Source organism: Ruegeria discodermiae, from assembly GCF_030758345.1.
In the GTDB taxonomy this organism is placed as follows: Bacteria; Pseudomonadota; Alphaproteobacteria; order Rhodobacterales; family Rhodobacteraceae; genus Ruegeria_C.
On record NZ_JAVAMO010000002.1, the window covers coordinates 1 to 230686 of the forward strand.

General features: G+C 60.3%; 209 protein-coding genes, 1 tRNA gene and 2 pseudogenes (1 of these 212 cut by a window edge). 90 read left to right on the forward strand and 122 right to left on the reverse strand.

Features of this window, described 5'->3' with window-relative positions; all coding sequences use genetic code 11:
* The coding region (locus Q5Y75_RS07035; RefSeq protein WP_306196467.1) for a transposase at positions 1-154 on the forward strand (154 nt) is incomplete at its 5' end.
* 213 nt (positions 155-367) lie between these two features.
* On the opposite strand, the pseudogene Q5Y75_RS07040 reads toward Q5Y75_RS07035, so the two are convergent.
* Positions 368-682 (reverse strand): annotated as a pseudogene (locus Q5Y75_RS07040) (transposase); the annotation flags it as partial.
* A 606-nt stretch (positions 683-1288) separates the two neighbouring features.
* Here Q5Y75_RS07040 and Q5Y75_RS07045 point away from each other — a divergent pair.
* The 7 genes and pseudogenes from Q5Y75_RS07045 to Q5Y75_RS07075 all read left to right on the forward strand — a co-directional run bounded on the left by Q5Y75_RS07045 (position 1289) and on the right by Q5Y75_RS07075 (position 15111).
* The gene (locus tag Q5Y75_RS07045; RefSeq protein WP_306195746.1) at positions 1289-3169 is read left to right on the forward strand and encodes an alkaline phosphatase D family protein; all 1881 of its coding nucleotides are present in this window, start codon (positions 1289-1291) and stop codon (positions 3167-3169) included.
* Positions 3159-6551, forward strand: coding sequence for a GMC oxidoreductase (locus Q5Y75_RS07050; RefSeq protein ID WP_306195748.1), 3393 nt, complete (start codon positions 3159-3161; stop codon positions 6549-6551). The genes Q5Y75_RS07045 and Q5Y75_RS07050 overlap by 11 nt, the downstream gene beginning before the upstream one ends.
* Positions 6544-7776, forward strand: coding sequence for an alpha/beta fold hydrolase (locus Q5Y75_RS07055; protein WP_306195750.1), 1233 nt, complete (start codon positions 6544-6546; stop codon positions 7774-7776). Before Q5Y75_RS07050 ends, Q5Y75_RS07055 begins: the two co-directional genes overlap by 8 nt.
* A complete protein-coding gene (locus Q5Y75_RS07060) occupies positions 7760-11143 on the forward strand; it encodes an ATP-binding protein (protein ID WP_306195752.1) in 3384 nt (1127 codons plus the stop codon). The genes Q5Y75_RS07055 and Q5Y75_RS07060 overlap by 17 nt, the downstream gene beginning before the upstream one ends.
* A 517-nt stretch (positions 11144-11660) precedes the next feature.
* On the forward strand, positions 11661-13703 hold the full coding sequence (locus tag Q5Y75_RS07065; RefSeq protein ID WP_306195753.1) for an amidohydrolase: 2043 nt from the start codon (positions 11661-11663) through the stop codon (positions 13701-13703).
* 504 nt (positions 13704-14207) lie between these two features.
* A pseudogene (locus Q5Y75_RS07070) lies at positions 14208-14700 on the forward strand (IS30 family transposase); the annotation flags it as partial.
* Positions 14701-14763: 63 nt separating this feature from the next.
* The gene (locus Q5Y75_RS07075) at positions 14764-15111 is read left to right on the forward strand and encodes an IS3 family transposase (protein ID WP_306196469.1); all 348 of its coding nucleotides are present in this window, start codon (positions 14764-14766) and stop codon (positions 15109-15111) included.
* Positions 15112-15140: 29 nt separating this feature from the next.
* On the opposite strand, the gene Q5Y75_RS07080 is transcribed toward Q5Y75_RS07075, so the two are convergent.
* From Q5Y75_RS07080 to Q5Y75_RS07105, 6 genes are all read right to left on the reverse strand, one after another.
* On the reverse strand, positions 15141-15650 hold the full coding sequence (locus Q5Y75_RS07080; protein ID WP_306195754.1) for an efflux RND transporter permease subunit: 510 nt from the start codon (positions 15648-15650) through the stop codon (positions 15141-15143).
* A 165-nt stretch (positions 15651-15815) separates the two neighbouring features.
* The gene (locus Q5Y75_RS07085; protein WP_306195755.1) at positions 15816-16166 is read right to left on the reverse strand and encodes an efflux RND transporter permease subunit; all 351 of its coding nucleotides are present in this window, start codon (positions 16164-16166) and stop codon (positions 15816-15818) included.
* Positions 16167-16175: 9 nt separating this feature from the next.
* On the reverse strand, positions 16176-16418 hold the full coding sequence (locus Q5Y75_RS07090) for a hypothetical protein (protein WP_306195756.1): 243 nt from the start codon (positions 16416-16418) through the stop codon (positions 16176-16178).
* Positions 16418-16732 (reverse strand): efflux RND transporter periplasmic adaptor subunit, encoded by a 315-nt coding sequence (locus tag Q5Y75_RS07095; RefSeq protein ID WP_306195757.1) that lies wholly within the window; start codon positions 16730-16732, stop codon positions 16418-16420. The genes Q5Y75_RS07090 and Q5Y75_RS07095 overlap by 1 nt, the downstream gene beginning before the upstream one ends.
* A 238-nt stretch (positions 16733-16970) precedes the next feature.
* On the reverse strand, positions 16971-17840 hold the full coding sequence (locus tag Q5Y75_RS07100) for an isocitrate lyase/PEP mutase family protein (RefSeq protein ID WP_306195759.1): 870 nt from the start codon (positions 17838-17840) through the stop codon (positions 16971-16973).
* Positions 17841-17939: 99 nt separating this feature from the next.
* The gene (locus tag Q5Y75_RS07105) at positions 17940-18608 is read right to left on the reverse strand and encodes an IclR family transcriptional regulator (RefSeq protein WP_306195760.1); all 669 of its coding nucleotides are present in this window, start codon (positions 18606-18608) and stop codon (positions 17940-17942) included.
* Between the two features lie 103 nt (positions 18609-18711).
* Between Q5Y75_RS07105 and acnA the strand changes: the two genes are divergently transcribed.
* The 3 genes from acnA to Q5Y75_RS07120 all read left to right on the forward strand — a co-directional run bounded on the left by acnA (position 18712) and on the right by Q5Y75_RS07120 (position 23364).
* Entirely contained in the window at positions 18712-21303 is a 2592-nt protein-coding gene (gene acnA, locus Q5Y75_RS07110) for an aconitate hydratase AcnA (protein ID WP_306195761.1), read from the forward strand.
* A 1-nt stretch (position 21304) separates the two neighbouring features.
* Positions 21305-22444, forward strand: coding sequence for a 2-methylaconitate cis-trans isomerase PrpF family protein (locus Q5Y75_RS07115; RefSeq protein WP_306195763.1), 1140 nt, complete (start codon positions 21305-21307; stop codon positions 22442-22444).
* 227 nt (positions 22445-22671) lie between these two features.
* The gene (locus Q5Y75_RS07120) at positions 22672-23364 is read left to right on the forward strand and encodes a phosphatase PAP2 family protein (RefSeq protein ID WP_306195765.1); all 693 of its coding nucleotides are present in this window, start codon (positions 22672-22674) and stop codon (positions 23362-23364) included.
* Between the two features lie 77 nt (positions 23365-23441).
* Here Q5Y75_RS07120 and rpmB read toward each other — a convergent pair whose 3' ends face one another.
* Positions 23442-23732, reverse strand: coding sequence for a 50S ribosomal protein L28 (rpmB, locus tag Q5Y75_RS07125; protein WP_306195767.1), 291 nt, complete (start codon positions 23730-23732; stop codon positions 23442-23444).
* Between the two features lie 200 nt (positions 23733-23932).
* Complete coding sequence (meaB, locus tag Q5Y75_RS07130; protein ID WP_306195769.1) at positions 23933-24910, reverse strand: methylmalonyl Co-A mutase-associated GTPase MeaB; 978 nt, start codon at positions 24908-24910, stop codon at positions 23933-23935.
* 89 nt (positions 24911-24999) lie between these two features.
* Here meaB and Q5Y75_RS07135 point away from each other — a divergent pair, with 89 nt between their 5' ends.
* From Q5Y75_RS07135 to Q5Y75_RS07150, 4 genes are all read left to right on the forward strand, one after another.
* Positions 25000-25695: a DUF3108 domain-containing protein gene (locus tag Q5Y75_RS07135; protein ID WP_306195770.1), complete on the forward strand. Its 696-nt coding sequence runs from the start codon at positions 25000-25002 to the stop codon at positions 25693-25695.
* 14 nt (positions 25696-25709) lie between these two features.
* Positions 25710-28166, forward strand: a complete 2457-nt coding sequence (gene hrpB / locus Q5Y75_RS07140; RefSeq protein WP_306195771.1) for an ATP-dependent helicase HrpB — start codon at positions 25710-25712, stop codon at positions 28164-28166.
* A 176-nt stretch (positions 28167-28342) separates the two neighbouring features.
* Positions 28343-28795 carry an NUDIX hydrolase gene (locus Q5Y75_RS07145; RefSeq protein ID WP_306195772.1) on the forward strand — a complete coding sequence of 151 codons (453 nt, stop codon included), beginning with the start codon at positions 28343-28345 and terminating at the stop codon, positions 28793-28795.
* 82 nt (positions 28796-28877) lie between these two features.
* Complete coding sequence (locus Q5Y75_RS07150) at positions 28878-30344, forward strand: inorganic phosphate transporter (protein ID WP_306195773.1); 1467 nt, start codon at positions 28878-28880, stop codon at positions 30342-30344.
* Positions 30345-30354: 10 nt separating this feature from the next.
* Here Q5Y75_RS07150 and Q5Y75_RS07155 read toward each other — a convergent pair whose 3' ends face one another.
* Genes Q5Y75_RS07155 through Q5Y75_RS07175 form a run of 5 tightly spaced genes read right to left on the reverse strand, consistent with a single transcriptional unit; the run spans position 30355 to position 34929 of the window.
* Complete coding sequence (locus tag Q5Y75_RS07155; protein WP_306195774.1) at positions 30355-31335, reverse strand: 2-dehydropantoate 2-reductase; 981 nt, start codon at positions 31333-31335, stop codon at positions 30355-30357.
* A complete protein-coding gene (locus Q5Y75_RS07160; protein WP_306195775.1) occupies positions 31335-32204 on the reverse strand; it encodes a metal ABC transporter permease in 870 nt (289 codons plus the stop codon). The genes Q5Y75_RS07155 and Q5Y75_RS07160 overlap by 1 nt, the downstream gene beginning before the upstream one ends.
* On the reverse strand, positions 32204-33091 hold the full coding sequence (locus Q5Y75_RS07165; RefSeq protein WP_306195777.1) for a metal ABC transporter permease: 888 nt from the start codon (positions 33089-33091) through the stop codon (positions 32204-32206). Before Q5Y75_RS07165 ends, Q5Y75_RS07160 begins: the two co-directional genes overlap by 1 nt.
* Positions 33088-33999, reverse strand: a complete 912-nt coding sequence (locus tag Q5Y75_RS07170) for a manganese/iron ABC transporter ATP-binding protein (protein ID WP_306195779.1) — start codon at positions 33997-33999, stop codon at positions 33088-33090. The genes Q5Y75_RS07165 and Q5Y75_RS07170 overlap by 4 nt, the downstream gene beginning before the upstream one ends.
* A 27-nt stretch (positions 34000-34026) precedes the next feature.
* Positions 34027-34929, reverse strand: a complete 903-nt coding sequence (locus tag Q5Y75_RS07175; RefSeq protein ID WP_306195780.1) for a metal ABC transporter substrate-binding protein — start codon at positions 34927-34929, stop codon at positions 34027-34029.
* 277 nt (positions 34930-35206) lie between these two features.
* Between Q5Y75_RS07175 and Q5Y75_RS07180 the strand changes: the two genes are divergently transcribed.
* From Q5Y75_RS07180 to Q5Y75_RS07255, 16 genes are all read left to right on the forward strand, one after another.
* On the forward strand, positions 35207-36133 hold the full coding sequence (locus tag Q5Y75_RS07180) for an AfsR/SARP family transcriptional regulator (RefSeq protein WP_306195781.1): 927 nt from the start codon (positions 35207-35209) through the stop codon (positions 36131-36133).
* A 204-nt stretch (positions 36134-36337) separates the two neighbouring features.
* Positions 36338-36583: a hypothetical protein gene (locus tag Q5Y75_RS07185; RefSeq protein ID WP_306195782.1), complete on the forward strand. Its 246-nt coding sequence runs from the start codon at positions 36338-36340 to the stop codon at positions 36581-36583.
* Entirely contained in the window at positions 36580-38598 is a 2019-nt protein-coding gene (locus Q5Y75_RS07190) for a hypothetical protein (protein WP_306195783.1), read from the forward strand. Before Q5Y75_RS07185 ends, Q5Y75_RS07190 begins: the two co-directional genes overlap by 4 nt.
* Positions 38591-39802 (forward strand): hypothetical protein, encoded by a 1212-nt coding sequence (locus Q5Y75_RS07195; protein WP_306195785.1) that lies wholly within the window; start codon positions 38591-38593, stop codon positions 39800-39802. The genes Q5Y75_RS07190 and Q5Y75_RS07195 overlap by 8 nt, the downstream gene beginning before the upstream one ends.
* Positions 39799-40083 (forward strand): hypothetical protein, encoded by a 285-nt coding sequence (locus Q5Y75_RS07200; protein WP_306195786.1) that lies wholly within the window; start codon positions 39799-39801, stop codon positions 40081-40083. The genes Q5Y75_RS07195 and Q5Y75_RS07200 overlap by 4 nt, the downstream gene beginning before the upstream one ends.
* A complete protein-coding gene (locus Q5Y75_RS07205) occupies positions 40083-41105 on the forward strand; it encodes a hypothetical protein (protein ID WP_306195787.1) in 1023 nt (340 codons plus the stop codon). The genes Q5Y75_RS07200 and Q5Y75_RS07205 overlap by 1 nt, the downstream gene beginning before the upstream one ends.
* The gene (locus tag Q5Y75_RS07210; protein ID WP_306195788.1) at positions 41102-42463 is read left to right on the forward strand and encodes a S8 family peptidase; all 1362 of its coding nucleotides are present in this window, start codon (positions 41102-41104) and stop codon (positions 42461-42463) included. Before Q5Y75_RS07205 ends, Q5Y75_RS07210 begins: the two co-directional genes overlap by 4 nt.
* Complete coding sequence (locus tag Q5Y75_RS07215; RefSeq protein WP_306195789.1) at positions 42460-44604, forward strand: hypothetical protein; 2145 nt, start codon at positions 42460-42462, stop codon at positions 44602-44604. Before Q5Y75_RS07210 ends, Q5Y75_RS07215 begins: the two co-directional genes overlap by 4 nt.
* 30 nt (positions 44605-44634) lie before the next feature.
* Positions 44635-45729 (forward strand): hypothetical protein, encoded by a 1095-nt coding sequence (locus tag Q5Y75_RS07220; RefSeq protein ID WP_306195791.1) that lies wholly within the window; start codon positions 44635-44637, stop codon positions 45727-45729.
* A gap of 12 nt (positions 45730-45741) precedes the next feature.
* Positions 45742-47007: a hypothetical protein gene (locus Q5Y75_RS07225; RefSeq protein WP_306195792.1), complete on the forward strand. Its 1266-nt coding sequence runs from the start codon at positions 45742-45744 to the stop codon at positions 47005-47007.
* A 3-nt stretch (positions 47008-47010) separates the two neighbouring features.
* Positions 47011-47949 carry a hypothetical protein gene (locus Q5Y75_RS07230; RefSeq protein ID WP_306195793.1) on the forward strand — a complete coding sequence of 313 codons (939 nt, stop codon included), beginning with the start codon at positions 47011-47013 and terminating at the stop codon, positions 47947-47949.
* The gene (locus tag Q5Y75_RS07235) at positions 47946-49337 is read left to right on the forward strand and encodes a hypothetical protein (protein WP_306195795.1); all 1392 of its coding nucleotides are present in this window, start codon (positions 47946-47948) and stop codon (positions 49335-49337) included. Before Q5Y75_RS07230 ends, Q5Y75_RS07235 begins: the two co-directional genes overlap by 4 nt.
* Positions 49334-50542, forward strand: coding sequence for a hypothetical protein (locus Q5Y75_RS07240; RefSeq protein ID WP_306195796.1), 1209 nt, complete (start codon positions 49334-49336; stop codon positions 50540-50542). Before Q5Y75_RS07235 ends, Q5Y75_RS07240 begins: the two co-directional genes overlap by 4 nt.
* A gap of 51 nt (positions 50543-50593) precedes the next feature.
* Positions 50594-53485, forward strand: a complete 2892-nt coding sequence (locus Q5Y75_RS07245) for a trypsin-like peptidase domain-containing protein (protein WP_306195798.1) — start codon at positions 50594-50596, stop codon at positions 53483-53485.
* A gap of 89 nt (positions 53486-53574) precedes the next feature.
* Positions 53575-54261: a hypothetical protein gene (locus Q5Y75_RS07250; protein WP_306195800.1), complete on the forward strand. Its 687-nt coding sequence runs from the start codon at positions 53575-53577 to the stop codon at positions 54259-54261.
* 157 nt (positions 54262-54418) lie between these two features.
* Positions 54419-54610 (forward strand): hypothetical protein, encoded by a 192-nt coding sequence (locus Q5Y75_RS07255; RefSeq protein WP_306195802.1) that lies wholly within the window; start codon positions 54419-54421, stop codon positions 54608-54610.
* 221 nt (positions 54611-54831) lie between these two features.
* Here the strand turns inward: Q5Y75_RS07255 and Q5Y75_RS07260 are convergent, their stop codons facing one another.
* From Q5Y75_RS07260 to Q5Y75_RS07270, 3 genes are all read right to left on the reverse strand, one after another.
* Complete coding sequence (locus Q5Y75_RS07260; RefSeq protein ID WP_306195804.1) at positions 54832-56073, reverse strand: ArsB/NhaD family transporter; 1242 nt, start codon at positions 56071-56073, stop codon at positions 54832-54834.
* Positions 56074-56117: 44 nt separating this feature from the next.
* Positions 56118-57389 carry an MFS transporter gene (locus tag Q5Y75_RS07265; protein WP_306195805.1) on the reverse strand — a complete coding sequence of 424 codons (1272 nt, stop codon included), beginning with the start codon at positions 57387-57389 and terminating at the stop codon, positions 56118-56120.
* 208 nt (positions 57390-57597) lie between these two features.
* Positions 57598-59205 (reverse strand): GMC family oxidoreductase, encoded by a 1608-nt coding sequence (locus tag Q5Y75_RS07270; protein WP_306195806.1) that lies wholly within the window; start codon positions 59203-59205, stop codon positions 57598-57600.
* A 127-nt stretch (positions 59206-59332) separates the two neighbouring features.
* On the opposite strand from Q5Y75_RS07270, the gene Q5Y75_RS07275 reads away from it, so the two are divergent.
* The 4 genes from Q5Y75_RS07275 (at position 59333) to Q5Y75_RS07290 (ending at position 63508) form a co-directional block, all read left to right on the forward strand.
* The gene (locus tag Q5Y75_RS07275) at positions 59333-60565 is read left to right on the forward strand and encodes a TRAP transporter substrate-binding protein (protein WP_306195807.1); all 1233 of its coding nucleotides are present in this window, start codon (positions 59333-59335) and stop codon (positions 60563-60565) included.
* 93 nt (positions 60566-60658) lie between these two features.
* Complete coding sequence (locus Q5Y75_RS07280) at positions 60659-61327, forward strand: TRAP transporter small permease (RefSeq protein ID WP_306195808.1); 669 nt, start codon at positions 60659-60661, stop codon at positions 61325-61327.
* 10 nt (positions 61328-61337) lie between these two features.
* Positions 61338-62699: a TRAP transporter large permease gene (locus tag Q5Y75_RS07285; RefSeq protein WP_306195810.1), complete on the forward strand. Its 1362-nt coding sequence runs from the start codon at positions 61338-61340 to the stop codon at positions 62697-62699.
* A 23-nt stretch (positions 62700-62722) separates the two neighbouring features.
* Entirely contained in the window at positions 62723-63508 is a 786-nt protein-coding gene (locus Q5Y75_RS07290; protein WP_306195811.1) for an IclR family transcriptional regulator, read from the forward strand.
* A 25-nt stretch (positions 63509-63533) separates the two neighbouring features.
* Here Q5Y75_RS07290 and Q5Y75_RS07295 read toward each other — a convergent pair whose 3' ends face one another.
* The 4 genes from Q5Y75_RS07295 to Q5Y75_RS07310 form a co-directional block, all read right to left on the reverse strand.
* Positions 63534-64802 (reverse strand): NAD(P)/FAD-dependent oxidoreductase, encoded by a 1269-nt coding sequence (locus Q5Y75_RS07295; protein ID WP_306195812.1) that lies wholly within the window; start codon positions 64800-64802, stop codon positions 63534-63536.
* A 24-nt stretch (positions 64803-64826) separates the two neighbouring features.
* On the reverse strand, positions 64827-65105 hold the full coding sequence (locus Q5Y75_RS07300) for a c-type cytochrome (RefSeq protein ID WP_306195814.1): 279 nt from the start codon (positions 65103-65105) through the stop codon (positions 64827-64829).
* A gap of 131 nt (positions 65106-65236) precedes the next feature.
* Complete coding sequence (gene soxZ / locus Q5Y75_RS07305) at positions 65237-65566, reverse strand: thiosulfate oxidation carrier complex protein SoxZ (RefSeq protein ID WP_306195816.1); 330 nt, start codon at positions 65564-65566, stop codon at positions 65237-65239.
* A 15-nt stretch (positions 65567-65581) separates the two neighbouring features.
* Positions 65582-66019: a thiosulfate oxidation carrier protein SoxY gene (locus Q5Y75_RS07310; RefSeq protein ID WP_306195818.1), complete on the reverse strand. Its 438-nt coding sequence runs from the start codon at positions 66017-66019 to the stop codon at positions 65582-65584.
* Positions 66020-66215: 196 nt separating this feature from the next.
* Between Q5Y75_RS07310 and pedB the strand changes: the two genes are divergently transcribed.
* From pedB to pqqE, 9 genes are all read left to right on the forward strand, one after another.
* Positions 66216-66962 carry a lanthanide ABC transporter ATP-binding protein PedB/LutE gene (gene pedB, locus Q5Y75_RS07315; protein WP_306195820.1) on the forward strand — a complete coding sequence of 249 codons (747 nt, stop codon included), beginning with the start codon at positions 66216-66218 and terminating at the stop codon, positions 66960-66962.
* Positions 66959-67750: a lanthanide ABC transporter permease protein PedC gene (gene pedC / locus Q5Y75_RS07320; RefSeq protein ID WP_306195822.1), complete on the forward strand. Its 792-nt coding sequence runs from the start codon at positions 66959-66961 to the stop codon at positions 67748-67750. The genes pedB and pedC overlap by 4 nt, the downstream gene beginning before the upstream one ends.
* A gap of 5 nt (positions 67751-67755) precedes the next feature.
* Entirely contained in the window at positions 67756-69360 is a 1605-nt protein-coding gene (locus Q5Y75_RS07325) for a sensor histidine kinase (protein WP_306195824.1), read from the forward strand.
* A gap of 9 nt (positions 69361-69369) precedes the next feature.
* Positions 69370-70053, forward strand: a complete 684-nt coding sequence (locus Q5Y75_RS07330; protein ID WP_306195826.1) for a response regulator transcription factor — start codon at positions 69370-69372, stop codon at positions 70051-70053.
* A 104-nt stretch (positions 70054-70157) separates the two neighbouring features.
* Positions 70158-70256, forward strand: a complete 99-nt coding sequence (gene pqqA, locus Q5Y75_RS07335) for a pyrroloquinoline quinone precursor peptide PqqA (protein WP_306195828.1) — start codon at positions 70158-70160, stop codon at positions 70254-70256.
* A 25-nt stretch (positions 70257-70281) separates the two neighbouring features.
* Positions 70282-71178 carry a pyrroloquinoline quinone biosynthesis protein PqqB gene (pqqB, locus tag Q5Y75_RS07340; protein ID WP_306195830.1) on the forward strand — a complete coding sequence of 299 codons (897 nt, stop codon included), beginning with the start codon at positions 70282-70284 and terminating at the stop codon, positions 71176-71178.
* Positions 71175-71936, forward strand: coding sequence for a pyrroloquinoline-quinone synthase PqqC (pqqC, locus tag Q5Y75_RS07345; RefSeq protein WP_306195832.1), 762 nt, complete (start codon positions 71175-71177; stop codon positions 71934-71936). Before pqqB ends, pqqC begins: the two co-directional genes overlap by 4 nt.
* Entirely contained in the window at positions 71936-72211 is a 276-nt protein-coding gene (gene pqqD / locus Q5Y75_RS07350) for a pyrroloquinoline quinone biosynthesis peptide chaperone PqqD (RefSeq protein ID WP_306195834.1), read from the forward strand. Before pqqC ends, pqqD begins: the two co-directional genes overlap by 1 nt.
* Positions 72208-73317, forward strand: coding sequence for a pyrroloquinoline quinone biosynthesis protein PqqE (gene pqqE / locus Q5Y75_RS07355; RefSeq protein WP_306195836.1), 1110 nt, complete (start codon positions 72208-72210; stop codon positions 73315-73317). The genes pqqD and pqqE overlap by 4 nt, the downstream gene beginning before the upstream one ends.
* Before the next feature lie 6 nt (positions 73318-73323).
* Here pqqE and Q5Y75_RS07360 read toward each other — a convergent pair whose 3' ends face one another.
* Genes Q5Y75_RS07360 through pedA1 form a run of 7 tightly spaced genes read right to left on the reverse strand, consistent with a single transcriptional unit; the run spans position 73324 to position 78544 of the window.
* Complete coding sequence (locus Q5Y75_RS07360) at positions 73324-73920, reverse strand: ABC transporter ATP-binding protein (protein WP_306195838.1); 597 nt, start codon at positions 73918-73920, stop codon at positions 73324-73326.
* Positions 73917-74666, reverse strand: a complete 750-nt coding sequence (locus tag Q5Y75_RS07365) for an ABC transporter permease (RefSeq protein ID WP_306195840.1) — start codon at positions 74664-74666, stop codon at positions 73917-73919. The genes Q5Y75_RS07360 and Q5Y75_RS07365 overlap by 4 nt, the downstream gene beginning before the upstream one ends.
* Positions 74667-74672: 6 nt before the next feature.
* Positions 74673-75638 (reverse strand): ABC transporter substrate-binding protein, encoded by a 966-nt coding sequence (locus Q5Y75_RS07370; protein WP_306195841.1) that lies wholly within the window; start codon positions 75636-75638, stop codon positions 74673-74675.
* A gap of 26 nt (positions 75639-75664) precedes the next feature.
* Positions 75665-75916 carry a PepSY domain-containing protein gene (locus tag Q5Y75_RS07375; RefSeq protein WP_306195843.1) on the reverse strand — a complete coding sequence of 84 codons (252 nt, stop codon included), beginning with the start codon at positions 75914-75916 and terminating at the stop codon, positions 75665-75667.
* Positions 75917-75930: 14 nt separating this feature from the next.
* Entirely contained in the window at positions 75931-76368 is a 438-nt protein-coding gene (locus tag Q5Y75_RS07380) for a cupredoxin domain-containing protein (RefSeq protein ID WP_306195845.1), read from the reverse strand.
* Between the two features lie 19 nt (positions 76369-76387).
* Positions 76388-77359, reverse strand: coding sequence for a YVTN family beta-propeller repeat protein (locus tag Q5Y75_RS07385; protein ID WP_306195847.1), 972 nt, complete (start codon positions 77357-77359; stop codon positions 76388-76390).
* A 12-nt stretch (positions 77360-77371) separates the two neighbouring features.
* The gene (gene pedA1, locus Q5Y75_RS07390) at positions 77372-78544 is read right to left on the reverse strand and encodes a lanthanide ABC transporter ABC transporter substrate-binding protein PedA1 (RefSeq protein WP_306196471.1); all 1173 of its coding nucleotides are present in this window, start codon (positions 78542-78544) and stop codon (positions 77372-77374) included.
* Positions 78545-78876: 332 nt separating this feature from the next.
* On the opposite strand from pedA1, the gene Q5Y75_RS07395 reads away from it, so the two are divergent.
* From Q5Y75_RS07395 to Q5Y75_RS07405, 3 genes are read left to right on the forward strand one after another with little or no spacing between them, the layout of a single operon-like run.
* A complete protein-coding gene (locus Q5Y75_RS07395) occupies positions 78877-79419 on the forward strand; it encodes an SRPBCC family protein (RefSeq protein ID WP_306195849.1) in 543 nt (180 codons plus the stop codon).
* On the forward strand, positions 79403-80344 hold the full coding sequence (locus tag Q5Y75_RS07400; protein ID WP_306195851.1) for a YncE family protein: 942 nt from the start codon (positions 79403-79405) through the stop codon (positions 80342-80344). Before Q5Y75_RS07395 ends, Q5Y75_RS07400 begins: the two co-directional genes overlap by 17 nt.
* Positions 80341-81156 carry a quinoprotein dehydrogenase-associated SoxYZ-like carrier gene (locus Q5Y75_RS07405; RefSeq protein WP_306195853.1) on the forward strand — a complete coding sequence of 272 codons (816 nt, stop codon included), beginning with the start codon at positions 80341-80343 and terminating at the stop codon, positions 81154-81156. Before Q5Y75_RS07400 ends, Q5Y75_RS07405 begins: the two co-directional genes overlap by 4 nt.
* A gap of 7 nt (positions 81157-81163) precedes the next feature.
* Here Q5Y75_RS07405 and Q5Y75_RS07410 read toward each other — a convergent pair whose 3' ends face one another.
* The 7 genes from Q5Y75_RS07410 to Q5Y75_RS07440 form a co-directional block, all read right to left on the reverse strand.
* Positions 81164-81715: a PQQ-dependent catabolism-associated CXXCW motif protein gene (locus tag Q5Y75_RS07410; protein WP_306195855.1), complete on the reverse strand. Its 552-nt coding sequence runs from the start codon at positions 81713-81715 to the stop codon at positions 81164-81166.
* Positions 81712-82554 (reverse strand): substrate-binding domain-containing protein, encoded by an 843-nt coding sequence (locus Q5Y75_RS07415; RefSeq protein ID WP_306195857.1) that lies wholly within the window; start codon positions 82552-82554, stop codon positions 81712-81714. Before Q5Y75_RS07415 ends, Q5Y75_RS07410 begins: the two co-directional genes overlap by 4 nt.
* A complete protein-coding gene (locus tag Q5Y75_RS07420) occupies positions 82538-83041 on the reverse strand; it encodes a c-type cytochrome, methanol metabolism-related (protein WP_306195859.1) in 504 nt (167 codons plus the stop codon). The genes Q5Y75_RS07415 and Q5Y75_RS07420 overlap by 17 nt, the downstream gene beginning before the upstream one ends.
* Before the next feature lie 61 nt (positions 83042-83102).
* A complete protein-coding gene (gene xoxF5, locus Q5Y75_RS07425) occupies positions 83103-84905 on the reverse strand; it encodes a lanthanide-dependent methanol dehydrogenase XoxF5 (RefSeq protein WP_306195861.1) in 1803 nt (600 codons plus the stop codon).
* Positions 84906-85028: 123 nt separating this feature from the next.
* Positions 85029-85418 carry a c-type cytochrome gene (locus Q5Y75_RS07430; protein ID WP_306195863.1) on the reverse strand — a complete coding sequence of 130 codons (390 nt, stop codon included), beginning with the start codon at positions 85416-85418 and terminating at the stop codon, positions 85029-85031.
* A 25-nt stretch (positions 85419-85443) separates the two neighbouring features.
* Positions 85444-86280, reverse strand: coding sequence for an S-formylglutathione hydrolase (fghA, locus tag Q5Y75_RS07435; RefSeq protein WP_306196474.1), 837 nt, complete (start codon positions 86278-86280; stop codon positions 85444-85446).
* Positions 86277-87389, reverse strand: a complete 1113-nt coding sequence (locus tag Q5Y75_RS07440; RefSeq protein WP_306195865.1) for an S-(hydroxymethyl)glutathione dehydrogenase/class III alcohol dehydrogenase — start codon at positions 87387-87389, stop codon at positions 86277-86279. The genes fghA and Q5Y75_RS07440 overlap by 4 nt, the downstream gene beginning before the upstream one ends.
* 161 nt (positions 87390-87550) lie before the next feature.
* Between Q5Y75_RS07440 and Q5Y75_RS07445 the strand changes: the two genes are divergently transcribed.
* Both Q5Y75_RS07445 and Q5Y75_RS07450 read left to right on the forward strand, forming a co-directional pair.
* The gene (locus Q5Y75_RS07445) at positions 87551-88174 is read left to right on the forward strand and encodes a hypothetical protein (protein ID WP_306195867.1); all 624 of its coding nucleotides are present in this window, start codon (positions 87551-87553) and stop codon (positions 88172-88174) included.
* A gap of 85 nt (positions 88175-88259) precedes the next feature.
* Complete coding sequence (locus Q5Y75_RS07450; RefSeq protein ID WP_306195869.1) at positions 88260-89051, forward strand: pentapeptide repeat-containing protein; 792 nt, start codon at positions 88260-88262, stop codon at positions 89049-89051.
* A 4-nt stretch (positions 89052-89055) separates the two neighbouring features.
* On the opposite strand, the gene rpiB is transcribed toward Q5Y75_RS07450, so the two are convergent.
* Positions 89056-89505 (reverse strand): ribose 5-phosphate isomerase B, encoded by a 450-nt coding sequence (rpiB, locus tag Q5Y75_RS07455; protein WP_306195871.1) that lies wholly within the window; start codon positions 89503-89505, stop codon positions 89056-89058.
* A 155-nt stretch (positions 89506-89660) separates the two neighbouring features.
* Positions 89661-90698 carry a quinoprotein relay system zinc metallohydrolase 2 gene (locus Q5Y75_RS07460; RefSeq protein ID WP_306195872.1) on the reverse strand — a complete coding sequence of 346 codons (1038 nt, stop codon included), beginning with the start codon at positions 90696-90698 and terminating at the stop codon, positions 89661-89663.
* Positions 90699-90821: 123 nt separating this feature from the next.
* Here Q5Y75_RS07460 and Q5Y75_RS07465 point away from each other — a divergent pair, with 123 nt between their 5' ends.
* The gene (locus Q5Y75_RS07465) at positions 90822-91634 is read left to right on the forward strand and encodes a quinoprotein dehydrogenase-associated SoxYZ-like carrier (protein ID WP_306195874.1); all 813 of its coding nucleotides are present in this window, start codon (positions 90822-90824) and stop codon (positions 91632-91634) included.
* Positions 91635-91691: 57 nt separating this feature from the next.
* Here Q5Y75_RS07465 and Q5Y75_RS07470 read toward each other — a convergent pair whose 3' ends face one another.
* From Q5Y75_RS07470 to gap, 14 genes are all read right to left on the reverse strand, one after another.
* Complete coding sequence (locus tag Q5Y75_RS07470) at positions 91692-92045, reverse strand: hypothetical protein (protein WP_306195876.1); 354 nt, start codon at positions 92043-92045, stop codon at positions 91692-91694.
* Positions 92042-92716 carry a hypothetical protein gene (locus Q5Y75_RS07475; protein WP_306195878.1) on the reverse strand — a complete coding sequence of 225 codons (675 nt, stop codon included), beginning with the start codon at positions 92714-92716 and terminating at the stop codon, positions 92042-92044. The genes Q5Y75_RS07470 and Q5Y75_RS07475 overlap by 4 nt, the downstream gene beginning before the upstream one ends.
* 31 nt (positions 92717-92747) lie before the next feature.
* On the reverse strand, positions 92748-95027 hold the full coding sequence (locus Q5Y75_RS07480; protein ID WP_306195880.1) for a hybrid sensor histidine kinase/response regulator: 2280 nt from the start codon (positions 95025-95027) through the stop codon (positions 92748-92750).
* Positions 95027-96187, reverse strand: coding sequence for an FIST N-terminal domain-containing protein (locus tag Q5Y75_RS07485; protein WP_306195882.1), 1161 nt, complete (start codon positions 96185-96187; stop codon positions 95027-95029). The genes Q5Y75_RS07480 and Q5Y75_RS07485 overlap by 1 nt, the downstream gene beginning before the upstream one ends.
* Positions 96188-96193: 6 nt before the next feature.
* The gene (locus Q5Y75_RS07490; protein WP_306195884.1) at positions 96194-96913 is read right to left on the reverse strand and encodes a response regulator; all 720 of its coding nucleotides are present in this window, start codon (positions 96911-96913) and stop codon (positions 96194-96196) included.
* 153 nt (positions 96914-97066) lie between these two features.
* Positions 97067-98269 (reverse strand): hypothetical protein, encoded by a 1203-nt coding sequence (locus Q5Y75_RS07495; protein WP_306195886.1) that lies wholly within the window; start codon positions 98267-98269, stop codon positions 97067-97069.
* Positions 98266-98940: a hypothetical protein gene (locus Q5Y75_RS07500; RefSeq protein WP_306195888.1), complete on the reverse strand. Its 675-nt coding sequence runs from the start codon at positions 98938-98940 to the stop codon at positions 98266-98268. The genes Q5Y75_RS07495 and Q5Y75_RS07500 overlap by 4 nt, the downstream gene beginning before the upstream one ends.
* Positions 98937-99836: a VWA domain-containing protein gene (locus Q5Y75_RS07505; RefSeq protein ID WP_306195890.1), complete on the reverse strand. Its 900-nt coding sequence runs from the start codon at positions 99834-99836 to the stop codon at positions 98937-98939. The genes Q5Y75_RS07500 and Q5Y75_RS07505 overlap by 4 nt, the downstream gene beginning before the upstream one ends.
* Entirely contained in the window at positions 99833-100795 is a 963-nt protein-coding gene (locus Q5Y75_RS07510) for a VWA domain-containing protein (RefSeq protein WP_306195892.1), read from the reverse strand. The genes Q5Y75_RS07505 and Q5Y75_RS07510 overlap by 4 nt, the downstream gene beginning before the upstream one ends.
* The gene (locus tag Q5Y75_RS07515; protein ID WP_306195894.1) at positions 100788-101159 is read right to left on the reverse strand and encodes a hypothetical protein; all 372 of its coding nucleotides are present in this window, start codon (positions 101157-101159) and stop codon (positions 100788-100790) included. Before Q5Y75_RS07515 ends, Q5Y75_RS07510 begins: the two co-directional genes overlap by 8 nt.
* Complete coding sequence (locus Q5Y75_RS07520; protein ID WP_306195896.1) at positions 101156-102061, reverse strand: DUF58 domain-containing protein; 906 nt, start codon at positions 102059-102061, stop codon at positions 101156-101158. Before Q5Y75_RS07520 ends, Q5Y75_RS07515 begins: the two co-directional genes overlap by 4 nt.
* Positions 102058-103014, reverse strand: coding sequence for an AAA family ATPase (locus Q5Y75_RS07525; protein ID WP_306195899.1), 957 nt, complete (start codon positions 103012-103014; stop codon positions 102058-102060). The genes Q5Y75_RS07520 and Q5Y75_RS07525 overlap by 4 nt, the downstream gene beginning before the upstream one ends.
* Positions 103015-103115: 101 nt before the next feature.
* The gene (locus Q5Y75_RS07530; RefSeq protein ID WP_306195901.1) at positions 103116-104021 is read right to left on the reverse strand and encodes a hypothetical protein; all 906 of its coding nucleotides are present in this window, start codon (positions 104019-104021) and stop codon (positions 103116-103118) included.
* A 92-nt stretch (positions 104022-104113) separates the two neighbouring features.
* Positions 104114-105115 (reverse strand): type I glyceraldehyde-3-phosphate dehydrogenase, encoded by a 1002-nt coding sequence (gene gap, locus Q5Y75_RS07535; protein ID WP_306195903.1) that lies wholly within the window; start codon positions 105113-105115, stop codon positions 104114-104116.
* A 264-nt stretch (positions 105116-105379) separates the two neighbouring features.
* On the opposite strand from gap, the gene Q5Y75_RS07540 reads away from it, so the two are divergent.
* The 4 genes from Q5Y75_RS07540 (at position 105380) to Q5Y75_RS07555 (ending at position 108610) form a co-directional block, all read left to right on the forward strand.
* The gene (locus tag Q5Y75_RS07540; protein ID WP_306195905.1) at positions 105380-106144 is read left to right on the forward strand and encodes a DeoR/GlpR family DNA-binding transcription regulator; all 765 of its coding nucleotides are present in this window, start codon (positions 105380-105382) and stop codon (positions 106142-106144) included.
* 72 nt (positions 106145-106216) lie between these two features.
* Complete coding sequence (locus tag Q5Y75_RS07545) at positions 106217-107143, forward strand: LysR substrate-binding domain-containing protein (RefSeq protein ID WP_306195907.1); 927 nt, start codon at positions 106217-106219, stop codon at positions 107141-107143.
* A gap of 73 nt (positions 107144-107216) precedes the next feature.
* Positions 107217-108374 (forward strand): aromatic ring-hydroxylating oxygenase subunit alpha, encoded by a 1158-nt coding sequence (locus Q5Y75_RS07550; protein WP_306195909.1) that lies wholly within the window; start codon positions 107217-107219, stop codon positions 108372-108374.
* A complete protein-coding gene (locus Q5Y75_RS07555) occupies positions 108371-108610 on the forward strand; it encodes a hypothetical protein (RefSeq protein ID WP_306195911.1) in 240 nt (79 codons plus the stop codon). Before Q5Y75_RS07550 ends, Q5Y75_RS07555 begins: the two co-directional genes overlap by 4 nt.
* A 4-nt stretch (positions 108611-108614) precedes the next feature.
* Here Q5Y75_RS07555 and hpaH read toward each other — a convergent pair whose 3' ends face one another.
* From hpaH to Q5Y75_RS07625, 14 genes are all read right to left on the reverse strand, one after another.
* Positions 108615-109412, reverse strand: a complete 798-nt coding sequence (hpaH, locus tag Q5Y75_RS07560; protein ID WP_306195913.1) for a 2-oxo-hept-4-ene-1,7-dioate hydratase — start codon at positions 109410-109412, stop codon at positions 108615-108617.
* A complete protein-coding gene (locus Q5Y75_RS07565; RefSeq protein WP_306195915.1) occupies positions 109409-110260 on the reverse strand; it encodes a fumarylacetoacetate hydrolase family protein in 852 nt (283 codons plus the stop codon). Before Q5Y75_RS07565 ends, hpaH begins: the two co-directional genes overlap by 4 nt.
* The gene (locus Q5Y75_RS07570; RefSeq protein ID WP_306195917.1) at positions 110257-111654 is read right to left on the reverse strand and encodes a pyridoxal phosphate-dependent decarboxylase family protein; all 1398 of its coding nucleotides are present in this window, start codon (positions 111652-111654) and stop codon (positions 110257-110259) included. The genes Q5Y75_RS07565 and Q5Y75_RS07570 overlap by 4 nt, the downstream gene beginning before the upstream one ends.
* An 8-nt stretch (positions 111655-111662) precedes the next feature.
* Positions 111663-112646: a 3,4-dihydroxyphenylacetate 2,3-dioxygenase gene (gene hpaD, locus Q5Y75_RS07575; protein ID WP_306195919.1), complete on the reverse strand. Its 984-nt coding sequence runs from the start codon at positions 112644-112646 to the stop codon at positions 111663-111665.
* A 12-nt stretch (positions 112647-112658) separates the two neighbouring features.
* Positions 112659-114167 (reverse strand): 5-carboxymethyl-2-hydroxymuconate semialdehyde dehydrogenase, encoded by a 1509-nt coding sequence (gene hpaE, locus Q5Y75_RS07580; protein WP_306195921.1) that lies wholly within the window; start codon positions 114165-114167, stop codon positions 112659-112661.
* Entirely contained in the window at positions 114164-114553 is a 390-nt protein-coding gene (locus Q5Y75_RS07585) for a 5-carboxymethyl-2-hydroxymuconate Delta-isomerase (RefSeq protein ID WP_306195923.1), read from the reverse strand. The genes hpaE and Q5Y75_RS07585 overlap by 4 nt, the downstream gene beginning before the upstream one ends.
* Before the next feature lie 86 nt (positions 114554-114639).
* Positions 114640-115641: an aldose epimerase family protein gene (locus Q5Y75_RS07590; RefSeq protein ID WP_306195924.1), complete on the reverse strand. Its 1002-nt coding sequence runs from the start codon at positions 115639-115641 to the stop codon at positions 114640-114642.
* Positions 115638-118010, reverse strand: a complete 2373-nt coding sequence (locus tag Q5Y75_RS07595; protein ID WP_306195926.1) for an aldehyde dehydrogenase family protein — start codon at positions 118008-118010, stop codon at positions 115638-115640. Before Q5Y75_RS07595 ends, Q5Y75_RS07590 begins: the two co-directional genes overlap by 4 nt.
* Positions 118011-118020: 10 nt before the next feature.
* Positions 118021-119016 (reverse strand): deoxyribose-phosphate aldolase, encoded by a 996-nt coding sequence (deoC, locus tag Q5Y75_RS07600; protein ID WP_306196478.1) that lies wholly within the window; start codon positions 119014-119016, stop codon positions 118021-118023.
* A gap of 17 nt (positions 119017-119033) precedes the next feature.
* Entirely contained in the window at positions 119034-120236 is a 1203-nt protein-coding gene (locus tag Q5Y75_RS07605) for a phosphopentomutase (RefSeq protein ID WP_306195929.1), read from the reverse strand.
* A complete protein-coding gene (locus tag Q5Y75_RS07610) occupies positions 120233-121219 on the reverse strand; it encodes a sugar-binding transcriptional regulator (protein ID WP_306195931.1) in 987 nt (328 codons plus the stop codon). The genes Q5Y75_RS07605 and Q5Y75_RS07610 overlap by 4 nt, the downstream gene beginning before the upstream one ends.
* A gap of 36 nt (positions 121220-121255) precedes the next feature.
* Complete coding sequence (locus tag Q5Y75_RS07615; RefSeq protein ID WP_306195933.1) at positions 121256-122221, reverse strand: ABC transporter permease; 966 nt, start codon at positions 122219-122221, stop codon at positions 121256-121258.
* Positions 122221-123315, reverse strand: coding sequence for an ABC transporter permease (locus Q5Y75_RS07620; RefSeq protein ID WP_306195935.1), 1095 nt, complete (start codon positions 123313-123315; stop codon positions 122221-122223). The genes Q5Y75_RS07615 and Q5Y75_RS07620 overlap by 1 nt, the downstream gene beginning before the upstream one ends.
* Complete coding sequence (locus Q5Y75_RS07625) at positions 123312-124859, reverse strand: ABC transporter ATP-binding protein (protein ID WP_306195937.1); 1548 nt, start codon at positions 124857-124859, stop codon at positions 123312-123314. The genes Q5Y75_RS07620 and Q5Y75_RS07625 overlap by 4 nt, the downstream gene beginning before the upstream one ends.
* A 285-nt stretch (positions 124860-125144) precedes the next feature.
* Between Q5Y75_RS07625 and Q5Y75_RS07630 the strand changes: the two genes are divergently transcribed.
* Complete coding sequence (locus tag Q5Y75_RS07630; protein ID WP_306195939.1) at positions 125145-126422, forward strand: MFS transporter; 1278 nt, start codon at positions 125145-125147, stop codon at positions 126420-126422.
* Between the two features lie 17 nt (positions 126423-126439).
* On the opposite strand, the gene Q5Y75_RS07635 is transcribed toward Q5Y75_RS07630, so the two are convergent.
* From Q5Y75_RS07635 to Q5Y75_RS07650, 4 genes are all read right to left on the reverse strand, one after another.
* The gene (locus tag Q5Y75_RS07635; protein WP_306195941.1) at positions 126440-127489 is read right to left on the reverse strand and encodes an ABC transporter ATP-binding protein; all 1050 of its coding nucleotides are present in this window, start codon (positions 127487-127489) and stop codon (positions 126440-126442) included.
* 11 nt (positions 127490-127500) lie between these two features.
* Complete coding sequence (ugpE, locus tag Q5Y75_RS07640) at positions 127501-128397, reverse strand: sn-glycerol-3-phosphate ABC transporter permease UgpE (protein ID WP_306195944.1); 897 nt, start codon at positions 128395-128397, stop codon at positions 127501-127503.
* An 8-nt stretch (positions 128398-128405) separates the two neighbouring features.
* Positions 128406-129287 (reverse strand): ABC transporter permease subunit, encoded by an 882-nt coding sequence (locus Q5Y75_RS07645; protein WP_306195947.1) that lies wholly within the window; start codon positions 129285-129287, stop codon positions 128406-128408.
* Between the two features lie 72 nt (positions 129288-129359).
* Complete coding sequence (locus Q5Y75_RS07650) at positions 129360-130655, reverse strand: extracellular solute-binding protein (protein WP_371933236.1); 1296 nt, start codon at positions 130653-130655, stop codon at positions 129360-129362.
* A gap of 448 nt (positions 130656-131103) precedes the next feature.
* Between Q5Y75_RS07650 and Q5Y75_RS07655 the strand changes: the two genes are divergently transcribed.
* Positions 131104-131619, forward strand: a complete 516-nt coding sequence (locus tag Q5Y75_RS07655; protein WP_306195950.1) for a hypothetical protein — start codon at positions 131104-131106, stop codon at positions 131617-131619.
* A 7-nt stretch (positions 131620-131626) separates the two neighbouring features.
* On the opposite strand, the gene Q5Y75_RS07660 is transcribed toward Q5Y75_RS07655, so the two are convergent.
* The 3 genes from Q5Y75_RS07660 to lipP1 form a co-directional block, all read right to left on the reverse strand.
* On the reverse strand, positions 131627-134764 hold the full coding sequence (locus tag Q5Y75_RS07660; protein ID WP_306195952.1) for an efflux RND transporter permease subunit: 3138 nt from the start codon (positions 134762-134764) through the stop codon (positions 131627-131629).
* Positions 134761-135792: an efflux RND transporter periplasmic adaptor subunit gene (locus tag Q5Y75_RS07665; RefSeq protein WP_306195954.1), complete on the reverse strand. Its 1032-nt coding sequence runs from the start codon at positions 135790-135792 to the stop codon at positions 134761-134763. The genes Q5Y75_RS07660 and Q5Y75_RS07665 overlap by 4 nt, the downstream gene beginning before the upstream one ends.
* A 152-nt stretch (positions 135793-135944) precedes the next feature.
* On the reverse strand, positions 135945-136910 hold the full coding sequence (lipP1, locus tag Q5Y75_RS07670; protein WP_306195955.1) for a LipP1 family hormone-sensitive lipase: 966 nt from the start codon (positions 136908-136910) through the stop codon (positions 135945-135947).
* 207 nt (positions 136911-137117) lie between these two features.
* Between lipP1 and Q5Y75_RS07675 the strand changes: the two genes are divergently transcribed.
* Together Q5Y75_RS07675 and Q5Y75_RS07680 are read left to right on the forward strand one after the other, a co-directional pair.
* Positions 137118-138782: a sensor histidine kinase gene (locus tag Q5Y75_RS07675; RefSeq protein ID WP_306195957.1), complete on the forward strand. Its 1665-nt coding sequence runs from the start codon at positions 137118-137120 to the stop codon at positions 138780-138782.
* The gene (locus tag Q5Y75_RS07680; protein ID WP_306195959.1) at positions 138779-140119 is read left to right on the forward strand and encodes a sigma-54-dependent transcriptional regulator; all 1341 of its coding nucleotides are present in this window, start codon (positions 138779-138781) and stop codon (positions 140117-140119) included. The genes Q5Y75_RS07675 and Q5Y75_RS07680 overlap by 4 nt, the downstream gene beginning before the upstream one ends.
* 94 nt (positions 140120-140213) lie before the next feature.
* On the opposite strand, the gene Q5Y75_RS07685 is transcribed toward Q5Y75_RS07680, so the two are convergent.
* Together Q5Y75_RS07685 and Q5Y75_RS07690 are read right to left on the reverse strand one after the other, a co-directional pair.
* Positions 140214-141323: a helix-turn-helix domain-containing protein gene (locus Q5Y75_RS07685; protein ID WP_306195960.1), complete on the reverse strand. Its 1110-nt coding sequence runs from the start codon at positions 141321-141323 to the stop codon at positions 140214-140216.
* Between the two features lie 129 nt (positions 141324-141452).
* The gene (locus tag Q5Y75_RS07690) at positions 141453-142298 is read right to left on the reverse strand and encodes a M15 family metallopeptidase (RefSeq protein WP_306195961.1); all 846 of its coding nucleotides are present in this window, start codon (positions 142296-142298) and stop codon (positions 141453-141455) included.
* 163 nt (positions 142299-142461) lie between these two features.
* Here Q5Y75_RS07690 and Q5Y75_RS07695 point away from each other — a divergent pair, with 163 nt between their 5' ends.
* Both Q5Y75_RS07695 and Q5Y75_RS07700 read left to right on the forward strand, forming a co-directional pair.
* Complete coding sequence (locus tag Q5Y75_RS07695) at positions 142462-143067, forward strand: OmpA family protein (RefSeq protein WP_306195962.1); 606 nt, start codon at positions 142462-142464, stop codon at positions 143065-143067.
* A gap of 38 nt (positions 143068-143105) precedes the next feature.
* Positions 143106-145301, forward strand: coding sequence for a serine/threonine protein kinase (locus tag Q5Y75_RS07700; RefSeq protein ID WP_306195964.1), 2196 nt, complete (start codon positions 143106-143108; stop codon positions 145299-145301).
* Positions 145302-145326: 25 nt separating this feature from the next.
* Here the strand turns inward: Q5Y75_RS07700 and Q5Y75_RS07705 are convergent, their stop codons facing one another.
* Positions 145327-146199 (reverse strand): LysR substrate-binding domain-containing protein, encoded by an 873-nt coding sequence (locus tag Q5Y75_RS07705; RefSeq protein ID WP_306195967.1) that lies wholly within the window; start codon positions 146197-146199, stop codon positions 145327-145329.
* A gap of 122 nt (positions 146200-146321) precedes the next feature.
* Here Q5Y75_RS07705 and Q5Y75_RS07710 point away from each other — a divergent pair, with 122 nt between their 5' ends.
* A complete protein-coding gene (locus tag Q5Y75_RS07710) occupies positions 146322-146588 on the forward strand; it encodes a DUF6552 family protein (RefSeq protein WP_306195969.1) in 267 nt (88 codons plus the stop codon).
* 3 nt (positions 146589-146591) lie between these two features.
* On the opposite strand, the gene Q5Y75_RS07715 is transcribed toward Q5Y75_RS07710, so the two are convergent.
* The 9 genes from Q5Y75_RS07715 to iolD all read right to left on the reverse strand — a co-directional run bounded on the left by Q5Y75_RS07715 (position 146592) and on the right by iolD (position 158822).
* Complete coding sequence (locus Q5Y75_RS07715) at positions 146592-147314, reverse strand: PP2C family protein-serine/threonine phosphatase (RefSeq protein ID WP_306195971.1); 723 nt, start codon at positions 147312-147314, stop codon at positions 146592-146594.
* Positions 147311-147997 carry a type VI secretion system-associated protein TagF gene (gene tagF, locus Q5Y75_RS07720; protein ID WP_306195973.1) on the reverse strand — a complete coding sequence of 229 codons (687 nt, stop codon included), beginning with the start codon at positions 147995-147997 and terminating at the stop codon, positions 147311-147313. Before tagF ends, Q5Y75_RS07715 begins: the two co-directional genes overlap by 4 nt.
* Positions 147997-151566 carry a type VI secretion system membrane subunit TssM gene (gene tssM / locus Q5Y75_RS07725; protein ID WP_306195975.1) on the reverse strand — a complete coding sequence of 1190 codons (3570 nt, stop codon included), beginning with the start codon at positions 151564-151566 and terminating at the stop codon, positions 147997-147999. The genes tagF and tssM overlap by 1 nt, the downstream gene beginning before the upstream one ends.
* Positions 151566-153098: a type IVB secretion system protein IcmH/DotU gene (icmH, locus tag Q5Y75_RS07730; protein ID WP_306195976.1), complete on the reverse strand. Its 1533-nt coding sequence runs from the start codon at positions 153096-153098 to the stop codon at positions 151566-151568. Before icmH ends, tssM begins: the two co-directional genes overlap by 1 nt.
* A gap of 105 nt (positions 153099-153203) precedes the next feature.
* Positions 153204-154211 carry a GSU2403 family nucleotidyltransferase fold protein gene (locus Q5Y75_RS07735; protein WP_306195977.1) on the reverse strand — a complete coding sequence of 336 codons (1008 nt, stop codon included), beginning with the start codon at positions 154209-154211 and terminating at the stop codon, positions 153204-153206.
* A gap of 77 nt (positions 154212-154288) precedes the next feature.
* The gene (locus tag Q5Y75_RS07740) at positions 154289-155125 is read right to left on the reverse strand and encodes a class II fructose-bisphosphate aldolase (RefSeq protein ID WP_306195979.1); all 837 of its coding nucleotides are present in this window, start codon (positions 155123-155125) and stop codon (positions 154289-154291) included.
* The gene (locus Q5Y75_RS07745) at positions 155122-155958 is read right to left on the reverse strand and encodes a 5-deoxy-glucuronate isomerase (protein ID WP_306195981.1); all 837 of its coding nucleotides are present in this window, start codon (positions 155956-155958) and stop codon (positions 155122-155124) included. Before Q5Y75_RS07745 ends, Q5Y75_RS07740 begins: the two co-directional genes overlap by 4 nt.
* A 12-nt stretch (positions 155959-155970) precedes the next feature.
* The gene (gene iolC / locus Q5Y75_RS07750; RefSeq protein WP_306195982.1) at positions 155971-156957 is read right to left on the reverse strand and encodes a 5-dehydro-2-deoxygluconokinase; all 987 of its coding nucleotides are present in this window, start codon (positions 156955-156957) and stop codon (positions 155971-155973) included.
* Positions 156957-158822 carry a 3D-(3,5/4)-trihydroxycyclohexane-1,2-dione acylhydrolase (decyclizing) gene (gene iolD / locus Q5Y75_RS07755; protein WP_306195983.1) on the reverse strand — a complete coding sequence of 622 codons (1866 nt, stop codon included), beginning with the start codon at positions 158820-158822 and terminating at the stop codon, positions 156957-156959. The genes iolC and iolD overlap by 1 nt, the downstream gene beginning before the upstream one ends.
* 127 nt (positions 158823-158949) lie before the next feature.
* Here iolD and Q5Y75_RS07760 point away from each other — a divergent pair, with 127 nt between their 5' ends.
* Genes Q5Y75_RS07760 through Q5Y75_RS07770 form a run of 3 tightly spaced genes read left to right on the forward strand, consistent with a single transcriptional unit; the run spans position 158950 to position 162135 of the window.
* Positions 158950-160053, forward strand: coding sequence for a Gfo/Idh/MocA family protein (locus tag Q5Y75_RS07760; RefSeq protein WP_306195984.1), 1104 nt, complete (start codon positions 158950-158952; stop codon positions 160051-160053).
* A 19-nt stretch (positions 160054-160072) separates the two neighbouring features.
* The gene (locus Q5Y75_RS07765; RefSeq protein ID WP_306195986.1) at positions 160073-160966 is read left to right on the forward strand and encodes a sugar phosphate isomerase/epimerase family protein; all 894 of its coding nucleotides are present in this window, start codon (positions 160073-160075) and stop codon (positions 160964-160966) included.
* An 11-nt stretch (positions 160967-160977) separates the two neighbouring features.
* Positions 160978-162135, forward strand: coding sequence for a Gfo/Idh/MocA family protein (locus Q5Y75_RS07770; protein WP_306195988.1), 1158 nt, complete (start codon positions 160978-160980; stop codon positions 162133-162135).
* Between the two features lie 81 nt (positions 162136-162216).
* On the opposite strand, the gene Q5Y75_RS07775 is transcribed toward Q5Y75_RS07770, so the two are convergent.
* The 3 genes from Q5Y75_RS07775 to Q5Y75_RS07785 form a co-directional block, all read right to left on the reverse strand.
* Positions 162217-164049, reverse strand: a complete 1833-nt coding sequence (locus Q5Y75_RS07775) for a caspase family protein (protein WP_306195990.1) — start codon at positions 164047-164049, stop codon at positions 162217-162219.
* A gap of 93 nt (positions 164050-164142) precedes the next feature.
* Positions 164143-168885, reverse strand: coding sequence for a two-partner secretion domain-containing protein (locus Q5Y75_RS07780; protein WP_306195992.1), 4743 nt, complete (start codon positions 168883-168885; stop codon positions 164143-164145).
* A complete protein-coding gene (locus tag Q5Y75_RS07785; RefSeq protein ID WP_306195993.1) occupies positions 168830-170485 on the reverse strand; it encodes a ShlB/FhaC/HecB family hemolysin secretion/activation protein in 1656 nt (551 codons plus the stop codon). The genes Q5Y75_RS07780 and Q5Y75_RS07785 overlap by 56 nt, the downstream gene beginning before the upstream one ends.
* Positions 170486-170744: 259 nt before the next feature.
* On the opposite strand from Q5Y75_RS07785, the gene Q5Y75_RS07790 reads away from it, so the two are divergent.
* The 8 genes from Q5Y75_RS07790 (at position 170745) to Q5Y75_RS07825 (ending at position 178419) form a co-directional block, all read left to right on the forward strand.
* Positions 170745-172124, forward strand: a complete 1380-nt coding sequence (locus Q5Y75_RS07790) for a hypothetical protein (protein ID WP_306195994.1) — start codon at positions 170745-170747, stop codon at positions 172122-172124.
* A 206-nt stretch (positions 172125-172330) separates the two neighbouring features.
* Positions 172331-173674: a Na(+)-translocating NADH-quinone reductase subunit A gene (locus tag Q5Y75_RS07795; protein WP_306196481.1), complete on the forward strand. Its 1344-nt coding sequence runs from the start codon at positions 172331-172333 to the stop codon at positions 173672-173674.
* Between the two features lie 5 nt (positions 173675-173679).
* Positions 173680-174888: an NADH:ubiquinone reductase (Na(+)-transporting) subunit B gene (locus Q5Y75_RS07800; RefSeq protein WP_306195996.1), complete on the forward strand. Its 1209-nt coding sequence runs from the start codon at positions 173680-173682 to the stop codon at positions 174886-174888.
* On the forward strand, positions 174881-175693 hold the full coding sequence (locus tag Q5Y75_RS07805; protein WP_306195998.1) for a Na(+)-translocating NADH-quinone reductase subunit C: 813 nt from the start codon (positions 174881-174883) through the stop codon (positions 175691-175693). The genes Q5Y75_RS07800 and Q5Y75_RS07805 overlap by 8 nt, the downstream gene beginning before the upstream one ends.
* Entirely contained in the window at positions 175693-176346 is a 654-nt protein-coding gene (locus tag Q5Y75_RS07810; RefSeq protein ID WP_306196000.1) for an NADH:ubiquinone reductase (Na(+)-transporting) subunit D, read from the forward strand. Before Q5Y75_RS07805 ends, Q5Y75_RS07810 begins: the two co-directional genes overlap by 1 nt.
* Positions 176346-176954 (forward strand): NADH:ubiquinone reductase (Na(+)-transporting) subunit E, encoded by a 609-nt coding sequence (gene nqrE / locus Q5Y75_RS07815; protein WP_306196002.1) that lies wholly within the window; start codon positions 176346-176348, stop codon positions 176952-176954. Before Q5Y75_RS07810 ends, nqrE begins: the two co-directional genes overlap by 1 nt.
* Before the next feature lie 12 nt (positions 176955-176966).
* On the forward strand, positions 176967-178187 hold the full coding sequence (nqrF, locus tag Q5Y75_RS07820) for an NADH:ubiquinone reductase (Na(+)-transporting) subunit F (protein WP_306196004.1): 1221 nt from the start codon (positions 176967-176969) through the stop codon (positions 178185-178187).
* Positions 178188-178343: 156 nt separating this feature from the next.
* A tRNA-Thr gene (locus Q5Y75_RS07825) sits at positions 178344-178419 on the forward strand.
* Between the two features lie 324 nt (positions 178420-178743).
* Here Q5Y75_RS07825 and Q5Y75_RS07830 read toward each other — a convergent pair.
* From Q5Y75_RS07830 to Q5Y75_RS07845, 4 genes are all read right to left on the reverse strand, one after another.
* Complete coding sequence (locus Q5Y75_RS07830) at positions 178744-179325, reverse strand: GNAT family N-acetyltransferase (protein WP_306196006.1); 582 nt, start codon at positions 179323-179325, stop codon at positions 178744-178746.
* 326 nt (positions 179326-179651) lie between these two features.
* On the reverse strand, positions 179652-180143 hold the full coding sequence (locus tag Q5Y75_RS07835; protein ID WP_306196008.1) for a hypothetical protein: 492 nt from the start codon (positions 180141-180143) through the stop codon (positions 179652-179654).
* Between the two features lie 64 nt (positions 180144-180207).
* The gene (locus Q5Y75_RS07840; RefSeq protein WP_306196010.1) at positions 180208-180480 is read right to left on the reverse strand and encodes a hypothetical protein; all 273 of its coding nucleotides are present in this window, start codon (positions 180478-180480) and stop codon (positions 180208-180210) included.
* Positions 180477-180695, reverse strand: a complete 219-nt coding sequence (locus tag Q5Y75_RS07845; RefSeq protein ID WP_306196013.1) for a hypothetical protein — start codon at positions 180693-180695, stop codon at positions 180477-180479. Before Q5Y75_RS07845 ends, Q5Y75_RS07840 begins: the two co-directional genes overlap by 4 nt.
* 614 nt (positions 180696-181309) lie before the next feature.
* Here Q5Y75_RS07845 and Q5Y75_RS07850 point away from each other — a divergent pair.
* The gene (locus tag Q5Y75_RS07850; protein WP_306196015.1) at positions 181310-182425 is read left to right on the forward strand and encodes a hypothetical protein; all 1116 of its coding nucleotides are present in this window, start codon (positions 181310-181312) and stop codon (positions 182423-182425) included.
* Between the two features lie 307 nt (positions 182426-182732).
* On the opposite strand, the gene Q5Y75_RS07855 is transcribed toward Q5Y75_RS07850, so the two are convergent.
* The 3 genes from Q5Y75_RS07855 to Q5Y75_RS07865 all read right to left on the reverse strand — a co-directional run bounded on the left by Q5Y75_RS07855 (position 182733) and on the right by Q5Y75_RS07865 (position 185004).
* On the reverse strand, positions 182733-183083 hold the full coding sequence (locus Q5Y75_RS07855) for a RidA family protein (protein ID WP_306196017.1): 351 nt from the start codon (positions 183081-183083) through the stop codon (positions 182733-182735).
* A 504-nt stretch (positions 183084-183587) separates the two neighbouring features.
* Positions 183588-184412, reverse strand: coding sequence for a hypothetical protein (locus Q5Y75_RS07860; protein WP_306196019.1), 825 nt, complete (start codon positions 184410-184412; stop codon positions 183588-183590).
* 220 nt (positions 184413-184632) lie between these two features.
* Positions 184633-185004 (reverse strand): hypothetical protein, encoded by a 372-nt coding sequence (locus Q5Y75_RS07865; protein ID WP_306196020.1) that lies wholly within the window; start codon positions 185002-185004, stop codon positions 184633-184635.
* Between the two features lie 28 nt (positions 185005-185032).
* Here Q5Y75_RS07865 and Q5Y75_RS07870 point away from each other — a divergent pair, with 28 nt between their 5' ends.
* The 3 genes from Q5Y75_RS07870 to Q5Y75_RS07880 all read left to right on the forward strand — a co-directional run bounded on the left by Q5Y75_RS07870 (position 185033) and on the right by Q5Y75_RS07880 (position 187463).
* Positions 185033-185353: a hypothetical protein gene (locus Q5Y75_RS07870; RefSeq protein WP_306196021.1), complete on the forward strand. Its 321-nt coding sequence runs from the start codon at positions 185033-185035 to the stop codon at positions 185351-185353.
* 491 nt (positions 185354-185844) lie between these two features.
* Positions 185845-186642 (forward strand): hypothetical protein, encoded by a 798-nt coding sequence (locus Q5Y75_RS07875; protein ID WP_306196023.1) that lies wholly within the window; start codon positions 185845-185847, stop codon positions 186640-186642.
* Positions 186643-186806: 164 nt separating this feature from the next.
* Positions 186807-187463 (forward strand): SOS response-associated peptidase, encoded by a 657-nt coding sequence (locus Q5Y75_RS07880; RefSeq protein WP_306196025.1) that lies wholly within the window; start codon positions 186807-186809, stop codon positions 187461-187463.
* Positions 187464-187478: 15 nt separating this feature from the next.
* On the opposite strand, the gene Q5Y75_RS07885 is transcribed toward Q5Y75_RS07880, so the two are convergent.
* The gene (locus Q5Y75_RS07885; RefSeq protein WP_306196026.1) at positions 187479-187907 is read right to left on the reverse strand and encodes a hypothetical protein; all 429 of its coding nucleotides are present in this window, start codon (positions 187905-187907) and stop codon (positions 187479-187481) included.
* Between the two features lie 190 nt (positions 187908-188097).
* Here Q5Y75_RS07885 and Q5Y75_RS07890 point away from each other — a divergent pair, with 190 nt between their 5' ends.
* On the forward strand, positions 188098-188484 hold the full coding sequence (locus Q5Y75_RS07890) for a thermonuclease family protein (RefSeq protein ID WP_306196027.1): 387 nt from the start codon (positions 188098-188100) through the stop codon (positions 188482-188484).
* 19 nt (positions 188485-188503) lie between these two features.
* Here the strand turns inward: Q5Y75_RS07890 and Q5Y75_RS07895 are convergent, their stop codons facing one another.
* The 4 genes from Q5Y75_RS07895 to Q5Y75_RS07910 form a co-directional block, all read right to left on the reverse strand.
* Entirely contained in the window at positions 188504-188965 is a 462-nt protein-coding gene (locus tag Q5Y75_RS07895; RefSeq protein WP_306196029.1) for a hypothetical protein, read from the reverse strand.
* Between the two features lie 186 nt (positions 188966-189151).
* Entirely contained in the window at positions 189152-189373 is a 222-nt protein-coding gene (locus Q5Y75_RS07900) for an HGGxSTG domain-containing protein (RefSeq protein ID WP_306196031.1), read from the reverse strand.
* Positions 189374-189566: 193 nt separating this feature from the next.
* Complete coding sequence (locus tag Q5Y75_RS07905) at positions 189567-191771, reverse strand: hypothetical protein (RefSeq protein ID WP_306196033.1); 2205 nt, start codon at positions 191769-191771, stop codon at positions 189567-189569.
* Position 191772: 1 nt separating this feature from the next.
* Positions 191773-193143, reverse strand: a complete 1371-nt coding sequence (locus Q5Y75_RS07910) for a hypothetical protein (protein ID WP_306196034.1) — start codon at positions 193141-193143, stop codon at positions 191773-191775.
* 408 nt (positions 193144-193551) lie between these two features.
* On the opposite strand from Q5Y75_RS07910, the gene Q5Y75_RS07915 reads away from it, so the two are divergent.
* The 3 genes from Q5Y75_RS07915 (at position 193552) to Q5Y75_RS07925 (ending at position 195350) form a co-directional block, all read left to right on the forward strand.
* Positions 193552-194094, forward strand: coding sequence for a cbb3-type cytochrome c oxidase subunit I (locus Q5Y75_RS07915; protein WP_306196036.1), 543 nt, complete (start codon positions 193552-193554; stop codon positions 194092-194094).
* Positions 194095-194360: 266 nt separating this feature from the next.
* Positions 194361-194693, forward strand: a complete 333-nt coding sequence (locus tag Q5Y75_RS07920) for a hypothetical protein (protein WP_306196038.1) — start codon at positions 194361-194363, stop codon at positions 194691-194693.
* A 162-nt stretch (positions 194694-194855) separates the two neighbouring features.
* Positions 194856-195350, forward strand: coding sequence for a hypothetical protein (locus Q5Y75_RS07925; protein ID WP_306196039.1), 495 nt, complete (start codon positions 194856-194858; stop codon positions 195348-195350).
* Positions 195351-195376: 26 nt separating this feature from the next.
* Here Q5Y75_RS07925 and Q5Y75_RS07930 read toward each other — a convergent pair whose 3' ends face one another.
* From Q5Y75_RS07930 to Q5Y75_RS07975, 10 genes are all read right to left on the reverse strand, one after another.
* Positions 195377-195649, reverse strand: coding sequence for an HGGxSTG domain-containing protein (locus tag Q5Y75_RS07930; protein WP_306196040.1), 273 nt, complete (start codon positions 195647-195649; stop codon positions 195377-195379).
* Positions 195639-196214, reverse strand: a complete 576-nt coding sequence (locus Q5Y75_RS07935; protein WP_306196042.1) for a hypothetical protein — start codon at positions 196212-196214, stop codon at positions 195639-195641. The genes Q5Y75_RS07930 and Q5Y75_RS07935 overlap by 11 nt, the downstream gene beginning before the upstream one ends.
* Positions 196204-196623, reverse strand: a complete 420-nt coding sequence (locus tag Q5Y75_RS07940) for a hypothetical protein (protein ID WP_306196044.1) — start codon at positions 196621-196623, stop codon at positions 196204-196206. The genes Q5Y75_RS07935 and Q5Y75_RS07940 overlap by 11 nt, the downstream gene beginning before the upstream one ends.
* Before the next feature lie 156 nt (positions 196624-196779).
* Positions 196780-198267, reverse strand: a complete 1488-nt coding sequence (locus Q5Y75_RS07945; RefSeq protein ID WP_306196046.1) for a YfjI family protein — start codon at positions 198265-198267, stop codon at positions 196780-196782.
* The gene (locus Q5Y75_RS07950; RefSeq protein ID WP_306196048.1) at positions 198264-199124 is read right to left on the reverse strand and encodes a DUF7146 domain-containing protein; all 861 of its coding nucleotides are present in this window, start codon (positions 199122-199124) and stop codon (positions 198264-198266) included. The genes Q5Y75_RS07945 and Q5Y75_RS07950 overlap by 4 nt, the downstream gene beginning before the upstream one ends.
* 100 nt (positions 199125-199224) lie before the next feature.
* A complete protein-coding gene (locus Q5Y75_RS07955) occupies positions 199225-199536 on the reverse strand; it encodes a winged helix domain-containing protein (RefSeq protein ID WP_306196050.1) in 312 nt (103 codons plus the stop codon).
* Positions 199537-199644: 108 nt separating this feature from the next.
* Positions 199645-199815, reverse strand: a complete 171-nt coding sequence (locus tag Q5Y75_RS07960; protein ID WP_306196052.1) for a helix-turn-helix transcriptional regulator — start codon at positions 199813-199815, stop codon at positions 199645-199647.
* A 49-nt stretch (positions 199816-199864) separates the two neighbouring features.
* Positions 199865-200575 (reverse strand): hypothetical protein, encoded by a 711-nt coding sequence (locus Q5Y75_RS07965; protein ID WP_306196054.1) that lies wholly within the window; start codon positions 200573-200575, stop codon positions 199865-199867.
* Complete coding sequence (locus tag Q5Y75_RS07970; protein WP_306196056.1) at positions 200565-201773, reverse strand: tyrosine-type recombinase/integrase; 1209 nt, start codon at positions 201771-201773, stop codon at positions 200565-200567. Before Q5Y75_RS07970 ends, Q5Y75_RS07965 begins: the two co-directional genes overlap by 11 nt.
* Before the next feature lie 759 nt (positions 201774-202532).
* Positions 202533-204230, reverse strand: coding sequence for a calcium-binding protein (locus Q5Y75_RS07975; protein WP_306196058.1), 1698 nt, complete (start codon positions 204228-204230; stop codon positions 202533-202535).
* Between the two features lie 731 nt (positions 204231-204961).
* On the opposite strand from Q5Y75_RS07975, the gene Q5Y75_RS07980 reads away from it, so the two are divergent.
* Positions 204962-205162, forward strand: coding sequence for a hypothetical protein (locus Q5Y75_RS07980; protein WP_306196060.1), 201 nt, complete (start codon positions 204962-204964; stop codon positions 205160-205162).
* A gap of 106 nt (positions 205163-205268) precedes the next feature.
* Here Q5Y75_RS07980 and Q5Y75_RS07985 read toward each other — a convergent pair whose 3' ends face one another.
* From Q5Y75_RS07985 to Q5Y75_RS08025, 9 genes are all read right to left on the reverse strand, one after another.
* Complete coding sequence (locus Q5Y75_RS07985; RefSeq protein WP_306196062.1) at positions 205269-206474, reverse strand: acetate/propionate family kinase; 1206 nt, start codon at positions 206472-206474, stop codon at positions 205269-205271.
* A gap of 112 nt (positions 206475-206586) precedes the next feature.
* Positions 206587-208440 carry a V-type ATP synthase subunit A gene (locus Q5Y75_RS07990; protein ID WP_306196063.1) on the reverse strand — a complete coding sequence of 618 codons (1854 nt, stop codon included), beginning with the start codon at positions 208438-208440 and terminating at the stop codon, positions 206587-206589.
* Complete coding sequence (locus tag Q5Y75_RS07995; RefSeq protein ID WP_306196064.1) at positions 208437-209129, reverse strand: hypothetical protein; 693 nt, start codon at positions 209127-209129, stop codon at positions 208437-208439. The genes Q5Y75_RS07990 and Q5Y75_RS07995 overlap by 4 nt, the downstream gene beginning before the upstream one ends.
* A gap of 2 nt (positions 209130-209131) precedes the next feature.
* Positions 209132-209809: a hypothetical protein gene (locus Q5Y75_RS08000; protein WP_306196066.1), complete on the reverse strand. Its 678-nt coding sequence runs from the start codon at positions 209807-209809 to the stop codon at positions 209132-209134.
* Complete coding sequence (locus Q5Y75_RS08005; RefSeq protein ID WP_306196068.1) at positions 209809-210252, reverse strand: ATP synthase subunit C; 444 nt, start codon at positions 210250-210252, stop codon at positions 209809-209811. Before Q5Y75_RS08005 ends, Q5Y75_RS08000 begins: the two co-directional genes overlap by 1 nt.
* Positions 210249-212042: a V-type ATP synthase subunit I gene (locus Q5Y75_RS08010; RefSeq protein WP_306196070.1), complete on the reverse strand. Its 1794-nt coding sequence runs from the start codon at positions 212040-212042 to the stop codon at positions 210249-210251. Before Q5Y75_RS08010 ends, Q5Y75_RS08005 begins: the two co-directional genes overlap by 4 nt.
* Positions 212039-212626: a V-type ATP synthase subunit D gene (locus Q5Y75_RS08015; RefSeq protein ID WP_306196072.1), complete on the reverse strand. Its 588-nt coding sequence runs from the start codon at positions 212624-212626 to the stop codon at positions 212039-212041. The genes Q5Y75_RS08010 and Q5Y75_RS08015 overlap by 4 nt, the downstream gene beginning before the upstream one ends.
* Complete coding sequence (locus tag Q5Y75_RS08020; RefSeq protein ID WP_306196074.1) at positions 212613-213974, reverse strand: V-type ATP synthase subunit B; 1362 nt, start codon at positions 213972-213974, stop codon at positions 212613-212615. The genes Q5Y75_RS08015 and Q5Y75_RS08020 overlap by 14 nt, the downstream gene beginning before the upstream one ends.
* A 218-nt stretch (positions 213975-214192) precedes the next feature.
* Positions 214193-215155 carry a sodium-dependent bicarbonate transport family permease gene (locus Q5Y75_RS08025; protein WP_306196076.1) on the reverse strand — a complete coding sequence of 321 codons (963 nt, stop codon included), beginning with the start codon at positions 215153-215155 and terminating at the stop codon, positions 214193-214195.
* Between the two features lie 69 nt (positions 215156-215224).
* Between Q5Y75_RS08025 and Q5Y75_RS08030 the strand changes: the two genes are divergently transcribed.
* The 3 genes from Q5Y75_RS08030 (at position 215225) to Q5Y75_RS08040 (ending at position 217579) form a co-directional block, all read left to right on the forward strand.
* Entirely contained in the window at positions 215225-216157 is a 933-nt protein-coding gene (locus Q5Y75_RS08030; RefSeq protein ID WP_306196078.1) for a hydrogen peroxide-inducible genes activator, read from the forward strand.
* A 77-nt stretch (positions 216158-216234) separates the two neighbouring features.
* A complete protein-coding gene (locus tag Q5Y75_RS08035) occupies positions 216235-216738 on the forward strand; it encodes a GNAT family N-acetyltransferase (protein WP_306196080.1) in 504 nt (167 codons plus the stop codon).
* Between the two features lie 73 nt (positions 216739-216811).
* The gene (locus Q5Y75_RS08040) at positions 216812-217579 is read left to right on the forward strand and encodes a class II glutamine amidotransferase (RefSeq protein ID WP_306196082.1); all 768 of its coding nucleotides are present in this window, start codon (positions 216812-216814) and stop codon (positions 217577-217579) included.
* An 8-nt stretch (positions 217580-217587) separates the two neighbouring features.
* On the opposite strand, the gene Q5Y75_RS08045 is transcribed toward Q5Y75_RS08040, so the two are convergent.
* Positions 217588-218091 carry a hypothetical protein gene (locus Q5Y75_RS08045; protein ID WP_306196083.1) on the reverse strand — a complete coding sequence of 168 codons (504 nt, stop codon included), beginning with the start codon at positions 218089-218091 and terminating at the stop codon, positions 217588-217590.
* Positions 218092-218290: 199 nt separating this feature from the next.
* Between Q5Y75_RS08045 and Q5Y75_RS08050 the strand changes: the two genes are divergently transcribed.
* The 3 genes from Q5Y75_RS08050 (at position 218291) to Q5Y75_RS08060 (ending at position 220324) form a co-directional block, all read left to right on the forward strand.
* The gene (locus Q5Y75_RS08050) at positions 218291-218911 is read left to right on the forward strand and encodes a glutathione S-transferase (RefSeq protein WP_306196084.1); all 621 of its coding nucleotides are present in this window, start codon (positions 218291-218293) and stop codon (positions 218909-218911) included.
* Between the two features lie 30 nt (positions 218912-218941).
* A complete protein-coding gene (locus Q5Y75_RS08055; RefSeq protein WP_306196085.1) occupies positions 218942-219610 on the forward strand; it encodes a cupin domain-containing protein in 669 nt (222 codons plus the stop codon).
* 132 nt (positions 219611-219742) lie between these two features.
* Positions 219743-220324, forward strand: a complete 582-nt coding sequence (locus tag Q5Y75_RS08060; RefSeq protein ID WP_306196086.1) for a TetR/AcrR family transcriptional regulator — start codon at positions 219743-219745, stop codon at positions 220322-220324.
* 175 nt (positions 220325-220499) lie between these two features.
* On the opposite strand, the gene Q5Y75_RS08065 is transcribed toward Q5Y75_RS08060, so the two are convergent.
* Positions 220500-222722, reverse strand: coding sequence for an NADP-dependent isocitrate dehydrogenase (locus tag Q5Y75_RS08065; protein WP_306196088.1), 2223 nt, complete (start codon positions 222720-222722; stop codon positions 220500-220502).
* 287 nt (positions 222723-223009) lie between these two features.
* Here Q5Y75_RS08065 and Q5Y75_RS08070 point away from each other — a divergent pair, with 287 nt between their 5' ends.
* Positions 223010-225304, forward strand: a complete 2295-nt coding sequence (locus Q5Y75_RS08070; RefSeq protein ID WP_306196089.1) for a Tex family protein — start codon at positions 223010-223012, stop codon at positions 225302-225304.
* Between the two features lie 954 nt (positions 225305-226258).
* Positions 226259-227758: a glycerol kinase GlpK gene (glpK, locus tag Q5Y75_RS08075; RefSeq protein ID WP_306196091.1), complete on the forward strand. Its 1500-nt coding sequence runs from the start codon at positions 226259-226261 to the stop codon at positions 227756-227758.
* Here glpK and Q5Y75_RS08080 read toward each other — a convergent pair.
* Positions 227755-228537, reverse strand: a complete 783-nt coding sequence (locus Q5Y75_RS08080; protein ID WP_306196092.1) for a glycoside hydrolase family 25 protein — start codon at positions 228535-228537, stop codon at positions 227755-227757. The genes glpK and Q5Y75_RS08080 overlap by 4 nt on opposite strands.
* Positions 228538-228752: 215 nt before the next feature.
* Here Q5Y75_RS08080 and Q5Y75_RS08085 point away from each other — a divergent pair, with 215 nt between their 5' ends.
* Complete coding sequence (locus Q5Y75_RS08085) at positions 228753-229535, forward strand: DeoR/GlpR family DNA-binding transcription regulator (RefSeq protein ID WP_306196094.1); 783 nt, start codon at positions 228753-228755, stop codon at positions 229533-229535.
* A 15-nt stretch (positions 229536-229550) separates the two neighbouring features.
* On the opposite strand, the gene Q5Y75_RS08090 is transcribed toward Q5Y75_RS08085, so the two are convergent.
* Positions 229551-230686, reverse strand: partial view of an alkaline phosphatase family protein gene (locus Q5Y75_RS08090; RefSeq protein WP_306196095.1) — the 3' portion only. The gene runs 394 nt beyond the window's last position; only the last 1136 of its 1530 coding nucleotides appear in the window; its start codon lies off the right edge, out of view; the stop codon is at positions 229551-229553.

The window sequence follows — 230686 nt, forward strand, 5'->3', positions numbered from 1 at the left end:
GTACGACAAGCGTCGCTACAAACGCCGCAACCGCATTGAGATCATGTTCGGTCGTCTGAAGGACTGGCGGCGGATTGCCACCCGATATGACAGATGCCCAAAGGTATTCCTTTCGGCCATCGCTCTAGCAGCTACCGTGCTGTTCTGGCCGTAAATCAATGGGTCTAGAGCCTAGGAAACGTGGTCAACGCCTCAAGGCTCAGACGCCAAACACCGCCCCGTCACCAGCCTCGGCTAAGGTCGGTGACGGGGTCAGATTAGCAAACCCCAGATACAGAAGGCTCAGGATCTGAAATTTTGGAGCTCGGCGGTGTTTCCCTTGAAGGTTTCAAGGATCTGTCCGCACTGATTGCTGTGAGGCGACCGTGCTGGACGCCGTGCGATGGGCTTTTAGATATGTGGCACCGATCATGACCGTCTTCTTTTCACCGTGCTCGGCGGCCAGACCAACCATCATTCGTGCGAAGATGCCTTTCTCGCTCCAACGCCTCCACCAACTGTAGAGCGTCATGTGCGGCCCCTAGGCTGCCGGGGCGTCTCGCCAGCGCAACCCATTGCGATCAATGAAGATAATCTCACTCAACACCCTTCTATCATCAACCCGTGGCCTGCCGTGCGACTTTGGGGAGAAGGGGGAAAGCTTGGCCATCTGCCCGTCTGTCAGCGAATAAAGGTCGCTCATGTCATCGCTCCGTTTTTGGAGCCGTGAATCACGAAGCGATGCAAAAATGAATGAATCCTGACCCTAAATCTGAACTCAAAATTGAAAAGGCAATGCTGCAGAGTGGCTCGTCGAAACCGACACCCGCTCCAACAACGAGATCTTCCATCAGCTAATTCGGCCATATCCATATCAAGGATGCCCGCGTCGATACCCCCGGCACCGTTCTCCAAGTCTGCCGGATCGGCGAAAGGCAACTGACCGAAAAGTTCAAGGCCCTGTTTGGCGGATAGCCGTAGACAATCGAGATAAACACGTACAAATTCTTGCTATATTGCTGATCGCAAGTTTTGCTCTACTCTCGTCAAATATCGTAAGCGAAAGCAATAGTTTGAACGATTTCAACACTCAGGGATTTTCCTCGACTCCCATTCAGTTCACACAAATAAATAAGCACTTGGCGCAACTAATTCACAAAAAAAGAAAAATATGATACAGTAGGCTGAATTATCGTTCTTTGTTTAGGTTTTGTTCAGGTACGATGGTTTGAGCATCATAGTTGGCCATACAACAGAAAACTCATCACGGATTTGGGTGAGAGGAGACAAACGGCATAAGCGAGTCAGTTTGCAGCTGAGGGAAAAACTCGATAGTCCAGAAGCAGAACCCCGCCAAACCAAATCAATCCGTCTTCATAGTGGTACCGACTACACTTCTGTCTGGGAATTTTTGGGCCTAAGGCCAGATACGCGCTACGTCGTATTCGCAACATTCGATTCGACATGTATGGAGGCCAAAGAAGATATCGTTAGCGGCCAGTTTCGTACATTTCCCGAACAAGGCACAGAGGATGAATTGTCATTCAGTTTCATATTGTCAAGCTGCAATCTATCGATTTTGAGCATCAACAATCTACTGTCAAAAATAGTCTCATATGCCGGTGTGATTGTTGCAAACCGATCACTGGATCGCCCCACAGAAAGCTGGAACTTCCCGTCGCGGTTTTTCAAATGGACGCGTGGGATCCTAAGACCACTCGCCAAGGCTCTTAGCTGGGCATCAATTTGGATTGTGAACAAGACAACTGGCTTTAAACAGCCTGATCGACCAATTTTGCGCAGTCCCTTTCTGAAGCTCTCTGAGTTGTTTGATAGCGTCACAGTCGGTTTTGAGGCTGGAAGCCATATCCCTATGGTCGGTGATGAGGTCTATCAGGTCGGAACCGGTGCGACAGGTATATTGGCCTATACAGCTTCAGTTAAATCCGGGGATTTAAAAAAAGGCACCGCCATCGGCGAGCTAGTCCTGACCCAGATTAAAGGAGAGTTCGCGTATTCGGGACAACTGAGTACCGGAGGAAAGCGAGTCGGTATGACAACTGAAGCTGAGCGACGTGATAACTATTGGTATTCTAGACCAGACTTTGTCATCCATGCTGGCGACCAAATATACTATGACTTTCCATCAACAGACCTCACTCCGTCACGAGATGAGTACCGGCTCGCATACAGGGAAGCCTGGTTTGAGGACAAACCCCTCAAGCATTTCTTAACGCAGTGGCCGAATTACATGATCTTAGACGATCATGAAATTGTCGATGAATTCCCCGATATTTCCGAAGAAATCAAATCGAAGGTGAAACCGAGAACATACCTTGAGGCTGCAGGCATAGCCTATCAGGAATATGTGCACAGTCGTCATCCCCCCAGTGTAAATAAAACACCGACATCGAATAACCTGCCTGGTCCGTTCAATTATTCCTTTTGTCGAGGAAAGGCGCGTTTTTTCGTCCTGGACACAAGGACGCGACGAAAAATTGGGAAAAATACTTGGCATATGATCGACGGAGGGCAAATGCGCTCTTTGCTGAGCTGGATGAGAGAATTCAAATCCGACCTGAAATTCGTGGTCAGCAGTGTCCCGTTCGTCGCCAATGTGAAAGGCGGAAAACAAGACGATGATTCCCGTCGAAGCTGGTACGGAGCCTACAGCAACGACAAATGGAGCGGTGAGAAATTCGAACAACAGCGGGAGGAAATCATTGAATTCATTGCACGTGAGAGAATAGAAAGGCTGGTATTTTTAACCGGAGACATGCATTGCTGTTATCACGCGACAATGCGTATCGGGACGGGAAATAGATACCAAACGACTACTGTACACGAACTGGCTGGCGGACCGATCTACCAGCTTCAGCTCTCCGATATCGAGTTGTTCGACACCGATGCCACCCGTCATACAAAAAATGCGAACGTCGAATTCAATGTTGAGCTGAACGAAATCCACAATTCTGCCAACGCGGTCATGCACATTGAAGTAAAGTACGCGAAACGTACTGGGTTAAGCCCTAAACCGTCGATCACACCGGAAATTCAGTGGAGTGTCATTCGAACACTGGTCGAGCCGCTGACTCCCGGAGCAGAAACCCGACCGCGCGGCGAGCCCGCAATGGCCGGATGCATTTCATTCGTCGAAACCCGAAATGCAGAGGCGCTATATGTCTGGTAAGCCTGAATTTGATGCTGTTGTGATCGGAACAGGTTTTGCCGGAGCTGTAACCGCGGCGCGACTTGTACAGGCGGGATTAAATATCTGTGTGCTTGAACGCGGTAGACGATATGAGGCGAATGACTTCCCCAAGTACCCGACCGAAAATCTTTTCACCGATCTAAGTAATGATGGTGAATACTCGCCTCCTCCCGATTTTTCGCGTTGGCTTTGGAACGCTGACAGCGGCCTCTATGATTTCCGAAACCTCGGCGATGTGGTTTCGCTTCAGGCGGCAGCATATGGAGGCGGCTCGACAATCTATGCCAATGTCCATCTTCGCCCAGCCGCCGAAGTTTTTGAAGCAGGTTGGCCGGACGAATACCGTATCGATCGTCTAAAGGACTATTTCGACCTAGCCGCCTATATGCTGCAGGCTGCTCCCATCACAAAGCGCCTTGCCAAAACCGCGCAGCTACGACGCGCGGCGTCAGAGCTGAGCAAGAAACACAATTCCTTGGGCAGTCACCCACCATCTTGGTTCCTCGTCCCCTTGGCAGTGAATTTCGACAACCCCAAACGCAACGTTTGGAAGCGTAGACAAGGTGCTTGTGACATGCGTGCGAAATGCTGTCTGGGCTGCGGTGCAAGTGCTAAGAATTCACTGGACATGAATTATCTTGCTATCGTTGAAGACGCCACTGTCAATGGCAAATCGCTTGCAGCAATCAAGACATTGGCAGAAGTCAAGTCAATTAAGCGAGTTAAAATCTCAAAAGATGCTTACTATCAAGTGTGTTATTGGGATCACTTGAGCAATTCCGGAATCCGGCCCTCTAACCAAACTGAAGACACTGCATCTGCCAATGAAGGCCTCCTAAAAAGCGTGACCGCCCAATACGTTTTTTTGTGCGCAGGATCAATTAATACAACAGAGTTGTTGATGGACAACCGTAAGAACCTTTGGCCCAAAGACAGCGGTGTGGCACTGGGTTCGCACTACTTTCCGAATGCAGATTCACTCGCAGCTATTTTTGATTGCGATGAAGATCACGAATCCGATTACGGGCCAATTGCCACTTCTGCACTGCTCTATGACCAGCCCTCAGAGGACGCGACATATTCTACCCTGATGGAATTCAGCGAAGGTTTGACAAGCCAATATGCCCAGCACCCTCCTACCGCAGGAGACCGCATAGTTGGATCCAAGTCGCGTGCAACGGCAGAGTTGGCATATCCACCATTGCTCGACTGGGGGGAATGGGAGCATTCATCAACCTCACCCGCAAGAGGCGAGCTGCTACTTTGCAATCAAGCATCAGAGTTCACTGATGGAGAAGAGCTGCTGTTCAGACCGCCAGGCCGAAAAAATAAGATAGCGCGCGCCACCGTCCGCTCTACCCGCAAGCGACCAAACGACTGGATGCTTGTAGAGGACGGTGGGTTTCCTCCGGATGTCAGACCCCTATTGGGGGCCTTTCGCAGCCCTTTGTGGCTGTGTCGCAATCGGTTCAGCGAACACACTTCCACCGATCGGATATTCAAGACTTTACCGCGCGCAACTCGGGCACGGCATCTGCATGTTCAAACTCTGGCCGAAGCGGTTGGCGGAACTCAGCGCAACGCGGTGCTGTCTGGAAACCCACTTTCGAAACTCCTGAAAAACAGCAGGCCGGAAACGTTCCGATCGTTCGAATACAAAGACATAAAGAGCGGTCTTACTCATCAGGATATTTTCGAACGAAATCTGGTCGAGCTGCTTCCCAAATGGCTGACGGGTGCGATAGAAGACCGAACTCAGGAAACATTCGAACATCTCACCAAACATGCTGAACCCATGTTGGGCCGGTTGCTGGACAGCGTCGCCAGGACGCTTTCTGAACGTGTGGATACCAGCGCGATATCGTCTCAATTGGATCTTGACGAAACCAATGACAACGATATCGAAGAGCAAAAAATCATACTTGTTCGCGGAATGCTGCGGCTGGCGGTCCAGCTAATATTAAACAGCGAAGCCGGCCTTGCGCGCCTTGCGACGAACGCGCTGACCAGCGGCACTCCAAAAAACCTTGAAGAATTGCTCAATCTGGCTGGCGACCTTGTGCTTTGGGCGCTTGCGCATCGCTCGGTTCAGGGGCACACCGCCCTAATCCTGTTGATGGGCAGAGATTTGCATCGTGGAAAACTCAGACTGAATGATGACGGTCGGCTGATTGCAACGCTTCCCGGCCAGCACATAGTGTCAGCGCGAAGCGCGCAGGAACGTCTACTTCGAACGCTTGCCAAGGACGCGTGGAACGGCGAACTCCGCACCAATCCGGTGTGGTCGATTTTTGGCCAGCGCGTCACCGTTCACAGCCAGGGTGGATGCCCGATGGGGTCGGCGATCGACAACAGCGTTACTGACCCATCCGGGCAAGTTCACAAGTGCCCTGGACTGTACGTCATGGACGCCGCAGCCTTTCCAACCTCGGTCGGTGTCAATCCGTCCGCGGCCATCACTGCGGTTGCCGAATATAAGGTCGAGAAATTCATTCGCGAAGTCCTCAAAAGAGATAACTGGGCCGCTCCGGACATGATTGAAGCCCGTGAATGGACCAGTGGCAAACAGCACCAGCTCGATCCGATTGGCACGCGGTCGAACCCCACTCAGTTCGATATACCGGGAGCAATCGGCCTTAAGTTCAGCGAAACATTGGTTGGATTTTTCTCTTCAGACACCGATGAATGCAGCCCGGTCGACTGGCAACAGTTCCAAGGGTTCGAAGAAAAAATTGGCGAATTCGACACGGCAGAAAAGCAGGGCGTCGAGTCGGAATCTACCATTGATCTTGTTTTGGATTTGAGCATTGCAAATCTGAACGACTTGCTCGTTCCGGCAAGAAACTCGCATCCTGCAAAACTTAGGGTGAAGGGAACTCTATCGATACCCGCCTGGCCCAACAATAAAGGCTCCAAAGGCTTTGTTCTGGATGAAAACAGTTTCGTACAGTTGTTCCTTCTGCCTCAAGGCGGATCTGCTCGAACCCGATATTTCCGTTACCAACTCCGCTTCCAAGACGGCAACACGCAGTACAGGCTTCATGGAGGAAAGATCATTCGGGATGACCCGGAATTCGATGTCTGGAGTGATACTTCGACGCTTCACTTTGATTTGATGGAATACATATCCGGAACCGAAGTTCTTGCTGCCAGAGGCATCGTGCGAATGCCTATTGAGAATTTCCTCTCAGAGCAGCTTGGATCCTTCAAAGTGACCGGCACAGATGACCCGGTCAGACAGACTTGGGCTTTGGCCGCTTTTGGGCGGTATTTCTTCGGTCATTTGGTGGATATTTACCTACCCGAGACCAATCGCGTTCTGGACATGGCGAAACAACTCGTGAGCCGAACACATGCCTGAGTCTGCTAAAATCAACGACCACGAATTCTGGTCTGGTCCCAGAAAAGGCGAAAAAGTCAAGCTGTGTTTGCGCCGCTGGGTTCATTCTGCGCCGATTGCCGCACCAGGTTCCCAACGCAAACCGGTCCTTCTGCTGCACAATGCGAGCGGTAGTCATAAGATTTATACGATTCCAGACTCTCGCGAAAACCAGCCACGTTGCCTGTTGGACTGGCTGGTTTCAGAAGGTTTTGATCCATGGTTACTGGACTGGCGGAGTAGCTATCTGACGGTAGCCGATCCCGACAATCAAAAAGTACTGACAAACCATGGGGATGAATTCAACTTTCACAATGCCGCGGAATTTGACATCCCGATGGCCGTCAAAAAAATGCAAGCGCAACTGGGCAAAGAGCAGCCGATCGGGATCGTCGGATTCTGTATGGGTGCCGCCACGCTGGCCGAAGCGATTGCCGGTGGCTGGCTCGACAACATAAACGTGACCCATGCCGTGTTCATGACAATTGGATTGTTTTTCGCAGTCCCGTTTGACACCCGGCTTAAAGGGGACGAACGAACGTTAGAACGGCTGAAAGTCAGCGCAGATTCATTTCATTCCGTCGATCCTCGCGTTCGTGAAGTCAATGAAGGTGATGAGGTCGAGTTACAAGCGCCCTGGCCCGATGAACTGGAGGGCCTTTACAACATGTGGCCCGGTCGGTTCAAACCGCACAATACAGGTCAGAGCCAATCAGAGCCATCCGATGTCCGCTGCGCGCTTGAGATGTATAACCGACTGAGTTTCATCTATGGGACAACCTATGAGGAACGGAAACTCGTTCCGGAAATTCACCGACCTGAAGGGTCGCGTCAGCCGGAACTGGTTGGTCAATTCGGCGCTATGCCGCTGCATATGCTTATTCACGGGGCCCAAGACGTCAGACGAGGTTGCGCCGCCGACTACAACAGTTCGGAAGAATTGAAGGACGCCCAATTACTGTCATCAGATGCACTTGCTCGGTTCGGAAAACTCGAGCGGGTGACCCTGATCACTGGCGAAAAAAATCGTGTCTGGCACCGCGAAAGTATCGACCTCATGTACGAGTGGCTCCACAGACTGCCATCCAATCATTGGCGAAAGCTTAACAAGATCATTTATCCGGATTTTGGGCACCTTGACCTACTATGGGGCAAGGATTCTGTTAGAAAGGTATTCCCCGAAATTAAACATGGACTCGAAAATTGACCTGTTTGCGTGTAGGTTTATATCCAAGGTAACTAGCAATCCTTGGGGGGGTGACGGCGAGACTGCGTTTTTCGTCGGCAGCCGAAAGATGAACCGATCTCGGCATCAATTAAACAATTCGATTTCCGAGACGAATCAATCCAGTCTCAAACCTGCGACCTCAGCCGCAGAAGCCATATCGACGGACGTTCAGCGGCGTCAAGCAACCGTAGTATTCGCTGATATAGCAAACTCAACGGCGCTTTGCGAGGAGATCGGCACAGAGAATTACTATGTAATTCTAAAGCAAGTTATGACCATTCTGGTCGATGAGGTGCAGGCCCAAGGAGGCGCCGTAACTGAATATGCAGGTGACGGTGTCATGGCGCTGTTTGGGGCGCCTTCTCCGCTGGAAGATTCGGCGCTCAGGGCTTGTAAGGCCGCCGTCCGTATTCACGACGCAATTTCGCATTTGTCTTCAGAAACTGACAGGCAGCGCAAGACCTCGGTCCAGCTTCGCATTGGTATTAACAGCGGGACTATCGTGGGCGGAAGGCTGGGTATCATCAATACTCACGATTTTACTGCACTTGGTGACACCGTTAACTTGGCTGCAAGGCTCGAGAAGCTCGCTTCGCCCGGCTCAACTTTGCTAAGCGATTCCGTGTTTAGCGAAGTCGAACCTCATATCATCGCCGAGGCTATCGGGGAACATTCCCTCAAAGGGTTCCAAGCTCCAGAAATGGTATTTCGCCTGATCGCTTCACGCCCGGGCGTGTCACGGTTTGATGCAGCGATCTTCAAGGGCCTTACAACATTCACTGCACGACAAGGTATTGTTGACTCTCTAATGGAGTCGTTCAGCCGATCTGAGAGCGGCCTGCAGGTGGAACTGATATCTGGCGAGCCCGGTATCGGGAAATCCAGATTGCTACACGAATTCATCCGTCAGTTGGATCTCCATAACGGCCGTGTGAAAGTTTTTGAAGCTCATTGCACGTGGGATGGTCAACAGATTCCTTTCCGGCCCGTAATCGACTTCATCCGGAGCGGGTTTCATTTGACCGACAGCGAAACCGTATCCAGTTCGGAACAAAAACTAAGGAAAGGGCTCGAAGCTCTTGGACTTCCGACCGGCAACAATTTGCATCTTCTCTTGAACGTGCTCGGCATCGTTCCGTGGAAAGGTGATCTCCACAATCGTCATGTCGAGGTGGTGGGAAACCTGACCAGAAATTTGATGATCGACATATTGCGCTCGCGCTGCGCCTTGTGTCCTGTGGTGTTTCAAATCGAAGACCTACAATGGATTGATAGCGCGTCGGAAGAGCTGTTGACTCATGTAATTGATAGTTGCTGCGATCTACCTATGTTAGTTGTCGGCACTTTCAGGCCCGAATACGAACCGCATCGAATTGCTCACGACCTTGTAACGAAAAGAGTACTACAACCGCTCAACTCAACAGAAATGTCTCAGCTGCTAAGAGCGATATTAAATGGCATTAGTCCTCCAGAAGAGCTTCGTTTCTTTGTCGAAGGCGAGGCTGACGGGAATCCTCTCTTCGCCGAAGAAATTGTGCAATACCTGATGAATTCCGAGGCCCTGATTGCAACACAACAGGGCTATACATTTGAAAAACGATTCCTCGAATTATCTCCTCCCGCTAGCATTCAAAATCTCGTCCTCGCGCGAATCGACAACCTGACAGAACCTGCCGCAAAATTACTACAGGCCGCTTCGGTTCTAGGCAGAACGTTCTCAATGGAGTTGCTGTCGGGACTGTCGGGCGAAACCGCGACATCGGGCCGACCCATCGAAGAGTTGTTGAAATCGAACCTGCTGATTGCCGACAAATCGGCTGGCCCCGATATCCTGAAGTTTCGACACGCGCTGGTCCGCGATGCCGTGTATGACACATTGCTGATCAGCAAGAGGCAGGAGCTTCACGCCAAAGCAGCCTTTGAATTAATTGCCCGATGGGAGGGTCGTGAAAACGAAATTGTTGAAACTCTGGTATATCACTTCGAGCGAACAGAGCATAAACGGGATTTGTTTCACTATTTACATATGGCAGCCTCGAAATGCCTTCGCATCTACTCTTTGGACGATGCTAGGCGCTATTTTCAACAGACCTTGACGCTCTATGACGAATTCCCTGGCACTATAGATCAGCGCTCGTTGGCAGCTTTGCTTGCAGATGCGATGCGGGAGATACAACTGAGATCCGACTTTCGCGCGATTGTAAAGCTGGCGAAACGATACTGGCCCCAGATAGAAGAAATGCCCAGCAGTCAAGAAAAGTCGCTGGTCCTGATGAATTACGGACATGCGCTGTCTCATGCGCATAATTTTGCCTTGGCCGAAGCAGTTACGCTCGAAGGTATCGGCATCGCGCAGGAACTTGGTGATCTGGAAACGGAAGCCTATGGCAAAGTTGTGCTGATGAAGACGTACAATAAAAACATTTCAGGACAACCACCTGACATCGTGCAGAAAATTGGTGCGGATGTCATGTCCGTAGCCCAGAACAACGCCGATGGCTATCTTGAATCTGTCGCAATATTCGAGATCGCCAGCAGTTACATGCACCGGGGACAGATCGACAAAGCCAGAAAACACGCTGCAGAATTATATGCAGTTGGGCAACGAAAAGACGATCCAAGAATTGAAGCGTTTTCATCGTGGTTGCACGGTTGGCTCGACATTCAGGAAGAGCGTTTTCAACAGGCGATGGATCACGCCGACAATTGCAAGCGAAGCGCCCTGACGACCGCAGACAGGCTTGTCGGGAAAATGGTAGAGGGATCAGCACGTACACTTAGCGGCGATCCAAACGAAGGCCGTAAAATCCTTCAAAATATTCACGACAAGGCAACTAAGCTTGGCGATAAGAACATGTTATCCGGCGTCGAGCCGATGCTGGGTGTCGCCATCGTACTGACTGGCGACTTAACGGCGGGGATGCGATGGCTCAAGGCCTGTGCCGCCGAACGAGATCGCGTCGGGTACAAAGGTGGCAGCTATTTCACCAAGTTGGTAATGGCAGAGGTCTATATGCGCCTCTATCTCCGACAAGGACAACTTCCGATTGGTAAGATAATCAGGAATTTACCCTATATCGTGTTCGTAATCCCCTCGGCTGGGCGACGTGCAGAACAACTTTTTCGGGAAGTCGAAAAAAGTGGTCAATACGACTATCCGTCGATTACCCATGTACGTGTCAACCTTGGATTGGGGCTAATACATCAAAAGCGAAAGCACATAGAAAAGGCCAGAGAATACCTGAACGAGGCCCGTCTGGTTGCCAAGGAACTCAACGCAACGGCATTACTGAACAAGACAGAGGAAGCCATTGCTTCGCTGGAGGCAAAACATGCGATTGAGTAATGCGGTTCAACACCCAGATTGAGTGTTGTTCGGGGTGCGGTTAAGCAGCGGATTTTTTAACCCGTTGACCGTCCATAATCCCCGATGCCAACCTGTTCAACGGGCCAAACTAGAAATGGTTTCAGTTAGGACTTACCATGTTTAAAACCACGATAAGCGGCGCGAAGGCGACCGTTAACCGCATGTTGACTCTGCCGAGAGCCGAAACTGCAAAGTCTTGTTTTGAACGTCCGATTCGGGCTGGGATCGGTCATCCGGTTGGCCGCGCCCAGGTCTGCAAGGCCAACACCGCTTGCCGCACCGCCCGAAGTCCGGAGAGAGCCCAGAGAAGACTAGGATGCGACTGCAGCAACTGTGCTTTGCACCTATTGGCAGACCATGCCGGACGACTGCCATGGCGACGCTGATTTCAAGTCAAACCCGGCTTCTATGCTGCGTGCGACGATTTGTTCTTAGTGGCTTATTGACCACGTGTTAGTTTTTCATTGGGCGAACAATAGGCAGCTAGGAGCATGGAATGCTAAAGACCCATCTTACCCGGCGCGGGATGCTTACCTTGCTCGTAAGCGCGTCGTCGGCTGCCATCGCAAGCGCAACCTCCGCTGACACGGCGTTCTCGCTGCAGGACCTTGGAGAGCAGCTTGAAGCTCTACCTGAGATTACCGTCTACACTGCTCGCCGCGTGATCACGATGGAGGGCAATGAGCCAAATATTGACGCGGTGGCTGTTGTTGGTGATCGCGTTTTGGCAGCCGGGTCGCGCGACGAAATTGTCGACCGGATTGGCCAGCAACCCTTCCGCGTCGACGAGACCTTTGCCGACAAGGTCGTGATCGCCGGGCTTATTGACCAGCACGTCCATCCCTTTCTTGCCGGTCTAACCCTGACGGCAGAGATTATTGCGATTGAGGACTGGAACCTTCCGACGGGTCTGACGCCGGCGGTACGGTCAGAGGAAGAGTACCGAGAGCGTCTGGTGGCTGCTGAGGCCGCCATGGAGGATGCCGATACGCCGCTTCTCACTTGGGGTTACCATCACTTTTTTCATGGCAACGTACGACGCCAGCAATTGGATGAAGTCAGCACGACGCGCCCCATCATCATTGTCCACCGGTCCGCCCATGAGTTTATCTTCAATACGGCAGCTATGGATCTGCTCGGCATTGACGAGGCCTTTGTTGATGACCTTCAGGGCCTTGCAGCAGAGCAATCGAGTTTCGAAGACAGCCATTTCTTTGAGGCTGGCATGTTTGCGGTCCTGCCAACCGTCGCCCCGATCCTGGCGACGCCAGAGCGCTTGATTAATGGATTGAGGCTGACGCGAGAGTACATGCATCGCGCAGGTGTGACGGTGGGTTGCGAGCCTGGGGGTGTTTTGTCGCGGCCGCTTCAAGACGCGACAAACTCAGTGTTCTCAGGCTCGGATGTACCGGTCCGTATGTACTTCATAGGCGACGGCAAATCATTGCACGAGTTGTACTTTGACGACGGCAGGATGATCGAAGAAACGGAGAACCTGCTGGCGTGGGGAGAGGGCAAAACGAGCTTCCTTCCACGGCAGGTGAAGCTCTTTGCGGACGGGGCAATCTATAGCCTGCTTATGCAGGTGTCCGAGCCCTACGTAGGCGGCGACTTCCACGGTGAGTGGATCATGGAACCCGATGTTTTCAACTCAGCGTTCGACGCCTATTGGGAAGCCGGCTACCAAATTCACGTCCATCAAACTGGTGATCTGGCTGTAGACATGGTTCTCGATGCGGTCGAGCGGAACATGCGCCGCATGCCGCGCTCGGATCATCGGACCACACTCGTGCATTTCGGCTATTCGCGCCAGGATCAGGCCGACCGGATCGCTGAGCTTAGCTGCAACGTTAGCGGCAATCCTTACTATGTGACGGCGCTATCGGATCGCTATGGTGATATCGGCCTCGGACCCGAACGCGCCGACGACATTGTGCCGCTTGGCCCGATCAAGGCAAATGGCACCCCGATTTCATTCCATTCCGATGTCCCAATGGCACCAGGCGAACCCCTGTACCTTGTGTGGGCTGGCGTGAACAGAACAACCGTGTCAGGTCGCGTCGCAGGGCCGGATCATCGCCTGTCCGTCGAGGACGCATTGCGTGCCGTCACCATCGATGCCGCGCAATCCATCCGGCTCGAAGCAGAGATAGGCTCCATCGCGCCCGGAAAAATGGCTAACTTCACGATTCTTGAGGAAGACCCGTTCGAAGTCGACCCTGACGCGATCAAAGACATCGGTATCTGGGGGACCGTCCTGGAAGGTCATATCTTTCCGGTAACAAACGATTTCAGCCTCGACCGTGCGTCGCTTTTCCCACCAAAGGACGCAATTCAACGTGCGCGCGCACCGCTCTACGCGCTGGCCGATGTACCACGTGTTGCGCAACGCGGCGTTCAATCTGGTTGTTCTTGCTGTGCCTCACCAGCCAGCGGCGCCTGCACGCCTTCTGTCGCTGGCCAGGTCTCGACCATTAGTTGCTGCGGAACGAATGCTGTCGGTTGGGCCGTCGTGTCGGAATGGGTGACAAAGGTCTGAATACTCTAACTGTGCACTGGAATGAGAGTGTCCGCTTCGTCCGCGAACTGTGAGTTCAAATGGCTTGCGATTTTCGATCGCAGCGAACGGCTGTTTCGACGCACCGCATCGCAGCGATACTTGGGCCGGACCAATTGCTTCTCAATGCCGAGTGCTGGGGCAGGGTATTCTGCTGATCAACCAAGCCCTAGTAAAACACACTGCGCCGGTTTCCAGGTTGCGAATAGGCTCATTGGCATTCTGTTTAACGTCGACTTGACGCGCTTGAACCGTAGAAACACTCAAAATGCGCAAAAATCTTAAGGTGTTGAATTCAATGGGAAGCGAGTCTCAATAATTCAGTCCCATTATTTACGTACTCCGACATCGCGCATCACTGCAAGCAATATTAGGTATAACGATGATTATGTAAAATAGGTTGTGGCTGACTTTGTATTATGGTAATTGTACTCGAGCATTTCACCTCAGCATACGTAGCTGCTTATTGCAGCCAAGTCGACTGAACACCGAAAACGCCGCAGGCCACGCGGTCAGTGAGGGCACCACCGCGCGCACATCTTTGACAACCAAAGCCTTTCGCAGAGGCCAGAACGCGTTTCAAAACGTAGAGAATTCGGCCATTGGGAGTGCGATTTGATGATGTTTCGCAAAGAGCATGGAAAGGTCAATGCTGTCGTCATGCGCAACGAGAATCGTCCATCGACGCCGATCATGGAAGCGCTGATCAACGGGCTCGCTCCGCTGCCCGCTGATGCACGTCAGTCGATTACCTTCGACCGCGGCACCGAGTTCTCGGACTGGCAGAGGCTGAAGGATGGAATGGGAGCTGACAGTTGGTTTTGCGATCCGCAGGCCTCCTGGCAGAAGGCACCGTCGAGAACACCAACAACAGCTCCGGCGCTACCTCCGAAGATCAACCGAACCGACGGTGATGACAAGTCGATTTTTGAGGTCGATTTGCCATCGCTTCAATCTGAGTTCACACCGCATTCTTGGGATCGGTCGCATTTGGTTTTATGGTTCTACTCAGTCGCGACCTGCTCGAAGTGAGCGGCAAAAGTTGCGCGACGATCGGGACGCAGACCAGCTGGCCAAGATCAAAGCGGCTTTCTCTCGAAGTCAGAAGCGATATGGCTCAAAGCGCATACACCGCGATCTGATCGCCGATGGGACCCATGTCTCCGAGCGGCGTGTGGCCAGAATAATGCGGGAAAACCGGGTCTCTGCGCGCCTGCACAAGCGTCGAAAACCGCGCACCACAGACAGCGATCACAGCCTCAAACCCTCACCAAATCTGTTGGAACAACAGTTCGAATGTACCGTTCCAAACCGGGTTTGGTTCGCCCCTTCTCGTGACATTCACGATGCGAATGCCCTGCCAGGCAGTGGACACTACTTACGTCGATAACGACGAAGGATGGCTCTACGTTGCCGCAATCAAGGACATGACCACGCGTGAAATCGTGGGTTGGGCCATGGACGATCATCTGCAATCCGAACTGGGCTGACCAAAAAGGTGTTCGGCGCCTCGTCTACGATCAGGTGCTGCTGATAGATCGGGCTAAGTTCTACACCGGCAGGAATGCTCGATTGCAACCCGGCAAGTTTCTGGTCGACGCGGTGGCCCTCCTCGACGGCGTTTTTGATTTGAACGCCCGCGACCCCGACGGTAAAGGCTTCGACCTCGTCATGCCGGATGATCAGAGAGGGGTCCGCGACCCGGCTGCGCTCTATGGTGGCGATGTCGGCAAGGCGAACCAGCTTGCCGTTGACGCCAATGGTCAGGTTCTGGACTTCGGCAACCGTGTTCGACCCGTCTGGCCGGTTGATGCGCACCCCGTTTGCGTGCCCGGCCTCAGCCAGAGCATTGGCGGTCGCGACATGGTGACCGATCACCGCAGGCGGCACACCCAGATTGGCGGTCAGAGTCGAGGTTGGGCTGAACATAGTTCGCCTCGTCCGGAAGACCGCTGAGCGCCACATCCGCGACCCCGTCCACCGATAGCAATTCGCGCCGGATGAAGGTGGCCAGCTCATGGCGCTAGCGGTTGGTGAACCCGGGGCCGGTGACGGCGAAATAGATGCCGAACACATCACCATAGCGGTTATTTACTAAAGGCGTGTAGGCCGCGTTGGGCAAAGATGGCGCTGCGTCATCCACCCGCGCGCACAGCTTGCTCTACACCGCGGGCAAGGCACTGCTGGAAATGGTCTTTTGATGTCGATCTTGTCGACCACCGACATCTTCTGGATTTCGCTTTCCAGCTTTTCCGTCACCTCATGCGCAACCTCGCCCGCCGTGGCGCCGGGATAGAGGGTGACAACTGTCGCGGTCTTGATCGGGAAGGCAGGATCTTCGAGTCGGCCAAGCGAAAAGAACCCGACGACCCCGCCGAACGGGCAGGTCAGGATGACAATCCAGGTCGCAATTGGATTGTTGGTGCTGGAACGCGCGATCTGCATGGTCTGTTCTTACTGGCGGAATTCGGTGAAACGACGTGACTGCGGGCCATCGGTCAGAACCGGCACGCCGGCGGCGACGATCTCTTGCCTCGTGGCCAGACCGGCAAGGACCTCAAACCCGCCATCGCGGCCCATGGCAAGATCGATCGGCACGCGGCGCAGGCTGCCGGTTTCGCCATCTGTGCTGTCGAACGCAAAAACCGAGGTCTCTCCACCTTCACCTGCGGACACGGCGGATGCAGGGATGCGCATTAAGCTGGTCTCTCGAGCCAGTGTGGCCAAAACGCACACCGAGGAGCCGGGGAAAGCTGTAGCTCCTCGGGGGGTGTCATGCTCAGAGTCACTCGGAAGGTCTGGCCGATCTGCGAGGTCTCGGCATTCACCTCCCGGACCTCCAGTGGAAATAGCTCGTCGCTGGCCGGAAACTTCGCCTGCAAATTGATCTCGGTCTTGGCACCGACCCGTTGAAACAAAACTTCGGCCACATCGATCTCGATGCGCAAATCGGGCATGCCATGCAAGCGCACAACATGGGTGCCGGGCGAGACCGTGGTGAAATTGGCCACTTAACGAGGGGTGGACCAAATCAAACTTCCTTGAAGTTACAAGAGGTTTCGCAGGTTATGAGGGGGCGGTCGACGTTGGATAATGTGTCTTATATTTCAAAAATATGCGCCCCATAGCTAAAGTCATTCTCTGCCGCAAATGGGCGGATTTCCGCCAGAGAGGCCGGATCGCACCTCTTCGATTACCGCAGACATTCACGCGGTAAAAGTGCTTGAGCGATAGGGTGCGTTTACTGCGTCAGATATATTTTGACTCAAGTGCGTCATAGTGATCCTTACGCACAGTATCCTGACGCATCCGAAATCCGGCCAGAGGCCCATCCTCAGTCATGATTCCGTCGGTTTTCAACTGCGACAGCGCGTTGACCATGCCATATAGCGCGCCCTGCAGCGCGACATTGGCGTAAAGCACAAGGCCAAAGCCCATCCGATCAAGCGCATCGAAATCAAGGATCGGGGTTTTGCCGCCGACCACAAGATTGACTAGTTGCGGCGTGCCCTGCAGTCGACGCGGGATCTTACGAATCTCCTCCTCGGACACCGGCGCTTCGACAAAGGTGATGTCGGCGCCGTCCTCGATAAAGGCTGCGGCCCGGTCCAGCGCTTCGTCCAGCGTGCTGCCAGCGCGGGCATCGGTCCGGGCGACGATCATGAAATTCGGGTCCTGGCGCGCATCGACAGCGGCCTTGATCCGGCCCCGCGCTTCGTCCAGCGGCACCACATCCTTGCCCGAGAAATGACCGCAGCGCTTGGGGTTCACCTGATCCTCCAACTGGATTGCGCTGGCCCCTGCCCGCTCCAGCATCCGTACCGTATGATGCACGTTCAGCGCGTTGCCGAAGCCGGTATCGGCATCCACCACGATGGGAAGATCGCTGGTGTTGCGGATCGCCGCGCAATGTTGCGCGATGTCGGTGAGGTTGATGAAGCCCAGATCGGGCATGCCGTAGTAGGTGTTGGTCACGCCTGCGCCCGAGATATAGATCGCCTGGAACCCCAGATCCTCGATCACTCTTGCCGCCAAGGCGTTTGCGGCCCCCGGCATTAGCACGGCGCGGCCAGTGGTCAGGCGCTCGCGAAAGGCCTTGTTGATCTCATGTGTCAGCATCTTGCATGTCCTTCAGCGCGACCCGGTGTTGCGCGTATCTAGCGGATTGGCCGGGTTCGCGGCAAGGTGGTCCGGTTTTCGTTTCATCAGAGAGAACGGCTAAGCAGTCAGTGATCGCGCCAGGCTTTCCAGCAGCGGCACCACGGCTTTGCGGGCGGCGTCATCGAACCGGCTGGCCAGCCCCGAGACGGTCAGCGCGCCCTGTAGCGCGCCGTCGCGGGAAAAGACCGGTGTCGAGACGGATGAGATATTGGGGTTGGTTTCCCCCACCGACATGATTGTTCCGGCAGAGTTGAACCCGTCTGTCCCGCCCACGTCCTCGCCGCTGAAATGGCGCAGCACCATGCCGGAAGCCCCGGTGGACAGCCGCAGCCGCATCCCCTCTTCTACATGGAAGCGCAGCAGGTTGGGAGAGTTTTCTCTGTAAAGACAAACCCTTTCGTTGCCCGAGCGCACGTAAAAGGAGGCGGTCTCTCCTGTGGCCTCGGCCAACATCCGCAAAGCCGGTGCCACATGTTCACGTCGCGTGAAGTCGCGGCGAAAGATCAGGCCTAGCCGCCAGACGCTGGGACCAACGCTGAACACCCCCTCACTGTCGCGCTGGACAAAACCATAGATCGCCATCGAGGTGGTCAGTCGCAGGATCGTGCTTTTGTGCAGCCCGGTTTCCTCGGCCAGTTGCGCTAGCGTCATCTCGGGGCGGTGGGCCGAGAAGGCGTTCAGGATCGACATGGCCCGTTCGACGGATTCGGTTCTGGTGGCGCACATTGTCTTTCTCGGGAGTTCTCTCTGGTGAAACGCTGCCTGTCCGACCTTGCGAGGTTAGGGGTGGATTGTCTAGCTCTGTCGCGGAATGACCGGAGGGTGAGACGTGCAATATCGAGACGTGGCAGGCACAGAATTTCAGGCAATCGACTATGCGCAAGGGTTGGATCAGCGACTGACCACCCTGCCCTATTCCTTGCGGGTACTGGCGGAAAATGCCGCCCGCCACTCTGAAGGTGGCTTGGATGCTGCCCTCGTGGCCAATCGCAGCGGGGACGCGGTGCCCTTCCGCCCGGCGCGGTTGTTGCTGCATGATATGCTGGGCATCCCGGCGCTGGTTGACATCATGGCGATGCGCGATCTGCTTGAGTCGCATGGCGGCGATCCCGCAGACGTCGACATGAGCCTGCCGGTCGATCTGGTGATCGACCATGCGATGACGATTAATCACTGGGCCGAACGGTTTGCTCTGCAAAAGAACATGGCGCGCGAGTTCGAGGTGAACCGCGAACGCTTTGCCTTTCTCAAAGCCTGCGAGGCTCGGTTTCCACGTCTGCGGGTGATCCCGCCCGGTGGCGGCATCTGCCACCAGGTCAATCTGGAATTCCTCGGCCAGACCGTCTTGCCGTCGAACGAAAACGCCCAGGTCCTGATCCCCGATAGCTGCCTTGGCACTGACAGCCACACCACAATGATCAATGCGCTTGGTATCACCGGCTGGGGTATTGGCGGGTTGGAGGCTGAGGGGCTGCTCTTTGGCGAAACCACCGCCGTGAATGTGCCCAAAGTGATCGGGCTTGAGGTAATCGGTGACCCCTCGCATGACATCACCGCAACGGATGTCGCGCTGGTCGTGGCCGAAAAACTGCGCGCCCTGGGCGTGGTGGACACGTTTGTCGAGATGTTCGGGCGCAGCTACGAACGGCTAAGCGTGGCCGACCGCGCCACGATCGCCAATATGTCGCCCGAATATGGCTCGACTCAGGTGTTCTGTCCGGTCGATGCGAACACAATCCGTTATCAGCGAGAGACCGGGCGCAGCGCTGAGACGATCCGCAACACCGAAAGCTATTGCAGAGCGCAGCAAATGTGGTCCGAGGGCGTCGATCCCCGGATCGAATATGATCAGTTGGTGACGCTGGACCTGAGCGCCATTGGCCGCTCTGTCTCGGGCCCGTCCCGACCGGAACAGCGGATCGATCTGGACAAGGCCACAAAAACACTGGCCTCGCAGGATGAGGTGAAAGCGGCCCGCCGGGTGCCGGTGGCGGGTGCGGATCACGATATCGGTGATGGCGACGTGATCATTGCCGCCGTCACCAGCTGCACCAACACCGCCAACCCTCGCAACATGATCCTGGCCGGGCTGATCGCCCGCAACGCGGTGGCGCGTGGGCTGAGTGTCGAACCGCATGTGAAGACTTCGCTTGCACCGGGATCGCGCGTGGTGGCGCGGTATCTGAAGGCAAGCGGGTTGCAGGAGGATCTGGACAAGCTGGGCTTTGAGGTCGCGGCCTTTTCCTGTTCGACCTGCAACGGCATGTCCGGGCCTTTGCGGCCCGAGCATGAGGCGGCGATCAAGGCGCATCACGTGAAGGGTGTCGCGGTGCTGTCGGGAAACCGCAACTTCGCGGGCCGCATCCATCCGCTGGCCTCGCGCAACATGATCGCCTCTCCCCCGCTGGTGGTCGCCTATGCACTGATGGGCACGATCCTGCGCGACATCTCGCGAGAGGCGTTAGGGTTGGATCAAGACGGCAAACCTGTGACGCTGGCGGATCTCTGGCCGTCAGTTGAAGAGGTGGATGAGATCATCAACAGCTATGTGACGGCGGATGATTTCATCAGTAATTTCAAGGCAATCGGCGACGTAAATGACGACTGGACTGCATTGGAGACGGGCACTGGCAGCTATGACTGGGCACCCAGCACCTATGTCAGCTTCCCTCCGTTTGTGAAGACGATCCCGCCCGATCCCCATGCCGTCGCGCCGCTCACAGGCTTGCGGCCTCTGGCAATATTGGGGGATTCAGTGACCACCGATCACATCTCCCCCTCGGGCACCATCACGCCGGACTCCGAGGCCGGGCAATTCCTGATTGCCAAGGGTGTCGAGCCACGCGATTTCAACTCTTTCGGCACGCGGCGGGGCTGTTCCGATGTCATCATCCGCTCGACCTTCGCCAATTACCGTCTGCGCAATGAAATGGTGCCGGGCAAGGAAGGATCCTGGACTCGGATCGAACCGGAAGGTGAGGTCACAACGGTGTTCAAGGCCATCGAAACCTACCTTGAGCGCGACCAGCAATTGGTGGTGATCGGCGGCAAGGAGTATGGCTGCGGCTCGTCTCGTGATACGGCGGCGAAAGCGCCCTGGCTTGCCGGTATCCGCGCCGTGATAGCCGAAAGCTTTGAACGTATCCACCGCTCTAACCTCGTTAACATGGGCATCGCGCCGCTTTGTTTCCCCGAAGGTGTCACCCGCGAGACCCTGCGTCTTGACGGGTCAGAGGTCTATGACATCAGCTTGTCAGACGATCTGACCGGGGCCAGCCTGACCATCCGCCGCAAGGATGGCAGCAGCGATGTGACACCGCTGGACCTGAGGCTATATAACGACCGCGAGCGCGAGGTGTTTGCCCATGGCGGCCTGCTGCCTATGGCGTTCCGGTCTTTCCTTGGCAAAGAGGCGGCATAAGATGCGACGGGGACTGAGGGCGGCTTTCTATCGCGGCGGCACGTCGAAGGCGGTGGTGTTCAACGGGGCCGACCTGCCCGCTGATCAGGCCGAGCGCGACCGCATCTTCCTGCAGGTGCTGGGCAGTCCCGATCCCTACGGGCGGCAACTTGACGGTATGGGCGGCGGGATATCGTCGCTGTCCAAGGTCGTGATCGTCGAGCGGTCCGCGCGTGAGGATGCGGATGTGGACTATACCTTCGTGCAGATCGCGGTGGATCAGCCGGTGGCTGATTACGGTTCGGCCTGCGGGAACATGTCCTCCTGCGTCGGGCCGTTTGCGGTGGAGGAAGGTCTGGTGCAGGTCGCCGAAGATGGCGAGGCGCTGGTCCGCATCTTCAACACCAATACTGGCCAGATCTATCATGCGCGGTTTCCGGTGCAGGATGGGATGCCCGTCGAGCAGGGCGATTTCGTGATCCCCGGCGTGTCAGGCTCCGGCGCGCGCGTGACACTGGATTTCCTGCAACCGGGCGGCGCGGCCACGGGCCGGCTGCTGCCCACCGGCAATCCGGTGGACCTGCTGGAGGTCGAAGGGCTTGGCACGGTCGAGGTCTCACTGATCGACGCCGCCAACCCGGTGGTCTTTGTGGCGGCGCAGATACTGGGCAAGACCGCAACAGAACTCCCGCAGCAGCTTGATACGGATGCCGAGTACATGGCCTGCATGGACGCCATCCGCCGCGCCGGAGGCGTGGCGATGGGCATGGGTGGCTCTTCCGGCGAGGTGACGCTGTCCAATCCCAAGGTCGCGATCATCGGCGCGCCGTCTGACTTCACCGCGCTGGATGGCAGCACCTATGGCCCTGATAGCCACGACATAGGGGTGCGGCTGATTTCCATGGGCAATTCCCACCGGGCGATCACGCTGACGGGCGGCATGTGCAGCGGCGTCGCCGCGCATATCCTCGGCACGCTGGTCAACCGGATCGCCGGTGCGGCCAGCCCGGTGCGGATCGGCAACCCCTCCGGGGTTCTGCCGGTCAATGCCCATGTGCAGCAGAGCGACGGTGGCCCCAAGGCGATCTCGGCCAGCACTTTCCGTACCCAGCGCCGGATCATGGATGGGACGGTGTTTTTCTCGGATACCATCAATACCTGAAGCAGGCAGCCCCGATCCGAGGTCCTGGAACCTAAATTTGCCCTCGGCATTACTAAATGTAGAGGGCGTGCCTGTGACGGTCAGACCCGTTGAATGAAGCACGCATGAGAAGTTCTTCATTTTGCGGCTCAACCCGCCAAATGCGCTTTGCGTGTGCCATTTGCACCCCATTTGTGTGTGGAAACACCATCTGAGGTCGTCAAGCGGCCGGGAAAGGAGACACCAACATGACATGTGCCAGAACCTACCTGACGGCCCCCGCTTTTGCGGCAGGGCTTGCCCTTCTCACCTTGGGCGCGGCGCAACCAAGTCACGCCTCTTCCGACCAGTATCTGCCCGAAGGCAGCGTTACAGCGACCGAGATGATCCCCCCTCCGCCCAAGATGGACAGTGCCGAATTTGACACCCAGATGACCATTGTCGCGTGGGAGCAGCTGACTCGCACGCCGGAACAGGTCGAGTTTGTGGAAACCCCGCTCACTGTCGAGCGGTTCTGGCCAATTCTCGGACAGGACATGTTCACCGTTGATGCGGCCGGGCTCAAGACGCTGATCGACCGCGCGATTGACGAGGTCCGCTCGGACTATGACGCGCTGAAATCGGTCTATGACCTGCCCAGACCCTTCGCTGTCAATGATGCGATAGACCCGATCGGCGAGGTGCGCCCGGTTGGCGCCTATCCCAGCGGTCACTCGATCCGGGCAGTGGTCTATGCAAGGCTGTTGTCCGAGGCCTTCCCCGAGCATGAAGCGGATCTGATCGATCTGGCTGAGCAGATTGGCTATGGCCGGGTGACCGCAGGGGTGCATTACCCGATGGATGTGATTGCGGGCCAGGCGCTGGGCCATGTCTATGCCGATGCGATCATCGCGAACCCTGCGTTTCAGGAGGCCGTTGCGCAGGTCCGCATCTCGTCCTGACCTGCCTGCAACGTCCAAACAAGAAAACCCCGCGCCGGTTCCGGTGCGGGGCTATTCCTTAGTCATCCGGTCAGAGATCAGGCAGTGGCGGATTGCGCCTTTGCGATCTCTTTCTTGACCTTCAGCGCGTTGGCCGACAGCTCGTCATCCTTGGCTTTGGCCAGGAATGCGTCCAGACCACCGCGGTGATCAACCGAACGCAGGGCCGCAGCCGAGATCCGCAGCTTGACGCCACGACCCAGGGTTTCGGACTGCAGGGTCACATCATTCAGGTTGGGCAGGAACCGGCGACGGGTTCTGTTTTTGGCGTGGCTGACATTGTTGCCAGTCATCGGGCCTTTTCCGGTCAGTTCGCAACGGCGCGACATGGGTTTCATCCTTCGTATCTGGCGGCAGCTCTTCTGACCCTCTGTCAGACATCTGCCAAATCATGAAGGGCGCGGCCCGAAGGCGCGCCCGAAAACTGGTTGGATGCGTGTAAGAGGAATCACCGGAAGGGTCAAGACGGGTATCGCGAAATCTTTGCCTTTGCACCCCTTCCGCCGGGCTTTGGGCAAGCCCGAAAAGCTCAGTCGCGTCCGAGCGTTGCCAAAAGGGTCTCGGCGGCAATGGCAGGACCTAGGCGACCCTGAGCCACCTCGTCGCTCAATTGGTGCATCTGGCTGCGTGCCTGAGCCGTTTCCAGCCGCGCCAGCAGGGCGTGACGCACCTCCTGTTCGAACCAGTAGCGTGCCTGATCCGCCCGGCGGCGGTCCCAGAAGCCATTCTCGCGACGCCAGGTCACTAGCGATGTCATGTCCTCCCAGGCTTTGGTCAGCCCCGCCTCTTCCAGCGCCGAGACCATCAGCGCCTTGGGAAAACCCTCGGGGTCCTGCGGGCGCTTGCGCAACAGGCGCAGCGCGCCGGAATAATCGGCGCAGGTGCGGGTCGCGGCAGGTCGCAGATCGCCATCCGCCTTGTTGACGAGAATCAGGTCCGCCATCTCCATGATGCCACGCTTGACGCCCTGAAGCTCATCTCCGCCCGCAGGTGCGAGCAAAAGCAGAAAGAGGTCGGAGATCTCTGACACAACGGTTTCCGACTGGCCCACCCCCACGGTTTCGATCAGCACCACGTCAAATCCTGCTGCCTCGCACAGGCTCACCGCCTCGCGAGTGCGCCGTGCGACGCCACCCAGATGCGCCTGGCTGGGCGAGGGGCGGATAAAGGCGTTTGGGTCGCGCGACAGCCGGTCCATCCGCGTCTTATCACCCAGAATTGACCCACCCGAGCGGGCCGAACTGGGATCGACCGCTAGTACCGCCACGCGCAGCCCCTGCCCGGTCAGAAACATGCCAAAGCTCTCGATGAAGGTCGATTTGCCGACGCCCGGCGTGCCGGACAACCCGATACGGATGGCCTGACGGCCAGATTCGCGCAGCCTGTCCAGCAGTGCTGCAGCTTCGGCGCGGTGATCAGCGCGTTGGCTTTCGACCAGCGTGATGGCCCGCGCCAGTGCCCGGCGCTCGCCGTTCAAAATTCTGTCAGACAGAGTATCGGTGGTCATGGCCCCGCCATTGCTGTTGTGGTGCCTTCATGCCGTGGGTATATCGCCTTTGTCCAGTACCGAACCGACGGGGATCAAAAGCGATGCGAATGATAGGAGCCCTCCTGCTTCTGTGCCTGCCCGGCCTGGTCGCGGCACAGCAGACCAAAGGGCAATATGACGTGCGCGCGCTTGGTGCCAAGGTCGGTGACATGGCGCTGTCCGGCGCGGTGAATGGATCACGCTATGCGGTGGCCTCGCGATTCGAGACGACCGGTCTGGTAAATGCGCTGTCGGGGGTCGCGTTCCAGCTGGAATCCAAGGGCCGCGTGCAGGGCAACACATTCGAGCCGCGCAGCTATATCGAAGAGATGAATACCGGTCGCCGCCAGTCCAAGGAACGACTGACCTATTCCGGGGGCGTTGCCCGCTCAGGAGATCGGGATACGGGCCCGAAATCCGATCATGCGGTGACAGATGCGGAACAGAAAGGCGCGCTCGACCCGCTGACGGCGCTGTTTGTGGTGATGCGCGACCAGCCCGCAGAGGGGCTGTGCGATCTGACGCAGCGCGTTTTTGACGGCAAGCGGCTGACCGAGCTTGAAATGTTGCGCCGTACCGAGGCCGGGCCGCTGATCACCTGCCACGGTATCTTTCGCCGTGTCGCGGGGTATTCGGCCGATGATCTGAAGCGCAAGCGCGATTTCGAATTCACCGCCACCTACGCCCCTGCGGGCGATCTGATGCGGCTGGTCGAGGTGCGCGCCGACACCCTTTTTGGTCCCGCCACGGTCATCCGGCGCTAGACGCGGGTGATGGGATGACCCGACTGCCCATCGAAGACGCGCTGCCCGACCTGCTGAACGCGCTGCGCCACTCGGGCCGGGCCGTGCTGCAGGCCCCGCCCGGCGCGGGCAAGACCACGCGGGTACCGCTGGCCATGCTGGAGGGCGGGCTGACCACGGGCCGTATCATCATGCTCGAACCGCGCCGTCTGGCTGCCCGCGCCGCAGCCGAGCGGATGGCTGAAACTCTGGGCGAGATGGTCGGCGAGACGGTGGGCTATCGCATCAGAGGCGAGGCAAAATGCGGGCCGCAGACGCGTATCGAAGTGGTGACCGAAGGCATCCTGACCCGGATGCTGCAATCGGACCCGGATCTGCCCGGTGTTGGTGCGGTCATCTTCGACGAATTCCACGAACGCTCGTTGAATGCCGATCTGGGTCTGGCGCTGTGCCTCGAAGTGGCGGGAGCGCTGCGCGACGACCTGATCCTGCTGGCAATGTCGGCAACGCTGGATGCCGGGCCGGTGGCCGAGCTGATGCAGGCGCCGCTGGTCAGTTCCGAAGGGCGCAGCTATCCGGTAGATCTGCGCTGGCTGGACCGGCCTTTGGCAAAAGAGGCGGACCCGATAGCGGCGCTGTCGGATCTCGTGTGCACCGCCGAGCGGGAAACACGCGCAACGGGTGGCGATGTGCTGGTCTTTCTGCCCGGCGAGAGCGAGATTCGCAGGCTCCAGGCCCGCCTGACCGACCGCCTATCCAAAGATTGCGTGCTGCATCCGCTGTTTGGCGCCCTGCCCTTTGCCGAGCAGCGAAAGGCGATCGCGCCGGCGCGCAGCGGGCGTAAGGTGGTTCTGGCCACTTCGATCGCCGAGACCTCGCTGACCCTGCCAAATGTGCGCGCGGTGGTCGATATGGGCCGGGCGCGGCGGGCGCGGTTTGATCCCGGTTCGGGCATGTCACGCCTGGTGACCGAGAAAGTCACGCGCGCTGAGGCCACCCAGCGTGCAGGCCGCGCCGGACGAGTGGCTGAAGGTTCGTGTTATCGTATGTGGTCCAAGGGCGAAGAAGGCGCCCTGATGGCGTTTCCACCCGCTGACATCGAGGCCGCCGACCTGACCGGGCTGGCACTGGAACTGGCGCTTTGGGGGGCCGCACCCAGTGACCTGCCCTTCCTGACCGCCCCGCCCGAGGGCACGATGCAAGAGGCGCGCGCGCTGCTTACGCTGCTGGGAGCATTGGATGCGCGTGGGCAGATCACCGAACACGGACGGGCGTTGGCGCGGCTGCCGCTGCATCCGCGTCTGGGTCATATGCTGCTCAGCGCTGGGCGGGACGCCGCGCCGCTGGCAGCCCTGCTGGCGGATCGCGATATCCTGCGCGGGGCGCCGGTGGATCTGGGTCTGCGGTTGGCGGCGCTGCGCGATCTGCAGCGGTTTCGGCGCGAACGGCCCTATCAGGCCAATCCCGGCACCGTGAGCCGGGTCAAGGACGAAGCCCGGCGGCTGGCGCGGCAGGCCCCGAAGGCGGGCGAGACTGCCAGCCCGGCCGTGATGGCCGCACTGGCCTATCCCGACCGTATCGGGCAACGCCGCGCGGGCGATGCGCCGCGCTTTGTGCTAAGCGGCGGCAAGGGCGCCGTGTTGGATGCGGGTGATCCTCTGGCAGCTGCGCCTCATCTGGTGGCCACTGACACTGACGGCAACCCGCGCGAGGCGCGCATCCGGCAGGCGATACAGATCACCGAACGCGAGATCCGCGTCAGTTTCGGAGCGCAAATCGCCTGGGTCGACAGCTGCGAATGGTCCAAACGCGAGCGCCGCGTGATCGCGCGCAGGCAGGAGCGGCTGGGCGCGATCACGCTTGAGGATCGGATCTGGAAGGACGTCCCATCCGATCGCGTGGCGCAGGCCATGCTGGAAGGCGTGCGCGATCTGGGCCTGCGTCTGGAGGGTGCGGCGGCACGGCTTGCCACTCGCGTGGAACTGGCCCGCGCCGAGGGCGGCGATTACCCTGATTTCTCGCTTCAGGGTCTGACGGACACGCTTGAAGACTGGCTGCTGCCGATGCTGGACGGGGTGCGCAGTGCGCAGGAGTGGCGGAAATTCGACCTTTTTCCCGCGTTGCAGGCCGCGCTCAGCTGGCCCCAGATGCAGGAGTTGGACCGCCGCGTGCCGGGGCAGTTCACCACGCCGCTCGGGCGCAAATTGGCGATTGAGTATGGGCCGGACGGGCCCGAGATTTCGGTGCGTCTGCAAGAGATGTTTGGCGTCACCTGCCACCCCGAAAGCGGCGGTGTACCACTAAAGGTTACCTTGCTGTCACCGGCGCGTCGCCCGATCCAGATCACGCGCGACCTGCCGGGATTCTGGGCCGGGTCCTATGCGGATGTGCGCAAAGACATGCGCGCGCAATATCCCAAACACCCCTGGCCCGAAGACCCCACGCAGGCCGACCCCACTCTGCGTGCCAAGCGCCGCCCCTCCGGGCGTTAAGCGAAAAAGGGCGAAAACGTGCCGCTCTTGCCACTTTTCCCGTGGTTATTATGCAAATTTTTGGATTTATGCCCCCCAACTGCACTCGGCTTTGTTGAAAATTCGGGCAAAATGTCCAAGTATCAGAGCTATAGCCGCGTATATAAGTGGCGATGAAAGGGTCGGCAGTAATGTATATGACGTTAAAGAGTACCTGGGAAGAGGTCGTGCGTCCCCTCATCCTGCGCCCGGAGGCGGTGCAGGTTGCTGCGTTATGCGTGCGCGGTAAAAAGAAAAATCGCGAAGTGCTGATGATCACCAGCCGCGGCTCCGGTCGTTGGGTCATACCGAAAGGTTGGCCCATTGATGGCAAGACCGGCGCCGGATCGGCGCTGCAGGAAGCCTGGGAAGAGGCGGGCGTGCAGGCACAGAAGGTGGATGAGGACCCGATCGGCAGCTTTGACTATGCCAAGGTAATGGACGACGGTGCCGCACAGCCGGTTCGCGTCAGCGTCTACCGGATCAAGGTGGATGCGCTTGCCGATGAGTTCCCCGAGGCAGGTCAGCGCGAACGGCGCTGGATGCGCCCCGAAGACGCCGCCGATCTGGTGGCAGAACCCGAGCTGCAAGACCTGTTGCGCGCGCTCTGATCTTGCGGCTTGCCACGTGTAGTCCAGTTTTATCACAGGATTCGCGGGTGGGCCCTGCGCAATGCGTTATGCTGGTGGCATCATGAGTGACCACCTGGACGAAATCCGCTGGACCAAGCTTGATCGTGATCTGAACCGGATTTCCCGCGCCGAGCTTGCCGCCTCCTACGCAGCCCGCCCATTGGTCGCGCCGGGTCTGGCACTGGCATTCATCGTTCTGGTCGGTCTCTCTGCAGCGCTGTTTTTCGGCCAGACCACCGGTGGGCTGGTTGTGGTCGCGGCTGCGATCTTTGGTGCGTATATGGCGATGAATATCGGTGCCAATGACGTGGCCAACAACATGGGCCCGGCGGTGGGCGCCAATGCGCTGAGGATGGGAACCGCGATTTGCATTGCCGCATTGGCCGAAAGCGCCGGAGCGCTACTGGCGGGCGGTGCCGTGGTCGAAACCATTGCCAAGAACATCGTCGACCCCACGGCGATGCAGGATGCGCAGGTCTTTATCTGGGCGATGCTGGCGGCGCTGATCTCCTCGGCGCTCTGGGTGAACTTTGCCACGCTCATCCGCGCGCCGATCTCGACCACCCACTCGGTGGTTGGCGGGGTGATGGGCGCGGGTGTTGCGGCTGCCGGGCTGGCGGCGGTCAACTGGCCGATGATGGGCGCAATCGCTGCAAGCTGGGTCATTGCGCCCTTGCTGGGCGGGCTCATCGCCGCGGCAATTCTGGCGCTGATCAAGGCGAGTATTCAGGATCGAGACGACAAGATCGCGGCGGCCCGGGTCTGGGTGCCCATTCTGGTCGCGGTGATGGCGGGGGCTTTTGCGGCCTATCTGGCTGTTCAGGGCCTGCAACGGGTCGTCAAGGTCGAGCTAGGCACGGCGTTGCTGATTGGCCTGTTTGCCGGTGGGCTTGCATGGTCGCTGACCGTGCCATGGGTTCGGCGTAAATCTGCAGGGATGGAGAACCGGGCCCGCTCGCTCAAGAGCCTGTTTGGTCTGCCGCTCATTGTGGCGGCCACGCTGCTGAGCTTTGCCCATGGGGCCAATGATCTGGCCAATGCGGTGGGGCCGGTGGCCGCAATCGTTCATACTAGCCAGTTCGGAGCCTTTGCGGCGCAGGTGCCGGTGCCCGGCTGGGTGATGGCGATCGGGGCCTTCGGGATCTCGTTCGGTCTGTTCCTGTTCGGCCCGCGTCTCATTCGGATGGTCGGCACGCAGATCACCAAGCTGAACCCGATGCGTGCGTTCTGCGTCGCGCTGTCGACGGCCATCACCGTGCTGTTGGCCAGTTGGCAGGGCCTGCCGGTCAGTTCCACCCATATCGCGGTTGGTAGTGTGTTTGGGGTGGGGTTCTATCGCGAATGGCACAACCAGTTTCGCCAGCGCCGGGCACCGACCCTGCGGCAGATTGCGACCGAGGAGCGCCGTCACCGCAAACTAGTGCGCCGGTCGCATTTCATGACCATTCTTGCCGCCTGGATGGTGACGGTGCCCGCCACCGCGCTTCTGTCGGCCACCTTATTCACCGGGCTGACGATCTTTATGTAGGCGCGCAGGTTCAAATCGTGCGAATGTCGTCCGGCGTCAGAGCGTGATCGGGCGCGCTGCGGATCAGGGCTGAGACGCGGGCACAAATTGGTGTCTCGCGATCATATTGCTGCCCCAGCGCAACAACCTCACCCTGCAACGTGTCGATCTCGGTCACCCGGCCCGCCATCAGGTCATAGGCCATAGAGGTCCGCGCATGCGGATCAATGGTCAACATCCGCGCTGCGATCCGCGAAAATAGAGGGGTCGGCAGGCGCAAGACATGGGGCAGCATCCAGGTCGCAAGCGGAGTGGTCGATTGCGTCGCGATACCGGCGGCTTTGAACACCGCCAGCGCCTCCTGCATCTGATCAGCCATCAGACGCCGCCAGGCCAGGTCAAGCAACTGCTCCTGCAAGGTCAGCCCCGACAAGGCGTTGAGTGCGTTACTGAGATTGACCAGCAGCTTGCCCCATTGCACCGCCTCGATCTGGTCGCTTTCGCTCACAGCCAGATCCGGCACATTCAGGTCTTGGTCCAAGCCAACCGGCCCGGCCTCGATCACGACATCGCCTGACGTCGCCCGGTGATAGCTGCCCGCCGCTTTGGGCACCACGTTGAACGGCACCATCCCGGCGCGGATATCACGATCTGGCAATACTTCGCGCAGGGTGTCGGCGTTGGTGATCCCGTTCTGCCAGGACAGAACCGGCGCATCGGGCGGGGCATATGCCGCGATCTGCTGCGCGATATCTGCGGTGGCGGGTGTCTTGACCGTCACGATCACTATCTCGGCGGCGGCGAGACCGGCCGGGTCGTCGGAAAGCGTCAGATCGCTGGCGGCGATATGGGCCGAAAGCCCCGAGAAATCGCTGACGGTCAGCCCGTTCTCCCGCACTGCATTCAAGACCCGCGCGCGTCCCAGCAAGGTGACCTGATGCCCGCCCCGCGCCAGCAACCCGCCGGTGAAACAGCCGATGGCCCCCGCGCCCGCGATCACGATGCGTGCCATCAGGAAACCGGCCCTTCCGGCGAGGCGGCCTCGACCCGGCGCATCGACATGCGGCGGGTGATGATCTGCCGCCGCACAAAGGCGACAAGGAACATCGCGGTCAGGATCAGCACGATGGTCGGTGCGGGCGCGCTATCGAGAAAGAAGCTTGCATAGGTGCCCATCAGCATCGCCGCCATGCAGACCAGAACAGAGACCCAGAGCATGGTCGAGAACTTGCGTACGATCAGAAAGGCGATCGCCCCCGGTGCAATCAACAGACCGATGGCCAGGATCAGCCCGGCCGCCGCCAGCGTCGCCACGATGGTCAGCGACAGCGCGCCCAGCAAGCCATAATGCAGCCAGTTGACCCACAGCCCCGAAGCCTGTGCCTGCGCCGGATCGAAACTGTGCAGCAGCAGGTCTTTCCATTTCAGCGCCAATGCCAGCGCCACGCCACCCGAGATGATCCCGGCCTGCCAGAGTTCGTGCGGCTCCACCCCAAGCATGTTGCCAAAGAGGATATGATCGAGATGCGCGTTAGTGGGCACCGAAACATAAAGAACGATGCCCAGCCCAAACATGCCGGAAAACACCACGCCCATGACCGTGTCCTGCTTCACCCGGCTGTTGCTGGATAGATACCCGGTCGCCATCGCGCAGGTCATGCCCGCTGCAAAGGCGCCGACAATCAGCGGCAGGCCGAAGATATAGGCCAGCACGATCCCCGGCAGCACCGCATGGCTGACCGCATCGCCCATCAGGGCCCAGCCCTTCATCACCAGAAAACACGACAGCAGCGCGGTGGGTACCGAGACGATCATCGAGATCAGAAAGGCGTTCTGCATGAAGCCGAAGCGGAAGGGCAAAAGCAGCGTCTCGATCTCCATCAGGCGGCCTTTCGTTCTGGTTTGGGGGTCGGGCGGCGCGTCAGCGCCGCATCCGCCTTGCGCCGGGCCGCCAGCAGGCCATGCTTTGGCGCAAAGACAAAGGCGGCAAGGAACAGGAGCGTCTGCAGGCAGACGATGATGCCTCCGGTCGCCCCGTCGAGGAAATAGCTGATATAGGCGCCGAGAAAACTGGTCAGCGATCCGATCAGGACCGAGGTCAGGATCAGCCTTGGAAACCGGTCGCAAAGCAGATAGGCGGTGGCCCCCGGCGTCACCACCATCGCGATCACCAGAAACGCGCCGACGGTCTGCATGGCGGCCACCACCGAGGCCGAGAGCAGCACAAAAAACACCGCTTTCAGCAAGCCGGGGCGCAACCCGATGGCGCGGGCGTGGTTTTCGTCAAAGAAGGTGACCATCAGATCCTTCCACTTCGCCAGCAGTACTGTCAGCGAGACAAAGCCGATGATCGCCAGTTGCAACGTGTCCTCTGGCGTAATGGCGAGGATGTTGCCCATGGTGATGGTCTGGATCGAGATCGACATAGGGTTGATCGACACGATGAACAGGCCCAGTCCGAAGAACGACGTAAAGATCAGCCCGATAATCACATCCACCTTCAAGCCGGAGCGTTCCGACAGGAACAGCATCGCCCCCGCCGCCAGCCCCCCGGCCAGAAAGGCCCCCAGCGAGAATGGCAGCCCGAGGATATAGGCCCCGGCCACCCCCGGCACCACCGAATGGGACAGCGCATCGCCGATCAGTGACCAGCCCTTGAGCATCAGATAGGCGGACAGAAAGGCGCAGACCCCGCCGACCAATGCTGACACCCACATGGCGTTGGTCATGTAGCTATAGGCGAAGGGCTCGGCCAGGTACTCGATCATTCCTGCGGCTCGCTGTGTTTATCGGTGCGCTGGGTCTTGTCGCCATATTGCACGAATGGGCGTTCGTCATCGGACAGGATCGTGACCTGCCGCGCGTCTTCGTCGTCATGCAGCGTGTCACCGCCCAGCGTGAAGTGGCGCAGCACGCCGCCAAAGGCCTCTTCGAGGTTTTCGCGGGTAAAGGTGGTTTCGGTCGGCCCATAGCCCAGCACGGTGCCCTTCACCAGCACCGTGCGGTCGCAGAATTCCGGTACAGAGCCCAAATTGTGGGTCGAAACCAGCATCACCCGGCCCTCATCCCGCAACTCACGCAGCAGCGCGACGATCTGATCCTCGGTTTTAACGTCAACGCCGGTGAACGGTTCGTCCAGCAGGATCACCTGCCCGTCCTGCGCCAGAGCACGGGCCAGAAAGACCCGCTTGCGCTGACCGCCGGACAGCTCTCCGATCTGGCGGTGGCGATAATCCTGCATGTTGACCCGGCGCAGCGCCTGATCGACCGCGTTATGATCGGCCTGTTTGGGCCGCCGCAGAAACCCCATATGGCCGTAACGACCCATCATCACAACGTCTTCGACCAGCACCGGAAAGGCCCAATCCACCTCCTCCGATTGCGGGACATAAGCGACGAGGTTCTGGCCAAGCGCCTGTTTCACACCCATCCCGAGGATGCGGATTGCGCCTTGTGCGGCAGGCACAAACCCCATGATTGCTTTGAAAAGCGTTGATTTTCCCGCCCCGTTGACCCCAACCAGCGCAGTAACCGTGCCGCGCGGGATTTCGAAGCTGGCATTCCACAGCGCGGTATGGCCGTTGCGATAGGTGACCGTCACATCCTGCGCGCTGATCCCGCCGCCTGGCCCGCCGGTTTCAGATACATCCCTGGCCAGGCTATGATCATCGCGCATTTGGTTTTCCTTCTTGCCCGGCAGGCGTCAGTTCGTGGCGGCGGTCAGCCCTTGCGCCACGGTGCCGGAGGTGACTTTTAGCAGGTCCAGATAAGTCGGCACTGCGCCCCCCGCATCACTCAGCGAGTCGACATACAGCTCGCCGCCATAGGCGACGCCGGTTTCGCGCGCCACCTGTTTGGCCGGGGCTGAGTTGACCGTGCTTTCGCAAAACACCACCGGAATGTCATTGTCACGCACCCCGTCGATCACCGCACGGACCTGTCGCGGCGTGCCGACCTGATCGGCGTTCATCGGCCAGAGATACAGCTCCTGCATCCCGAAATCACGGGCCAGGTAGCTGAACGCGCCTTCACAGGTGACCAGCCAGCGGCGGTCTTGCGGAATCTCAGAAATCGCATCCCGCAAAGGCTGGATGGTGGCGCGCAGCTTGTCTTTGTAGGCGGCGGCGTTGCTCGCATAAATCTCGGCGTTCTCCGGGTCATGTTCGGCAAAGGCCTGTTCGATATTGTCGATGTAGATCAGGGCATTATCCAGCCCCATCCAGGCATGCGGGTTGGGTTTGCCTTCGTAACTGCCCGAGGCAATGGGGATCGGGTCGATTCCTTCGGTCAGCGTGACCGACGGCACATCACCCAGATTGGACAGGAACTGTTCGAACCACAGTTCCAGATTCATGCCGTTCCACAGGATCAGATCGGCATCCGAGGCGCGCACGATATCCTGCGGCGTCGGTTCATAACCGTGGATCTCCGCACCCGGCTTGGTGACAGAGACAACCTCTGCCGCCTCTCCTGCCACATTCGCGGCCATATCGGCCAGAACGGTAAAGGTCGTCACCACTTTCATCTTGTCACCGGCCTGCGCGCCTGTCGCGAGCGCAATCGCAAGGGCAGCAGCAGAGGTGGTCTTGAACAGGGTCGTCAGCATCCGTGTCTCCTTGCAGAGCAGATAGGTCACCTGCGTGTAAATGCAAATCACTCGCAACTGTCAAGGCTTTTGCGAATTACTCGCAATAAAGGCGATGGGCCGCTGCGTGGCGCCACCTCCTGGCCCGGATGGGCAATTTTGTGCAGACAAAAAGCGAACTCTACAACAAAAGGTTGCACGACTCGCCTGACTTGCTCAAAATTGACCTAGGGTAAGCTGTTCCGCGCAACCTTATCATTTCGACAGGTTTTGCAATGGGCCGACATCAGGAGGTCCCATGATCAAGATATTTTTGCTCGGCCAATTTGCGGTCACTGGAAAAGGCGGGCGCAGCGCCGATCTGCACACCCGCAGGGGCACCGAATTGTTCACGTTTCTGGTTCTAGAATCGGGCCGCACCTTTCACCGGGCCCGTCTAGCCGAACAGTTCTGGGGGCATCTGCCCGAGGCGCGCGGGCGCAAGGCGCTGAACACCGAGCTTTGGCGCATCACCGCTGCGCTGCGCGCCATCGGCATGGATGTCGCTACATCGCTTGTCCGCACGCAGCACGAGGTCGGCTATGCGCGCCAGCCCGATCATGAACTGGATGTGGATCATCTGAACCGGGCGGCTGACATCGTGGCCTCCGAAGATCCCGAGACGGTATCCGCCGCCGATCTCGGCCGGATTGAGCGCGCGGTCGAGGCCTATCGCGGTGATCTGCTGGAATCGGTCTATTCCGACTGGTGCCTGCTTTGGCGCGAAAGCCTGCGTGCCAATTTCACCGAGGCGCTGGAGTTTCTGCTGCGCGCCGCGATGGGCCGGCAGGACTGGGCGTCGGGCCTGCGCCATGGGCGCGTGCTGCTGGCGCTGGACCCGCTGTTGGAACATGTGCACCGGGCGTTGATGCGCTGCCATTACCATGCCGGGAACCGGCCGCTGGCGCTGCGCCAATACGCCCATTGCGAGCAGATCCTGCGAGAAGAGCTGGGCGTCGCCCCAATGGACGAGACGCGGCGGATTCAGGAAACCCTGCTGGCCGTCACGCCGCGTCCCAGCCGCGCCGTTGAACAACGCGTGGTCGAGGCGCCGCCGCGTCAGGACGGCACCCGCCGAAGCCCGGCGCAGAAGGTCGATCTGGCGCTTGCTAATATCAACACCGCGCGCGGCTGGCTCGAAGATGTCAGCCAACAGCTGCGTGGCGGACCGTCCAAACCCGCCTGACCAAACCGCGCGCTGGCGCGTGCGCGGGTCTCTCAAAACTGTCACATTGCCGGGTCCATTCGGCCCGCTGCCGCCTGAATTTTTGCGTAACTCGTTGTTTCTAATCGTATACCCCTGTGATAGCCCTGTGATCCTGCGGTGAGAACGCGGTGTCGCGCCCTGTGCAGACTGGTCCGGAACCCCTGCTCTGAGCCCGAGTCGCACGTGTCCCATGCCCGTCACACCCAGTCCCATCGTTTTGTCGTGATCTACCGGTGCGAACCCCGTGAGATCGCCGGTGCCGCAGAGGTCTGGCGGGGTTGGGTCGAGCGCATTCCCGATCCCCGACAGCGCGCCGAGGGAGGTCAGACCGAAGAGCGGCTCGGCTTTCACGAGTTGCAGGAGCTGCCCGCGCTCATCACCCGGCTGATGGACGAGGCCACCGCCCCCGACAGGAGAACCCGCCCATGAATATCTCATCCTCTCCGTCCCGGCCCATGCCTGTAACGCCGCGGATCAGTTCGGGCGAGCCGTCGGCGGCGATGCCTGTGACCGTGTCACCCTCGCGCCGGGAATTGCGGCGTGCCGACCCGTCGCTCTCGTTTCAGGTCAGCGCACCGGGAATGCGGTTTTTCGACGTGATCGTCGCCACGGAACCGGCGCTGTTTGACCCAGCCGAGGCGCATCGCCGGACGCCGAAGAATTTCCGCTCGTCCCGGCAGGATTTTCAGGGCCTTCCCATCGAGATCGAGACCGGCTTTTATATGCTGCCCCGCGCCTTTATCCGCGATGTCATCAGTCAGGAACCGCGCCCGACCCGGTTGTTCTACCTGGCGGTGGGTTACAGCGATGAAACCGCGACGGACGGGATTTATTCACTGCCCCCCGACCGGTTTGCCGAAGCTCCGTTTGTCAGCCTCGCCGGTGATCTGAGTGCGGCGAGCCTCAGCCATGTTCTGGGCATGGCGGTGCATCGGCTGGGTTCGGTCGGGCCTGCGGGTCGGGTCATGGCGGTTGCGCCAACGCCTGCGCAAACGCCGCTGCCCCGGATGATCGGAGGGTTGCCGGTGCAGGCCCCGAACCCGCATTTGCAGATGCCGGTTGCCTCGCCACAACCCGTCAGCGCGCCTCCGACCAGGGCGATCAACGGCCCAAGCCCGGTTGCGCCGGGTGCTGTGAACGGCCCCGCGCCGGTCGCGCCCCAGCCAGCGCGGGACACACCTGCGCAAAGCACCGCTCCGGTGGCCGCAGACCCGGCGCCCCAGAACGGTGCGCCTGCGCCTGAAATCGTGGCTCCTCAGCCGCAAACCGATGATTTCATTGATGATGACTATGCCTATGGGGCTAGATCCGGGGCATCCGCCATGTTCCGTGACTATGACGCAAATGCCCCGGAAGAGGACCCGGTACCACATTACGACGACGGTCTGGGGCCAATGAACGGGGCCGGTGAAGCGCCCACCGCAACGCCCATCCCGCCGCTGGACGACACACCACCGCCCTTGCCCGCGACTGGAACCGAAGCGCCGCCAGCTCCCGTGCAACCTGTCCCTGCCCCGACGCAACCGACCACCCCTGCCCCCGCGCCCGCCGCAGGCGGTGAGGGTTGGAAAGATGCGCTGGTCCAGACGGTTCTGGCCGAGGGCGTCGCGGGTCGCTACGAGGCGCTCAACCTTGACGGGGCGTTCCGGGGGCGTCTGGGCCAGACCCATCCCTATTACCAGCGCGCCCATGACGGGTTGTCGCTGGGGCCGCATCAGGCCGGGCAGGACAGCGGTGAGCTGGGTGAATTGCTGACGCTGATGCAGGCCGCCGACCCGGCCGGGTTTGCCGCCACCTTCGGCCCCGCTGGCGATCAGCTGATCGCTGTTACCACCGCCTCGGGCCCGCTGAGTGGCGATGCGCCGGACGGGCGTGGCGCGCGGGTGCAGCCGGTTGAGGGTCGCGATATCTGGGAAGACCCCTGGGTCGAACGCTTCCGCAAGGCCGCGCAGCATCCGCCCTACCAGGCAGCGATGCGCGCTCAGATCATCGCCCGGCGGCTGGAGCCGATGTTGCCGGTGGCCGACGCTCTGGGCATCGCAAACCGGCGCGGGCAGGCGATGCTGTTGACGCTGGCGATCCTGAGCGGTGTGCCACAGGCGATCACGCTCAGCCGCGCAGCGATCAACCCGTTTGACACACCGGCCAAGCTGGCCGCCGCCTTGCAGGCGCTGGGGCATGACAGCCTGAACGCCTTCCAGACAGCGCAAGGCCTTGCGCCCACCGAAACGCTTGATGATGCCAGCCACTTCGCGCTGCTGACTGCGCTGCGCGGGCTTGGCCCAGAGGCACCGGTGCAATTGCCCGATCCAGACTCCACCCTTGATACGCTGGTCACCTCGCTGGGGCCGGGTCCGCAGGGCGATGCGCTGCTGAAGCTGCGGGTCTCGCCTGCCTTCCGTGACAACGGTGCCACAGCCGCACTGGGGGCAACCCATGCATAACCCCCACCAGCAGGCGCAGACGCCGCATCTGGACCGGCCCGCGATTGACGCGATGCTGGCGCAAAGCAAGGCCTGGCAGGAGATGTCGCCCGCCGATCGTGACGACATGGCCCAAGCGATGTCCAAGGTCTTTGGCTATCTGGGACAAAACCCGGCACAGGCTCCGGCCCGGCAGATGGCGCCTAACTTCAACCAGATGCGCGGCGGTGGCGGCGCGCCGCCGCCCGCTCAGCAGCCCGCACCTCCACCAGCGGCAAGCGGTGCGGCACCCGGTGGTGGGCCCGGCGGCGGTCAGGGCGGCAGCAACATCTTTCAGGATGCGGGCGACGCCACCCAGACGATGCTGGGGGCCATCGGCTTCCCCGATTTCTGTGCCTCTCTAATCCAGGGCACATTCCAGGCCATCGTCGACAGTTCCATCCAGCAGATGGAGGCGTATTCCAACCTGCTGGCCGAAACCGCCAAGACCGTCGACGTGTTCATGGAGGACAATATCTCGGACGATATGGCCCGGGACCACCTGACCTCGAATTACGGTGATATCTTCCAGAAGGACATCACCTCGGGCCAGCCGCAGATGACGGTGAACACGACGGCGGTGGGCGCTGGGCAATTGCCGAGCTTCCTCAAGGATCTGGGCTTTGACAGCCCGATGGATCTGGACCAGAACGCGGTCGAGCAGGTGGTCGTGCCCCAGACCCGCAAGACCCTGGCCGAGATGCGGCATCAGTCGCTGGCGACCATGGTGATGATGGGGATCAACCGCATCGTGGTCTCGGATGGCGAGATCAACGCCAAGCTGGTCTTTCACATCGATGCCAGCCAGAGCACCTCGCTCACCTTCTCCGACTACAAACCGACCAATTGGTCGCTGGCGGGGCAGTTGGGCTCGAACCAGTTTGCGGCAAGCGGCCTGCTGGTGAACACCACCAACATCAACGCCCAGTCCGAGATCAACATGAATGCTGATCTGACCGGTGAGGTGCGGGTGCGGTTCCGCTCGGATTATTTTCCGCTTGAACGCTTTGCCGACAGCGCTGCGATCCAGCTCATCAACCAGAACGCCCATGTTGCAACCCAACCGCAACAACCCGCCGAGGGCGCAGCCCCGGGTCAGGGCGGCGAGACCCCGCCGCAACCGACCGCCCCCCTGCCACCGCCGCCGCCCTTGCCGCCAATGGATAGTAACGGAGGAGGCACATGATCTGCGCGACGCTCGCCCAGACCCTGACCGCGTTGGCCGACGGCGCAACGCCCGAGCATCCCGGCCTGTCCGTGACCGAGGCCGAGATCGACCTGCCGCTGCTCGTGTCGCTGGAACGTGGGGCCGACGGGCCTGTCTTTGTTGCGCACCCGCCCTGGTCGGCCTTCCGGTCAGGGTTCGAGCCGGTCGCACATCGTGCGCGCATCACCATTCACGAGGCACCGCATCAGGCGCTGCCGGTTACCACAACCCCAGCCACCGGACCAGACGAGGCGAAGTGATGTCCCCCGCCGGTGGCTATCCGATTGAGGAGTTTCTTGAGGCGATCACTGCCCAGCTTGATCAGACGCAGGATGCGCTGCGGCTCAAGGCCGTCAACCGCCCCCTGACCTTCGCGCTGAAGGATTTCAACGTCGATCTCAAGGTGTTCGTCGAGATGGATCAGGCCGGGCGGGTCACCTTCCGCCCCGCCGCCCCAAACGAAGAAGGAGCCAGCACGGTGAGCATCGGTTTCACCACCATAACGCGCCCGATGATCGAGGAGAACACGATCTCGATGGAAATGGCCAATGCGCCCACGCTGGATGAGTTGGGGCTGGCCCCTGACGAGCGGCGGCAGCTGGCACGCGTCGGAGTGCGCAACGCCGCGCAGCTGCGCAATCTGGAGCGCAATGCGGGCGATGAGGGCCTGTCGCGCCACTCCGGCATCAATCTGGGCCGCATTCGGGGCGCGCTCAATCTGGCGCGTCCGCGATTAAGCGATGTGGTCGATCCTGAAAGCACGGCACCAGAGGTGCCAGTTCCCAACGCAACAGCACCGGATCTGCCTACCCCGGACCTGCCGCCGCAACCGGCGCGCCAACCAGACCCCCCAAGCAATGGCGCGATCCCGCCGCAGCCCGATCCGGCCCCGCCGCCGCAACCCGGTGGCCTCTGGCCACCGCGCGGCCCGCTCTCTCCGGCTGCGCCACAGCCTGGGCCGATCGATCCTGCGCCAACGCCTGATCAATCCCCGCCTCCGATCTCAAACCCGATCGCAGACCGGCTGCGACAGCACCGCCGCAAGCTCGCGATCAAGCCCGATGCCCGCAATATCGAGCTGCGCGGCGCCAACCTGACCGATGGTGGCCGCCTGCCAGTGGCCCGGCTCGACGGGCAGAGCCTGAACCTCTTGGCGGCCAAGCCGTCATCCGTCTCTTTCGCCCTGCCGCAAGGCTGGGCCATGGGACCCGGACGGTTGATTGTCGAGATGCCCGATGGCGAGATGGAGGATTTCGATCTCAGCGGAGGGTCCGGCGCATGAGACGCAGCGGTCACCTCCAGCTCAAGCTGCGGCAGGGCGTCGAGACCCGCGCACCGGCGCATCTGGATGTGCTGGATGGAGCGCGCCGAGCGTCAGGATCGGTGGATGGCAGCGGTGATGTGGACCGCGCGATCCTGCGCCAGACCACCGGAATGCGGGCGCGCCGGGTGTTCCATGCGGGCGCCCATGTCAACCGGATCGGCCAGCGCGACGCTGACTATAACGATTTGGAAACCAAGCTTGGTCTGTCACAGGTCTTGTGTATCGAGCTGGCGGAACCAGTACGTGCCGATGACGTGATCAAGGCGCTGCGCGATGCCGATGCTGTGGATTGGGTCCGTGCCGAGCCGCTCTCATCGGTGCCTCCAATGCACGAGGATCGCGACCACAATGCTGACCCGCGCGCCCCGTTCGATCATGTCGGGGCGCTGGCGGCGCTTGCCATCGAACCGGGATCACACGCCATTACCGTGGCGGTGATCGATACCGGTGTGGCCTTGGAGCATGAGGAATTCAGCGGTCGCCTTGTTGCGGGCTATGACACGGTCGATCTGGGTATGGGCCAGATCAGCGAAGGTGTGTCGTTGGTGGGTGACAGCCTGGGTCGCGATTTCTGCGCCCGCGATGAAACCGGTCATGGCAGCCATGTGGCGGGCATCATCGGTGCGCGTGGGCTCTCGATGACCCATGGCGTCGGTGGGCAAAGCCGCATCGTGCCGGTGCGTGCATTGGCGGCGGCGCGGGCGGGGGAAGGTCCGGTCTTTGGCGTTGGGGGGCTGTCGGATATCGACGCTGCCATCAAAGCCGCCGTCGATTTGGGTGCCAAAGTGCTGAACATGAGCTTTGGCACCGCCCGCGATGATCTCGACCCATTGGCCCCGCCGCCCCATACCGATGCCATCGCTTATGCCACCGCCCGCAATGCGATCCCGGTTGCTGCGATGGGCAATTCCGGGCTGAGCGAGGAATACTTCCCCGCCGCCCTGCCTCAATGTATCGCTGTTGGCTCCATGGCGCTGGATGGCCGGGTCTCTGACTTTTCGACCAAAGGTCCGCATATCGCGCTCTGCGCGCCGGGCGAGGCGGTGCATTCCACCAAGCTGCATGGCTATGGCCGCTCGACCGGGACCAGCCATGCGGCACCTTTCGTTTCGGGCGCTGCCGCTCTGTTGGCGGCCCGGGCGCGCAGGCGCGGTCATGACCTGACCACCGAAGAGGCACGCCAGGCGCTGTGTTATTCCGCCGAAAACCATGGCCGCCAGCCGGATGAGGATACCGGCTGGGGCATGTTGAACATTCCCGCCGCGTTGTCGCGGCTCGACACCATTATTCCGGCATATGAGGAGGTAAGCCCATGAGCTTTATCGACACCGTCGGCGAGGACGGGCTCGCCATTCTGTCCCGCTATGTGATGCAAGGCGCGGCCACAGAGGCCGAGACGCAGGCGCTCGCTGAGGTTGCCGAAGCTGCGTCAGACCATATGGATATCGACATGCTGGAGACCGTGACGCTGCAGCTGCGCAGCGCGCGCGAAGATCATACCAGCCTGCAAGCTGCCGAGGCCGCCTCGGCCCTAGTCGCGCGGGCCATCTGCATGGCCAAGCTCGCCAATGCTGACGGTGCGGTTGAAAAGGACAGCGCCAATTGGCTGTCGCGCAATGTCACCGCCGCCAGCGTGCATCAGGACCGGGTGCGTGGCATCTGGCGCGCCGCTGCCGGTCTGGGCGGCGATCTCGACAAGGAATTCTTCGAGCATGCGCTCGCCTCAGCCCGTGAGGGCAAAACCATCCAGCCTGCGCCGCGGGCAGACACCCAAACCCCCGGCGACACGGGAACGGAGGATAAAATGTTCGACCCAACACCCATTCGGGACGAGATTCTCGAAAAACTGGCCTTCAACCCGGCGGGCCTGCCGCCCGCACTGCGCGATGGCACCAATCAGCAGATCTATGTGGACGCCGTCGTCACCTCGGTCGCGCTGCTGGGGCATGGCCCCAATGATGGCGATAACGCGGCGCTTTGGTCTGCGGCCACCACGGCGCTGATGTTGCTCGACGGGCATTACAACCCGCAGGATTCCCGCTTTTTCGCCCATGCGCAGAAGGCAGTGGCCGAACTTTCGGGCAGCGCCGAGGAGTCCGGCACCGTTGCAATCGACAGCCACAAAAGCGGCGAGTTCGACAATGACGGTAACGAGCTGTTCCTGCAGATGACCGCGCCGGATCCGGAACAGACCCAGCGTATCGGGTATTTTGCCCGTACCTGGCAGATTGTCAGCCGCAAACTGGCCAAGGGCGATAAGGCGTTTTTCCAATCGCTTGCCGTTGCAACTCGCAAGGCAGTCGACACCTACCCAGAGCATCAGGGTGACATCACCCTGCTGACTCCCACCGTGGATGCCGCCTATAACGGCGATATCGCTTCGGGCGGATCGGGCGGCGGTGGTGGCGTTGCCAATGTCGATCTGCCGCCGCTCAATGACCCGGCTGGCTATAATGATGAGATCGAGCGCGAGAATATCCGCGCGGTGTCGACCATCTATGTGAGCTATCAGCTTGAGTTCGCGATCAAGGCCTGCGCGCGGATACTGGAGCTGTTTGTGGCCGGTCTGCTGCCGATCCCGGCCTCGGACGGATCGGCGCGGGTGCTCGACAACCTCTACTGGGATCAGGACGATCTGCTGGACGAAGCCGCGCGGCGCTCGATCTATGCCCGCGTGTTGGGTGCGCCAGGGGGCGAGCTGGCCTTCGATATCCAGCCCAATACCGAGTTCAACACGCTGCTGATGCGCTCGGTTTCCGCTATCGCCGAATATGAGCGCCAGCGCAGCCTTGTCACCCAGTTCGACAATGCCGCGCGCGGACGCCGGTTCCAGCTGACCTCGGGTGAGTTCGTGCGCAAGGCGGTTCGCGATTTTGCCGCTAATGTCTCACTGCGCGGCTGGGCGGGCACCGCCTTTACCGCCGAACGCATGGCGCGTCAGATCAAGCAGGTGATGAAAGTGCTCGGCCTGCCTGCGGTGCGCACTGCCTTTGGCGTCACCACGCCCTGGCAGGTGATCGAGCGGGTCAGCCAGCGTGAATTCGGCATCACCGTGAACACCGTGCTGCACCGCACGCTGGCGGTCGAGACCCAAAGCATCATGTCGGTGATTGCCGAAAACCACACGGTCTGGTCGCAAGGCGCGGCAACGCCGCTCTTCTCGGACACACAGGCCAATGAGGGCGATCTGAGCTATGCCGACTCGGTCCGTCTGGTCAACGCGGCGCAGCATTTCCGGGCGGTGACCGGCATCGGCGATGGTCTGATCGACGAATATTCCGAACCGGTCGAAACCCACGCCGCACCCAGCCTGCCCGATCTGGGCGGCATGAGTGGCATGGGAGGCGGCGCAATGCCCCCGGTCGATATGACCGGCGTCAACGCGCTGCGCGATCTGGTCAATAGCGGGCAGACGCCCAGCCCTGATCAGATCCTGTCCATGTTGCCGCGGCTCTGATCCGGGGCACCAGACTGAAGGGAGGGTCCGATGACCTATCACACCCGTGCCGCCGATGCCGCCAAGAACGTGTTGCACACCGCCGCGCAACGCCTGATGACCGCCGATCCGACTTCGGACCGGCAGGTGGCGCGCGCGCTCGACCGCTCGCTGGACTGGTCGCTGGGCGATCCGTCGCTGGGCGCCCAGGCCGCGCGCAGTTTTGAGCCCAGCTTTTTCGAAAACCAGTCCCGCGCGCTGGCCTTTCAGGTCACGCCAACCGGGCGCGGGATCGGCGCCGGGGATCAGCGCGAGATGACAAACGACACCGTGCGCTCGATGATCTACAGCCATTTCGGCCATGATCCGCTGCGCTGGTATGACCAGCGCTCCGAACCCGCGCGCGCGCGCTATGGCGTCTCTGCCTCGGGTGGGGCGCATTACGCGCTTGGTGTCGATGGATCGGGCCTGCGTGAGGTGCAGGCGGCCTTTGAATGGGGACCACAGACGCTCGATCTGCTGCCCGCGCCGGTGATGGCGCTGGCGCAGACGGCATTGACGGCCCTGCCCGACCTACGCCCCTTTGCCACCGTGATCCGCACTTCGGCGATGAGTGGTGGGCAACAAGTCTCTTTCGAAATTCCCGGCGAGACCTCGCTGGAGGCGTTCAAACCGCTGATGGAGGCGCTTGGCATGGGTCCGCGCCATGGCGGCTTCCAGACACTGCTGGCCTTCGTGCTGGGCGCTCGGTTCAGCTTGCCTGAACGTGCGGCGACGCTGACCCTGCTCAACACGCCGAAAGGGCCGGAAATGCGGGTCGATGTGAATATCGACGCCCTGCCCGATACGCCTGAGCAGCTTCTGCCACTCTTGCGTCTGCCACTGACCGAACGCCCGCAGAACCTGTCGGCGCTCGATAGCTGGATGACCGCGATGACGCCGGATGGCTATTACGGGCCGGGCTCGGTCACCGTGCTGTCGGTGCGCGTGCGCGCCGAAATGCCTGCGCGGCTGGCGCTGTTCCTGCGCCCCGTCGCGATGGAGACCGCCCCAGCGGTAGCCCCCGAGGCGCCGGCCCCGGTTCCCGCCCCGCCGCCGCCGCCGGGCAATGGCGCTCCTGTTGCGGCGCAGCCCCGGCTCAACTGACGGAGGCCCGCCATGATGCACCCCGCCCCCAACCCGCCGCCACACAATCCTGCACAGACCCCGGCCGGTCCCATGGACGACACGCTGAACCATGTGCGCCAGAATGTCCGCAACGTGCTGACCCGCTCGGCTGCCTTCCGCGCCCTGCCGCCTGAGAAGCAGCGTGAGGTGGCGCGCGATACGGTCAAGGTGGCCCGCTTCATCACCGATGCCGGTGGCGAGACCGCTGGCCTGCCGATGTCGGTCTTTATCGACAACCCCGCAGGCACTGCACCTGCGCAAGCGCTTGCCGAGCCCCCGCGTCCCGGCGCGCCCAACCAGGGCCAGCGCGGCTTTACCGGTGCTGGTGTCGATTTCCAGAATGCCGCCACCAAGAATGCCGGAACCGATCTGGCCAGCGTCATCGACGCTGTTGATTTTCCACAATTCTGCGCCTCGCTGATCGAAGGCGTCTTCAACGCGATCGTGCAGACCTCGATCCAGCAGATGGAGGCTTATGCCACCATGGTCGCCAATGTCTCGAAGTCGGTCGACCAGTACATGCAGGACAATGTCTCGCAGGAACAGGCGATGGACCAGATGGTCTCGGGCAATTCCGACCTGTTCGAACAGGATTGGAGCGGTGACGCCCCCAGCATCGCCCCACGCTCGGATGCCAATGAAGACCAGATGGGCGGCTTTCTGCAAAGCCTCGGGCTGCCCTTTGATCTGGACCCCGGCGATGAAGAGGTGATGCAGCAACAGATCGTGCCCGCTGTGCGCAAAAACATGGCGATGGACCGCCAAAAGCTGCTGGCCACTATGGTGCTGATGGGCATCAACCGGATCGTGGTTACGGATGGCAAGATTCAGGCCAGCTGCATGTTCTCGATTGATGCAAGGGACGTGCTGCGCCGCAATCAGGAGATCGATACGAGCTTTGAGCAGACCTACAACAAGCGCCACAACAAGAAGAAGCGCGATGGCTGGTGGATCTTCGCCAAGAACCGCGAATCCGAACGCACACGGCTGAACGTCAAGACCGATATCGACACCAACCAGACCGATGAAAGCGAAAGCAAATCGACGCTCAAGGCCAAGCTGACCGGCAATGTCGATCTGCGCTTCAAGTCCGACTATTTCCCGCTGGAAAACATGATGGAAATGCTGGGCACCAACGAAACGGTGATCACCCAGATCGCGCAGCAGCCCACGCCGCAGCAACAGCAGGCAGGAGCGGCCCTGCCATTGCCGCCTGCCCCGCCGTTGCCCCCGCCCCCCGCCGGTCTCGGAGGCTGAGCCATGCCCGACCCCGCTGCCACGCTCTCGCGCTCGCTGGACCATGTGGCCAGCCTGCTCGACCGCGCGCGTCCGGGGTTTCCGGCGACGGTCGCGATGGGGCTGGGCGGCGATCCGCTATTCATCGATCTGCCGGAATATCGCGGTGGTCTTGGCGGTCAGATCAGCGCCGAGGCGCTGCAGGTGGTGGCCGCGCTCTACTTCTCCGCTGAGATCGAGGGCACCTATTTGATGAGCGTGGGTGAGGAACTGGCCGCAAACCGCTTTACCCTGAACCTGACCGACCGCGAGGCGGCTGAGCGGCTGGAGCATCTGGCTGATGTAATGCAGCAGGGCTGGGTGGGGCGTGATCTGCGCAACCAGATCTTTGCGCGGGTGTTCGGTGTGGGTTATGCCGACCCCAATCTGGGTGACACCGCCGTCAATCGCGAGTTCGAGCCGCAATTGGCACGGTTCTGCATCGCCCTCTTGCGGGCGGCGCAATCGCTGGGTGGGTATAGCCCCTCGACCGGGACGGCAATGCGCGCAGGTGTGGCGGCGCAGTCGCTGCTGGGCGCGCTCTCTGGTCGGATGCAGGGCAACACGCTGATCGTGGCCGAACGGTTGTCGCAGCAGTTGCGGGTGGCGCTGGATGCGCTCAACCACTCGGGTCTGGCGACGCTGTTCCGGGGCGCCAATGCCTGGGATGTGGTGCGCAATGTGCTGGGGCCGGACACGCCCGATCTGGCCGGTCATATCAACCGCGCCCAGACCGGCCTGCGTCTGATCGGCTGGATGGCCGATCACCTGCCCGCCCTGCGCAGCGCCGACAGCCGCGCAATTGCCGCAGCCATTTCCAGCGAACCACAGGCCGCTGGCTGGGCCGAGCTCTGGCTCACGGCTGCCGGAATCGATCCGGCACCGCAGCCGACCCATCAGAGCGCGCCGGGGTGGTTGCAATGACTCGCTTCAACAGCCTGCCCGCCCCCTATAATCGCGCGCCCTCGCCCGAGGGTATCCGGCCCGGCGCTGAAACCGTGTCGCTGGTGCAGACCCAGATCGATGCGCTCTTGAACCGCACGCCCAGCTTTTATGCGCTCAGCGCCAAGGACCGCGACCGGATGCGCGGGCAGTTGACCAATATCAGCGCCTATGCCGCCGAATTGGCGCGCGATGCCTGGGCGCAGACCCAGAAGCTCGGCCAGACGCCGCTGGTGCGGCATGAACGCACCTACCGACCGGTTGCGCAGGACCAGCCAGCCCCGCAGGCACAACCTGTTGCCCGCACGCAGGCCGCTCGCGCCAACCTGCAGACATCGGCCACCGGCCGTGTCGCCGATATCACCCAGTCCACCTTACGGGCCATCGCCTTTCCGACCTTCGTTGCGGACCTGATCAACGGCACGTTCGACGCCATCATCGGGACTACGATCAAGCAGATGCAGGCCTTTATGGAACTGGTCGAGAACGTCTCGAAATCCGTGGCCGAGTTCACCCGCGACAACATCACCGACAATCAGGCGCGGGATTTTCTGGTGCAGTCCTACCCGGACCTGATGCAGATCGACACTTCTGAGGAAACCCCCCGCGTCAGCCTGACCGAGGCGGGCGAAGAGGCCGATGGCAGCGCGCTGGAGGGGATGCAGGGCCGTCTGGGCCTGCCCGACCCGGTTGCCTCGCTGGATGAAGAGACGATCGAGGAACAACTGGTCCCTGCCGCCCGCCGTCGTCTGGCGGAATCGCGGTTGCAGATGCTCAGCTCGATGGTGATGCTGGGTCTGCAGCGCATCGTCATCCGCCATGGGCGCTTGCGGGCCACCATGGGCTTCCATATCGACGCCAGCGACCGCGCCCATGCGGAAGAAGCCTCGACCTTCGATTTCAGCCATCAGAACTCGGTTCAGGGCATGTTCTATGTGGCGTTTTCGGCGCGCACCTCGGTGGCTTATGTCAGTTCGCAGCAATCCGACAGCGACAGCGCCATCAACGTGCAGGCCGATCTGACCGGCGAGGTTGATTTGACGTTTGAGACCGATTACCTGCCGCTGAACCGTCTGGCCCGCGCCGAAAGCATCGAGCGCATTCGCGGCAACACCCCCAACCCCGAGGCCAACCACCCGATCAACGCCGCCGCAGGCATGACCCAGCGCAGCGCCAGTGGGCCGTCTGCGGCGCAAGTGGTCTCGGACCGGATGCAGGCCCATGCACAGGAACCCGCCCCGACCATCGCTGATGGCCTGATCGATGCCGCAGGCCAGGCCGGGCGGGCCGCAACCGGTGCGGTGGGCAGCGCCGTCGGCGGCGCGGTCGAGGGCGCAGGCGCCACTGTCACGGATGGAGGCGGCGGATGAACGACATGATGACCCAATTTCAGGACACCAACCCGCTGCCCGGTCCGTTTGGCGAAAACACTGGGCCGGAGATGACGACCTCTCCGGCGGTGCAGGCGCTGGCCGCGGGTCAGGTCAAGGCGCTGCTAGAATCCGCGCCCGCCTTCTACCAACTGCCCGCCGACGCACAGTCGAAGATGCGCGGAGATCTGGAACGGATCACCACCTATACAGCCACCCTGATCGAGGATGATTGGACCCAGTCCAAGAAGCTCGACCAGACCCCGGTTGTGCGCGAACAGCGCGTGGTCGACGGCACGATGACGGCCCCGGCCCGCGCGCAGGCCGAAGGGTTCCAGCCCAATCAGGAGGGCGGCTTCACCCCGGTCGCAGCTTCGAACGTTGCCCGCATCACCGAGGATACCTTGAATGCCATTGCCTTCCCGACCTTTGTCGCGGATCTGATCAAAGGCACCTTTCAAGCCATCGTCGACAGTTCGATCCAGCAGATGGAGGCCTACGCCGAATTGCTGTCGAACGTGGCCAAGACCGTGCAGCAATTCGAGGCCGACAACATCACCGACAACAACGCCCGCGACTGGCTGGCTGGCGCCTATCCGCAGGTGATCCGGCTGGATACGTCCTCGGGTCAGCCACGCTTGGTCCCGCAGGAGGGCGCGGATGACGCGCAGCAGCCAAATTTCCAGGGTGATCTGAACCTTGGCGAACAGGTCACCAGCGTCGACGAGGAGAGCATTGAAACGCTTCTCGTGCCCGCCGCGCGCCGCAAGATTGCGCAATCGCGCCAGCAGACGCTGGCCACCATGGTGCTGATGGGCATGAACCGCATTGTTGTCACCCGGGGCCGGATCAAAGCCGCCATGGGCTTTCGTATCGATACCACGGATACATCGCGCGCGGAATCGGCGCAGAAATTCGATTCCAAGACCGAAGCATCCGCCCGCTACGGCTGGTTCCTGTCGCCAGTCAAAGCCTCGATGAAAACCACCGTCAGCTATGTTTCAAGTTCCAAGAAATCATCGGAATCCGAGATCGATGTCTCGGCCGATCTGACTGGCGAAGTCGATTTGCGGTTCAAATCCGATTACTTCCCGCTGGAACGGTTCGCCGACACCGCCGTGATCGCGCAGATTCAGCAGAACACCCCGAACCCGGGCGCAAACAAGCCCATCACCGGCGCACCCGGAGGGCAGCAACAGCAATGACCCTCTGCGCCGGACATAACTCATCATTTTCGATCCCAGAAAGGACATGCCATGGCCATGCCGCTTGACTACGCCCGTGCCCGCCCCTTTGCCGCCGTCAATCCCATCATTGATGCCACCAATCCTTGGGACGCGATCCGGCAGATCGCCAGCTTTGCCGCGCGGCACCAGAATTTCCGCGTAGGGGTGCAGAACACCAGCTATTTCCCGTTCACGGCCATCTGCAAACTGGTGATGACCCGGCCCTCGGGCACCTATGGTGGTACGGGGTTTTACATCGCGCCAGACCTGATTCTGACAGCCGGGCATAACCTCTTTGGCAATGCCCCTGGCACCTCGACGCTGGAGGAGGCCACGTCGGTGTCCATCCGCCCCGGCCAGCAAAGCAACTCCAATATCCCGCACCGGTTCAGCGTGCGGACGCAGGACTGGACGATCCACCCTACCTGGCGCAGTTCCGGTGCCAGCGACCGGACCCATGACATGGCGGTGATCCGGGTTACCCAGGGCCCGCCCAATGGCGAGCATTTCCATCTGATCAACTATTCCCCCTCGCCAGAGGCCCCGATCGCGGTCTGCGGCTATGGCGGGCAGGATGTGGCCAGCGACCGCCAGCATCTGGATATCGACCGGGTGCGCCGCCTGACCGGCGGGGGCGAGATCGTCGAGTACAACCTGCAGACCCGCAAGGGCAATTCCGGCTCACCTGTCTTTGCCCATTTCAACAATGACAGCTCTGGCGGCGATCTGCCCGAAGCGATCCCGGTGATGGGCGTGCATGTGGCGCGAGGCCTGAGCGGGGACAGTCACCACAATCGCGGTGTGTTGCTGACACCGGACAAGATCGACTGGGCGCGCGGTGGCGGCATCATGTCGGTGGCCCAAAGCCTGTCGCGACCCGGTGTTGTCGGGGGGTTGCCGCTGATGACCCGCTCACGCGCCTCGGTGGGTGGCCTCCCTTTGATGCCGGCCCAGCCGATGCCCGTCGCAATGCCTGCGCCGGAACCCGCGCCAATGATGCCCAAAGATCCCGCGGGTGGTGCCGGGCCAACCCGGAGCGAGGCCCCGGTCACGGCGCAGGGTTACTATGCTCAACCCTTTGCGCGCAGCTTCATCGTTGCCAATACCAGCCGGGGCATGAGCGTGTCGCGCCGCACCTTCGGGCATGACACCCATGACATTTCGGGCACTACGGTGCTGGAGGTTTCGGTACCCAACATGCCCGATGGCGGTTCGGTCCGCTGGAACATCCCTGACGCAGATGACCGCACCCGCGTGCTGTTCGAGGCCGGGTCTGGCACCGCGCAAAGCGCCAGCGGTACCCGTGTCACGCTGCGCTCGCTGGCACCCGGCGTGGCGCATGTGGATTGCATGGTCAAGGATTCCTCGGGCACCACCATCGAATCCAACAAATATCTCGTCAGTTCACCGCATTTCGTGAAGATCGTCTTCGACGCCAATGTCGATACCTTCCTCGACGGTCTCGGATTACGCAGCCGTCGCGCCGCGCTGATCGACGAGATGCGCGAAGTGATGCAGCTGCTCTATGAGGACACCAACATACGCCTGATCTTTCCTGGCGAAAACCTGCCCGCCCATCTGGTGGTGGGCGCAAATGCCGGTTTCCCCGGCGGAGAGGCAGTCGCGGCTTCGGTCTCGATCGCCAATGTCGATGCGCAGGTGGGCGCGAACGACCCGGAAGAGAGCCACGATACCGGCACGCCGACCGCCTTCGGCACCAGCACGCTGGGCCGCAATCACCAGCCGGGCGATCTGCCTGCGCCGCTGAACCTGCATAATGTGGCCTCGGTCCTGCTGGGTCATATGCGGGTGATCGACGAGGTCGAAACGGTCGAGGATACGCTTGCCGGTGGCAGCCAAAGCTCTGCCAATCTGGATCTGGCGGCGCAGATGTATGGCCGTCTGATGGGCGAAACCACCTCACATGAGGTCGGGCATTTCCCGCATGGCAGCTTCATTGTTCATGGCGGTTCGCTGATGCAGAGCGGAAGCGACCGGAGCTTTGCCGAACGCACCGGCATGGCACCGGGCTCGGGCGGGGCGATCCTGACTGATAATGGCCGCAACACTATCAACCGTCTCAGCGACGCCAATCGCCGCGCCATCGAGAATGTGCTGCCGATCGACCCGCCGCTTGATATCGCCGGGGAGCGCGCGCGCGGACGCGTTGGCAGCTTCAGCATGGGCCGCGCCTTCTCGGACAACACCGTGCATCTGCCCGGCGCGACGGTTTTGGAGGGATGGCAGGCAGAGGTGCTGATCTTTGCCATCGAAAACGCCATCCGCGCAACGGCGGGCGCGATCAACCCGGCCACCTATCTGGCGGCGGCCTTCATCGATTTCGATATGATCCTGACGATCTGCGACCGGCTTGATGTCACCATCGGCTTTGGTGGCGGGGTTGGCGCGGGTCTTGGGGATGGCGCCACCGCCGGGGCGGGCATCGTGTTTGCGCCGGGCCGTCGCATCGGGTTCTACGGCGCTCTGTCCGAGGTCACCGGCTGGGTCGCCTCTGCCGGGGTGAACGGCCAGTTCACCGTGGTCCGCGGCGGGCCGGAAAACTTCGGCGGCACCAGTTATACCCATGGGGTCACCGTGGAAACCATCGGATGGTTCGATGACGGGCTGGTGGGGATGCCGGTTGGCGCGCATGTGATCACCAACACGCAGGATCAGCCCATCGGTGTGACCTTCGAAATAGGCCTCAGCGCCGGGGTGCCGACGCTGTCCCTGATCGAGGCGACTGCCCAGACGGTGCACACCCGCACCACAATCGCCACGCAGCAGGGTTTGGTCCGGCCTTATTCCATGGGCACCACTGATCCCAACGGGGACATGAAGGCGGCGGCAATTGCCGAAGCGATCCGCAAAGGGGCCACGCCCGAAGCGGCGGCGCGCTTTGTCGATCAGCTTTTTACCTAGCGGCTTCGCCCGCGCCCGTATCCGGTCAGGGCCGCGCCCTGACCGTTGCGGTTGACGGTGCCGAGGCCGGTCCCGCTGGCAATATAGTGGTGCTGGATGAGACCCGCAGTTTTGCCGCTGACGAGGGGCTTTTTCAGTTGCCGCGCCTTGAAAGCGGTGAAGAGGTGTTCGAGGTCGATATCCCCGAGGGCCTGCAGTTGAGTCTGATCGATCTGGCAACGCCCGAGGCCTCGCTCGCCGCAGGGGCCGAACTGGAGGCGCGACCGGAGCGCGGAACAACCGGGCGGCTGCGGCTGGTGGTGCGCTGGGCGCATCCTGTGCCTGCGGGAAATGTCAGCTTCCGGCTGCGGGTCCATGCGTCAGCCGATGGCACCCCGCCGCCGGTGACCACGCCGCTGACCGAGCCCAACTCCCACACCCGAATGCGAACGCTGATCGAGCAGGACGCGCCGGTTGATCTGGCCATTGATGGCCCGATCACAGAGGCCTTTCGGACGCAGATCATCGAGCGCGGGGGCCAGTTCATCGGGGCCGAATCCCAAAGCCATCTGGCCCGCCCGCTTGAAGGCCTTACGGCGGGTTCAATCGTTCTTATCGTGCTCGGAGTGCTTGCTGCTATCTGTATCGTGCTGGGTTTCGCCACCTTCGGCGCGGTGCTGATCGTCGCCATGCAGAAGGGGTATAACATCGAAAACGCTGGCTATAAGGTGGCCGTAGGTGAAGGTGCCGGCAGACAGGAACATGAGATGGTGTTCAACATCCGAAAACCGGAGTGATATCCCTCGGAAGACGGGAAACGGCCTGCGCGACGCAGTATGCGGGCCTTTCTATTTGGCGATATATTTGGGTCAGTATGTCAAGGCATCATCGTCAAAGTTGTATAATTTCAACAATTCGACACTTCCTTGCGCCGCGCCGGACGAAGTCAGCAATGTGCCCCTGCTGGTCTCGGTAACCACGACCTCGCTTGCGCCCACAAACTCCAGCTCATCCACGCCTGTCCCCGGCGAAACCCGGCTCGGTGATGAACTGAACCTGCTCTACCCCGCCGAAGCACTTCTGACCTCTACGGTCTTTGCGCAGCTCGACTTCGTCTGGACCGGAACGGAATTTGCTGCCCCCTGATCCCCCCCGATCTGCCACTCCACTCGCCGCAGCGCCTATCCGGCGCTTCGGCGGCCTTGTTTCTCAAAGCCGCATCGTGATACCCGGTCCCTGCCAAGACTCGACCAATCCGTGCAATTCACATTGGTGCGCCTGCCGGGTTCGATCGCGACATGGTGGCCCGACAATTGAAGGATAAGGTATCGAGCCTCGCCAAAGTCGAGCTTTGCCGCTGACCCCGCTCACCCGCCCAGATGGGTTTCCAGCATCAGGATCCAGGCGACCGTGATCCCGGTTGAGACCAGCCCGATGGGCAGCACATCCTTCATGAACTGGGTGAAGGTGACCTCCTCCGCGCCCATCCGGTCGGCCATCTGCAACACGATCACATTGCTTGCTGCGCTGATGATGAAGACATTGCCCGCAAGGGTCGACACGCCCGCCAGCATCATCAGATTGGGCACCTCGAATGAGGGTAGCAGCTTCAGATACATGTCCACCAGCGGCACGTTCGAAAATACCTGACTGCCGAAAAAGCTGATCGTGGCGGTGACCATAGGTTCGTTCATGTGCTGACGCTCCTCGCCCAGCATCGCCTGCAGCGAGCCTGAATCCAACAGCGCACCGGTCACGATGAACATCGAGACGAAAAACACCAGCGTTGGCCAGTCGAGCCGCGTGAACGTTCGTACCCGCGCCCCGTCAAACAGATAAACCGGCAGGCAGGCGATGGCCGCTGCCACGCCCAGCGGATAGCCGAGCTTTGAGCCTGTTGCCGCCAGCACGCTTTCAACCGTGACCAGCACAACCAGAACCGCAATCGCCAGCAGGACCGGCCATTGTGTACCCTCCTGCCCTTCCAGTTCCTCCGTTCCGGCCTCTGGCGTGGTCACCACCATGCGCCAGGACAGCCAGAGCGCACTGCCGCCCAGACAGATCAGCGTGGGCACGATCAGCCAGATCAGGAAGGTGACCATGGGAGCGGGCACGTGGCCACTGGCCGCAATCAGCAGGTTCTGCGGATTGCCGATCGGAGTGGCCATGCTGCCAACGGTGACCGCCACACAAAGCGCCACCAGAAAGGTGCGCTGATCCGCGCCGGTCTGATGCGCCAGCATCAGCGCAATAGGAGTACCTATGATGGCGGCTGCGTCATTGGTCAGCACGGCGGCGACCAGCGCAAAGAGCAGCATGAAAGCCACCAGCGAGACGCCCGGCGTGCGCCAACCCACCATCCACCCGGCGATCCGGTGCGAGATGCCGTTTTCATACAGCGCCCGCCCGATGGAAAACACCGAGAAGAGGTAGAGCATGACGTTCCAGTCAATCGCCTTGAGCGCGGCCTGCGGCGTGATTGTCATGGTCGCTAGCAACACCACCGCCCCGGCGGTCATGACATGCCAGATTTTCAGAAATGACGGCAGCCATTCGCGAATGGCGATCAGGGTGAAGACGGCGATTGAAACCCCAAGGCTGAATGACACAGGCATTCTCCGGTTTTGACTGAGTGATCTACGGGTGGTGCGGCTTACTGGCTCTCCGTGCTGTCGGCAGCGGCCAGATCGCGGCGGGCATGTTCGGCGGTCTCGGGCATCAGGAAGGCAAAGATCAGCGCGCCCAAAATCGCCACGCCTGCGAGGAAATAGAACGCCATGTTATAGCTGGCGATCTGTACGATCTCTTCGGCGACCAGGTTACTGGCCGAGGCACCGACACCAACCAACGTCGCCAGCGCCCCCTGCGCCACGTTGAATCGCCCGGTGCCTTTTGTGACATCCGACACGATCAACAGGAACAGCACCGCAAATATCCCGTTGGCCACACCGTCCAGTGACTGGATCGCGACCAGCGCCACCGAATTGTCGGTCAGCGTATAAAGCAGCGCCCGGATCGGCAGGATCGAAAACGCCATCAGGAACAGAGGTTTGCGGCCCCAGCTATCGGCGGTCTTGCCGCAGAGAACGGCCATGGCGATCATGATGAACTGGGCCGAGATGATACAGGCTGAGGTAAAGGCGATGCCCGATTTGGTATCGCCCCCGCTTGCCACTTTCTGGCTGACCAGCGGCAGCATGCTGGCATTGGCAAAATGAAACAGGATGATCGAGGCCCCAAAGATGATCAGGCGTCTCTCGCTCAGGATGGTGGCGAATCCGCTGGGCTGCTCCTGGCCTGTGCTGTCTTCGGCAACCCCGCCGCGCGCCGCCTCATGGTCGATCTGAGAGGGTCTGATCATCGTGGTGCAAAAGATCATGCCGACACACATGACCGAGATCAGAATGAACACCCCGTCCACAAATCCCGCAAGCGCCAGCCCTGCTGCGATGGCGGCAGCCACCACATTGCCCGCGTGGTTCCAGGCCTGGTTGGCGCTGGTCTGTCGGGTAAACGCCTGACGCCCGACAACCCCCAGGGTGATCGCCGCGATCAGCGGTCCCAGAAAGGCCAGTGCCACACCCATTGTGGCCTGCGCCCCATAGATGGCGTATTGCGAATCCGTCACCACCAGCGTCAGCGCCGCGATCCCAACAGCGGTGATGCAGGCGACCATCAGCCCGCGCTTTGCGCTGGTCCAGTCGATCAGCGCGCCGGCGGGTGTCTGCGCGATCACCGTTACGATGGACCCCAGCGCGAGCGCAAAGCCGATGCTTTGCGGCGACCAGTGCAGCTGCGCCAATAGATAAATTGCCAGATAAGGCCCGAACCCTGCGGTGACGTCGCCCGCGAAGAAGTTGATCCCCAACAAGGGCCGGTTAAGCGGCGCGACTGTGCCCTGCACCATTTGCGTACCGCTCGTCACCGTCTGTTCCTGCGCACTGCAAACGCCTCCGGCTGGGATGATTGCCCGCGCGGCGCAAAGCTGCGCCGAGCGTGCACGTTTTCAGGCACTTTGGCCCGCAACGGGTCAATAAACAACCGCGTTTCTGCACGGAAAGCGTGAATGAGCCTTGCGTGCACATCCCAAAGCCGAGGCAAACAAGTCTGCTACAGGTGGTCTGTACGAGAGGTCAGGCGCGATCCTCAAGGATCAGATCGCTGGCCTTTTCGCCGATCATGATCGCCGGGGCGTTGGTGTTGCCACTGACGATCTCGGGCATGATCGAGCAATCCGCCACCCGCAATCCACGAATGCCGTGAACCCGCAGCCGCGCGTCGACCACCGTGTTCGGCCCCTGCCCCATCTTGCAAGTGCCAGTTGGGTGATAGATGGACGAGGAATGGCTGCGTGCCCAGTCCAGCGTGCCCTCGTAATCGTCCAGCGCCAGATCCTTGGTCGGGCGGAACTCTTCCGAGATTTTGGATTTCAGCGGCGCTTCGCGCGCGATCGAGCGTGCGATCTTGACCCCTTCGACGATGGTTCGGCAATCCAGATCCGTTGCCAGATAGTTGGGGTGGATTTTCGGATAGCTGCGCGGATCGGGGCCATCCAGCACGATCTCACCCCGGCTTTCGGGCCGCAACTGGCAAACCGACATGGTGAAGGCGGAAAACGGATGCACGCCTTCGCCGGGGCTGTCGGCGGACCAGGGCTGTACGTGGAACTGGATATCGGGCGTATCCACATGCGGGCCGGTTTTCATGAAGCCCACCGCAAGGCTTGCGGCCATGGTCATCGGTCCGGCCCGGAACAGCGCGTATTTCATTGCGATCTTGGCCTGATTGATCAGGCTGCGCACCTCGTCATTCAGGGTGGGCTCATTACATTTGAAAACCAGACGCGCCTGTAGGTGGTCCTGCATGTTCTTGCCCACAGCGGGCAGGTCGGCCACCACCTCGATGCCGTTCTCTTTCAATTGCGCGGCGTCGCCGATGCCGGAAAGCATCAGAATCTGTGGCGAGTTGATCGCGCCCGAGGACAGAACGATCTCGCGCGTTGCGGTCACCTCACATTCCTGCCCCGACTTGTCGAGATAACGAATGCCCGTGGCGCACCCCCCTTCGATCACCACGCGCTGGACCAGCGCGTTCGTGATGATCTGAAGGTTCGGCCGTTTGCGAGCCGGGTTCAGGAATGCCACAGCCGAGCTGCAGCGGCGGCCATTGCGGGTGGTCAACTGGAAATAGCCCACGCCTTCTTGCGTTGCGCCGTTATAGTCGGAATTGAACGGATACCCAGCTGCTTGCGCCGCTGCGACCCAGGCGTCGCAGATCGGGCGTTGCAGGCGCATGTTCGACACCGACAATTCACCATCGACGCCGTGGAACTCATCGGCGCCGCGCTCCTGGTTTTCCGAACGCTTGAACAGCGGCAGCACGTCGTCCCAGCCCCAGCCTTCGTTGCCCATCTGGCGCCAGCGGTCGTAATCCTCTTTCTGGCCGCGCACGTAAAGCAAACCGTTCAGCGAGGATGATCCCCCCAGCACTTTGCCGCGCGGCCAGTCAATGGCGCGCCCATTCAGGCCGTCATCCTTTTCGGTGCGGTAACACCAATCCACCGACGGGTTGTGCATGGTCTTGAAATACCCGACCGGCACGTGAATCCACGGGTTCCAGTCCCGTGGCCCGGCCTCAAGCAGGATCACGCGATTGCTCGGGTCCTTACTGAGACGATTCGCCAGAACGCAACCGGCAGAGCCCCCTCCAACCACGATGTAATCAGCTTGTTGTGTCTGCATATTTTGGCCCTCCGCCAGATTGAAACTGGTCCCGTGCAAGTTTTCCTTGCGTCACCATCTTTATTCTACTAAAAATGATACCACAAGTCTCATTAATGAGAATTCTGTACCACGGGAGGAAGAAGACATGAAAGTAGCTGACAAGCTCAGCAGAATATCTCGGCGTGATCTTTTCAAGCTGTCAGGGCAGTATGGCCTGTCCTCGACCCTGCTTGCAGCGGGATCTATGGGCGGAATCGTATCGCTACCGTCGCTCGCAGCAGCCGCCGAATCAACTTATGAAAAGCGATTCGCCAAAGAGGCCAAGTTCACGCTAAAATTCGGCGCTTCGGGCTTTAATGCCCGCAACCTGCTGATCGAACGAGCGGGCGCTCTGGAATTTGCCCGCGACCTGGAATCCCGCACGGATGGCGAGATTCGCGTCGAGTTCATCGGCGACAACCAGATTTGTGGTCAGCTGTCCTGCGTTGAAAAAACCCAGAACGGCATTGTCGACATCTATGCTGCTTCGACCCAGAACTCGGCCGGTGGCGCGCCTTATCTGAACGTGCTCGACTACGCCTACGTGTTCCCGGGCCGCGCGTCGCAGTATCACTTCCTCTATAGCCCGGAATCGAACGCGATCCTGCGCGAGCCGCTGGAGAAGCGCCACGGTCTGAAGTTCCTGTTCAGCCATTGCGAATTGCGCGGCCTGCAGATGGGTCAGTCTTTTGCAGACAAACCCACTGTGACCAAGCTGGAAGAACTCTTTGGCACCAAGAACCGTGTCACGGGTACTCAGCTAGGCCGGATTGCAATGCAGTTGCTGCAGCTGAACCCGGTTCCGGTGGCGTGGGAAGAAACGCTCGACGGCCTCAAGACCGGGCTTATCGACGGTGCAGAGACATGGGCGTCTGCGGTGGCCTACGCCAACATGGCGCCGGTCGTAACGCAGTCGGTCGACCTGCGGTTCTTCTGTGGGACCGAGCATACCTCGATGTCGGCCAAGGTGTTCGACAGTCTGGGTGGTGAGCTTCAGGACGCTGTTCTGGAATCCTCCTATCTTGCTCAGGTTCACGTGCAGGCGGCGAACGAGGCCGCGCTGGTCAAAACCGTCGGCTTCTCTGATCCGCAACTGCCGGACACGATCTTTGCCGAAAATGATGTGCGCAACGCGTTCCTTTCGGACGAGCAGATCAAGCTGGCCGAGGAAATGTGCTCGCCCGAATATCAGCCCGAGCCATGGGCACAGTGGCGCGAACGCATCGACAAATGGGCCGGTGGCATCGACACCTACACCGAGCTTCATCGCATCGCACGCGAGGTGCCTGCTGACATGAAGCCTGAAAACGTCGAGCCCCGCCGCTGGTGGAAAGCCTAATAATACGGTTCAGGCGGCGGGCTTGCCCCGCCGCCGTTCAAACCTCACAATCACATAATTTCGCCACTGTCGGTCTCAGGGAGGAGACAGATCATGACGACTATTGTCAGCGATATCTCGGAGATCTTCAGCGCGGTTCTATCCAATGACGCCTGGATGATCAGCGAAGCGCTCAAGACCAACGCGGCCTGGGTGGTTGGTGCCTTTGCCACGTTCCTGGGCGGTGCATTCTTTCTTCTGCTTTACAAATATATACCGTGGGTCGAACGCAATCTGGAATCCACAGTCATGGTGTCGACCTATCTGCTGATCGGCATCATTATCTTTGTCGAGGTGTTCCGCCGTTTCATCCTGAACGTGCAAGCGCCGTGGTCGACAACCCTGCCGCCTTTCCTGTTCCTGATCATGACCTGGGCGGGCTGTGCTTATAACGTCAAGCTGAGGACCCATCTGGCCTTTGCCGAGTTCCGCTCCAACATGCCCAGAGCATTGCAATTCCTGTGCCTGTCCATGGATGCGGTGCTCTGGCTCGGATTCTCCTGGATCGTTGTCGTCACCTCGACGCAGGTCGCGGCCAACTCGGCGGCGAATTTCCAGATCCTGCTGGGTACTGACAACGTGCTGCAATGGTGGTTCCTGGTCTCGGTCCCGCTGAGCTTCATCCTGATCGCCGCGCGCGCAATGGAGAACTGGCTGACCGATTTGCAAAACCTGCGCTCGGGCGAGCCACTGATTGCCCCCGTCGCCATCGGCGCGGATTGAGGAGAAGACCATGACTGATGGAAACTGGATTACGATTATTTCGATTGGGGTCACCTTCCTATTCATGCTGGGTGTCCCGGTCTTTCTGGTGATCGGATATTGGGTGATCGGGATGAGCTTTGTGCTTGGCCTGCCCCTCATCAATACCGGGGCCGCGCTGGCGGATGTGTTCACCGACGGCTTCGCCCTGCTGGCGATGCCGCTCTTCATTCTGACCGGTGACCTGATCAACCGCTCCGGCATTGCTCGCAGGCTCAGCGATTTCGCTTATTCCTGCCTCGGCTGGCTGCGTGGTGGCCTGGCCATGGCAAGCCTCGGGGCCTGCGGTCTGTTTGCCGCCATCTCCGGCTCGAACTCGGCCACAACGGCCACCATTGGTTCGATGCTGCACCCTGAAATGGTCAAAGGCGGCTATGACGAGCGCTTCTCGGCGGCGACCGCCGCTGCGGGCGGTACGGTTGGGATCATCATCCCGCCCTCGATAATCTTCATCGTCTACGGCTTCCTGCTGAACCTGCCGATTTCCGAGCTTTTCGTGGCAGGTATCATTCCCGGCGCGATGATGGTGGGCGCCATGATGCTGGTCGCGTTTGTCATCTGCACCAAGAACGGCTGGGGTTATCTGATCAAGCTGCAATTCGGTCGCGTCTTTAAGACGGCGGTTGGTGCATGGCTTGGCTTTTTCGCCATCGGACTGGTGCTCTGGGGTATCTATACCGGCAAGTTCTCCCCCACTGAAGCGGCGGGCGTGACCGTGGGTTTCTGTATCATCGTGGGATTCCTCAGCCTTCCGATCTACAAGCTGATGGGCTCACCTTCCGAAGATCGCGACTTCAGCGAGCGGGGTGTTTCCGAATACCTTGTGGTCAAGGGCTTTGGCCCGCTGGAGCTACCCTCGATCACCATGCGTTCGGCGCAAATCGCGGGCATTCTGGCGCCGCTGATTGCAGTCTCGGTGGTGATGCAGCAAATCCTTTCGGTGCTGGGTGCTCAGCAGTTCATCGGCGATTTCGTGCGCGGCATGGGCGGCTACTATGCGGTGCTGTTCACCTCGATGGCGATCGTGTTTGTCGCAGGCATGGTGCTTGAAAGCCTGCCGGTGACGATCATCCTCGCCCCCATTCTAGCGCCGATCGCCCATTCGGTGGGGGTTGAGCCGGTCCAGTTCGGGGTGATTTTCCTGGTTGGCGCATCGATTGGTTTCATTACGCCACCCTATGGGCTCAACCTTTATGTCGCATCCGGGGTGACGGGCGTTCCCTATTTCCGCTTGTTGCGCTACACGGTGCCCTATCTGTTTGCCCTGCTGTCGGTCTGGATCATCGTCGCGCTGACACCTATCCTGTCGACGATCCTGATCCCATCGGGCTAAGACGAGGTATGTGAGCCAAGCAAGTGGACGGCCTATTGGATACTGGTGGTAAAGACGGGGCAATTCCCACGAATCTGCGGCTGCTCCTGGTACTTGAGGCGATGGCCGAGGCCGGAGTTCCCGTTACACCAACAGAGGTGAATCAGCGCCTCGGACTGCCGAAGCCCACGATCCACCGGTTGTTTACAACGCTGGAACAAGAGGGTTTCATCCAACGCGAGATTGACGGCCGGGGGTATTCCCCCGGCCTTCGTTTGCGCAAGATGTCCACTGGCATCCTGTCTTCACTGCGGATCAGGACCGCGCGGCTGGCCATTCTTAAGCAATTGGCCGAGGAGATCGGCGAGACCTGCAACATAGCGATCCCGGATCGCGATGCGATGGTCTATCTCGACCGGGTCGAAACCAAATGGCCGCTGCGCATCCAACTTCCCGTGGGCACGCGCGTGCCGTTCTACTGCACCGCCAGCGGCAAGATGTATCTCAGCAGCCTCGATCGTCGGCATTTGCGCAGCTATGCCATGTCCACCGATTTGGAAGCCAGAACAGCACTGACGGTCACAGACCCTGAACAACTGATCACAGAGGTCCTCGAGATCCGCGAACGTGGCTATTCCACCGACAATAGCGAGTTTATGGAGGGCATGATCGCCGTTGCCGTGCCGATCCATGAAGGCAATGGCCGCTTAGTTTCGACCCTGTCGGTACATGCGCCCGAGCAGCGGCTCAGCCTGACAGGCGCTGTCGCCCATGTCGAACAGCTGAAATCGGCGGCATTGAAACTGTCCAGCCTGCTAAGCGAAGACTGAAGCCCCCGCCCCGGTGCGCTTTCCGCTAGCTGAACATGTCGGCAGTGATCGCGTCATACCAGCTCTCGGATTCCTCAAATGTTGCCTTGCGGATGTCGATGGTCTCACCGGTTTGGCTGATGAATCCGTCCACGCGGGCGATTTTCTCTTCGGTCGGCTCATAGGTTGCCCCGACCTTGACGCCGTCATTTTCGGCAATCAGGGACCAACAGGTATTGGCGTATTTGGCCGGAAACACCCTTGATCCGGTCAGCGTCCCACGTACCGCATTCGCGCAGACCTTGGCCTGCGAATTGGCCGAGAAACCCGATTTCGGCATATCGCCCTGCTGGCAGGCATCACCCAGCACATAGATATTGGGATCGACTTTCGATGACATGTCTGCTGCGTTCACCGGGGCCCAATTGCCCTCGGTCACGCCCGCCAGTTCAGCGATCCGCCCCGCCTTCATCGCCGGGATCACATTACAGGCATCAACCTTGGTCTCTTCACCGTCAATTGTCAGCACCATGCGGTCGGGATCGACCGAGACGATACCGCCCCCGAAATCCTCACCGATCCAGTCGATCATACCGGGGTAGTGATTGGCCCAGCCTTCCTCGAAAAGCGCCATTTTCGAGAATTTGGGCTTGGGATCGGCGATGATGATCTTGGCTGTAGAGTTTGACGCTTTCAGCACATGCGCCACCATCGAGACCCTCTCATACGGTCCCGGCGGGCAGCGATAGGGGTTGGGCGGGGCAACCATGGCATAGATTCCGCCCTCGGGCATCGCAGCGATCTGCGCCTTGAGCAGTTCTGATTGCGATCCGGCCTTGTAGGCATGGGGCATCTTGTTCTGGGCCGAGACATCCCAGCCGGGTACCGAGCCGTCGACGAAGTCAATGCCCGGCGCCAGGATCAGCTTGTCATAGGGCAGAACCGCCCCACCCGCGAGTCTGACGGTCTTGGCCGTGCCATCCACGCCCACGGCCCAGTCATGCACCACATTGATCCCATGATCGGCGGCCAGTGTGCCATAGGTGTGGCCGATATCGTCGATCGTTTTCAGCCCGCCCAGATAGAGGTTGGAAAAGAAGCAGCTGAAATAGGTGCGCGAGGGTTCGACCAGTGTCACGTCGACCGCGCCTTCGCTATCCTTGGCGATGTACCGCGCTGCGGTGGCGCCGCCGGCCCCGCCGCCGATCACCAGCACCCGAGGCTTTCCTCTGCCTTCGGCCAGTACGTAGGGCGCAGATAGCGCGCCCGTCGCAGCCGCGCTTGCGCCTAGAAAGGTTCTGCGATTCAATGCCATGCTGCGTCCTCCCCTATGGTCCCCTCAGTCGAGGGTATTGAAATAAGCGGCCAATGCCGCGATCTCTTCGGTGCTCAGGCGGCCCGCCAGCATCTGCATGATGGGATGCACCCGCTGGTTCTGCTTATAGGCATGCATCGCGACCACGATATCTTCGGTATCGCGGCCCGCGATCCTGGGAATCCCGCCCTCTGCACCTTGCGCGCTGTGACAGGTCACGCATTCCCCAGACAGGTATTCGCCCCAGGCAACGTCGCCCTTGATCGCAAGAATTTCTGGCGGCAGCTCCTCTGCAAACGCCATGTACACCGGCAGCGCAACCGTGATGGCTATGATGGTTAACCCGCGTCGTGAACATCTCCGTTCCATAGCAAACCTGCGCCCACTGTCCTCAATTCGCTGCGCGATCTGAACCGACACCTTGGTCGCGCCCCTCAGATCACCGAGATCGCCCGGCTGTCGGTGTAGATCGCGCCATCATCGTCATGCCAGGCAAAGGTGAATACGCCGGGTCCCGGCACACGGGCCTGAAACTCAAAAAACGGATTGGTCGAGATGCCGGGCCCGATCTCAAGATCGACAACAGTCTCGCCCTCGAATGTGCAGTGAAACCGATGGATGATGGAGCGCGGAATAGGCGCGCCCTGCGCATCCAGCCGATGCCCGGACTCCATCCGATGTGTGATCAGTGTCTTGATTGTGATCACGTCACCTTCCCGGACCTGTTTGGGCAGTTTGACCCGCGTTTTCACGCCTGCCGCCATGTTCACCTCCTCCGATCAGGCGCAGCCGCCGACAATGACGGAGACCGGCTGCGTGTCCTGCGCAACGGTCCCACCCGGCATCCGCGCCAGTGCCAGAACATCCTGGGTCTGCGCCAATCGCATCCGGGTTGACAGTTTCTGCGACCCCGCCAGTGGTCCGAAGCGTATTTTCAGAACCGGCACAACCGGGTTGCCCGGCGCGATCAACACGGCCTCTTCGGCTTGGGGTGCCTCGATTGCGACCGGCACGCGGTAGCCATCCTCTGCCACATCCGGCAAGCTCAGCGACATGCTACCCTCTGCAATCGGTGCACCGTCGGTGAAGGCAACGATGACCTCGTCAAGCGTTGCATCCTGCTGCATCACAAGAAGCTGCTGCGCGCGCGCCGGTACGGTCAGAGCAACCAATGCCCCGACACTCACCCGCATCACATCGCGCCGACGCAATGGCATGGCTGTTCCTCCGATACCGGGACCCTCCGATCTTTCGCTCGGCGATAGTCTAACCGGCACCGTGCTATAGCAAGGCATAACAAATCAGTGAGGCTCCGTATACTTAAGTCGCGACTTGCCTACGCGCTGGGCGGTTGAGAAACCCGGGCCGAGCGGGCAAGCTGGCCAAGATCTGGATACCACGGCGGAGCAAGACGTGCCTGACGCGCAAACTGCGGATGAGACAAGACAGGGCCTTGAGGTGCGCGACCTGAGCTTTCGCTACGGGTCTAAGGTGGCGCTGGATGCGATCTCGTTCGAGGTGGCACCCGGTCGGTTCTGCGCGTTGCTCGGGCCAAACGGGGCGGGCAAATCCACACTGGTGTCGCTGCTGACCCATCTGCTTGTTGCACCTCAGGTGGATATTCGCATCGCCGGGCATGATCTGCGACAGCACCCAAGGCGGGCGCTGGCTGATCTTGGTGTTGTGTTCCAGCAACCAACGCTCGATCTGAGCCTGACGGTACGCCAGAACATGGCCTATTTCGCTGCCTTGCACGGTTTGCCTCGCTCACAGACGCAGGCGCGTATCGATGCCGCGCTTGACCGTCTGGGGATGCGCGAGCGGGCGGGCGAAAAGGTCCGCGCGCTGAATGGCGGGCACCGGCGTCGGATGGAGCTGGCCCGCGCGCTGCTGCATGAGCCAAAGGTGCTGCTGCTGGACGAACCGACTGTTGGGCTCGATGCCGCCGCACGCCAATCGATCACTGATCACGTGCATGATCTGGCCGATCAGGGGCTCTGCGTGCTCTGGGCCACGCACCTGACGGACGAGGTGCGCGATGCCGACCAATTGCTTGTCCTGCATCATGGCCAGATCCTCGCCGCTGGCCAGACCGGCGATCTGCGGGGCGACAAGCCGCTGTCGAACTGGTTCCTGTCGCAAACCGAGGTGCCCGCATGAGTGGCTTCTGGGGCGTCGCCCGCGCGATCATGGGGCGTGAGTTCCTGCGCTTCATCCATCAGCGCGAACGGTTTATCGCCGCCCTTGTACGGCCCATGGTGTGGCTATTGATCTTCGCCGCAGGCTTTCGCGCCGCACTTGGTCTGTCGATCATCCCGCCCTATCAGACGTATATCACCTACGAGACCTATATCGTGCCGGGCCTTTGCGCGATGGTGCTGCTGTTCAACGGCATGCAAAGCTCGCTCAGCCTTGTTTATGATCGCGAGATGGGCTCGATGCGGCTGCTGCTAACCAGCCCGTTTCCGCGCTGGTGGCTCTTGTTCTGCCGCCTGCTGGGTTCGACCGCGATCTCGATCCTGCAGGTTTATACCTTTCTGGCGCTGGCAGGGCTCTTTGGTATCACCATGCCTCCGCTGGGCTATGTGACGGTGCTGCCCGGACTGGTTCTGGGAGGTCTGATGCTTGGCGCGCTGGGGCTGGTTTTGTCAAGCTTCATCAAGCAGTTGGAAAACTTCGCAGGGGTGATGAACTTTGTCATCTTTCCGATGTTTTTCCTGTCCTCGGCGCTTTATCCGCTGTGGAAAATGGCCGAAAGCTCGCCGCTTTTGCGCGACATCTGCGCGCTGAACCCGTTCACGCATGTGGTCGAGCTGATCCGTTTTCTGCTCTACCTGCAGATCAACTGGATCGCGCTTTTGTGGGTCGTGACCTGCACGATCATCCTCTGCGCCGCCGCCGTCTGGGGCTATGACCCTGCGCGCGGGTTGATGAAGCGGAAGACCTGAGCGCGATGCAGGGCGATGGCTCAGAAACACGCAAACGCGCCGTTTCGCTGAAAGCCCGGCTGGGCCTTGGTGCGGTGGTTCTTGGCCTTGGTACACTGTTGATCGCCGCAATTCTCTATCTTGGCATGCAGACCGTTTCCAACCGGTTGGAGACCGCGCTGGCCTCTGAAACACGGATGGCGCGCTACGCGGCCCTGTCGACACAGGCGGCGACCTTTCTGGTGATCGCTACCGAGTCGATTCAAACCGACCAGCCGACCGACATCCGGGTCGACCGGCTGGCCCCGGTCAGCGATCGCATACGCGCCACATTCGGGCAATTGCGCGAGGATGTGGAACAGGCTGTTGCCTCTGTCAGCGCTCTCGGCCTCGATGAACAGTCCCGCTACGGCACCCAATCGCTGGGCCTTGCCAGGATGGAGGCGCTGCTGGATAACACCCTGCGCGGGCTTGCCAGCGACGAGAGTGACCGCGCGCGCCTGCGCGCTCATATAGATGCCTTTGCCTCGGGTTTTGATCCGCTGCTTAGCCAGGCGGTGAATACCGAAATGGTGTTCCGCAACACGATCCTGTCGGGGATCGAAAAGCTGCGCCGTACATTGACCTGGGCCGCTCTGGGATTTGCGGGTCTGGCGATTCTGTCCACCGGCTGGTTCTATTTCGGTTTGATCCGCCCGCAATTCAGGCGGCTGGATCGGCTTCATGACGCGGCCCTTCAGATCGGACGGGCCGATTTCACCGTTGCACTGCCGACAACGCGCAACGATGAGATTGGGCGGCTTTATCATGAGACAAACCGCATGGCCGGAGCGCTGTCGGACCGGCAAGCAGACGTGGAGGCGGAATGGGCGCGGTTGAACGAAACCATCGCCCTGCGCACCGAGGAGTTACGCACAGCAAACACGACGCTTGCCAAGATCGACGAAAACCGCCGCCGCTTCTTTGCCGATGTCAGCCACGAATTGCGCACCCCCCTCACCGTGATCATGATGGAGGCGCAGATCGGGCGGCAGGACACCCAGAACGCACCGGATGCGTTTTCCACCATCGAAACCAGCGCCGCCAAGCTGAACCGGCGAATTGACGATCTGCTCCGGGTGGCGCGCTCTGATAGCGGACAGCTGGCGCTGGAACCGGAGGCCGTGGCGCTGCGCGACCTGATCGGCGCGGTGACCGAGGAAGTGCAGGCCGAGATCGACAACGCGGGTATGCACCTGACGGTCGAGAACATTCCCGAGATCAAAATGCTCTGCGATCCAAACTGGATTCGACAGGTCCTAGCCAGCCTGATCCGCAACGCCATTCGCCATGCGCGCGACGGTGTCGAGATCGCGCTCAATGCGCAGCAAAACGACAGCATGGTCGAAATATCCCTTACGGATAACGGTCCTGGCATAGCAGCAATTGATCAGGACACGATCTTTGAGCGTTTTGTTCAGGGCGGTGCTGGCAATACGCAAGGCTTTGGCGTCGGGCTTGCGCTTGCCCGCTGGGTGGTCGAAGCGCATGACGGCACCATCACGCTAACCAGCCCCGTGCCGCGCGCCATGGCTCTGGGCCGCGCAGCCGGGACAAATGTCGCCCTTCGCTTACCCATTGCAGAGGCCTAGACTGCACATATGGCAAGCCGGTTACTGATTATCGATGACGATCCAAAGATCACCTCGGCGCTGGTGCGGGGGCTGACTCTGCATGGCTACGCGGCCGAGGCGGAAAACCGGGCTGACAAAGCGCTTGAACGGCTGCAACGCGAGGAGTTTGCCGGGGCCATCGTGGATGTGATGCTGGGGGCTGATAGCGGTATTGATCTGGTTCGGGCGGCCCGGGCCAGTGGCGTTGCGCTGCCGATCCTGATGCTCTCGGCGCTGTCGGATGTCGAAGACCGCGCTGCGGGTCTGGAAGCGGGCGCGGATGACTATGTCGTCAAACCCTTCAGCTTCGACGAGCTGGTTGCACGGCTGCGGGTGCAGGAACAGCGCGCCCAAGCGCAACGCCCCGAACCGGCTAGGATTATTCCCGAATCCAGAACCGTTAGCGCAGGTGATGCCAGCGTCACACTCACCGAACGCGAGTTTGCGCTGCTGGCGCTTTTGACCCGCAACGCCGGTCAGCCGATCCCGCGCGGCGACATCTTCGACACGCTCTGGCTGGGCGAAGGCTCAAGTAACGAAAACGTGGTCGATGTTTATATCGGGTATCTCCGCAAGAAGCTCTCGGCAGAGGATTTCGGCTTTGAAATCAAAACACTGCGCAACCAGGGATTCTGCCTTGAGGGGCGCCTACCGGTTCACGAAAGCGACTGAATACAGACCAAAGTCTAGGCCGCTCTTATAAATTAAGATTCGCGTGAAAACCCGATAGCTGCCAGTCTGATCAGGAAATTTATGTCAGTCAGGAGGAAACGCAAATGGCATGGACCAAGCCCATCATCCGCGAAATCGAGTGCGGTATGGAAATCAACATGTATGGCCCCGACAGCGATGAAGAGCGCGAAGGCCTGATCTGATCGCGGTTGCAGCGCCAAGTCTGACATGACGTTGCGCGCGCGCATACTTGGGGCTGCTGCCGGTGGTGGATTGCCCCAGTGGAATTGCGGGTGCGACAATTGTAACTTGGCTCGGGCCGGGAAAATTCCGGCTCAAACCCAATCGTCACTCGCAGTTACTGTGGACGGCCTGAACTGGGCCGTCCTGAACGCGTCTCCGGATATCCGTATCCAGCTGTCGCAGGCCCCCTCTCTCTTTCCAACTGGCTTGCGGCAGCTTCCCCTGTCGTCAGTACTGGTCACCAATGGTGATATCGACCATGTGGCGGGTTTATTGACGCTCAGGGAAATGCAGGCTTTCAAACTATTCGCGACGGCGGGCATCCATGAGGTGCTGGCAGAGAACCCGATTTTTGAAGCCTTGAACAGCGCGGTTGTGGATCGGGTATCCATTGCCCTGGATAAACCATTTGAACTTGTGCCCGGTCTGATCGCGACCCTGTTTCCGGTTCCGGGCAAGGTGCCGCTATACTTGGAGGGCGAGACCGTGCAGACCGATATGATCGGCGAACAGACGGTTGGTGTCGCGCTGCAATCACAGGACAGCACCGCGTATTACATCCCCGGATGTGCCGCTCTGACGCCGGAGTTGCGGGACCGTCTCAAGGGGGCGGATTTGCTCTTTTTTGATGGTACCCTCTGGACCGATGACGAGATGGTGCGCGCCGGGCTAAGCCAGAAGACCGGCAAGCGCATGGGGCATATGTCGATGGACAGCCCCGACGGGTCGATCGCGGCCTTTTCGGATATCGACATCGCTCGGAAAGTTTTTGTGCATATGAACAACACCAACCCCGTTCTGCGACCCGACAGCGACGAGGGTGCGCAGGCCCGCGCCGCAGGATGGACCATCGGGCAGGACGGAATGGAGATCACGCTATGACCCAAACCCCGACTCCGAGCCGCGATGCATTCGAGGCAAGGCTGCGCCAGATCGGTGCGGAACGTTATCACGATCTGCACCCGTTCCATCACCGGCTGCATGGCGGCGCTTGCTCCCCGGATGAGGTACGCGCTTGGGTCATCAACCGCTATTACTATCAACATTCCATCCCGATGAAGGACGCCGCCTTCATGTCACGGGTCGAAGACCCCGCGTTGCGCCGTCAATGGCGCTCTCGTATTGAAGACCATGACGGCACCGCCGAAAACGAGGGCGGCATCCGGCGCTGGCTGCGTCTGGCCGAGGCGGTGGGACTGGACCCCGACTACGTCGCCTCTTGCGAAGGGGTGCTGCCCGCGACCAAATTCGCCGTCGATGCCTATGTTCGGTTTGTGCGGGAGAAGACCCTGCTTGAGGCCGTGGCTGCCTCGCTGACTGAGCTTTTCGCGCCTAAGATTCATGCCAACCGCATCGAAGGTTTGCTGCAGCATTACGATTTTGCTGATGACAGTTCGCTTTCTTACTTCAAAACCCGCCTGAAAGAAGCGCCCAAGGATGTGGCTTTTGGGTTGGCCTGGGTATTGGATCATGCTGACACAGCCGAGAAACAGGACGCCGCTGCCAAGGCGCTGATCTTCAAGACTGATATTCTCTGGTCGCAACTGGATGCACTTTGGGGGGCTTACGTGGAGCCCGCGCGCATCCCGCCGGGCGCATGGCAGCCGGGGACCGGGTTGCTCATGCGGCAGGCCTCGTGATGTTGGCGCAAGAGGTTCCCGCCCTGCCCCGTGGCGTGCGTCTGCACTTTGACAAGGTGCGCGAGAAATGGGTTCTGCTGGCACCGGAACGCGCCGTGACGCTGGACCAGATCGGCCACGCGATCCTGAGCGAGGTGGATGGCGCGCGCAGCTTTGGGCAGATCACCCGCGCTCTCTCTGAGAAATATGATGCCCCCGTCGATCAGATCGCCGAGGACAGCTCCGGCTTTCTGGATGCGTTGCGCAACAGGCGGTTTCTGGACGTGACAGCATGACCGGAATTGCCCCGCCAATTGCGATGCTGGCCGAACTGACCCATCGCTGTCCGCTATCCTGTCCCTACTGCTCAAACCCGGTCGAGATGGCCTTGCAGGAAAGCGAGCTGGATACCGATACCTGGGTCCGGGTGTTTCAGGAGGCTGCGGCGCTTGGCGTCCTGCAATTGCACCTGTCGGGCGGCGAGCCGGCATCGCGCCGCGATCTCGTGACGCTGGTGCAGGCAGCGCGCGATGCGGGGCTTTATACCAACCTGATCACTTCTGCCATAGGTCTAACCGAACGGCGGCTGGCTGAGTTGGATGCGGCGGGGCTCGATCACGTGCAACTGTCATTGCAGGGCACGGATGCAGACATGGCCGACCGTGTCGGCGGCTATCGTGGCGGTTTCAAGCGCAAGATGCAGACGGTGGAATGGATCAACCGGATCGGCTTTCCGCTGACCCTGAATTTCGTATTGCACCGACATAACGCGCATCAATTGGAACGCGCGCTGGAGATGGCACTGGAGATGGGCGCGCGGCGGATCGAGGTTGCAACCGTGCAGTTCCACGGCTGGGCACTTAAAAACCGCGACGCGCTGATGCCGACTCGCGCGCAGGCACGGGCGGTGACCCGGCAGGTCGAGGCCGCCCGCAAGGCTCACAAGGGCACGCTGGTCATCGACTACGTCCCGGCGGATTATCACGACGATTATCCCAAACGCTGCATGGGTGGCTGGGGCTCGACGGGGCTGAACGTGGCCCCAGACGGGCAGGTTCTGCCGTGTCATGCGGCGCAATCCATCCCGCATCTGCGCTTTGATCGGGTGCAGGACAAGCCTCTGGCCGAGATTTGGCACAATAGCTCTGCCTTCAACGCCTATCGCGGCACTGACTGGATGGCCGAACCTTGTCGCAGTTGCGAGCGCAAGACCGTGGATTTTGGCGGTTGCCGGTGTCAGGCGATGGCTATCGTGGGCGATGCCAGTGCGACCGATCCGGTCTGCATCAAATCCCCGCACCACAAGGCGCTACAGGCGCAGGCTGACGATCATGCTGCTCAGGGTGATGCGCCCTTTGTCCATCGAACTGCACCAGGCGCGGCGCGCGAACCTGCGGAATAGCGCGAGCTATCCCAGAACCGCACCGTCTGGTCCTGCCTTCAAACTGAGAACCCGATCTGCCAGCCGCTCGGCCTCGGCCTGCGCATGGGTGACAAACAGCGTGGCTGGGCGGTGTTGTGCGATCAGGTCTTCGGTAAGCGACAGCATGGTTTCAGCCGTGTCCTTGTCGAGCGAGACAAAAGGCTCATCCATGATCAGCAACTCGGGACGCCCCACAAAGGCGCGGGCCAGCGACAAGCGGCGCTGTTGGCCGAGCGAAAGCTGACCGGGAAAAAGCGTCTCTTTCCCCGCCAGCCCGACCCGGTCGAGCGCAGCGAGCGCATCGTTCCGGTCGAGGTCCGGGTGAACCAGCAGCAGATTGTCGAGCGCGGACCGCCAGGGCAGCAGCGTGGGTTCCTGAAACACGATGGCCTGCCGGTCGGGTCGTGCGACATGCCCGTCATAGTCCCGGTCGATCCCTGCGATCAGGCGCAGCAGTGTCGTTTTACCAATACCCGAGGGGCCGATTAGGGCCACCGTTTCACCCGCTGCGATCTGAAACGCGACGCGGCGCAGCACCGGCGTCGGGCCGAAGCGCTTGGCCTCTATTTCCACGCGGATCACGCGCGCCTCCATCGGCGGGCCTGCCGTTCCCACGGTTGCAGGATCAACCATTCGATCAGCAACATCACGCAGATGAAGGACAGGGCATAGACCAGCACCATCCCGACATCAAAGAGCTGGAAATAGAGATGTATCTGAAACCCGACACCCGAGGAGCGCCCGAGGAATTCAACCACCAGCACGATCTTCCAGATCAGGGACAGGCCGGAACGAGCTGCCGCCGCGATGAACGGGGCCAGTTGCGGCGCGATCACATGGCGCATCCGCACCCACCAGGACAGTCGATAGACCTTTGCCATCGCGTCCAGATCCGGGTCCAGCGCCCTACCCCCTTCGCGCAGGATGGTAGCGACATTGGGCACCTTGTTGAGCGTGACGGCGGTGATGGCTGCGGCCTCGGTCAGCCCGATCCAGAGGTAGCAGAGCACGATCAACACCAGCGCGGGCAGGTTCAGAAAGACCACCAGCCAGGGATCGAGCCATTGGTTCACCCGATCGGACCGGCCCATGGCCAGACCGATCATAGTGCCCAGCGTCATCGCAAGCACAAAGGCCCAGGCCACGCGGATCAGCGTCGCGCCCAGATTGCGCTGCAACTCGCCCGAGGCCAGTTCCTGACCGAATCTCGGGACGAGATCCCAAGGCGGCGGCAGGATTTGCGCATCATTGGTCAGCAGTGCGGCAACAACCCAAAGCGACAGCAAACCCGCAATCGACAAGACAGGCGTGAGGCGCGCGTCCTGCATGCGCCCCTATTCCACGGTCGCAAACAGGCCCGTTGGCACCGAGGTCGCATCGCCCACAAGATCGGGGCCGCCCAATTCGGCCATCAGCGCCAGCATCTTGTCCGCAGCTGCCTGATCCACCGGACCGCGCGCCGGGATGCCTGCGATCCAGTCCGAGCGCAACTGCTCGAACTGCGCATCAGTCTTGGCGTTCATCCGGGGGCGGATCGCCTCCCAGGCCTCGGGTGAGTTGGCCAGCAACTCCTTGGCCTCGCGGCTGGCGTCAAAGAAACTCTGCGCCAGATCGGGATGTTGGCTCAGGAAACTGTCCTTGAAGTAATAGCCCAATAGCGGGGTTTCTGCGTCAAGACCAAGTGCTGCGCCTGCCTGTTCGACCGAGATCAACTCTTTCATGCCGGAGGCTTTCATCTTGGCCAGAAAGTGCCAGAAATTGATCGCCCCGGCATAGTCACCACCCAGCGCCGATTTGAAGATCAGCGGCGGCGCGCCAAAGACCTGTTCGGTCTCGGCCTTCAGGTCCATGCCGTATTGCTGCGCCGCATAGGCCCGCAGGATCAGCCAGGACTTGTCCAGCGGCCCGCCCGCGATGCCAATTTTGCCACCGGCAAGGTCCTGTAGGGTGGTCGCGGTGCTGTCGCCGGGCACCACCACGCCGCCAACCGCCTTGGAATAGGGAATGAACACGTAATCCTTGCCCGCCGCCCGCTGCCGCGCGACCCAGATCCAGTCGGCAACGGCCATGTCCGCCTCATCGCCCTCGACCGCGATACGGGTCGCACCATTATCGGCGAAGGGCTGAACCTCCAGCGTGAAGCCATGCTTTTTGTCCAGCCCGTTTTCGATGATCGTTGCCAGTTCCCAGTTCACCGTCCCGATCTTCAGGACGGCGGCGCGGATCACCGGGTCGCTCTGTGCCGACACCGCTCCGGCCCAAAAGGCCAAGGCGGTGCAGAGGGCGATGAGAGTCCTCATGTGTTATCCCCCGTTTCAGGTTGCGCTTACTCCGCCCTGCGGCTCACCTCGTTGAGGTCCTTGTCCAGCTTGATATCAAACTGGTCGCCGCCCTTGCAAATGACGTCATCCAGATCATAGCCATCGTCCTCCACCTCGATGTCGTCTGGGTCCATCTGGCACTCGATCGAGGCGAGATAGGCTTCGATCTTGCCGACGGTTTCCGCGTCGGGGGCGTCGCTTGCCAGAGCTGGCGAGGCAACAAGGGCGGCAATTGCCAGAACAATGATCTGTTTCATGATTTTTCCTTTCGTCATTGAATGCTGATGGTCACGCTTTGCGAGTCGCCGGTGGAACCGGGAATCCGGATTTCATGGCGGCCGGGCTTGATCGCGATGAATGACAGTTCCGCGACACCGGCCTTGTCAAACTCGATACTGTCCACCGCCATAGGGCGGATTTCGATCTTGTTGATCACGATCTCGTTCATCCAGATCGCGCGGAAAAAGGAAGGGCCTTCGATAGCCAACTCAGCCGAACCGTCTGCGGTAATCTCAAGTTTGTAATAAGCACCCGATTGCAGCACCACATCCTCGCCCAGTGGCTGGCCCGACGCCAGCGTCAGCTTGATCGTCTCGCCTCGGTTGCATTTGGCCAGAAGCCCCGCAAAACCCAGATCGTCGCAGAGCGGTGTGGCGGCCACTGGCCCGCCCAAAGTTGCGGCCAGCGCCGCGATCATCAGTTTCTTCATCAAATTCCCTCCCGGAAAATCACTCAATAGTCACCACGCCCCAGGGCTGTTGCCCCACCTGTACCGATTTGATCGCCTTTTCGGCGGCCACATCGATTACGGTGATGTCGTTGGAATTGCCATTTGTCGTCAGCAGATACTTCTCATCCGGCGTGAAATCGAGTTGCCAGACGCGCTGCCCGACAAGGATATAATCCAGCACCTCAAGGCTTTGCGCGTCCACCACCGCAACGCGGTTGGCCGGTCCCAGCGCCACAAAGAGCCGCGTGCCGTCCGAGGTCACCTTGGCCCCTACCGGCTGCAGCCATTCGGGTTGCACGCCCGGCACCTCAAAGCCGATCTTGCCCACCACCGTCGGCGCGCCGTCGGCGTCGATATCCATCACCGTCACGGTGCCGCCGATCTCGGAGGTCACGAAGAGCCGCGAGCCGTCGGCGGTGTATTGGGCATAGCGCGGGCGCTGATCAACCAGCACATTGTGCTTGATCTCGTAATCCTCGGTCGAGATGAAGTGCGCCATATTCGTCGTCTCGGACGTGTTGACCACAAATTTCGAATCCGGGCTGATGCCCATGCCTTCGGGCTCCACACCAACGGGCACTTCGGCCAGGATGGTGCGGGTTTCGGTATCGGTCACCGTGACCAGATTGTCGTCTTCATTGGCGATGTAGAGCCGCTTGCCCGAAGGTTCGATCACGAACAGCTCCGGATCGGGGCCTGAGGGCAGGCTGGGCAGTTCCTCATAGGTCGAGGTGTCAAAAACCTTCACGATATTGTCGTCAGACGCACAGACATAGAGCTTGGTGCCATCCGGGCTGACAGTGATCCCGCGCGGTCGGTTGCCGCCGGGAAACTCGGTGATCACCTCCCAAGTCTCAGTGTCGAGCACGGTGATCGTGTTGCCCCGCTCGTTCGAAACAAAGGCTTTGCCCGCAAGGGCCGGACCGGCGATCAGCGCAGCCAGGGCGGTGGACAGGAACAGGGATTTCATACGCATCTCCACTTATTCAAAAGCCGTGCAACGGGATTCCGGGCGGTCGAGCCCCATCGTGTCCAGCGGCGAAACCTGATGCAGGAACCCTTCCTGCGGGCTGACGCTGACGGTGATCGAGCCATCGTAAAGCAGGATCGGCTGGCGCAACTGCCCGTTCCAGTCGCGGAAAGTCACCTTCTGGCCCTTGAAGGCCGCCAGTTCGAACGCATCCGACAGGGCATAATCGCGCACACCGTCGGGCTCGGCGGTGTTGGCCCGGGTGACCGCCTCGCCGATGACCCGCAGGGCCAGCCAGACATCGTAATCCTCGGGCTGCACATAGCGCCCGGTCAACACTTCAAACCGGGTCTGGTACTGGGTTGCGCCCCAGGCCTCATGTGCGCCGTGAAACGAGACGGGTCGCAAACCGCCCGCCCCCATCACCGGGCGCGGGTCCCACAGGTGATACGACAGGTAGCGGGCGAAATAGTCGCTTTCATCAGCGGCGATCACCACGTCATGGTCGTCGGCATCCTGCGTATCCAGCGGCAATTGCCGCTGCACCAGCACATGGCCGGAATCGGTGCGCCGCGAGCCGCCGGTATCCTCAAACGTGCGATCTTCGGTAATCTCTGCACCGAACTTTGTAGCCGCGCGACGAAAGGCATCGGCAAGCGCGATATCGTCAGGGTTCGATCCGGCGACCAGAAACCAGTCGCCCCACTTCTTCCAGACCGCAAATTGCGCCACTGCATCCGCATTCATTGCCCGCGAGGGCGTGACGTGCAGCAGATTACCCCGGCACTGATCATCGCGCAGCGCAATGTCGGGCGCGCGCGCGTTGAAGACCAACGCACCCGCCTCAGCCGCCTTGTCCGACAGGCGCAGCAGATCCTCGGCATTAGACAAAACGACGATCAGCCGGGTGCCATCGGCCAATATCTGCTCCAGTGCTGCATCCGCCTCTTCCGGTGGCACGGCGACATGGGCGGTGTCATATGTATGGCCCAGAAAGCTGCCAGTGGTGCCATTGTCCTCATCCGCCAGCATCGCCCCGGAAAAGCCAAGATCGTCGGGCCGCAGATCATAGCGCGAGATCGGCAGCAGCGACGGGTAGTCCACCCGCAGCACAGCGGCTTTGACGTCAATCGCCGCAGCCGCTGCAACAGACGCACACCAGAACAGGACCGCAAAAAGCGGCATCAGGTGGTAATGCACTATATCCTCCCGTGGCCCGCCTTGTTTTGTGCGGGCCCTCAATTCATGAGCGAGATACGCTCTGAAACGGAACCTATACTTTTGGCCGTGTTGTAAATCGAAGCGTAGCAGCTTCATCATTAAGCTCGATTCTTATTTTTTAAGAATGGGCTTATGCGGCTGATCTTGCTTCTGTTTCTCGGAGTTCTGCGGGCTGTTGCGGCCCTGCGGCCCAACAAGCGCGCTCTGGCGAATACACCCCCGCCGCCACTCGGTCACTGGCCCGTATTAGCTGCTGGATACGGGCTGGACGACACCATCTTCAGGGAGGAGATAGAATGAAACGACGGACATTCCTTGCCGCGGCCGGGCTTGCCCTGATCCCTGCGACCAGCTGGGCGCACGGACCCACACGGCAAAAGGTCACCCTGACCACCGAGGTCGCGGCCAGCCCGGAAGAGGTCTGGGAAATGATTGGCAACTTTCAGGATATGTCCTGGCATCCGGCGGTGTTTGCAACCAATGGCGAGGGCAGCAACGAGATCGACGCGACGCGGATCCTGACACTCGGGCAGGAGGGCGGGCCGACGATTACCGAAATCCTCTACAAATACAGCGCCGAGAAGATGAGCTATTCCTACCGCATCACCGAGGTCGCGGTGGAGGTACTGCCGGTCACGAATTATTCCTCGCATCTGACCGTGAAAACCCGCGATGGCGGCGGCTCGATCATCGAATGGCGTGGGGCGTTCTATCGTGGCTATCCCAACAACGACCCGCCCGAAGAGCTTAATGACGAGGCCGCCATCGCCGCCGTGACCGCGGTCTATCAGGCCGGGCTGGAGGCGCTTGCGGAACGTTTCGGTGCGGCGGGCTCATAAAGTCGTAGTCGTACTGGCGATACTCCTTCCCGCCCCGGCGGCAGGGGATATCGCCTATATCACCTGCCAGAATGGTGAGGAGTTAAGCCTGATCGATCTTGCCAGCGCGCGTGAGATCGATCGCTGGCACCTGCCTGGCAAACCCGCCGGGATTGCCGCTGGCGGGGATGCGCTTTTCACAGTGTCCCCCGGCAGCAAGATGGTTCGCCGTCTCTCTCGCGGCGGAGGGGTTTTCGCCGAGGTCACGCTGGAGGGAGGTCCGACCGGTGTAGCGCTGGATGCCGCGCGCGGGCGGCTCTTTGTGTCGGACTGGTATAATGCCCGGCTCTGGGTGCTGGACAGCGATACGCTCGCGACCGTTATGGAGCTGCCCACCGGTCCGTCGCCTGCCGGGATTGCGCTGTCGGAGGATGGGCGATTTCTGGCCTCCGCCGAGAAGGATGCTGATCAGGTTTCGGTCTTTGATGCTGCAAGTCTTGAACCACTGCGCCGGATCACGGTCGGCACACGCCCCTTTGGATTGCGCTTTGCCCCGACCGGGCTGCTATTTGTCGGTAATGTCGGCAGCAATGATGTGAGCGTGTTGGATGTGGCGACCGGCAAGACCCGCGCCACGATCCCGGTTGGCGAGCGCCCCTACGGGGTGGCATTTGCGGGCGCGCGTGCCTTTGTGACCGATCAATACGCCAACACTGTCAGCGTCATCGATCTGGAGACGCTGACACGCGAGACAACCATCGATGTGGGCGAATACCCCGAGGGCATAGATGTGACCCCCGACGGGCAATCGGTCGTGGTGGCCAACTGGTTTGACAACACAGTCAGCGTGATAGACCCAAACGGGCTCACTGTGCTAAACACGATAGAAACCTGCGATGGTCCCCGGGCCTTCGGTAGATTTGTTCTGGGAGGAGGACATCAATGAGAAAAACGGGCCTTATCGCCGCGCTTCTTTGCGCCACGGCACTGCCTGTCTTCGCCTCGAATGAGGCCTGGGACAATATTCGAACCCAGCTCTACGGGGATCGCGTCATGCTGAACGGGGACAGCGTAATCGCCATCGACGCGCCCTACCGAACGCCAGACGATGCTCGTGCGGAACTCGCCGCCCAGATCGTAGCGCCCGCAGGTCTGAAAGTGGGCAAGGTCACGCTGGTGCTGGACGAAAACCCAATGCCTGTCTCGGCGGTGTTCGAGTTGGATGAGCCGCAGGCCAGTTTCTATTTCGACGTGACCATGCGGGTGAACGGCCCGACCCCGATGCATGTGGTCGCCGAGACCACCGACGGGCGGCTTTGGGTGTCCGAGACCTTTGTCAAAACCTCGGGCCTTGGCGCTTGTGCGGCGCCGCCGGGCGCTGATCCGGAGCTGGCGCTGGCCTCGTTGGGGCAGATGGATGTTGAAGTTGTCGGTCGCGCGCCGACGCTCAGCACGATGGGCAAATTGTCGAACCTGTCTGCACGGGCGAACAAAATGGATCTGGATATCTCGCACCCCTCGCATTCGGGGATGCAGATGGACCAGATCTCGTTGCTGTTCATCCCCATGCGCTATGTCGAGTCCGTCGATATCGATCTGGATGGCGCAGGTTATATCGAGATGACAGGCTCGATCTCGCTGTCGGAGAACCCGCGCGTCGGTATCTCGGTGCCCAGTCGGTCGCAATCGGTGGATGTCAAGATGACCGACACCGATGGCACGGTCAGCCATCTGCACAAGAAACTCGCTGGGTTCTGAGTGCGGCTTACCCGCCCTGCACCGGCTGCGGTTCTTGCGGTGTGACGCGCTCCAGCGGGTAATCCCAAAGCGCCCAGCCGTCTGTGCCCTCCGGGAACCAATAGACGTTGGTATAGCCCCATTCGATCGCGCGCTTGGCGGCGTTCCAGCTCATCCAGCAATCCTCAAGACAGAAAAATACCACGGCGCGGTTGGCATCGCCTTTTGTGACCATTTCAAGCCCGCGCCGGAAATACTCTGCCGTGACATCGGCAATCGCGCCATAGCCCACATTGGGCAGCCAGATCGCGCCGGGAATGCTGTTGCGCGGTTTGTCGCGCCAGATCGTGCCCTCTGGCAGGTTGGCGGGTTTGGGGGCTTGCGGCAGCACGTCAATGAAACCTGCGTCGCCCTCCTGCCATAGCGCATGCGCCTCTTCGGGACCGATGGTGGTGCCCCCCGTCAGCCCCTCGGGTACTGGCGCGCGGTAATGGTCCATGCGATAATCGGGGGGCTCGGGCACGGTCTGGGCCAGCGCGGGGGATGTGATCAGCAAAAAGGCCACAAGGGCCCGGATCATTGCGTCGGCTCCAGCACCTCGGTACCCAGATCGTTGACCAGCGGCACGCCTGCCTCAAAGAGCAGCGCGTTGATGTCATCCTGATTGCGCCGGATCAGTGAGTTCAGCTTGCGCTGCCAGACCTTTTCACCCTGACGCACTCCCATCGTGATGCGGAAGAACAGGCGCGGCGGTAGCTCTTCGTTGACCAGAGGGATCACTTTCATCCCCGGATAGTCGGCTTTCACGAGCGGCCCACCCAGCGGCCCCCAGAGGATCGCCGCATCAATCTCGCCCGCTTGCAGATCATTCAGCATGTCAACGGCCGGGCTTTCGACGCGCCGATCCACGACCAGATTATAAGGTTTTGCTTTTCCAATCAGACCATTGCGTGCCATATGTGCGGCTGGCGGCGTGCCTGCCACGATACCGATGCGCCGGTCCTTGAGCGCAGGGTCCGACAGTGTATCAACGCCCGTCAAATCGCCATCTTCCTTTACGATCAAAGCATAGGCAGAGGTGTAGTAATGGTTGGTGTTCTGGACCAGTTCATGGCCCTGGGCATACCCCATCACGATATCACAGCGCTTGGCCATCAGCGTGTTGCGGATGAAGCCCGTGGCCTGAGGGAACCAGACATATTGCACCGGAAGCTCCAGCTGCTCGGCGATCAGTTCGGCCAGCTCGTTCTCATATCCGGTCTCATCCTCGGTCGAGACCGGGTAATTCGCCGGATCTGCGCAGACTCTCAGGGCGTTCTGCGAGACAAGATCAGAGGTTTGTGCACCTCCAACCTCCGGCTGGACCAGACCGGCCAGAAGGCCAAGCAAAGCAAGAAAGGCTTTAGCCCATGCAGGCATCTTCATCCTCGCGGATCACATCCGACTTGGCTTCTTTCTTCGGTGGCCGCCCGCGCGGGATCGCACCCGAGCCATGGGCCTTGAGATAGACATAGATGTCGTCGAGATAGCACATCACATTCGGGTTCTCGCCAAAGCTTGGCATGACCGACTGCTCCGATGCGCTGACATTCTTGATCCCGTTGGTGACGGCATCAACAAAGTCGTAATAATCCATATCGACCGCAGAGTTCTTCAGCGCTGGCGCATAGGTCGAGCCCTCGCCATCGGGTCCATGACAGACATGACATTCCGCATGGTAGCGCCGGAAACCCGAAAATGTCAGCCAGTCGACGGTCCCATCATCGGTGATGTTGTAGGTCGGGATGTCATCATCGGTGAAATAGCGGCCATCCTCGGAATATGCGGCGGCCAGATTATCTGCCGACGCGGCGAAGGGAAGGCCAGCCAAAAGGCCGATTGCGAAAACGCTTACTGGGTATTTCATGAATGTCTCACCTGGTTGCGGTTCGTGTGGCGCGACCCGAAGGCCGCGCCAGACTGTGTCATCAGTTCGGCAGCGCGAACACGGTCAGCTGACCACCCAGCGCGGTGTAGTCGCTGAGCGCAGCATAGCCGCCCACGGCGCCCAGACCGTCATTCGGGTTGGTCAAACCAGCCGCCAGACCGATCCCGGCCCAGCCACCGACACCCGACAGGATACCGATATACTGCTTGCCGCCCTGCTCATATGTCATCACGTTACCGATGATGCCGGACGGAGTCTTGAACTTATAAAGCTCCTCACCGGTTTCCGCATGCACGGCCTTCAGGAAGCCTTCGAGTGTGCCGTAGAACACCACGTCCCCAGCCGTTGCCAGAGCACCGGACCAGACCGAGAACTGCTCGGGCAGCGACCACTTGATCGACCCGTCAGTGTTGTCCCAGGCGATGAAGTTGCCCATGCCGCCATGGCTGTCCGGGGCCGGGTACATTGCCAGCGTCGCACCCACATAGGGCTGACCAGCGGTGTAGGACACGCGGAACGGCTCATAATCCATGCAGACATGGTTGGTTGGCACATACATCAGCTGCGTTTTTGGCGAATAGGCCGCAGGCTGCTGGTCTTTGGTGCCCAGAGCCGCAGGGCAGATACCGGTCGAGTTCACGTCCTCGCCATTCTGCTCGGTTGAGTATTGCGCCACAACCGCCGGACGACCATAGGTTTCGCTGTTGGGGTCCATGTCGACGCCCGTGGTCCAGTTGACCACCGGATCGAACTTCTCGGCCACCAGCAACTCACCCGTGACACGGTCCATGGTGTAGCCCAGACCGTTCCGGTCGAAATGGGTCAGAAGCTTGCGCTCCGTGCCATCAATTTCCTGCTCCGTCAGGATCATTTCATTGATGCCGTCATAGTCCCATTCGTCATGCGGGGTCATCTGGTAGAACCACTTGGCCATACCGGTATCGATGTCACGCGCCATGACGGTCATCGACCAGCGATTGTCGCCGGGCCGCTGCGCCGGATTCCAGGTCGACGGATTCCCGGTGCCGTAATACATCAGGTTCTCGTCCAGATCAGCAGAATACCAGCCCCATGTGGTGCCGCCGCCGATCTTCCACTGGTCACCTTCCCAAGTGTTGGTGCCCGAGTCCGCGCCAACCGGTTTGCCCAGATGCGTGGTTTTTTCCGGATCAACCAGAATATCGGAATCCGGACCCATGGAATAGGCGCGCCAGACCTGCTCGCCCGAGTTCATGTCATAGGCCGTCACAGACCCGCGCACACCGAATTCACCACCCGAGATGCCGACGATCACCTTGTCCTTGATCGGCAGCACGGTGGCTGTGTTGGTTTCACCGATTGCGGGGTCACCGTTTTGCACTTCCCAGACAACATCGCCGGTCTTTGCATCGAGTGCCACGACCTTGGTATCCGCCTGATGCAGGAAGATCTTGCCTTCCGCATAAGCCACACCGCGGTTGACGGTGTCACAGCACATGACCGGGATCACGTCCGGGTCCTGTTTGGGCTCGTATTTCCAGACGATCTTACCCTCATTCGCCAGATCCAGCGCATAGACGATATTGGGGAATGGCGTATGCACATACATCATGTCGCCAATCACCAGCGGCGAGCCTTCATGCCCGCGCAGAACGCCGGTCGAGAAGGTCCATGCCACCTGCAGATCGCCAACGTTATCCGCGTTGATCTGATCCAGCTCGGAATAGCGCTGGTTCTTGTAATCCCCCGTCTGGATCGCCCATTGCTTGGGGTTGTCCATCTGGGAAACAAGGTCGTCATTCGCGAAGGCCATACCGGCGACACAAACGGCGATCCCGGAAGTCAAAAGCGATAGCTTTCTCATTCGTTCTCCTCCCTTGAGTGCGGCATGAAAGCCGCGGTGATACATCTGACCCGGGATCGGGCCCGATGTCCTTGAATGCCCGCCCGCCATGTCTCTCCTCAGGCGGGCGAACAATTTGGTGTCTTACGAGCCTTCGTCTGGGAAGGTCGCAAGATATGCGATCACGTTCACACGTTCATCTTCCTTGCGCAGACCGGCAAAGGACATCTTGGTGCCCTTGGCATAGTCACGCGGTTTGATCAGGAAGGCGTCCAGTTCCTCAGGGCTCCAGACGACACCCTCCTCCGACATGGCAATCAGCGTGTCGGAATATTTGAACCCGTCGATCGTACCGACCTGCCGACCCACGATGCCGTTCAGGACCGGCCCCACCTTGTTTTCGGCGCCTTCGCCCACCGCATGGCAGGCTTTGCACTTGCGAAACACTTTCTCGCCCTTGGCCGCATCCCCTTCGGCAGCTGCAACAATGGGCAGGGCCATCAGGCATATGGTCGAAATTATAGGTCTGAACACGATCGATTTTTCCTTGCTGTCTTGATTAGCTGAGTCGCGCGGCATGCCAGGCCACATGGTCCCGCGCAAATGTATTCACGAAGAAATATGAATGGTCATATCCCCGCTGGATGCGCACTTGTCCGGGCTGCCGGCGCTTGGCCATCATATCGGCCAGAGCTTCGGGCTTGAGAAGATCCAGAAACTGATCGCTGGCCCCCTGGTCCACCAGCAATTCGCCTTTCCAGCCATGCTCCTCCAGCAGCAGGGTCGCATCATGTTCGACCCAGGCGCTTTCATCGTCGCCCAGATAAGAGCTGAGTTGCTTGCGACCCCAATCGGATTGGGTGGGATGGGCGATGGGTGCAAAGGCGGACAGCGAGTCGAACAGATCGGCATTCCGGATCGCGATTGTGATCGCGCCATGCCCGCCCATGGAATGGCCGGTGATGCCGTGACGGTCCTGAACCGGCAGATTATCCACCACGATCGCGCGCAGCTCGTTCACCACATAGTCATACATGCGGAAGTTCGACCGCCAGGGATCGCGGGTGGCATTCACATAGAACCCCGCCCCCTGCCCCAGATCATAGGCCTCGTCATCGGCCACACCCTCGCCACGCGGCGAGGTGTCGGGGAACACAACCGCCAGACCGTGCTCGGCGGCATGTTCCTGAAACCCGCCCTTGGTCATCGCGTTCTCATGGGTGCAGGTGAGGCCGGACAGGTACCAGAGCACCGGTACCGGACCGTTGGCGGCCTGCGGCGGCAGGTAAATGGCAAAGGTCATCTCGCAGTCGCAGATTTGCGACTGGTGCGTATACACGGTCTGGGTTCCCCCAAAGCACCGGTTTTCCGCTATGACCTTGAGATCCATGCTCAGTACTCCACCACCGCGCGGATGGACTTGCCCTCGTGCATCAGGTCGAACCCGTGGTTGATCTCATCCAGGGTCAGCTTGTGAGTGATCATCGGGTCGATCTCGATCTTGCCGTCCATGTACCAGTCCACGATCATCGGCACGTCGGTTCGCCCCCGCGCGCCGCCAAAGGCCGTACCACGCCAGGAACGCCCGGTGACCAGCTGGAAGGGCCGTGTTGAGATTTCGGCCCCGGCGGGTGCCACGCCGATGATGATGCTTTCGCCCCAGCCCTTATGGGCGCACTCCAGCGCCGTGCGCATCACGCTTACATTGCCGGTCGCATCAAAGGTGTAATCCGCCCCGCCGCCGGTCAGTTCAACCAGATGCGCGACCATGTCGCCCTCGACCTTTGACGGGTTCACGAAATCGGTCATGCCGAACTGCGTCGCCATCTCGGCCTTGCCGTCATTCAGATCAACGCCGACGATCTGGTCAGCCCCGGCCAAGCGCAGCCCCTGAATGACATTCAGGCCAATGCCACCAAGCCCGAACACCACGCCGCGCGAGCCGATTTCGACCTTGGCGGTGTTGATCACCGCGCCGATACCGGTAGTGACGCCACAGCCGATATAGCAGACCTTGTCAAACGGCGCGTCTTTGCGGATCTTGGCCAGCGCGATCTCGGGCACAACCGTGTGATTGGCGAAGGTCGAACAGCCCATATAGTGGTGGATCGGCGTGCCATCGAGCATCGAGAACCGGGTCGTTCCATCCGGCAGCAGCCCCGCCCCCTGGGTCGCCCGCACCTTCTGGCACAGGTTGGTCTTGGGGTTCAGGCAATACTCGCATTCGCGGCATTCAGGGGTATAGAGCGGGATGACATGGTCGCCCACCGCGAGGCTGGTTACGCCCTCACCCACCTCCAGAACAACACCGGCGCCTTCGTGACCCAGAATTGCGGGGAAAATGCCCTCGGGGTCCGCGCCTGACCGTGTGAACTCGTCAGTGTGGCAGAGCCCGGTCGCCTTGATCTCGACCAGAACCTCTCCTGCCTTGGGACCTTCAAGCTCAACCTCCATGATTTCCAGAGGTTGACCCGCTGCCACAGCAACCGCCGCGCGTGTTCTCATATTCGACATTCCTCCCTTGCGCCGACCTCAAGCAAAAGCCGGGCTTTTATCGGAGTATGGCGGTGAGACTCTATAGGGAACAATTGAGACAATGGTGTGTATTGGGGCGAATAGACTCGGTCCCTCCGCTTCGCATAGGGTAACGCGAGGAGGAGTTGCCAATGCTGATTACCAAGCCGTTTGTCTTCGCCCTGGCGCTGACGTCCATGGCAGCCTCTGGTCATGCGGCGGAATTCTCAGACCCAACCTGGCCTTGTGTGCAACGCAAGGTGGAACAGCTGTCTCTGGGTCTAATGTGGCCGCATCCGGTGGATACCACCCGGATCGAGGGAGATGACGTCTTGGGTCTTGAAGTGGCCGAACTCGCCGATGCCCTGGCATTACGGCGGGTCGAGCTGGAGGATCTGCGCCCGCAAGTCGCTGCCTTTGCAGACCGGCACAATGGTGATCCCGCAGTGCTTGGGCTGGTCTTCGATCGCGTTTTCAACGGGTTGTCCAAGCGCCGCACGCGAATCATTTCCGGAATTGGCGAGTTTTCCCTCAGCCAGATCGGCCTCGCGGAACAGATCGACAAGGTCCGCGCTGAAATGGATACCGCGATGGCTGCTGAATCCCCCGATTTTGACAAGGTCGACAAACTGGAAGAGCAACTGGACTGGGATCAGCTGATCTATTCCGACCGCCAGCGCTCGATCACCTATCTGTGCGAAACGCCACAGATCATCGAACGTCGCCTGTTTGCAATCGCCCAAATGCTGCAAGCGGCGGTTCAGGATCAGGGCTGACCACCCGCCCGCGCCCAAGGTCTGAATTGCGGCACCCGCTCTAGGCCCCTATCCTTCCGACTTCAGGACCTGTGGGAGGGGAGTGATGAAACCCATATGCACTGCGCTGCTGGCGCTGGTCTTGTCATTTGCAACGGTCTCGGTTCAGGCGCAATCGGCGTTGGACGGTGTCGATATGTCTCTGCCCAAAATGACCGAAACGCAGATGTCCCGCGCCGAGGTGATCGCCCGGCTTGAGGCCGCGACGCAGGACGCCCCCGCCGATTTCACCCGTGTCTGGCTGAACGGTCTCGACCTGTCGGAGCTTGATTTTTCCGGCGCGATCCTGCGTGCGGCCTCGCTGAACGGTGCCAATCTGTCGAGGTCGAATTTTGACGGCGCAACGCTCAGCCAGGCCTGGATGATCGGGGCGAATCTGAGTGGCGCATCGCTGATTGGGGCGGAACTCTTTCAGACACAGCTTGGCCGGGCCAACCTGAAGGGTGCCGATTTCACCAATGCCAGAACCGCCGCCGATTTCACCAAGGCCGACCTGACCGGGGCGATCTTTCGCGGGGCGGATTTTTCCGCCGATATGCGCAATCAGTCGATGGGGCTGATGCGTGGTGTGCTGACCTCGGCGCGCGGCACAGGTGCGGATTTCACAGGCGCCCAGATGTCGCGTGCCGATCTGGAATTTGCCAAACTGCCCGGAGCGAACTTCACCGATGCCGATCTGTCTATGGCCACGCTGGGTGGCGCGGACCTGTCTGATGCGGAGCTTGCGGGCGCAAATTTCATGGATGCTGATCTGACCTCCACACGTCTGACCGGCGCGCGCGGAACCGATCAGGCCAATCTGGATTCCGCCAGAAACCTCAACCGAGCCTTTCGGTAAGGGCCTACCCCTCTAGCGCGTCGATCATGTCCACCCGTGTGGCATGGCGACCGCCCTCAAAGCGGGTGTTCAGAAACGCATCCACGATATCGAGCGCCAGCCCCTCGCCCACGACGCGCGCGCCCAGTGACATCATGTTGGCGTCATTGTGCTGGCGAATCATGCGGGCCGAGAACGTGTCGACGCAGACGCCGCACCGGATGCCCTTTACCTTGTTCGCCGCCATCATGATGCCCTGACCGGTGCCGCACAGGATGATCCCAAACTGGCAGTCACCCGCAGCAACCTGCCGCGCCGCCGCTTCGCCGTGTTTGGGATAGTGTGTGCTCTCCGGTGTAGTTGGTCCGATATCCACCACATCCCAACCTTGCGCCGCGATATGGTCTGCGATGACCAGTCGGAGCGGAATGGCCGCGTGATCACTCGAGAGAACGATGCGTTTGCTGTCTGTCATGTAGAGGTGGTCCTGTTTCCAAGGCAGCTGTGCCGATTTGGCGTTGTTGGATCAGGTAATCCCGGCCTCGTCAATTTGCTCATCGCCGAATATCGGGAAATAACACCAAAACACTCCGGTAAACCGCAAGAATGCGATCGCCTTTAGGGCACAGGCTATTCCCATTCCAGTTCCGTGAAGGACACTGTGGCGTTGCGCGGGTTGTAGGCTTCGAACAGATCCCAATGCTCGGCCTCGCTTTCTGCGATGCTCTCGACCGCATCACCCAGCCGCGCGCCAGCGTCGATGGCTGCCCGCGTATCCCGTTCAAGCACTTCGAGATAGCGCCGCTGATCCGTCGCGCCACCGGGCCAGTCCAGCACCGGCCCGCCATGGCCGGGCACGACCCGCACCGCATCGATCTCCGCCATCTCGGCCAAGACCGCCTGCCAGCCCAGCAATTGCCCATCCAGCGCGGGCGTGTGCCGATGAAACACCAGATCCCCGGCAAAAAGCGTGCCTGAACCGTGGTCTAGCACCGTCAGGTCATTGCCCGTATGCGCCGTCGGCCAGGCCCGCAGTTCCAGCACGCGCCCACCAAGATCGATCTGATGCGTGCCGTCGACCGCCAGTTCGACCGGTACCGGCCCGACGCCCACCAACTCCTCCGGCCCGATCAAGCTGCCGAAGCTTTCGACATAATTGCCCATCCGGTCCACAAGAGCGCGTGTCAGGCCCGCATGGCCCACCACCTGCGCCCCCGATGTTGCCAGAGGTGCCGTGCCAAACACGTGATCGGGATGCATATGAGTGAGGATCACATGGCTGACCGGTTTATCGGTTTGCGCCCGGATCGCCCGCCAAGTGCCCTCGCCCATCCACGGCGCGCTGCCGGTATCGATCACCGCAACACTGTCCGGCCCAATGACAAACCCGATATTCGAGATATCGCCGCGATTGGTCCGGTCCGGCTCTGCGATCTGGCCCAGATGGGCAAAGACGCCCGGCGCGACCTCCTGAAAGGACAGGCTGATGCCAACCGGTCTGCAAACCGGCGCGTCGCGGACCATCAGACCCTCCGCCGCAACTGGCGGATCGGCTGCCAGCAGTTCCTGACACTGGGCTTCGGTCGCGGCCTCGTACCCCGGCAAAAGCTGGTCGCGGCAGGGCCCGTCAGACAGCGTCAGACAGACGGTTACCAATGCTTCAAACATGGCGACACCTCCACTGTGAACTGTGCCACACGGTTTTGTGTAGACCACGCAGCCTTTAGTCGGAGTATATTTTCATGAGCTTTTGTGCCATAAGACGCGGCACCGGTTGCCGGAGGAGACAACATGGCCCCACATTTCGTATGCACAGCGGCACTCATCTCGGTGCTGTCGCTGCCCGTTTTCGCGGGTGAGACTGTCAAGAACCCGTTGACCACAAGCGAAACCTGGCAGGACCTGCAATATGATGTTGTGGGCGAGGCTCAGATCGGGGCCGCCGACACGCTTCTATCACTAGATGCGCCCTATCGCGCACATGACGCCGCCACTGTTCCGGTTGTGCTGAAACAGATTGACCCCAACGCACAAATTACCGCCGCCACGGTGGTGATCGACGAAAACCCGGCCCCGATTGCAGGTGTTTTCACCTTTTCCCCGGCCATGGGTCAGCTGGATTTCGAGATGCGCGTGCGGGTGAACCAGTATTCCAACGTGCGGGTTATCGCCGAAACGCCCGAGGGACTGCATATGACCGGACGCTTTGTCAAAGCATCGGGCGGATGCTCGGCCCCGGCCACCAAAGACCCCGAAGCGGCGCTGGCCTCGATGGGCAAGATGAAACTGCGCATGTTCGGGGAGGCCGCACAGATTTCGACGCCCCGCCGCGAGGCGCAGATCATGATCCGCCACCCGAACTATTCGGGCCTGCAGCGTGACCAGATCACGCAGCTCTTTATTCCGGCGCATTTCATCGACCACCTTGAGGTCTGGCAGGGCGAGGAATTGCTCTTCACCATGGATGGCGGCATCTCTATCTCGGAAAACCCGGCCTTCCGCTTCGCCTATAACGACAACGGCGCGACGACGCTGACGGTCAAGGCGACGGATACCGAGGGCAACAGCTTTGAGACCGACCTGCCCAAAGCCGCCTCAGGCTGATATCTACGATAGTGGGCTTTACGGCTGCACGGCGCGTCGGGCGTAGGTTGGTGTGGGTCAGAAACAGACCACCTCTGCTTCGGCCTGTGCGCGGCGCAGTTCTGCGACCAGATTTTCGGCCATTGCCGCGCTTTTGAAGAACGACATGCGCTCGCCGCCAACACGCCGCATCGACAGCACCGTCTCCGCCTGCAGATAGGTTTCATAGGGCAGAATGGAAGCGATCAGATCGATCGAACAGGAACATCTGTCCAGCATTTCCCGGGTCTGCCCGTTGGTCACCATACAGGCAAAGACATAATCAGCCCGCGCGGCGGTCGGGTAATCGTTCAGCCGGTCGGCAACGCTCTGCGCCATGCCCGCAACCGGCAGGCACAGGGCCAGAAGCGTCGCAGCGAACCCGCGCCTCATTGCGTGCCCTCCAGCCGGTCGAACACCATTTCCGAGCGGTAGACCGCCTCGCCGCCCACCTCGGGCAGGGCTTCGGCCACCAGTTTGACATACCAGCCCGGCACGTCTTCCGAGACGGTCACGCTCAGGACCAGATCGCCGAAGCCACGCATGCGGTCACGGTTGGGGTCTTCTTCGAAGGGGCGCAGTCGGACAGTTTGGGTGGTGATCGGCTCGCCATCGACAATCGTCTCGCCCGTTTCCACCTCGGCAGGCTGGATCAACGCGTCTTTCACGCGGTTGCGGATGTAAAACGGACTGCCGCCCGCCGATTCCGCCATGTCGCGGACCGCGCTTTCGTAAAAGACCATGATCATCGGATTGCCGACGTTCGCAGGAAACACGCCCATGGCGCGGTGTTTCTGGTCTTGTCGGAACTCCAGATGCGCCATATCAGACGCATCATCTTTGAAAGTCAGCGCGATCTGGCCCGTGTCACGCTCTGCCGTTTCGGGTTTGAGCTGGTTCGACACCGTCCGCCGATAGATCAGAGCCGCGTCGCGATCCACGCTGTCGAGCGTTCCGTCGCGAAACAGCAGTTCATAGGTTTCCTCGCCATCCAGCGATGCCGACAACGCCAGACCGGCGCTCAACAGAACAGATAGCAGACCGGCCAGAAGCGCTTTGATCATATTTGGTCCTCCGTGGCAGAAGCTTATGGCGTCAGACTGCCCTGTCACCGCCGACTTTTGTCGGTATCGACGACTCAGTCCGGCGTATGGGGGGGCGCCAGCGGATTTTCCAGTCGATCAGGGGCCGCAACCGTGACAGTTTCACCGGTTTGGTCATCACCGAGATATCCTGCCGCACCGCTGTGGCATGCAGGTTTTCGCTGCGATTGGCCGTGATCAGGATGGCCGGAACATGGGTTTGTGTAAGCGCCCTGATCCGCGCGATCGCCGCAATCCCCGTGTCAGCATTGTCGAGCTGGTAATCCGCCAGAATGATGTCTGGCGGCATGCCTATATCGGTGACAAATTGCACGGCCTCTTCGGTCGATTGCGCGGCCAGAACGCTGGCACCGCATTGCTCCAGCCAGCGCGTGGTACCAAATAGCACATCCTCGTCATTTTCGATCACCAGCACGATGTGATCCAGCGACAGGTCCTCGGATTGCGGCAGCAACTCGACCGGTTCAGGCGCGCTGCTATCCGCCGCGACCCGGTCCATCTCGATGCTGAAGACCGATCCTACATCGGGTTTTGAGCGCACCGACAATTTATGCCCCAGCAAGCGGCAGGCCCGATCGACAACCGACAGGCCCAGCCCCATACCCGAGCCAAAGGGCACGTTGTCGGCGCGGGTGAATTCGTCGAACACGCGGGCCTGATCCTTACGCGCGATCCCGATCCCGGTATCCCAGACCTGCAGAACGATCTTGTCGCCGCGCTTGCGGCAGCCCACCAGAACCCGCCCGCCCGGATCGGTATATTGAATAGCATTCACCACCAGATTCTGGATCGAGCGCAGCAGGTAGACCGGATCGGAATGCACAAATGCCTCGCATGGCACCATGTCGAGACGCACGTTCTTTTGTTCCGCAACCAGTGCCTGATCACCATGGATGCCCGCCATCACCGACGCCAGGCTGACGCTTCGCGGCGACACGGTATCAGGCTCGGCGCTTTCCAGCCGCGAGATGTCGAGCAGCGAGTGCAGCAATTGTTCGGCCGAGCCGAAGGCGCCATCCAGACGCTCCATCATCAGGTAGAGGTCAGTCTCTCGGGTGGTCTCTTTCAGCGTGGAAATCAGCAGCTTAGCGGCATTGATCGGTTGCAACAGGTCGTGGCTGGCTGCCGCAAGAAAACGCGTTTTCGAGGACACCGCCGCCTCGGCCCGTTCCTTGGCGACGCGCAGCGCTTCTTCGACCTGAGCCTTTTCCTCATATTCGCGGATCAGCTGCTCATTGGCGCGCGTCAGTTCGGCAGTGCGCTCCATGACCCGGTTTTCCAGCATTTCCGTGGTCCGCGCCTCAAGCGTGACATCTTTGAGTTCGACCAGAAAGCCGCCGTCCGGCAATTGGTTGGCATGGACGTCGAGAACCCGGTCGGCAGCATCGCGCACGCGCTTGCGCAGCCACCCACGGCTTTTGAGTTCACGTTGCCATGTGCCAACCTTGAGCTCGTCGTCGGCCTTGATGAGGCCCCGCGCGCGCATCAGATCGAGCAGTTGCTGAACCGGCATCCCCGATTGCAACATCGCGTTGGGCAGGCCCAGCACCTCGCGGAACCGCGCGTTGTGCATCATCACCTCGGCCTCTGCGGAAAAGGTGCAAATGCCCGAGCTCATGTTCTGGAACACCGCCTGCAGATAGTCTTCCTGACGGTCGATCAGGGTTTCCTTCTCATCGCGGTTGCGCCGTACGACTGAGGTGATCTCGGTCAGCAGGATGACCACATTCTCATGCGAGGTGGACTGCGCGCTCATCTGGTACCAGCGGTCATTGCGCAACTCGATGACCACAGTTGTGATCATCCCGTTGTCGCGACTGCGATCCAGTGCCTGGGCCACCTGCGACATACTGAGATCGGACGAGGCGAAATGCGTGCTACCATAGACAAGCGTGAAAAACCGAACCAGGCCGAGGCCGGGCACGACCTTGTCGGATATGTCAGGCAGCAGCGCCTGAAACAGATCGTTGCAAAGGTTCAGCTGCCCATCGGTGAACAGGGCGAACCCCTCTTCCATTGATGACAGTGCCTCGACCAGGCTCTTGCGGGTGCGCTCGCGTTCATAGCGGGCGCTTTCCAATTCGGTCGTGGCGCGTTCCAGATCGCGGCTCTGTTCCACGACCTGCTGCTGCAATTCGATAGCAGATTGAAACGCCCGAAAGGCAGAGGGACCCACATCCTTTTGTCTGTTGGCCCGGCGCATCAACGCGTCGATGATCTTGGCCTGTTTCGCGACTTGCAGGTCGAGCGGGTCGTCGGGGTTCAGCATCATCAGGTCAGGACCCTGGTTTCGGGCTCAAAAAAAGCGACACCAACGAAAGTCTGGTTCATATGCACGCCGGATTGCTGTTCGCCATAGGTGTTGAACCCCAGAACCCGCCGGGCCTGCAATATGTCGGAAACCTTGTCGCTCAGCTGGTTCTGTTCGATCTCAAGCTTGCGCAGGACGCAATCGAAGCCAAGGATGAAGTCCGGTGCCCTGCCGATCCGGTCGCGCACATCCAGGCCGGTATCCAGTGTTTCGAGAATCTCCTTTCCGCGCCCAAGCGTCATGATCAGCCCATCGTCGATTGCTGCCAGAAAGGACAGCGCATGGCCCTCGGTCGCATCGCGGATCGCGCGCACATAATAGTTCAGGTTATGCCGCAGCAGCATCGGGTTTTCAGCAAACACCTGCGGCGACAGCGCATCGACCGGGCAGCCCACCAGTCGGGCATATTCCAACGCGGCCGGGGCTCCGTTGATCTCATAGACCAGCCGCTCGTCAGGATCGGCATCGGTGATGATGAGCGGTGAGCCAACCGGTAGGAAATGATCAAATCCCACGCCCTGGAATTGCAGGTTCGTTTCGATCAGCAACAGGACCGCCGCGTTGGTATGCGCCTGCCCCTTATGCAGCACAAAGGTTTCCTGAAACTCCAGACCGTCGCCTGCTGATCCGCCAAAGATCGGCAGATCATCCAGCACGGTTTCCAGCGTCGAGACCAGCACATCCTCCTGTTTTGACAACCCGTCCGAAAACATTAGCGCGAGCCGGTTCCAGCCTGCCGTGTGGCGGAATTTCTCGGTCTGGCGCTGCGCTTGTGTCGCGATCTCGGTTGGGTCCAGCGGGTTGAGCTGCTCGAACAGGATCGAGGCACAGCGGAAATTCGCCTTTGGAAACCCCATCAGCAGCAGTGCATCGGCCTCATAGCCGTTTGCGGTGATCTGCCCGGCTGTCGTGCAGCCGAAAACCGGCACGCCCGCCAGCGTGTCGCCCAACTCCTGCATCACGTCGCTTAGGTCAAGCGTGTGCGGAATGAACGCCAGCACAAAACATGCCGCGTCCGGTTCGAGGTCGACGCAGGCCTCGCGGATGGCAGCCTTTGACTCCGGTGCCGAAGACCGGCCGACGCGAATGAAAAAGGGTCCGTGGTCCAGGTCTCGCATCATCCACCCTCAGTGTTGTAGAAACGCGCGTGCCTCCGGTTCGCTGCCGGTCTGGCGCGCCATCACGGAATCCACCAGCACCGCCGCCTGGGTGCGGTTGCGCACGCCCAACCGGCGCAGCAGCGCGGTGATATGCGCCTTGACCGTGGCTTCGGCCAGCGACAGCTCATAGGCGATCTGTTTGTTCGGCTTGCCCACACAGATCAGCTTGAGAATGCGGGTCTGCTGCGGCGTCAGGTTCGACAATTCCGGGCTGGACCGGAATGCGCAGTTGTCCTGCGCTGGCGCGTCGTCAAGCTGACAGTATTCCTGCGGCACATAACCTCGCCCTGCCGCAATCTCGCTGATCGCGTGTTTCAGCGTGTTGGCCGAAGCGTCCTTGGGCAGAAAGCCCATCGCGCCGTTTTCGATCAGCGACTGCACCAATTCGCCCGAGGCCAGCGATGAAATCACAAGCACCCGCGCCGATGGCCTGCGTTTTCGCAACTCCTGAAAGCCTGAAATGCCCGTCACGTCGGGCAGTTTCAGATCGAACATGATCAGATCCGGATCAAACCCGCTTTCAAGCACCTCGAAGGTTTCCTGTAGCGTCCGCGCGCGCCGAATACCGCAGCCATCGAAGCTAAGCTCCAGTGCGGCCGCAAGCGCGTCGCTGTAAAGCGGATGGTCGTCAACGATCAAGACATTGGACACGGGGCCCGCTGCCATGGGGTAGCCCATCGTCTGCATTCGTAATCCTCCCAAGGTGAAGGTAGCGAAAGTGCAAATCAATTCAACTGTTTCAGTCTGCGACTCACCCGCAAATCCCGGCAAGCGCAGTCACAACATAGACTTTGGGAGTAATTTCGGCCCATCTTGCTCTGCAATCCGGGCCTGTCTGCCTCAGCGATTGCCTTCAGGCGTGGCAGAACGCAGAAATCGGGTCGCGAAGGACTTCAGATCAGGGGAGGGCGCGGTCGGATCAAAGACAGCGTGGTCAAAATCCCGGATCATCTGCGTGCGGGGCGGCGAGACCCCGTCGCGCCGAAGCATGGCAACAGCCACACGGCGCATCTCGGCGGCCTTGCCGGAGCGCGCCGTTTTGCGCAGCCGCCGCGCGAGCGGATCGAAGATCGGGAAGCGTTGCAACGCGCTCAACCCGATCACGCGATGGCCGGACATTCCCAGTGCAATTCCGAAGGCAAAGATCAGCATGGCCAGCCCCCCGACCGGCCAGCCCGGCAGATGCGCGGGTGTCACCGTTTGGGGCGCTGGTGCTGCAGCGCGATCTCCGGTCACCGAGCCATAGGCGACGCGCTGTGCTGAAATCGTTACGTCCCGCGCTTCTCGCCCCACGGTATCGAAATAGCTGAAATTCAGCGGTTCAACGATGGTGGAGGTGTCGTTCGAGGGCCGGATCGTCCAGCGCCAGAAGGCGTAGGTTACCGGTCCTTCGGGTGTCAACTCTACCAGGCGCTTTTCGGGATGCGGAAAGATCATGGCCGAGGGCGAGGTCAGATCGGGCATCGGCGGGATCATCTCGGGCGTCACACCCAGGGCTTCGATACGAACGACTCGCAGCACCCCTTCGCCTGGCACCAACTGGTCGGGCGCGTTTGACCATTGATCTGATACTTTCAAATCGCGCACCGGAAACCACCAGCCGTCATTCTGCGGCGCGGGAGCCACTTCGATGGTGAGCGGCTCGGACTGGATCTCGTATTCGAACCAATCGTCACCTTCATCCGTCAGTGTAAGCTTATGCGTGAAGGGAGCAATGTTCAGCGTCCCCGACCGCACCGGATAGATCGCCATGCGGCGGGTGAAGACCTTGAAATTGCGGCCATCGATGCGCTCTTCGCGCCAGCTGTCAGGCCCGAGCTGTGCCCAGCTGAACCCATCGAAATCCGGTTGGACCAGTTCCTCGCGTGTGATGTGACGCCGGTAAACGCCCCGGATCGTCAGCAGGATCATCTCGCGGGTGAATGGCGTGCCGATATCTTCGTCCACCGAGATGCTCAGCGACACTTCGGACGGCAGCACGGTGCGCGACTGCGCCAGACCACAAACTGGCCACAACAGGCAAATCAGGATCAGCCACCTCATTCCGCATCCTCCGGCTCTGGCGGCGACAGGCCCAGTTTCACGCGGCGCTTATGTTCCTGTGCGATGCGCGCGGCCATGAATTCACCCGGAACATCCGAGAGCTGGTTGAGCCAGCGCTCATCCGCCACCATGAATTTGTCGTCAAAAATCCGCCGCACCCCCAGCCGCCCCCGGCTGTCCAGCTCGGCCAGACCCAGCATTGTGTTGGCATTGGTAACCTCGCTGCCCGTGCCCGCCGCGCGCGCATCGCCACGCGCGATGAAACTATCGGCCTGCGGGCCGTCCTTGCGTTCCGGGAACAGGCCCAAAGCCTCGGGGTCGATCTGCAACCCGGCATAATAAGCGGCGACCACATCGAAATTGGCCTGCGCATCCGGATCCCCGCGCGCGATTGCAAGATCATAGACCTCCAGCGCTGCAGCATAGCGACCGCTCTGGGCTTCGGCATTTCCGAGATTGTAGAGCGCGCCAGCCGCGTCAAACGCCTCTGCTGCGCCCTGATACTCTCCTGCCCGATAAAGCGCCGCGCCCCGCCAGCCCGCATTGTCGAAAACCTGCGCGGCCAACCGGTTCATCCCAAACGCCATGAAAACGCGGCCAAAAGGTGCCGCGCCGCCCAACAGCACGGCCAATACCAGCAGAGCGAGTGACAGGATCGCAACCCACCTCATGCCGTATCCCTCCGAAACAGCAAGAGCAGCGGGACAAGCGCCAGAACCAGCAGATAGCGCCCCATGTCGCGCCAGAACAGCACCGGGTAATCGGCCTGTTCCAGCCGCATCCCGGCATCACTGGCCAGCCATTCTTGCAAGTCATCGGTCTGCTCAAGCGTGAACACAGCTCCACCGCCGACGCTGGCATGTGTCTCCATCCCTGCCGCAGCATTGCTCAGCGACACCACTGACAGCCGCGTGCCCGCCTCTGCCAAAGCCGCTGCCTCCTGCAATGAGGCAGGCCCAAGACCCACGCCGTCGGTGAAGAGCACGACATCGCCCGCCAATACATCCGCCTCGCGCATCAACTGACCGGCAAGCGCCAAGGCACGCTCCGGGCGCGAACCCCTGTCTGGTACCGTCTGCGCGTCGATCAGGGAAAATGTCTGGCCCACCTGCCGGTGATCGGCGGTCATATCCGTTGCTACATAGGCATCGCCCGCATAGACAATGATGCCACCCGGCCGCGTGCCAAGCGCGCTGACCCCAAAGCGGCCCATGGTCAGCATCTGTGGCCAGCGCGGATCATCGGTGACGCTGCTTGAGGCATCGACCACGAACAGGACCCCATCAAGATTGCGAAAGGATTGCGCGTCGCGTCGCTCGATAGCGGGGCCCGACAGTGCCAGAATGCAGATGCCCATCGCGACAAGCAACGCAACCAGCGGCGTGCGGTTGACGCTGGCGTCGATCCGGCCAAGCGTAGCCATGGCCCGCATCAAAACGGGGTTTGTCGCCCGGTCCCATTCACCAAACCCGCCGCTGCGGGACCAGAGCCACCAGCCGAACCCACCCAGAACCGGTAGGAGCAGCAGCCAAAGCGGCCGCAGCAGGGTGATGTCGTGGATGCTCACGCTGCCTCCCTCCAGAGCGCGAGGCAGCCCAGCACCACGGCCAGCGCGGCGGGCCAAGGCCAATAATCATGGTAAATCTCAGCGGCCAGCCCGTCGCTGTCCGTGGCTTCCAGCCGGTCCAGCGCCTCGGCCACGGCAACCAGATCATCAGTGGTTTTCACGCGAAAGCTCTCACCGCCCGAGACCTGCGCAATCGCGCGCAGTGTGGTGGTGTCCACCACCCCGCGCTCGCCTATTTCGGCACTATCCAAGTCCTTTGGCCCCAGCGCGATCGTATGCACCCGCACGCCCATCGCGGCGGCCAGTTCCGCCACCCCGCGCGGATTGGTGGCCCCCGCATTGTTGACCCCATCCGACAGCAGAATGACCACGCGTGACGCCGCTTCGCTGTCAGCCAACCGTTTCAACGCCAATCCCAGCCCGTCCGAGATATTGGTGGCGCGTCCCGATATGCCGATACTGGCCTCTTCGATGCGCCGCGCGACCGCTTCGACATCAAAGGTGAACGGAGTCGCAAAATACGCCTCGGACCCGAACACGATCAGCGCCACCCGATCCCCGCCCCTGCGCCGGGCGAAATCGGCCCCTACAGTGGTCACTGCCTCGAGCCGGGTGATCTGGCGGCCATCGAGGTAGAAATCGTCCCGCACCATCGAGCCCGACAGATCCAGCGCAACGGCCAGATCGCGGCCAGACACTTTGAGCGCGCTCACCGGTTCCAGATCACGCGGGCCTGACAGCGCAAGGAGTGTCAGCGCCCAGATCACCCAGAGAAGCATCTGACGCAGCGGGATAAGTCGCGTGCTTTCTTGTGCCCGGCCCGCCTGCAGCATCGCAGAACCGATGTGATCGGGCACCAGCAAGGCGCGCCCCGAGACCGGTTGCGGGTTGAGCAGCCGCGCGGCCAACAGGGGCAATGGCAGCGCCAGCAACACCCAGGGATCGGCCAGTTCAAACAAGGCGCGCGACCTCCGCCTCCAGCGCCTTCTGCTCGATGCCGCCCTCGCGCCGATAGAGATCGCCCCGGATCGCGGCATATCGCTCGGGCGCACGGGCTCGCAGCAAGTGCAGCAGCGCGATTCGCCGCTCGGCCTCGGGCTTGTCAGCAAGCGCCGCCATCGGGTCAGTTGGTCCCAATTCCTGAGCAACTGCGCGGCGATTGCTGAGCAGCCGTAACAGGCCAACAACCAGCAGCGCGGCAAGCCCTGCCAGTCCGGAGGCCACGGCCAGTTCGGCGACCAGCCCGCCCGGAGTCTCGGGCGGCAGGCGGATGTCCCGCAAGCTGGCCAGCATCGCCGTTTCGGAAAGTGCCGTGTCCTTCATGCCGCCATCCTTGTGGGAAAGGCGGCCGAGATCCGGCGGGCGGTCTCTTCGAGTCTGTCACTGGCATTCAGAACCAAGGCCGCGCGGTCTGCGACCTGCTGGAACATGCCCGACTCTGCCGCGTCGGCCTGCGCCAGATAGACCCTCTTTTGCCGGCCATCCGACAGTCGGATGGGATACCAGCCGCGCGGCATTTCATGGGTCTTTGCCTCGGTCATCAGAACCAGTCGCGGGCTGCGGCGATGGGCCAGCCGATCCAACCGATCGGCCAGGCCTGAACCGGGGGCGTCAAAGCCTGAAGCAATAATGATCTCGGCACCGGTTGGCGCCAACCGGTCCGCGCGGGTCAGCGCCTGATCCAGCGTCAGATCATCCTGTCGCCCGGCCAGGACAGCCTCAAGCCCGTTGCGATGGGCCTGAACCAGCCCGCCGATCACATCGAGCATACCGCGCGTGCGACCGCGTGGCGGCACGATCACCGGGGCCTCTGGTGTGATCGCCAGCAGCGCCACGCGCCCGCCGCTTTCCACCAGATGCCAGCCAATCATCACCAGCGCTTCGGCGGCGGCAACGGACAGGAACGCCCGGCGCAGTCCCCAGAACATCGACGCCCGGAAATCCGCAACCAGCAAGCTGACCCGGTCGCGTTCTTCCTGAAACTGGCGCACATGTAGCCGTCCGGTGCGGGCGGTGGTACCGCGATCCAGATGGCGGATATCGTCGCCAGCCACATATTCGCGCACATCGACAACCTCGATCCCCTGCCCCCGCCGTTTTGTGACAAAGCCGCCCGGCAAAGCGGCCATGGGCGGCGCAGCATAAGAGGACAGTGCCACGCGGCGCAAAGCGATCAACGGGCCTGAACTTAGGCCAACACCCGCGTCTGACAGCGCCTCGCTCACAGCGGCTCAACCGCGTTCAGGATATCGGCGACCACCTCCCGCAGCTTGCGCCCATCCGCCACCGCCCGCCAGGTCAGCACCATGCGATGCGCCAATGCGTCGGGGGCAACGGTTGCAACGTCCTCGGGCAAGGCAAAATCGCGCCCACGCAGAAACGCCCGCGCCCGTGCCGCCGAGGCCAGCGCCAGCGAGCCGCGCGGCGAAACCGCGTGTTCCACATCCCCGGCCATATCGCCCTCACGCGTGGCGTTTACCAGCCGCACAATGTAATCCCGCAATTCAGGCGCCAGATGCACCGCCCGAACTTGCGACCTTGCGGTTTCCAGATCCGCCAGTGTCATGCGCCGTGCGGCAGGCGGGCCATCCTCGGTTTCGGAAATCACCAGATCGAGGATTCGGCGTTCGGTTTCGGGGGTGGGCAGGCGCAGCACCACATGCAGCAGGAACCGGTCCAACTGCGCCTCGGGCAGCGGGAAGGTGCCGTCATGTTCGATCGGGTTTTGTGTGGCCACCACCAGGAACGGATCGGGCAGTTTATGGGTCTCGTTTCCGACGGTCACCTGATGCTCGGCCATCGCCTCCAGCAGGGCCGATTGCACCTTGGGCGGCGCGCGGTTGATCTCGTCGACCAGAACCAGATTGTGAAAGACGGGGCCGGGCACAAACTCGAAAGTGCCTTCCTGCGGGTGGTAAACCGGCGTGCCGGTCAGGTCTGAGGGCATCAGATCAGGCGTACACTGAATGCGCGCGAAGCTGCCCTCGATCGCGTTTGACAGCCATTTGACCGCCCGCGTTTTAGCCAGACCGGGCGGCCCCTCGACCAGCAGATGTCCGCCTTCGAGCAGAGCGATCAGCAGGCATTCCACCAAATGCTCATGCCCAACCAAACCCTGCGACAGATAGGCGGATAAATCCCCCAAGCCGCTTGGCGGGGTGTCGGGTCTGGTGTCCATATCGCCTCCCTGCGGCCATGTCAGACCATCTTGTCGAAGATCAGGCTAACCGGAGTTCCCGTGCCGTCAAACACAGCTTAAGGTATTACACCGGTCGCAGCTTAGGTGCAGCCGCTATCAAACAGCGGGGCAAAGCGGGGATCGGCCAGGGTTTCGTCCGCCAGCGCGCGCAGGCGGTCGTAATGGGCATCGATATAGTCGATGAAGCCCGGATCGACCGTCTGATCCACTGGTGTGCGCCCAACCGCATGCATCATGAAGACGTCAAAGGCACACAGACCAGCAGGATTGGATTGCAGCAGCGCGCGCATGAAAGCGTGGGACTCCCATGGCAGCCGTTGCATGTTCACAGGTGTCTCCTGCAGCTTCGACAGAAACCCGGCCCGCCGATCATAGAGCAGGATATCCATGCCGAAGGTGAAGGACTGAAACAGCTCTTCGATGAGGATCGACTTGTAGAACGCGGCCTCCAGCCTGTCCGGGCGCGCATGCGCCGGTTGCTTGACCATGATATGAGTGCCCTGCCCGCGTCGTCCGAAAAAGGTCTGTGCCATGGCCGGCGATGAGGCAACATAGCTGCGGCTCGACGGCAGCCCAAGCTGGTGCACCTCGTTCAGCCATTGCAGATCTGATGACAGCGCCCGGTTCGGCGGATGCCCGGAATACAGCCGCAAGATCACCGTTCGACCCGACCCGCAACCCCGCGCTGTGGGACCGGCATATCGTACCGGGGCGGGATATCCGAAACTGTGGTGAAGCAAGGCTCGGAAGGTATCGAGCACCGCCAGGGTCTGCGGATGCGGCCTCTCTCCCACCAGGCAGAGCGATGCCCCCGCCAGATCGCGCCCATGAATATGCACAGGGATCGCCATGTCACGGCCCACCATCGTGACCCGCAACTCATAATTCCAGCCGCGCCGGGCGAGATCCAGATAGGTGCCCTTGTCGGCCTGCGCCCCGCCTGCCAGCATCAGGGCAAGAAACAATTGGATGATGATCCGCAGCATACATAACTCCTGCGGCCTGAACCTAGCGCGCTGAGGTCAGAGCGTCCACTTTCTCGCGCAAGGCTACAGGCCGATCAGGTGTTGTGTATCCCTCAGATCAGCTTGCCCATGGCCACGGCAGTATCCGCCATGCGCATCGAGAAGCCCCATTCATTGTCATACCAGCTCAGGACGCGGCACATATTGCCGTCCATCACCTTGGTCTGATCGGTGGCGAAGATCGACGAATGCGGGTCATGGTTGAAATCCATCGAGACCAGTTTTTCGTCGGTCACGCCCAGAATTCCCTTCAACGGGCCTTCGGCTGCGGCGGTGATCGCGGCGTTGATCTCCTCGGGGCTGGTATCGCGATTGGCCTCAAAAGTCAGATCGACCACTGAGACATTCGGCGTCGGCACCCGGATCGCCACACCGTCCAGCTTGCCGTTCAGTTCGGGCAGAACCAGCCCCACCGCCTTGGCCGCCCCGGTAGAGGTCGGGATCATGTTCGCCGCCGCCGCACGGGCGCGGTAGAGGTCCTTGTGCAACGTATCCAGCGTTGGCTGGTCACCGGTATAGGAGTGGATCGTGGTCATGAACCCGCGCTTGATGCCGACCGTGTCATTGAGAACCTTGGCAACCGGCGACAGGCAGTTGGTGGTGCAGGAGGCGTTCGAGACAACCAGATCGGCCCCGGTCAGCGTGCCGTCATTCACCCCGTAAACGATGGTCTTGTCCGCATCCTTGCCGGGGGCCGAGATCAGCACCCGTTTCGCGCCATTCTCCAGATGCGCCTGGCAGGCCTCTTTCGAGGTGAAGATGCCGGTGCATTCCAACACCACATCCACATGGCTCCAGGGCAGATCGGCGGGGTTGCGGATGGCGGTCACCTCAATCGGGCCGCGGCCCGCGTCAATGGTGGTCTCGGTCGTCGTGACCTCAGCCGGGAAACGGCCATGCACCGAATCATAGCGCAGCAGATGCGCATTGGTTTCGACCGGGCCCAGATCGTTGATGGCCACAACTTCGATATCGGTGCGACCGGATTCAATGATCCCACGCAACACATTGCGGCCAATCCGGCCAAATCCGTTGATTGCTACTGTTACAGCCACGGTTCTCTCCTCAGACCCTGAATACGTTCGAATTCTACTGTCGGATCGACGGCGTTTTCTAGTGTGGTCAATCGCTTTTGGTCCCGCCGAACTTGTTAGCGGTAACAAGCATGGCTGATGGCCAATTGTCAAGCGAATCGCCATTAGATGATTGCGGTTTCTGGATACTTTTCTTCGGTTTTGGGAAATTGTGAGCGAATATGCGCGTTTCCCCTTGAATGTGAACATCACCTGCCTGAGTCTGAGGATGGAAAAGGGAGCCAGATGAACAGCGAAATCCGAAAATCGGCCATTCTGGAATTGGCGCAATCCGATGGTATGGTCAGTGTCGAGGGGTTGGCCACGCAGTTCGGCGTCGCAGCCCAGACGATCCGGCGAGATCTGGCGCAGCTGGCGCAAAAGGGCAAGCTGAACCGGGTCCATGGCGGTGCGGTGCTGCCCTCGGGGCCGACCAGTCTGGATTATGTGCGCAGGCAGAACGTGAATGCCGAAGGCAAGGCGAGGATCGGGGCGCTCTGTGCGCAAAACATCCCCGATAACGCGTCGATCTTCATCAATATCGGCACCACGACCGAAGCGGTGGCCCGCGAATTGACCGGCCATCGCGGATTGCTGGTGGTCACCAACAGCCTGAACATCGCGAATATTCTGGCGGCAAACCCGGAGATTGACATCATTGTCGCGGGCGGTGCCTTGCGCCGTACCGATGGCGGATTGCTGGGCAATCTGACCACGCAGGTGGTCGATCTGTTCAAGTTCGACCTCGCCGTAATCAGCTGCGCCGCCATCGACGAGGATGGCGACCTGCTGGATTATGACCTACAAGAAGTCAACGCCACCAAGGCGATCACACGGCAGTCAAAAGCTACTTTCGTGGTGGCCGATCACACCAAGTTCCAGCGCCGCGCGCCCGGCAAGATCGGCTCGCTCGGCGACAGCCACACGCTGTTCACCGACGCGCCCGTGCCTGTCGCGCTGCGTGCTCGCTGTGACGATTTGGGTGTGCGGGTTTGCGAGAGCGATACCTGATCTAGGTCTGGCCCCAGCCCGCAAAGCCCGGCATAGTCGCGTTATGTCAGCTCATCCATAGCACGCCCATACATGTCACGACGCCATTACAACCTGCCCCCCTTTGCCACGCTCTCGGCCTTTGAGGCCGCCGCACGACATCAGAGCTTCAAGGACGCCGCGCAGGAGCTGTCTGTCACGCCGGGGGCTGTCAGCCATCAGATCAAGGCGCTGGAGCGGGAACTGGGCTTCGCCTTGTTCCAACGTCGCCATCGCGGAGTAGAATTGACCGAGGCGGGGCGCGATCTGTTCCAGGGCCTGTCGGCCGGGTTCAGCCGAATGTCGCAGAGCCTTCAGGCGCTGCGCGAGCGGTCCGAGGACAAGGTGGTCACCATCGGCTCGACTTCTGCGGTGGCGACATTGTGGCTGTCGCAGGCGGTGCTGCGGTTCTGGCGCGAGCACCCGGATATCAACGTGAACCAGATTGTGCGGGACCGCCCCTTTGCCAATCCGGGCGATCTTGATCTGTTCATCTGGTACGGCCCCTACCGCCATTCCGAGGTGGACCGCACCGTGCTTTATCGTGACCGGCTGGTGCCGGTGGCGCGGCCGGAACTGGCCGCATCACTTCACGGGGCGGACCTCGCGACGCTGGCCAGTCAGCGGCTGATCCACATGACCTCTGACAATTCCACCTGGACCGAATGGGGTGACTGGTTCCGGCAATTGGGCCATGACGGACCGATCACTGCGGGCATACGGGTGAACAATTACGCCATAGCGCTGCAAGCCGCACAGGATGGTGCCGGGCTGGCGCTAGGATGGGAACGCCTGATCGCACCGCTACTGAGCAGTGGCGCCCTTGTGGCGATCACACCGCATATGCTGCGCGCGCCGCACCGGTTCTACATCCATGGCAAACCCGATGCCGATCTGTCGGCCAGCGCCATGCAGCTGCGCGACTGGATCATCCGGGAAATTCGCTCGGGCTCACATGATTTGAATTCACCTCAAACGTAACTTTTCTGAGGTTGTGAGTCGCCGCCAAACCGCATTCAATGCCGCTCCGACACTCACTTGCGGAGGACGCCAGATGAACAAACCGACACAGCTCGCACCGGTCATGACATCGGTGAACACCGCAAACGGCTTGCCAAACGCGCATTACACCGATTCCGAGGTCTTTGCCGAAGAGCGTAGCGCCGTGTTGTTCGCGAACTGGTCAGGGGTGGGATTTGGCAAGGACATCCCGGAAACCGGCGATGCAAAGCCTATCGATTTTCTCGGTATGCCGCTGCTTTTGGTGCGCGATAAGGACGGTGAAGTCGGCGTGTTCCAGAACACCTGCCGTCACCGGGGCATGATCCTGGTCGACGCGCCCAAGAAGATCACCGGCGCGATCCGCTGCCCCTATCACAGCTGGTGTTACGACCTGAAAGGCCGTCTGCGCGCCACGCCGCATGTGGGCGGGCCGGGCCAGAACCAGCATGGGGATGTGAAGCTGGACGAGTTGGGACTGGTCCGCATCCGATCCCATGTCTGGAAGGACGTGATTTTCGTCAATATTGACGGCAACGCCCCGGATTTCGAGATCGCCCATGCCGATCTGCTGAGCCGTTGGTCCGAGTTTGATCAGCCCTTGCATGCGGGCGGCGGTTCCTCCTCCTTCAAGCTTGAGGTTGCCACCAATTGGAAGCTCGCGGTCGAAAACTACTGCGAAAGCTACCACCTGCCCTGGGTGCATCCCGGCCTCAACAGCTATTCCCGGCTGGAGGATCACTACAACATCGAGAAACGCGGGGCCTATTCCGGACAGGGCACGCTGGTCTACCGGCAGCTCAAAGGCGTGGATGGTGCCGTCTTTCCCGATTTCGCCGGGCTCAGCGAGAAATGGGATGAAGGTGCGGAATATATCGCGGTCTATCCCAATGTGCTGTTGGGCGTGCAGCGCGACCACACCTTCGCGATTGTGCTGGAGCCGGTCGGCTGCGAGCGCACCGTCGAGCATGTGGAGCTCTACTATGCCCAATCCAATGCCGACACGCCCGAGTTGAGCGATCTGCGCGAGGCCAATGCGCAGCAATGGCGCGGGGTGTTCGAAGAGGATGTTTTTGTTGTCGAGGGCATGCAGAAAGGGCGTCACGGGGTGCTGTTCGACGGCGGACGCTTCTCGCCGGTGATGGACGGGCCCACGCATAACTTCCACCATTGGGTGGCCAGCCAGGTCGAGGCAGGCCGGACCACGTTGTGAGTGACGCCGCGCTGGATCAACTCTTGCTGAAGGCACATGCCGAAGATGACAAGGCGGCACTGGTGCGACTTTACACAGAGGCCGCCGATCAAAGTGAGGCAGGTGGCAACGTGGATGCCGCCTGCTTTTACCTGACCCACGCCTTAGTTTTTGCGCTGGAAACCGGTGCATCCGAAGCGAAGCAACTGAATGCGCGTCTGGTCGAGAAGGGTCGCGCGCACCCTTGGCAGCCCTGAACCCTCAGGCGAAATTCACCGAGACCGACCCGAAGGGGCCGAAATCGGCAAGGATGCGCGTGCCGGGAGGGCACTCAATGGGCCGGATGAAGCTACCCGACAGGATGATCTGTCCCGGTTCGATCTTCTGGCCATATTGCGCCATGCGGCGGGCAAGCCAGACCACGCTTTCCACCGGATCGTTCAGCACGCCGGCGCCCAGCCCGGTCTCTTCGAGCTCATCATCACGGAAGGTCAGTGCACCCACCCAGCGCAGGTCGAAGTCTTCGATGCCATGCCGTTCAGAGCCCAGCACCACACCGGCATTGGCGGCGTTGTCGCTGATCGTGTCAAACACATTACGTGCCTGGCCGCTATCGGGGTCAGCGCGCAGAATTCTCGTGTCGAGGATTTCGATGGCGGGGCAGACATAATCGGTTGCCGCGCGGATATCCTCCGCCGTCACATCCCCACCCAAGGGTGATTTCATCACAAAGGCAATTTCAGTCTCGATCCGGGGCTGGATAAAGCGGCCTTGCGGCACGGTCGCCCCGGTCTCGAACGCCATATCGTCAAACAGGATACCGCTATCGGGAATGTCGATCTTAAGCGCCGATTGCATCGCTTTCGAGGTCAGCCCGATCTTCCACCCGATCACGCGTCGGCCCTGCGCCAGTTTGTGCGTCATCAAGGCGCTCTGCACAGCATAGGCATCATCCATTGCCATATCCGGATAGCGCAGGCTCAGCAGCCCAATCTGCTGACCGGTCTCTTCAGCGCGCAGCAGGTCAGTGGCAGCCTGCGCGTGGTCTTCTGGGGTCATGCCTCGTCCTCCACCCCGTTGCGCAGGGTGCCGATCCCCTCAACCTCAACTTCGACTACGTCGCCGGGCACCAGGTAGCGCGGCGGATCGAACCGCGCGCCCGCGCCGGTGGGCGTGCCGGTGACGATGATGTCGCCGGGTTCCAGCGTGGTGAAGGTCGAGATATAGGCAATCTCATCACGGATCGGAAACATCATGCGGTCGAGCGTATCCTCCTGCCGTACCTCGCCGTTCACCCGTGTCACGATCCGTGCCTTATCCAGCTGTGTGGGGTCGGTGAAGGGCACCAGCCACGGGCCCATCGCGCCCGACCGGTCCCAGTTCTTGCCCTGCGTCACGTTGAATTTCGCGTGACGCACCCAGTCGCGGATGGTGCCCTCATTGCAGAGTGTCAACGCTGCGATGTGGTCATAGGCGTTCTCGGCGGCGATCCGGCGGCCCCCTTTGCCGATCACCACGGCGACCTCGCCTTCATAGTCGAGCGTCTGGTTCTCGGGCGGGCGGATCAGGGGCTGGCCATGCCCGGTAAAGGACGACGCAAAACGGGGGAACAAAGACATGTATTTTGGCTGCGCGCTGCCATCCTTGTATTCGGCATTGCGGTCCGGGAAGTTCACGCCGACACAGATGATCTTGCCCGGGCTCGGAACAGGGATCTGGTAAGTGACATTTTTATGCGTCACCACCCTGCCCCGCGCCGCCTGCTCCAGCGTGGCGAACCCATCCGCTGCGATCACATCGCGCAAGCTGGGCCAGTCGGGGAAGAGCGGGTTGAGTGCGATCAGGCCGTCGTCAGTCACCGCGCCATAATACGTCTCGCCCCCGGCAGAATAGGTGGCAAACCTCATGCGATCTCCTTCCAGACCTCGTCGATGACACCCGCGGCCATCATGACATCCTCGCGGGTACAGTCGAACTGCCCGACCGAGAAACGGATGATCTTGCGGCCCTCATGCAGGCCTTGGGTAAGGTAGATGCGCCCATCGTCGTTGAGCGCGTCCACCAGCCGCTGCTGCATTTGATCATCCCCGGGACAGCGGAAGGAAAAGAGGCTCAAGATGGGTTCCGTCACAATCTCGAACCCCTCCAGCGCCCGGATGCGATCACAAACCTCCCCGGACCATGTGACGTGATTGCGGATACGGCTGCGCAAACCCTCGACCCCGTAGGACCGTAGAAGGAACCAGATTTTCAGCGCGCGAAAGCGGCGACCCAGTGGGATGGTCCATTCGGAATAGTTGGTCACGGCTTCACCGGAGGTCTTGAGATATTCCGGCTCGATCTTCAGCGTGTTCAGCTGTGCCTGCGGGTCGCGTAGGAACTGCACCGAGCAATCGAACTGCGCGCCCAGCCATTTATGCGGGTTGAAGACGATACTGTCGAACCCGTCCACATCTGCCCAGAAGTCCTCGCGAAATTCTGGACAGATCATCGCCGCCCCCGCCCAGGCTGCGTCGAGATGGGTATAGAGATCTTCGTCCCGCGACACCTGCAGCAACGGTCCCAGAATGTCGCTCGCCCCGATCCCTGTCGCACCTGTCACCGCGATGATCCCCGCTGGAATATGCCCCGCTGCGCGGTCGGCGGCGATGGCCTGCCGCAGCGCCGCCACGTCGATCCCGTAGCGCGGGCCGGTTGTGCCGATCTTGACCAGATTGTCCTGCCCGATCCCCGCCACCCAGCAAGCTCGGTCGATCGAGGAATGCACCTGATCCGAGCAGTAGATCCGCAAGTGTCCCTGCCCCGACAACCCCGCACGATTGCCACGCCAGCCGGTGGCGCGTTCGCGCATGGTCAGCACCGCTGAAAGCGTTGCCGAAGACGCGCTGTCCTGAATGACGCCGCTATAGCCTTCGGCCAGTCCCAATGCCTGTCGCAGCCAATCGATCATGACCCCTTCGACCTCTGTTGCGGCGGGCGAGGTCTGCCAGAGCATGCATTGCACCGCCAGCGTCGACACCAGCATCTCGGCCAGCATGGACGGGGGCGCCGCATTGGCCGGGAAATAGGCGAAGAAACGGGGATGCTGCCAATGGGTGACACCGGGCATCACGATGCGTTCCACATCGGCCAGGATCATCTCCATCGCCTCGCCGCTCTCCGGAGGCGCAACAGGCAATTGCGCCGCGATCTCACCGGGCGCGGTCTGTGCCCGTACGGGCCGGTCGCGCAGGGTCTTGTGATAGTCCGCGGCCCAATCCGAGATATGCTTGCCCCAATGGGCGAATTCATCCCAATCCATGTCAGCCCTCACGGCGCGATGATCGGCGTGGCGTCAAGCTCGGCCTCAGTCACCGGAACACCCACAAATTCGGTCCCATGCTCAAACCAGCTGCGCGGTGCGGGCGCGCCCCAAAGCGTCTGCCGCTGCGGGTCCTTCAGGTCCCATTTGATCGGTTCGTGGTCGGGATCGACCGTCTGATAATCCGAGCTGTAGATCTCAATCCGATGCCCATCCGGGTCGAGGATATAGAGGAAGAACGCATTCGAAATTCCGTGCCGCCCCGGCCCGCGCTCGATATTGCCCACATAGCCGGTGGTCGCCATCACATCGAGCAGGTCGATGATGTGCAGCGGGTTGGCGACCCAGAAGGCCACGTGATGCATGCGCGGCCCGCGCCCGTTGGTAAAGGCCATATCGTGCACCCCGCCCTTGCGGTGCAACCACGCGGCCCAAAGGCGGCTGGTGTCCTCGTCCTCGGTGTATTCCGTCACCCGGAACCCGAAATCGCTGTAAAACGCCACGCTCTCATCCACGTTGCGCGAGAAACAGTTGAAGTGATCAATCCGCAGCGGCCTGACCCCGTGATACCGCCCGTATTCCTGATGAATGGGCGTCAGCCGGTCCATCTGGTGATAAAACTCCAGCGGGATGCCCATATTGTCCGAGGTCAGCAGGGTGCGGCCCTGATAGGGCCGCTGCACCCATTCCGTGGGCCGTCCTTTGGCGCGGAAATAGGCATCGGCGCGGTCCAGATCGTCTTCGTCAAAGGTCTTGAAGCCCATCACCTCGACGGTGCCAGGCTGGTCGGATTTCTGCAGGATCACCGAGTGATGCCCGCGTTCCTCCAACGCGCGCAGATAGATGTGGCTTTCGTCCTCATCTGCCACCTGCAACCCGAACATATCGACATAAAACGCCCGCGAGGCGGCCAGATCGCTGACATTCAGGCACACATGGCTGAGGCGAATGGTGTTGAACGCGGGATAGAGATTGGGGGCGGGAACCGGCATGTCGTCTCTCCTCTATGCGCCCAGACGGGGGATTTTATGCGTCCCGGTGGCGAAACCGATATGTTTCTGTTCCATATAAAACTCGAACGACCAGTCGCCGCCATCGCGGCCAATGCCACTGGATTTCACGCCGCCAAAGGGCGTTGGCAGGTGGCGCACATTCTCCGAGTTCACCCAGATCATCCCGGCCTCCAGCCGGTCGGTAAAGCGCAGGGCGCGGGTCAGATCGTTTGTCCAGACATAACCCGTCAGCCCGTAGGGCGTGTCATTGGCAAGGGCGAGCGCCTCCTCCTCAGTGGCAAACGGGATCGAGGTCAGGACCGGGCCAAAGATTTCCTCCCGCGCGATCCGCATATCGTTGCGCGCGCCGGTGAACAGCGTGGGCCGGACGAAATAGCCTTCGCCCCCTACTGTCTCACCCCCGGCAGCAATGGTTGCGCCATCCTGCCGCGCGATATCGAAATAGGAGGTGACCTTGTTGAAATGCTCCTCGCTGATCAGCGGCCCGATCTCGGTCTCGGGGTCCAGCGGATGGCCAACCTTGATCCGGTTCACCCGTTCGATCAGCCTGGCCTCGAATTCCTCGCGAATGGTGTCCTGGACCAACAGCCGCGAGGACGAGGTGCAGCGCTCGCCATTGATCGAATAGATCATGAAGATCACCGCATCCAGCGCGCGCTCCAGATCAGCGTCGTCAAACACGATCACCGGGTTCTTGCCGCCGAGTTCCAGATGGTTACGCTTGAGCGTATCGGCTCCCTGTTTGGTGATAAGAGAACCTGTCCGGCTTTCACCCACAAAGGCAATCGCGCGGATCATGGGATGCTCACACAACGCGCGGCCCGCATCCTCGCCAAACCCATTCACCATGTTCAAAACACCCGGCGGCAGCCCCGCCTCTTCGGCGATTTCGACCAGCAGGCGCGCGGTCAAGGGTGAAGCCTCGGCCGGTTTGTGCACCACCGTGCAACCTGCTGCCAGCGCCGGAGCAATCTTCCACGTGCTCAGCATGAAGGGCGTGTTCCACGGCGTGATCACCCCGACCGGGCCGATCGGTACGCGGGTCGTGACATTCATCAGCGTCGGTGATTTCAGATGCTGGCCATCGCGGGCCTGCACCACCTGATCGGCGAAATAGCGAAAATTCTCCGCCCCGCGCAGCGCCGCCTTGGACATGAATCGCAACGCCTGACCGGTATCCCAACACTCACACAGCGCAATCTCTTCGGCGCGCGCCTCGATGCCCGCCGCCACGTTGAGCAGAATCTTGCGCCGCTCACTCACGGGCGTGTCGCGCCAATCCGCAAAAGCCCCCGCCGCCGCCTGGGCCGCCGCGTCGATATCAGCGGCATCACCGCGCGCCACATCGCAGATCACGCTCTTGTCCACCGGGGAGATCGTCGTGAACTTGCCAGCCGATCCACTCCGGTCTTGTCCGGCAATGCGGTGCCGGATGCTACCTTCGCGAAACCGCGCCAGAAAACCGTTCAGTTTTTCGATTTTCTGCTCAAGCGCATTCATGATTGTCCCCCCAGATACTCCCGGATCGTGCCCGTCTTGGGCGAGAGTTCGGGGTCAATGTCCCGCATCTCCAACGACAAGGCCAGCGAATGCTGCGCCATGTAGGGCCTGAGAAATTCCTCGGCCGCGCGGAACAGCACATCTGCCGCCGCCTTGCGTATCTCCATTGGGCGACCGGCCCGCAAACGGACCGAGATGTCGACAAAGCCGTGCTTGGGGTCACCATCAGCAATGGCATAGTGATCAGCACGCAGCGCCCGCACTCGCAATCCGGCCAAGGGAAACGCTTCGATGTCGGCAGCGGCCTGTCGCAGACAGGCGCAGAGCGCCGAGATATCGACGCGATCCTCCAGATTTGCCGAATACTCAATCGACAGGTGCGGCATGACCGGCTCTCTCCCACATATTAATTATCATGTTAATTAATATGTGGAGAAATGTCAAGCCTACACTCACAGAGGTGCCTCAAAGGTCAGATAAAGTGCTGAAATCGGAACTGCGATTGACTGCGATGGATCGCGCCGGGCACCAGTATGGCCGCCGGAAACCCGTTCTGGTTCATTGCATCGGGCCAGAGCTGTGGCTCAAGCGCGACGCCGCTGTAGCGGTCATATGGCTGACCCAGCAGGCCTTGGCGATCCGGCTCGTCGAACTGGCTGTTGGTGTAGATTTGCAGCCCCGGCTCGGTGGTGGCGATGCCCATGGCCAGCCCGCTCCTACGTGAGATCAGCCGCCCGACCTCGCGCAGCGCGACCCGTTGTGATGCGAGGCAGAAATTGTGGTCCAAGGGAAAATCACCGAGCGCGCGCGGGTCCCGGAAATCGAAATCCGTCCCCGCCACCGGGCGCTGTTCGCCCGTGGGGATCAAGTCGTCATCCACCGGCAGATAGTGCTCTGCCGCAAGTGTCATCTCATGGCTGCAAATGCTGCCGCTGTCATCGAGCACGAAGTAGTTATGCGGCGCGAAATTGCAGGGCGTCTCCTGATCGCTGCGCGCCTCAATGGTGATCTCCAGAACTGGGCCTAGCCGGATCGCATAGGTCACCTCGACGCCCAGAGTGCCGGGAAAGCCCATATGGCCATCCGGCATCTCAAGGCTCAGCGTCATCCCATCATCGTTCTGCGCCTTCAGGGTCCAGAGCATGCGGTCGCTGCCCTGGCTGCCCCCATGCAACGTGTGGCGACCCCGGAAGTTCCGGTCCGCCTGATACCAACGCCCGCCCGCCTGAAACCGCCCCAGCGCGATCCGGTTGGCGAAGCGACCCACGACTGCACCGAAATAGCCGCGGCTTTGCAGGTAATCCTCCAGCGCAGGCCAGCCCAGTACCAGCGGATGCGCCACCCCGTCCAGACGCAAATCCTGCAGGGTGGCCCCATAGGTCAGCACATGTGCCTGCAGACCGTCGCGCGCGATGGTGAGGCGCTGAACCTGACTGCCGTCGGGCAGGGTTCCGAAGGGCTCCCGCGTGCTCATTCGCCGTAGGGTATCCAGACGTTCTTCACCTCGGTCGCATGGCGCAGATATTCTTCGCCTTCACTCTGCGCAGGATCGGTCCAGTCGATAGCCTTGCCGTAATTTACCCAGGTGCGTTTCAGGTTTGCCGCCGCCGCGCGTTCGACCATGGCCGAGCCGTCCTGCGTGCCATGATACCAGACCCCGTCGACACCATAGTGATCGGCGAGCGTCTTGGCCAGGTCGTCCTTCGGACCGGTGACAATATTCACCACTCCGCCCGGCAGGTCGGAGGTGTCGAAGACCTGATAGAGATCGGTCGCCGAGAGCGGGTGCGCCTCTGACGGGACCGCAACCACCGCGTTACCCATGGCAATCGTCGGTGCGACAAGCGAGACGAAGCCCAGCAAAGGGGCCTCTTCGGGGCAGGCAATGCCCATGACGCCCACAGGTTCCTTCATGGCGACGGTCACCCCGCGCAGGGGCACCGAATGCACCTGCCCGTCATATTTGTCGGCCCAGGCGGCATAGGTGAAGAACCGGTTGATCGCCGCCTCGACCTCGCTTGCGGCCGCCTTTGAAGAGGCCCCCGTCATCTCGCGCACACGATTTTCGAATTCACCCGCCCGTGCGGCAAGGTTTTCGCCGATATAGTAGAGGATCTGCGCCTTGTTGTGGCCTGAGGCCTTGGCCCAGCTGCCCGAGGCGGCCGTTGCGGCCTCGACCGCGTTGCGGATATCCTTGCGGTTGCCGCTGCCCACATGGCTGATCAGCTTGCCCTTGGGCGTGGCGATGGGCTGGCTATAGCCGCTATCGGGCCTTGCCTGTTTGCCGCCGATATACATCTTGGCGGTGCGGTCGATGCCCTCGCCCCCACCCTCGGTGAGCGCATGGACCTTGACTGGAGCAATATCCTTGAGTGCTTTCAAGTAGCTTGGCTTGACGTATTCAAAAAGCCCCTCGCGCCCGCCTTCACGCCCGAACCCGCTTTCGCGATAGCCACCAAAGCCGGCTGCGGCGTCGAACTGGTTGGTGCAGTTGATCCAGATGACCCCCGCCTTGATCTGCGGCGCAATGCCGAGCGCGAGGTTGATATTCTCGGTCCACACACTCGCCGCCAGCCCATAGCGGCTGTTATTGGCAAGCTGCACCGCCTCGGCGGGCGTGCGGAAACTCATCGAGACCAACACGGGACCAAAGATCTCCTCCTGCGCCAGCGTGTCCCCGGCCTCGACCCCCGTCAGCAAGGTCGGCGGGTAGTAGCAGCCGTTCTCAGGCAGCGAGGTTTCACCGCGAAACGCAGTCGCACCCTCATCAACGCCCTGTTCCACCAACTGCGTGATGCGCTGATGCTGTACCGGATCGACGATGCAGCCGAGGTCGATCGACTTGTCTAGCGGGTCGCCCACACGCAGGGTTTGCATCCGCTGCCTGAGGCGCTCGTGGAAGGTCTCGGCGATGCTCTCCTGCACTAGCAGGCGCGAACCGGCGCAGCAGACCTGCCCCTGATTGAACCAGATCGCATCGACGATGCCCTCAATCGCGCTGTCGATATCGGCGTCGTCGAAAACGATGAAGGGGGATTTGCCGCCCAGTTCCAGCGTCAGCTTCTTGCCAGTGCCCGCCGTCTGTTCACGCAGGATGCGCCCTACGCGGGTGGAGCCGGTGAAGGCAACCTTGGACACATCCGCATGTTCAGCGATCATCGCCCCGACGGGTCCATGCCCGGTGATGATGTTGACGACACCTTCGGGCAGCCCCGCCTCGATACAGATATCGGCAAAGAGCAGCGCGGTCAGTGAGGTGTATTCAGCGGGCTTCAGAACCACCGTATTGCCCATCGCAAGCGCGGGCGCGATCTTCCACGCCAGCATCAGGAAGGGGAAGTTCCACGGGATCACTTGCCCAGCAACACCGATGGGCTCATAGTCCGCCATTTCGCGTTCCATCAACTGTGCCCAGCCCGCGTGATGGTAGAAATGGCGCGCGGACAGCGGGATATCGGCGTCGCGGCTTTCGCGGATCGGCTTGCCGTTGTCGAGGCTTTCCAGCACGGCAAACAAACGCGCGTGTTTCTGGATCAGCCGCGCCAGTGCGTAAAGGTGCCGCGCGCGCCCTGCTCCGCCCAGTGCGGCCCAGGCTTTCTGGGTTTTCGATGCCGCTTTGACAGCGGCGTCCACGTCCTTGGCGCTCGCTTCGGTCAGCGAGGCCAGCACTTCGCCATTGGCCGGGTTCATGCTGTCGAAACGATCCTTGCCGGGTTTGGTGAACGCCCCGCCGATGAACAGTCCGAATTTGCGATCGTGGCGGTCGAGCCAGGCATCCGCCTCGGACACGCTTTCGGGGGCGGTGCCGTAATCCATGGTCTTAAAGATCTCTGAAACTGTCATGGAGGTGATCCTAGCTTATGCCGTGACGGAACGTGGCCGAGTAGCGGCCCGTTACGAAATGTTCGAGTTGGCGTTCGATATCGCCCAGAAGGCTGGAGGCACCGAAACGGAAGAGGTCAGGCTCCAACCAGTCATTGCCGCGCTCTTCCTTCATCAGCGACATATAGGTGAGCGCATCCTTGGCCTTGGAAATGCCGCCTGCCGGCTTGAACCCGATCTTGTAACCGGTGCGCGCCTCGTATTCGCGGGTGGTGCGGACCATGGTCAGGCTGACAGGGAGGGTTGCGTTCACGCTTTCCTTGCCGGTGGAGGTCTTGATGAAATCGGCCCCGGCCATCATACAGACGTGGCTGGCGCGCGCGACATTGCGCAGGGTGCCCAAGTTGCCGGTCGAGATGATCGCCTTCACATGCGCCTCGCCGCAGGCCTCGCGATAGGCGCGCATCTCGTCATATAGCGCCTGCCAATCGCCGGTCAGCACGTGGCGGCGCGAGATCACGATGTCGATTTCCGAGGCACCGGCCTTGACCGACTCTTCAATCTCCTGCACCCGCAGATGGAAGGGGCTGAGCGCGTCGGGGAACCCGGTGGAGACGGCGGCGACGGGGATGCCGCTGCCCTCCAGCGCCTCAACCGCCGTGCCGATCATCTCGTGATAGACGCAGACCGCACCGGTGGTGATGTTCAGGTCTTCGGCGCCCAACGCCTCGATCAGGTCGCGGCGGACCGGGCGTTTGGCCTTGGCGCAGAGGCGACGCACTTTGCCGCGCGTGTCGTCGCCATTGAGCGTGGTCAGGTCCATCAGAGTGATCGCCCTGAGCAGCCAGGCGGCCTGATACTCTTTCTTGACGCTGCGGCGTGCGCCGAGGCTGCTGGCGCGGCGTTCCACTGCTGACGTGTTGATCTGCACCGAGGACACCCAGTCGAGGTCCAGCGGGATACCAGGGTTACGCGGGAACCGCGCTGGATGGGCGGCAACGGGGAGTTGATCCGCCGTTTGGGTGATGTCTTTTGTGGAAACAGTCACTGTTTCTCTCCTAGCAGGGGCAGGACGCTGGTGCCGTGAGCGGTGCCGGGCACGCCAAGATAGTCGGCGATGGTTGCGCCGATATCGGCGAAGGGGCGGATGCCCAGTCCAGCCGGGTCTAGCGTTTCGGATTTGATCAGGATCGGCACCTGTTCTCTTGTGTGATCAGTGCCGGACCAGGTGGGGTCGTTGCCATGATCGGCGGTGATGACGAGCAGGTCTTCGGGGGCCATTTTAGCGAACAACTCGGGTAGGCGCTCGTCGAACTCCTCCAGCGCCTTGGCATAGCCCAGCGGGTCGCGGGCATGGCCAAACTCGGTGTCGAAATCGACGAAATTGGCGAAGAGCAGCCCGCCTTCCTGCAGCTCATCCAAGGCGTCGAGCGTCAGGTCGAAGAGCGGCATGTTGCCATGGGTCTTGCGGGTCTCGCTGATGCCGCGCCCGGCATAGATGTCGCTGATTTTGCCCATGGCCATGACCTGCCGTCCGGCGGCGGTCATTGTGTCAAGGATCGTATCCTCGGGGGGCGGCATGGTGAAATCGCGCCGGTTGCCGGTGCGTTCGAAATCATCCCGAGCGGTGCCGACGAAAGGCCGCGCGATGATTCGGCCAACGCGGTACCCATCGCAAATCTCGCGCGCAATGCGGCAGAGATCGTAGAGTTGGTCGAGGCCGAAGCTCTCCTCATGCGCGGCGATCTGCAGGACGGAATCGGCAGAGGTGTAGACGATGGGCTTGCCGGTCCGCATATGTTCTTCGCCCAGCTCGCGTATGACCGGCACGCCAGAAGCATGTTTGTCACCGAGAATGCCGGGTAGATCGCCTTTTGAGATCAACGCGTTTAGCAACTCCGTCGGGAAGGAACTTTCCAGCGCTTCAAAGACCTGCGGCGGGGTCATGACCGGTAAACCAGTAATCTCCCAATGACCCGACGGTGTATCCTTGCCCCGCCCCACCTCGCGACCCACGGCCCAGGTTGCGTTCGGACGCGGCTGCGCGTCATCCCACGCTCTTTCGCTGGAATGCGCCAGCGCCTGAAACAACCCGAGTTCAGCCAAGTTTGGTAAGGCCAGCCCCATAGCACCGCGCGCATCGAGGATATGACCCACCGTATTGGACCCTTCATCGCCAAAGGCCGCTGCATCTGGCGCGCCGCCGATGCCGACGGAATCCATCACCACGAGCAAAGCGCGGGTCATGCGGCACCTCCGAAATTGACGGGGGCCTCGGACAGCACTGCACGCGCGAGGTGTTCGTCCAGCACGATCTCGCTCGCCAGCCTAGCGCGCAGCAGGCCCAGCACCGCTTGCGTCTTGCGCAGACCAGCGGCCATGCCGAGGACACGGCGACCGGCCAGTTCCTCGCCGCGCATACCCACGGTCTTGCGCCCCAGTTCGGTTTCCACGATGCGGCCATGAATGTCATAGAAGCTGCCCGCGATATCGCCCACCACGCCCGCATCGCGCAGGTCCTGCAATTCCCGGTCACTGATGCCCTGCGTGCGGGCCAGATTGCTTTCGGCGTCGATCGAGCCGATGCCCACCACGAAGATGTCGGATTTGCGGGCCAGATCCATCAATTCCTGCACACTCTGATAAGACTGGAAGCTCTCGCGTTCCTCGACCGAGTTGGCGAGGTAAGGTACCGGCAGGAAATAGGCCTCGCCGCCCGTTTTTCGCTGCATCCGCATCACCACATCCAGCGGGTTGGCGGAAAGTTTGCGCAGCAGGCTTCCGGTGATGGACACGATCTTAAGATCGCCCCGATCCAGTTCCGGCATGGCGCCCACGGCGGAAGTCATGGTTTCGCCCATGCCAACGCCGATCTGGGCAATCGCCTTTTTCTCCAAGAGCTGTACTAGGTACTGCCCAGCGGCTTCGCCAACGCTTTGCAAAAGCGCCTCGTCATCGTCCCGACCCGACATACCTGCCGAGGCCACGGTACAGCGGGTCAGGCCAAAGGTCTGTTTCAGTCGGTGTTCGAGGGTTAGCAGTTCTTCTGACCCGCCCTCAATTCGGATGGTGACATAGCCCTGTTCCAGCGCATGGTTGATCAAGCGGTGCACCTTGGATTGCGACATCTCAAGCTCGCGGGCGATCTGCGACTGCGTCTGGCCCGCGACAAAGGACATCCATGCCGTCTTGGTCGACAGGTATCGCAGATTGTCGGTGCTCTTTTTCATGTCATGACTCAACAGTCAGAGGCGGACCCCGAGGGGTCAGCGCTCTTTGGTGTAGGGTTCGCCACCGGCCAGCGGCGGCACGGCGCGGCCCACGAGGCCCGCCAGGATCACCACGGTCAGGATATAGGGCAGCGCGTCCATGAACTGGACCGGGATCACGAAACTGCCGATCTCGATATTCTGGTAGCGCAGCGCCACGGCCTGCAGCACGCCGAACAGCAGGCAGGTCCACATGGCGGGCCAGGGCTTCCACTTGGCAAAGATCAGCGCAGCCAACGCGATAAAGCCGCGCCCGGCGGTCATGTCCTTGACGAAGCCCGCCTGCAGCGCGGTCGCCAGATAGGCCCCCGCCAGCCCGCAGAGCACGCCGCAGATGATCACCGCCATATAGCGCAAGCGGGTGACCGATATACCGGCGGTATCCACCGCTGCGGGGTTTTCGCCCACCGCGCGCAGGCGCAGGCCGAAGCGGGTGCGGTAGAGAACCCACCAAGTCAGCGGCACGATCAGCACAGCGATATAGACCAGCAGGAACTGGCCCGAGATCAGCTCGTGATAGATCGGGCCAAGGATAGGCACATTCTTCAACGTCTCAGACAGCGGCAGCGTCACCGATTCAAATCGCCCTGCCCCGGTCAGCGAGGGGGTACGACCGCCCTGCTCGAACCAGTGCTGGGCCACCAGCACAGTCATGCCAGCCGCCAGGAAATTGATCGCCACACCCGAGATCAGCTGATTGCCCCGGAAGGTGATCGAGGCCAGCCCGTGGATCAGCGACAAGGCCACCGACGCGGCGATGCCCGCCAGCAGCCCGACCCAGACCGAGCCGGACATATAGGCGATGGCCGCCGAAAAGAAGGCCGCGACCAGCATCTTGCCCTCAAGGCCGATATCAATGACGCCTGCGCGTTCCGAGAACAGACCGGCCAGACAGGCCAGCAGCAACGGCGTGGCGAGACGGACGGAGGAGTCGAGCACCTGAAGAATGTCGAGGAAATCCATTATGAGTTCCTCCGGCGCATCATGGCAAAGAGCGATTCAAGCGGCATTCGGACCATGTTATCCAAGGCTCCGGTGAACATGATCACCAGGGCTTGGATCACCACAATCAGCTCGCGCGGGATGTCCGTCCAAAGCGCCAGCTCCGCCCCGCCCTGATAGAGAAACCCGAAGAGAAGCGCCGCCAGCAACACCCCGAACGGGTGGTTGCGGCCCATCAGCGCCACGGCGATTCCGATGAAACCCGCGCCCTCGACCGAGTTCAGGACCAGCCGTTCCGCCTCGCCCATGGTGGTGTTGATCGACATCATCCCCGCCAGTGCGCCAGAGATCAGCATGGCGATCACGATGGTGCGCTTGGGGTGGATGCCGGCATAATTCGCCGCCGTTTCCGACTGCCCAAAACTGCGGATCTCATAGCCCAGCTTGGTGCGCCAGATCAGCAACCAGACCAGCACGCAGGCGATGAGCGCCAGAAAGAAGGTCACATTTGCTGGTGCCCCGCGGAACAGCGGCGTCTCGGCTGTCGAGAACATAGACTGGAACGTGGGCAGATGCGTCGCCTCGGGGAAGGAGGCCGAGGCCGGGTCCATCGCACCTGCCGGGCGCAGCAGGTTGACCAGCACGTAGTTCAGCAGAGCTGCGGCGATGAAGTTGAACATGATAGTGGTGATCACGATATGGCTGCCGCGTTCGGCCTGCAGATAGGCCGGGATAAAGGCCCAGAGCGCGCCGAACAACCCCGCCGCCACTGTTGCCCCGATCAAAGCGATCGACCAATGCGGCCACGGGATATAGAGGCAGACCAGCGCCACGCCAAGGCCTGCGACAATCGCTTGCCCCTCTCCGCCGATATTGAACAGCCGCGCGTGAAAGGCGACGGCCACCGCTAGCCCGGTGAAGATAAAATTGGTGGCGTAATAGAGCGTATAGCCCCAGCCAGCCGAGCGCATCAGTGAACCTTCGACCATCAGCTTGAAGGCGGCCCAAGGGTTTTCCCCGATAGCCAGCACGACCAGCGCCGACAGGAAACCCGCCAGAAGCAGGCTGATCAGCGGGATCAGGACGACATCGGCCCAATGTGGCAAGGTTCTCATGCGGCGTCCTCCCCTGTGACGCCCGCCATCAGCAGGCCCAGTTCGCGTTCATCGGTGGCAGCGGCGTCGCGCTCGCCCATGATATGGCCGTCAAACATCACCGCGACCCGGTCGGCCAGCGACAGAATCTCTTCCAGTTCGACACTGACCAGCAGGATCGCCTTGCCCTGATCGCGCAGTGCCACGATCTGCTGGTGAATGAACTCGATCGCGCCGATATCGACCCCGCGGGTTGGCTGGCCGATCATCAGCAGGTCCGGGTTGCGCTCGATCTCGCGGGCCAGCACGATTTTCTGCTGGTTGCCGCCCGAAAAGCTCTTGGCGGCAAGGCGCGGATTGGGCGGACGCACGTCGAAACGCCCCATCATCTGGTGAGCCTCTTCGAGAATGGCGGCGTTTTTCATGAACGGTCCGGAGGTCCAGCGCGCGTCATGGTGATAGCCGAAGACAGAGTTTTCCCAGGCGCTGAAATTCATGATCAGTGCCTCGCGGTGGCGGTCCTCGGGCACATGGGCGATATGTTCGGTCCGCCGGGCCCGCCCGTCAGAGCCCGAACCCGTCAGCGGCAGCTCTTTGCCATTCAGTCGCACGGTGCCTTCGCCCGGACGCATGCCGCCCAGAACCTCTAGCAGTTCGGATTGGCCGTTGCCCGCAACCCCGGCGATCCCCACGATCTCTCCGGCGCGCACGGTCAGGTCGATGCCTTTGACGCGCTCGACACCACTGCCATCCACAACGCGCAGCTTTTCGACCTCAAGGATGGGTTTGCCCGGCTTAGCGGGCGTCTTGTCGACCCGCAGCAGAACCTTGCGGCCCACCATCAGCTCGGCCAGATGTTCAGGATTGGTTTCCGAGGTCGTGACGGTGGCTGTCATCTCGCCACGCCGCATCACGCTGACCGTGTCTGTATATTCCATGATCTCACGCAGTTTATGCGTGATCAAGATGATGGTTTTGCCCTCGGACCGCAGCCGATCGAGAATACGGAACAGCTGATCGGCCTCCGACGGCGTCAGCACGCCGGTGGGCTCATCCAGGATCAGGATCTGCGCCTGCCGGTAGAGCGCCTTGAGGATCTCCACACGCTGCTGGTGGCCAACGCTGAGGTTTTCGGTGACCGCATCGGGATCGACATTCAGCTCATATTCCTTGGCCAGATGCTCAAGCTCACCGCGCGCCTTGGCCAGCGAGGGTTGCAGCAACCCGCCATCCTCGGCCCCAAGAACGATGTTTTCCAGGACGGTGAAGTTCTCGACCAACTTGAAATGCTGGAACACCATGCCGATGCCAGCGGCGATAGCGGCCTGGCTGTCGGGGATGTCGGTCTTGGTGCCGTTGATCCAGACTTCGCCCTTATCGGCCTTGTAGAACCCATAAAGGATGCTCATCAGCGTGGATTTTCCGGCGCCGTTTTCGCCGATGATCCCGTGGATCGACCCGGGGCGGACCGAGATCGAGATATCTTTGTTGGCCTGAACCGGGCCAAACGCTTTGGAAATCCCACGAAGCTCGATGGCTGGGGGTGCGGTGTCGCTGGCTGCCATGTCAGATGCAGCCCTGCCGCGTTGCAATCACTGTCATAATGTCCTCACTGTTGGCCCGTGGACTCCATTATGACTGGCATTCCTAGAAGGCACGACGATTCGGCGCAATGAATTTTAATTCATATACAGGATATTTTTTCATTTTCCGGAAAGAGACCCGAACCGCCTTTTATGAAGGCAGATTCAGCCACAAGATAATCGGAATTAAGCGGCAGCCCTTCTGTTGCACCGGCAAGACTGTTAGATCATGCCCCGCAGAGAGAAAGCATCCACAGGCGGTTATGTATGACAAACGATCAGGCACAGGTTGAAAAACGCAACTTCCCGATCATGACAGGCCAGAGCACGGTGGCGCAGGCGGCCTGGACCATGGCCAGCCCCTCGATCGTGCTGACGTTTCTGGCAGTTGCGCTGGATCTTCCGGTTTTGTTTGTCGGTGCGATGGTGACCATCCGTCAGATGGCGGGCACGATTGCCGATATTTTCCTGTTCGACCCGATCTCGCGCATCAAGAATCGCAAACTGGTGCTGTCGCTGACCGATATCGCCCTCGGAGTTTGTTTCATCCTTGCCATCGCCGCCGCGCTGCTGGGCTCTACTCCGGTGATCATGGTGACTTTTGCGGTCGTGATCTTTGTTCTGGGCTTGATCGACGAAAGCCAAACCCTGTTGCTGACGGATTTCATCGGCGACAACCTGCAGTCCAAATCCCGAATGCGGATGAAATATGCGCAACTGGCCCTTGGCGGGATCATAGCCATTATCCTGACCCTGATCGCCCATGAAACCACCAAGGAACTCCCGCCGCTGCATCGACATTCCATCGTCATCACCATCGCGATCCTGTGCTTCATGTTGGCCGGTTTCGTGACACTGGCGGTCCGCGATACTGGGACCAGACTCAAACGAGATACCGCGCCGATCCGCTCTCCTGTCACCGCGCTGAAGGACTATATCCTCAACGCTTATGAGATGCTCAAACACCCCTGGTTCCGCAAATATATCGGCATCCGCCTGCTTTATGTGGTGACCATCATGTCAGTGCCTTTCTTTGCGCTGATCTCAGCCGAGACCCACAAGCATTCAGACAAAGGTCTGACCGCTTTGATCGTTTCAACAGCGGCGGGCGCTGTGGTCTCCGGCCCGCTCTGGCGTATGCTGAACAACCGGTCGCATCGCACGGTCATGGTGACAAGTTGCTTGATGGTGGCAGTAACCGGAGCGATCCTGGTGGGGGCGCATTTCCTGCATCTCGACCACAATGTCCACCTGCATGCGGTGGCCATGTTTGTCATCACCGTGGCGGTGAACGGGCTGGTCACGGTGCGAGGCCTTTATTACATGGACCTCGCGCCAAAAGAGGAAAGGGTGCGTGGTGTGGCCGTGTCGCGCAGCCTGAGCCGTTTGACCTCAATCGGTGTCTCGGCTGCGCTGGCGGCAATCGCGCATATGCACGAAACCGTCTGGGCGCTGGTGATGATCGTCGGGTTCAGCATCCTGTCGGCGCTGGTCAGCTATATCGTCGCAAAACCCGCGCCGCAGGCGCAGCCCGCCTCGGCCTGAGGGTCGCCGGGCTCCGCTCAGATGCGGAACCCGTCCTCGCGTGAAAAGAAATGCACGGCGCCGGGGGTGATGCTCACCGGGATGGTGCCGGTTCCGGCCTCGTGATCCTTGTTGACGCTGACCGAAAACGCCTGCCCGCCCAGCGTGCCATGCAACAGGCGCTGCGCGCCCAGCTCTTCGACGATCTGTACGTCGAAGGGTGTGGTGCCTTCGCCTAGTGTCAGATCCTCGGGGCGGATGCCCACCAGGATCGGCCCCGAAGAGGCCGCAGGCGCGGCCACCGGCAGTTCCAGCCCTTCATCTAGTGTTACATGCTTGTCGCTGCTGACCGTGGCGTTCAGCACGTTCATCGGCGGCGCGCCCATGAAACTGGCCACGAAGGTGGAGGCCGGGGTGCTGTAGATTTCCTTGGGCGTCCCAATCTGTTCGATCCGGCCCCCGTTCAGCACGATGATCCGGTCGGCCATGGTCATCGCCTCGACCTGATCATGGGTCACGTAGACGGCGGTGGTGCCCAGGCGGCGCTGCAGGGCGCGCACCTCGATCCGCATCTGGTTGCGCAGCTTGGCATCCAGATTGGACAGCGGCTCGTCAAACAGGAACAGATCGGGCTGGCGCACGATGGCGCGGCCCATCGCCACCCGCTGCCGCTGCCCGCCTGACAACTGACTGGGCCGCCGGTCGAGATAGTCGGTGAGGTTCAGCATCTTTGCCGCTTCCTGAACCTTGGCGTCGATTTCGGTCTTAGAAATCCCCCGGTTCTTGAGCCCGTAGCCCATATTCTTGGCCACGGTCATATGCGGATAAAGCGCGTAGTTCTGGAACACCATCGCGATATTGCGGTCGGCCGGATCGACATCATTGACCACCCGGTCCCCGATCCGGAGCGTCCCTTCGGTGATATCCTCAAGCCCCGCGATCATCCGCAGCAGGGTAGACTTGCCGCAACCTGACGGGCCGACTAGCACCACGAACTCGCCATCCTGAATGACGAAACTGCAGGTTTGAACGGCCTCGAACCCGTTCGGATAGACTTTGTGAATGCCCTCAAGTGCAACCTGGGCCATATGCGTATTCCTTATTTGTCAGATTCCGTGAGGCCCTTGACGAACCAGCTCTGGAAGAAGATCACGATCAGCACCGGTGGCAACATGGCGACGATCGCCAGCGCCAGCGCCTGCCCGTGTTCGGGGATCGCCGCGTCAGAATAGGTCAGAACGATCTGTTTGATCCCGCGCACCAGCGTGAAGAGCGATTCATCAGTGGTGATCAACGTCGGCCACAGATACTGGTTCCAGCCAAAGACGAACATGATGATGAAAATCGCGGCAATCATCGTCCGCGATAGCGGCACCAGAATGTCGATGAAGAACTTCACCGGTCCCGCCCCGTCGATGCGCGCTGCCTCGACCAGTTCTTCGGGCACTGCGCGGAAGAACTGGCGGAAGAAGAACGTGCCGGTTGCCGACGCGATAAGCGGTACGATCAGCCCGCTATAGGTGTTGGCCATGCCCAGCCGCTGAATCGCCTCGTAGGAGGGTAGAATGCGTACTTCGAGCGGCAAGAGCAGCGTGGTGAAGATGATCCAGAAGGCGAAGGTCGCAAAGCGCAGGCGGAAATAGACGATCGCATAAGCCGCCATCATCGAGATGATGATCTTGCCGACGGCGAAGCCGATGCCAAGGATGAAGGAGTTTTTCAGCATCACCATGCCATCGACGGTTTTGGTGAAGCCACCCTTTTCAAACAGCGCCTTTTCGAAATTGCTGCCCAGCTCATCGCCAAAGGTCAACGCCAGCCCTTCACGGTGGATGGTCACCGGATCGTAACTGGCGGTGATGAAGGCATAAACCAACGGCATCAGCATCAGCAGCGACCCCGCGATCAGGATCAGATGGTCGAAAATCGTGTTCCACTTGAACCGTAGCCGCGAGGGCGTTGGTTGGGCAATTTGGGTCTGTGTCAGATCAGCCATGTCTTGCCTCACGTATAATGAATGCGCCGCTCGATCAGGCGGAACTGGAAGATTGTCAGAACAAGAACCAGCACCATCAGGACCACGGATTGTGCCGAAGAACCGCCCAGGTCATTGCCCCGGAACCCGTCCAGATAGACCTTGTAGACCAATGTCATCGGGTTTGCGCCGGGTTCGCCCTTCATCATTGTGTCGATGATGCCAAAGGTGTCGAACATCGCATAGGTGATGTTGATGATCAGCAGGAAGAATGCGGTCGGCGCCAGCAGCGGAAAAGTCACGTCCCAGAAGCGCCGGAAGCCGGAATTGTTGTCGATCAACGCCGCCTCGCGCACCGAACGCGGGATCGACTGCAAACCGGACAGGAAGAAGATGAAATTGACCGGGATCTGTTTCCAAACTGCGACGATGATCATCGCAGTCGCGGTGTCGAAATAGTCCACGCCCAGTTTGAAATCCCACCCGAAAAAACCAAAGAAGCGGGTCAGTGGGCCGTGGCTCTGATCGAAGAACATGATGCCCAGGAACCCGGCCACGGGCGGCGCGATGGCATAGACCCACATAAGCAGCGTCCGGTAGGTCTTAGCCCCGCGCAGCACATTGTCGGCCTTCACCGCAAGCAGCAGCGCGATCGATAGCGACAGGAAGGTCACGATGGCTGTGAAGTACACCGTAAACCAAGCCACCTTGCGGTACTCGATCGACTGCGCGATGTCGGTATAGTTTTCGGCACCCACAAAAGTCGAGCCGAAGCCAAACGGGTCCTGCAGGTAGAACGAGGACTGTATCGCCCAGGCGGCGGGCCAGTAGAAAAACACGACGATAATGGAAAGCTGTGGCACCAGCAGCAGGATGGGCAGCCACGGGTTGGTGAAACCGGCTCGCTTCACGGGCGTATTCCTTTGAATTGCGCCAACGGCCACATGGACGTGGCCGTTGGTCGTATCTGAGTCAAAAGCGCGTCAGTTCTGCGTCTTGGCGAAGCGTTCCAAAAGTTTGTTGGACTCGGCCTCGATATTTGCAAACGCGGTTTCCACATCGGTTTCGCCGGTCAGGATGCGACCATATTCACGGTTCATCACGTCACGGATCTGCACGTAGAAGCCCATGCGATAGCCCTTGGTGTTGTCACCCGCAGGCAGCGAGAGCTGCTGGATGCCAACTTCAGCCGCAGGAAACTCGTTATAGTGCCCGTCTTCCTTTGCAACTTCATAAGCGGCTTCGGTGATCGGCACATAGCCGGTTTCCTTGTGCCAGCCATACTGCACCTCGGGCGAGGTCAGGAAGCTGAAGAACTCGGCGGTGGCCTTGTTTTCCTCATCCGACTTGCCCGACATTGCGAACAGCGCCGCGCCACCGATAAAGGTCTGCTTGGGCTCGGCAGTCACGCCTTCCCAATAGGGCAGCATGGTGGCCGAGAACGGGAAGTCGACCTTCTGAACCAGACCGCCGAACGAACCGGACGAGCCCAGCCACATGGCGACCTTGCCTTCCTCAAATGGCTTGGCGTTGTCGCCCCAGCCGGTGCCGTACCATTCGAACAGACCCTGATCTTTCCAGTCTTTCAGCGCGCTGAAATGGGCCTTGATGGCGTCGTTATTCACCAGAATCTCGGTATCCGCGCCGTCATAGCCATTGTTGTTCGAGGCAAAAGGCAGATCATGACGCGAGTGGAAGTTCTCGGTGAAAATCCAGGGCAGATGAGACTGGCTGAGCGGGATATAGCCCGCCTCTTTCAACGCCGGGCCAGTGGTGCTGGCGAATTCTTCCCAGGTTTTCGGTGCGGTGACGCCCGCCTTGGCCAGCGCGTCCTCGTTGTAATAGAGGATCGGGGTGGACGAGTTGAACGGCATGCCGATCATCTTGCCATCTGCATCGGCGTAGAAATAGCGCACGCCGGGGATGTAATCATTGATGTCGAAGGCGACGTCATTGGCCGCCAGCAGATCCTGAACCGGGATGACTGCGCCCTTGGCGCCGATCACGGTGGCAGCGCCCGCATCAAACACTTGCATGATGTTGGGCTGCTCGCCCGCGCGGAAAGCAGCGATACCGGCTGTCAGGGTTTCCTCATAAGAGCCCTTGAACACCGGCGTGATCTTGTAGTCGCTCTGACTAGCGTTGAAGTCTTCGGCGATCTGGTTGACGGTTTCGCCCAATTGACCGCCCATGGCATGCCACCACGTGATTTCGGTCTGCGCGCTGGCAGACGTGGCGGCGAAAACCAACCCTGTTGCGGCGATTTTAAGGAGTTTCATTTCCATACTCCGATTGTTGAGCCGCTGCTTGCGGCCATTTGAATTTGCGCAACGCTTGTTCAGCGCTACCAGGTTCCATTGGCACGCAATACGCTCCCTCCCGCTAGCGGAAAATTGCATCACTACAGCTGGCGTCGAGTGACCCCACCAACGTGCACCCGCGACCAGTTATAGGGTTTGTTTGACGATTCTGTGAAACAAAAATCGTGACCTAGGAATTTCTTCGTTGGTCTTGTTGCTGAAGGGTTGGTCTTTCTTTCCCAGAGTTCGGCAGGCAGAAACGTTTACATTTTCAACGTGATAGGGAGTGAATTCAAAATGATCCCCGCCCGGCTTGGCCCGTAACTGCCGACAATGCAGACGGCCCGCAGATATGTTACGCCGGTGTCGCTTAAACTCTGCTACGTTCCGCTCAAACCCGCTGATGATACCCAAGGACCTGCCGCCCGTGTCTGACCTCTATTCCCTCTGGCTCACATTTCCGCAGGCGCTTGAGGACCAGCTAGGGGAGCATGTGACGACGCTGGCCCGGATGACAAAAGGCCCGGTCTTTCAGCCCCATGTCACACTGGTGGGAGATTTGCCTTATGATCGCGCGCGAGAGATTTTCACCTCGGAACGGATCGGGCCGATTGCACCGCGCCTGCAGGGTAGGTTCGGGCGGCTGAACCATGGCGACACGTATTTCCAGTCGCTGTTCCTCGTGGTCACCCTGCCCGCCCAGGTCGCACATGTTCGGCAGCAATTGCTCGGTGAGCTTGATCTTGATCCGGCCTACCCGCCACATGTCAGCCTGGCCTATGGCAGCCTCGACGGAGAGGTCCCGACATCGTATCTGGGCAAGATCACTTCTACGTTCTGCGACCAACCCGCTCCGCTGGCCTTTCTAGATCTGGTCGCCTCATCCGAGACCCGACCCGTGGAGAGCTGGAAAATCATCGAGCGCCTTCCGCTGAACGTCTGACCTCGAGTCAGGTTCCATCAACGCTCTGCCTGCCGAGCAACCAGGACAGGGTCCGCTCGCGCAGCGACTGGAAACTCAGGTAGAGCACCGGGATCATCAGCAGCCCGACCGTGCTGTCAAAAATCATCCCGAACAGAACCGGGTAGCCGATCGAAACCCGCCCCGCCGCCCCGGCCCCGGTGGCCAGCACCAGCGGCAGCACCCCGATGATGAAACACAAACCCGTCATCGTGACCGGGCGGAACCGCAACTCGGCCGCTTTCAGCGCCGCCGCGCGGATTGATGTGCCGCGCGCGCGTTCATCATTGGCAAACTCGACCACCATGATGGCCTTCTTGGCGGCCAGGCCGATCAGCAGCACCATCCCTACCTGCGCAAAGATATTGTTGCTGAGATGCGGCATCAGCGCCAGCGGCACCAGCGCGCCAAAGATCGCAAATATTGTCGAGGTCATCACCGCAAGCGGCAGCGTCCAGCTTTCGTAAAGGGCCACCAGAAAGAGATAGGACAGGACCACCGCGCCCATCAGGATATAGGTTACCAGCCCGCCCGCCGCGACCTCTTGCTGGGTGACGCCCGACCATTCGATGTCAAAATCTTCCGGTAGGTTGGTATCGGCGATCGCCTTCATGGCAGCAATGGCCTGACCCGAGCTTATGCCTTCCGCAAGCTGTGCACTGATCGAAGCGGCGGTATAGAGATTGTGGCGCGGGATGCTGTCCGGCCCCAGCACCGGCTCATGGCGGACCAGCACGCGCAGGGGAAACGAGTCGCCGTCGGCATTCTTGACATAGATGTTGCCGATATCCGCAAGCGACTGCCGGAAATCCGCATCCGCCGAGATGACGATCCAGTGGACCTTGTTGCGCTTGATGAAATTGCCGACATAGTAGGAACTCAGGCTGGCTTGCAGCGCCGAGAAGATGTCGATCACCTCTACGCCCAGCGTCTCGGCCCGGTCGCGGTCGATCGACAGCAGGTATTGCGGCACATTGGCCGAGAAGCTGCTATGCACATGACTGAATTCGGGCGCGGCGTTCAGAGCGGTCAGGAAGGCGGTCTTGGCGGCATCCAGCTTGTCGACATCGCCATCGGCAAGATCAACCAGTTCCGCAGACACGCCACCACTGTCGCCCAGCCCATGGATCGAAGGCATTGGAAACACAAAAGAAGTCGCTTCGGGCAGGGTTGCCAACTCGTCATTGATTGCTGCCATGATCGCGTGCCATTGCAGCTCGGGCGTGGTGCGCTGATCCCAGGGATCAAGCGCGATCACCAGCATGCCGGTGCTGGATCTGGTGCCGCTCATCATGCTGAAGCCGGAAATCGTGGTGACGCTATGCACCCCCGGCCGTGCCCGGATCATGGTGTCGATCCCGGTCATCACCGCCTCGGTTCGCGCCAGCGAGGCGCCATCGGGCAGGTCGATACCCGCCAGCAGGATGCCACTGTCTTCAGGAGGGATGAAGCCGGTGGGCACGGTTTTGAACAGATAGATCGTGCCGCCCACGAAACCGGCAAAGACAAGCAGGCTCAGCACCAGATAGCGCAGCATCAACCCGACCAGCCGCATATAGAGCCCGCGCACCCAAGCAATCAGTGCGGGCACAAGCCGCAGCGGGCCGCGTGGTCGCACACCCCGCCGCAGCAGCAGCGCGCATAGCGCAGGGCCAAGGGTCAGCGCGTTTACCGCCGACAGCATGAAGGCAAAAATGATGGTCAGTGCAAATTGCAGATAAATCTTGCCGGTTATGCCGGGAAAGAAGCAGACCGGGACAAAGACCGCGGCCAGCACGAATGTGGTGGCGATGATGGGCCGTGTGACCTGATCCATTGCCTTCTCGGTGGCGGCACGCGCTTCAAGCCCCTCCTCCTCCATGATCCGTTCGGCGTTTTCGATGATAACGATGGCGTCATCGACCACCAGCGTGATCGCCAGTACCAGTGCCAGCAGCGTGATCATGTTGGCGCTGAACCCGATCAGAAAGATCAGCGCCACCGCCCCCAGCAGAGAGACTGGGATCGCGATGGCGGGCACGATGGTGGCGCGCCAGCTTGCCAGAAACAGGAAGGTGACAAGGACCACCAGACCGGCGGTCAGACCAAGCGTGAACAGGATGTCGCGGATCGACAGCCGCACTGCTGTGGTGATGTCATAGGGAATCTCATAGCTGACGCCCTCAGGGAATTTCTGCGCCAGATGGTCCATCTCGGCCAGCACGGCGGTGGCGATGTCAAGCGCGTTGGCTGTGGCCTCCTGATGGACGGCGAAGGCAGCCGAGCCTTTGCCGTTAAACCGCGAGGCACCGGAATAGCTTTCTGCCCCAAGCTCGACCCGCGCCACATCCCCTAGCCGCACTAGCGAGCCGTCAGTGTTTGACGCGACGATGATGCGTTCGAACTCCTCGGCTTCGCGCAACAACCCGCGGGCCTGTAGTTTAAATTGGAAATCGGGGGTCTTGCTGCCAAAAGGCGGCGCGCCCAGCTCGCCTGCGGCGGCCTCGACATTCTGGTTCTGGATGGCCGTGGCAATGTCGGATGCGGTGATGTTCAGCGCTGCCATCTTGTCAGGACGGGTCCAGACCCGCATGCTGTATTCCAGTGGCCCGAATTGAGTGACCGCGCTGACGCCCGCGATCCGGGCCAGCGGGTCTTGCACGAAATCGGCAGCATAATTGCTGAGATAGAGCTCATCGCGCGATCCGTCGGGCGAGGTCAGGTTGATCACCATCATCATCCCGCCCGAACGTTTCGCGACATTGATCCCCTGCTGGATCACCGAAGGCGGCAGCACCGGTTCGGCCAGCGCGATGCGGTTCTGAACGTCGATCGCCGCAATGTCGGGATCGGTCCCGAGCTCGAACATGACGGTCAGTTCATAGGTTCCACTGTTGGAGCTGCCCGACGACATATAGAGCATACCGTCCACGCCATTGACCTGTTCCTCGATGGGGGCGGCAACGGCCTCCTGGATCAGCGCCGCATCGGCACCGGGGTAACTGGTGGTGACATAGACCTGCGGCGGTGTGATCTCGGGGTACTGCGCGATCGGGATCAGGCGGACGCCCAGCAGCCCGGCCAGCACCATCAGGATCGCGATAACGATCGCGAAATTCGGACGCTCGATGAAATAGCGCGGGATCATTGTGTCGGCTGACCGCTGGCATCCACCGGAGTGACCGACGCGCCATCATGGATTTTCTGCAGCCCTTGCACCACCACCCGCTCACCCTCTTTCAGGCCCGAGGTGATCTGCCATGCCCCGGCAATCTGCTGACCGGTTTCCACATTCTGGCGGTGAACCACGTTCTTGTCATCGAGGACAAAGACGAAATGCCCGTCCTTGTCCAGTTGCAGCGCCGATTGCGGCACCGTCAGGCTGGGCGCGGCACTGGCATCCTCCAGATAGGCCGAGACGAACTGACCGGGCAGCAGCGCGCCATCGGGGTTTGCGAAGCTGGCCCGCAGTTCGATCGTGTCGGTATCCTGTCGGACCTGCGTGCCGACATAGATCACCTGCCCGTCGGTGCCGTAATCGCTGCCATCGGATAGGTGAATACGCGCTTTCAGCGTGATCTGATTGTCAGCGATCATACCTTTTTTGTGCTCATCGATCAGGACATTTTCGCTGACAAAAAAACTGACATAGATCGGATCGACGCTGCTGACGGTGGCCAACACGCCGCTGTCTGCGCTGATGACATTGCCAACATCGACTGACGACCAATTGATGCGCCCATCCAGAGGGCTGGTGATCTCGGTATAGCCCAGATTGATCTGCGCCAGCTTCAACGCGGCTTTGGCCTCTTCCACTGCGGCCAAGTCCTGACCGTATTCCGCCAAGGCCGCGTCCACCACGGATTGCGGCACATCGCCTTTCTCCAGCAGGTTCTGATTGCGCTTGAGGATGATGTCCGAGCCTTTGGCGGTCGCTTCGGCCCCGGTGACCGAGGCTTTGGCGCTTGCCACATCGGCGGCATAGATATCCTGTTCGATCCGGAACAGGACGTCGCCCTTGGACACGAGGCTGCCGGGGGTGAAATTCACCTCTTGCAGGATGCCCTCGACCCGCGCCTGCAGATCGACCCGCTGCTGCGCGATAACGCGACCCACATAAGCATCAGCGGGCTGCACCACCGCTGATGAGACCCTGGCCACGACCACGCCAGGCACAGCATCGTCCTTGGTTTGCGCGGCGACGGCCCCGCTCAGGCAAAGCGCGAAAAGACAAGGAGTTACAAGTCTTGGGATTGGCACATTACACCCCGGATCAAGGCTATTGGCATTGCCCGCACTATGAGCCGGTTGCAGCACCCAAACAAGTTTTATGACGGACGGACCTCTTGTTCGCCCCAGATGCCGCGCAGAAACCGTCCCACGCTCTCATGAGCGCGCTCGGCATCGTCCACCAGCCCCAGATAGCTAAAGAACCCGTGGATCATGCCCGGAAAATCCACCTGCGCGACCGGCACACCGGCATCGCGCAATTGCTGCGCATAGGCTGCGCCTTCGTCATGCAGCACATCGCATTCTGCGGTCAACACCAGCGCGGGCGGCAGGCCAGCATGGGACGGCGCAAGCGCCGGATTGGCGCGCCAATCCTGATACATCTCCGGGTCGGGCAGATAACGCTCGCGGAACCATGCCACCGTGTCACTTTCCAGAATACCATATCCACTGCCATAGCGGTCATAAGACCCTGTTCCACCGCGATAATTGATCACCGGATAGATCAGCGCCTGCGCCGCGACCGGGATGCCCGCATCGCGCGCCATCAGCGCGGTAACCGCCGCCAGATTACCGCCCGCGCTATCGCCGCAGAGCGCCAGCCGGGTAGGATCGATGCGCAAATCCCCAGCATTCTCCACCACCCAGCGCAAGGCGTTAAAGCTGTCCTCGACCGCAGCCGGAAACGGGTGTTCAGGTGCTTTGCGATAGCCGACCGAGATCAGCGTGCAGCCTGCCTGCAGCGCCAGAAACCGCGCCACACTGTCATAGGTGCGCAGATTGCCAAAGACATGCCCGCCGCCGTGAAAGAATATGATCACCGGAGCCTGCGGGTCCGAGCAGGTGCGATAGATGCGTAGCGGGACCGATCCGTGAGAGGGGTCGGTTACAGCGTCTACCACCTCGGCTACCGGCGGGGGCGGATACTCCTCAAGCCGGGCCACGTAGAGCTGCTCAATCAGATTGCGCGCGGCCTGGGTGCTGAGTGTCTGGATCTTCGGGATGCCAAGCGCCTGCATCTTGTCCAGAAGCGCCTGTATCTGCGGGTGAACGCCTTGGGGCATGGGGTCTCCTGATCCTGTGGCAGGGGCTGCGCGCAGCGTATCGGCGATGCTCCGCCGCTTGGTCCTCACGCTAGCCCTGTCAGTCGCCAAATGGCCAGCCGGTTCTTGCCTTTGGCCGAATTTCCCGCCAAGCAACCGGCCATGCGTCGTCTCTCTGTCTTTATGTTTGTGATTGCCACCCTGCTTGTTGCAGCAGGGGTTTTTCAGTTGTCCTATAGGTATTTTCGAGCAGAGGAGCTGTCGCGCGCCGAAGGACGGCTGTCGCTTTATGGCAGCTCGGTCACGGCTGAGCTTGAACGGTTCTCGCACCTGACCCATGTGCTGGCCCGTGACACCTTTGTGGTCGAGACCGCCGCCGGAGCGCCCACAGGCGCGCTGAACCGGCGGCTGGAGGGGTTTGCCGATCAGGCCGGGCTGGATGCGATCTATCTGATGGAACAGGACGGGCTGACCGTCGCCGCCTCGAATTTTCGCGACAGCGCCAGCTTTGTGGGCCAGAACTACGGGTTCCGCCCCTATTTCCGGCAGGCGCTGGAGGGGCAGCAGGGACGATTTTATGCCATCGGGGCCACCACCGGTCTGCCGGGCTATTTCATCGCCGATGCGGTGCGCGATGCGGCAGGGTATGTGGACGGCGTCGTCGCTATCAAGATCGACTTTTCGCAGCTCGAAGAGGGCTGGCGCAAGGCCGGAGAGCAGGTGCTGTTGGCCAACGAGGACGGGGTCATCCTGCTGGCTTCCAACCCGGACTGGCGCTATCGCGTGCTGCACGCGCTGAGTGCCGATCAACGCACCCGGATCGAGGCGGCGCAGCAGTTCCCGGGCCAGCCCCTTGCGGTGCTGGACTGGTCCGACCTGCCCGATCAGCGCGCCCGCCTCACCGGCTCCGACCGGCTGCATCTGACCACCGCAGACCTGCCGCATGGCTGGGAGCTGCACTACTTTGCCAGTGATGAGCGCGTCGTGGACCGCAGCTGGCTGGTGTCAGCTTCGGTTGTGGTGCTGGCGGGCCTGGGCTTCATCCTGTTTCAGGTCCAGCGCGCTCGGCGCATGGGGGAAGCATTGCAGCGGTCGGAAGAGGAAGAAGCGCAGCTGCGTCAGGCCAATGAGCGGCTGGCGGTCGAGATCACCGAGCGGCGCAGTGCAGAGCGGCGGCTGCAACGCACCCGCAACGAGCTGGAACGCGCCAGCCGCCTGGCCGCGCTGGGGCAATTGGCGGCCTCGGTCACACACGAGCTGGGCCAGCCGATCGCCGCCATGCGCAACCATCTGGCCGCCGCTGAGATCACCGCGCGCGAGGCCCCTGGCCTCACCTGCAAGATCGGCGCTCTGGTCGAACGGATGGAGGGTATCACCCGACAGCTCAAGTTCTTTGCGCGCTCGGATGTAGAGGAATTTACCGCTTTCGACCTGCGCACGGCGATGGAGGCGGCGTTGGCGCTGGTTGCCCCGAATGTGCGCGAGATCGGCGCAACCATTCAGCTTGACCTGTGCAAGGCCCCGGTGATGTTGCGCGGCAGCAAGCTGCGGATCGAACAGGTGATGACCAACCTGTTGCGCAACGCCTTGGATGCGGTCGAAGAGGCTGAGACGCCGACCGTCTCAGTCCGCCTGGGGGCTACGGAAAGCGAAAGCTGGTTCGAGATCCGCGACAACGGTCATGGGCTGGGCGCCGCGACGCTTGCGGAACTGCAGGAACCCTTTGTGACAACACGCGAAAGCGGCCGTGGCATGGGGCTTGGTCTGGCAATCTCGGCCAGTATCGTCAAGGATCACGGCGGTGTGATGAGTGCCCGTAATGCCCGCACGGTAGGCACGGTGTTCCGGGTAAGCTTCCCCAAAGCCGAAACAGAAGAAGGCGAGCTGGCATGACGGATACGCGCCCGATCACCATTCTGGTTGTCGATGATGACAGATCCCTGCGCCAGTCGCTGATCGAGTTGATCGAAGCGGCGGGCTGGCAGGCCTCGGCCGTGTCTCGCGCCGAACGGGTGGCCGGGCAGCTCGCAGAGGCGCAGCCCGATGTGATTCTGTCTGATGTGCGCATGCCGGGGATGTCGGGCTTGGACCTGCTGGCCAGCCTCGACACGGCCAATGGCCCGCCGGTTGTGCTGATCTCGGCCCATGGCGACATCCCGATGGCGGTAGAGGCGATCCGGAACGGGGCTTACAGCTTTGTTGAAAAACCCTATGAGCCACGCCGCCTGCTGACCATCCTGCGCAATGCCGCCGAACAGAACCGCATGAAGCAGCGTAACCGACGGCTGACCGATCGGCTTTACAAACTGTCAGGGCTGGACCGCATTCTGCTGGGTCAAAGCCCGGTGGCGGCAAATCTGCGCCGCGACATCCTCGATCTGGCCGATACCGATGCGGCGATCCTGATCGAAGGCGAAACCGGCACCGGCAAGGAGCTGGCCGCCCGCGCGCTGCATGATCTGGGCACCGATCCCGACAGTCCGTTTGTGGCACTGAACTGCGCCGCACTGACACCTGATATGTTCGAGGCCGAGATGTTCGGGGTTGCGGGCGAAACCGGTGGCCGTTTGCTGGCGGCAGCAAATGGCACCCTGTTTCTGGACGAGGTCTGCTCCTGCCCGCTACCGGTGCAGGCCAAGCTGCTGCGGGTGATTGAAGACAAGCAGGTTCTGCCGGTGGGCGCCGCGACCCCGGTGCCGGTTCGGTTCCGGGTGATCTCGGCCACGAACGAGGATGTGGAAAGGGCCGTCGAAGAAAACCGGCTGCGACAGGACCTGCTGTTCCGCCTGAATACGGTGGTGCTGACCCTGCCGCCGCTGCGTGATCGGCGCGAGGATCTGACCTTGCTGGTGACGCATTTCCTGGACCACTATGCCCGGATATACGAAATCGCTGCGCCTGAACTGAGCGCAGATGATCTGGCCGCGTTGATGGCGCATGACTGGCCCGGCAATGTGCGCGAGCTGCGCAACGTCGCTGAACGCCGGGTGCTGGCGGCGCGGCGCGGGGGTGGCTCGGTCGCGCAGGCGCTGCGAAGTGCTGCGCAAAGCGAAGAGGTGCCCGACACCCTGCGCGAGGCGGTCGCCGCCTTTGAGCGCGAGTTGATCGGCAAGGCGATCAGAACCCATCAGGGCCGCATGGACGCCGCCGCCGAGGCGCTTGGCATCGGGCGGCGCACGCTGAACGAAAAGATCGTGAAATTGGGCCTGGACAAGGAGGCCTTGCTTTAACCTGGCCGGGCGGAGGCCGCAATTTCGTTAAAGCGGAGACGTTCCAATTCCGCGACGTCGTCTTTGCATCGACCAGATCATCGCAACGGCCCTCTCACAGAAGCGCCGACCAGAACCGGTAACGTTCCTGCCCTGTCACTTCGCGGATCAGTCCCATTTCGTGAAACAGTGCCAGGTTGCGCCGGGCTGAGGGGCGCGAGCAACCTATCGTCTCAGCCGCCAGTTCCGCCGAGAGCACTGGATAGCGTAATAGTGCTGCGATTAGCAGCGGTGGCGTGCGGCCCGATAATCCGCCGGTCAACTCGATCGCACGATTGCGCCAAGCCGAGAGCCGATCCAGTTCCATCGCAGCGCGCAGCGCCCCCGCTTCGATCGCATTCAGGAAGGTGGCCAGGCGCGCCGTTGCGGCGTCCGAACCCTGCGCCACCTGATGGCGATCGAACCGGTGCCCCTCGGCCATGGGCAGGTGAGGCGCCTCGTCTCCGGCACCCAGCAAAAGTGCCGCGACCGAGGGCTCTAGCATTTGATCGTAAGGCGTCAACGCCAATCGCCGCCACGACGCAAAGCCTTGCGCGGCGCGGGTCAGCAGATGACAGGTCTCATGCAACCCCCCGGCCCAGTCCTGCCCGGCCAGATCCAGCTCCGGCCCGGTGGGGCGGTCGTCGTCGCGATGGGGCTCGCTCACGGAAACGCGGCCGAGAAACGCGCGCATGTCGTCTTGCGGCAACGGACCCGCCAGCAGTCGCCGCACTGCCCAATCGGCGCGGCTCAGATCGCGGGCCATGTCGTCACTGCCCAGCCGGAACGCCCGATAAAGAGCGATCTGATCCGGGCCGAGCCAGATCCCTTCGGCCCGCAACAGCGCCGAGACCGTCATCAAGGCAAGCCGTTCGCTCACCCCCGGGGCGGCGTGCCGCAACCGCTCGCCATAGCGTGTCACGGCTTCGGCGGCAGCCACCAGCCCCCGGTATTGCGCAGCTTCTGCTGCCTGCCAGGTGCGTCCGTCCAGCCCCGCCTCGCGCGCCGCGACCGGCCAGGGCATCTCGCCGGGGGCCACATCCTCGGGCGGTTGTGGCAGAAACCACAGATCCTCCTCCTCGACCGGGTCGGGATCATAGATCGACCGGGGGGTGACCTCTTCGTCGTCGTCAGGATTTTCAGTGCGGCGGCGCATGTAACGATCATAATCGTCCTGCTTTGTCACGGCCAGTTCTTTTGACGCGGATCAGCGTGAACACATGGCTTCGTCGACATGTTCCCCGGCATTTTTCAAAGTGCGGCACCCGCCGGCCCAGATCATGGGGCAGCAGATGAAATCTCTGTTTTCCTTGGTTTACAGCAATCCCTGATCAACCCATTCTTCGATCTTGTTGCGGCTGACCTCGAAATGCATCGAATCCTCGCGACCCCACGCGGCACCCCAGACCCAGCCCTCCTGTCGGAAGAAATCGGCAAGGATGGTCAGGCCCAGCTGGGTCTTGCCATCGCCAAGCGTGTCCAGGACCCCGTCGATGTTCAGGTCGACTGCCAACCCGTAAGCATGTGCCGAGGCCGAAGTCGTCGAGCCGCGAATGAACCGGACGCAAAGCGACCCGGCGGTGTTGATGCGGGCATAGAGGTCGGGATCGGTGCGGCGGATGTTGTCAAACACGTCGCGCAGGGATTCGATCGCCGGTTTCAGCATCCGCACCCGCACCGGACCAACCTCTTCCAGCACCAGTTTGGATTTAAGCCGCTCGTTGGTCATCGGCTGGCAATCATTGCTCAGGTCCTCGCGCGGCAACCCGAAGGTCTCGCGAAGGAAAGATGGCCGTGCGAGTTCGAGCCCATCATTGACGTTCTTCCGGTCCGCAATCAGCACAACCTGCGCGTAGGCGTCGATGATCTCGTTCGGGGTTGAACTGTCATAGCCGAAGGAATCGGCAGCGTCGTCATAATCCTCCTGCAGCAGCGTCACCCCGCCGATCTGCACCTGGCTCAACTCGTTGGCCATGCGGTCGATCTTATTGCGCAGGTCTTCGATCTGCTGGCTCAGCATCTCGATCTCGATTCGGGCGCCGGAATCGATGGCGGGCCCTTCGAAATTTTCATCCATCGGCACCAGAATCGGAAAGACATACCACAGGATCGGAGCCAGAATGATCGCCACGGCCAGAATGATCGCTGGTACGATGCGCATTGTGCTTTTCGTCCTTGTTGCCTGTAGCACCAGCGCGCACTCTAGAATCCGCTCCAGCGGATGTCACGGGGCTCGCGAAACAGAATGACAGGGTTGTGTGATCTTCTTCATTGTTCGCCGGGGCGGGCGCGAGATAGGTTTGCACCCAAAGACGAGCTAAGATATGATCACCGGCGACGAAGGAGCCAGAAATATGTGCGCGATCAAATCACTAACCCGACTAAGTGTTCCTGTCCTGCTGGCTGTGGTGTCAGTCCAGGCAGCTTTTGCGCAGGATGCATCCGAATTGACGGCCGAAGAGATCACCGATGCGTTTAACAAGCAGAAAACGCGCGGATTGGTCATCGTGCCTTCGGGCCAACAGAAACCTGCTACGGAAGATGCCGCAACCACCGTTGCAACCGCTCCGGCGGAGTATACCGCGGTCCCCAAAGATCAGCAGGTCAATATCCAGATCAGCTTTGATTTCGACAGCGCGGCGCTGCGGGCGGATCAAAAACCCAAACTGAGTGCGTTGTGCAGCGCCATGCAGGGCGTGGATGTCAACGTGTTCCAGATCATTGGCCATACCGACAGTTCCGGCTCAGCAGCCTATAATGAGAATCTGTCATTGCTGCGCGCCAAAGAGGTGAAACGTCACCTCGTAAGCGACTGCGGTATCGATGAATTCCGGCTTGAAGCGGTCGGCGCTGGCGAGAGCCAACCCTTTAATACGGCCAATCCGCGCGCTGATGAAAATCGGCGGGTCGAATTCCAAGCGCTTGGCTGATAGGGTCACGGCAGAACGCTTGAAATTCTGAGGCCTGCATGACCGAATCCCGCGCCGGTGACCTGTTCCAACCCGGAGACCTGGTCAACAATACCTACCGGATTGAGGCCATACTGGGGCGGGGCGGCACCTCAGACGTCTATCGCGCCCGTTCCGAGATTTCGGGGCGGGTTGCCGCGCTGAAGGTTCTCAAGGCCGAGTTTTCCAGCAATGACGATTTCCTGGTCCTGCTGACCCGCGAAGAAGAGATTCGCGAGATTCGCCATGACGCGGTGGTGCGCTATTCAGAAAACAACCGCACCCCCGAAGGCCATGTCTATCTGGTGATGGATTTCATAGATGGCCCGGGTCTGGACCAGAAGCTGAAACAGGGCCCGATGCCCCCTGATCAGTTGTTGACGGTCTGCAAGCGGGTCTGCGAAGGGTTGGAGGCTGCGCATGCCCGCAATATCGTCCACCGCGATCTGAGCCCCGACAACATCATCCTGCGCGATGGGGATCCGTCACAGGCGGTGATCATCGATTTTGGCATCGCCAAAGATACCAATCCGGGTGCCGAAACGATCGTCGGAAACGAATTTGCCGGCAAATATGCCTATGCGGCACCCGAACAGCTTTCGGGAAAGACGGACAGCCGCACCGATATCTATTCGCTGGGTGCGCTGCTGCTGGCCAATTTCCGGGGCCAGTCGCCGCAGGCGGGTCGCAACCCGATGGAAGTGATCGAGAACAAGAAACAGCCGCTAGACACCGAAGGCGTTCCCGAACCTTTGAAATCCGTCATCGACAAGATGACCGCGCCGGACCCTGCGGAACGGTTCCAGAGCGCGACAGCTGTTTTGCAGGCGCTGTCCAATGGCGGACCGATGCCCGTCACCGAAGAACCCGCGCTGGATGACGCCACTGTGATTGTGCCCCGTTCATCGCAGGCGGAGAGCGATGACCTGTCGGTTCCACCTGCCAGCATACCGCCCTCAAGCCCTCCCCCTTCCCGGCCCACGGCCACGCAGGAGAGCGGCGGGCGTGGCGGGCTGATCGCTGGGGGTGTTGTTCTGGCCATGGTGGCGCTTGGGGCAGGCGGATATTTCGGTGGCGTCTTCGACAGTTTTCTTGGGCCGAGCCTGCCGGTTGTTCAGCCCTATACGCTGGTGGTCGAAAAACGCGAGGGGCTGCCGCCCCGCGCCACCGGTTTTGCGCCGTCGGAAGAGGTGCGCGCCGAACTGACAGACGAGATGACGCTGCAACAGGGCACGGCCGACCTAACGCTGGCTTCGGGTGACATTTCGTCCGATTGGGGCCAGGGCGTGACCTCGATTGTCGATACCTTGGCAGATCTGGATACCTGGCGGCTCTCGGTCAGCGGCAACAGCGCGGAAGTCAGCGGTGACACCACCGACAGGCAGGTTCATGACACGGTCATACAGGCTTTTGCAGACGGGTTGCCCGGTGGTCTCGTTGGCGAGATCGATATCGAGCTTGAGCCGCTTTTCCTGGCCTCCGCATCCGTGCAGACAATTCTCGACAGTATGGCGGATTGCGGACCGCTTGATCTGATCCGACCGCCATCGACCGGATATGGCCCCGACACCCCCATCGCGTTCACCGGCACCGTAGCCGGCGAAGCTACGATGGCAGCGCTACAGTCCGGGCTGGGAGCCGTGGCGGGCGATCGACCAGTCGAGGCGGATGTCGAGGTGCTGAACCCGACCCTGTGTCTGATCGAAAACTTTCTGCCCACCGCGCCACCCGGACCGATCTCGATCGACTTCCGAAATGGCGGCACCGACGAGTGGCAAAGTGAGGATGGCGCCTTTGTCGTGGGTGAGAACCCGATCATCGACGTGATCCTGCCGCGCGAAATCAGGGACGGCTATCTCTCTGTTTCGGTGATTGATGTGTCGGGCAACGTGTTCCACCTGTTGCCTAACATCTCTCGGGCGGACAATAGTATCCCCGATTTGCGGAGGGGCGACAGGGGCGTGAAAGCCGTGCGGGTCGCCTATTCGCTGGAGGAAAGCGAAAAGAATGGCGGCATCGCCTTCATGGTGGATGACAGCGCGCTTGGCAAAAGCAAGGTTATTGCGATCCACTCTGACAAACCGCTCTTTGCCGATATGCGGCCAACCACCGAATCCGCAACCGGTTATGCCGAAGCGTTGCGGGATCGCAGCCGCAATCAGGATACCAATATCCTGTCTCTCAACAGCAAAATCCTCACGACCGTCGCCGAATAGGGGTCATGACCGGTCTCTTGCGGGGCTATGTTTCGGCTTTTGAGGAAAACCAATCCAGCACGGCCTGCGTCGCGGGGTCTCGACGTTTGCTGCGCGCCGCGAGAAGATAGAAATTCTGCTTTCCAGAAAGCACCTCGGGTCTGATTTGCACAAGCTGCCCTGCTGCAAGTTCGCCTGCCACAAGGAACCGGCTGACCAATGCGATCCCTTGCCCCGCGCGCGCGGCATCAATTGACAAGGTGGTCTGGCTCAACCGCAATCCGCGCCCGCTTTGATCTTCGATACCCAAAGCCTGAAGGTAATCAGGCCAAAGATCATGGGTGTCATGCAGCTTGGGCAGATCAGCCAGAACTGTGGGATCTAGCGGCAATGGACTGCCTGCGATCAGGGATGGCGCGGCAATGGCAATGATATCCTGCCGGAACAGGCGCATCGCCTCCAACGCGGCACCAAAGGGCGGCTCGCCCTGCCGGACTGCCAGATCGATGCCATCACCATGAAAGCGTGACACATTTTCGGTTGCCAGGATTTGCAGATCGATATCGGGATGGCTTGCGGCAAAATCAGGAAGGTTCGGGATCAGCCATTTGGCGGCAAAGCTGGGCGTCACGCTGATCAGAACTTTGCCCGGTGTAGGCCGCAGTGCTTCCGTCGCCGCGCGCAATTCCTGAAACGCCGCTGCGATACGCGCGTGATATCCGCGTCCGGCAGGGGTAAAGGAGACCCCTTTGGGCAGCCGTTCAAACAGCGGCAGACCCAGTTGTGCCTCCAACTGACGCACATGCTGCGCCACGGCCCCCTGCGTCACCCCCAACTCATCCGCCGCCGCGCGAAAGTTTAGATGCCTACCCGCGGCATCAAATGCCCGCAAAGCGTTCAGAGGAGGGAGTTGAGCCATATGGCAATACTATTCCTGCAGTCAGGAAACATCAATTCTCAGGCGCGATCGACGGTCGATGCCATTAAGTGGGGTCTTGAAAGGGTCGCCTGTACCGGCCCGATCAAGATGCCTTTGTCACCATGAAAGCCGAAGCGATGCCCTTCAATCCTGCCCAAACTATGCCCCCGCTGGAGCGTCTTGCATTCATCCTCAAATGGGGTGCTTCAATCATCCAGATCATGGGTTACACCGCCACTGCCCTTGGGTGGACGCCGGTGAACCTCTATCTGTTTCTGGTGGGCGTGCTGGGCTGGTTCGCCGTTGGCGTATTGTGGAACGACAGGGCGATCATGCTGATCCATATCGTAGCGCTCGGGGCTATGCTTGTCGGGATGAGCAGCAGCTAGTTCTCAGACGACCTCAATTACGATGACCGAGATGTTGTCGGCCCCGCCGCCATCCAGCGCCATCTGAACGAGCCGATCCGACACTGTTTCAAGCGGCAGCTCTTTTAGCGCCTTTTCCAGCATGGCAAAGGTCGCGTATTTGGTCAGCCCGTCCGAGCAGAGCAGGAACCGGTCGCCCGGCTGCAACTCGCCCCGGATCTTGTCCAGTTCCAGCTCTTCACCCACACCCACCGCGCGGGTGATGGCGTTTGATTGCGGGTGATGCTCGGCCTCGTCCCAGGTCATCTGCCCGTCGCGCACAAGATCGGCAACGACGGAATGGTCGCTGGTCAGCATCTGAATCTTGCCGTCGCGCAGCAGATATATACGGCTGTCCCCGGCCCAGAGCCCGACAAAATGCCCGTTGGCCAGCATCAGGCTGACCACGGTTGCGCCAATGGTCTTGCCGCCGCGCTTGTCGGCCTCGGCGCGGATCACCTTATGCGCTTTGCTGAGGGTATCGCGCAGCGCGTTCAACCGCTCGGCGGGCGGCAGGCCCGGCGGGATCGAGGCCGTCATGTCAGCGATCAGTCGGCTGGCGTAATCTCCGGCCTCGTGCCCGCCCATCCCGTCAGAGACAAGCCAGAGCCCCTCGTCCAGCATGGCCAGCACGGCGTCTTCGTTGACTTTACGCACCAGCCCAACATGGCTGCGGGCGCTGTATCGGACCCGGGGTCGTGAATTCATATGGGCCTTGCCTCGGTCCAGATTGCAGCAGTCAGGTTGAACAAACCTTGCATGTTTGCAGCCGTCGGTAAACCTTCGCAAACCATCAGGCGTGGGACACCGGCAATTTCCGTGCTCCAGATGCTGGGCGCGCGGTATTCGCCTGCCATCAGACCCGAGGCGAGGTCCGGCAGGATGTCACCAATCCCTTCGCCTTGGGTCAGTATCAGCGTGCTGCCCGCCTTTCGGACCCGCGCATCACTGCGGCGTTGCGGAGCGGGCAAGCCGGCAAGCGCCTCCGCCAGGCGGTCTTTGGTCATGTCATCTTCCAGCGCGGCCAGCGCGACGTCTTCGAGCTTCAGGTAAAGCGCTGTCTCGCGGAAATGATCCAGAATGGCCGACCCTTCGGCGGAGGCAGGGGCGGTCAGGGTCAAGGGAAAGCGTCGGCCCACGCGGTCAACCGAGGGCATCAGCACGCCCAGCATCTTTTGTGGTCCCGCCAGACCCGGCGACAGGCAGAAGCGCCAGATCGGCGCAGACATGTACAACCCGTCCCATGCCTGGCCAGAGGCACCCTGCCCGTCCAACATGCCACGCTGAATCCACTCATCCCATACCTGCACAAAAGAGGCAGGAACATTCAGGCGGAAGAAATCGCCTACCGATGGCATTTTGCCAAACGCACCGAAGCCGGGGTGATCCATCAGAACGACTTCGGACAGCTGAACTTGCTGAGCGCGGGCAGCGCAAAGGGGTTGAGCACCGAGCCAGATTGCAGTTGGAAAATCGCGATGCGTCCTCCGACATTGAAGATCACCTTCTTGCGGTCCGATACGTTGGTGCGGCGTACCTCTGCCGCATCCAGCAGGCGGAACCAGGCCCAGGGACCATCGCGGGTCAGCACGCTTTCAATATTGCGTTTGGCCGGTTCAAAGCTGACACGTGCCAGCCCGACCGGGCCGGGCCAGGTGATCGCCATCGGCGTGGGCAATCCGCCGCGATGGCGGAACTCCAACGTCTGGCCATCGATCTCCAGCGTCACGCTCTTGGCCTTGGGATCCAGCGCTTCGGGCATGATCTGGAACTGGATCTGCGGTTGCGGGCCGTTGGCAAAGAATGCCTCCTTGATCTCGGCGGCATATTGCATTTGTTGCAGCACGGCGGGGCTGATGCCCAGATCGGTCTGGTTCACGCCGGTCTTCCATGACCAGGGCCGCGTGCGCATATCCACATGTTTGGCCAGGGTCTGGGTGAAGAAGCTGTCAATCAACCCGCCGGGACCAAACAGCTTGGCAAAATCCCCCATCGCCACATCAGCGCGTGACCGGCGGTTGAACGGATAGCGATTGTCCAGCACCTGCGTGCAGAAGGGCAGCACATCGGCCTGCCAGCGCGCATTGATCGAGGCGCGGGTGCTGTCACTGGTGATGCCACTCGACCCGGTTATGACCTGCGTGGCCCAGCGTTCCATTGGTCCGTCGACACGTCCGGCCTCCTGCTGGAACTGCTGCAGCGCTACGCCGGTTTCCCCGCCTGACACGCCGCTGAACGACATCTTGTTCAACTCCTGATAAACCTCGGTCAGGCTGCCCATCAACTGGTCAAGCTGCGAGGGCTGGCCCTCGGGCTTTTCGGTCAGGTTGTGCAGCCATTCGAACCGGTCCTGCACATAGGTGCCCGGTGGCGCCGGGGGTGGGCCGCCCTGGGCGGTCGCGGATTTCGCCAGTGCCTCCAGCAGGATGCGGGTCTGGACAGAGGTATTGGCCTGCAATTCGATGCCTGCAACCGTGCCCAGCCCCTCGCTGACCTCGGAATTGCCCAGCACCGATCGGTCCTCGGCCAGCTTGGTCTCATCCGAAATCGCGTTCAGGATATTGACGATGGGCGAGGTCGGGCCGGACAACACATTGGTCACCTCGACCGCATGGCTGAGGCTTTCCATCGGGATGATATCGACATCGCCCAGCACCTGATCGTAGCGTGCGATATAGTCGTTGTAATAAAGGTCCAGCACATCACGGCTGAGCGCGGCCAGCGCCTGCTCGGTCTGTTCCGCCTCGCCGCGCGGGCCCAGCACCCAGCTTTCACCCTGTACCCGCCGGGCGACGCCCAGAGCTTCGCCAAGGAACACGTTGTTGAAGCCGTCATAGGTGAAAATGCCCTCGATCCCGTCATTCAGCGGTCGGCCCGAGGAGCGGACCAGAACCCGGCTGACCGCCGGACCGCCCGCATCGGTGATACGCCATTCCGGCAAGGCCTGCGCGGCCTGGCTGGCGATGATCCCGTTATAGACACGTTGCGCCAGCGGCATTTCCGACAGGATACCCTGCACCTGCTCGACCAGTGGACCGTTCAGCGCGATCTCCTGCATTGGCTGAGTCAGCAGCGCGTCGAGATGGTCGTTGAGGTCCTGCCGGAACTCTGCCCTGCTCCCGTCGGGGAAGGAAACGGACCAGTCCAGATTCATCCACTGCTTGACCAGATCCTGGTTCATCGGCCCTTGCAGGCCGAGCATCAGATAGACCTTGAGCGCCTCATAAAGCACATCGGGGTTGTTGATATTGGCGGCCATCTGCTCTTCCAGACGCAGCAGAAGGCGGGGCAGGAAGCGCTGATTCAGCGCGGCGCGATAGGTTTGTGAGGCCTGCGTGCCAATCACCTCGCCCTGATAGAGGCCATAGGTCAGTTTCGGGTCCGGGCTTGGGTCTGACAGCACCGGGTTGGCGGGCATATCGCGCAGGTTGTTGAGCGCCTCGACCACCGGCACCAGATCAGTGTCACCCACCGGGCTGGGTGGCAGGGTTGCGGCAGCGGCCTGATAGGCGCTGACATGATCCTGCGCGTCGGCGATCAGCTCGGAATTGCCCAGGAAGGAGCGCACCAGCAGCCCGCCAATGCCGAGGGCTGCGATGATCGTCGCGGCAATCGAAACCCACTTGGTGATCTTGTAGCGCCGTTCGACCTTGTCATCGGCGCTGACAAGGCCCGCCTCGCGAAAGATCACCTCATCGAACAGCCGTGTCAGGAAATAGGACCGCCCGGTCCCCGTGCCCGACCCAATAGCCTGCCGCCCGATCCCGAAGGTGCGCGCCATGCCCAGCATCAACCGGTCAATAGGTGTGCCTTCCTGCGTGCCCGAGGTGAAATAGACCCCGCGCAACATCTGGCGGTGCTGGTAGCGATTGTCGTTGAACACCTCAGCCAGAAACTCGCGAGCGGTCCTGCGCACGCTGGCCACCTGCACCGGGAAGCCAGCGATCAGCGCACGGCGCTGCGGGTCAGTCTCGGTCTGCATCCGCTCCAGCGCCTGGCTGTTCAGCCGCGCCAGAATGCCCGCGAATTCCTCGTCAAAGGCGGCTACAGGGCTGGCCTCGCCACGGGTTTTGTCCAACGGCAGGGTAAAACCCCAGACCTGTTCGCGATCTTCCTTGCCCAGATTGTCGTGGAACTCGGCAAAGCCAGCGATCAGGTCGGCCTTGGTAAAAAGCACGTAGATCGGGAAGCGCACGCCCAGCTTCTCGCGCAGCTCTTCCAGTCGGCGGCGGATCGCCTTGGCGTTTTCCTTCTGGGTGATCTCATCCTGCAGCGACAGATCAGAAAGTGAAATGGCAATCATCGCACCGTTGATCGGCTGGCGCTTGCGGTATTTCTTGAGCAGGCCGAGGAACCCGATCCAGGCCGCATTGTCGGTTTCGGCGTCGCTTTCCTGAGTGGTGTAGCGGCCCGCCGTGTCGATCAGCACCGCGTTTTCGGTGAACCACCAGTCACAATTGCGGGTGCCGCCGACACCGCCGATGGCGGTCTTGCCCATCTCTCCGGCCAGCGGAAATTTAAGGCCGGAATTGACGATCGCTGTGGTCTTGCCCGCACCGGGCGGCCCGATCATCACATACCAGGGCAGTTCATTGAGGTGTTTGCGCCCATTCTTAGATTTGCGCAGCGCGGCCATTGCCTGTTTCAGCTTGCCGCGCAGTTCGTCCAACTCGCTGCCCAGCATATCGGGTTCGTCGGCGACCGCATCGGTGATCTCTTCTTCCATCTTCTTGTCGCGCCGACGGCGGATGAAGAAGATGATCATCGCGATGACGAAAAGGAAGCCAAAAATCGCCCCGCCCCAGATCAGCCGTGACCAGATGCTGTCGAACGGTCGCCATTCCTCGGTGCCAATCATCGGGCCGAAATAATAAAGCGCCCCGGCCAGAACGGCCGCGGTGAAGAACAGGACGAAATAGATCGAGCGGAACAGGGGGAACAGGTATCTGCGGATAAACATCAGGTCTCCTCCTGCACCAGCAGGACTTCGATGCGCCGGTTGGCGGCGCGGCCTTCGGCAGTCGCGTTATCAGCAATGGGGTCGCTATCGGCGCGCCCCTCGGCGCTGAGCCGGTCGGGATCGTCAAGGGACTCAGACATCTGGTTCATCACCGATTTTGCCCGCGCCAGCGACAGGGCCAGATTGGACGGGAAGCGCGACGTGCGGATCGGCACGTTGTCGGAATGGCCCGCGACGATCACCTTGCCCGGCTCGTCGTTCAGAGCGACCGCCACGCGGCGCACCGGATCTTCGTATTTATCCTGCAGCCGGTCTGAGCCCGAGCCGAACATACCGGACCCCTTGATGCGGATGATCAGCGTATTGCCTTTCTGGAACACCTCGACCAGCCCCTCGTCGATCTCGGGCTTCAGGAATTCCACAACCTTTTCGACTTGCGGCTGTTCCTGCACTGGTGGTGGTGGCGGTGGCGCGCGGCGCTGCAACTCGGCCACCGGCCCGGCATCAATCACCGAAAGCTGGCCAACCAGGTTCTCGGTCCGGTTTGACAGCGCATAAGATAGCCCCGAGAACTCCAGGATCAGCAGCAGCACCGTAACTGCGACGGCAACCCAGACCGGTCGCCACATGCTGAGCGCACGATAGGGCTTATCGACGCCTTCCCAATGGGGCGAGAGGTCACGCTCCATCGGTCCGCGCTGTGCCCGGATGATCCGGGCCAAGCCCTGCCGGATTTGCAGATGCTTGTCGCTGCCGCCCTGTTCGACCCGCAAGCGCCCCTCGAACCCGAGCGATAGGCACATATAGACAAATTCCAGCAGTTCGATGTTGTTGGCGGGGTCTTTCTCCAGCCGGGCCAGCAGGTCATAGAACCGGTCACCGCCCACCGTTTCGCGGTGGAACGTGCCGACCAGCGATTGCGTTGCCCAGACCGATTGCTCACCCCAGGGCGTGTTCAACACCACGTCGTCCAGTGTGGCGCAGAGTGCATAGCGGGCGATCTTGACTGTCTGGGCCGGGATGCCTGCCTGCAGAGCGGCGTTCTCAAAGGCGCGGATTTCGGAGACCACGCTGTCGCGCAGCTTGTCGGGGTCCATGTGCTGGGCGCGGTTGCGGATGCGGCTGACCAGTGAGAAGAGCGGTGTCGCACAGGCGCTGAGCCGGTTCATGCCGGTCATCACCACCGCTTCGGTTTCAGGGGCGGGTTGACTTTGCGGGGCCTGTGGCTGCGGTGCAGGTGGCACGCCATAGGCCTCAGCTCCGGGCGCTTGTTGCGCGGGCTGCTGTGGCGGATAGGGCTGCGCGGGCGGCACGCCATAGGCCGGTTGTTGTGGCGGGTATCCCGGATGTTGCGGCGGATAGCCGGGTTGGCCCTGTGGCGGATAGGGCTGCTGCGGCGGGGCCATATTGGGATCGGGATAGCCCGGCGCGGGCGGTTGCTGCTGTGGCGCAGAGCGCCGTCCGCCGGGATTCGGGCGGATCACCGTCTTGTCCGTATCATCCGGTTCGGCAAACGGGTCCTTGTCAGACATGTGGCTACTACCTGCGTTCTTCTCTGGCCTGCGCAAACACTGTGGCGCAGCGGGCCGGTGGTATCAATTCGTTTCCGGGTCTTTTGATGTACCTTTTCGCACAACTCAGCGGTGCAGATCGTCCAAAATGGCCGCTATGTCTTCCCGGCGGCGCAAGGAAGCCGCGATTGCGCTGCGCCATTTCGGTCCATTGGCCTTTGCCACATCATAGGCTGCGGCCAATTCATAGGGCCGCGCGTCGGCCAGAACCCGGATCAACGCGGCGGCCTGATGCAAGTCCTTGTCGGACTTGGCGCGATGGGTACCTGTGCGCGCGGAGGCGACGATCAGCTTATGCACCGCATAGCGTTCCGGCGCGGGAATGCGCACCAGAACCCCTTCGCGATAGAGCAGCACTGCGGCTATGGGATCGGCCAGAAGGTAGTCGAGATAAGGCAGCGCCTGCGCCCAGACGCCCAGACCGTCGTGATGCACCACCGCTTCGCCGCCGCGCCGTTTGGGCGTCAGGATATCCAGCACCACGCCGTCGGCTGTTTCCCAGCGCACTGGGTGCGGCTCCATCGGTCCGGCAACGGGGCGCAATCCGATCACGTCCAGCGCGCGGGTCAGGCTGGCGGTCTCATCCGCCAGTACCCGCACTGCTTTTGTGGCGGCGATATCCACATCCTCGGTCAGGGCCAGCGCATCCTCAAGCCGCACACCCAGTTCCAGGGCATAAAGCCCAAACGCATGGGTGCCCGCCAACACGCCGCCTTCCGCAAAAAAACCGGCCCGGTCCAGCGCGTTGATCAGTTTGCCAGTCCCCGCCGTTGGCACCGGCATCCGCGCCGCCCGCAATTGCGCCACAAGCGCGCCCGCATCGCGGTTCCAATCCTGCGCCTTGTCGTTCTCGACCTTCAGTCGCTCGGCCTGCGCGCGTATCTCTGTGGTATCCGGGCCGATGCGCTGCTCGACAACCCCCTGTCCGACCCGCTGACGCGCGACCCAATAGGCCCCGCCCTTGTTCGACACCAGCAGGATACTGCCCGGCACGTCTGGCCGGGGCCGTCGCAAATGCCGGTCAAGCAGATCGCGATAGGTGGTCTGCACCGCCAGAGGATAAGAGTCGGCCACCGCCACCTCACATACCTACACAGTAACTATTTTTGTGTAGGTAGCAGATCAGGCCGTCCGGTGAAAGGAAAAAGCGCCTATTGCGCCCCACCACCAAAGGCGCGCAGGACGGTTCGGGTGGCGTCGACCAGCGGGTCATGCGTTTCGGAGAGTATTTGCACCCGGTCGAAACGCTCCGGGTCGCGGTTCACCGCGTCGCGCAGGGCGGCACCAAAAGCCATCCGCAGCTCGGTGCCGATGTTGAACTTGCAGATACTTGTGCCTCGCGCCAGCGACCGGCGCTGCGCTTCGGGCACGCCCGAGCCGCCATGGATGACCAGTGGCACAGCCGTTACCGCCTCAATGGCGCGTATACGGTCCTCGTCCAGCCCGGCAGAGCTTTCCTGTTGCAAATGCACATTGCCGACCGAGATCGCCATGGCGTCCACCCCGGTCTCGCGGGCAAATTGCGCGGCCTCGTCAGGGTCGGTTCCGGCAGAGCTTTCGCCTCCGGAATAGCCCACGAAGCCGATCTCACCCTCACAGGAAATACCCGCCGCATGGGTCATTTCCGCAATTGCCGCGGTTTCGTCGATATTCTGCGCCAAAGGCTTTCGCGAGCCGTCGAACATCAGCGAGGTGAACCCGCTGTCGAGCGCTTCGCGGCATTCCTCCAGCGTGTAGCCATGATCGAGATGGGCCACTACAGGCACAGACGCGCTTTCGGCCAGATGCCGGAACATCTTGCCCAGAACGGGAAGCGGCGTATGGGCGCGACAGCTTGGCCCGGCCTGCAGGATCACCGGTACAGCTTCGGCCTCGGCCGCAGCCACATAAGCGCGCATGTCCTCCCAGCCGAGCGTAACCAGACCGCCCACGGCATAGCCTTGCCGCAACGCGGGTTGCAGCACATCTGCAAGCGTCGCAAGCGTCATTTGAACTTCGCCACCATATCCTTGATGCCAGGAATAGTCTCGACCTGATAGGCATGGGTGGGCTGGAAGAACTGCACCAGCGAGCGCTGGGTCAGACCGCCGAGAATGGTAAAGTAATACATCTCGTATCCGGGCAGCACCGCACAGGGGTGATAGCCCTTGTCGATGCAGATCGTCGAGCCGTCGACAATGTGATAGGCATCCCCCGCCTTGCCTTCCTCGCGCTGCAGCATTTGCAGACCCGAGCCCCAGTTCGGCTTGAACCGGAAATTGTAGGTCTCGTCATGACGGGTCTCATCGGGCAGACGGTTGGTATCATGCTTGTGCGAGGGGAAGCCCGACCAGCCGCCCTGCCCCACGGTGAACAGTTCCGAGACCAGCAGGCGCCCAACCTTGTCCGCCTGTTTCTGGCCCAGGATATGTTTGATCTTACGATGGGTCTTGGTGTCATCGCTGCCATATTGCACGAGGTCGGGTTCGCGCACATCGAAAGGCTCCAGCACCTTGTCGTATTTCGCGCCTGCGATGAAGGTTTCGGTCTCATCCGAGACGCACACGATTCGCACCTTGGCTCCTGATGGTACATAGGCCCCTTCCGGCTCGCCATCCCAGACATCTTCGCCGCGATTGCCAAGGGCAGTGAAGGACACCCCCTCGACCTCAACATCGACGCGACCGGTGGCGGGCACGATGCAGGTCTCGTATCCCGGCACCTGATACTCGAACGCCTCGCCCTTCTTGAGCTTGACGATGTTGAAATAGTTCAGCGGCACCAGCCCGTCATCAGCATCGACGATGGGTTTGTTCTGATTGTCAAAAGGAGGGATATGCATTTTGTGATCCTCTTATGCGGCCTCTGATGGGCCGGGGTGGGATGCGATGAAGTCTTGAAGTTCGGTTGTGGTCGGCATCGCGGGGGCGCAGCCGGGTTGCGACACAACGATCGAGGCACAGGCAGAACCGCGCAACACCGCGTCGCGCAGGTCGCGGCCCGCCGCGATGGAGGACAGCAGCCCCGCCATGAAACTATCGCCCGCCCCGTTGGGTTTGACAGCGGTGGCCGGGTAGATTCCAGTACGAATTTCTTCGCCACCAGAAAAGGTTACAGCGCCTTCTTCACCCATTTTGTAGATGACGATGCGGCCCGGCTTTGCGGCCAATTCACGGGCTTTGTCGAGGCCCTTTTCGATACCGCCAGCCATGAAGCCAAATTCTTCGTCATTGCCGACAATCAGGTCGCTTTCCTCGCCCGCGCGCGACAGCACATCGGCGGCGACCTCTGGCGACGGCCAGCTATACGGGCGGTAATCGATGTCGAAGATCACCGGCAGTCCGGCAGCACGGGCGTTTTCGAAAGCGCGAAATGTCGCCCCGCGCGAGGGTTCGGCGGCAAAGACTGTGCCAGCCGTGATAAGCGCGGTGAAGGCGCTGTAATCCACTACGTCCATATCCGCTTCGGTCACCTGAAAATCTGCCGCACCATTGCGGTAGATGACGTTCTGGAAATCTTCCATACAGCTTTCATAGACTGCGAGCGAGCTGCGCGCCTCGCCGCCCACTGCCCGAATATACTGCGTATCGACGCCGTAATGCTGCAGCCGATTCACGCAGAACCGCCCCACCGCATCATCGGAAACCGAAGTGACCAGCGCCGCCTGCGATCCCAGCTTGACCAGACCGGCACAGATATTGGCCGATGAGCCGCCCAGATCAGCGCGGAAACTCACTGCGTGCTCGCTCTTGGTGCCGACCGGATCGGCGAACATGTCCATGCCCGCGCGTCCAAATACAGCAAAGCGGTTGCCCTTGATGCCTTCCAGCAGATTGCTCATCACACGCCCCGACGCTGTTTGGAGCGGCTGCTTTCCCAATCCACATGGGCCTCGCGTACCTTGTCGCTGTCGGTGATATGGGGCGTCCCGACCTCCCACCAAGCATGGCCCTGCGCGGTCCAGCCATCGTACGCGTCGACCTTCATGCAGATCACGTGGGTCTTGTCGCTGGCCTTGGCACGTTTGAACGCCTCGCCCAGTTCGGCAGGGTTTTCGACGGTTTCCGCGATGGCCCCCATCGCTGCCGCATGCGCCTCGAAATCGACGCCGAAGGGCTCGGGCACGGTGGGGCAATCGGCGATCAAATTGTTGAAGCTTTCATTGCCGGTGTTGTTCTGCAGCTTGTTGATCACCGCGAACCCGCCATTGTCGAGCACCAGAATGATCAGCTTCTTGCGGCTGAGGACCGAGGAGTAGATGTCGGAATTCATCATCATGTAGGACCCGTCGCCGATGAAGACGATGGTGTCCTGATCCGGCTCGGTCTCCGACTGAGCAATCCGCGCGCCCCAGGCACCGGAAATCTCGTAACCCATGCAGGAGAAGCCGAACTCTACATCCACCGTGCCGATATCCAGCGTGCGCCAGTTGGCGGTGACCTCGGCGGGCAACCCGCCTGCGGCAGCAACAACCCGGTCGCGGGGGTCGCAAAATTCGTTAACCACGCCAATGGCTTGCGCGTAGGAGTTCGGGTGATTTCCGTAGGCCACATTCTCGGCCACATAGGCGTTCCATGTCCTGCGCTCGCCTTGCGCGAAGCCGGTCCAGCTTTGCGGCGCTTTGTAGCCCGCCATCGCACTGGCCAGTGAATCCAGCGACCGTTTCGCATCACCCACAACAGGCAACGACATATGCTTGCCCGCATCGTGGCGCGCCGCGTTGATCGAGATGAAACGGGCATCCTTGGCAAAGGCCGTCCATGAGCCAGTTGTGAAATCCTGCAACCGCGTGCCGACCGCCAGAATGACATCGGCAGCCTCGGCCACTGCATTGGCGCTGTCCGACCCGGTCACGCCGATGGGGCCAATATTCAGCGGATGGCTGTCCAGCAGGTTGGCGCGGCCTGCGATGGTTTCGACCACGGGGATCTGATGCGCTTCGGCAAAGCTGGTCAGTTCGGCCACCGCCTTGGAATACTGCACGCCACCCCCGGCGATGATCATCGGGCGTTCGGCGGATTTCAGCAGGTGAACGGCTGCGGCGAGTTCCGCCTCATCCGGGGCCTGACGGCGGATATGGTGAACCTTCTTCTCGAAGAACACCGTCGGGTAATCATAGGTCCAACCCTGCACATCCTGCGGCAGGCCCAGGAAGGCGGGACCGCAATCGGCGGGGTCCAGCATGGTGGCAATCGCCGCCGGCAGCGACTGGACCACCTGCGCGGGGTGGGTGATCCGGTCCCAGTACCGACTGACTGCCTTGAAGGCGTCATTCACACCCAGCGCCGGGTTCCCGAAATGCTCCAGCTGTTGCAGCACCGGGTCCGGCAGGCGCGTGAGGAAGGTATCGCCGCACAGCATCAGCATCGGCAGCCGATTGGCATGGGCCAATGCGGCAGAGGTCAGCAGGTTGGTTGTGCCCGGCCCGGCAGAAGCAGTGCAGAACATGAAGCGCTGGCGCAGCCATTGCTTGGAATAACCTGCGGCGGCAAATCCCATGCTCTGTTCGTTCTGCCCGCGATAGAGCGGCAGTTCGTCCTGAACCCCATGCAGCGCCTCGCCCAGACAGGTCACATTACCATGGCCGAAGATGCCAAAGCCGCCGCCGCATAAACGGTATTCCTGCCCGTCGATTTCGATGAACTGGTTTGCCAGCCAGCGGATAATGGCCTGCGCGGTGGTCAGGCGGATCGTATCGTCGCTCATCTGTTGGTTCCCTCAAATCGATGCGGGCGCGGCAAGTGGATCGAAAGCCACTTGCGCAGGATCGATTCCGAGGATACTAATTTTGCAACCGGTTGCAAACTGTATTTGCGCAAAGGTGGGAACGGCCATGGCAGAAATTGGGATCGGTATCGTTGGCGGCGGCTATATGGGCAAGGCGCATTCGGTTGCCATGGCCGCCGTAGGCACCGTGTTCGAAACGCGGCTGCGGCCCCGGCTTGAGATGATCTGCGCCAGCAGCACCGAGTCTGCCGAACGCTATCGCAACGCGTTCGGATTCGCGCGGGCAACCCATGACTGGCGTGTGCTGGTCGAGGACCCGCGGGTCGATGCAATCATCATCGCCACGCCACAGGCCCTGCACCGCGAGATTGCCGAGGCCGCCTTTGCCCTTGGTAAGCCGGTCATGTGCGAAAAGCCCATGGGCACCTCGGTGGCCGAAGCGCAAGCGATGGTGGAGGCGGCAGAAGCCAGCGGACAGGCGAATATGGTGGCCTATAACTACATCCGCACACCGGCCAGCCAATTCGCCCGCAAGCTGATTGGTGATGGCGAAATCGGTGATGTCACTTGGTTTCGCGCCGAACATACCGAGGATTTCTATTCCGATCCGCTTGCTCCTGCCACATGGCGCGCCGAAGGCCGCGCCAACGGCAATATGGGGGATCTGGCGCCACATATCCTGAATGCGGCTTTGGCGCTGATTGGCCCGATCCGCTCGGTCATGGCGGATATCGAAACAGTGCATTCCGAACGCCCCGGCGGGACCGTGACCAATGACGATCAGGCGCAGATCATGTGCCGGTTTGAAAACGGAGTGATGGGGCATCTCTATATCAGCCGTGTCGCCACCGGGCGCAAGATGGGCTATGCTTACGAGATCTTTGGCACCAAAGGCTCGATCCGCTTCGATCAGGAGGATCAGAACGCGATCTGGCTCTACCGCGCCGAAGGGCCCGAGGCCGAGCGGGGCTTCCGCAAGATCCTGACCGGCCCCGCGCATCCAGATTACCAGCCCTTCTGTCAGGGGCCGGGTCACGGTACCGGCTATCAGGACCAGATCATCATCGAGGCACATGATTTCCTGAAGGCAATCGACTCCGGTCAACCGGTCTTTCCCACGTTCCGGGACGGTCTGGCGGTGAACCACGTCATCGAAGCGGCCTGGACCTCGTCCGAGACGCGATCCTGGCAAGATGTTGCAACGCTCTGAGCATCCGAAAGGCACCAAAATGAGCATAAGAATTGGCAATGCACCCTGCTCCTGGGGCGTCGAGTTTGCGGATGATCCGCGCAATCCACATTGGCAAACGGTGCTGAAGGAATGTGCCGAAGCCGGATATAAGGGTATCGAATTGGGGCCTGTGGGCTTCATGCCCGAAGACCCGGCACAACTGGCAGATGCGCTGGCGGAACATGATCTGGAACTGATCGGTGGCGTTGTCTTCCGCCCCTACCACGATCCGGCGCAATGGGAGGAGGTGCTGGATGGCACCCACCGCACCTGCAAAGCGCTGGTTGCCCATGGCGCGCAGCATCTGGTGCTGATCGATTCGATCTCGGAACGTCGCGCGCCGACCGCCGGGCGAGCACATGAGGCCGAGCAGATGGATGCCGCTGAATGGGCCGCCTATCGCGACCGTATTGCGGAAACCGCACGGATCGGGACCGAGGAATACGGGCTGACCGTGGGTATTCATGCCCATGCTGGCGGTTTCATGGATTTCGAGCCCGAACTGGAACGGCTGCTGGACGAAGTAGACGAAAAGATCCTGAAAATTTGCTTCGACACCGGTCACCATTCTTATGCAGGTTTCGATCCGGTTGCGTTTATGAAGCGTAACGTAGGTCGCATTTCCTATATGCATTTTAAGGATATCGATCCGGAAGTTAAAGCAGATGTGATCGAGAAGCGTACTGGTTTCTATGACGCTTGCGGCCAGGGTATCTTCTGCAATCTGGGCCAGGGCGACGTGGAATTCGCCGCCGTCCGTCAGGTGCTTCTGGATGCGGGGTTCACCGGCTGGTGCACGGTCGAGCAGGATTGCGATCCGACCATGGATATCCGCCCAACCGACGATGCGCGCGCCAATCGCGAGCATCTTGAATCCATTGGCTTCAACTGAGGATCAGGCAGATGGCAAAACTGCAATGGGGCATGATCGGTGGCGGTGAAGGCAGCCAGATCGGCCCGGCCCACCGCTTGGGTGCGGGGTTGGACGGGGCTTTTGACTTCGCTGCTGGTGCATTGGATCACCGGCCCGACGAAGGCCGCGCTTATGGCCAGCGGCTTGGTTTGGCTACTGACCGCGCCTATGGCGACTGGCGCGAAATGCTCGAAGGTGAGCGGGACCGCGCAGACCGGATCGATCTGGTGACCGTGGCGACGCCCAACGCAACCCATTACGAGATCACCAAGGCCTTTCTGGAGGCCGGGTTCAACGTGCTCTGCGAAAAGCCGATGACCATGACGGTTGAGGAAGGCGAGGATATCGTGCGCACCGCTGAGCGCACAGGCGCGATCTGTGCCGTGAATTACGGCTATTCCGGTTATTCGTTGGTGCGCCATATGAAGGCGATGATTGCGCGCGGCGATCTGGGCAAGGTGCGGCTGGTCAAGGCCGAGTTTGCCCATGGCCACCACGCCGATGCAGAGGATGCTGACAATCCGCGCGTGCGCTGGCGTTATGACCCGGCGCAGGCTGGTGTCTCGGCGCAGTTTGCAGATTGCGGCATTCACGCGCTGCACATGGCCAGTTTCGTGACCGGGCAGGAGGTGCATAAGCTCTCCGCCGATACCGTCTCCTGCATCGCCTCGCGCGAGTTGGAAGATGACGCGATGGTCAATTTCCGGATGCAGGATGGCGCGGTTGGGCGGCTCTGGACCTCGTCGGTGGCCATTGGTCGCCAGCATGGGTTGACGCTGCAGGTCTTTGGCGAGACCGGCGGGCTGCGCTGGTCGCAGGAACATCCCAACCAGCTGTACTACATGCCGCTGAACGGGCGCTTGCAAACCATCGAGCGGGGAGAGGCGAACCTGTCACCCGAAGCCGACCGCACCACGCGCGTCACGATCGGTCATGCCGAGGGTATGCCGTTGGCTTTCGCGAATATCTACAGTGATCTGGCCGAGGCGATCCGCGCTCGCAAAGAGGGCCGCGCCATGGACCCTGCAGCAGATCATTATCCCCGTGCAACGGACGGTTTGCGGTCGATGGCGGCGGTGTTTGCGGTGGCGGAATCGGGCAGCAAGGACGGCGCCTGGGTTGATGCCCGTCCACCCATGTATCGCTAAGAGTAGACCAAAACCGATAAAGCCGCGCTCGATTGCGCGGCCTTTTAGTCTGATACAGGATGATGGCTAGTAGTGGTGGCCCTACAGCACCTCTGCCGAGAAACCGCCATTACGCCATTGCTCCAGCGCATTCTCGAACCCCGGACCGGACAGCCCATCAATGGTGCTGTTGTAATACCCGGCCTTTTGAAGGCGCTTCTGCACTTCCATCAGCGTATCGCGCGACCAGTTTGCAGCACCGTCAGTCATCTGCGCGATGGCCGCGCCGTCATCTTCGGCAGCACCGCGCAGAAGCATCTCGGCCGCGGCCGCCGGATCGCGCGGCAGTCCCCTGCCCTCATCCAGCAGAATCGCAGCGGCCAGATAGCCCTGATGCTCGCCATCCCGCGCGGCTTTCTGGAAATAACTCAGCGCGTCTTCGGGTGAACCGACCAGACCGTCCTGCGCCAGCACGCCCAGATTGAACGTGGCCTTGGATGACCCTTCGCGCGCGGCCCGTTGCAGCAGGTCGATCGCGCGGGCATCATCCTTGGGCACGTTTGTGCCTTCGAACAGCGTTACGGCGAGATTGATCATCGCGTCTAGCGATCCGCCCTCTGCGGCGGCTTCGTTCAGCGAAACCGCGCGTCCAACGTCCTGCGGGACGCCCATGCCGCTTTCATAAAGTTGCGCAAGGCTGACCATCGCGCGCAAATCGCCCCGATCAGCCGCACGCTGATAGAGTGTAACTGCGCGATCCACATCGCCTGCTGCGATCGTCGCACGGGCAAGCAGCGCCACGTAATGCGGCAGATCGGGCGATTGCGCCGCCGCCGCGCCGCAGGCCTGGATTGCGGTTATCGCGTTCTGTTTCAGCCGCGCAAAGGGAACCCCCGTCAGGCTGGCCGTACTGTCGCGGGGATGGGTGGCCAGACGCTCGCACATACCACCGGGCGTCGTGTCCTCGCGGCGAGGAATGGATTTCACCAGACGGCGCGCCTGCTCGGCATGGGCCCCTTCGGGATATTGTTCCAGATAGAATTCCAGCAGGGGTCGCATCCGGCTGCGCTGCGCCAGTTTCCAGAGCCGCTCCGCCTCGGCATCGCGATCCTCGATGTTCAGTTTGCGGGTCAAGGTTTCGGAATTGTCCAGAAACGCCAATACATCGCTGGTATGAGAGCCCTGCGGATACCGATCCATATAGAGCTGCATCAACTGTGGGTCCTGCGCGCTGGCGGCGACCTGCCACAGCAGGGTTTCCTCGGACGCTGTGACCGGGCTGTTATCGAAGCGGAACTGACGGGTGAGCGAGGAATTGTCCCATGGGACCTGGCGTCCGCCAGTCGCCGCAATCACGTCTTTACGGACCGAGATCAGCAGGTCCGAGATATCCTGCCCGGGCGTATAGATATGGCTCAGCAGCGCCTCGGTGAAGAAACTGTTCCGCCCGGTGCCGTCATAGGCCACATTGTCGGGTTGAGTGGCATAGGCGAACATGAAATCCGCCGCGCTGCCGATCCGGGCCAGACCACCCTCACCTGTGGTTTCCTCAAACGGATTGTCGCGGCAGGCGTCCAGAATGATCAGCTTGAGCCCGTCGGACCGTTCCATCCGGCTGACGATGTCGCCCATCGCCACGGTCTGTTCAGGAATATCCGCCCCGGAGGTGAGATGCGCATCGACCGGCACCAGATAGTTCTGCCCGCCAACCTGAAACCCATGCCCGGCATAAAAGAACAAAGAGACGTCGGAATCGGCCGCCGTCACCCCATAGGATTCGGCCAGCGACAGCATTTCGTCCCGGTTCAGGTCGGTGCCTAGAAACACCCGAAACCCCAGCCCTTCAAGCGCGATTGCCAGATCCGAGGCGTCATTGACCGGGTTGTCCAGCCCGCCGACCGATTCGTAGTCAGAGTTTCCGATGACGAGCGCCACGCGCTTTTCCGCAAACGCTTGCGTCGCGCACAACAAAAACAGCCCTAAAGCCATGATCAAACGGATCAAACGCACTCTTTATTTTCCCAGTCGTCAGAGTTCCAACACGCGGGACAGACCAATCTCGGCACTGCCCACGGCGGCTACTATCGTCTCAACTTGCTCTCTTTGCAAACTCACAAGCTCGGGATCTTGGGCGCGGATCAGGCTGATTGCTTTGCGAATCTCGGTTTGCGCGCTGCGGATCGCCACGCGCGCCTCCTGAATGGCCTCGCGGCGAATCTGCTGGCGTTCGGCTTCGGTGGTGGCCAGCGCCAAGCGCGCCTGCGCTTTTTCACCGGCCGCGCGCACACCCGCGCTGGCGCCGTTGATAATGTCGCCGATACTCTCAAGCCCCGGCGGTAGCCCTGCCGCGATCGCTTCGAGATCTTGCGCATATTCGTCCATCGCACTGGCAACGCAGGCCAAATAGTCAGCCACGTCTTCGCTGACACAGCCCGAGGCCTGTGCCTCGAACTCGCTAGAGGCCCCTTCGACCGCTTGCAGCGTTTCTTCTGCGGCCACTGCAGGGGTCACCGCGGTGCCGCCTCCGCTGCCGCCATCACCGCCTTCACCGCCATCGGTTCCGATCTCGCCGGCGTTGCGGTATCGACCCTGTGGTGGTGGGTTTGTTGGCGGTGTCGGCGGCGGGTTCACGCTGTCCGGTTGCACAACAAAGAAACTGCCTGTTTCATATGTGATGGCGTAGTTCGTCGTCAGACCTTCGCTGCCCGAGGCATCAGATATGTTGATGACATAGGGTGATCCTTCGAAACTTGCATCCGCGGCGGCACCCTCACTGGACAATTCGGCCGTATCGACGGAATCAGCGGGGTTTACCAGACCGGAGACGGTAAATTCGGTACCCGCAAACTCGAATGCCTCGCCATCCGGCTTAATCTGGTCGGATGCGGTGATTGTTAGCTGTGCCGGGTCAATATCCAGAAAACCGATGTCATAGCTGATGTCGTAATTGCCCTGACCCGGACCCGAAGCGTTGTCTGCAAGGATCTGATAGAATGGTGAACCATCGTCCCCGTCACCAGTCGTCAGAACCGGTGCGAATTGCGCGGCACCCTCGCTGGAAAGATCGACCATGGTAATGTCGCCTTCGCGAGCCTCTCCGATGGTCGTGAACTCGGTGCCGGCAAAGGCAAAATCATCGCCATAGACGCGAGACGCATCATCCGGAACGATCAGCAGCGAGGCCCGCCCCACATCCAGATCGCCATCCACATAGGTGATGTCGTAGTTGCTGACACCTTCTCCTGCCGCATCGCTGGCAACGATCGCGTAGGGTGTGTCCGAAGCTGCGGCGAAGGTCTCTGCGCCGTCACTCGTAAGGGTGACGCTGCTCACGTCATCGGCGGGGTTGACCAACCCATCTACCGTGAACCCGTCCGAAGGCAGCGTGAAATCGTCGCCATAGATTCGCGACTGGTCGTTTGCGGTTACGGTCAGCGGAGCTGGATCGACAGTCAGCGCACCGGTTTCATAGGTGATGTCATAATTCGTCAGCCCGAAGCCGATCGCATCGCTGGCGGTGATGTCATAGGGGCTGTCGGTCACAGCTGCGAATTGCTCTGCCCCGGGGCTGCTGAGCGTCACGTCACTAACCGAATCTTCGAAAAACAGCTCTCCGGTTACCGTGAATCCCGGGGTCTCAAACGCGAATTGCGGACCGGCATCGTCTTGTGGAAACTGAGTCTCCGGGAACGCAAAATCGTCGCCGTAAACCCGGTCCTGATCAGTGGCGGTGATGGTCAGCGGGGCCGGTGTGATGGTTGTGTTCCCGGTCAGCGAGATGACCTGGTATGGTTCACCAAAGTTGCTGTTGATGCTGGTGTCGGTCGGCACAAAGGTGGTGTCACCCACGCTCACCTGCCCAAAGCTCAGATCCGAAAGCAGCCCCGACGTGTCCAGAGTATCTCCTTCGGCACCAAAAACATAAGCTGCGGCACCGCCCGAGACGGTGCCAGTCGTGCTCGCGGTGTCCGTTTGGCCGTATTGCACCGATGCCAGATCATCTGGCTGTACGAACACCACCGGGCTGGTGGTCAGGTTCAGCGGGTGCTGCCCTTGGGTGCCGGGTGCCCAGTCATTCAGATAATCCCAATCAGCGCTTGTCCGGTCAAAGAACCCCTGGGTGTCCTGGAATTCTGCGGTGGTAAGCCCGGTGCCGCCAGCACTGGTCGTCTGCCCCGAAGTCTCTGTGTCCCAGAACGAGGCGACATCCGTACCGCTATTCCCGGTGGCACCCACAAGCCCACCGGCGATATTTGTGTCAAAGTTGCTTACCGTGACAGCCCCCGTGGAATAGCTGTCGATGATCAGTCCGTCGTTCAGCCCGACCAGACCGCCGGCCCGTCCGGTGCCGCCGTCTGCGAACTGCACCGCCGACACGTCCGCCGTCGCGTATGAGCTTTGAATCGTGCCGAAATTGAGGCCCGCCACACCACCTGCATTGATCGTGAAACCAAGGTTGAAATCGCTACCCAGCACATCCCCAGCGGCGTTCGATCGGGTAATTGTCCCGTCGTTGATACCCGCAAGCCCGCCTGCCGCGATCCCACCTTCGGTGCCTTCGCCGCCGCTTGCATCTACCGAGACATCGGCAGTGCTATCGGTGATGGAGCCCCCATTGAAGGCCACTATGCCACCCGCCGGACCGTCGAAGCTGCCAACCGTCCCGGTAATGATCACATTCTCAATTGAGCCGTCATTGTTGGTCGCGAGAATGCCAGCTTCGCCGCCGCTGATATCGGCGTTGGTCACACCAAGATCAAAGACCCGCGCCGTTTCGTTCAAGTTCTCGAACAACCCGCCCTGCGGGGCGTCAATGACAACCAGACCATCGATCTCATGCTGGTCACCATCAAGCGAGCCGTCAAAGCTGAAAATCGGGGTGAAGCCGCCTTCGCCACCGCCCCAGTTAACGGTCCCCGATGCGTCGATATCGTTGGCCAGCCGGAAATGCGAGGCATGCAGGCTGTCGCTGTCCATCCCTTGCACACCGTAGATATCGGTCAGGATATATGGGTCAGCTTCGCTGCCATTGCCGTCGAGAACGCGCAGAAAGCTGCCGTCAGTCGGGTTGATCTGGAAATCCGTGACGGTGAAACCGGGGAGGGTTAGGGATTCCTGGAACCAATCACCCGCATCCAGAAAGAACGTGTCAACGTTGATCACACCAGCGGCGTTGGTGGTGATCGTGCCGCCCGCATCCAATGCAAAGGTCCCGCTGGGTCCGTTGATCTGGGCGTTTAGCGCGATGTCATTGTCTGCGAGCAGCTGAAACTGGTTGAAGGAGGTCCAGGCGATATTGGCGTTTATGGTGATATTGCCGTCGTCGGGACCCGACGCGCTGGTGTCGAGCGTGATATTGGTGGACTCAAGATTGCCGCTTATAGTCGCCGCGTCGGCGGCATCCACAACGATATCGACCGGATCGAGCAACAGCATACCGGCCTCGCCATTCGGCGCACGGGTATCGGTCAGGCCGCGGTATCGGAGCGTCTCCAGACCCGAGACCTCGACAAAGCCGCCATCGCCGCCCAGATCACCGCCCCGAGCAGAAATTGTTCCGTCGAACTCGGTCAGGATATCCGACCAGATCGCAATCCGGCCGCCGGACCCGGATGCGCCACCATCGGCTGAAATGCGTGTCGCCGCATCGACGAAGGTTGTCGCCGCGCGCTGCAGGTTGCCGTCTCCGGCGAAGTCGCCGCCCACACGGATCAGGCCGCCATCACCGGCGCCAGCGCCGCTGGCATCCAACTCGGCACCGGCCAAGGTGATCGCCTCGCCAGTGATGGTGATGTCACCGCCCTGGATCGGTCGCGCGACCGGCCTCGGAGATGTCTCTACCAGTACCACCTCAGCCGAGGTGTTGATGCGTCCGCTCACCCGAACACCACCACCGCTGCCGCCCAGCACCACGGCACCATTGCGACCGCTGACCGAGCGGGCCTCGATCACGCCGGACATGTTGACCACCTGCCGTGCCGCGTCGCGCGCGCTGGCGGCCATCAATTGCACCTGCCCGCCATTGGCCTCGATCGCGCCGGAATTCTCGACCAGTGCCTCCATGGTGTCGTCGCCGTTTGACGGCACCGCCACCTGCAGGAAGCCGTCACCGGTGAAGTCCAGTGTTACCTGTTCGCCCGCACCAAGACCGACCTTGCCTAGCGGCACACGAATAACGCCGGAATTCTTGACCTTGCCACCGATCAGCGCCGCATAGCCGCCCGGCACCGACTGGATCAGGCCTGCGTTTTCGACCCCGGCCGAAGCGCCGTTGCCTTCGAACCGGTAGCGGCCTGCCATAAAGTCATCGTTCCGGATATCAAGCGAGGAGGCCACGAAACCGCGCGTGTTGATCTGGCCATTGGGTCCGATGAAAATTCCGTTGGGATTGACCACAAAGACCTGACCGTTGGCGTTGATCTGGCCGTGAATGTTGCTGGTCGCATTCCCGGTCACCCGGTTCAGCGTCGCCGATTGCGCCGAAGGCTGGGCGATGTCGACACGCCCACCCTGCCCGACTGAAAACGTGTTCCAGTTAATGACAGCCGATTTGCTACTTTGGTTGATGGTCATCCGACCAGGCCCGGGTGTTGCGATCGTCGCGTTGCCCGCAGCCACCTTCCCGCCGGTGGGCAGTTCCTGCGCGGCCAGCGGTGCCGCCGCGATCAGCAGCGCCGCCGGAGCCGCGCTGAGCCAGAGCCGTGCCGCCAGCCGCCTAGAACCTGCGGCTTGCAACAATACCGAAGCGGTTGCCTTCCGGGCCATTGTCATCGCGTTCTCCCCTACCGAACTCAAGCCGCAGGGTGCCGGAGCTGAAGGAGGACTCCTCCAGCATCAAAACCTCGAGCCCCACGCCATATGCCGATGCTTTTGTCGTACTTTGTTCCACAATAGTGGGCTGTTCCAGCCCAAGTTGGCTATAGGCGCCAAACAGGTATGGTTTGACCAGAATCGGGAATCCCCCGACCGTGGTCCGATTCTGGCGGCCGATCTCGGCCCGCACGATATAGCCGTCATCCCCCTGCAGCGTGCCTGCATCAAAGGTCGACATTTCACCGGTCCCTGCGACGCTCATCTGCTCCGAGGTGACCAGCGGGTCGCCAAAGCTGGTTTGCGCGCGACCACTTAGGCCCAGAATCCAGTTGGTGTTGAACGCCATGTCATAGCGCGCGCTAATTACCAGCTTGTTGAACTCGGCGCTGGCCCCCTGGACCGACAAGGGCGTGTCGTCGGATTCGGAACTCGCTCCAAACGCATCCAGCCCCTTCGAAAAAACCGCACCCGCCTGCAGCGCTGCGCCATTCTCGAAAGTCCAACTCCCGTCAACCGTCGCTCGCAATACGCTGAGATCATCATTATAGATCGGCAGATCGCCAGTATCGCTGACCAGCTTCTGCTCATCACTGACGCGGTCGAAAATAAGCTGCGATGTCAGGTTGAACTGCCTCGACCTGATCCAGGGATAATACAGCCGGAACGACAGGCGGTCGAATTCGCTGGTGGTGGGCGCGAAATCTCTGTCAGGATTGGCGCGGCTGGCGGTGCCTTCGACGTTGAAGGTCATGCCATTTGTGCCGATCGGAACTACGGCGCCAGCAGCAAAGATGCGATAACGCGGATCGCTCGAGAAGTAATCCTGCACCGCGCCGCCGATCCTGCCGTAGAAAGTCTCACCCAAGCCAAGGGCGCTGTTCAGCTCAAGTCCGGCATTAAAGTTGACAGTTCCCAGGTCATCTTCAAGCAGGTTGTCAAAGCCATATGACCCGGTGAGGCGTTTGTATTCGCCGTCCAGAACCAGGATTGTGCCGCCATCCGCCTGCCCGGTCTTGAGCGTCGAGGATAGCCGTACACCATAGGTGTCGCCCGCCAGTAGCAACGCACGTTCGATATCACGCAGTTGAATGCCTCGTTTGCCGATTAGCGGATCGGTCAGCCTCACGATGCGATTGCGCACCGGTTCCGGCACCCGGTTGGAGTCGATGCTTTCGATGAACCCGTCCACCACCACGATGCGCAGCGTGCCGCCATCACGAAGGGTCTGTTGCGGCAGCACCACCCGCGCCAGCACAAACCCCGCCTCGGCATATTCCGTCTCAAGCCGCCGCACGGCGCTGAAAATGCGCGCAACTGCGACCTGTTTCCCAATCAGCGACTGGCGGAAGGCCGCGTTGGCCTGGGCCATTTGCGGCAAAGCACCCTGTAGATCGACATTGCCAACGGTCACGAACAGGTTCTCGGACCCCGGTGGTGCCGAGGCACCCGGGTCGCGCGCCACAGTCACCGGACCGCTTGAAGGCCGCAGGGATTCGGGCTGAAACGTGGACGGTGCGAGGTTTGACGCCGACTGGGCCAGCACCGGCCTGCCGGGCATCAGACTCGTCATTGCGAGGAGTGCCACAAGGGTCAGACCCTTCCGGTATGTACCGAAGTTCAAATACGTCATGGCGCTGCCTTAACAAATGACTTGCCCTAATCAACTCAAATTCAGATCGTTTCGCAAGAGGCTACAAAATAACAATTTCGGCGGGTTGGTTTCTGTGCATCGCGCAAAAAATGAGTTGGCGCGCGCCCATTTGAACGCCACACTGACTTAGAACCCGCCCGGCGATATGCCCCCAAGGCCCGACCAGATGCTGACACAGACCCAACAGAGCTTTCTTGAACGTTTTGGAATCACCTCTTCAGCCGGGTCCGGCGGTAAGGATCGCGGGCCGGCGGAGTTTGAGCCGTTGCTGGCCGAGGCTGAGGGCCGCCTGAACCGGGTCCGCGCCCTGCCTCCCAAAGCCGGGCAGTTGTTGAAGGATCTGACCGGCCCGATAGCCGCCGCCATTGGTGCGGCGCGCAAAGCCGCCGCGCAGGGCGACGCGGCTGAGGCGGTCGCAACCCTGTCGGCTCAAGAAGCGTCGGGGCGCACGCTTGACCGGGAAATCGACGATGTGACCGAATATCTGGGCGAGGCGAAAGGGTTTGCCAAGCGTCTGGCCGAAACCCGCGCTCAGGCTCGGGGGCATGGGGCTGCTGCGGTCGAGGATTATCTGAAACGGCTCGAAAGCGACGACAAGCGTCGTCAGGCCGCCGAGGCGCGCGGCGCTTTTGATCAGGCCACCATCGCCTGCGAGGCGCAGGAGGCCCGCCACGCGGCGATGATGCAGGAGGCCGTCCGCGCCGCCAACTGCAACAAGGTCCGCCACGAGATCGAGGCCGAAATCGCACGGTTGGAATCGCATGCTCCGGGGGGTGGCAATGCCAGACCGGTGATCGAGACGGTGCGCGAGATGATGAATGACGCCGACAATTTCGCGAAAAGCTCCAATTGGGTCGGGGCGGCACTGATGATGCGCAAGGCCCGCACCGAATTGCAGATCGGGACACGCGGGCTTGACCTGATGGACAAGCTGCGCCCGACCGAGGAGGCGACAGAATTCACCCGCGCGCATGTCCAGATCCTGGCTCATATCAAGGCGCTGCAGGGGCTCAAGACCGGCGGCCCGATCCAGCGCGAATTGCGGCGTATCATCGAGATGACCAAGGATGCCCGCAAGGCGCTGCCCGACGAGAAAAAGGCGCTGCATCTGCTCAACCAGTCGCGGGCGGCTTGCATAAATCTGACTCAGGCGGTGCTGGACAATGGCCGCTATGCTAGCTCGTTCAAGCAACTCTTCCGGCAGCGCGATCAATTGCGGCAGGTCCAGCAGGACAAATGCGCCCAGCCGGAAATCAAGCATGTGACGAAATTGCTGCGCGAGGCTGACACTCTGACCCGCCGTCTCGATTTCCCTGCGGCGATTGCACAGGTGGATGCGGCGGCAAAGACGCTGCAGACAGGCCTGCAGGCCGCACATCTTTATGCCGACACTGTTCGCCCCGCCCGCGCGGCGCTCGCCCGTCAGGCACGAAACGGCGATAAGCAAGCGGCGCAATCGGATCTGGCTGCTCTGGATGCGGCATTTCGACAACGCGACCTGAGACAGGCTGAATCTCTGGCCCGGACCGCGCTGGACGGTGGATAAAGTAGCAATTGGATCAAAACCCGAAGAAAATCACAGCCTTATCACCCGAACGGATTGCCATGAATACACAAGCGCAATAAGAGGCGCGACAATCCGCGCCGCGGCTTTCACAACAGGATCACTGCGCAAGGGTATTTGCTTTGTGGCGGGCATCCGTTAGGGAAGCACCACTTGCGGAGTCGAGCGTGCAACAACGTAGCGAGCCAATGCGGACATTCGATTTGAAAAAAGGGCTGAACCTGCCGGTGGACGGGGCGCCCGAACAGACAATCCACCCCGGGCCGGACTACCGGAGCGTCGCCGTTCTGGGTGCCGATACGATCGGTCTTAAACCCAAGATGCTGGTGCAGGAAGGTGATGAGGTGCAACGCGGCACTCCGCTCTTCTGCCACAAGGATGCGGCGCAGGCGATGATGGTCGCCCCGGTGACCGGCAAGGTCGCTGCGATCAACCGTGGCGCGCGCAGGGTTCTGCAAAGTGTGGTGATCGAAGTTGGCGATGCTAATGACACCGGCCTTGATTTCAGCGCGACCGGCAATGCCGACACTGCCGAGGGGCTAACCGAGAAACTCTGCGCTGCTGGCCTCTGGACTGCCTTCCGCACCCGGCCCTATTCCAAAATGCCTGTTCCCGGCACCGCGCCGCAGGCGATTTTCATCACCGCCATGGATAGCGAACCGCTGGCCGGTGACGCAGCCCTGATCATCGCGGATGCCGGGCAGGCGTTTGAGGCTGGCGTGAAAGCGGTCTCGCTGCTGACCGAGGGCATAACCTATCTGTGCCACAAGACGGGCGATGCCATCCCCGGCGGCGATTTGCCGGGTGTTGAGGCGGCGGGTTTCTCCGGCCCGCACCCGTCGGGTCTGGCGGGAACACATGTCCACTTCCTCAACCCGGTGGGCGCGGCGGACAGCGTTTGGACCATCGGTTATCAGGACGTGATTGCCATCGGTCGGCTGGTCCAGACCGGGCATCTGGACCCCAGTATCGTTGTGGCGATCTGTGGCCCCATGGCCGCGCGCCCGCGTCTGGTGCGCACCGTGATGGGAGCCTCGACCGACGATCTGACCCGGGATGAGGTCACTGGCACCGATCCGGTCCGCGTCGTTTCGGGTTCGATCCTGAGCGGGCGTCAGGCCGACGGGCCCGAGGCCTATCTGGGCCGTTTCGCCCGTCAGATCACCCTGATCCGTGAGGATCACGACCAAATCCCGATGGGTTGGATTCGCCCGATGCCATCGAAATACGCGGTGCAGCCGGTGCTGGGCTCGGCCTTTGCCAAAAAGGTCTACGGCCTGACCAGCAACCTCAACGGCGGCCGCCGGGCCATGGTGCCCACGGGCACATTCGAAGAGCTGATGCCGCAGGATTACCTGCCGACACAGTTGTTGCGGGCCATGTTGGTGATGGATACCGACAGCGCGCAGGCGCTTGGAGCGCTGGAGTTGGACGAAGAGGATCTCGGCCTTGTGGGCTTTGCCTGCCCGGCGAAATATGAATACGGGATGGCCCTGCGGGACTGCCTGACCAAGATTGAAAAGGAGGGCTGAGCCGAATGGGTTTGCGCAGCTTCTTTGACCGGATCGAGCCGAATTTCACCAAGGGCGGCAAATACGAGAAGCTCTTCCCCATCTACGAGATGGTGGAAAGCTTCATCTACACGCCGAAAACGGTGACCAAGGCTGCGCCGCACGCCCGGTCTTACGTGGATATGAAGCGCATCATGACCTATGTCGTGATCGCAACGATCCCTTGCATCCTGATGGCGTTTTACAACAACGGCTATCAGGCCAATCAGGCCATCGCCATTCTGGGACCCGACTCCGCGACCGGCTGGCGGATCGCGTTGCTGCAGATGTTCGGTATCTCGCTGAACCCCGACAGCATCTTCGCCAACATGGCGCACGGGTTCCTGTATTTCCTGCCGATCTACGTGACCACTCTGGTCATCGGCGGTATCTGGGAAGTGGTCTTTGCCACCGTGCGCGGACATGAGGTGAATGAGGGGTTCCTTGTCACATCCATGCTTTACACGCTGATCATGCCCGCCACGGCGCCGCTCTGGCAGGTTGCTCTGGGCATCTCCTTTGGTGTTGTCATCGGCAAAGAGGTGTTTGGCGGCACTGGCAAGAACTTCCTCAACCCGGCCCTGACGGGGCGCGCGTTCCTATATTTCGCTTATCCTGCGAACATGTCGGGCGATACTGTCTGGACGCCGGTTGACGGGTTTTCGGGCGCGACAACACTGTCGATCTCAGCCTCCAGCGGTTACCAGGACCTCGCCGCACAGGGCATAACCTGGATGGATTCGTTCCTTGGCTTTATCCAAGGCTCGCTGGGCGAGACCTCAACGCTGGCCTGTATGATCGGTCTGGCCTTCCTGCTGATCACCAAGATCGCCAACTGGCGCCTGATCGTGGGCTGTCTGGCAGGGACCATTGGCATGTCCCTGCTCTTCAATCTGATCGGGTCAGACACCAATCCGATGTTCGCCATGCCTTGGTATTGGCATATCGTGCTGGGCGGCTATGCTTTCGGTCTGGCCTTCATGGTGACCGAGCCGGTCTCGGCCAGCCACACCAATGTGGGCCGCTATTGGTACGGCGCGCTGATCGGTGTCATGGTTGTGTTGATCCGTGTGGTCAATCCGGCTTTCCCGGAAGGCATGATGCTGGCAATCCTTTTCGGCAACGTCTTTGCACCGCTGATCGACTATTTCGTCGTACAGGCCAACATCAAGCGGAGGGCGCGTCGTCATGTCTGATGCACAAAACCCCGAACCCAAGGGCCTGATCGGGCGTTTTCTCGCGATGCCCGCCGACTCGGTGCCCAAGACCCTTTTCGTTGCAGTGGCGCTCTGCCTCTTTGCCTCGATGGTGGTTTCGGCAGCTGCCGTGTCCCTGCGCCCTGTGCAAGAGGCCAACAAGCTGCGCGACAAGCAGCTGAATGTTCTGCAGGTCGCTGGTGTCTATGAACCCGGCATGAATGTTGCCGAAGCCTTTGCCGCGTTTGAGCCGCAGGTGCTGGACCTCGCCACTGGCGAGTTCACCGACCAGTTCGATGCCGCCACTTTCGACGATATCGCCGCCGCCTCGGACCCTGAACTGAGCGTCGCGCTTGATAATGATCTCGCAGGGATCGGTCGCAAGGCCAAGTACCGGGTGATCTATCTGCTGAAAGCCGAGGACGGATCGCTCGACAAGGTGATCCTGCCGGTACACGGCTATGGCCTGTGGTCGACGCTCTATGGCTTCATCGCGCTGGAAAACAATGGCAACGACATTTTCGGCCTGCAATTCTACCAGCATGGCGAAACCCCCGGCCTCGGCGCCGAGGTGGACAACCCGCGCTGGAAGGCGCTCTGGAGCGGCAAGAAGCTGCGCGACGACAATGGCGACGTGCAGATCACCGTCGCCAAGTCACAGCCCGCCGCCGGGCCGGACTTCTATGTAGACGCACTGGCCGGGGCCACGCTGACTTCGGTTGGCGTGGATAACCTCGTGCGCTTCTGGGTGGGTGAAGAGGGCTACGGCCCCTTCCTGGAACGACTGCAAGCAGGAGAGATCTGATGTCACAGACACGCAAGGAACTTCTGGTCGACCCGCTTGTCGACAACAACCCGATCACCTTGCAGGTGCTGGGCATCTGCTCGGCACTGGCGGTGACCTCGTCGCTGCAGGTGTCGATGGTGATGGCGCTGGCGGTGATCTTCGTGACGTCGTTCTCGTCTTTCTTCATCTCGTGCTTGCGCAACCATATTCCGGGCTCGATCCGGATCATCGTGCAGATGGTGATCATCGCGTCGCTGGTGATCCTGGTGGACCAGATCCTCAAGGCCTACGCCTTCGAAATTTCCAAGACACTCTCAGTCTTTGTGGGACTGATCATCACCAACTGCATCGTGATGGGCCGTGCCGAAGCTTTCGCCATGAAGAACCCTCCGGTCGCGTCCTTCATCGATGGCGCGGGCAACGGGATGGGCTATGGCCTGATCCTGTTGTTGGTGGGCTTCCTGCGCGAGCTTTTCGGGGCCGGGTCGCTGTTCGGCGTCACCATCCTGCAAACTGTGAATAATGGCGGCTGGTACGTTCCCAACGGCATGCTGCTGCTGCCGCCTTCGGCGTTCTTCATCATCGGGCTGATCATCTGGGCCTTCCGCACATGGAAGCCGAACCAGGTGGAAGAGCGTGAATACAAAATCCAGCAGGTAGAGGCACACTAATGGAAGGTCTCATCTCACTGGCCGTAAAGGCCATCTTTGTCGAAAACCTCGCGCTCAGCTTCTTTCTCGGCATGTGTACGTTCATCGCCGTGTCCAAGAAGATCTCGACCGCGATCGGGTTGGGCATCTCGGTCATGGTAGTGCAGGCGATCACCGTGCCCACCAACAACCTGCTGCTGAACTATCTGCTGAAGCCCGGTGCGCTGTCCTGGGCGGGCTTTCCGGATGTGGACCTGACCTTTCTCGGGCTGATCTCGTATATCGGCGTGATCGCGGCCATGGTGCAGATCCTCGAGATGATCCTCGATAAGTATTTCCCGCCGCTCTACAACGCGCTGGGGATTTTCCTGCCGCTGATCACAGTGAACTGCGCCATCCTCGGTGGCTCGCTTTTCATGGTGGAACGAGACTACAACTTCGCCGAGGCGACCACCTATGGTCTGTCGTCGGGCTTCGGCTGGGCGCTGGCGATCACCGCCATGGCAGGCGTGCGCGAGAAGCTGAAGTATTCGGACATTCCGGACGGGCTTCAGGGGCTTGGCATCACCTTTATCACCGCAGGGCTGATGGCGATGGCCTTCATGTCCTTCTCGGGCGTCAAACTGTAAAGGGACTGGCACATGGAAACCTTTACACTTGGCATCGTCCTTTTCACCCTGATCGTTCTGGCGCTGGTGACAATCATCATGGTCGCCCGCTCGCGGCTGGTCTCGACCGGCAATGTCAACATCACCATCAACGGTGAAAAAACCATCTCGGTCCCGGCTGGTGGCAAGCTGCTGCAGACGCTGGCCGAACAGAAGCTTTTCGTTCCCTCGGCCTGCGGCGGCGGTGGCACCTGTGCGCAATGCCGGGTGAAAGTGCATTCCGGCGGCGGCTCCATCCTGCCAACTGAGGAAAGCCATATCACCAAACGCGAAGCCTCCTGCGGTGATCGGCTGTCCTGTCAGGTCGCCGTCAAGCAGGACATGGATATCGAAGTGCCCGAAGAGGTTTTTGGTGTCAAGAAATGGGAATGCACGGTTCGCTCGAACGAGAATGTGGCGACCTTCATCAAGGCGCTGACGCTGGATCTGCCTGAAGGCGAGGACGTGAATTTCCGCGCGGGTGGCTACATCCAGATCGAAGCACCTGCGCACCAACTCGCTTACACCGATTTCGACGTCGAGGAGGAGTATCGCGAGGATTGGGACAAGTTCAATCTGTGGCAATACAAGTCCACTGTGAGCGAACCGATCGAGCGCGCCTATTCCATGGCCAACTACCCCGAAGAGCGCGGTATGATCATGCTGAATGTGCGCGTGGCCTCGCCCCCGCCGGGGTCTGAGGGAATCCCGGCCGGTCAGATGTCGTCCTATATCTTCAACCTGAAACCGGGCGACAAGGTCACCATCTCTGGTCCGTTTGGTGAGTTCTTCGCTCGTGACACCGAGAAGGAAATGGTCTTCATTGGCGGCGGTGCGGGTATGGCGCCTATGCGCAGCCATATCTTCGATCAACTCAAACGATTGGGTTCGAAGCGCAAGATCAGCTTCTGGTACGGCGCGCGCTCGAAACGCGAGATGTTCTTTGTCGAAGATTTCGACGGGCTGGCCAAGGACAACCCAAACTTCGAATGGCACGTGGCGCTGAGTGATCCGCAACCGGGCGATGATTGGGATGGCTATACCGGCTTCATCCACAACGTCCTGTTCGAGGAATACCTCAAAAACCACCCCGCGCCCGAAGATTGCGAATACTACATGTGCGGCCCGCCAATCATGAATCAGTCGGTCATCAACATGCTGCTGGATTTGGGCGTGGACCGCGAAGACATCATGCTGGACGATTTCGGCGGATAGATCAGAAACCGGCCCCTTCGCGGGCCGGTTTTTTGTCCACACTCCACATGTAGCGAATGCAAAAACAGCGATCAATTTGGCTTGTCATTCCGGCAAGCCGGCTGTAATCAGCGCCTCACCAAGCGTTTCGGGCCCTGCCCTCTCGCAAACCAGATCGCCGGTGTAGCTCAGCTGGTAGAGCACGTCATTCGTAATGATGGGGTCGTAGGTTCGAGTCCTATCACCGGCACCACTCCATCTTATTTTTCCGTTATAAATCAACGGGCTGTTGGATTTTGCGGTTTGTCTATCCACCCTTGAATCCACCCTCATGGCGCTGGCTGCATGAAAATCTGGAAGTCTAAACTGTTTGCGAAGGTAATCACCATTCTCGGGGACACATGGGGGACAAAGCCCACCGAATAACCCGCAGAATCGGCCAAAAGTACATCTGCTCATTGGCCCCAGGATTGGGAAAACGCCCCGGACTGAACTTGTGAGGAGCCGATGATGTTGCGCCAAGGTCGGCCAAGCGCACCAAAGCCACCATCCGCGTGAAACTCTCAAGTGGATTTTGTCATGTCAGCGACTTGCCCAGTAGGACCCAGTTTTCGGTCTCGGTCTCCCAACCATCATTTGCACATGCCGCCTTCGCCAACTCCGAATATCCCTTTCGCTCGTAGAGACGTCTCGCGCCCACGTTTTCATCGGCAACAATGACACTCATTCGTTTGTAACCGTCAGCGCGGGCGATGTCTTCGGCGAGATCAAGGAGCTGCGAGCCAAGTCCTTGACCACGGTTCTCTGGGTAGCAGGCCAAAACATTTACGTACCAACTCTCAAGCGCTTGGTTCTCAAGCTCTTGTAGCGGACGGAACAGCGCTGGAAAGTCAGCCCCAATTTCTTCCGGTTCGGACCCGATCCCGTAGCCAGTCAGGCCAGCTACGGCACCACTTCCAAAGTCGACAACTACCACTTGACCCTCCCTCGCTTTTTCAGCTTGTCGCGCTCGGCCAATGGCCCAAGGGTCTTCGTCATCCTGTGCTAGCCCAGTCCAAACATGGAGCGGTAATCCCTCTCCGGCGAAATTCACCAAATCCGCAAGTGCATGAGCATCAGCCGCATTAGCTAATCTCAATGGTTTCTCAAGCGGTATCATCCTGGCCTCCATGAGTGTGTTTTCTTTGTTCCTAAGCCTACGTGTTTTTGGTTTAGACCTGACATTCGCATACAAGCAACGCCCATACTCGACAGAGGGCAGCCCGTATCGGCAAAGCGTTCATGCCACTGTTGCGACGTGCTGCTTGCCTAGTACGCGTCCTTCAAAACAAAGAACGGGCACGGCCTGTGGCGTGCCCGTACCTTTTGGGGAATTTACTGAACCAACGTCTTGCTGACGTAACCAATTAACAAGTCCAGCATGAACCAAGCGCCGCTGACCTTCTGTGAAGTGAGTCACGTTTGAACAAAAAAGCTGTGCCGCTCTCACCCCCGTGCCACCACCAACGGCGGATCAGCCGGAAACGACCGGATATCAAACCACTTGAAGCACGTCCCGTCCGGGTTCCGCTTGTCGCCCATGCGAATGAAGCTGCCGTTGGCTCCGTGACGGATCAAAGCGGCCCTGAAGGCGCGTAGGTCGATGAGCCACCAGTTTTGCAGCGACAGCCCGTCAATGCCCGCGTGGCCGTAGAACATCCAGTCGCCGTAGCCGTTCACTATCTTGGATAGCTCTGTCTCTGCGCCAGATGGCACCTGTGCGCGGATGGTGAACTGATTGGGGTAGAGCATCGAGTAACCGGGACGACGCACGCGGGCGGCGATGCGCATGTCCTTGGCGTCCAGCATAACCAAGTCCGTGGCCTGGAAGTGATCCAGAGGATCAGGCGCGGCCTTGAGCAAGTGGCCCCCGACGATGCGCCTAATCTCCGGCAGGAACTGATCTGACCAGCTCCGGTTCACTTGGTAAAAGGTCATGGAAACACTCGTTAGAAATAAATGGGCGAAGAGAACGCTGCGCCCCGGTTGGTCAAGTTTCTTTCTAGCGCACATCCTCAAGCGCACCGTGATAATGGCTATCGGCCTCAGTCTCTGACTCACGCTCTAGTTTTGCCAGCTTGTAGCTATCCCGGATCATGCCGCGCACGTCTCCTAGAAATATCCAGTCCAGTGACGCGCCGTTTGTGAGACAGAAATTCAATACTTCACGGGATGGCGCACCATCATCGGCTACAAGGCTTGCCGGGGAATTCACACCTATCGTATGGGCATATAGTTTCGCGCGTGCTTCGGCTTTCTCGTAATCGATGCTCATGACTGGTTCACCGAGTCCAGAGCGCCCGCCAGTTCGTTCGCCATATTCTCGGCGACAACCAGAATGCTCATGACTTGGTCGTCATGCCTTTCACCGGCGTGCAGTTCAATTGCTGCCTCAAGCAAGCCCTCCAAGTGGGTCGCGGTATCCTGGCAGTCCTGTGTTGATTTTTTCGGGCGAACAATATCGTTCGCGCTGGCGCGTTGGACATTCATTTCTGTTTCTCCTTGATCGGTCGCTTATTATTGGTTGCGCTTTGCCGTATTGGTCGGTGCGCAGTTCATGTTGTGCTGATGGTCACGCATAGCATAGGCGCAAATCTTGCTCCACCGGCCCCTACAATCTATATGTAGGTATGCACAATTCATGTGTCAACACAAGGGTTGTAAAAAGATACAAAAGGTGTGTAATGAGGCCTATGAGCAAAGAAACCTGCAAAGCCGCACGAATGTTACTGAACTGGACCGCCGCTAACCTCGCTGATGAAGCTGGAATACCACCAGACACTCTCCGAAGCTTCGAGAGCGGTAGAACACGCCATCTAAGCAGCCCCAACGAGCACGCCATCCGATCAGCCTTCGAGACCCAAGGCATCCAGTTCCTGGACAGCGGCGAGGTTGCTGCCGGGCCGGGGGTGGCGCTGACGACTAAGAGCCAATGACTGGCCCTGTGCTACACCGCACGGCCATCCATGAGGCACGGCAATGCTTAAACCTAGCGTCTGGCTAGGCGGACACAGCCCCAAAGACTATACCTTTTGTCTAGCGTGATGTGCCCCTGGGCGACTATGATCCGGTATCAGGTTCTTTCAGTGCCCGGAGCTTGACCCTTGGCCTCTCGCGAATACGTCGACCTTGTGAACTCTCTACGCGGACAAAGCGAAGCTGAAGCACTGGCGTTGGCGGCGCGTTCGTCTCTGAGGGTTCTTCCGGTTATTGCTGATGTTCAATCCGACAATCTGAACGCAATCTTGTTGCCACTTCTAAGGGCCACGATTGTTCATTCGGCGGTGTTGCTTGATCCATCGAGTGAAGCTCGGGCCGCAGCCCGGTCTGCAGCACAGTCCATTGCTTCCGTCTCGGCAAGTCACAAATTGGCCGAAAGTGCAGTCCGGCAAACGATTGCAACTGCCAATGGCCTTGCGCGCTCTGCGTCGTTCTTCCGAGGGAACATGGTTTCCAGTAAAGAAGTTGCCGATGCTGCTGCTGATGCCGTGCGGGCAGCAAGAAAGGCATCCGAGATTTCCGAAAGCGAGATATTTGCCGACTGGAGGCGGCTGGGGTCGCCGGTGGCACCTTTAGCGCATTTTGATCAACCGCTCTGGTCAACTCCGTCTGCCGCGATGGAAAAGAAACGCAACTTGCTCACACGCCACTGGATTTCAAAACCTGATGTTTGGGATTTCTGGCGGTACTGGTATCGAGGATATCATATCGGAAAGCCCCTAGATTGGGAATTGCAGCGTCGTGTTGCTCTTATCCCGACGGAGGATTGGGAACAGGGGCAAGCGCATATCGCGGGGCGGATCGCTGAGATTCAGGCGAACCAGGAAGTTCGGTCCCGCATTGGTGAGCTGGAAGCCGAACTGTCATCCTCTGCTGCCTCGCGTTTCGGTATTGGTGGCAACCACCCGCCTGAGGCAATTATCGAGACAGCCATTCCAAGGCCCAACGAATTGATCTTTGTTTGGGAACCGATGACAGAATTAATGGTGGAGGCTCAGGCGGCATCCCCTGACCCGGATCGGGTGCAGGACATTCTGGACCGGCTCGTGGCAGCGCTCAAGATGGGACTGGAATGGGTGGCGTCTAAGATTGATCTGGCAGTTGATACGGCAATCAAGTGGGGCATTCCTGCCATCGGGGGTGGCTACTTTGCGTTGAACCCTTCGAAACTTGAAGCGGTGGTAAATGCTGGAGAGGCTTGGTTGGTTTTTTTGCGGTAGCCACTATAAGCATCTCTCCGATGGTCGTCAGCCAACTCTGCAAGCCAAATCCCCATCTCACGCCCGCTCAAATCGGCAACGGTTGCCGATATCCCGGTGTCGCAACTCACCCCAATTCTGGGGGGGCGTCGGAGGTGTATGTATGACGCATTTACCCCGGCAACATTGTCGACGCGCGTAGACGTACCCCCCAAGACGGGGAAACCCCCGACCGGGCTGCTAAAGCCGCTAATCCTGCTAATCGACCGGCGGCAGTAAAGGCGCTTTGCTTGCGCCATTCGCACAAAGCCGACCACTGAGAGCAGAGTTAGGCAATTGCAGCAACGCATATGATTTCGACGTCATAGCCCTCGCCAGCAAGACGGGATTCACCACAAGCTCGCGCTGGCGCACAGCCGTCCGGTATCCATGCATCCCAAACCGCGTTCAGTTGATCGTAGGAAGCGATGTCTGACAGCCAGATTGTCGCGCTCAGTATCCGGGTTTTGTCAGAACCGGCTTCCAGCAGTAGCGCCTCCACCTTTGCAAGGGCATCTTGCGTCTGCTCAGTTATGCTTTGCCCAGCGATGCCGCACTGTCCGGCCAGCCAAACCAAACCGCTATGCGAGACAGCTTGGCTCATTCGTTCGCCGGGTTTGATGCGCGTAATGTCAGTCATCTCGATCCTCACAATTCCCAATCGGTTTTGGTGTGGATCGCTGCCTATTGATTTGCATGGTCAGCACCCACACATCGGAGCCATGTTAGCAGCGATTGCAATCTCAATCCTATGCGGCCTCGCTTGCGCCTACATTGCGCAGAACCGCAGCCTGAGCGTTCGGCTACATTTGGCGCTGGGTGTCATTCTTGGGCCTGTGGGGCTTTCTGTGACACTCTGGTGTGCGAGAGCGAAGCCAGCGCAGACCTAATGCGAGGCGCGCGTTAAGTTTCGCCCCAGCCCTGAGCGAGACATGTTCATAAGCCAGTAACAATCCGAAGCTAGGCTTGCCCGGCCTATGTATCCCAATACTGGCCCGGTGCCTGCCGGGCCTCTTCTTTTGACCAGCAACCCCTGCTACATCTGCTACGGAGTCTACCGTTAGACCACACTGAATGCACTTACCTCTGTTATAAGACAAGGCAACTTCCACGGCTTTGAACGTCGAAGCAGGAGAGAACCGGGCTATTTTGCCGAACAGTGACCGACACTGACCACGCCCTTGTCGCTAATCAGTACTGGAAAGACCAACACGCTCAGTGCTTGTTCTTTGCACCTGCTGCGCATCTCGTATTTTCCGTTGATCTTGTTGTCTGTTTGTAATTGCTTTCGATATCTTATCCTGATTTCGATTTTAGTTGTCGATGCCTTAAGATAAAACGCCTCTTTGGCCGCAGGCAGCTTGTTTCCAATTACCGTATTCAGAGCTGTCTTAACCTGATTATCAATGGCTTTTCTTGCAGCAGCAATCAACACACCTTTCTTGACGTCTTTGTTTTGGTATTTTGGTTGTGTCATCGGCCAGTAGCATTTTCCGGAATGAAGCTCTATCTCCGAAATCAGTTTTGCGCCTTCCTTGGGAACTTCCTTCTTGCCTCCGAAGAGTTGTAGAAACGCCTTTTGAATGTGTTGATTGACACCACCGTTATCGTGACTTGAGCAAGATTTGAGTTGGTAAACACGTGCTTGACCGGTTTCAATGTCCTTTGAAGCAATATCACCTTGCTTCCTTTTCTTCTGCGAACGGTTCGTGCGGAATTTCTTTAGTTGCTTAAGTGATACCTCAGCTTCAAACTTGTAACCTCTAATTTTAGACCAAATATTCAATAGGTCCTTCTCTATTTTTTGTTTTGATCGCGCGAATGAGCGCTCCATCTTATTTTGTTCGTCTGCCGGCCAAGCATCTCGATACTTATCGAAGCTCTTTTCCTCAGCATTAATGTATTCGACGTACCTCGAGAGTTCATCCAAGTCGACCTTCATTTTTCCTAGGCGCTTTACGGAGTCCATTGCACTTCCCATCAACTATTTTCAAAACATTAGTTTTTCAGAAATTTGGCAAACTTTAGATACACGGAAGCCGGGTTAATCATAACACAGTTGCACTTGGTTTCAAAGGTTCTGACTGAGGTACAGAAAGAGCCAACGTTGTTTTGAGCGGGCCGCACTGGGTGCCGGAGATAGGAGTCACAAGCGCGCTGATTTCAGCGATTTGAGATTACCACCAGCATTACCGGTTCATCCCCGACATCGGCCCCATCAACCGATATGAACTCTCACCGGGACGCTCTGGATCGCCCTGCGCAAGTTCTAGGTCAAACTCCTCAAGAAACGGAACCAGAAGCCCCGGATCGGCCATGTAGAAGGCCGTTGAGTCTCTGAGGTCGTAACGAGGCACACAGTCGGCGTTGTGGCCCCACAGGCCCCGCCCTGCGCGCTCGTCCATCCATCTGTGCAGGTCGTCATAGCTCCGCCCGAACCCATCTACAGGAACCAGCACACGGACCCTCAGAGGATAGAACAGTTCGTCAGCGGCTTTCTTGCGGGAGCGGGATTTGGTGCGCATGGCGGGAAAGCTAGGGGCGATTTTCAGCTTGGGCAAGCTGCAATGTTCCTATTATGTTCTCTTTATGCCTGTCTCTCATCCGCCAGCCCATCCATACCCCGGCAAGTGCCGCACGTTGCGAGACGCGGCGGCTGATGGTCAGGTCATCACGCTTCGGTGCAACCTGTGCCGTCGCAAGGTCCATTTCCTTGCCTCAGACCTTGTTGACATCGTTGGCCCCGACTGGCCGATGCATGAGCCGGTGCTGCCCTGTCACAAGCATGGCCGTGAATATGTGGACATGCGGGCGCGACTGCCACAGCAGGAAGACCTGGGGAAACTGCCGGTGCGCCGTCCTGCAAAGCTGATCCAGACGTGGAAGACTGTGATGCTGGGGGATGAGTAGCTTCAAGTCACGCAGGGCAACTTAGAGCCCAAGTGGTTCTACTTGCCAGCAACCACCGTTTATTTTCTCAAATCGAAAGCGGCGCGCGCCCCGGAGAGGCAGAAGCAAACGAATAAGATGCCAGTTTCTGGCTGACTTGAACCTGTGAGCAATCGAGACCCACACAGAGCAACACCGACGACACACACAGATAGGATCAGTATGGACGGTAAAGCGCGACGGCTTATACAGCATTCCAGACTTCTGACTTATCATAAGCAAAATGGGCACTTGAAGTAACGGTAGTAAAGTCCGCTCTGCCGACCTCTGGCACGCTGGAAGACCTTTGATGGCTGATCGAAGTTATTCTGGGCAAAGGCGAATGTTGCGCTGTAGAAATTATTGGTCTCGTTGCTTTGCAATTGATAGGATTGGGTGCCAACTAGTTGCTCGCTCCAGACAAAAAGAATCCCTGGGCGCGACTTCAATCAAGCCACTAAATGGAGGTGGAAGTGAACTTCGACAAATTAGTTGAGGACGGTATTTCTACCTTTTCTGGGCTGCTGGAGAGCATTTCGCTTGCAGCACTTGAGTTTTTGATGAGACCATCTTTGTTCGCCCAAAAGCTCCAAGATGGAAACCTAGAAGGCGTTGGGCCAATCACATTCGTCGTTGTTCCGCTCGCTATTTTTATGGCGGAGCTCGTGCTAATTCTACATCTAACTAAGGGTACAAACGTTCTAGTAGAAATGTCACCTTCGTTCCAAAGCTTGGAGAAAGGGCTTAAATCTCTGAATCCACAGACCATCTTGCGTCTTTGTCTACCGTTCCTGCTTCTTGTCGCACTATTCAACTACATAGTTTCAATCGTGTTGCGCGGCCTCGGATACGAACTGGTTCCCTATGCGGTGATACAAGCTGGAATGCTAACGCTTGGGATATTCTATATTAATTGCGGTATTGCATCTGCTATATATATTTTTTTTCTGCCACGCTTGATGCCCAAGCTAAGGGCGCACGGAGGCTTTTTCAAGAAAAAAAGAATTCCGATTTGGTACTACGGCATTTCCCTGATTCCGTGGGCAATCATCATCAAGTCCCTGCATTCCTATCTTGTATTTGTGTCGACCAGCAGCTCTGCTCCCATTTGGGCCGTGGTCCTATCTTGGGCTTTGGGTTTAGTTGTCTTTTCTATACTTGGGCTTCTGGCAGCACTCTGGTTGTCACCTATGTTGGAAATGGAGGACAAAGAGCACTCAATCACGGAGCCTCAGGAAGACGAAGAGTCTTCATTCCCGAAACCCAAATGAGTGCATTCTGTCTGCGGCGATAGCTGAAAATTGATACTATTTTGAGGATCAGGCATCAGATGATGCGTTGCAATTAGCCGCTTTGTCCGCACAGCGGGCCTTGCCAATAAGACGCCAACGGCGACGACTTGATCAAAGCCAGCTAATACTTAAGCTGCTTTTCCATGTGCAATCTGTACTCACACACATCTGCCCGTCAGGCGGTGCTTGACTTCACCAATGCCATGACAGCCACCCCTGCGGTCGGAAACATGCCCCCGCAGCCCGGTATCTACCCAGACTATACAGCCCCCATCGTCCGCAACTATGGCGGCCAACGGGAACTGGCATTGGGTCGATGGGGTATGCCAAGCCCTGCCTTCGCACTGAAGGGCAAGAAGGTTGACCGGGGCGTCACGAACGTCAGGAACACGAAAAGCCCCCACTGGCGGCGCTGGTTGGCAGTGGAGCATCGTTGCGTCGTGCCCTTCACCTCGTTCTCAGAGCCGGGAAGGAACGCAGAGGGCAAATCCGAGCCAGTCTGGTTTGCCCTCAACGAGGACCGGCCCCTGATGTTCTTTGCAGGCGTCTGGACCAACTGGACCAGCGTGCGGAAGGTGAAGGAAGGCGAGGTAAACGCGGACCTCTACGGCTTCCTGACCACCGAACCGAATGACGTTGTCGGCGCGATCCACCCGAAGGCCATGCCGGTGATCCTTCAAACGCCCGATGAGGTTGAGACGTGGCTTACTGCGCCTTGGGAAGAAGCTGGTGGGCTACAGCGTGCATTGCCTGACGGGGTGCTTGAGATTGTGGCGCGTGGCGGCGCACAGGACGGGTAGTTAGTTAGGTTTGACTTAGTTGCGCCAGTGTGGAGACCACTCGTTTGCAAGCTCAACCCTACAGGCGTGGGCCAAGTCTAGCGATAGACCCGTCAGTCCCCATGCGCTCGTGGGATCAAAGTCGGAATCGCCCGATTGTCCGCCTTTTTCTTTGAGCTCTCTACCAAAGGCCACCATCGCGTCCCGAACTGAGTCGTTCTCGATCAGGCCCATTACGCCCCAATAGAGCTGCCAAAACTCAGTTTCATTTCGCGCGCTCGCCTCTCGCGCCACTGCAAGTTTGGAAGTGGCGCGCACAGCTTCCTCGCACCACTCAAGTTTCTTTTCTAAGTATGGTCTTGCGGCATTGACCTTCTGGGTTTGCAAGTACTGCCAACCACCAACAAAAATCGCCAACATACTCACGAATACGGCAGTAGCCTTTATGCGTGTCTCCCAAGTCATGGCAATGACTCCAAGTCCCCAAAACCCATGTCAACGCGTCGCAGATTATCACAAGAAAGCGGCCAGAGTAGCCCGGCCATTGGCCCAGCTCCGAACAGACAGAGAGCCTAGATTTTCTCGCCAATTTCACCTGAGCGGTCGTTTGTTAACGCCTTCGTGCCTATCTTAACACTCTTTTAAGGAGACACGAATGCGCCTGATACTTCCCCTGTTGCTGCTGGCTGCGTGCAGTGCCACTGCCGCCGTACAAGTGCGCGATGCCGATACCATCGTATGGGATGGCGTCCCGGTTCGGTTTCAAGGCGTAGACGCTCCAGAACTCAACACACAACCAGGCCAGAGCGCTAAACGATGGATGGTGAATTATCTACGCGGTAAGGCCGTCTCCTGCGACCTGACGGGCGAGAAGACCTATGACCGGTACGTCGGTGTCTGCTACGCCGATGGTCAGGATATCGGGGCAGCTGTGATTGCTGCGGGGTATGCCCTGGACTGTCGTCGGTACTCAGGCGGGCGATATGCCCGGTTTGAAACACCCGCTGCCAAGTCTCGGTTGAAGCGGGCGAGGTATTGTTGATCTACTGGATCTAATACTATCAGAGCCTAATCTTCTCACCAGTGTTTGGAATGATCAAATTGAGATTTGACAACGAACCGCGAGCAGTAACTCTGGTTTTTCGGCAGTTTGAGCTTCTCCCGATTATGTCTGGATTCGTTTCAGCGTCATAGAAGAAGCTCAAGTCTCTCAGGATCGTGCGGCCCTGGTACTCAATCCGCGCCGAACGCATCATCTTCCTATTGATGGGTTTGCGAGTTGTTTTCGATGCGTAGCCAATCCCGCAAATTTCAATTTCGCCATCAACAACGATGGCATCCCAAAGAAAATTGTACGTGGCAAAGCACGTTGAATCGCCATCTGAATAGTAGCGGCACCAACTTATTTCGCCCTCTTCAAAGTCGCTGGTAGTTGCTACTTGCCTCGAAACATTTTCCGGTGGGCTCACATCGCAGGCCGAAAGACCCACTAGGGCGATTACTGACAGATATACTAAGCGCATCGACAACCTTGAACTGGTACTTCATCTGCAAAGCACTAGGCACCGATGATCGAGCAAGGGCAACAGTGTTTGTTGCTTTGCAGGTAATGCTTGATGTTATCACACCCCAGATCCCGCCTCGGAGGCCCGCCGCTTGCGTGCTGCCATCTTGCGGCACCCTTCCTTGCAATATTTGGCGTCGATCCGCTAGCCGCACTCTGCGGCCTGATCCCGATAAAGCGCCAAAGCTTGCTTGATTTCATCCCATCGCGCCCGCTTTGCCTCCGCCTGTCGCTCGCGCCCCTCAGGCGTCTTGGCCCCTGTCGATAATCCGCCATGAAGGCGGCACCGCTCCTTTCCCGTCACAGGCGCATTCATGCACACGCCGTCTTTCGTCCTGGCTCCGCAAATCTCTGCCTTGGTGTTCATATCTGATCCCCTCTGGACCTGTGTCCGGTCGGTACCTAAATTGTTCCCATGCGCCGATTTCTCATCAACATTGCCGTTATCGTGATCCTGATATCCGCCCCTGTGACCGTCTATTGCATCGGATGGGGCTACATCCAGATTTACAAGACATTCGGTATGGTTCCCTTTGTCGCTGCTTGCCTCTGCGGAACCATCACTGTGCTAGGGCTTGCTTCCCTGATTGATAAAGCCCAAGAGCGCCAGAGTTAGCCACCACACGCCCGATGAGTTCGGACTGGCCATCCTTGAGCGGCTGACCGATCAAGGCCTTCTTAACGGCAACCAATGCCTGCCTCGCCTCTGGCCCTTGTATGCCCACCAGTGACTGTGCGATTTCGTCAAACACCGCTTTCTCACGCGCGCTCATGCTGCGAGGGTCGATGGACGCAACCTGCTGACTGACGTGCCTTGCGGCCTCCAAGGGATTGCCAATGTTCCCGGCAGTGCGGCGTAGAAGGCCGGGTGCCGCTTCGTCCGTCACCTGACCCTGAATGGACTGACGAATGGCAGTCTTGGAATTCTGTGCTACCGCTGCCCTGAGTTCCAACGCCGCTGCCGCCCGATCCAGTTCCAGCAACAGCCGATCAGCACGCGGGCCGCCAACCGCAAACTTCAGCTTTTCCCGGTTTGCTCTGCTGGACATGTCCTTGATGAGCGTCATGGCCTCGCGGGCGTCAACATTCGGGTCTGTGATGGTGCGGCGCACATTGGATAGGTTGTTTTCAATGCTCTCCCGGATGCCCTGCCGGAGCGCCTGACGGGCTTCATTGGAGACGCCTTGCCGCAGAAAGCCTTGCACGTCCTCAACCGTGGTTCCCTTGAATAGGAGGTTCTTACCAAGGGCTAGCGCCTCGTCCTGTTGCAGCTTATCCCCGCCAAGGCGCAGAGCGCGTCCGTAGACGGGATTTGCTGCTTTCAGAGCCTCTCTTAACTCAGCGGCCAGCTTACGCGCTCTCAGGCCCGCTGCATTGAGCCTGCCGAACTGATCCACCGACTCTCGCGCAATGCCGTCCAGCGCTTTCTTGATTTCGTCCAACTGCTGGACGTTGGGCATTTCCCGGAACGCGACGGTCCCATTATCGGCAATGTCAGCCAATATCTGTTGATTGCGGGCACCCGCCGCCGTCATCGCCTCATTGGCTTCGGAGATTGCAGATTTCAGGGTGCGCGGCGGGACGCGAGACAGAACACCCTCGATATCCCGACCCGTCTGGGCGGCATAGTTGATGGGTTGGGCATAGGCGCGGCTGTAAGCCGCCTGTCTGGCCTGTGACGTCCCTTGCGATATCTCACGGGCTGCGGTCTTCACGCCCTTGGGCTTTCCGAACACGGCATCGAGGGTCCGGGTGATATGCTTCCCAACCTTAGCAGAGCGCGCTTCCGACGCCTCACGGGCCACTCTGAGCGCAGTACCACCTGTATTGGCGCTGGCATCCAACAAGGCCTGTGTGGACGGCCCAGCGTCCGCCAGCATGGCATCGTCACCCAACCGAGACAGTTGCGCCTGTGCGGCGTCCAAGTCGTCATTGACCAACGCCTGTTTGACCGTTCGTGCGGCTGCTGGGGACAGGCCGAACTCTTCCATGATGGTGCGCACGTCCAACCCCTTCACGCGGCGGGCAAGTTTGGTGACGCCCTCACCGGTCATCGAGGCAACAGGGCCAAGAAGTGCCGCGAGCGTACCACCTACCGCAGCACCCTTTCCGGCCTCTGGCAAACGTTGTCCGGGCTCTGCCCGACCGGCAAAGCTGGATGCTCCCTCAATCATCCCGGCAGGAGCGGCTAGCGTACCGGCGCGCAGACCTCGCGTGAGTGTTTTCGCACCCTTGTTGATGAAGTCGGCGGCCTTGCCGATCCCGGCACTGGTCGCGAGCGGAATGGCCGTCGCAATACCACCTGTCACATTCAAGGCGGCGGACTGGCCGGGGTGCTGTCGCTCCATTGCGTCGGACGTGAGGCGCATGTTCTCCGCCGCCTGCGGGCTAACCATGCCAACTGCCTCATCGGCCCATTCACCAACCAACGGTGCGCCCTGAACGAATTCCTGCGCCCTGGCCGCAATGGGGTTCTGGGCGATGCGTTCCCGATCCAAATCGCCCTGCATCAGATCAACCGGCTTTGCGCCCTGCATGATTTCCTCGATGCGGTTCTGATCCGTGGTAGCGTATCCGGGGGAGGTGAATGACAGCGAGCCGTCTTGCCGCTTGAACACCTGCCCGCCGTCATCGGTGGTGGCTATGACCTCGCCAGACAGTTCGGCGCGACGCTTGGCAATCCTGTCTCGCAAACCAGCCATCTGTCCGCCGTTCTGGTTGAGCTCAGCGCGTCTTGCCGCAATGCGTTGTCTCAGGTCATCCATATCATAACCCCAACTGCTGCATGCGCATTTCCAGCGCGTCGATTTGTGGCCCTGTCAGCCGCTCAATCGGCACCATGCCAACCTCATCCCGCCCCATCTGCATGATGCTCTCAGGCGTGTAGCTCATGGCCGGTTTCCGGTTCAGGTAGGAATTCCAGTCACCCTCGGGATTGACCGTGAGGCCGCCCGGTCCTTCAGCGAGCAAGGGGTTGTCCCGCATGTACTCACCCCAGACTTCTTGCGCGCCCTCAAGGCTGCCATGAACACGCGCCCAGTTCTCGAAGAATGCGGCCCTTGCTTGTACTCGTTTCGCACCAGCCTGCATGACCTGGGAAATCATTCGGTTCGCCTCTGGTGTCTGGCCAAGGTTCGGCACCGCCGCCTTGAACATCGCCATTTCGCGATCCGTGATTGCGCCCTTGGTTTTCTCGGTGAAGGAAAGCTGCGCCTCCATTGCAAGAGACTTGAACGCCCCCCGTGCGCCACTGTCACCGGGCAGAAAGCCCACCATATCATCAACAGCGCCGTAGAACGCGCCACCGGGGCCGGTGTAGCCCAATTGCGGGGTGATGGTCTCAAGCTGGTTGGCCAGTGACTCAAGCTGCGAGGCGGTGCGTGCTGCTTCGCTGACTTCATTCAGGGTGGCGGCGTCGCCTTTGCTGAGTTCCTGAGACAGCTTCTTGGCATCTCTGGGGGTGCCAGTAGTCTGGGTGTTCTGACCGGACGGTGGGCCGTATTGGACCTGCGTTCCGTCCGCCGTTGTCACATTGAAGCTGTCGGCCTGCTGTCGCAGCGGGGTTCCCTGGGGAAGCAGGCCGGAATTGATGTCTGCCTGAACCTTGCCAGCCGCCGAAAGCGGCGCAGGGCCAGCGCTGAATTGCTGGACTTGCTTGAGCCTATCAAGCACTTCGCCATATGGCGCTAGAACAGCCGGGAATTCTTCGAGCGCGCCAATAGGCGCTATCTGATAACCCACCAGCAAGTTATTCAGGCCATCAAGGTCGCCCGCCTGATAGAACCTGATGCCTTGAGCAATCCCGGTCTCCAGTTCCCGGGCTTGTTGGGCCGCCTCGGCGGCATCCAGACCGGCAACATACTCGTCAATCTTGCGCTGCTGATCCTGAACGGCGCGGTCATTGGCCTGTCTGCGGTAGTCCATTTGCTGATGCGTGCTTTGGAAGTCGAGCGCCCGGCCTGGGTCAACACCGGCCAAGGCATTCATGGCGGTAGGGTCTCCGGCAAGGATGCCTTGACCGTGTTCTTGGTAAACGTCCCGCAAGGCGTTTCGGTTGCGCATGTCGTGGATTGCGCCCGCCGTCTGCACAGCGCCTGCGACGCGTCCAAGCATATTCACTGGTTGGATCTGGTTCATTGCATTCTCTCCGGTTCCGGGTGCGTGATAGCCGGTATCTGGCTCAGCAATACAAGCTGGGTGACCATCCCAAACCCAGACAATCCCGACCGCTGAAGGGCGGTGTACAGGTCGGCCTTCGACCGGATGTAGTGTCGCCATTCGAAGTGGTTTTTGGTGTCCATGGGATGGTCAACTGCTCACGCTGCTCTTTGCGGAAAGGGTATCATAATACCCCAAAGTATGCAAGCTAAGCGCGTGCGGTTGGGCGGCGTACCGCTGCCATTCAGTGCTGATATCCGTGAGCTCAGCGTTGGGTGTCTTGACAGCGCACGTAGAGGCCTACGGATGGCTGCTGTGAGCCCACGTTGCCAATTGCTGCGACATGGACCAATGTCGGCTTCACTGACAACAGCTGTGTCAATTTGAGTGGACGAAAGCGTAGTGTACTCTTTCATATTTCTGGCCAGTTTGATCCTGGCTCCATTGTTGGTTCAAATTCGTGGTTGGATGCCTGCTGCATTGTTTTTCACAGCAGCTATCGTCTATGCGATTTTCGGCGTCGTGGGCTTCGCAACCGCGCAGATTGTCCTAAGCCAAGTTCAAGAATCAGAGCCTGCTCATTACGGCTCGTACTACGTCGTGAGCCACAGCCATTTTGCGATGAGCCTCGGCATCGCAATGGCATTGTTAGGTGCGATTACTTGGGTACAAACGCGCTTTGGCGCTATGAGACACCCAAAATTGACCAAAGTCTTATTTTGGTTCCTGCACATCGCGCTCATTGTCGGAAACTCATTCCAAAGCGTACTCGCTTTCATATTGCCAGCGCCGCGCAGATACACTGACTATCCAGAATTCTTTGAGACTTACGTTCTTGTTTCCTCTTGGTCAGGCATTACTGCGTCAGCGTCGGTGCTTGGCCTTGTAGGCCTGCTCATATGGTCGGCCATCGCAACGTGGCGTTTCTGATCCCGCCGGCTTGTCCAAAACAGTTATTGAAACTTTTGCAACGAACGGCAGCAATGTCCGCAGAACCGACCTTGGCCTTTCGACACAGAGAACAGCAGGCCTGGCATGATATCCGCCATCACCTTTGCTCTAGGGGGCGTCACTTGCTTCAGCCTTGCAAACTGAGGACGCAGCGGGCACGCTCGCCTCAGGATTGCGGACCCTTAGAATGTCGGTTGAGACAACGCACGGGCGCGCAAGCAATGACCGCAGAAAGAGAACTTACTATGAAGTTTGTTGAGGTCGCTGCCATTGTCGTCGCAGTTGGGCTGATGGCATCCTGTGCAGCACCAAGCCAGGAAATTGCAGGCAATGTTCAAAGCGCTGGAAAGGCAGAACGTCTTAGCAGCATTAGGCTTGGACCGACTACTCAAAAAAAGTTTGAAGAATTCAGCCAGGGGTACAGCGCATACGGTGCAATGTACGTCACCAAAAATGACGGTGGAGGTAGGGCGGGAGGTCAGTATTCGCTTGAAACAGCAAAGGAACTCGCTCTTGCTCAATGCCGAAAACATAACTCCGGGCAGAATTGCATACTCTATGCGACCATATCGCCATGATGCCTGAGAGTTGTAACGAACACGCGGGTGGCAAGACTGGCTGGGATGGGCTGGTCTGAAAGGCCTGAAGGCGCACTAGCTGCCCTTTTCGCCACCATTACCGTCCTACTCTTGTCGATAGTGTGTAATATTCAGAGGCGTACTCACACGGGAAGGTTCGACATGACAATTTCCAGACGAGACATCATTGCCGCAGGAGCAGCTTACCTCTGTGGCCTCCCGGCCATGGCCGAGTCATCAGGGGCTTCAATCGAGTCGATGCTAGAAGAAGTGCGAAACCATCTTCTCGGTCGAACTGACGACAAGCTAGACATTGATGACACAAACCGAATGACAGGAAACGAGTTGAACAAACTGGTCGCGGGTAAGTCGGCCTACGGCACAACAAACAAAGACAAGGTGTATGTTCTGGCGTTTCAGCCTGACGGCAAAGCACTTCTGCAGCTTCAAGATGACCCACTGGAAGTTGGAAGATGGTGGATCACTGGCGCTGGGCACACCATTCACTCACAGTGGCCCTTTGCAGCGGACGGCGAAGCGTTGAACATGTACTACCGTCAGGTGGATGACGACCTATTCGTTGCGCGCACGCTGGACGACCGTCGTAGCTCGTACTTCTTCATAGGTGAAACACCACCTGAACTCAGTTCTGTCTGACTACGAAGGGCAACGAGCTGGCTGCCCTATTCGCCGCCGACCCCATCTAGTTCGTCCCGAACCAGCCGAAGAAGTTGATTGACCATCTTGCGCCGTTTTGCCTCTGCACCGCTGCGAGCACCGTGCTTGTAGGCCGGATTTTCCTTGCCCGGCCCGTGCCCGCCGCGTGCGCCATGCATCCGACAGACAGTCCAACCTCGAACAGCAGGGTTTTTGCAAGGAAGACCACTGCGCTTTGACTTGGCCGTACATCTTGGCGCTGAGAAGCCGAACTGCATGGGGTTGCTGTCATCTTCCATCTCTACGCCCCCCGGTCTCGACGTTCCCGACAATCGCCTGCCCGCCGTCTTCTACATTCACATGCTGAACCGTGACGGTTTGCTTGCCACCGTTCCGGTGTTTTCGAAGAGCTTCCATCTGCGCGGCGAATGTACGCGCGAGCTTGTTGAAGCCGGTATAGTGGAGTTGAGCCTGGGGTATTGTCTCCGTGCAGGCCAGCCACCGGGCTGACCGAATTGTCGCAACATGGGTAGCTGCCATCTGGACTGCCAGCATTCGCTCCACTGCATCTCGTGGCCCAATGTCGTGGATGATAGAAACCATGAAGGTCCGTTCGTCGTTTACTTCGCCTGAACCTCCCGACTCCGCACTGTTTAGGGCCTTCAAGCAATGCGCCATCAGGTCACTGGCTTGTTGCTCGCAATCTGTTCCAAATACGTCTCTCAGCGCTCTGTGATGAAGAAGCTCAAGCTCATGACCTTTCTCTTCTGATCCTTGAAATTTTGCCAGCGGCCTACTCTCCTCGCCGGGTTGCTCCGCTTCGGCTTTTACCAAGTCTGCTGGCTTTGTTTTCTTACTGCTCATCTGTCTGCTCCCATTGTTTGGATTTTCCGTTCCACACCCGACCATTCGGCCCGTGCTTTTCCCACTCGGATAGCTGTCGCCATGCCTCCAAGCTGACCACTTTGCCCGTCCATGTTCTGGGCCTTAGCCCCACTGAGTTGCCGTGCGGGGGTTCAGGGGTGGTTTCCCGACAGATTGTCGGGAAACCTTGGGCCTTGCCTTCAATCGCGTCAGCCTGTCGCGGTTGAAAGCTCCGCGCGCGCGGAAGGTCTGCGCCGCCGCCACGATCCTGATTATCGCGAAAAGTTTGCGCGGCATTCGGCTGGCTCAAAGTGGAACTGCCGGTTCCAGTTTCACGCTGAATGCAATCATCTGCATCGCCCTCTGCACGCATCCGGTCCAGTGCTTCGTATGGGTCAAACCACTTCATAATCACTCCCCCAAGCAAAACGGGTGAAAGTGAATGCCGGGCTGCTAAAGTCGCTAAACTCGCTAAAATGGGGGTCTGCGCTGCCACCGGAGAGTGGCTGTTTAGCACGATTAGCGGGTTTAGCAGGGTGGAGACGGTTTTTAACTTTTTCGCCCATCACGACCCCCGCACCACACGGAACGCCAGCTTCCGAGACCTGCCACGCACCTCTGTGCCTTCGGGGAGTTGGACGAGGTGGCCGAACTGCGCCAGCGTGTTCATTGCCTCTTTTGCCTTGGCAGTTTCCCGCAAGCCATTGGGTCCAAGTTGGGCCACGTCACCCGGCAGTATCTCGGGCTCGACCCATGAGGATTGCAACCACAGCCGCAGCGCTTCGGCCTGTTCGGTCTTCTCTGATATTACCGCTGCATCTGCCAGCCGAGACGCCTCAGATAGATAGTATTGAGCCAGAGCGATGCCGTTGCTCATGGCCTCGGCTGAAACCTCTCGCGCGTCGAGATTGCCCCAGAGTGTCATCACCGCAGCTATGCGCGCCGCCTGTTCTGCGCTCTTGGATGCGTGGGCCGTGACGTGAGATAGGTCACCGCCGGGGCGCTGCGCCTGTTCGGTCGCGCAGTAGTAATCCCAGAGCAGCTTGCGGGCGTCGCCGTTGACCGCGAGCGGTTCAAGCTCAAGTTGGTTTTGGGTTCCTTCCTTCAGGGGCGGTTCAGTCGAAATGATGCTGGTCAGGCGCGCGCCAAACTGGTTCAGGGCAAGGTCGCTTTGCGGGTCATAGCCCTTGCGCAGCCTGTAGCCGATTTCGCTTTGAGGCTCAGTAATCAGGAACCTCGCCAAGAAGCCCTGACCGTTGGCGATAGGGTCTGCCAGCAGCGGGCGCACCGCGACAGGCGTTGCCATCATGTGCGCCGCCAGCCTGCGGCCCCAGAGCGTTCCGACACCATCCCCTGCGCGGGTCCGGTTGATGGGTGATCCATCCCAGAAGCTCGACAACCCGGAACAGGTCTTCAGCTTGTTCTCGCTGTTCATGGCATGGCCGCCGAAGAAGCTGCCGCCCTCATCGGTGAATAGGCCTTTGGCCGGGAATCCCGTGAAGAAGGATTTCACCAGACCTTCAAAGGTTGGATCGGGCGACGTGCGCGACGGCTCTACAGGTGGCTTGGGTGGTGGTGACATAGCCTCAAGGTCTGCCTGCGCCTTGATAGCGCCGCCGCCTGTACCGGCAGCGGATTTTATCAACTTGGCTTGCCGCGCGTCCCAGAGCTTTTTGGCCGCCTCATAGCGCGGATGGTCAGTCTTGTAGGACATATTCTGATCCATCACGTACTGGCGCAGGGCGGACAGGACCAGCTTGTCACAGCCGCTTTTGCGCTCGCCGGATCGTGCCACCGTCAAACAGAACAGTGACACCGGAGCGGACCCGCCCAGCGTCTCAACGTCAGCGAATGCTTGTGTTGCCAGAGACGCCACGGACAGGGCCGATTGCGCCGCCAGTGCTACGGGTGCCTGGGTCTTGTCTTGTACGGCCAGCACAGCGGCCTTGAGCGGCCCCAGCGCATGCACCGGGTATGGATCACCAGCCGGAATTTCCCGCAACAAGGGCTGCGGGCCTTCTTCCATAAACGGTTTGGGTTGGATCATCGTCATACCGTGCCCCCCTCTTGCAGAATGTCATTGAAGTCTTTGCCATCAGGCGCGGTCATCATTGACACTCGCCATCCCTGAAGGCTTGCGCGTTTGGCCAGTTTGTGACCGGCTTCGCGCCCGGCGTCGTCGCCGTCCGTCGCGATAATCAAGTCCGATGCGCGATCCGGTAGGCGTAGCGATTTCATGCCGCTGGTGCTGAGACTGGCCCAGACCGTCGCAGGGCGGTCCAGCAGCCCCGACAGCAGCGACAAGCCTGTCTCGATGCCCTCGCAGACGACTATCGGCCCCTCGGTGTCAGACAGGCGCACAGCGCCCCCGGCGCAGGCCCCGAGCATCATCTTGGCGCTCTTCTGCAAGCGCTCGCCCTTTTTGGTCAAAAACGTCCTGTGGCAACCGCCGGTCGGTTCGACCTTTGCCACCATTGCGTAACACCATGTCATTGACGGCGCGTGATGCAGGTCAGGAACGAACCGAAGCGACGGCGGCAATTCACAGCTAATGCCACGCCCGCGCAAATAGTGTTCGGCCTTGGTGCCCCGGATCGGCACAGACGCATCCCAGAGCGCACGGGCCTTGGCCAGCTTAAGGGCGTCGTATTCCTTGCGCTTAGTCTCGCGCTCGCGTTCGGCCTCGGGATCGACCTGCGCCCGATTCAGCGGAACTCTGGCGGCATCTGCGATATCGCGGAAGTGACAGCCGCTCTTGAAGCAATGCAACAATAGTCGGCCACCGGATTCAGTGATCGACAAAGCGGTCTGGTCGCGGCGGCGCTCGGTCTGGCAGATTGGGCAGGGTGCAGAACCCCGCCCGTTTTTCCAGTGACCGCCCAATGCGTGTGTGATTGCAGCGGCATCCATTACTTGCGCCCCCCGAAGTAGAGCGTGGCAATAAGCCTCGCTGCGGTTTCGGAAAGGCCGTGCTTACGGCGCAGGGTGGCGATTTGAAGTTGCAGGGTACTCATGCTGCCACCTCCGGTGCTGGCTCGACTACTGAGCGGAGGACATATCGAGCGTGCGTTCCAGAAAACGGCCCGCCATGCTGTTCATTGATCGTCTCAATGCAAACGCTATGCTCGTGGCGCAGCACCCAAACGTAGTGAGACCACCGGGGGCCAGGAGTGTCGATTGGGGTGCAGCCATCGTCTCCGGCTGCAATGAGCGACGCCAATGCCCAATGGATGCGCCCGCCGACCATGATCTGGCGGGGCTTCTTACCTGGGTCTGTTACCCAGAAGGTTTTGTTGTTGAATCTCTGACTGATAGTTTTCATCCGCATGTCCTTCCGTTGTTGAAAGGCTGCGGGTTTCGGACTATTCTTATGGTGCGAACCTAATAGAATTGACCTCTGCCCGTGCCTGTTGCGGGTGGGGGTTTTCTTTTAGGCGGCTTGTGCATCGATAGCGGCGTCTATGTCGGCCTCTTTCCAGTAGAGGCGCGCGCCAAATTTGATGGGTTTCGGCAGGCGTCCGGTTTCGATATCACGATAGACAGAGCTGCGGCTGCGCCCGCCGAGCTTGTTTTGAAGGTCATTGAAGGAGAGAAGGTTCATGGCTGTGCACCTTGCTGTTGCTTGATGCACTATCGTTGCCGCAAATCGATCAACCTCTCATGCGGGACAATTCTTGAAATGGCCCGAACGGTGTCGAACTTTTCTTAAGTGCGCCAGTCTTTATGAGAAATGTGTCCAGCAGATGATTCCACATTGCATCCGCACGATTTCGAAACCCTTGATGATCAGCATGAGTGCACCACTCAGAGAGCCTTCGATATGGGACTGTCAGCCCGTGCCGCTCGACTACCATCGAAACTGCATCGCAAGCGCTTAGTGTATTCTCGCTTTCGGCGTTCCTAGTGAGACTGAGACCAAAAACATCTCGGACGCTCAACGCGGACTGCCTCAACAAGAACTTCATGACGAAGTCTTTAGAGGGTCGTGCGCCCCTCGCCTTTGCCCCAGGGAAATTACCCCTGATCAGCATCGCTGCATTTGAGCGCAATGCGTCAGGAAGCGGAGCCCCAACGAAAGTATTCATCGCACAGACTTCAACCATTACATCTAAGGCCTCAGGCAACGACTGCGCCGCGCCGCCCAAAAGGCTAGCGGCGTCATTATCAACCTCATAATGCACATATCCGCCTTCTGTCTCGCGAATGCCGATGCCGGGCAATACAAAAATTAAAAAGTGTGTGAGGCCAATTTCGGTCACATCTTCTAGTGAGATTTTTTCGGGGCCCAAGAGATCCTGAATCCCCCCTTCGATAGCTGCGGTGGCAAGGTCAAATTGATCTTCCAGTTCTTCAGGGATCATCGTCTTCTCCTGCGCCAGCGGCGCTTGGCTCTACATCCGGCAAGGCTAAACTCGATGCCCACTTCTCCATCAGCGCGCGCCTCTGCTCCAGGAAGTCCGTCCGACGGTATGCTCGCTCGACTGAACCCCCGACGACATGTCCCAGTGCCGTTTCTGCCACCTCATGCGGTACGTTCTGTGTCTCCGCGACCCAATCACGGAAGGACGAACGGAAACCATGCGGGCGTTCAACCATTCCGCGCCGCTTCATCAGGCCGCTCATGGTCATGTCAGAAATCACGCCCTTGCGAACACCGGGAAACAGGAATCCGTCCCGCGCAAAGGGCGTCGCCTGTGCGATAACCTTCTTGGCCTCTGTTGATAGCGGCACTCGGAATTCGCTGGTAGCGTCCCTGCGCCCCTTCACGGCCTCTGCCGGGATCGTCCACACGTCACCTTCTATCTGATCCAGTTGGATGTGGCGCAGAGGGAAAGACCTTACTGACGTGAGGATCAGCAGCCGCAGCGCGAGCTCCGTAATCGTGCCGCCATCAAGGGATTGGTAGAAATCGGGAACCTCCTGCCAAGGAAGGGCAGGTATGTTCTTTGGCTTGTGCCGCTGCTTGCCCAAAAGCGCCTTGGCCTTGTCGGTCGCCTGCAAGTCCACTTCAAGCCCGAGAGCGGCAGCATGACGGAATACGATGCTCAGTCGGTTCATAGCCTTTCGGGCAGTATCGGCTTTCTGATGCCAGATTGGTGCCAGCGTATCTCGAATGTCCTTTTGGTCGATATCGCCAATCGGCACCTTGCCAAGCTTGGGGAGAACATGAAGCTGCAACGGCGTGAACCAGCGCCCCGCCTTGCCATCGCCCTTTAGTTCAGCCTTTCGGCTTTCAAAGGCATCATCGGCAACATCCTTCAGCAGGTGCAGCTTACTGGCTTCTTCCCGCTTGATGCGCTCGCGCTCTTTGATCGGGTCCAATCCACTACGCACGACAGCACGCCATTTGTCGGCCTCCTGGCGGGCTTCGCGCAACGAAACCTCCGGGAAGGGGCCGAGCCCCATCTCACGCCGCCGCCCGTGAACAGTCACGCGGAGAAACCACTGCGCGCCGCCATCTGCACGCTTGTGGAACCACAGGCCACCACCGTCGGCAATCTTGCCGGGGTCAGCAGCCTTCAGGGTCGCGGCACTCAGCTTGTTCAACTGACGACTCAATCTCGTCCACCTCTCTGTCCACCCTCAATATATGGTATACGGTGGGTCACAGTGAAGTGCCGTGGAACACTTAATTATCTGGAATCACGGGATTCACGCAAAATCTGACGCACAGTGGAACACCAAGATATAGGGATTGGATGCCTATCACCGGCACCAAAACAGACCACTTGGGTGCAAAGCATCCCTAACGCACTGAACAGAAATGATATTTCGGCGGTTCTAGCACCCGCTTTTCAGCAGTATTGAATACGCTCGGCAAAGGCCAGTTTGAGGATCAGTCGGCGCAGCCTGATGTGGCCACTTTCCCATATTTTCCAAGGGTTTGAGAGGAATGTTAGGGCCGGTTCTAGTTTTTCCTCAAGGGTTGCAGGCGCACCCCCCCTCCTTTGAGCGTAACAGAAAGGAAAAAGCCATGATATTTCAAAAAACTATACACGGTGAAGCAAGCCAGACTTTGAAAGGACTCGACGACGAGCGCATTGATCTTGTTGTTACTGACCCATCATACCTTTGAAACTACCGCGATAGGTATGGGCGCAAGGTGGCAAACGACACAAAGCCAGACGCGGTGCTGAGTGTCTTGCCCGAGCTCTACCGCGTCTGTCCCGTCAATTGCACTTGTGCGGTCGTTTGTTAAAGCCTTCGTGCCTGCGAGAGCATTCTGTCAGGAGGTGCGAATGCGCGCGCTATTCCCGTTTTGATGCTTGCCGTTTTCGCCTTCGGGGATGACTCATTCAAGCCCTCCCAAAAGCGGATTTACAGAATGAAGTCTTCGGCTTCCAGCCCGACAACGCCAAGCACATTGATCCGCATATCCGCAAGACCACTGCCATCGCTGTCAAACAGAATGCGCGTGTCTGTGCCATTGTCGAGGATGCGCAGTTCAGCATTGCCCGACCCGGTGAGCGAACCACCAAAAAAGGCGGTGTCGGCCATGCTGCTGATCTGAGACAGATCAATCTGGTCGACGCCCTGCACATAGCCGTTGATCTTATCAGCAAAGCCGTTCCGGCTGTCCTCAATGTAGCGAAACACAAATGTGTCGGATCCCGTGCCACCATTCAGCGTGTCCTGACCATGGCCGCCAACCAGAGTGTCATTGCCAAGGCCGCCGTTCAGGATGTCACTGCCGCCGTTTCCAAACAGCAGGTCGTCTTCTACGCCGCCACTGAGCGTGTCATCTCCCAACCGCCCGCGCAATAAATCGTTTCCGGCCAGACCGTTCGCGACGTCATTGCCGCCGCCGCCAGAAATCGTATCATCGCCGGTGCCACCGTTCATGGTGTCATTGCCAAGGCCACCACGGATCAGATCATCGCCATCAAGTCCGTTCAGCGTATCGTTTCCAATGAAACCGCTCAGACGGTTGTCGCCACCATTTCCAATGATCGTATTGTTCGATGTGTTACCAAAACCATGGATATCCTCACTCCCCAAAAGAGTGAGACGTTCGATATTGGCGGCCAGCGTATGGGTCGACCCGGCAAACACCTGGTCGGCGCCTTGGCCTGCCAGTTCCACCAGATCAATCGACCCATCGTCGATATAGAAGATGTCAGAGCCGGCTCCACCCAAAACCTGCCCGGTCACGTCGCCACCGCGGCCATCGAATACGTCATCGCCTTGGCCAAGCTCGACATTGCCAATCATATGGCCCGAATTGACGACATCATCGGATCCTTCATCGCCTCGGAAAGAGCCCTCGGCACCCTGGATCAAGCCGGTGTTTAGCAATGATGCCGAACCATCGCCGCCCAAGTTGAAGAAATCCACGCCCCAATACTGGGCAGAGGTAATCGCGCCATGATTGACGACAACGGACCCAATTCCGCTGTTAGCCCCTCCATTTCCCAATGACACGCCTGATCCCGCCTCGTAACTGGCCTGGATCAAGCCGCCTGCTTCATTGATGATTGTTGTGTTGTTACCCTCGCTGAAAACGCCATGGTTGTAGCGCACGCTCGTGAGCGGGTTCACATCTGTCGCAATGATTGTGCCTGAGTTGATCACTCGATCGCCAGTGTCTCCGCCAAGTCCCAAAAATACGCCGGTTGAGCCGATGATGGACCCTGTATTGATAACTTCGTTATCACTCCCGATGGTCAACACCGCGATCGTGCGCTCTGACGCAATCAAACCTGCGTTGGTCAACGTGTTGTTGCCACCCGCCAAGAAGAGGTTTGTATCTGCGGCCGTTTCGTTGTTGGAACGTATCACACCTTCGCGTCCCACACTGACGACATTGTCGCCGCCGCTCATCTGGGCGGTGTATCCGTCACTGAGGACTGTACCATCCACATAGATAGAGTTTTCGCCGCCGGTGCCGCGAATTGTGGTGGACCCGCCAGCCGTAGAGATAATGACGCCCTCGACAACAAATAACGCGTCCTGCGTGCCAAGCGTGCGCTGCGTGGTGGTTCCAATGAGGTTGGTGGTTTGGACTGTGGTGGTCATCGCAAGGTTCCTTTTTTTCAAATTATTTCAAGGCACTGCAAACCAAGAGAAATGATATGAGGCGATAAAAAAGACGCGCCTTTGTGCGCCAGGTGCCACACGTTGCACAACGAAGGCCAAAAAATCAAACTTTTGGATTCATTGGCGTGAACACGACAGCGCATGTCTTGTAGCACTTCAGGACATTCGATCTCTCAACGACAAAGCAGGTGGTGGGTCGTGCGAGGCTCGAACTCCCGACATCTTCGGTGTAGTCCAAGAGGTTTCTACGTAACCTGTTGCATTTTGGCGTAATAAGAGCTTCGCATGTAGGTTTTTCGCTGTCTTCGTAATTGGTTTTGGTTCTCGTAGGCTCGGTGAACCTGCGTCCAGACAGGCGAGATGCATAGGGACCGTCATATCGGTACGTGCTATGTCGACAGCGAAAACCTGAGTACCACCGTTGGCGCCGCTGGGCATGCGTTGGATTGTCGTCGGTACTCAGGTGGGCGGTATGCCCGGTTTGAAAGGCCCGCTGCCAAGTCTCGGTTGAAGCGAGCGAAGTATTGCTGACGATAGAACTGTAAACGCGCAAACCCGCCGAGGATCAAAGCCGAGCACCATCATGCTTGGGCTGATAGGTGACCTCAACTAAGGCTCAACCGACTTCTTCCCGTCATTGTCAGGCCATACTGTTGAATAAAGCTCCTTCAAGTTTTCGACGAAACCCAAGGCGTATGCGGTCTAACAGAATGCTATCTGACCAGGTCATAGTAGGTCCGAAACTGGAGCGGTGCTTTCGCAAGAGCGATCCCGAAGCCATGTTTCTTCTTGCGGTGTTTTATGTGTCTGGCGGTCTGACGCTGCTGGCCGTTTTGAAGCTGGCCCATCACGCAATGGAATTGCCGAGCCTGCCCTACCTTTGGGAACTGCTCATGTCTTTGTGTTCGTAAGAGCACGATCCCTCGCAGCCATCATCCTGCACCCTTCCTTGCAATACTTGTCGTCGATCCGCTTGCCACACTCTGCAGCCTGACCCGCCCGTTTAAGCTTGAGCGGTCAACTTTCGGTCGCCGCAAGCTGATCCAGTGCGCGCGAGGCGGCGCGGGCGATGATGCGTTCCTCGTCTGTGGGGATGACCAGCACCTTGGTTCTGCCGAGGCCGATACTCATTTCGTTGGCCATGTTGGCGCGCCCGTCCAGGGTGATCCCCATCCAATCCATACCATTGCAGATGCGCGCCCGGATCGTGGCTGAGTTCTCGCCGATCCCGCCGCAAAAGACCACGCCGTCAATACCATGCAGCGAGGCGGCCAAGGCGCCCAACTCGCGGCGGGCGCGGAAGGTGTAGTATTCGATGGCCATTTCCGCCTCGGGCCGTTGCGAAGCCTCAAGCGTCCGCATGTCGTTGGTTTCGTCCGACAGCCCTTTGAGCCCGCTTTCATTATAGAGCAGCTTGGTTAGCTCGTGGGCCGATAGCCCCTCCTGATCCATCAGATAGAGCACCACACCGGGGTCGAGTTGCCCGCAGCGCGTGCCCATCGGGAGGCCGTCAAGAGCGGAGAACCCCATGGTCGAGGCAATCGAACGCCCGTTCAGAACACCGCACATAGATGCGCCATTGCCCAGATGCGCGATCACCACACGGCCCGAAGCCAATTCGGGATCGATCCGCGCCAGCGTGCCGGTGATGTATTCATAAGACAGCCCGTGGAACCCGTAGCGGCGCACGCCCCGGTCGTAATATTTCAGCGGCAGGCCAAACGTGTCATTAACCCAGGGGTGACTGCGGTGAAAGGCGGTGTCGAAACAGCCGATTTGCAGCGCGTCGGGGAACGCCTCCACTGAGGCCCGCACGGCTGCAAGGTTATGGGGCTGGTGCAGCGGCGCCAGCGGTTCGAGCAAGGCCAGTTTTTCCATCACCTGCGGTGTCAGCAACTGCGGTCCCTCGTAATCGACCCCTCCATGGGCGATACGGTGCCCGATGCAGGCAGGTGCCTTCCCTTGCAGGACGGTTTCGCATTGTTCCAGGATGGCCTGCAGCGCCACATGATGATCGGCTGAGCCCAGATTGTCCTCGACCTGTTGCGGCCCGATCCGTGCCTTGAAGCGGGCATTGGGTCCAAGGCTTTCAACCTGTCCTACGGCGATTTCGTCCGGTTCTCTTGCCGCCTTGTAGAGCGAGAATTTCAACGACGACGACCCGGCATTCAGCGACAGGATGAACTCTGCGTCGCTTTCCCCGGAACCTGTGCTTTGGGCCATCTGTTCTCTCCGTATAACTGCGGGACTCGTCGCCCCCCTATTCTCTACCATCCGAAGATTATCCCGCGCGTGTCACTCTAGACGCGGCGTCAACCGGCCCATCCCCCGGCACTCACGCACGCGCCGGGGCAGCAACGGACTGGGTGGCGATCTTGGCGCGGATTTTTTCCAGTAGGCTGTCATAGTCGGGCGTGCCTTCGGCGGCATAGTGGAAGTTCTTGAAAAGGCCGGTCAGTTCGGTGAACCAGGCGCGGATATCCGCCTTGTGTTCCAGCCCCATCTCATCCTGCACCACGCCATACATTAGCTTGAACACAAGCCGTTGACGGTCCAGCGAGACCGAGCAATCCACGTCATCGAACGCGTCCTGCTGCAAGTAGATCATGTCGACAAACAGCGCCTTCTGATAGGTCACATAGTCGTCGATGGTGATGCCCTCCTCGCCGGTGACCTGCATCATCTGATCGATCTGTTCACCCCGTTCCAGCAGCGTCTGCATCTCCTTGACGCGCGTGATCCAGGTTGGGTCGATATTGCGGCCATACCAGTCGCTCATCTGATCGAGATAGCGCGACCACGACAGCAGCGGGTCCACCGCCGGGTAGAACCGTTTATAAGCACGCTCCGAGGACAGGCCGAGAAAACACTTCACCGTCGATAGGGTCGATTGCGTCACCGGCTCGTCGAAATTACCGCCTGCAGGTGACACAGTTCCGATCATGGTCAGGCTGCCGCTGTCGCCGTCATTGGTCAGGATCACGCCCGCGCGTTCGTAAAGCCCCTTGATCGAGCTTTCCAGATAGGCCGGAAAACCCTCTTCGCCCGGGATTTCCTCAAGCCGCCCGCTGGTTTCGCGCATGGCCTGCGCCCAGCGGGAGGTGCTGTCGGCGATCAGCAGCACATCCAGCCCCATCTGACGGTAGTATTCGCCCAACGTGATGCCGGTGAAGATCGAGGCCTCGCGCGCGGCCACTGGCATCGAGGACGTGTTGCAAATGATGATGGTGCGGTCCATCAGGCTGCCGCCGGATTTCGGGTCGGTCATCTCGGGATATTCCGTGATGGTCTCGACCACCTCGCCCGCCCGTTCGCCACAGGCCACGACAATCACGATATCGACCTGCGCGTTGCGCGCGATCAGGTTCTGCAGCACGGTCTTGCCCGCTCCGAAGGGGCCGGGAATACAAGCGGTGCCGCCGCGCGCGATGGGAAAGAACGTGTCGATCAGCCGTTGCGAAGTCAGGATCGGCGCGTCGGGAAAGGTACGGCGCGAGGCGGCGGATTTCAGCAGGTTTGCGGGCACCGGGCGGCGCACCGGCCAGCGTTGCGCGAGCGTCAGGATATGTTCCGAGCCATCCTCGCCGGTCAGGCGGGCCACCGGGTCATGCACGGTGGCAGCGCCTTTCTGGACCCAGTTGATCGTATAGCGACCTGCCCAGTTGAACGGCACCATGATCTTGTGGGTGAACCGCCCCTCGGGCACCGTGCCCACGACATCGCCGGCAGAGACCCTATCGCCCAGCTTGACCTTTGGTGTGAAAGACCATTTGGCCCCTTCGTCAAGCGGCGCCACATCCGCACCGCGGGGCAGAAAGATACCATACTCGGCGGCGACCTTGGCCAGTGGCGATTGCAGCCCGTCATAGACCTGCCCCAGCAGGCCGGGCCCCAGTTCGACCGACAGCAACTGTCCGCTCTGCTCCACCGGGTCACCCACGGCAACGCCGCTTGTGCTCTCATAAACCTGCGCATCTGCGGTCTTACCCCGCACCCGTAGAATCTCGGCCTTGAGCCTCTCCTGCCGTCCGCCAGGGGCGGGTTTGGAGGGCAGGATATAAACAACCTCATTCTTGACCAGCCGACCGGGCGATCCGTCGGGCTGATCCAGCGCTTCGATCTCGACGAGGCCTTCCTGCACCGCCGCGATGCGGGAGGTGGGGACCTGAGTTTTAGGGTCGGCAGTCATCCGGTCCCTCCTTCCAGCATCAAATCGGGAAAATCCTGCAGCGCGTCATCGGAAAGCTGCGCAAAGCGCCGCGCGGCGGCCTGCGCATCTGAGGCGGCCCAGCGGTCGAAGAGGTTCCATTTCAGTACATAGATCACCACCGCCTCGAAATCGAAATGGTGCAGGCCACCATGGCGCTGCAACTGACGGAACGCGACCTCAAGCAGATGCCGTTCCAACCCCAGCGCATCCCCGGCCTCCAGCAGCTTGGCCGCCTCGCGCAGCCAGGGCAGTGGTGCATCCAGTCGAAAGGTCTGGTCAGACCAGTTCGCCACGATATGTCCGGTCCATTTTCCAAAGCCCCATGGGCCGGTGGGCGCGGCCATCCCTTCGCGCCGCATCCGCAGGGCGGCAATGGCGGTGCGCAGTTCCATCCGATCAGAGACAATGGCGCGCAGGGTGGGTTGCGGCAGATCGCTTAACAAGGCGCGGGCGCGTTTGACCACATCGGAGATGTCGGACTGGGCGTCATAGCTGGCCCAGTTCAGAACATGTTCGATCCGTTTCAGTGTCCTTGCATCACCTTCTTCCAACGCCCTCAACCGCTTGCGCAGTCGCAGTTCCGAGAGCGGCGGCTGCTTGGCCACAAACAGACGCTCGGAACTGGGTAGGCTGGAGACCAGCGCGATATAGGCATCAGGACCGGGCATGATCAGCGGATCACGCCTTCCAGAACCGCGCGGAAGCGCGGTTGCAGGTGCTGCATCAGCACATCGGCAATAGCCTCATCCGACAGATCAAGCTTGATCCCGTCCGCGCTCGCCTGCGCCCGAATCCCCGCATGCAGATCACTGGACGCAAACAGCGCCACGCCATCCTTCAGCATTTCCTGCGTCAGACCGAGGACGAATTTGGTGAGCTGGCCGGACTGGATATCATCTGCATTGGCGCGGATCGCGTCGGGGCCGACCACTTCGACGGGCAAGATCACCTTCGCATCTTCACTGATACCGGTCTCAGTCCTGGCGCGGCCAACCAGTTCCAGCACCATCTGTTTCAGCATTTCCGGGTCACTCATGGTTTCCGACACCATCCGTTGAACATCCTGCTGGAACTGTGCCATCAGCGTGGATTTCATCGTCAGAACCGCGTCACGCATGGCGGTGTTCAATGCCTCTTCGCCCGCCTTGGTGTAGCGGTCGGAGGCGTCGCGGGCATCGCTTTGCAGCTTGGTGGCCTCGGCCTGTGCTGTCTCGACAATCTGCGCGGCCTTGGCCTGCGCCTCTTGCGTCAGGCGCGCGGCCTCGTCCGAGCCAGCCTGTACGCCTTCGCTGCGCAGCCGGTCGATCAGCGCGTCGATGCCCTGTGCGGTGTCCTGTTCCGTCGCCATCACGCGATCCCCGCGCTGATCACCAGGGCGAAAACGAACGCAAAAACGCCGAAGCCTTCGATGATCGCAGCGGGCGCCAGTGACAGGCCAAAGATCTCAGGCTTTTCCTTGGAGGCATTGATTGCCGCGGCACAGGCGCGCCCCTGCCACATGCCGCAATAAAGCAGCGCCAGCCCCGATAAAACGCCCACGCCGAAAAGCCCTCCGGCATTTTCGGCGGTGACGGCGCGGTTCAGGGTGAACATGATCACGATCCCATAGATCGCGAATGTTGATGGAAAGGCCGAGATGCCCACGAAGCGGCCATATCCACTTTCAGTTTCCAGCATCGCTCCGATGCTGGCCTGCCCTGCAATCGAACAGCCGATCGCGCTGGCGATTGTCCCAAGCGCCATGGGGGCGAATATGCCAACCCAGCCCAATGCGATGACGAAATCGGTCATTCCTGTACCTCCTTGCGGGCAAACGCGCGAAAGACTGTGCCTTCCTCGGGCAAACCCCATTTGTAAAACTCGATGAAATTGAGCCGCAGCCCGTGGACCACGCCACTCATGATCGCGAGAGCGAAATTCAGCCCGTGCCCGATCAGCAGGATCAGCAAGCCGCCCAGCAGGCCCAGCCCCGAATGCGCCTCGAAGCTGTTCACCGCCAGCCCGTTGAACGTGACTGCCAGCGAGGCCGAGGCCAGCCCCAGCGCAAAAAGCCGCATATAAGACAGCACATCACCGAACATGCCCATCAGCCCGGCGAGGCTTTGCACCCCGCCAAAGAGCCGCCAGAGCCAATCGATACCGGACGTGACGGGGCGATCGCTGGAGAAAAACAGGATCGCGAGCAGACCCAGCCCCATCGCCCCCAGCCCGGCCTGATAGATTTGCCCGGTCTGACCGCTAAGCCAGACCGCCAAACCACCCAGCACCACGCAGATCCAGCCCAAATTGGCATAGCGGCTGCGGGTGGGTTTGTGCACGAAGGCCATAAGGTTAGCAAAAGCGACATGGGCCACCCCGACAATGATCGAGAGCCGCATCATGGTGGTGAAATCGTTGATATCCATGAGTTTCAGCCGGGCGAGGATGCCGCCAGCAGGCGGTCCGACCCCGAAATAGCTGCCCACGATCACACCATAGACAATCGTGGCCCCGGCAAGGATCAACAGCATGCTCCGCCAAGCGCGGCTACGGGCCGTCGCGCTCAACTTTCGCCAGAACAGCAGGACACCCAGCCCGATCAGAACTCCGTATCCCGCATCGGCAATGATCATCGCAAAGAAGACCGAGAAGGATGCGATCAGAACACGGCTGGGGTCCCAAGCGTAGTAATTGGGCACCTGATAGAACAGCGCCAGATCAACACCTGCTGCCTCGGAATCGGGCTGCTCGATCAGGGTCGGCGGCACCTCGCCCCGTTGTGGCGCGCTGATCAGAACGGCCAGCCCTTCTTCGTCGCAGATATCCTCAAGCGCGGCGACCTGGTCTTCGGGCACCCAGCCCTGAAGCGCAAAGAGGTCGGGATCATCGAAGGTCTGGCTCTCAGCGAAAGCAAGCTCGGCGGCGGTTTCGGCCTTGGACAGGCTTGATCGCAACAGGGTCAGGAACCGCGTCAGCGCCATACGCTCGCCCAGCAGTGTTTCAATCTCGATCTCGGCGTCTTCCAATTCCGCTTCCAGAACCGTGATCGGCTTGGCACCAAGATGGGTGCGCGGCACCGACATCAGGTCCGCGCGCGGCTCATCGGCGCTGACCACGGCCACATAAAGCACCCGATGATCGCGCCCGACGATCTGCCAAGGCAGATCGACCACCGCCAGGCTGTCGCGGTTCTTCAGCGGGAGTTTGTAAAACCACAGGCGCAGTCCGGCCAGCGCCTTGGTCGGGGGGAAGGTGAAATCGCCCCAGGGCTGCATCGTGTCGATCCGGTCGGCCAGAAAATCGCGCCGGTCTTGCGCGCCGCGCAGCTTGTCCTTGAGCACCAGCACCTCGGCCACGAAGCGCTCCACATCGAAATCGGGATCAGAGCGCACCTGACGCCGCTGTCCCGGCACCACCGCCAGAAAACGCAGGGCCTTATAGGCATCCTCGGCCTCGCGGCTGACCTTTTTTTCGACCTGCGTCTCGGGCGGCGAGAGCGGCAGGATATGCATCGCGCCCAGTTCCTGCAGCCGCGCCAGCGTCGCGTCCTTATCGGCTGCGCGCCCGATGACCGAGATCTTTTTCAGCCGCGCGATACTCATGCCATGGCCCTTTTGCGCTTGGCAATCTTGGAGCGCACGACCGAGGCCATCTCCTCGTCATTCAGATAGATGCTGATTTTCTTGATATTGTCGCGGGCATTGGGGATCAGCACCTTGTCAAAGAGGTTCACACGCTGGGTGATGAGGTCAACCGCTTTCGACAGAATTTCAACGCGTTGCCGGGCGACCTTCACACGCAACCGCGCCTCAAGCATGTCATGCAGCAGCTTTGTCACGTTATCGACCCAATGGGGCAGCACCATCGGCGAATAGGGGCGGATTTCGACCTCGATCCGGTCCAGCACCGGCAGCTTGGTGCCCACTACGTTTTCTTCGCCCAGTTCATAGCGGGTGAGCCGCACGAGTCCCTTGAGGTCGATATCGGAATTGCCCAGCATCGGCACGTCCCGGCCCACCTGCTGGGCCAACTCCTCGACCTTGCGCTCCATTTCACCTACCTGCGCCACCGCCTTGGCGCGCTCGCCCATCAATTGCTGCCGCTTCAGGTCCAGCGACGGCAGGAACTTCTCAAAGGTCTTCAACTGCGCGGTCTGATGCGCGAGCGAAGATTTATTCAGCTGCAACCGCGCCATCTGCATCCTTGGGGAAATAGGTGTCGATCAGGTTCTGCTTCATCAATAACTGTTCAGGACGGAAACACTCGGCCAATGTTTGCCAGCACAGATCCAGCGCCTGCTCCAAAGGGATCGAGACATTAATATCCATGAAGCGGCTGCGGAAGAGATCGCCGAATTTCAGCACCTGCTGGTCGTAAACTGATAGCTCAAACGCCATCGCCTGTTTTTGCGCGGCATCGCGCGCCTCGGAGTAGAAGCGGACCATGGTGTTCATGATCTGGCTGTGATCCTCGCGGGTGACCTTGCCGATCACGTTCTGCTTGAGCCTCGACAGGCTGCCGAACGGGTCGATTACCCCGGAATGCAGATAGAACTGCCCTTCGGTGATATAGCCGGTATTGTCCGGAACCGGGTGTGTCACGTCATCGCCGGGCATCGTGGTGACCGCCAGAATGGTGACCGAGCCGCCCTTGGCATAGTCGCAGGCCTTCTCATAGCGCCGCGCCAGCTCGCTATACAGATCCCCCATATAGCCCCGATTCGAGGGCACGCGTTCCTGACTGATACCCACCTCTTTCATCGCATCCGCGTAAGCCGTCATGTCGGTCAGCAGGACCAGCACGCGCTTGCCCTCTTCGACGGCAAATTTCTCGGCCACGGCCAGTGCCATATCGGGCACCAGCAGCCGTTCCACCAAAGGATCCGAGGCCTGATTGACGAACATCACTGTGCGCGAGAAGACACCCGCATCCTCGAACGACTGACGGAAGGTGTAATAATCGTCAAAGATCAGTCCCATGCCGCCGAACACCACGATGTCGGCATCGGCCTGGATGCCGATCCGGGCGAGGAACGGGTTGTAAGGTTCTCCGGAAACAGAGAAAATCGGTATCTTCTGGCTTTCCACCAGACAATTGAACACGTCGATCATTGGCACATCGGTGCGGATCATGTTTTTTGGCACAATCCGCTCTGCCGGGTTCACCGAGGGGCCGCCAATCGTGTAACGCGGCTCGGAGGATAGATCTGGCCCTCCATCGATCGGCTCGCCCGCCCCGTCAAAGACCCGGCCCAGTATATTGCCGGAATATGGCGTCTGCATCGGGTGGCCCAGAAACGTGGCGCTGGCCCCGGTCGAGATGCCCTTTGTGCCGGAAAACACCTGCAGCGTGACCTCTTCGCGGTCGATATTGATCACCTGCGCAAGGGAACGCGCGCCATCGACCCCTTCTACAACCGCCAGATCATTGAACCGCACCACCGCGCCCGAGGCCGCGTTTTCAGGCACATGCACCTTGAGCGTATCGCCGACGATCTCCAGAACACGGGAATACTTGATCAGATCGCGAACCACCTGCGGCCTCCTGAATAGATCAGCTAGGCGCTACCGCAACACGAATCGCGAACGCCCGTTTCGCCTGAATTCTGTCTCATAATGAAAGCTTTACGCCGTAGCGCAAGCTCCTCAAGGGACGCAGGTGTCGCGATGGCAAGGTCGTACGATGTGCCGGGGCGCGGCGTCAGTGGCGTGCTTGCACGCCGCACCCCCAAATTCGATCCAAGTGCCTTGCCTTACACGGCCAGCCACAGAAACAGCGGCAGCCCGATGGTGATGTTGAAGGGAAAGGTCACGCCCAGTGACAGAGTCAGATAAATTCCGGCCTCCGCCTTGGGCAGGGCGATCTGCATGGCGGCGGGCACGGCGATATAGGACGCCGAGGCCGACAGCACCATCAGCAGAAACAGGCTTCCCTCCGCCAGCCCCGCCATCTGACCCATTGCATAGGCAAAAAGCGCCCCGATCACCGGCATCGCCACCCCGAATACGAACAGACCGGGTGACAGCATGTTGCGGTTGGCGATCAGACTGCGCCCCGCTGCCAGCCCCATATCCAGCAGGAAGAGGCAGAGAATGCCGGTGAATGGCGTCACGATGAAGGGCGCGATCATCTGCATGCCCTTGCCGCCGGTGACCGCCCCGATCACAAACGCCCCGGTCAGCAGAACGATTGAGCCATTGGCCAGCAGATCGCGCCACAGCCCCGTGGTTTTTGCGCCCTCCTGCCCGGCGCGATGGGCCAGCCACAGCGCCGACAGGATCGCGGGAACCTCCATCGCGGCGGCCACGGCCACCATGAACCCGTCATAGGCAACCCCGGTCAGCTCCAGCAGGCTGGTGGCGGTCACAAAGGTGACGATCGAGATTGACCCGTAATGCCCCGCCACAGCCGCCGCATTGAGCGCATCAAGGCGCGTGATGGAACGCAGCAGCGCATAGGCCACAAACGGCAATAGAAAGGACAGTGAGACACCGGTGAGGATCGCAACCAGCACATCCGCGCCGATCCCGTGCTCGGCTAGGCTCGCCCCGCCCTTGAATCCAATCGACAGCAGCAGATAGAGTGACATGAATTTCGCTGCGCCGGCCGGGATCGACAGGTCACTGCGGGCAAAGGCGGCAATCAGTCCCAACACAAAAAACAGGATGGTCGGCACCAGCAGGTTGCCGGACAGGGTTTCTAAAACAAATGGCATGTCGCGCTCCGCAATCTCAGTCGCCGCCATCTGCCTTGCTATTTATCATAATCCAAATATATGTTTTCGATGAGTTACATAGTAATTGACTATCTTATGCGCCCCACTTTGCGACAGCTCGAATACATCGTCACAGTGGCCCGGCTGGGCCGGTTCGGCTTGGCTGCCGAGACCCTAAATGTCAGCCAGCCCAGCCTGTCTGCCCAGATCGCCGAAGCCGAGCGCGAGCTGGGCGCGCGCCTGTTCGAACGCAGCCGCGCCAGTGTCCAGCCGACGGCAACCGGGACCGAGGTGATCCGGCGCGCCCAGAACATTTTGCGTGAGGTAGAGGACCTGCGCGCTGCGGTGAGCGGTGGTGTGCCATTTGGCGGGCGCTTGCGCCTGGGAGTGCTGCCTTCGATCGGGCCGTATCTGCTGCCCCGGGTGGTTGCGGCGATTCACCGGGCGCAGCCGGATCTGCGTGTCATCGTGCGCGAGGAAAGCACCCAGCATCTGGAACAGGGGCTGACGGCGGGGCGGCTGGACCTGATCATCTCGACCCCCGAGGATCATCCCAACACCCGCCAGACCCGGCTGTTTAACGAAAAGCTCTGGGTTGCGGTGGCGCGGGATGATCCGCTCTCGCAGGCGACCGGGCCGGTGCGGGCCGAGAGTCTTAGTGGCCGGATATTTCTGACGCTTGACCGGCGCCACCGGCTGTCGCGGATCGTCTATGCGCTGGCCTCGGATTGCGGCGGGATCGTGTCAGATGAATATGAGGGCACGAGCCTCGATTCCATCCGTCTTATGGCGGCCTCTGGCGCGGGCATCGCCATCATGCCCGAACTTTATGCGATGCAGCACAAAGACCGCAAAACCGAGGTCGCGATCCGCCCGCTAGCCATTGCAGCGGCGAACCGGAATATTTCCCTGCTGCAGCGGGCCAGTGACAGTGACCCGACAGGGCTCGATCTGATCAGCGGCGCCTTGCTGAGCGAGGTTAAGTCATTGGGTTTAAGCTAACGCGGTCTGTGGTATTTGCTGACCGGCTCCTATTTCATGGGTTTGATCACCCCAACGCTTCGCGCAAAGGTCACGACATGCTCCCAACGCTCGACACGTCATGCCTGCACCTGCGCCCTCCGACGCTTGATGACTGGCCCGCCTATGCACTCTTCATGGGCTCGGATCGTGCCACCTATATGGGTGGGCCGTTTGACGCGCGGGGGGCTTGGGGGCTGTTTTGTCATGATGTGGCGCAATGGGCGCTGATGGGGCACGGCGCGCTGATGATCGAGGATCGCGCGACCGGGCAATGCCTTGGGCAGGTCGCGATCAATCACGGCCCGCTCTTTCCCGAGCCTGAACTGGGCTGGATGCTCTACCCCGACGCCGAAGGGCGGGGCATCGCTTTCGAGGCTGCGCAGGCCATGCGCGATTGGGCCTTCGGCACATTGGGCCTTGAGACGTTGGTCAGCTATATCGACACCGAGAATACCCGCTCCTGCGCACTGGCCGAGAGGCTGGGCGCAACGCGCGATGACAGCGCCGCCCGACCCGATCCCAGCGATCTTGTCTACCGCCATCCCAAGCCCGCGCATTGAGCCACCATGTTTGCCCTGCCGCCCTCTGGCTGTCATACAATTGGCGTGACCATCACATAGGGAGACGGCGCTGATGTGCAGATTTGTGGCTTATGGCGGGCCGGAGATTCCGCTGGAAAACATCATCATCCTGCCTCGGCATTCCCTACTGGACCAGAGCCAGCACGCCACCGAGGCCAAGCTGGCGGTGAATGGTGACGGGTTCGGGATGGCCTGGTATGGCGATCAGGAGCGTCCGGGCCTTTATCGTGATGTTCTACCCGCGTGGTCGGATGGCAATCTGGTGGATCTGTGCCGGATGATCCGGTCGCGGCTGTTTCTTGCCCATATCCGCGCCTCGACCTTTGGCGAAACCTCACGCAACAACTGCCATCCGTTCACCTATGGCAATTGGTCCTTCATGCATAATGGCGAGATCGCCGATTTCCCGCGCCTGCGCCGCCAGTTCGAAGCAATGCTGGGTGACGCCTATTACACCGCCCGGCGCGGACGCACGGATTCCGAGCTGTTCTTCCTGCTGTTGCTGACGAACGGGTTGGAGGTGGATCCCCTTTCCGCAGTCAGCCGCACAATTGCCCAGATCGAGACGGTGCAAGGCGATGTCGCCGAGGGCAACCGGATCACCACTGCGTTTTCCGATGGTCACACCATCTACGCCTTCCGTTACTCCGGCAGTGATGACATCCCGACGCTGCATCTGGGCACCGGGCTGGATCATGGCGGTCAGGTGCTGGCCTCCGAGCCGCTCGACCCGGAAACCGGCAACTGGACCATGCTTGAGGCCAACTGCCTCTACAGTCTGCGCGAGGGGCTGCTGACGCATCGCCCCCTGCCCGGCTGATGCTCGCTTCAGGACCGCGCGATCAGGCGCAGAACCGCGACCAGCACGATCCCATAGAGCACATGCCCCACCAGCGCGACCCAGGCGATACCGGTGAAGCCCAGGAAAAACGGCAGACCTGCAATCGCCGTAATGCCACCGATCGCAAAGATCCACAGGCCGAACCCATAGAGTGCGGATGGCAGGAACCAACCTCTTTGTCCCATTATCCGAGACCAGACAGGGGCAAAGATGAACAGCCAGCCAATCGGATAGCCGATCAGGCCGACCAGATAAAAGTGCACGAAATATCCGGCGAAATCACCGCTGGGCAGACCAAGCGTGCTGAGCAGGCTGCGCGCCAGCCCATGCGGTGACAAATTGGCGAAGCCAAGCGCGGGGCTGATCATCTGACCCCAGAGGTCGAATGCGATCGTCGCAAAAAAACCGGCGATGAACATATGCCCCAGCGTGGCGATATTCAGACGTGGAAAGGCCCCCAAGGCGGGTGAGTCAAATTCGGTCGTGGACATGCGATTCTCCGTTTTTCCAGGCAGCCCTGCTGCCCGATGATGCCGCCCAGTCTGGTACGGTTGATCCTAACAAAGCGTGCAAAGCCCTGATTTGAAGGATAAAGACAGAAACTTCACACAACCGTGTTGGATATGGGATTTACATTTCAAGTTGATCTACCTACTAGTTGGTTGTCAATTTTGAAACTGGAGCACTGTCATGAAAATCTACGACGTCGAAGGCTTTCCCAACCCTGCCCGTGTCCGCATCGCGCTGGCCGAGAAAAGCGCGACCGACAAGGTCGAGTTCATTCCGATTGATGTCATGAATGGCGAGCATCGCTCGGACTCGTTTCGGCAAAAGAACCCCGATGCCGCGGTGCCGCTGTTGGAGCTTGAGGATGGCACCTGCGTGTCGCATTGCACCGCGATCACCGAATATATCGACGCGGCTTTTGATGGCGCGGCGCTGTGTGGCGAGACGGCCAAGGATCGCGCGGTGGTCCACATGATGAATCGGCGCGCAGAAAGTGGCCTGCTGGATGCGGTGGGGGATTATTTTCACCACGCCACACCCGGTCTCGGACCCGATCTGGAAACCTATCAGAACGCAGAATGGGGCAGCCGCCGCAAAGATACCGCGCTGGCGACGATGCGCTATCTCGATGGTGTTCTGAGTGAAAATGACTATCTTGCGGGGGACAGGTTCTCGATGGCCGATATCACCGCCTTTGCCGGGCTGGCCTTTGCTGATTTCGCCAAACTCGACATTCCCTCCGAGCTTGACAACCTCAAGGCTTGGCGCGAGCGGGTCGCCTCGCGCCCCAGTATCGCCGCCTGACCTGCGAACCCAAAAGAAGGAGCCAATCCCATGGAACTGAACGCGGATTTCTCGCAGCGGGTGGTCGTCCATTCTTCGGAAGAGCCCTGGCAGGCCTCGCCGATGCCCGGCGTCGATCGCCGCATGCTGGACCGGATCGGCGATGAGGTGGCCCGCGCCACCACCATCGTCCGCTATGCGCCCGGCAGCAAATTCTCGGCCCATACCCATACCGGCGGTGAAGAATTCATTGTGCTGGATGGGGTCTTTCAGGACGAGCATGGCGATTTTCCGGCGGGCACCTACGTGCGCAATCCGCCCACCACCAGCCACTCGCCCGGCTCGGATCAGGGTTGCACCATCTTCGTCAAGCTCTGGCAGTTCGACATGGATGACCGCACCCAGTTCCGCAAGGACATGCCCGCAGAACTGCAAAGCCCGAAAGACGGCGTTGCAACGGCTGAACTGCATCGCGATGCCCGCGAAAAGGTGACCTATCATGCGGTAGATGCGGGCGCGGCCCTAACCATCGAGGATGCGGGTGGCATCGAACTGCTGGTGTTGAGCGGCTCCCTTACCGAAGGTGGCGACGAACTGAGCCAGGGCGCATGGCTGCGCCTGCCCGAGGGTCAGAAATTGGCGGCAGTCGCGGGTCCCGAAGGGGCCAGAGTCTGGATCAAGAGTGGTCATCTGCCTTTTGCCAAGCCCCCGGCGGTCTAACCCTAATCCACGGGCTGCGGCCCGTGGGTGCACCCCGCCCGTCCATTCGGCACCGGTGCTGTAGCGCGATCTGGCAGACTGCTGCGCAACAGCGTATCACTGCGCAAGGCGGTGGATGAAGAGGCGTGCAGAATGGCGGCAAGCGAAACCAAGACAAAATTAATGGATGCGGCTGAGCAGCAAGTCCGCCACAAGGGTGCGGACGGGTTCAGTTACTCTGATCTGAGCCAACTGGTGGGCATCCGCAAAGCCAGCATCCACTATCACTTCCCAACGAAAGCCGATCTGCTGACGGCGATCATGGCACGCTATTCCAAACGGATCATGACCGCGCTTGAAGGCTATGCGCAGGATCTACCGGGGGCGGACCAGCAGTTGTCTGACTTCATTGCCCTTTACCGTGATGCGCTGCAGGACGGTACGGCACTGTGCCTATGCGTCGCCTACACAGTCAGCCAGGACAGCTTGTCAGAGGGCACCCATCGCGAAATCGCGCAGTTTCGTCAGCAGGTTCGCGGCTGGCTAGAAGAAACGTTCGCGCGCGCGAAAGCCGAGGGTTCTGTCCTAGGCGTCACCGTTCCTGCCCACGAGGCGGCGGCCGCCTACGCGCTGGTCGAAGGGGCCCAGATCGCGGCCCGTATCAGCGGCGACCCCGCCACCTTCGATGCAGCAACACAGGCCCTTCGCGAGAGGCTGATTGAGGCAAAAGCGTAAGACGTCGACTGCTGGTCTTTCGCCGGTTCGATAGTCTCGATCTCAGCACCCAAGAACTTGGAAAACCTGATGATTGAGGCGGGAAGACACGCCCCAAAAAGGAGGCGAAAAGCAGTTGAAAACGTGATACTGTGCCCGCTAGCTGCGGGCACAGTCTTTTGTCAACGGATCAGCCTCAGCCGATGATCGCGTTCAGCGTGGCGCTTGGGCGCATCACGGCTGCGGTCTTGGCCGGGTCGGTCTTGTAGTATCCGCCCAGATCGGCTGCCGGTCCTTGCGCGGCAGCCAGCTCTGATAGGATCGCTGCTTCTTTCCCGGCCAGTTCCGCAGCAACAGGCGCAAACTCGGCGGCCAGATCGGCATCGTCCGATTGCGCGGCCAGCGCCTCGGCCCAATAGCGGGCGAACCAGTAGTGGCTGTCGCGGTTGTCGGGCTCTCCAACCTTGCGGCTGGGCGAGCGGTTGTCGTCCAGAATGCCCTGCGTCGCAACCTCGGCTGCCGCACCCAGCACACCTGCCTTGGCGTTGCCCTGTGCATCGGCAAGGAAGTTCAGCGACTCGCCCAGAGCGCAGAACTCACCCATCGAATCCCAGCGCAGGTGGCTTTCCTCGACCAGTTGCTGCACATGTTTGGGGGCCGAACCACCGGCACCAGTTTCAAACAAGCCGCCGCCCTGCATCAGTTTGACGATGGACAGCATCTTGGCCGAGGTGCCCAGTTCCAGGATCGGGAACAGGTCGGTCAGGTAGTCGCGCAGCACGTTCCCGGTGATGGCGATGCTGTCCTTGCCTGCAGTGATTGTCTCCAGCGACTGGCGCGTCGCTTCGCGCGGAGCCATAATTTGGAATTTATCTGCAACACCAGCCGCTTCCAGCGCGGGCTTCACGTAGGAAATCAACTGCGCGTCATGGGCGCGGTTGGCGTCGAGCCAAAAGATCGCCTCGGACCCGGTCAGGCGCTGGCGGTCCATCGCAAGCTGAATCCAGTTCTCGATCGGGGCCTTCTTCACCGTGCAGGAGCGCCAGATATCGCCTGCCTCAACCTCATGGGAATGCAGTGTCTCGCCATTGGCCAGAACGATACGGATCGTGCCATCGGCCGGGGCCTGGAAGGTGGTCGGGTGCGAGCCGTATTCCTCTGCCTTCTGCGCCATCAGGCCGACATTGGCGACGGCGCCTGCGGTGGACGGGTCCAGCGCGCCGTTGGCTTTGAAGAAGTTGATGCTCTCGTCATAGACCGGCGCATAGCAATTGTCCGGGATCACGCAGTTCACGTCACCCTTGGCGCCCGTGGCATCCCAGCCCTTGCCGCCCGCTCGGATCAAGGCAGGCATCGACGCATCGATGATCACATCCGAGGGCACATGCAGGTTGGTGATACCCTTGTCGCTGTCGACCATATACATCACCGGACGCTCCGCCGTAAGCGCATCAATATCGGCCTGAATGGCAGCCGCATTCGGCAGTTCGCCAATGCGGGCCAGAACGTCGCCCATGCCGGAGTTCGGGTTCACGCCTGCTGCCTCCAGATCGGCGGCGTATTTGTCAAAGATCGGCGCCAGCCACGCCTTGACCGCATGACCAAAGATGATCGGGTCAGAGACCTTCATCATCGTGGCTTTCATATGCAGCGAGAACATGATGCCATCGGCCTTGGTGGCTTCGATCTGATCGGCCAGGAACGCCGACAGAGCCTTGGCGGACATGAAGGTTGCGTCCGCGACTGTGCCCTGTTCCAGCGGCCAGGTGTCTTTCAGCACAGTGACCGCGCCGTCCTTGCCGACAAACTCGATCTTTGCATCACCGGCCTGCGCGGCGGGAATGGTGGCGGATTTCTCGTTGGAAAAGAAATCATTGCCTGACATGGACGACACATGTGTCTTGCTGTCCGACACCCATGTACCCATCGAATGCGGGTTTTTCTGGGCGAAGTTCTTGACCGCGCGGGCCGCGCGACGATCGGAGTTGCCCTCGCGCAGGACCGGGTTCACGGCAGAGCCTTTGATCGCGTCATAGCGTGCACGGATCGCCTTTTCTTCGTCTGTGGCAGGCTCTTCCGGGTAATTCGGAATGTCATAGCCTTGCGCCTGTAGTTCCTCGATGGCAGCGACAAGCTGCGGGACCGAGGCCGAGATATTGGGCAGTTTGATGACATTGGCCTGGGGCGTTTTCACCAATTCCCCCAGTTCCGCCAGATCATCGGACTGGCGCTGCGCCTCGGTCAGGTTTTCCGGGAAGGCTGCGATGATCCGGCCGGCAAGCGAGATATCCTTGGTCCCGACGCTCACCCTCGCCGCCGCGGCGAATTTGCGGATGATGGGAAGAAACGAGGCCGAAGCCAGCTCGGGCGCTTCGTCTACGATGGTATACAATATATCGGGGTTCGTTTTTTCAGCCATATTCCCTTACCTTTTTTGCCGTTCAGGGGCGTGCGATCCAAGAGTGTGCGCTGCGCGAATGCAGCAAATTACGAAGCGATCCCGCAAGATCGGTCCGGGCGACTCTGATTGTGACAGGCTTCCCATAGATCACTGGGGCGATTTGCGCAATCAGCCTGTTATGCGCATTTTGCCGCTCCGGGCGCCAAATCCGCCCGCTATGCTGTAACATCGTCGAATTCCACCTCTTGGCCTTACTCGAGCCCACGTCTAAGAAGGCCCCCCGCCCCTCACTGAAGGAGACAGTCTTGGACCGGTCCAGCCGCATCATCGCCACCGAAATCAACGCCCGCCCCGAACAGGTGCAAGCGGCTGTCAAACTGCTGGACGAGGGTGCGACGGTGCCTTTTGTGGCGCGCTACCGCAAAGAGGCCACGGGGGGCTTGGACGACACGCAGCTTCGGTTGCTGTCAGAGCGGCTGGCTTATCTGCGCGAGTTGGATGCGCGGCGGGAGATGATCCTGAACTCGATCCGCGATCAGGGCAAACTCAGCGACGATCTGGCAAAATCCATCGCCGGGGCCGAGACCAAGGCGCAGTTGGAAGATATCTATCTGCCCTACAAGCCCAAGCGCCGCACCAAGGCGATGATCGCGCGCGAAAACGGGTTGGAGCCGCTGGCGCAGACTATCCTTGATGACCGTTCCGCAAACCCTGAGATATTGGCGGCACAATATCTTGGTGACGCCGTGCCAACCACCAAGGATGCGCTGAACGGTGCGCGCGACATTCTGGCCGAGGGGCTGGCCGAAAATGCCGATCTGTTGGGCGATCTGCGCCGGTTCCTGCATCGCGAGGCGCTGATCACCTCGAAACTGGTCGAAGGTCAGGAACAGGCAGGCGCTAAATTCCGCGACTATTTCGATCACTCCGAGAAATGGGCCACCGCGCCGTCACACCGGGCACTGGCGATGCTGCGTGCCTCTAAGGAAGGCGTGGTGACACTGGATATCGGGCCCGAGCCGGAAACCGGCGCGGCGCGGGCTGAGGCCATCGTGGCCGCGCATCTGCACACCAGGGGTGACGGGCCGGGCGACGTCTGGCTGCGCAAGATCGCTGGTTGGACCTGGCGTGTGAAGCTGAGCCTGTCGATGATGGTCGAACTGATGGGTGATCTGCGCGCCCGCGCGCAGGATGAGGCCATTGCCGTCTTCGCCCGTAACCTCAAGGACCTGCTCTTTGCCGCGCCCGCCGGGGCCAAGGCGACGCTGGGGCTCGACCCTGGCATCCGTACCGGCGTCAAGGCGGCGGTGGTGGATGCGACCGGCAAGCTGGTGGTCACTGACACGCTCTACCCGTTCCAGCCCAAGAACGACCTGCGCGGCGCACAGGCAGGGCTGCTGAAGCTGATTGGAACCCACGGCATCGAGTTGATCGCCATAGGCAATGGCACCGCCAGCCGCGAGACCGAAAAGCTGGTCGGTGACACGCTCAAATTGCTGCCCCATGACGTCAAAAAGCCCACCAAGGTGGTGGTCTCCGAGGCCGGAGCCTCGGTCTATTCCGCCTCTGAGCTTGCCGCGCGGGAATTTCCCGATCTCGATGTCAGCCTGCGTGGCGCGGTCTCGATCGCCCGCCGCCTGCAGGACCCGTTGGCGGAACTGGTCAAGATCGAACCGAAATCCATCGGTGTCGGCCAGTATCAGCATGATGTCGACCAGACCCGCCTGACCCGCGCACTTGAGGCGGTGATCGAGGATGTGGTGAACGCGGTAGGCGTCGATCTGAACATGGCCTCCGCGCCCCTGCTGACCCATGTCTCGGGGCTTGGCCCCGGTCTGGCTGAGGCGGTCGTGGCCCATCGTGACGCAAACGGGGCCTTTGGGTCACGCAAAGACCTGCTGAAGGTCGCCCGCCTTGGCCCCCGCGCCTTTGAACAATGCGCGGGCTTTCTGCGCATCCGCGACGGCAAGGAGCCGCTGGATGCGTCCTCGGTGCACCCCGAGGCTTATGGCGTGGCGCGGCGCATCTTGCAGGCCTGCGGGCGCGATCTGCGCCAGATCATGGGCGATGATGCCGCGCTGCGCGGGCTGCGCGCCGAGGATTTCGTCGATGATAGCTTTGGTCTGCCCACCGTGCGCGACATCCTGAGCGAATTGGAAAAACCCGGGCGTGACCCCCGCCCGAGCTTCGTCACCGCCAGTTTCACAGACGGGGTGGATCAGATCACCGACCTGAAGCCGGGCATGCTGCTGGAAGGCACCGTCACCAACGTTGCCGCCTTTGGCGCTTTTGTCGATGTCGGCGTGCATCAGGACGGTCTGGTGCATGTCAGCCAGCTGGCTGACCGCTTCGTCAAGGACCCCCATGAGGTGGTCAAGACCGGTCAGGTGGTCCGCGTCCGGGTCGTCGAGGTCGATGTGCCGCGCAAACGGATTGGCCTGAGCATGCGCAAGGATGGCGGCGACAAATCCGCAGCCCGTGACACGCGCAAACCGCGGGGAGAGGCGCCAAAGAAGCCCCGCCAGCACAAAGGCAAGGCGCAGTCGGATCAGCAAGGCGCGCTGGGGGCTGCTCTGCTGAACGCAATGCGCAAATCGTGACGGCAAGGCGGATCGAACCTGAAAAAGGTGTGTTTCGTCATAAATTTTAGATGAGGTGCAAAGGGGAGTCCGAAACAAATAACCCGCTATGGAAGGACACGTCGTATCCGCCCGAAAAAATACCTTGGGGACCCCCCCCTGCGAAACCGGTGTATCATAAGCTCGCCACTCACACGCGCCATAACCGGTAGATATAAGCTAGGATATTAATTCATCCCTGTCAGCAGATAGTTTTGGCGAACCGCAGGAGCGATTTATATTGCATTCCGTCAAATGAATTTTCTGTGAAGACATTTGCTCGGCAATTTTGTGTCAATTCAATACTTTGAGCTGACACGATCTGGCAAAAGTACGCCGATTGCGCATTTTTTCGCCGCCCCCTCTTTTTTCTGGTTCGTGATGCACGAAAGACACATTTTGGTCACTTTGGGCACGTTTCACGGACATTCAGCGCGAAGTTTCGGAGTTTTCGTCCCCCAAAACACCGGTTGCCCCCGATTCTCTGGCCGATTGATTCGATGCGCATCCCGCCTATTGCGCAATCTTGGCAATAAACCCCGACAATCCGACCATTATAAGACAGCCCTGCCATTATAAGTTGTGGGGCACAACTTATAATAAACGGCCCGAAGCAACACCTTCTCATCCACGCATATTTTATTTGTCTGAAAATAACATTTGCGGTGGTGCTTTACTTAAAAAAGCAAGAATTGGACCTGCCCGATTTTCCTCTCCGCTTGAATTAAAAGAAGTATCCATTTCGCCAAGTGTTCGGCCGTTTTCCCGACTACTGCTTCGAATAATGGCCGCCATCGCTTACCTTCGTTTCTGCTCGTTTTTTCTTCGCCCGCGGTTCAAAACTTGCTAGATGCGGGAAACCACACATCCCCGGCCCTGCGGCGCGACGACACCATTGTCGGTCCACGCGGCGCGCATCTCGGAAGGCAGGTTCATATGGCGGACGACGCTCTGGTTCTGGCGATTGACCAAGGCACCACATCGACACGGGTGATACTGTTCGATCAGGCGCTCAGGATTCAAACTTCGGCCCAGCAGGAGTTTCAGCAGCATTTCCCGGAATCAGGCTGGGTGGAGCACGATCCCGAGGAAATCTGGACCACGACCGTCGACATGTGCCGTCAGGCGCTGGACCAGTCGGGGGCGTCACCTGCGCAGATCGCGGCTATCGGCATCACCAATCAGCGCGAAACCACCGTGGTCTGGGACAAAACCACTGGTCGCACGATCTATAACGCCATCGTCTGGCAGGACCGCCGCACCGCCGCCTATTGCGAAACCCTGCGCCAAGAGGGGCATGAGGCGGATGTCACCGCCCGCACCGGCCTGCTGCTCGACCCCTATTTCTCGGCCACCAAGCTGCGCTGGATTCTTGAGAATGTCGAAGGCGCGCGTGCGCAGGCCGACGCGGGTAATCTGCTTTTCGGCACCATCGACACCTATCTGATCTGGCGGATGACCGGCGGCAAGCGGCATGTGACCGATGCCACCAATGCGGCGCGCACGATGCTTTACAACATCACCAAGGGCGACTGGGATGCCGATATGCTGGCGCTGCTGGATATCCCGCGCGGCATGCTGCCCGAGGTGCTGGATTGCGCCGCCGAATTCGGCGAGACCGAACCCGATCTTCTGGGGGCGCGCGCGATCCCGATCCTGGGCGTTGCGGGTGATCAGCAGGCGGCATCAATCGGTCAGGCCTGTTTCGAGCCGGGCATGCTGAAATCCACCTATGGGACAGGGTGCTTTGCGCTGCTCAATACCGGGGCTGCGCCCGTCTTTTCGAGTAACCGGCTGCTGACCACCGTTGCATATCAATTGGACGGCACGCCAACCTACGCGCTGGAAGGGTCGATCTTCATTGCAGGGGCGGTGGTGCAATGGTTGCGCGATGGGTTGGGCGTGATTGGATCAGCCCCGGAAACGCAGGTGTTGGCCGATACGGCCGACCCGCATCAGGATGTCATTATTGTCCCGGCCTTCACCGGGCTGGGCGCGCCCTACTGGAATGCCGAATGCCGTGGCGCGGTTTACGGGCTGACCCGCAACAGCGGTCCGGCGGAACTGTCGCGCGCCGCGCTGGAAAGCGTCGGCTTCCAGACCCGCGACCTGCTTGAGGCGATGATGGCCGACTGGTCCGGATCGGCTGGTCAGAATGTGCTGCGGGTCGATGGCGGCATGTCCGCTTCCGACCCCGCCATGCAGTTCCTCTCCGATATCATCAACGCCGAAGTGGACCGCCCGCAGGTTCTGGAAACCACAGCACTGGGGGCCGCCTGGCTGGCGGGCAGCCGCGCGGGTGTGCTGCCCGGTCAAGCGGAGTTTGCCAGCAACTGGTCCTTTGAGCGCCGCTTCAGCCCGTCGATGGAGGAAAGCGCACGCGAAACACGCTACGCCCGCTGGAAACGTGCGGTTGCGGCCACGATGCAAGTCTAATTTGCCCAGCGAGCCCAGTCTTCGGGTGACCCCCGGAACGCGTTGATATCCACCGGGCCGGGTACGCCGGGCACCTTGCCGGTGCCGGTATATTGCCAGATCGTCCAGTCCGCGCCGGGATAGGTCTCGCTCGGGTGACCCGCCACCGATCGCAGCCAGAATTCGGTGCCGCGCAGCGCGCCAATCCCGGTGTCTCGATAGAAATCCACCGTGGTATAGACGATGGGCCGACGGCCATAGTGACGTTCGAGAATATCGAGGAAGCGCTTTGCCTCGGCGCGCACTACCCGCCCTTCCGGTCGTTTGCGGCAGGTGGGTGAATGCGGGTTCCATTCCATATCCAGTACATGCGGCAGGGCGCGCCCATCACGCGGCACGTTCTTGATGAACCAGCGGGCCTGCTCGACCGCCGGGCGGCAGAAGTAGAAATAGTGGTAGGCGCCGTAGGGCATCCCTGCCCGGCGCGCGCCGCGCCGGTGATCCTCGAAGGACGGATCAAGCAGATCGCCGCCCTCGGTGGCCTTGATGAAGACAAAGGAGATGCCGGAGGTCTTCGCCAACCTCCAATCGATCTCTCCCTGCCAGCGCGAGACATCGATCCCATGCACCGGGTATCGCGAGGGCGCGCGGCCCGACCAGTCATGCGGGTCATGGTCGGCAAAACGCAGCGGGTCACCTGCCCGCGTCGATACCCGTACCGGATCTGTGCGCTCAACCGGCTTTGGTTGCCCGCAGGCGCAGAGCAGCGATAATGCCAAAAGACCCAGAACCCGTTTCACGACCGCCTCCGCCTCGTTGCCTCAACCACAGCAAAGCGGGCAAATCGCACGGAGGCAATTGCTAATTCTGCCAATGCGTCGCGCGCGCCCGCGCTCGGCTGGAACAAGCCGAAACGGCGCGGGTTATAATCGGTCTCGATATGTGTATCACTGTGCCCTGATCTACAGCCCACGTGCCCGTCGGATGATGCGCCGGGCCAGAGACGGAGCGTGCCATGGCCAGCGACATGAGCAGTTTTTCGCATCGCGAGATGGAGCTTTTAAGCGCCTTGCGGCGTGCGGGCGGGTCGGCGCGGGGCACTGAACTGGCCAAGGTGATGAACGTCTCGGAAGAGACCGTGCGCCGCACGATCAAATCCCTTGCCACCTCGGGTGCGTTGGTGCGGGTGCATGGCGGGGCCTATCTGATCGGCACCCGCAACGATCCCAGCTTCTTTCGGCGCATCAACAAACACGCCGAGGAAAAACGCTTGATCGCCGCAACGATTGCCGGGATCGTAACCGATGGCATGACACTGTTTCTCGATGTCGGCTCCACCACCGCTTTTGTCGCCGAAGAGCTGCGGCATCACCACGCTGATCTGACCGTGGTGACCAACTCGATCGGGGTGGCGCAGACACTGGTCAACATCAACGGCAACCGGGTGCATATGCTGGGCGGAGAGTTGCAGAGCAATGAGCGCGGCACATTTGGTCATGTGGCCGAACGTCAGGCCCGGCGCTTTGCCTATGATGTGGCGGTGCTCAGCTCCGACGCTCTGTCGGCAGAGCGCGGGTTCCTGTATCTCAGCGCCGCCGAGGCGCATCTGGCCACCGAGATCGCGGCAAGCGCGCGGCAGGTCCTGATGGGAATCGACCGCCACAAATTCGGGGCAACCGCCCCTCACTGCGGCCCCGAGCCTGAGGCGGTGCATCAGGTCGTTTCGGATCAGGCCCCGCGCGGTCGCCTCTCTGCGGCGCTGCGCAGTTGGAACATTGATGTGACCACCGCCCTGTAGCCGCCTGCGCAGATCTTATCGCGCGCGCAGTTTCGGGCCATCCCCGGTGATCGAATAGAGTGCCAGGGTCTGGTCCGCATTGCGCATCCGGTGGCGCAGCATGGCGCGGGTCAGGCGGGCCAGATCGCCTTGGTATTCAGGTCTTGTCGCCACATTCCGCATCTCTCCGTCACCCTCATGATCGAACAGGACGGGCGGCAGGTCGGCGGCAAACTCGACCAGTGTAAAGCGGTCCTCGCGCAGGATGCACAGGCTGGAGTCGCTGGGCCCGGTGCCCAGTGCCCGTTCCGCCACGCTTGGCTCAAGCGGGTTGGAGAAATCAAGCTCGGAATAGGTATGGCGGCGCCAGCTCTCCGGGGTTTCGCCATATACCAGCGGCAACAACGACCTGCCATCCATGGAATTGGGCACTGTCGCCCCCATCCAATCCAGGATGGTCGGCGTCACATCTATCGACTCGGTTGGCAGGGTCACCCTTCGTCCGGCATTCTCCGCATTATCAGGACAGTGCAGGATCAGCGGCGTGTGATAGGCAGCGTCATAGATCGTCGATTTGCCCCAGCAATGGCGGTCGCCCAGCATCTCGCCATGGTCTGCCGTGATCACCACCAACGTGTTCTCATACTGGCCCGAGCTTTTGAGGAATTCGATAACCCGGCCAATATGGGTATCCACCTCGCTGGCCAGTCCCAGATAGATCGCGCGCAGGCTTTGCACCGCCTCATCGCTTGCCTCAAGATCTCCAAACCCCTCAACCATGCCGGAAATGCTCCCCTTTTCCAGCGCGGGGGCGATGAAAGGATGAATGGCCTCTTCATCGGTACGGTGATCCATACGCTGCGGCAGCGGCAGGCGCACAGGGTCATACATCTCGTTATATGGGGCCGGGGCGACAAGCGGCGGATGCGGGCGGATATAGGTCAGATGGGCGAACCAGCTTTCGCCGCAATAGCCGCGCATCTTGCCCAGGAAACTGTCCGTTAGAAACGCGGTGTCGCTATGCTCGGCCCGGTAGAGCGCCGGATCGGTGAGCCGCGGCTCGGTGCCGCCGGGCGACACCGGCCTGTAGACGTCACAATACCGATCGAACGCATAGCCTTGCGCCATCAGGTGAGACCGCCAAGGATAGGACATCTCCAGCCGCATCTCGG

Bases quoted from the DNA above. Each gene is read 5' to 3' on its own strand.
- Q5Y75_RS07050 (WP_306195748.1), top strand. From the start codon at position 3,159: ATGTCTGGTAAGCCTGAATTTGATGCTGTTGTGATCGGAACAGGTTTT.
- Q5Y75_RS07055 (WP_306195750.1), top strand. From the start codon at position 6,544: ATGCCTGAGTCTGCTAAAATCAACGACCACGAATTCTGGTCTGGTCCC.
- Q5Y75_RS07060 (WP_306195752.1), top strand. From the start codon at position 7,760: ATGGACTCGAAAATTGACCTGTTTGCGTGTAGGTTTATATCCAAGGTA.
- Q5Y75_RS07065 (WP_306195753.1), top strand. From the start codon at position 11,661: ATGCTAAAGACCCATCTTACCCGGCGCGGGATGCTTACCTTGCTCGTA.
- Q5Y75_RS07080 (WP_306195754.1), bottom strand. From the start codon at position 15,650: ATGTTCAGCCCAACCTCGACTCTGACCGCCAATCTGGGTGTGCCGCCT.
- Q5Y75_RS07085 (WP_306195755.1), bottom strand. From the start codon at position 16,166: ATGCAGATCGCGCGTTCCAGCACCAACAATCCAATTGCGACCTGGATT.
- Q5Y75_RS07090 (WP_306195756.1), bottom strand. From the start codon at position 16,418: ATGCGCATCCCTGCATCCGCCGTGTCCGCAGGTGAAGGTGGAGAGACC.
- Q5Y75_RS07100 (WP_306195759.1), bottom strand. From the start codon at position 17,840: ATGCTGACACATGAGATCAACAAGGCCTTTCGCGAGCGCCTGACCACT.
- Q5Y75_RS07105 (WP_306195760.1), bottom strand. From the start codon at position 18,608: ATGTGCGCCACCAGAACCGAATCCGTCGAACGGGCCATGTCGATCCTG.
- Q5Y75_RS07115 (WP_306195763.1), top strand. From the start codon at position 21,305: ATGCGACGGGGACTGAGGGCGGCTTTCTATCGCGGCGGCACGTCGAAG.
- Q5Y75_RS07120 (WP_306195765.1), top strand. From the start codon at position 22,672: ATGACATGTGCCAGAACCTACCTGACGGCCCCCGCTTTTGCGGCAGGG.
- rpmB (WP_306195767.1), bottom strand. From the start codon at position 23,732: ATGTCGCGCCGTTGCGAACTGACCGGAAAAGGCCCGATGACTGGCAAC.
- meaB (WP_306195769.1), bottom strand. From the start codon at position 24,910: ATGACCACCGATACTCTGTCTGACAGAATTTTGAACGGCGAGCGCCGG.
- Q5Y75_RS07135 (WP_306195770.1), top strand. From the start codon at position 25,000: ATGATAGGAGCCCTCCTGCTTCTGTGCCTGCCCGGCCTGGTCGCGGCA.
- hrpB (WP_306195771.1), top strand. From the start codon at position 25,710: ATGACCCGACTGCCCATCGAAGACGCGCTGCCCGACCTGCTGAACGCG.
- Q5Y75_RS07145 (WP_306195772.1), top strand. From the start codon at position 28,343: ATGACGTTAAAGAGTACCTGGGAAGAGGTCGTGCGTCCCCTCATCCTG.
- Q5Y75_RS07150 (WP_306195773.1), top strand. From the start codon at position 28,878: ATGAGTGACCACCTGGACGAAATCCGCTGGACCAAGCTTGATCGTGAT.
- Q5Y75_RS07155 (WP_306195774.1), bottom strand. From the start codon at position 31,335: ATGGCACGCATCGTGATCGCGGGCGCGGGGGCCATCGGCTGTTTCACC.
- Q5Y75_RS07160 (WP_306195775.1), bottom strand. From the start codon at position 32,204: ATGGAGATCGAGACGCTGCTTTTGCCCTTCCGCTTCGGCTTCATGCAG.
- Q5Y75_RS07165 (WP_306195777.1), bottom strand. From the start codon at position 33,091: ATGATCGAGTACCTGGCCGAGCCCTTCGCCTATAGCTACATGACCAAC.
- Q5Y75_RS07170 (WP_306195779.1), bottom strand. From the start codon at position 33,999: ATGCGCGATGATCATAGCCTGGCCAGGGATGTATCTGAAACCGGCGGG.
- Q5Y75_RS07175 (WP_306195780.1), bottom strand. From the start codon at position 34,929: ATGCTGACGACCCTGTTCAAGACCACCTCTGCTGCTGCCCTTGCGATT.
- Q5Y75_RS07180 (WP_306195781.1), top strand. From the start codon at position 35,207: ATGATCAAGATATTTTTGCTCGGCCAATTTGCGGTCACTGGAAAAGGC.
- Q5Y75_RS07190 (WP_306195783.1), top strand. From the start codon at position 36,580: ATGAATATCTCATCCTCTCCGTCCCGGCCCATGCCTGTAACGCCGCGG.
- Q5Y75_RS07195 (WP_306195785.1), top strand. From the start codon at position 38,591: ATGCATAACCCCCACCAGCAGGCGCAGACGCCGCATCTGGACCGGCCC.
- Q5Y75_RS07200 (WP_306195786.1), top strand. From the start codon at position 39,799: ATGATCTGCGCGACGCTCGCCCAGACCCTGACCGCGTTGGCCGACGGC.
- Q5Y75_RS07205 (WP_306195787.1), top strand. From the start codon at position 40,083: ATGTCCCCCGCCGGTGGCTATCCGATTGAGGAGTTTCTTGAGGCGATC.
- Q5Y75_RS07210 (WP_306195788.1), top strand. From the start codon at position 41,102: ATGAGACGCAGCGGTCACCTCCAGCTCAAGCTGCGGCAGGGCGTCGAG.
- Q5Y75_RS07215 (WP_306195789.1), top strand. From the start codon at position 42,460: ATGAGCTTTATCGACACCGTCGGCGAGGACGGGCTCGCCATTCTGTCC.
- Q5Y75_RS07220 (WP_306195791.1), top strand. From the start codon at position 44,635: ATGACCTATCACACCCGTGCCGCCGATGCCGCCAAGAACGTGTTGCAC.
- Q5Y75_RS07225 (WP_306195792.1), top strand. From the start codon at position 45,742: ATGATGCACCCCGCCCCCAACCCGCCGCCACACAATCCTGCACAGACC.
- Q5Y75_RS07230 (WP_306195793.1), top strand. From the start codon at position 47,011: ATGCCCGACCCCGCTGCCACGCTCTCGCGCTCGCTGGACCATGTGGCC.
- Q5Y75_RS07235 (WP_306195795.1), top strand. From the start codon at position 47,946: ATGACTCGCTTCAACAGCCTGCCCGCCCCCTATAATCGCGCGCCCTCG.
- Q5Y75_RS07240 (WP_306195796.1), top strand. From the start codon at position 49,334: ATGAACGACATGATGACCCAATTTCAGGACACCAACCCGCTGCCCGGT.
- Q5Y75_RS07245 (WP_306195798.1), top strand. From the start codon at position 50,594: ATGGCCATGCCGCTTGACTACGCCCGTGCCCGCCCCTTTGCCGCCGTC.
- Q5Y75_RS07270 (WP_306195806.1), bottom strand. From the start codon at position 59,205: ATGCAGACACAACAAGCTGATTACATCGTGGTTGGAGGGGGCTCTGCC.
- Q5Y75_RS07275 (WP_306195807.1), top strand. From the start codon at position 59,333: ATGAAAGTAGCTGACAAGCTCAGCAGAATATCTCGGCGTGATCTTTTC.
- Q5Y75_RS07280 (WP_306195808.1), top strand. From the start codon at position 60,659: ATGACGACTATTGTCAGCGATATCTCGGAGATCTTCAGCGCGGTTCTA.
- Q5Y75_RS07285 (WP_306195810.1), top strand. From the start codon at position 61,338: ATGACTGATGGAAACTGGATTACGATTATTTCGATTGGGGTCACCTTC.
- Q5Y75_RS07295 (WP_306195812.1), bottom strand. From the start codon at position 64,802: ATGGCATTGAATCGCAGAACCTTTCTAGGCGCAAGCGCGGCTGCGACG.
- Q5Y75_RS07300 (WP_306195814.1), bottom strand. From the start codon at position 65,105: ATGGCGTTTGCAGAGGAGCTGCCGCCAGAAATTCTTGCGATCAAGGGC.
- soxZ (WP_306195816.1), bottom strand. From the start codon at position 65,566: ATGGCGGCAGGCGTGAAAACGCGGGTCAAACTGCCCAAACAGGTCCGG.
- Q5Y75_RS07310 (WP_306195818.1), bottom strand. From the start codon at position 66,019: ATGCCATTGCGTCGGCGCGATGTGATGCGGGTGAGTGTCGGGGCATTG.
- pedC (WP_306195822.1), top strand. From the start codon at position 66,959: ATGAGTGGCTTCTGGGGCGTCGCCCGCGCGATCATGGGGCGTGAGTTC.
- Q5Y75_RS07325 (WP_306195824.1), top strand. From the start codon at position 67,756: ATGCAGGGCGATGGCTCAGAAACACGCAAACGCGCCGTTTCGCTGAAA.
- Q5Y75_RS07330 (WP_306195826.1), top strand. From the start codon at position 69,370: ATGGCAAGCCGGTTACTGATTATCGATGACGATCCAAAGATCACCTCG.
- pqqA (WP_306195828.1), top strand. From the start codon at position 70,158: ATGGCATGGACCAAGCCCATCATCCGCGAAATCGAGTGCGGTATGGAA.
- pqqB (WP_306195830.1), top strand. From the start codon at position 70,282: ATGACGTTGCGCGCGCGCATACTTGGGGCTGCTGCCGGTGGTGGATTG.
- pqqC (WP_306195832.1), top strand. From the start codon at position 71,175: ATGACCCAAACCCCGACTCCGAGCCGCGATGCATTCGAGGCAAGGCTG.
- pqqD (WP_306195834.1), top strand. From the start codon at position 71,936: ATGTTGGCGCAAGAGGTTCCCGCCCTGCCCCGTGGCGTGCGTCTGCAC.
- pqqE (WP_306195836.1), top strand. From the start codon at position 72,208: ATGACCGGAATTGCCCCGCCAATTGCGATGCTGGCCGAACTGACCCAT.
- Q5Y75_RS07365 (WP_306195840.1), bottom strand. From the start codon at position 74,666: ATGCAGGACGCGCGCCTCACGCCTGTCTTGTCGATTGCGGGTTTGCTG.
- Q5Y75_RS07370 (WP_306195841.1), bottom strand. From the start codon at position 75,638: ATGAGGACTCTCATCGCCCTCTGCACCGCCTTGGCCTTTTGGGCCGGA.
- Q5Y75_RS07375 (WP_306195843.1), bottom strand. From the start codon at position 75,916: ATGAAACAGATCATTGTTCTGGCAATTGCCGCCCTTGTTGCCTCGCCA.
- Q5Y75_RS07380 (WP_306195845.1), bottom strand. From the start codon at position 76,368: ATGAAGAAACTGATGATCGCGGCGCTGGCCGCAACTTTGGGCGGGCCA.
- Q5Y75_RS07385 (WP_306195847.1), bottom strand. From the start codon at position 77,359: ATGAAATCCCTGTTCCTGTCCACCGCCCTGGCTGCGCTGATCGCCGGT.
- pedA1 (WP_306196471.1), bottom strand. From the start codon at position 78,544: ATGCCGCTTTTTGCGGTCCTGTTCTGGTGTGCGTCTGTTGCAGCGGCT.
- Q5Y75_RS07395 (WP_306195849.1), top strand. From the start codon at position 78,877: ATGAAACGACGGACATTCCTTGCCGCGGCCGGGCTTGCCCTGATCCCT.
- Q5Y75_RS07405 (WP_306195853.1), top strand. From the start codon at position 80,341: ATGAGAAAAACGGGCCTTATCGCCGCGCTTCTTTGCGCCACGGCACTG.
- Q5Y75_RS07410 (WP_306195855.1), bottom strand. From the start codon at position 81,715: ATGATCCGGGCCCTTGTGGCCTTTTTGCTGATCACATCCCCCGCGCTG.
- Q5Y75_RS07415 (WP_306195857.1), bottom strand. From the start codon at position 82,554: ATGCCTGCATGGGCTAAAGCCTTTCTTGCTTTGCTTGGCCTTCTGGCC.
- Q5Y75_RS07420 (WP_306195859.1), bottom strand. From the start codon at position 83,041: ATGAAATACCCAGTAAGCGTTTTCGCAATCGGCCTTTTGGCTGGCCTT.
- xoxF5 (WP_306195861.1), bottom strand. From the start codon at position 84,905: ATGAGAAAGCTATCGCTTTTGACTTCCGGGATCGCCGTTTGTGTCGCC.
- Q5Y75_RS07440 (WP_306195865.1), bottom strand. From the start codon at position 87,389: ATGAGAACACGCGCGGCGGTTGCTGTGGCAGCGGGTCAACCTCTGGAA.
- Q5Y75_RS07445 (WP_306195867.1), top strand. From the start codon at position 87,551: ATGCTGATTACCAAGCCGTTTGTCTTCGCCCTGGCGCTGACGTCCATG.
- Q5Y75_RS07450 (WP_306195869.1), top strand. From the start codon at position 88,260: ATGAAACCCATATGCACTGCGCTGCTGGCGCTGGTCTTGTCATTTGCA.
- rpiB (WP_306195871.1), bottom strand. From the start codon at position 89,505: ATGACAGACAGCAAACGCATCGTTCTCTCGAGTGATCACGCGGCCATT.
- Q5Y75_RS07460 (WP_306195872.1), bottom strand. From the start codon at position 90,698: ATGTTTGAAGCATTGGTAACCGTCTGTCTGACGCTGTCTGACGGGCCC.
- Q5Y75_RS07465 (WP_306195874.1), top strand. From the start codon at position 90,822: ATGGCCCCACATTTCGTATGCACAGCGGCACTCATCTCGGTGCTGTCG.
- Q5Y75_RS07470 (WP_306195876.1), bottom strand. From the start codon at position 92,045: ATGAGGCGCGGGTTCGCTGCGACGCTTCTGGCCCTGTGCCTGCCGGTT.
- Q5Y75_RS07475 (WP_306195878.1), bottom strand. From the start codon at position 92,716: ATGATCAAAGCGCTTCTGGCCGGTCTGCTATCTGTTCTGTTGAGCGCC.
- Q5Y75_RS07480 (WP_306195880.1), bottom strand. From the start codon at position 95,027: ATGATGCTGAACCCCGACGACCCGCTCGACCTGCAAGTCGCGAAACAG.
- Q5Y75_RS07485 (WP_306195882.1), bottom strand. From the start codon at position 96,187: ATGATGCGAGACCTGGACCACGGACCCTTTTTCATTCGCGTCGGCCGG.
- Q5Y75_RS07490 (WP_306195884.1), bottom strand. From the start codon at position 96,913: ATGCAGACGATGGGCTACCCCATGGCAGCGGGCCCCGTGTCCAATGTC.
- Q5Y75_RS07495 (WP_306195886.1), bottom strand. From the start codon at position 98,269: ATGAGGTGGCTGATCCTGATTTGCCTGTTGTGGCCAGTTTGTGGTCTG.
- Q5Y75_RS07500 (WP_306195888.1), bottom strand. From the start codon at position 98,940: ATGAGGTGGGTTGCGATCCTGTCACTCGCTCTGCTGGTATTGGCCGTG.
- Q5Y75_RS07515 (WP_306195894.1), bottom strand. From the start codon at position 101,159: ATGAAGGACACGGCACTTTCCGAAACGGCGATGCTGGCCAGCTTGCGG.
- Q5Y75_RS07525 (WP_306195899.1), bottom strand. From the start codon at position 103,014: ATGGACACCAGACCCGACACCCCGCCAAGCGGCTTGGGGGATTTATCC.
- Q5Y75_RS07530 (WP_306195901.1), bottom strand. From the start codon at position 104,021: ATGCTGCGGATCATCATCCAATTGTTTCTTGCCCTGATGCTGGCAGGC.
- Q5Y75_RS07540 (WP_306195905.1), top strand. From the start codon at position 105,380: ATGAACAGCGAAATCCGAAAATCGGCCATTCTGGAATTGGCGCAATCC.
- Q5Y75_RS07545 (WP_306195907.1), top strand. From the start codon at position 106,217: ATGTCACGACGCCATTACAACCTGCCCCCCTTTGCCACGCTCTCGGCC.
- Q5Y75_RS07550 (WP_306195909.1), top strand. From the start codon at position 107,217: ATGAACAAACCGACACAGCTCGCACCGGTCATGACATCGGTGAACACC.
- hpaH (WP_306195913.1), bottom strand. From the start codon at position 109,412: ATGACCCCAGAAGACCACGCGCAGGCTGCCACTGACCTGCTGCGCGCT.
- Q5Y75_RS07565 (WP_306195915.1), bottom strand. From the start codon at position 110,260: ATGAGGTTTGCCACCTATTCTGCCGGGGGCGAGACGTATTATGGCGCG.
- Q5Y75_RS07570 (WP_306195917.1), bottom strand. From the start codon at position 111,654: ATGGATTGGGATGAATTCGCCCATTGGGGCAAGCATATCTCGGATTGG.
- hpaD (WP_306195919.1), bottom strand. From the start codon at position 112,646: ATGCCGGTTCCCGCCCCCAATCTCTATCCCGCGTTCAACACCATTCGC.
- hpaE (WP_306195921.1), bottom strand. From the start codon at position 114,167: ATGAATGCGCTTGAGCAGAAAATCGAAAAACTGAACGGTTTTCTGGCG.
- Q5Y75_RS07585 (WP_306195923.1), bottom strand. From the start codon at position 114,553: ATGCCGCACCTGTCGATTGAGTATTCGGCAAATCTGGAGGATCGCGTC.
- Q5Y75_RS07590 (WP_306195924.1), bottom strand. From the start codon at position 115,641: ATGAGCACGCGGGAGCCCTTCGGAACCCTGCCCGACGGCAGTCAGGTT.
- Q5Y75_RS07595 (WP_306195926.1), bottom strand. From the start codon at position 118,010: ATGACAGTTTCAGAGATCTTTAAGACCATGGATTACGGCACCGCCCCC.
- Q5Y75_RS07605 (WP_306195929.1), bottom strand. From the start codon at position 120,236: ATGACCCGCGCTTTGCTCGTGGTGATGGATTCCGTCGGCATCGGCGGC.
- Q5Y75_RS07610 (WP_306195931.1), bottom strand. From the start codon at position 121,219: ATGAAAAAGAGCACCGACAATCTGCGATACCTGTCGACCAAGACGGCA.
- Q5Y75_RS07615 (WP_306195933.1), bottom strand. From the start codon at position 122,221: ATGGATTTCCTCGACATTCTTCAGGTGCTCGACTCCTCCGTCCGTCTC.
- Q5Y75_RS07620 (WP_306195935.1), bottom strand. From the start codon at position 123,315: ATGAGAACCTTGCCACATTGGGCCGATGTCGTCCTGATCCCGCTGATC.
- Q5Y75_RS07625 (WP_306195937.1), bottom strand. From the start codon at position 124,859: ATGGCAGCCAGCGACACCGCACCCCCAGCCATCGAGCTTCGTGGGATT.
- Q5Y75_RS07630 (WP_306195939.1), top strand. From the start codon at position 125,145: ATGACAAACGATCAGGCACAGGTTGAAAAACGCAACTTCCCGATCATG.
- Q5Y75_RS07635 (WP_306195941.1), bottom strand. From the start codon at position 127,489: ATGGCCCAGGTTGCACTTGAGGGCATTCACAAAGTCTATCCGAACGGG.
- ugpE (WP_306195944.1), bottom strand. From the start codon at position 128,397: ATGGCTGATCTGACACAGACCCAAATTGCCCAACCAACGCCCTCGCGG.
- Q5Y75_RS07650 (WP_371933236.1), bottom strand. From the start codon at position 130,655: ATGAAACTCCTTAAAATCGCCGCAACAGGGTTGGTTTTCGCCGCCACG.
- Q5Y75_RS07660 (WP_306195952.1), bottom strand. From the start codon at position 134,764: ATGATCCCGCGCTATTTCATCGAGCGTCCGAATTTCGCGATCGTTATC.
- lipP1 (WP_306195955.1), bottom strand. From the start codon at position 136,910: ATGCCCCAAGGCGTTCACCCGCAGATACAGGCGCTTCTGGACAAGATG.
- Q5Y75_RS07680 (WP_306195959.1), top strand. From the start codon at position 138,779: ATGACGGATACGCGCCCGATCACCATTCTGGTTGTCGATGATGACAGA.
- Q5Y75_RS07690 (WP_306195961.1), bottom strand. From the start codon at position 142,298: ATGCGCATCGTACCAGCGATCATTCTGGCCGTGGCGATCATTCTGGCT.
- Q5Y75_RS07695 (WP_306195962.1), top strand. From the start codon at position 142,462: ATGATCACCGGCGACGAAGGAGCCAGAAATATGTGCGCGATCAAATCA.
- Q5Y75_RS07700 (WP_306195964.1), top strand. From the start codon at position 143,106: ATGACCGAATCCCGCGCCGGTGACCTGTTCCAACCCGGAGACCTGGTC.
- Q5Y75_RS07705 (WP_306195967.1), bottom strand. From the start codon at position 146,199: ATGGCTCAACTCCCTCCTCTGAACGCTTTGCGGGCATTTGATGCCGCG.
- Q5Y75_RS07710 (WP_306195969.1), top strand. From the start codon at position 146,322: ATGAAAGCCGAAGCGATGCCCTTCAATCCTGCCCAAACTATGCCCCCG.
- Q5Y75_RS07715 (WP_306195971.1), bottom strand. From the start codon at position 147,314: ATGAATTCACGACCCCGGGTCCGATACAGCGCCCGCAGCCATGTTGGG.
- tagF (WP_306195973.1), bottom strand. From the start codon at position 147,997: ATGGATCACCCCGGCTTCGGTGCGTTTGGCAAAATGCCATCGGTAGGC.
- tssM (WP_306195975.1), bottom strand. From the start codon at position 151,566: ATGTTTATCCGCAGATACCTGTTCCCCCTGTTCCGCTCGATCTATTTC.
- icmH (WP_306195976.1), bottom strand. From the start codon at position 153,098: ATGTCTGACAAGGACCCGTTTGCCGAACCGGATGATACGGACAAGACG.
- Q5Y75_RS07740 (WP_306195979.1), bottom strand. From the start codon at position 155,125: ATGACGCTTGCGACGCTTGCAGATGTGCTGCAACCCGCGTTGCGGCAA.
- Q5Y75_RS07745 (WP_306195981.1), bottom strand. From the start codon at position 155,958: ATGCATATCCCTCCTTTTGACAATCAGAACAAACCCATCGTCGATGCT.
- iolC (WP_306195982.1), bottom strand. From the start codon at position 156,957: ATGAGCAATCTGCTGGAAGGCATCAAGGGCAACCGCTTTGCTGTATTT.
- iolD (WP_306195983.1), bottom strand. From the start codon at position 158,822: ATGAGCGACGATACGATCCGCCTGACCACCGCGCAGGCCATTATCCGC.
- Q5Y75_RS07760 (WP_306195984.1), top strand. From the start codon at position 158,950: ATGGCAGAAATTGGGATCGGTATCGTTGGCGGCGGCTATATGGGCAAG.
- Q5Y75_RS07765 (WP_306195986.1), top strand. From the start codon at position 160,073: ATGAGCATAAGAATTGGCAATGCACCCTGCTCCTGGGGCGTCGAGTTT.
- Q5Y75_RS07770 (WP_306195988.1), top strand. From the start codon at position 160,978: ATGGCAAAACTGCAATGGGGCATGATCGGTGGCGGTGAAGGCAGCCAG.
- Q5Y75_RS07780 (WP_306195992.1), bottom strand. From the start codon at position 168,885: ATGACAATGGCCCGGAAGGCAACCGCTTCGGTATTGTTGCAAGCCGCA.
- Q5Y75_RS07785 (WP_306195993.1), bottom strand. From the start codon at position 170,485: ATGCCCGGCAGGCCGGTGCTGGCCCAGTCGGCGTCAAACCTCGCACCG.
- Q5Y75_RS07790 (WP_306195994.1), top strand. From the start codon at position 170,745: ATGCTGACACAGACCCAACAGAGCTTTCTTGAACGTTTTGGAATCACC.
- Q5Y75_RS07795 (WP_306196481.1), top strand. From the start codon at position 172,331: ATGCGGACATTCGATTTGAAAAAAGGGCTGAACCTGCCGGTGGACGGG.
- Q5Y75_RS07800 (WP_306195996.1), top strand. From the start codon at position 173,680: ATGGGTTTGCGCAGCTTCTTTGACCGGATCGAGCCGAATTTCACCAAG.
- Q5Y75_RS07805 (WP_306195998.1), top strand. From the start codon at position 174,881: ATGTCTGATGCACAAAACCCCGAACCCAAGGGCCTGATCGGGCGTTTT.
- Q5Y75_RS07810 (WP_306196000.1), top strand. From the start codon at position 175,693: ATGTCACAGACACGCAAGGAACTTCTGGTCGACCCGCTTGTCGACAAC.
- nqrE (WP_306196002.1), top strand. From the start codon at position 176,346: ATGGAAGGTCTCATCTCACTGGCCGTAAAGGCCATCTTTGTCGAAAAC.
- nqrF (WP_306196004.1), top strand. From the start codon at position 176,967: ATGGAAACCTTTACACTTGGCATCGTCCTTTTCACCCTGATCGTTCTG.
- Q5Y75_RS07830 (WP_306196006.1), bottom strand. From the start codon at position 179,325: ATGATACCGCTTGAGAAACCATTGAGATTAGCTAATGCGGCTGATGCT.
- Q5Y75_RS07835 (WP_306196008.1), bottom strand. From the start codon at position 180,143: ATGACCTTTTACCAAGTGAACCGGAGCTGGTCAGATCAGTTCCTGCCG.
- Q5Y75_RS07840 (WP_306196010.1), bottom strand. From the start codon at position 180,480: ATGAGCATCGATTACGAGAAAGCCGAAGCACGCGCGAAACTATATGCC.
- Q5Y75_RS07845 (WP_306196013.1), bottom strand. From the start codon at position 180,695: ATGAATGTCCAACGCGCCAGCGCGAACGATATTGTTCGCCCGAAAAAA.
- Q5Y75_RS07855 (WP_306196017.1), bottom strand. From the start codon at position 183,083: ATGACTGACATTACGCGCATCAAACCCGGCGAACGAATGAGCCAAGCT.
- Q5Y75_RS07860 (WP_306196019.1), bottom strand. From the start codon at position 184,412: ATGGACTCCGTAAAGCGCCTAGGAAAAATGAAGGTCGACTTGGATGAA.
- Q5Y75_RS07870 (WP_306196021.1), top strand. From the start codon at position 185,033: ATGCCTGTCTCTCATCCGCCAGCCCATCCATACCCCGGCAAGTGCCGC.
- Q5Y75_RS07880 (WP_306196025.1), top strand. From the start codon at position 186,807: ATGTGCAATCTGTACTCACACACATCTGCCCGTCAGGCGGTGCTTGAC.
- Q5Y75_RS07885 (WP_306196026.1), bottom strand. From the start codon at position 187,907: ATGACTTGGGAGACACGCATAAAGGCTACTGCCGTATTCGTGAGTATG.
- Q5Y75_RS07890 (WP_306196027.1), top strand. From the start codon at position 188,098: ATGCGCCTGATACTTCCCCTGTTGCTGCTGGCTGCGTGCAGTGCCACT.
- Q5Y75_RS07895 (WP_306196029.1), bottom strand. From the start codon at position 188,965: ATGCGCTTAGTATATCTGTCAGTAATCGCCCTAGTGGGTCTTTCGGCC.
- Q5Y75_RS07900 (WP_306196031.1), bottom strand. From the start codon at position 189,373: ATGAACACCAAGGCAGAGATTTGCGGAGCCAGGACGAAAGACGGCGTG.
- Q5Y75_RS07905 (WP_306196033.1), bottom strand. From the start codon at position 191,771: ATGGATGACCTGAGACAACGCATTGCGGCAAGACGCGCTGAGCTCAAC.
- Q5Y75_RS07910 (WP_306196034.1), bottom strand. From the start codon at position 193,143: ATGAACCAGATCCAACCAGTGAATATGCTTGGACGCGTCGCAGGCGCT.
- Q5Y75_RS07920 (WP_306196038.1), top strand. From the start codon at position 194,361: ATGAAGTTTGTTGAGGTCGCTGCCATTGTCGTCGCAGTTGGGCTGATG.
- Q5Y75_RS07925 (WP_306196039.1), top strand. From the start codon at position 194,856: ATGACAATTTCCAGACGAGACATCATTGCCGCAGGAGCAGCTTACCTC.
- Q5Y75_RS07930 (WP_306196040.1), bottom strand. From the start codon at position 195,649: ATGGAAGATGACAGCAACCCCATGCAGTTCGGCTTCTCAGCGCCAAGA.
- Q5Y75_RS07935 (WP_306196042.1), bottom strand. From the start codon at position 196,214: ATGAGCAGTAAGAAAACAAAGCCAGCAGACTTGGTAAAAGCCGAAGCG.
- Q5Y75_RS07940 (WP_306196044.1), bottom strand. From the start codon at position 196,623: ATGAAGTGGTTTGACCCATACGAAGCACTGGACCGGATGCGTGCAGAG.
- Q5Y75_RS07945 (WP_306196046.1), bottom strand. From the start codon at position 198,267: ATGACGATGATCCAACCCAAACCGTTTATGGAAGAAGGCCCGCAGCCC.
- Q5Y75_RS07950 (WP_306196048.1), bottom strand. From the start codon at position 199,124: ATGGATGCCGCTGCAATCACACACGCATTGGGCGGTCACTGGAAAAAC.
- Q5Y75_RS07955 (WP_306196050.1), bottom strand. From the start codon at position 199,536: ATGAAAACTATCAGTCAGAGATTCAACAACAAAACCTTCTGGGTAACA.
- Q5Y75_RS07960 (WP_306196052.1), bottom strand. From the start codon at position 199,815: ATGAACCTTCTCTCCTTCAATGACCTTCAAAACAAGCTCGGCGGGCGC.
- Q5Y75_RS07965 (WP_306196054.1), bottom strand. From the start codon at position 200,575: ATGATCCCTGAAGAACTGGAAGATCAATTTGACCTTGCCACCGCAGCT.
- Q5Y75_RS07975 (WP_306196058.1), bottom strand. From the start codon at position 204,230: ATGACCACCACAGTCCAAACCACCAACCTCATTGGAACCACCACGCAG.
- Q5Y75_RS07980 (WP_306196060.1), top strand. From the start codon at position 204,962: ATGCTATCTGACCAGGTCATAGTAGGTCCGAAACTGGAGCGGTGCTTT.
- Q5Y75_RS07985 (WP_306196062.1), bottom strand. From the start codon at position 206,474: ATGGCCCAAAGCACAGGTTCCGGGGAAAGCGACGCAGAGTTCATCCTG.
- Q5Y75_RS07990 (WP_306196063.1), bottom strand. From the start codon at position 208,440: ATGACTGCCGACCCTAAAACTCAGGTCCCCACCTCCCGCATCGCGGCG.
- Q5Y75_RS07995 (WP_306196064.1), bottom strand. From the start codon at position 209,129: ATGCCCGGTCCTGATGCCTATATCGCGCTGGTCTCCAGCCTACCCAGT.
- Q5Y75_RS08000 (WP_306196066.1), bottom strand. From the start codon at position 209,809: ATGGCGACGGAACAGGACACCGCACAGGGCATCGACGCGCTGATCGAC.
- Q5Y75_RS08005 (WP_306196068.1), bottom strand. From the start codon at position 210,252: ATGACCGATTTCGTCATCGCATTGGGCTGGGTTGGCATATTCGCCCCC.
- Q5Y75_RS08010 (WP_306196070.1), bottom strand. From the start codon at position 212,042: ATGAGTATCGCGCGGCTGAAAAAGATCTCGGTCATCGGGCGCGCAGCC.
- Q5Y75_RS08025 (WP_306196076.1), bottom strand. From the start codon at position 215,155: ATGCCATTTGTTTTAGAAACCCTGTCCGGCAACCTGCTGGTGCCGACC.
- Q5Y75_RS08030 (WP_306196078.1), top strand. From the start codon at position 215,225: ATGAGTTACATAGTAATTGACTATCTTATGCGCCCCACTTTGCGACAG.
- Q5Y75_RS08035 (WP_306196080.1), top strand. From the start codon at position 216,235: ATGCTCCCAACGCTCGACACGTCATGCCTGCACCTGCGCCCTCCGACG.
- Q5Y75_RS08040 (WP_306196082.1), top strand. From the start codon at position 216,812: ATGTGCAGATTTGTGGCTTATGGCGGGCCGGAGATTCCGCTGGAAAAC.
- Q5Y75_RS08045 (WP_306196083.1), bottom strand. From the start codon at position 218,091: ATGTCCACGACCGAATTTGACTCACCCGCCTTGGGGGCCTTTCCACGT.
- Q5Y75_RS08050 (WP_306196084.1), top strand. From the start codon at position 218,291: ATGAAAATCTACGACGTCGAAGGCTTTCCCAACCCTGCCCGTGTCCGC.
- Q5Y75_RS08055 (WP_306196085.1), top strand. From the start codon at position 218,942: ATGGAACTGAACGCGGATTTCTCGCAGCGGGTGGTCGTCCATTCTTCG.
- Q5Y75_RS08060 (WP_306196086.1), top strand. From the start codon at position 219,743: ATGGCGGCAAGCGAAACCAAGACAAAATTAATGGATGCGGCTGAGCAG.
- Q5Y75_RS08065 (WP_306196088.1), bottom strand. From the start codon at position 222,722: ATGGCTGAAAAAACGAACCCCGATATATTGTATACCATCGTAGACGAA.
- glpK (WP_306196091.1), top strand. From the start codon at position 226,259: ATGGCGGACGACGCTCTGGTTCTGGCGATTGACCAAGGCACCACATCG.
- Q5Y75_RS08085 (WP_306196094.1), top strand. From the start codon at position 228,753: ATGGCCAGCGACATGAGCAGTTTTTCGCATCGCGAGATGGAGCTTTTA.